This window comes from Kovacikia sp. CALU 1929 (assembly GCF_056784235.1).
On the sequence record NZ_JBXBCF010000123.1, the window covers coordinates 1 to 167,590 of the forward strand.

Annotated in this window: 143 protein-coding genes, 2 tRNA genes and 4 pseudogenes; 73 read left to right on the top strand and 76 right to left on the bottom strand. The window is 49.2% G+C overall.

Annotation, left to right across the window (positions count from 1 at the left end):
* Together AC1S52_RS33385 and AC1S52_RS33390 are read right to left on the bottom strand one after the other, a co-directional pair.
* A partial coding sequence (locus AC1S52_RS33385) for a transposase (RefSeq protein WP_482033368.1) occupies nt 1-205 on the bottom strand: 205 nt, incomplete at its 3' end.
* 81 nt (nt 206-286) lie between these two features.
* Nucleotides 287-574 (bottom strand): hypothetical protein, encoded by a 288-nt coding sequence (locus AC1S52_RS33390; RefSeq protein ID WP_482033369.1) that lies wholly within the window; start codon nt 572-574, stop codon nt 287-289.
* 244 nt (nt 575-818) lie between these two features.
* Between AC1S52_RS33390 and AC1S52_RS33395 the strand changes: the two genes are divergently transcribed.
* The 6 genes from AC1S52_RS33395 (at nt 819) to AC1S52_RS33420 (ending at nt 4,283) form a co-directional block, all read left to right on the top strand.
* Nucleotides 819-1,871 (top strand): DMT family transporter, encoded by a 1,053-nt coding sequence (locus AC1S52_RS33395; protein ID WP_482033370.1) that lies wholly within the window; start codon nt 819-821, stop codon nt 1,869-1,871.
* A gap of 248 nt (nt 1,872-2,119) precedes the next feature.
* Nucleotides 2,120-2,527 carry a hypothetical protein gene (locus tag AC1S52_RS33400; protein WP_482033371.1) on the top strand — a complete coding sequence of 136 codons (408 nt, stop codon included), beginning with the start codon at nt 2,120-2,122 and terminating at the stop codon, nt 2,525-2,527.
* Nucleotides 2,528-2,646: 119 nt separating this feature from the next.
* A complete protein-coding gene (locus tag AC1S52_RS33405) occupies nt 2,647-2,820 on the top strand; it encodes a hypothetical protein (protein WP_482033372.1) in 174 nt (57 codons plus the stop codon).
* Nucleotides 2,821-3,235: 415 nt separating this feature from the next.
* A complete protein-coding gene (locus AC1S52_RS33410; RefSeq protein WP_482033373.1) occupies nt 3,236-3,451 on the top strand; it encodes a hypothetical protein in 216 nt (71 codons plus the stop codon).
* Nucleotides 3,452-3,468: 17 nt separating this feature from the next.
* Nucleotides 3,469-3,726: a hypothetical protein gene (locus AC1S52_RS33415; RefSeq protein WP_482033374.1), complete on the top strand. Its 258-nt coding sequence runs from the start codon at nt 3,469-3,471 to the stop codon at nt 3,724-3,726.
* Nucleotides 3,723-4,283 (top strand): pentapeptide repeat-containing protein, encoded by a 561-nt coding sequence (locus AC1S52_RS33420; protein WP_482033375.1) that lies wholly within the window; start codon nt 3,723-3,725, stop codon nt 4,281-4,283. The genes AC1S52_RS33415 and AC1S52_RS33420 overlap by 4 nt, the downstream gene beginning before the upstream one ends.
* A gap of 117 nt (nt 4,284-4,400) precedes the next feature.
* Here the strand turns inward: AC1S52_RS33420 and AC1S52_RS33425 are convergent, their stop codons facing one another.
* From AC1S52_RS33425 to AC1S52_RS33445, 5 genes are all read right to left on the bottom strand, one after another.
* Nucleotides 4,401-6,473 (bottom strand): protein kinase domain-containing protein, encoded by a 2,073-nt coding sequence (locus AC1S52_RS33425; RefSeq protein ID WP_482033376.1) that lies wholly within the window; start codon nt 6,471-6,473, stop codon nt 4,401-4,403.
* Nucleotides 6,474-6,730: 257 nt separating this feature from the next.
* Nucleotides 6,731-7,324, bottom strand: a complete 594-nt coding sequence (locus AC1S52_RS33430) for a CAP domain-containing protein (RefSeq protein ID WP_482033377.1) — start codon at nt 7,322-7,324, stop codon at nt 6,731-6,733.
* Nucleotides 7,325-7,709: 385 nt separating this feature from the next.
* Complete coding sequence (locus AC1S52_RS33435; RefSeq protein ID WP_482033378.1) at nt 7,710-8,489, bottom strand: hypothetical protein; 780 nt, start codon at nt 8,487-8,489, stop codon at nt 7,710-7,712.
* Nucleotides 8,392-14,625: a hypothetical protein gene (locus AC1S52_RS33440; protein WP_482033379.1), complete on the bottom strand. Its 6,234-nt coding sequence runs from the start codon at nt 14,623-14,625 to the stop codon at nt 8,392-8,394. Before AC1S52_RS33440 ends, AC1S52_RS33435 begins: the two co-directional genes overlap by 98 nt.
* A 549-nt stretch (nt 14,626-15,174) precedes the next feature.
* Nucleotides 15,175-15,546: a hypothetical protein gene (locus tag AC1S52_RS33445; RefSeq protein WP_482033380.1), complete on the bottom strand. Its 372-nt coding sequence runs from the start codon at nt 15,544-15,546 to the stop codon at nt 15,175-15,177.
* 385 nt (nt 15,547-15,931) lie between these two features.
* On the opposite strand from AC1S52_RS33445, the gene glgX reads away from it, so the two are divergent.
* Nucleotides 15,932-17,998 carry a glycogen debranching protein GlgX gene (glgX, locus tag AC1S52_RS33450; RefSeq protein WP_482033381.1) on the top strand — a complete coding sequence of 689 codons (2,067 nt, stop codon included), beginning with the start codon at nt 15,932-15,934 and terminating at the stop codon, nt 17,996-17,998.
* 12 nt (nt 17,999-18,010) lie between these two features.
* Here glgX and AC1S52_RS33455 read toward each other — a convergent pair whose 3' ends face one another.
* Nucleotides 18,011-18,979, bottom strand: coding sequence for a YihY/virulence factor BrkB family protein (locus AC1S52_RS33455; protein ID WP_482033382.1), 969 nt, complete (start codon nt 18,977-18,979; stop codon nt 18,011-18,013).
* Between the two features lie 264 nt (nt 18,980-19,243).
* Between AC1S52_RS33455 and AC1S52_RS33460 the strand changes: the two genes are divergently transcribed.
* The 3 genes from AC1S52_RS33460 (at nt 19,244) to AC1S52_RS33470 (ending at nt 23,040) form a co-directional block, all read left to right on the top strand.
* A complete protein-coding gene (locus tag AC1S52_RS33460) occupies nt 19,244-20,146 on the top strand; it encodes a transglutaminase family protein (protein ID WP_482033383.1) in 903 nt (300 codons plus the stop codon).
* 467 nt (nt 20,147-20,613) lie between these two features.
* A complete protein-coding gene (locus AC1S52_RS33465; protein WP_482033384.1) occupies nt 20,614-21,330 on the top strand; it encodes a helix-turn-helix transcriptional regulator in 717 nt (238 codons plus the stop codon).
* Between the two features lie 309 nt (nt 21,331-21,639).
* Nucleotides 21,640-23,040, top strand: a complete 1,401-nt coding sequence (locus tag AC1S52_RS33470) for a serine/threonine protein kinase (RefSeq protein WP_482033385.1) — start codon at nt 21,640-21,642, stop codon at nt 23,038-23,040.
* Nucleotides 23,041-23,108: 68 nt separating this feature from the next.
* Here the strand turns inward: AC1S52_RS33470 and AC1S52_RS33475 are convergent, their stop codons facing one another.
* Nucleotides 23,109-24,485: a hypothetical protein gene (locus AC1S52_RS33475; protein ID WP_482033386.1), complete on the bottom strand. Its 1,377-nt coding sequence runs from the start codon at nt 24,483-24,485 to the stop codon at nt 23,109-23,111.
* Nucleotides 24,486-24,655: 170 nt separating this feature from the next.
* Between AC1S52_RS33475 and AC1S52_RS33480 the strand changes: the two genes are divergently transcribed.
* The 3 genes from AC1S52_RS33480 to AC1S52_RS33490 are packed head-to-tail and all read left to right on the top strand — an operon-like array spanning nt 24,656 to nt 28,080.
* Entirely contained in the window at nt 24,656-25,189 is a 534-nt protein-coding gene (locus AC1S52_RS33480; protein ID WP_482033387.1) for an SRPBCC domain-containing protein, read from the top strand.
* 13 nt (nt 25,190-25,202) lie between these two features.
* Nucleotides 25,203-25,760 (top strand): zinc ribbon domain-containing protein, encoded by a 558-nt coding sequence (locus AC1S52_RS33485; RefSeq protein ID WP_482033388.1) that lies wholly within the window; start codon nt 25,203-25,205, stop codon nt 25,758-25,760.
* A 31-nt stretch (nt 25,761-25,791) separates the two neighbouring features.
* Nucleotides 25,792-28,080 carry a transglutaminase family protein gene (locus AC1S52_RS33490; protein WP_482033389.1) on the top strand — a complete coding sequence of 763 codons (2,289 nt, stop codon included), beginning with the start codon at nt 25,792-25,794 and terminating at the stop codon, nt 28,078-28,080.
* Nucleotides 28,081-28,643: 563 nt separating this feature from the next.
* Here the strand turns inward: AC1S52_RS33490 and AC1S52_RS33495 are convergent.
* The 3 genes from AC1S52_RS33495 to AC1S52_RS33505 are packed head-to-tail and all read right to left on the bottom strand — an operon-like array spanning nt 28,644 to nt 30,801.
* On the bottom strand, nt 28,644-29,297 hold the full coding sequence (locus tag AC1S52_RS33495; protein WP_482033390.1) for an SDR family NAD(P)-dependent oxidoreductase: 654 nt from the start codon (nt 29,295-29,297) through the stop codon (nt 28,644-28,646).
* Nucleotides 29,298-29,324: 27 nt separating this feature from the next.
* The gene (locus AC1S52_RS33500; RefSeq protein ID WP_482033391.1) at nt 29,325-29,876 is read right to left on the bottom strand and encodes an antibiotic biosynthesis monooxygenase; all 552 of its coding nucleotides are present in this window, start codon (nt 29,874-29,876) and stop codon (nt 29,325-29,327) included.
* Between the two features lie 4 nt (nt 29,877-29,880).
* Nucleotides 29,881-30,801, bottom strand: a complete 921-nt coding sequence (locus tag AC1S52_RS33505) for an SMP-30/gluconolactonase/LRE family protein (protein WP_482033392.1) — start codon at nt 30,799-30,801, stop codon at nt 29,881-29,883.
* A 159-nt stretch (nt 30,802-30,960) separates the two neighbouring features.
* Here AC1S52_RS33505 and AC1S52_RS33510 point away from each other — a divergent pair, with 159 nt between their 5' ends.
* From AC1S52_RS33510 to AC1S52_RS33520, 3 genes are all read left to right on the top strand, one after another.
* Nucleotides 30,961-31,902 (top strand): LysR family transcriptional regulator, encoded by a 942-nt coding sequence (locus AC1S52_RS33510; RefSeq protein WP_482033393.1) that lies wholly within the window; start codon nt 30,961-30,963, stop codon nt 31,900-31,902.
* A 672-nt stretch (nt 31,903-32,574) separates the two neighbouring features.
* Entirely contained in the window at nt 32,575-33,066 is a 492-nt protein-coding gene (locus AC1S52_RS33515; protein ID WP_482033394.1) for a type II toxin-antitoxin system VapC family toxin, read from the top strand.
* Nucleotides 33,067-33,418: 352 nt separating this feature from the next.
* On the top strand, nt 33,419-33,736 hold the full coding sequence (locus AC1S52_RS33520) for a hypothetical protein (RefSeq protein WP_482033395.1): 318 nt from the start codon (nt 33,419-33,421) through the stop codon (nt 33,734-33,736).
* A 9-nt stretch (nt 33,737-33,745) separates the two neighbouring features.
* Here AC1S52_RS33520 and AC1S52_RS33525 read toward each other — a convergent pair whose 3' ends face one another.
* Nucleotides 33,746-34,213 carry an IS110 family transposase gene (locus AC1S52_RS33525; protein WP_482033396.1) on the bottom strand — a complete coding sequence of 156 codons (468 nt, stop codon included), beginning with the start codon at nt 34,211-34,213 and terminating at the stop codon, nt 33,746-33,748.
* A gap of 590 nt (nt 34,214-34,803) precedes the next feature.
* Here AC1S52_RS33525 and AC1S52_RS33530 point away from each other — a divergent pair.
* On the top strand, nt 34,804-36,285 hold the full coding sequence (locus AC1S52_RS33530) for a PAS domain-containing sensor histidine kinase (protein ID WP_482033397.1): 1,482 nt from the start codon (nt 34,804-34,806) through the stop codon (nt 36,283-36,285).
* 428 nt (nt 36,286-36,713) lie between these two features.
* Here AC1S52_RS33530 and AC1S52_RS33535 read toward each other — a convergent pair whose 3' ends face one another.
* From AC1S52_RS33535 to AC1S52_RS33555, 5 genes are all read right to left on the bottom strand, one after another.
* Nucleotides 36,714-37,649, bottom strand: a complete 936-nt coding sequence (locus tag AC1S52_RS33535) for a hypothetical protein (protein ID WP_482033398.1) — start codon at nt 37,647-37,649, stop codon at nt 36,714-36,716.
* Between the two features lie 65 nt (nt 37,650-37,714).
* Nucleotides 37,715-37,870: a hypothetical protein gene (locus AC1S52_RS33540; protein ID WP_482033399.1), complete on the bottom strand. Its 156-nt coding sequence runs from the start codon at nt 37,868-37,870 to the stop codon at nt 37,715-37,717.
* 56 nt (nt 37,871-37,926) lie between these two features.
* Entirely contained in the window at nt 37,927-38,736 is an 810-nt protein-coding gene (locus tag AC1S52_RS33545; protein WP_482033400.1) for a class I SAM-dependent methyltransferase, read from the bottom strand.
* Nucleotides 38,737-38,861: 125 nt separating this feature from the next.
* Entirely contained in the window at nt 38,862-40,478 is a 1,617-nt protein-coding gene (locus AC1S52_RS33550) for a 2-isopropylmalate synthase (protein WP_482033401.1), read from the bottom strand.
* Nucleotides 40,479-40,664: 186 nt separating this feature from the next.
* Complete coding sequence (locus tag AC1S52_RS33555; RefSeq protein ID WP_482033402.1) at nt 40,665-41,174, bottom strand: LabA-like NYN domain-containing protein; 510 nt, start codon at nt 41,172-41,174, stop codon at nt 40,665-40,667.
* Nucleotides 41,175-41,627: 453 nt separating this feature from the next.
* Between AC1S52_RS33555 and AC1S52_RS33560 the strand changes: the two genes are divergently transcribed.
* The 3 genes from AC1S52_RS33560 (at nt 41,628) to AC1S52_RS33570 (ending at nt 44,950) form a co-directional block, all read left to right on the top strand.
* Nucleotides 41,628-41,792 (top strand): hypothetical protein, encoded by a 165-nt coding sequence (locus AC1S52_RS33560; RefSeq protein WP_482033403.1) that lies wholly within the window; start codon nt 41,628-41,630, stop codon nt 41,790-41,792.
* 65 nt (nt 41,793-41,857) lie between these two features.
* Complete coding sequence (locus tag AC1S52_RS33565; protein ID WP_482033404.1) at nt 41,858-44,515, top strand: CHASE2 domain-containing protein; 2,658 nt, start codon at nt 41,858-41,860, stop codon at nt 44,513-44,515.
* A 123-nt stretch (nt 44,516-44,638) separates the two neighbouring features.
* Nucleotides 44,639-44,950 (top strand): hypothetical protein, encoded by a 312-nt coding sequence (locus tag AC1S52_RS33570; RefSeq protein ID WP_482033405.1) that lies wholly within the window; start codon nt 44,639-44,641, stop codon nt 44,948-44,950.
* 203 nt (nt 44,951-45,153) lie between these two features.
* On the opposite strand, the gene AC1S52_RS33575 is transcribed toward AC1S52_RS33570, so the two are convergent.
* On the bottom strand, nt 45,154-46,314 hold the full coding sequence (locus tag AC1S52_RS33575; RefSeq protein WP_482033406.1) for a PEP-CTERM sorting domain-containing protein: 1,161 nt from the start codon (nt 46,312-46,314) through the stop codon (nt 45,154-45,156).
* Between the two features lie 485 nt (nt 46,315-46,799).
* Between AC1S52_RS33575 and AC1S52_RS33580 the strand changes: the two genes are divergently transcribed.
* Nucleotides 46,800-46,991 carry a DUF2949 domain-containing protein gene (locus AC1S52_RS33580; protein WP_482033407.1) on the top strand — a complete coding sequence of 64 codons (192 nt, stop codon included), beginning with the start codon at nt 46,800-46,802 and terminating at the stop codon, nt 46,989-46,991.
* A gap of 50 nt (nt 46,992-47,041) precedes the next feature.
* On the opposite strand, the gene AC1S52_RS33585 is transcribed toward AC1S52_RS33580, so the two are convergent.
* Nucleotides 47,042-47,482: a peptidylprolyl isomerase gene (locus tag AC1S52_RS33585; protein ID WP_482033408.1), complete on the bottom strand. Its 441-nt coding sequence runs from the start codon at nt 47,480-47,482 to the stop codon at nt 47,042-47,044.
* A gap of 252 nt (nt 47,483-47,734) precedes the next feature.
* Here AC1S52_RS33585 and AC1S52_RS33590 point away from each other — a divergent pair, with 252 nt between their 5' ends.
* On the top strand, nt 47,735-49,831 hold the full coding sequence (locus AC1S52_RS33590; protein ID WP_482033409.1) for a thioredoxin domain-containing protein: 2,097 nt from the start codon (nt 47,735-47,737) through the stop codon (nt 49,829-49,831).
* A gap of 20 nt (nt 49,832-49,851) precedes the next feature.
* On the opposite strand, the gene AC1S52_RS33595 is transcribed toward AC1S52_RS33590, so the two are convergent.
* Nucleotides 49,852-50,067, bottom strand: coding sequence for a hypothetical protein (locus AC1S52_RS33595; protein WP_482033410.1), 216 nt, complete (start codon nt 50,065-50,067; stop codon nt 49,852-49,854).
* A 300-nt stretch (nt 50,068-50,367) separates the two neighbouring features.
* Between AC1S52_RS33595 and AC1S52_RS33600 the strand changes: the two genes are divergently transcribed.
* Nucleotides 50,368-50,730 carry a hypothetical protein gene (locus AC1S52_RS33600; RefSeq protein WP_482033411.1) on the top strand — a complete coding sequence of 121 codons (363 nt, stop codon included), beginning with the start codon at nt 50,368-50,370 and terminating at the stop codon, nt 50,728-50,730.
* Nucleotides 50,731-50,988: 258 nt separating this feature from the next.
* On the opposite strand, the gene AC1S52_RS33605 is transcribed toward AC1S52_RS33600, so the two are convergent.
* The 18 genes from AC1S52_RS33605 to AC1S52_RS33690 all read right to left on the bottom strand — a co-directional run bounded on the left by AC1S52_RS33605 (nt 50,989) and on the right by AC1S52_RS33690 (nt 77,475).
* Complete coding sequence (locus AC1S52_RS33605; protein ID WP_482033412.1) at nt 50,989-52,545, bottom strand: AAA family ATPase; 1,557 nt, start codon at nt 52,543-52,545, stop codon at nt 50,989-50,991.
* A 216-nt stretch (nt 52,546-52,761) separates the two neighbouring features.
* Nucleotides 52,762-54,333, bottom strand: a complete 1,572-nt coding sequence (locus AC1S52_RS33610; RefSeq protein WP_482033413.1) for an S-layer homology domain-containing protein — start codon at nt 54,331-54,333, stop codon at nt 52,762-52,764.
* 260 nt (nt 54,334-54,593) lie between these two features.
* Entirely contained in the window at nt 54,594-55,283 is a 690-nt protein-coding gene (locus AC1S52_RS33615) for a hypothetical protein (RefSeq protein ID WP_482033414.1), read from the bottom strand.
* A gap of 83 nt (nt 55,284-55,366) precedes the next feature.
* Nucleotides 55,367-58,882 carry a hypothetical protein gene (locus AC1S52_RS33620; protein ID WP_482033415.1) on the bottom strand — a complete coding sequence of 1,172 codons (3,516 nt, stop codon included), beginning with the start codon at nt 58,880-58,882 and terminating at the stop codon, nt 55,367-55,369.
* Nucleotides 58,883-58,943: 61 nt separating this feature from the next.
* Nucleotides 58,944-59,867 carry a hypothetical protein gene (locus AC1S52_RS33625; protein ID WP_482033416.1) on the bottom strand — a complete coding sequence of 308 codons (924 nt, stop codon included), beginning with the start codon at nt 59,865-59,867 and terminating at the stop codon, nt 58,944-58,946.
* 104 nt (nt 59,868-59,971) lie between these two features.
* A complete protein-coding gene (locus AC1S52_RS33630) occupies nt 59,972-60,742 on the bottom strand; it encodes an IPT/TIG domain-containing protein (RefSeq protein ID WP_482033417.1) in 771 nt (256 codons plus the stop codon).
* Nucleotides 60,732-61,166, bottom strand: a complete 435-nt coding sequence (locus AC1S52_RS33635; RefSeq protein ID WP_482033418.1) for a hypothetical protein — start codon at nt 61,164-61,166, stop codon at nt 60,732-60,734. Before AC1S52_RS33635 ends, AC1S52_RS33630 begins: the two co-directional genes overlap by 11 nt.
* A complete protein-coding gene (locus AC1S52_RS33640; RefSeq protein ID WP_482033419.1) occupies nt 61,150-62,805 on the bottom strand; it encodes a hypothetical protein in 1,656 nt (551 codons plus the stop codon). The genes AC1S52_RS33635 and AC1S52_RS33640 overlap by 17 nt, the downstream gene beginning before the upstream one ends.
* 63 nt (nt 62,806-62,868) lie before the next feature.
* Nucleotides 62,869-65,181 carry a hypothetical protein gene (locus AC1S52_RS33645; protein ID WP_482033420.1) on the bottom strand — a complete coding sequence of 771 codons (2,313 nt, stop codon included), beginning with the start codon at nt 65,179-65,181 and terminating at the stop codon, nt 62,869-62,871.
* A gap of 104 nt (nt 65,182-65,285) precedes the next feature.
* On the bottom strand, nt 65,286-66,362 hold the full coding sequence (locus AC1S52_RS33650) for a hypothetical protein (RefSeq protein WP_482033421.1): 1,077 nt from the start codon (nt 66,360-66,362) through the stop codon (nt 65,286-65,288).
* A gap of 74 nt (nt 66,363-66,436) precedes the next feature.
* Nucleotides 66,437-68,260: a hypothetical protein gene (locus tag AC1S52_RS33655; protein ID WP_482033422.1), complete on the bottom strand. Its 1,824-nt coding sequence runs from the start codon at nt 68,258-68,260 to the stop codon at nt 66,437-66,439.
* Nucleotides 68,261-68,315: 55 nt separating this feature from the next.
* Nucleotides 68,316-68,495 (bottom strand): hypothetical protein, encoded by a 180-nt coding sequence (locus tag AC1S52_RS33660; RefSeq protein WP_482033423.1) that lies wholly within the window; start codon nt 68,493-68,495, stop codon nt 68,316-68,318.
* The gene (locus tag AC1S52_RS33665) at nt 68,452-69,804 is read right to left on the bottom strand and encodes a peptidoglycan-binding domain-containing protein (protein ID WP_482033424.1); all 1,353 of its coding nucleotides are present in this window, start codon (nt 69,802-69,804) and stop codon (nt 68,452-68,454) included. The genes AC1S52_RS33660 and AC1S52_RS33665 overlap by 44 nt, the downstream gene beginning before the upstream one ends.
* A 9-nt stretch (nt 69,805-69,813) precedes the next feature.
* Entirely contained in the window at nt 69,814-71,058 is a 1,245-nt protein-coding gene (locus AC1S52_RS33670; RefSeq protein WP_482033425.1) for a S8 family serine peptidase, read from the bottom strand.
* A 447-nt stretch (nt 71,059-71,505) separates the two neighbouring features.
* Nucleotides 71,506-72,825: an endo-1,4-beta-xylanase gene (locus tag AC1S52_RS33675; protein WP_482033426.1), complete on the bottom strand. Its 1,320-nt coding sequence runs from the start codon at nt 72,823-72,825 to the stop codon at nt 71,506-71,508.
* Nucleotides 72,826-73,343: 518 nt separating this feature from the next.
* The gene (locus AC1S52_RS33680; protein ID WP_482033427.1) at nt 73,344-73,568 is read right to left on the bottom strand and encodes a hypothetical protein; all 225 of its coding nucleotides are present in this window, start codon (nt 73,566-73,568) and stop codon (nt 73,344-73,346) included.
* 53 nt (nt 73,569-73,621) lie between these two features.
* Nucleotides 73,622-75,892 (bottom strand): glycosyltransferase, encoded by a 2,271-nt coding sequence (locus AC1S52_RS33685; RefSeq protein ID WP_482033428.1) that lies wholly within the window; start codon nt 75,890-75,892, stop codon nt 73,622-73,624.
* A gap of 353 nt (nt 75,893-76,245) precedes the next feature.
* Entirely contained in the window at nt 76,246-77,475 is a 1,230-nt protein-coding gene (locus AC1S52_RS33690) for an HlyD family secretion protein (RefSeq protein ID WP_482033429.1), read from the bottom strand.
* A gap of 1,291 nt (nt 77,476-78,766) precedes the next feature.
* Between AC1S52_RS33690 and AC1S52_RS33695 the strand changes: the two genes are divergently transcribed.
* Together AC1S52_RS33695 and AC1S52_RS33700 are read left to right on the top strand one after the other, a co-directional pair.
* Nucleotides 78,767-79,351 (top strand): WGxxGxxG family protein, encoded by a 585-nt coding sequence (locus AC1S52_RS33695; RefSeq protein WP_482033430.1) that lies wholly within the window; start codon nt 78,767-78,769, stop codon nt 79,349-79,351.
* A 293-nt stretch (nt 79,352-79,644) separates the two neighbouring features.
* Nucleotides 79,645-79,953 (top strand): hypothetical protein, encoded by a 309-nt coding sequence (locus AC1S52_RS33700; RefSeq protein ID WP_482033431.1) that lies wholly within the window; start codon nt 79,645-79,647, stop codon nt 79,951-79,953.
* Between the two features lie 269 nt (nt 79,954-80,222).
* On the opposite strand, the gene AC1S52_RS33705 is transcribed toward AC1S52_RS33700, so the two are convergent.
* The 4 genes from AC1S52_RS33705 to AC1S52_RS33720 form a co-directional block, all read right to left on the bottom strand.
* Nucleotides 80,223-80,507, bottom strand: coding sequence for a pentapeptide repeat-containing protein (locus AC1S52_RS33705; protein ID WP_482033432.1), 285 nt, complete (start codon nt 80,505-80,507; stop codon nt 80,223-80,225).
* 136 nt (nt 80,508-80,643) lie between these two features.
* Nucleotides 80,644-82,335: an aldehyde dehydrogenase family protein gene (locus tag AC1S52_RS33710; RefSeq protein WP_482033433.1), complete on the bottom strand. Its 1,692-nt coding sequence runs from the start codon at nt 82,333-82,335 to the stop codon at nt 80,644-80,646.
* 130 nt (nt 82,336-82,465) lie between these two features.
* A complete protein-coding gene (locus tag AC1S52_RS33715; RefSeq protein WP_482033434.1) occupies nt 82,466-83,176 on the bottom strand; it encodes a GntR family transcriptional regulator in 711 nt (236 codons plus the stop codon).
* A gap of 231 nt (nt 83,177-83,407) precedes the next feature.
* Nucleotides 83,408-84,589 (bottom strand): AbrB family transcriptional regulator, encoded by a 1,182-nt coding sequence (locus AC1S52_RS33720; protein ID WP_482033435.1) that lies wholly within the window; start codon nt 84,587-84,589, stop codon nt 83,408-83,410.
* A 790-nt stretch (nt 84,590-85,379) separates the two neighbouring features.
* Between AC1S52_RS33720 and AC1S52_RS33725 the strand changes: the two genes are divergently transcribed.
* Nucleotides 85,380-85,793 (top strand): hypothetical protein, encoded by a 414-nt coding sequence (locus AC1S52_RS33725; RefSeq protein WP_482033436.1) that lies wholly within the window; start codon nt 85,380-85,382, stop codon nt 85,791-85,793.
* A 171-nt stretch (nt 85,794-85,964) separates the two neighbouring features.
* On the opposite strand, the gene AC1S52_RS33730 is transcribed toward AC1S52_RS33725, so the two are convergent.
* Nucleotides 85,965-86,537, bottom strand: coding sequence for a hypothetical protein (locus AC1S52_RS33730; RefSeq protein ID WP_482033437.1), 573 nt, complete (start codon nt 86,535-86,537; stop codon nt 85,965-85,967).
* Between the two features lie 457 nt (nt 86,538-86,994).
* Here AC1S52_RS33730 and AC1S52_RS33735 point away from each other — a divergent pair, with 457 nt between their 5' ends.
* The 3 genes from AC1S52_RS33735 to AC1S52_RS33745 all read left to right on the top strand — a co-directional run bounded on the left by AC1S52_RS33735 (nt 86,995) and on the right by AC1S52_RS33745 (nt 91,018).
* Nucleotides 86,995-88,137: a ferrochelatase gene (locus tag AC1S52_RS33735; RefSeq protein WP_482033438.1), complete on the top strand. Its 1,143-nt coding sequence runs from the start codon at nt 86,995-86,997 to the stop codon at nt 88,135-88,137.
* Nucleotides 88,138-88,231: 94 nt separating this feature from the next.
* On the top strand, nt 88,232-89,125 hold the full coding sequence (locus AC1S52_RS33740; protein WP_482033439.1) for an FkbM family methyltransferase: 894 nt from the start codon (nt 88,232-88,234) through the stop codon (nt 89,123-89,125).
* 417 nt (nt 89,126-89,542) lie between these two features.
* Complete coding sequence (locus AC1S52_RS33745; protein ID WP_482033440.1) at nt 89,543-91,018, top strand: RecQ family ATP-dependent DNA helicase; 1,476 nt, start codon at nt 89,543-89,545, stop codon at nt 91,016-91,018.
* Nucleotides 91,019-91,190: 172 nt separating this feature from the next.
* Here the strand turns inward: AC1S52_RS33745 and AC1S52_RS33750 are convergent, their stop codons facing one another.
* Nucleotides 91,191-93,086 (bottom strand): tetratricopeptide repeat protein, encoded by a 1,896-nt coding sequence (locus tag AC1S52_RS33750; protein WP_482033441.1) that lies wholly within the window; start codon nt 93,084-93,086, stop codon nt 91,191-91,193.
* 530 nt (nt 93,087-93,616) lie between these two features.
* Here AC1S52_RS33750 and recN point away from each other — a divergent pair.
* Nucleotides 93,617-95,530 carry a DNA repair protein RecN gene (gene recN / locus AC1S52_RS33755; RefSeq protein WP_482033442.1) on the top strand — a complete coding sequence of 638 codons (1,914 nt, stop codon included), beginning with the start codon at nt 93,617-93,619 and terminating at the stop codon, nt 95,528-95,530.
* Nucleotides 95,531-96,060: 530 nt separating this feature from the next.
* Nucleotides 96,061-98,760, top strand: a complete 2,700-nt coding sequence (locus AC1S52_RS33760) for a GAF domain-containing protein (RefSeq protein WP_482033443.1) — start codon at nt 96,061-96,063, stop codon at nt 98,758-98,760.
* Here AC1S52_RS33760 and AC1S52_RS33765 read toward each other — a convergent pair.
* A complete protein-coding gene (locus AC1S52_RS33765) occupies nt 98,704-99,021 on the bottom strand; it encodes a phage integrase N-terminal SAM-like domain-containing protein (RefSeq protein WP_482033444.1) in 318 nt (105 codons plus the stop codon). The genes AC1S52_RS33760 and AC1S52_RS33765 overlap by 57 nt on opposite strands.
* Before the next feature lie 638 nt (nt 99,022-99,659).
* Here AC1S52_RS33765 and gad point away from each other — a divergent pair.
* The 7 genes from gad to AC1S52_RS33800 all read left to right on the top strand — a co-directional run bounded on the left by gad (nt 99,660) and on the right by AC1S52_RS33800 (nt 105,434).
* On the top strand, nt 99,660-100,916 hold the full coding sequence (gad, locus tag AC1S52_RS33770; protein ID WP_482033445.1) for a glutamate decarboxylase: 1,257 nt from the start codon (nt 99,660-99,662) through the stop codon (nt 100,914-100,916).
* A 17-nt stretch (nt 100,917-100,933) separates the two neighbouring features.
* A complete protein-coding gene (locus AC1S52_RS33775; protein WP_482033508.1) occupies nt 100,934-101,815 on the top strand; it encodes a DMT family transporter in 882 nt (293 codons plus the stop codon).
* Nucleotides 101,812-103,281 (top strand): ATP-binding protein, encoded by a 1,470-nt coding sequence (locus AC1S52_RS33780; protein WP_482033446.1) that lies wholly within the window; start codon nt 101,812-101,814, stop codon nt 103,279-103,281. Before AC1S52_RS33775 ends, AC1S52_RS33780 begins: the two co-directional genes overlap by 4 nt.
* Before the next feature lie 159 nt (nt 103,282-103,440).
* On the top strand, nt 103,441-103,653 hold the full coding sequence (locus AC1S52_RS33785) for a type II toxin-antitoxin system VapB family antitoxin (RefSeq protein ID WP_482033447.1): 213 nt from the start codon (nt 103,441-103,443) through the stop codon (nt 103,651-103,653).
* A 113-nt stretch (nt 103,654-103,766) separates the two neighbouring features.
* The gene (vapC, locus tag AC1S52_RS33790; RefSeq protein WP_482033509.1) at nt 103,767-104,009 is read left to right on the top strand and encodes a type II toxin-antitoxin system VapC family toxin; all 243 of its coding nucleotides are present in this window, start codon (nt 103,767-103,769) and stop codon (nt 104,007-104,009) included.
* Between the two features lie 242 nt (nt 104,010-104,251).
* Complete coding sequence (locus tag AC1S52_RS33795; protein WP_482033448.1) at nt 104,252-105,100, top strand: hypothetical protein; 849 nt, start codon at nt 104,252-104,254, stop codon at nt 105,098-105,100.
* A gap of 178 nt (nt 105,101-105,278) precedes the next feature.
* Nucleotides 105,279-105,434, top strand: a complete 156-nt coding sequence (locus AC1S52_RS33800; protein ID WP_482033449.1) for a hypothetical protein — start codon at nt 105,279-105,281, stop codon at nt 105,432-105,434.
* Nucleotides 105,435-105,454: 20 nt separating this feature from the next.
* Here the strand turns inward: AC1S52_RS33800 and fabD are convergent, their stop codons facing one another.
* Nucleotides 105,455-106,354, bottom strand: a complete 900-nt coding sequence (gene fabD / locus AC1S52_RS33805) for an ACP S-malonyltransferase (RefSeq protein WP_482033450.1) — start codon at nt 106,352-106,354, stop codon at nt 105,455-105,457.
* Between the two features lie 166 nt (nt 106,355-106,520).
* Here fabD and AC1S52_RS33810 point away from each other — a divergent pair, with 166 nt between their 5' ends.
* Together AC1S52_RS33810 and AC1S52_RS33815 are read left to right on the top strand one after the other, a co-directional pair.
* Nucleotides 106,521-106,928: a hypothetical protein gene (locus AC1S52_RS33810; protein WP_482033451.1), complete on the top strand. Its 408-nt coding sequence runs from the start codon at nt 106,521-106,523 to the stop codon at nt 106,926-106,928.
* Between the two features lie 251 nt (nt 106,929-107,179).
* Nucleotides 107,180-107,593 carry a response regulator gene (locus tag AC1S52_RS33815; RefSeq protein ID WP_482033452.1) on the top strand — a complete coding sequence of 138 codons (414 nt, stop codon included), beginning with the start codon at nt 107,180-107,182 and terminating at the stop codon, nt 107,591-107,593.
* 178 nt (nt 107,594-107,771) lie between these two features.
* Here the strand turns inward: AC1S52_RS33815 and AC1S52_RS33820 are convergent, their stop codons facing one another.
* A complete protein-coding gene (locus AC1S52_RS33820) occupies nt 107,772-107,891 on the bottom strand; it encodes a hypothetical protein (RefSeq protein ID WP_482033510.1) in 120 nt (39 codons plus the stop codon).
* 527 nt (nt 107,892-108,418) lie between these two features.
* Between AC1S52_RS33820 and AC1S52_RS33825 the strand changes: the two genes are divergently transcribed.
* Nucleotides 108,419-109,054, top strand: a complete 636-nt coding sequence (locus AC1S52_RS33825; protein ID WP_482033453.1) for a DedA family protein — start codon at nt 108,419-108,421, stop codon at nt 109,052-109,054.
* A gap of 325 nt (nt 109,055-109,379) precedes the next feature.
* A pseudogene (locus AC1S52_RS33830) lies at nt 109,380-110,135 on the top strand (IS1 family transposase).
* A gap of 150 nt (nt 110,136-110,285) precedes the next feature.
* Here AC1S52_RS33830 and AC1S52_RS33835 read toward each other — a convergent pair.
* Entirely contained in the window at nt 110,286-110,432 is a 147-nt protein-coding gene (locus tag AC1S52_RS33835; RefSeq protein WP_482033454.1) for a hypothetical protein, read from the bottom strand.
* Nucleotides 110,433-110,438: 6 nt separating this feature from the next.
* Between AC1S52_RS33835 and AC1S52_RS33840 the strand changes: the two genes are divergently transcribed.
* Nucleotides 110,439-110,861: a hypothetical protein gene (locus AC1S52_RS33840; RefSeq protein WP_482033455.1), complete on the top strand. Its 423-nt coding sequence runs from the start codon at nt 110,439-110,441 to the stop codon at nt 110,859-110,861.
* Between the two features lie 180 nt (nt 110,862-111,041).
* Here the strand turns inward: AC1S52_RS33840 and AC1S52_RS33845 are convergent, their stop codons facing one another.
* A complete protein-coding gene (locus AC1S52_RS33845; RefSeq protein WP_482033456.1) occupies nt 111,042-112,745 on the bottom strand; it encodes a hypothetical protein in 1,704 nt (567 codons plus the stop codon).
* Between the two features lie 140 nt (nt 112,746-112,885).
* Here AC1S52_RS33845 and AC1S52_RS33850 point away from each other — a divergent pair, with 140 nt between their 5' ends.
* Together AC1S52_RS33850 and AC1S52_RS33855 are read left to right on the top strand one after the other, a co-directional pair.
* Nucleotides 112,886-113,971, top strand: a complete 1,086-nt coding sequence (locus AC1S52_RS33850) for a mannose-1-phosphate guanylyltransferase (RefSeq protein WP_482033457.1) — start codon at nt 112,886-112,888, stop codon at nt 113,969-113,971.
* 164 nt (nt 113,972-114,135) lie between these two features.
* On the top strand, nt 114,136-115,788 hold the full coding sequence (locus AC1S52_RS33855; protein ID WP_482033458.1) for an ABC1 kinase family protein: 1,653 nt from the start codon (nt 114,136-114,138) through the stop codon (nt 115,786-115,788).
* On the opposite strand, the gene AC1S52_RS33860 is transcribed toward AC1S52_RS33855, so the two are convergent.
* From AC1S52_RS33860 to AC1S52_RS33875, 4 genes are all read right to left on the bottom strand, one after another.
* Entirely contained in the window at nt 115,780-116,064 is a 285-nt protein-coding gene (locus AC1S52_RS33860) for a DUF433 domain-containing protein (protein ID WP_482033459.1), read from the bottom strand. The genes AC1S52_RS33855 and AC1S52_RS33860 overlap by 9 nt on opposite strands.
* 17 nt (nt 116,065-116,081) lie before the next feature.
* The gene (locus tag AC1S52_RS33865; protein WP_482033460.1) at nt 116,082-116,279 is read right to left on the bottom strand and encodes a type II toxin-antitoxin system HicA family toxin; all 198 of its coding nucleotides are present in this window, start codon (nt 116,277-116,279) and stop codon (nt 116,082-116,084) included.
* Nucleotides 116,280-116,525, bottom strand: coding sequence for a DUF1902 domain-containing protein (locus AC1S52_RS33870; RefSeq protein WP_482033461.1), 246 nt, complete (start codon nt 116,523-116,525; stop codon nt 116,280-116,282). It abuts the gene before it with no gap.
* 306 nt (nt 116,526-116,831) lie between these two features.
* Entirely contained in the window at nt 116,832-118,139 is a 1,308-nt protein-coding gene (locus AC1S52_RS33875) for a hypothetical protein (RefSeq protein ID WP_482033462.1), read from the bottom strand.
* A 162-nt stretch (nt 118,140-118,301) separates the two neighbouring features.
* Here AC1S52_RS33875 and AC1S52_RS33880 point away from each other — a divergent pair, with 162 nt between their 5' ends.
* Nucleotides 118,302-118,814, top strand: a complete 513-nt coding sequence (locus AC1S52_RS33880; RefSeq protein WP_482033463.1) for a TIR domain-containing protein — start codon at nt 118,302-118,304, stop codon at nt 118,812-118,814.
* Nucleotides 118,811-119,275, top strand: a complete 465-nt coding sequence (locus AC1S52_RS33885; protein WP_482033464.1) for a hypothetical protein — start codon at nt 118,811-118,813, stop codon at nt 119,273-119,275. Before AC1S52_RS33880 ends, AC1S52_RS33885 begins: the two co-directional genes overlap by 4 nt.
* 46 nt (nt 119,276-119,321) lie before the next feature.
* Here AC1S52_RS33885 and AC1S52_RS33890 read toward each other — a convergent pair.
* The 8 genes and pseudogenes from AC1S52_RS33890 to AC1S52_RS33925 form a co-directional block, all read right to left on the bottom strand.
* Nucleotides 119,322-120,320 (bottom strand): annotated as a pseudogene (locus AC1S52_RS33890) (Y-family DNA polymerase).
* Nucleotides 120,321-120,457: 137 nt separating this feature from the next.
* Complete coding sequence (locus AC1S52_RS33895) at nt 120,458-120,688, bottom strand: S24 family peptidase (protein WP_482033465.1); 231 nt, start codon at nt 120,686-120,688, stop codon at nt 120,458-120,460.
* 4 nt (nt 120,689-120,692) lie between these two features.
* On the bottom strand, nt 120,693-120,824 hold the full coding sequence (locus AC1S52_RS33900) for a hypothetical protein (protein WP_482033466.1): 132 nt from the start codon (nt 120,822-120,824) through the stop codon (nt 120,693-120,695).
* A gap of 117 nt (nt 120,825-120,941) precedes the next feature.
* Entirely contained in the window at nt 120,942-121,160 is a 219-nt protein-coding gene (locus AC1S52_RS33905; protein WP_482033467.1) for a hypothetical protein, read from the bottom strand.
* A 173-nt stretch (nt 121,161-121,333) separates the two neighbouring features.
* Nucleotides 121,334-121,407: transfer RNA gene (locus tag AC1S52_RS33910), tRNA-Pro, on the bottom strand.
* A gap of 33 nt (nt 121,408-121,440) precedes the next feature.
* Nucleotides 121,441-121,806 (bottom strand): DUF1818 family protein, encoded by a 366-nt coding sequence (locus AC1S52_RS33915; RefSeq protein ID WP_482033468.1) that lies wholly within the window; start codon nt 121,804-121,806, stop codon nt 121,441-121,443.
* A gap of 50 nt (nt 121,807-121,856) precedes the next feature.
* Nucleotides 121,857-122,630 (bottom strand): lysozyme inhibitor LprI family protein, encoded by a 774-nt coding sequence (locus AC1S52_RS33920; RefSeq protein ID WP_482033469.1) that lies wholly within the window; start codon nt 122,628-122,630, stop codon nt 121,857-121,859.
* A 957-nt stretch (nt 122,631-123,587) separates the two neighbouring features.
* Entirely contained in the window at nt 123,588-124,388 is an 801-nt protein-coding gene (locus AC1S52_RS33925; RefSeq protein ID WP_482033470.1) for an aspartyl/asparaginyl beta-hydroxylase domain-containing protein, read from the bottom strand.
* A gap of 112 nt (nt 124,389-124,500) precedes the next feature.
* On the opposite strand from AC1S52_RS33925, the gene AC1S52_RS33930 reads away from it, so the two are divergent.
* From AC1S52_RS33930 to AC1S52_RS33945, 4 genes are read left to right on the top strand one after another with little or no spacing between them, the layout of a single operon-like run.
* Nucleotides 124,501-125,982, top strand: a complete 1,482-nt coding sequence (locus tag AC1S52_RS33930; RefSeq protein WP_482033471.1) for a dihydroorotase — start codon at nt 124,501-124,503, stop codon at nt 125,980-125,982.
* A complete protein-coding gene (locus AC1S52_RS33935; protein ID WP_482033472.1) occupies nt 125,982-126,290 on the top strand; it encodes a sensor histidine kinase in 309 nt (102 codons plus the stop codon). The genes AC1S52_RS33930 and AC1S52_RS33935 overlap by 1 nt, the downstream gene beginning before the upstream one ends.
* A gap of 20 nt (nt 126,291-126,310) precedes the next feature.
* The gene (locus AC1S52_RS33940; protein ID WP_482033473.1) at nt 126,311-127,465 is read left to right on the top strand and encodes a hybrid sensor histidine kinase/response regulator; all 1,155 of its coding nucleotides are present in this window, start codon (nt 126,311-126,313) and stop codon (nt 127,463-127,465) included.
* Nucleotides 127,466-127,477: 12 nt separating this feature from the next.
* Complete coding sequence (locus AC1S52_RS33945; protein WP_482033474.1) at nt 127,478-130,999, top strand: PAS domain S-box protein; 3,522 nt, start codon at nt 127,478-127,480, stop codon at nt 130,997-130,999.
* 64 nt (nt 131,000-131,063) lie between these two features.
* Here AC1S52_RS33945 and AC1S52_RS33950 read toward each other — a convergent pair whose 3' ends face one another.
* The 3 genes from AC1S52_RS33950 to AC1S52_RS33960 all read right to left on the bottom strand — a co-directional run bounded on the left by AC1S52_RS33950 (nt 131,064) and on the right by AC1S52_RS33960 (nt 132,155).
* Nucleotides 131,064-131,429 (bottom strand): hypothetical protein, encoded by a 366-nt coding sequence (locus AC1S52_RS33950; RefSeq protein ID WP_482033475.1) that lies wholly within the window; start codon nt 131,427-131,429, stop codon nt 131,064-131,066.
* A gap of 119 nt (nt 131,430-131,548) precedes the next feature.
* Nucleotides 131,549-131,662 (bottom strand): cytochrome b6-f complex subunit V, encoded by a 114-nt coding sequence (petG, locus tag AC1S52_RS33955; RefSeq protein ID WP_482033476.1) that lies wholly within the window; start codon nt 131,660-131,662, stop codon nt 131,549-131,551.
* Nucleotides 131,663-131,753: 91 nt separating this feature from the next.
* On the bottom strand, nt 131,754-132,155 hold the full coding sequence (locus AC1S52_RS33960; protein ID WP_482033477.1) for an allophanate hydrolase-related protein: 402 nt from the start codon (nt 132,153-132,155) through the stop codon (nt 131,754-131,756).
* A 118-nt stretch (nt 132,156-132,273) separates the two neighbouring features.
* Between AC1S52_RS33960 and AC1S52_RS33965 the strand changes: the two genes are divergently transcribed.
* Genes AC1S52_RS33965 through AC1S52_RS33980 form a run of 4 tightly spaced genes read left to right on the top strand, consistent with a single transcriptional unit; the run spans nt 132,274 to nt 137,463 of the window.
* Nucleotides 132,274-133,518: an allantoate amidohydrolase gene (locus AC1S52_RS33965; RefSeq protein ID WP_482033478.1), complete on the top strand. Its 1,245-nt coding sequence runs from the start codon at nt 132,274-132,276 to the stop codon at nt 133,516-133,518.
* Between the two features lie 38 nt (nt 133,519-133,556).
* The gene (locus tag AC1S52_RS33970; RefSeq protein ID WP_482033479.1) at nt 133,557-135,911 is read left to right on the top strand and encodes a PhoD-like phosphatase; all 2,355 of its coding nucleotides are present in this window, start codon (nt 133,557-133,559) and stop codon (nt 135,909-135,911) included.
* 7 nt (nt 135,912-135,918) lie between these two features.
* The gene (hisC, locus tag AC1S52_RS33975; protein WP_482033480.1) at nt 135,919-136,968 is read left to right on the top strand and encodes a histidinol-phosphate transaminase; all 1,050 of its coding nucleotides are present in this window, start codon (nt 135,919-135,921) and stop codon (nt 136,966-136,968) included.
* 33 nt (nt 136,969-137,001) lie between these two features.
* Nucleotides 137,002-137,463, top strand: coding sequence for a hypothetical protein (locus AC1S52_RS33980; RefSeq protein WP_482033481.1), 462 nt, complete (start codon nt 137,002-137,004; stop codon nt 137,461-137,463).
* A gap of 159 nt (nt 137,464-137,622) precedes the next feature.
* Here AC1S52_RS33980 and AC1S52_RS33985 read toward each other — a convergent pair whose 3' ends face one another.
* On the bottom strand, nt 137,623-139,122 hold the full coding sequence (locus AC1S52_RS33985; RefSeq protein WP_482033482.1) for a M16 family metallopeptidase: 1,500 nt from the start codon (nt 139,120-139,122) through the stop codon (nt 137,623-137,625).
* Between the two features lie 121 nt (nt 139,123-139,243).
* Nucleotides 139,244-139,387 carry a hypothetical protein gene (locus AC1S52_RS33990; RefSeq protein ID WP_482033483.1) on the bottom strand — a complete coding sequence of 48 codons (144 nt, stop codon included), beginning with the start codon at nt 139,385-139,387 and terminating at the stop codon, nt 139,244-139,246.
* 149 nt (nt 139,388-139,536) lie between these two features.
* On the opposite strand from AC1S52_RS33990, the gene AC1S52_RS33995 reads away from it, so the two are divergent.
* From AC1S52_RS33995 to AC1S52_RS34010, 4 genes are all read left to right on the top strand, one after another.
* Nucleotides 139,537-140,388 carry a pentapeptide repeat-containing protein gene (locus AC1S52_RS33995; RefSeq protein WP_482033484.1) on the top strand — a complete coding sequence of 284 codons (852 nt, stop codon included), beginning with the start codon at nt 139,537-139,539 and terminating at the stop codon, nt 140,386-140,388.
* A gap of 69 nt (nt 140,389-140,457) precedes the next feature.
* Complete coding sequence (locus tag AC1S52_RS34000) at nt 140,458-141,669, top strand: sensor histidine kinase (protein ID WP_482033485.1); 1,212 nt, start codon at nt 140,458-140,460, stop codon at nt 141,667-141,669.
* Between the two features lie 26 nt (nt 141,670-141,695).
* Complete coding sequence (locus tag AC1S52_RS34005; RefSeq protein WP_482033486.1) at nt 141,696-142,118, top strand: VOC family protein; 423 nt, start codon at nt 141,696-141,698, stop codon at nt 142,116-142,118.
* 356 nt (nt 142,119-142,474) lie between these two features.
* Entirely contained in the window at nt 142,475-143,173 is a 699-nt protein-coding gene (locus AC1S52_RS34010) for a hypothetical protein (protein ID WP_482033487.1), read from the top strand.
* Between the two features lie 149 nt (nt 143,174-143,322).
* Here the strand turns inward: AC1S52_RS34010 and AC1S52_RS34015 are convergent, their stop codons facing one another.
* Nucleotides 143,323-146,676 carry a DNA methyltransferase gene (locus AC1S52_RS34015; protein ID WP_482033488.1) on the bottom strand — a complete coding sequence of 1,118 codons (3,354 nt, stop codon included), beginning with the start codon at nt 146,674-146,676 and terminating at the stop codon, nt 143,323-143,325.
* A gap of 229 nt (nt 146,677-146,905) precedes the next feature.
* Here AC1S52_RS34015 and AC1S52_RS34020 point away from each other — a divergent pair, with 229 nt between their 5' ends.
* The 4 genes from AC1S52_RS34020 (at nt 146,906) to AC1S52_RS34035 (ending at nt 150,665) form a co-directional block, all read left to right on the top strand.
* Nucleotides 146,906-147,223, top strand: coding sequence for a transposase (locus AC1S52_RS34020; protein ID WP_482033489.1), 318 nt, complete (start codon nt 146,906-146,908; stop codon nt 147,221-147,223).
* 457 nt (nt 147,224-147,680) lie between these two features.
* Nucleotides 147,681-149,402, top strand: coding sequence for a S8 family serine peptidase (locus AC1S52_RS34025; protein ID WP_482033490.1), 1,722 nt, complete (start codon nt 147,681-147,683; stop codon nt 149,400-149,402).
* Nucleotides 149,403-149,480: 78 nt separating this feature from the next.
* Nucleotides 149,481-149,909 carry a protease complex subunit PrcB family protein gene (locus AC1S52_RS34030; RefSeq protein ID WP_482033491.1) on the top strand — a complete coding sequence of 143 codons (429 nt, stop codon included), beginning with the start codon at nt 149,481-149,483 and terminating at the stop codon, nt 149,907-149,909.
* A gap of 123 nt (nt 149,910-150,032) precedes the next feature.
* Nucleotides 150,033-150,665, top strand: coding sequence for a Uma2 family endonuclease (locus AC1S52_RS34035; protein WP_482033492.1), 633 nt, complete (start codon nt 150,033-150,035; stop codon nt 150,663-150,665).
* Nucleotides 150,666-150,914: 249 nt separating this feature from the next.
* Here the strand turns inward: AC1S52_RS34035 and AC1S52_RS34040 are convergent.
* Nucleotides 150,915-150,987: transfer RNA gene (locus AC1S52_RS34040), tRNA-His, on the bottom strand.
* A 169-nt stretch (nt 150,988-151,156) separates the two neighbouring features.
* Here AC1S52_RS34040 and AC1S52_RS34045 point away from each other — a divergent pair.
* Both AC1S52_RS34045 and AC1S52_RS34050 read left to right on the top strand, forming a co-directional pair.
* Nucleotides 151,157-152,443 carry a DUF3084 domain-containing protein gene (locus AC1S52_RS34045; protein WP_482033493.1) on the top strand — a complete coding sequence of 429 codons (1,287 nt, stop codon included), beginning with the start codon at nt 151,157-151,159 and terminating at the stop codon, nt 152,441-152,443.
* Nucleotides 152,444-152,486: 43 nt separating this feature from the next.
* A complete protein-coding gene (locus AC1S52_RS34050; protein WP_482033494.1) occupies nt 152,487-152,924 on the top strand; it encodes a pre-16S rRNA-processing nuclease YqgF in 438 nt (145 codons plus the stop codon).
* A 34-nt stretch (nt 152,925-152,958) separates the two neighbouring features.
* Here AC1S52_RS34050 and AC1S52_RS34055 read toward each other — a convergent pair whose 3' ends face one another.
* Nucleotides 152,959-153,363 (bottom strand): hypothetical protein, encoded by a 405-nt coding sequence (locus AC1S52_RS34055; protein ID WP_482033495.1) that lies wholly within the window; start codon nt 153,361-153,363, stop codon nt 152,959-152,961.
* Between the two features lie 174 nt (nt 153,364-153,537).
* On the opposite strand from AC1S52_RS34055, the gene rnc reads away from it, so the two are divergent.
* Both rnc and hisF read left to right on the top strand, forming a co-directional pair.
* Entirely contained in the window at nt 153,538-154,755 is a 1,218-nt protein-coding gene (gene rnc, locus AC1S52_RS34060; RefSeq protein WP_482033496.1) for a ribonuclease III, read from the top strand.
* A gap of 105 nt (nt 154,756-154,860) precedes the next feature.
* Complete coding sequence (gene hisF / locus AC1S52_RS34065) at nt 154,861-155,634, top strand: imidazole glycerol phosphate synthase subunit HisF (RefSeq protein WP_482033497.1); 774 nt, start codon at nt 154,861-154,863, stop codon at nt 155,632-155,634.
* A gap of 88 nt (nt 155,635-155,722) precedes the next feature.
* On the opposite strand, the gene AC1S52_RS34070 is transcribed toward hisF, so the two are convergent.
* Nucleotides 155,723-156,154, bottom strand: a complete 432-nt coding sequence (locus AC1S52_RS34070; RefSeq protein ID WP_482033498.1) for an FKBP-type peptidyl-prolyl cis-trans isomerase — start codon at nt 156,152-156,154, stop codon at nt 155,723-155,725.
* Nucleotides 156,155-156,443: 289 nt separating this feature from the next.
* Here AC1S52_RS34070 and AC1S52_RS34075 point away from each other — a divergent pair, with 289 nt between their 5' ends.
* From AC1S52_RS34075 to AC1S52_RS34090, 4 genes and pseudogenes are all read left to right on the top strand, one after another.
* Complete coding sequence (locus tag AC1S52_RS34075; protein WP_482033499.1) at nt 156,444-157,982, top strand: phytoene desaturase family protein; 1,539 nt, start codon at nt 156,444-156,446, stop codon at nt 157,980-157,982.
* Nucleotides 157,979-158,875: a DMT family transporter gene (locus AC1S52_RS34080; RefSeq protein WP_482033500.1), complete on the top strand. Its 897-nt coding sequence runs from the start codon at nt 157,979-157,981 to the stop codon at nt 158,873-158,875. Before AC1S52_RS34075 ends, AC1S52_RS34080 begins: the two co-directional genes overlap by 4 nt.
* A gap of 326 nt (nt 158,876-159,201) precedes the next feature.
* A complete protein-coding gene (locus AC1S52_RS34085; protein ID WP_482033501.1) occupies nt 159,202-160,464 on the top strand; it encodes a GTP cyclohydrolase II in 1,263 nt (420 codons plus the stop codon).
* Between the two features lie 334 nt (nt 160,465-160,798).
* Nucleotides 160,799-161,065 (top strand): annotated as a pseudogene (locus tag AC1S52_RS34090) (IS4-like element ISSysp3 family transposase); the annotation flags it as partial.
* A gap of 224 nt (nt 161,066-161,289) precedes the next feature.
* On the opposite strand, the gene AC1S52_RS34095 reads toward AC1S52_RS34090, so the two are convergent.
* The 4 genes from AC1S52_RS34095 to rsmI form a co-directional block, all read right to left on the bottom strand.
* Nucleotides 161,290-162,702, bottom strand: a complete 1,413-nt coding sequence (locus tag AC1S52_RS34095; RefSeq protein ID WP_482033502.1) for an ATPase, T2SS/T4P/T4SS family — start codon at nt 162,700-162,702, stop codon at nt 161,290-161,292.
* 236 nt (nt 162,703-162,938) lie between these two features.
* Nucleotides 162,939-163,898, bottom strand: a complete 960-nt coding sequence (locus AC1S52_RS34100; protein WP_482033503.1) for a HetZ-related protein 2 — start codon at nt 163,896-163,898, stop codon at nt 162,939-162,941.
* Between the two features lie 420 nt (nt 163,899-164,318).
* A complete protein-coding gene (locus AC1S52_RS34105; protein ID WP_482033504.1) occupies nt 164,319-164,651 on the bottom strand; it encodes a hypothetical protein in 333 nt (110 codons plus the stop codon).
* Between the two features lie 88 nt (nt 164,652-164,739).
* Entirely contained in the window at nt 164,740-165,591 is an 852-nt protein-coding gene (gene rsmI / locus AC1S52_RS34110; RefSeq protein ID WP_482033505.1) for a 16S rRNA (cytidine(1402)-2'-O)-methyltransferase, read from the bottom strand.
* A gap of 222 nt (nt 165,592-165,813) precedes the next feature.
* Here rsmI and AC1S52_RS34115 point away from each other — a divergent pair, with 222 nt between their 5' ends.
* Nucleotides 165,814-166,677 carry a 3'(2'),5'-bisphosphate nucleotidase CysQ family protein gene (locus tag AC1S52_RS34115; RefSeq protein ID WP_482033506.1) on the top strand — a complete coding sequence of 288 codons (864 nt, stop codon included), beginning with the start codon at nt 165,814-165,816 and terminating at the stop codon, nt 166,675-166,677.
* Between the two features lie 217 nt (nt 166,678-166,894).
* On the opposite strand, the pseudogene AC1S52_RS34120 reads toward AC1S52_RS34115, so the two are convergent.
* A pseudogene (locus tag AC1S52_RS34120) lies at nt 166,895-167,170 on the bottom strand (transposase family protein); the annotation flags it as partial.
* 80 nt (nt 167,171-167,250) lie between these two features.
* On the opposite strand from AC1S52_RS34120, the gene AC1S52_RS34125 reads away from it, so the two are divergent.
* The coding region (locus tag AC1S52_RS34125) for a transposase (RefSeq protein ID WP_482033507.1) at nt 167,251-167,590 on the top strand (340 nt) is incomplete at its 3' end.

Sequence of the window (167,590 nt, forward strand, 5' to 3'; positions counted from 1 at the left end):
TTTCAAACACGACTCGATTACAAGCCCCCTCCACTGTAAAAGTGGCACTCAACTGGTGCTCACAGTAAGCCGCTATCAGGTTGATGCGTCCGCCCCGTCGCCCCGATTTGAGCGCTTCAAATCGCACTCCAGGTTCGCACCAACCGTACCCGTAATCGTCCCGTTCATCCATCCCCGACTCATCAAGGTACACCCGGTCAGACACGGGCACCTTTGCGAGTTGTTCTACAAACGCCGCTCGTTTGCACTTATCCCGTTCTCGATAGCCATACGGTTTTTTTTCGACTCAAACCGAGGTGGTGCAACATCCTAAAAATGGTGCGAGGACTGATTGAGCCTTCCCATAACTCCGCCACTGCGCTTGGGTTTTTCCTCCATGCTGTCGGGCAAACTGGGCAAACTGATCCCAATCCGTGATTTTGCGGCTGGTTCGATGCGGACGAGTCGCTTTGGCTTGGTAATTTCCAGTGTCTTGCTGTCGCTTCAGCCACAAGTCAATGGTGTTACGGCTGAGTTGAAACACTTGGGCAGCTTCGCTCTTCTTCATGCCGTTTAATTGAATGGCATTGATCATCGTATTGATAGCCGGTTTGATTTCTTGAATATTTTTTTGATGCCTGATTACTTCTTTGAATGATGCCAAATATCGGTAGCGATAAGGGTCAGGACAAACAGCAAAGACAAAACCCTGTCACAACGTCCTTGTCTCCGCTACCACCTACCACCTGGTGACCAATTCCTAATCGATTTCTCAGTCAAGATTCAGCCTGCCTGCTTAGGTTGAGGATCTAACGTTCAGATTGATGTAGGTGTGTAAGTTGGCTATTGGTAAACTGACCCAGTTCAGTCGCCAGATTCCTGGGCAAACCTATCTTTGGTTAGCGGTTTTGATCTTTGGGGCTTCCAGTGCGGTAACCCGTAAGATCACAGAAATTGGCGCTCAAAACTTTGTGGGTGGGCAAAATCCCATTTCTCTCTGCAATGTGCTGTTTGTCGGAAACCTCTGTGCGCTTTTGGTTCTGCTACTGATTCACAGGCAACAGTGGAACCGGCAGGTGTTGAGCCGCTTATCCAGGCGAGAGTGGCTGGGACTGATCATGGTGGCAACCCTTTCGGGGGCAGTGGCTCCCGGTTTAATCTTTCAGGCGCTAGCGCTGACTCCAGTCACCAGTGTGGTTCTGGTCAGCCGAGTGGAACCTCCACTGACCCTGGCTTTATCGGTTTGGCTTCTGCATGAGCGGGTCAATGGTTGGCAAATTGTGGGCGCGATCGCCGCCTTCATTGGAGTTGCGCTCACCATTGTGCTTCAGCCTGTAAGGGAGCCGCTGATGCAAATGGCAGGATTCCATTTGGGTTTGGGTGAACTGCTGGCAGCGTTGGGGGCGATCGCCTTAGCGGTTGCTACCATCCTTGGCAAAAAACGGCTGTCTAAGGTTCCTTTAAGTATCTACAGTATTGTGCGGACGGGGTTGGGAACGGTTATTTTTTTCCTTGCTGCATTGGTGCTGTATGGACACGATCACTTTATGGGCGTGTTTTCCCCGTTTCTCTGGCAGTGGATGCTGCTCTACGGCGCAATCATTGTCGTGGTAGGGCAATCTTTCTGGCTGGCTGGTTTAAGAGCCTCCTCCGTTTCTACAGCATCGATCATTGGTTCCTTTACCCCGATCGCCGGTATTCTGGCAGCCTATTGGATTCTGGGTGAAGTTCCTACTCGGGTTCAGTACATGGGTGGCAGCGTAATTTTGCTGGGATTGGTTTTCAGTCAGATTGGGTTGCAACGCCAGATGGCTCGAATTACCAGGAGTCACATGAGTTCGACTCAAGCAGAGCAGGCGATCGAAACCCACATGGGATTTAAAGGAATTTAGGAGAATTTTACTACCCTTCGTGATCTGGTTGTAATTCCGTGCCGCAGGCATTTTAGCAAAGTCGCCCATCGCATTATTAATATTTGAATATTTAATTAGTCTGAGTGTAGCTGTTGAACTCGTCATGCGATCGCCCGCACCGGGATGCTTTTTGCTGAAACAAATGTCATACTTCTCAAAATACTTTTGGCTATAGCCCTCAAACCTTGACGGCACCCAAATTTATCACAATCGAGCAATACAATAATATGTCTGAGCTGGAACGATTGATTCTGATGGCAGAGGATGAGCTGACTCAGTACAGCACCACTGCCCGCAAAATGGAAAAGCTGCGCCAGAAGATTGGGCTTTCTGTGCCAATGGCAGAGCAGCGTCGGGTTAAAGAGGAACTGCTGGCAGAAATCCCTACGGATGCGATTAGCAAATTAATCGCAGAACAGCGGCAGGTGGTTGCTCTTCCTTTCTGGGGGATTGCAGGATTAGGGCTGTTGTTTGGCATTTCATTTTTACAGCCTCTGGATTTAATTGCCACGATCGCCGGAGCCGCCATTGCGATCGCCATTCAGCGACGAGGTTGGCGACTGCAAGCCAAGCAACTCGTTTTCCGCACTCTGGAAGATATTGAAGACCGCATCCGCAAGCCTGAATCTATGTAAATGGTGGCAGATGTTGCTGAATAGAGGTATGCATCATGCCGAAAGTGGACCTCCCTCCTACGGCTACTGTGTATACACAAGTGTGAAAGTTGAATCGGTAGGTGATCGCAGAGTCAACGATGAATGCCAAAACCCTGCTTGGGGGGCTGCCCCCCAAACCCCCCGTGGCGGGTGACGGTTGCGTCCCCCGCCCCCCCTCCAAAACGATGCGATCTCGTCGTCAATCGCAACCTTCATCCCACTGGGTCTTCAAGCAAGGGCATACGGGTAGCAAGGGGAGCGGTTGTCTTTGAAGTTTGAGGCATTTTTGACTGATTCTCGTCGCGCTAGACTTGAAGCCCTAATGCTAGACCCTTTCGGGGGGTTTGGGGGAGTTAGGACCCCAAAAGGCGGGGGGCTGGGGGGAAGTCCCCCAGAGCCAGTTTCTAACGAAGCCGAGATCTGTATACACCGTAGTCCCTACGGATAAGAACAACATTCTTGAACCACTGACCAGAGCGAGGGAGCCATGAAGCAGTCCGGCTTTTAGAAGTTGTGTTCGTCAACCAGGGTGATCTTTATCACCCTAAATGTTCCTGGTCAGTCACCAGAAGTGGTCTGGACAGTCACTCAAACATCGGTGAAATGTCACCTGTTTAGCCTTCCTCTCGTCACCGGAGTTACCCATTCAAGCGTAGATAGTAGAACTATCGAGTTCTACTGATTACGATGCCTCCCGTAACCCTCCTTCCCTCCGCGATTTCTGAACTATTTGCTCAAGCCAGCGTCACTGGCAAAATCACGCTGGCTGACCGTTACGGCTTAATGGCAGCCCTGCTTTCAGAGTCTATTAGTGAGGAAGAAATCAACTGCATTGACCGACTACTTCATTCGTTGCGTAAGGGACGTATGCAAGTTGTCGATGAACTTTCCACGCTTCTTTAAAACAGATCCGGTGATATATGCAGATTGTTGAAATTGTTCAAAGGGTGCTTGACACAGGTGAACTACCAATGAACCTGGAACGACGAATGCGAAATCTTTTGCAAAGGCAAAAATTCAGTGAAGCAGAAATGACGGCGATCGACCAGTTGATCGAAGCGATGTACAGGGGTTCCGTTCGCTCCGTCCCAGATTCTGGACTGAACAAAGCTCAACCTAACCTGAATTTAGGCGTTCAATCAGCGATAATCGACTCAAGCACGATAATTGAGCGATGAAACAGTCTTCTCTGATCATTTTTCCTTTAGCAACCCTGTTTAGTCTGGTTACGGCTACGCTGGCAGCAAACCCTGACCACATCAAACAACTGCTTAATTCGGGTATTTGTCCAGGTTGTGACCTGTCAGCAGCCAACCTTTACAGCTATGAGCTGAGTCTGGCTGAACTGAAGGGGGCAAACCTGAACTCGGCAGCCCTGCAAGGATCAAACCTGAGTTCAGCCAATCTTGCTGAGGCAACCCTGGAACAGGCTAACCTGGCGCTTGTAAAGTTTAGAGATGCCAATTTACAGGGGGCAAAACTGTATAAAGCCAACCTTTATGGGGCAGATTTGAGCAATGCCGATCTGTCGGGAGCCGACTTAAGAGAAGCCAATTTACAAGGAGCCGACCTGAGAGGTGCCAGTTTGAAGGGGGCAAACTTGGAAAAAGCCAATCTATTAAGAGCCAGGATGATTGGTGCCATTATTACGGACGCAAAACTAGATGGAGCCAGAATGCCCGATGGCTCTGAATTTAAGCCAGGAGGACAGATTCGCCCAAGACCAAAGCTCTAGTAGTAGTCTGCGGCGTAAGTTTGGCGACTATTCTAGAGGTGTTAGGTGTTGGATGTTAGGTGTTAGGGATGGTAGACAGATTTACGCCAAGCTCTACTAGGCATTTAACAAGCAACCCTATTCATTGGTATTCTCAGTGGGTACTTCATCCGTTGCTGCCAGGTCGATGTCATAGCGAACAGGTTCGTTACCAGTGGAAACAATGACCACTTCGTAAAGACCGGATTCTGCCACTTTGCCAGTCCACTCTTGCTGATCAGAATCTTCCAACAGTGCTGCTGCTTTGCTGGAAGGCGGGTAGAAAGAAAGGTGGGTTGAGGGGCGATCGCTCTGGAGCTTGAGACGAATGGACTGGTCTTTGGTGAGTCTGGCAAGGTATGCTTTCCCCTGACCGGGTTTCAGGCTGCCGCTCACCTGTCCGCTAAATTTGCCCTCAGGAAACTGGATGGTTTCCAGGGCGGTGCCCGACTGGATAGCTTTTAATTGATCGCTGGCGATCGCCTGCCACACCTGACCAAAGGGTTGTTTCAGCAGGTTTTCAGAAGACTGCTCTGGAAACAGGGCGAAAAATTGAGCATCAGTCAGGTCATTCAAGGCACGACCACTGAGATTCAGTTGATTCGCGGTTGCCTGCCGCTCTTTCAAGCTGGCTTCCGTGTATTGCCCCAACCGCGATCGCGCCTCTGAACTAATGGATTGTAGCTGATCCAAAAATGCTGCCGCTGCCCCATCCCACTCAGCCCGCAGCGCTTCATCCTCGCTCCCCTTGCCCAACTGCCGCCCAGACAGTTCCGGGTGCTTACCATAAAACACGCGATTCACCAGACTGACCAGAAAGGAATTGTCAATCCCCATGTCCTCCCGCCGTTGGTTGAGTGCCTGTTTTCGCGACTGTTCTGCCTTTGAAAAGGTCGGCTCTGGTTTGGTGGGTGTGGCAGGCTGAGGATCAGGTTCCTCGGACTGTTTTACCTGGTTTTCCTGGGCGATTGGAAGGAGAGGTAACAGCCAGCGTTTGCCTGCCCAAGCCCCTGCCCCTACCAGACCTGCTAGCAAGATCAGAGAGGCAAGCAAACCCACAAAACCAGATTTCTGCCTGGGTTTAGGGGCAGGCACCGGGATGGTCTGTTTCTGGTTCGAGCGGTTTGCCGCAACGGGAGCGAGGGCGATCGTGTCGGGATACGAGGGGATGACCGGGGGATGCTCAACTGGAGGCGTTGTGGTAGTGATCCGGGAAACGGGCTGATTACTGTTGAGTGCTTGCAAAACCTCCTGGGCAGACTGGAAGCGTTTGCGCGGTTGGGGATCCAGCATCCGAGTGAGGACAGAGAGGAGTTTGGGGCTGAGGGAAACTTTGCGCCGCCACTGATTGTTTTCCAGCAAATCCTGGGGTTCTTTCCCGGTTAACAGCACCAGAACCGTCATTGCCAGCGCATACAGGTCACTGTGGGGAAACGCCTCCCCTTTTGCCATCTGCTCAACTGGAGCGTAACCAATTTTTCCTAGAAGTGTTACTCCTGCTGGTTTTGAGTTGCGTACCGGGTTAACCTGAGACATCACCTCCGCGGCAACCTGCTTGACACCGCCAAAGTCAATCAGGACAGGAAGCCCATCCGCACTGCGCCAGATTAAGTTATCGGGGGAAATATCCCGATGGATGACCCCGCGATTGTGGAGGTAGGTGAGGACAGGCAATAGTTGAAACAAAAGTTGAGCAACCTCCGTTTCACCAAAGCCAAACCCCTGGTGCTGACGCGATCGCAAAATCGCCTGGTAGGTCTGCCCTTCCACATAGTCCTGTACCAGAAATAGCCGCTCTCGCCCCTGAAATTCCGCTCGAAACAACTCCCGAAAGTGGGGAATCTGCGGATGCCGAAGCTGGTAAAGAATGCCCGCTTCCCGCTCAAACAGTTCTTCTGCCTTGCGTAAATTCTGGCTTCCCTGAACCTGGGGCGCAAACTCCTTCAGCACACAGGATTCATGAAATCGGTTCAGGTCTTCTGCCAGGTAAGTGCGCCCAAACCCGCCATGCCCCAACTCGCGCACAATCCGGTAGCGCGTACTCAGGGTTGTACCCACCATTTCACTGTGGTCAAGCTCCTCCCTGCTGAGGCTGAGCCGTTCCCCACACTGGCGACAAAACCGGCTGTCTTCAATATTTTCGTGTCCCTGGCTGCAATAGAGCGGTGCCATATTGGTCTCCGCACTCCTTTGGAAATTGACCAGATTCTAGCTTATAGCAGGTGGCAGGGGATAGGAGATAGGAGATAGGGGATAGGGCATTAGGTGAGGGAAATCTGGTTTATAGCGTTTTTGCATCCAGTGAGGTACATGGATAGCCGTAAAGCCCTTGAGTCAAACAGATGAGATGTACCTCACCAAGAAAGGAAACGCTATATCTGGGTAACGTATTTTCCCTTGCTTGATCAGTTAATTGGGCGGGTTGCAACTCAATTAATCGATCGCATAAATAACTGAGTGAAATAGTAGGTGTTCCCCTGTCGCCACACACCAATCCCCGTCTCTCGATATTCTGAACGCAGGATATTTTTACGATGTCCGGGGCTTTCCATCCATCCTTTGACGGCGATCGGGACAGGCTGAGAAAGATTGGTTCCCTTAAACAAATTCTCACCAATGATGAAATAAAAAATGCCCGCTGAGTTAACCCGCTGAACCATTGTGCTGCCCTCTGGGCTGGTATGGCTGAAGAAATTTTGCTCTGCCATTTTTTGACTGTAGTTGCGGGCAACTTCGGCAAGCTTTTCATTATTTCTGAGCTGGCTCAAGCCCTCTTTTTCACGAATGACATTAATTTGTTGACGCACCTGCTCTTCCATTTCAGCAGAGGTTTCAGATTGGGGTGGAGCCTGAACAGCGGGTTGTTCAGTTGAACCAAAATTGGGGATTGGTAGGTCTGTTACAATCTTTCTGATCGAGTCACATCCAGTCAGCAGAAAAATAGCAACCGTTCCAATTATTCCTTGTTTGAAAGATTGATGCCAGTTTCGTTGCTTGAGGATCTCAATTGTTGATTTTTTCATTTATCATCCACTCATCCATACACTCATCCCTCACCAAATCGTAAGCTTCACACAGAGCCGTGTAATTTCTGCTTGAATCGCTTTTGGATAGAGTCTGGTGAGACGATGATACAGGTTTCCCCGTAGGGAAACACCTCTCGGAAAAACCAGAACGGCAGCCATAACATAAAGGCTTTCTCGCACTGGTTTGAAGCCAGTCTAGCACTTACTGTTTTGCCACAGCTTCAAACTCGCTGGGTTACATTAGCTGAGCATCGAATACTGACAAATATGGGAACAAACTGTGCCCTACAAATTATCAAGCGGCACAACGGTAAAGTGCAGCGGTGGTAGATAGCATCAAAACTAACACCAACATCTTTCGTCCGTCCGCTGCCACGCAGTGTTAGGCATCTGTACTGGAATCTCCATCTGAGATATTTTCAAGCTGCTCAGTCAGTTCATCACGTAGTAACCTACTAAACTTTATAAACCTATCCAGCTTCTCAATCCTTGAACTTAGTTCACGACGTTTTTGTTCACGGACTTCTTCTTCAGAGTTCTCTTCTTGAGATTCTCCAACAAGGCGAACAATTATGGAGAGATCATCATACTCATCATCAGAAATTCCTATAGATGTCTTTAGCCAAGTAGCAGTTTTCTCATCTTCTGCATTACAGGCAGCTTGCCTGAGCGCAAAGTCGATCAGAACACGTGCGGCAGCATCAATTGAAAGTGCCAGATTTATCCACAACTGAATCTCATTAGCTTGGTTTTCAGACGTGTCATCATTTTCTATTTTCTGGAGATGAGAGTTATCAAAATAGTAAGATCGAGGGTTATCTGGATCAAGGCTACTTAAAGTCTGAAATATAGGTTCAAAATTCTTAAAAGGATATCGATTGTTTGGTAGTGATAATCGATGTGCCCAAAGCTTCAAAATAGTGTCAAAACATTGCTGTTCGGCTTCAATCTTCTCTCTGCCTGTTGCAGTTTCTGAAATCGCAATTTGTTCAGTAATATAGTGTGCCATCCATCTTGAGAGGGTATCAACTCCAGGATCGAGACTAATTTCTTGGACAAGAGCCTTACCTAAGTTGATAGCACGTGCTTGTATCTCTGAGTTTACCGTCTGCTGAGAGGATATAAACTTTGCTATTTGCGGCTGGGTATTCTCCGTCATCATCGCTCCTAGTGTAATATGACGACTTGCGTAAACGACGCTCAATTTGTACTTCGATGATGAGTTCGCGCTCAAGAGTGGCACAGAGTTTCTTTAGAAAGTCCAATGATGCACTCATTCGTACTCCATGTTTAGGTGGTTCTTCCTTATCTTCTCCTCTAGGTGTACTCCAAAGTTCACAAACGAGTGATTCTTCCGTCTTCCCTGCCATAAACCATTTTCGTTGTTCTAAATCTAAAGAGAGTCCAAGCTGCTTGATGATTGAATCACCAATTCTATAAGGCGGGTAATCAATTTCACCTGCATGTGGGTCAGCAGCATCAAGCCCTTCATGTTGAGAACCTCTCCAAATCCATCCCTGTAGTTCAAAGGGAGGTTCGCTAAACTCCATTTCTTCTTCGTCATAAGCAGGAAGTTTAAAGTCATGCGGGTTCAGGCAAGTGCTCAGCGCATTTAATAGCGACTCAGAGGTCCTTTGTGAAACAAGCGCACTTGTAATGTAAAAACTCTCCTGTCTTTCGCTATCGCTATCACTCCAAGACCCACGGATATTTAACCAAGTTTCTCCTTTGTGATTAGTCAATAGACCGTCAAGAAAATCATCAAGCTTTATGTCCTGCCGCCAATTTTTTGTTGTCTTTTCTGATAACCAAGCACGCCGCTCTAGTGGAGGGGGATCTCGTCTGTCAGCTAACCATCGGCCATCGGCACGCGCCAAAGTATGCCGTTGAAGCCAATCAGTCCATTCATCTCCGCACCAACTATGACTATGAACGATAGGCATTTCTAATAACAACTTTGCAGCAACAGCCAGCATTGCATGGTAAGAGATATAGAAGCTATAGTCATCAGTACGAGGATAACTGCCGTGACTATGCCGTGTCTCTCGTCCAGTTTGAGAAGAATTCCATAGATTAGAACGAGGATCGCGAATGAAATCATCGCCTATCGCAACACTCCATTCTTTCAGGACAACTTCACGTGCCAGTTCTTCGACTTGCCGTCCTGAAATACCAAATACCCTACCAAGAGGCTCAAACCAACATCGATCGAACTCATAGCCGAAGTGAAGCTTCAAGGTGCAATCAACCTCACCTCTGGCATGCCAAGGAGTTTCTTGAAGGTTTTCTCTATATCTATCAATTTCTTTAACTGGCATTTGACTAATACCTACAGTATGAAGCTTCTCAGTGACACCACTTTCATATGTTCCTGGGAAAGTAGCTTCAATAGATAGGGCAATCTCAGCGGCAATTTTTTGGATAATTGCATGAGGTAAACCATCAAGTGCATGTTCTTTAAAGAGCAGATGATGTTGCCTTAATAGTTTGGGCTTGTCTATCGCTACACGTGCTAAAGCTATTAATAGATACAGTCGCGCATGAAGATTGTAAAAAGGAAACTTTCGATTTCCAAAAGCATTGACACAGTCACGCTTCATCCATTCAATCAAGAAATTGAGTTCTTGTTCGCAACCTGCTTCTGCTAGTCTTCGGACGCAATGTGCCGCTTGCCACCGGACAGCAGAGCGAGGTGAACCTAATGCTGCCCAAACAAAGCCAGTGAAAGCATCTGAAATATTAGATGGAGGAAGTAGCCAATTATCCCAAGAACCATCCCCGTAATCTTGACTAATATGGATTTCAAAGCGGGAAAGTGCAAACTCAAGTAAATCTTTTGCCTCTTCAGGTTTGATGAATGATGATACTACTGAGGAGAATCCGAAAAGTTCACCCGCATTAACTAAATCTGGAGACTCTGACAGCCCTTTGATGATTCCTTCGTATATTAATGGTAAAGCGTCATGTCCTAGTTTCATCTCCCCAAGAAGATACTCTTGCATTGCTTCATTGCTCACGTAACCAATTAATTTATGAGCAAAACGTTGAGAGATTAAGGATAAGGTTTTATCCCAGCACCTTTTGACACTTATTCTTTGACGATAGCTATCTGGAAAGTTGGCTAGGGCACATTGGATATCATATAAGTCGGCTTTTTCGGCGTTTGTTATGGCTAAAAGCAAATCACTTGCACTATTGGCAGAAACTCGTTCATAAATTGCCTTCCAAAAGAATTCGCGGTTACGAGGATAAGGTAGAGTCTTGAAACGATCTATCACACCACTTAATCCTAAGCTTGTAGTTAAGTCAAGATCATTAAAGATTTCCTCTAAGCCAGTCAGATCAACCGCTTGTGGTTTCCAATTAATGTCCTCATCATCATCTTCCTGATTATTTATCTGGGATGCTAAGGTTACTTGTTTCTGCTCAGCATGAAATTCGAGAACTTGTCGAATTTCTTCATCTTTTAATGAAAATTGTTCAGCCACTCTTTTAAGGTTTTTCCAATTATTCTCGGAAGTATCGTTTAATCTAAGATCTCGAACAGCAGTATTCACGATATATTGACGACAAGCCTTGTCAGACTCAGTTTTTATACAAAGCGCTACAAACTCATCAAATCGATACTCCCAGGAAAATGCAGACAATGACCAACCCACTGATGGTGCAACAATATTAGAACGCACCGCTTCATGAACCAACGCAGGCAATTGACGATCAAACCATCCTACATCTCGATCGCGCCATCGGCTTAAGGCAGCAAAAGCTGACATAGGGCACAACTTTGCACAAACCTGAACAGCTTCATTGCGGCTCCAATGTTTCTCCCGATCTACGGTATCACCCACTAATTCAGCACAGCGAATGAAACGGTACGCAACCTCTGGAGAAGATTGTTCACCCTCAGCAGAACGCTTCGCCATAGCAACAACAGCACCCCATCTCTCAACTAATTCATCTCCGAATTTTGAGACTGCCTCGATTGCACAATTGAAATAAGCTGCTGCGTCCGCAGGGCTGATGGGAAGAACAGCCCGGGCAAGATCAATATAGTAATTAGCTTTTGCCTCAGGCCCTTCATCTGAGACAGATGCTACTCTTTCGTAGCAAGATTGCTCAAGTTGGTTTCTAATCGGCGAAAGATGCTCTAGGCGGTAGGCTGCTCGAACTGCTTTTAGATGATCTATAAGGGAAAGGTTGTACTCGCCGTCAAAAATCTTATCAAAGCTGATCTCCTCATCAACAACATCGCAAGCATTCATTAAGACTAAACTCTCAAAACGCACACGAGCGATCTCGAAAGGCAGGCAATCATGTCGTCTATATCTTTGCGATCTCGCCTTCTTTGAACGCTCATTGGCTTCCTGAAAAGCTAACTTAACGTTTTCCTTGTTACCAAGTAGAGTACGACAGCGAATCAGATACCACGGTAGTAGCCCTCCAACGACTTGTTTAAACTCATTGGTATCTTGAGAGTTCTTTTTATCTTCAAGTAACTTCTTTGGTATTAAACTCTCAATATCTGGTTCAAAACCACCTGAAATTGTGAACCTTAAAGCTGTGCCTCGAAGAAAAAAATGTCGCTCTCCATCGTGGTAATCCATACTAACCAGACGAGAGCCTTTCTGGGGAAGATAGTGATTTAAGAGCCGCAGAATCCTAGTTTGGGAGAGTCCTAACGCAGAGCTTGCTTCTGCAAATGAAATGATTGCTGAAAAAAATGCCTGTTCAGCCCAATACTCCGTTGGTTTGGAGATACGAGATTGTTTATGGATCAATAAATCCAGGCATACTCGCATTGCATCAATGGGAGGAAACTTACCCACCCCTATCAGTTCATCCGCGACAGCTATCATCAAATATTGGTTGCGACACCCAAGATGCGAAATCTCATCTACAACTGCGAAATTTCCTGCATCAATAAGACGTTTGATAAATAACCGCATAACGCGGAATACAACTCCTGGTGGTCGCCAACGCAGAATAAAGTTGACTAACCTCTTTGTCCCATAAAGAAGAAAGTGGGCAGTTGCCATTTCCATAATGTCAGAGTCCGTGAGACGCTCCTCACTGTGTAGCTGTTCTTTGTTATTCCTACGCTCCTCGAAATACAAGCTTAACCAGTTGCCAGCCGCTCTTAAAAAGCCTCTAGCTTCCCCCTTAAATTCAGCGATAGAAGATAGAAGTGAAGCAGAATACACATTCTCTGATCCGTTCCAACTACTACGTAGCTGTCGTCGAAATGCTAATTCTTGAACTCTTTGCTGAGATTGTAACGGTGCGATCAAATCCACATTCTGCTTAAGAAGTTCAATTTGCCGCTTGTCACCTGCAACTTCTTCTCCTGCTCGTAAAGCCAGTTTTGCTGCATCAGCGTATCTCTTCTGCTTCAAGGCTGCTTTAAGGGCAAACTGCAAACGATACACTCGAACATTCCGTTCGTCGATTGGATTGTCTTCAGGCAGTAAATCATCAGAGAGTGCCAAACCAATAAGTTGGTCATAGTTCCCAGATTGTAATAGTAGGGAAGGTAGAACTTGAGCAACGTAGGCGAACTCAGAGGCTAGAGGCTTAAGGCGGGTAACATACCCCTCAATCTGCTCCATTGATGCAGAAAATCTTGCTCGAAACCAAGTTTCTGTTGGCTCATCTCGGAATTGAACTGAGTTTTCAGATATCCAAAGAGGTCGCCCTAGATCGGCAACAAAACTTACGACTGTAGAAGCTTCAATCTCCGCAGCAGTAGCAAGTACTTGAATTGGGATAAATGGAGTTAAATTTGCAAGACCTAGACATATTGCATCAACATACTGCTGAAAGTCATTAGGTAGCTTATCCTTGATCTTAGAAATGGCTGACTCAAGCTGTGCTGCAATCTGTTCATCAACCGTGATCACTGAAGGTCCAAGAGCAGCTAGAACATCAGCAACGTTATTGTGATTTATACTTAGCGCATTTGCCTGCACTCGTGGATTTCCACCAGTCAAGCGATGAAATTCAATTCCGTCAATACCAGCCGCATCTAGAAAATGTTCTTGGAGATGAGTCAAGGTTTCTATTTCGCTGAAAGGAAGTAGTTCAAGCTGTTGAACTGTACTTAAGGGTTGGAGAAGATTAACTCGCTCAGTTCTACACAGTGCAACAATTCGGACTCCCTCCAGTGGCTTTTCACGTAATAATTGATGAACAAAACAGGCGTCACCAAATTCCTTTGCAGCCATCTCCGCGTTATCTGCTGCATCAATTAAGATCGCTAAAACAGCATCTCGGTTGATTGTACGTAAGGCTGTAGCAGCCTTATCTAATCGCAATAAAAATGCTCTTAGAATCGCAGCATAATCATTAGATTGCGGTATCAAAAGTTCGCATAAACCATGTAATGCAATTTCATTTGCAATTTGCATAAGAGCATCACGGTGACGATGCCGAGGTTCGCTTCCATTACGGTATTTTCCAGAGCCAAAGCAGTCATATACAATTCCCAACGAACCAGCAGGCAAGGACTCTGCAATTTGGCGGGCAAAGACAGATTTACCTACCCCTCCATTCGCATGAATGACTGAAGGCGTAGAAGCCCTAAGGATATTATTAACTAATGTTTCATGCTGCTCTCGCTTGATGTAGTCCTTGGACTTTTCAAACTCTGGAGGCGCAGGGAATAAATCCCTCTTAGATGTAATGTGAAACAGTCTTAAGATATCTTCGCAAACAATCTCACCATTACTTCCTGGTAGTGCTTTTTCTTGTACAAGCTCAATCACACTAGCAATCTCAGCACTAGCAACAGCCCCAGCTAAAAGTTTTGAGATCTCAACGTGCAACTCATGCCTCTGTGCAATGTAATCTCCCTCTCCATCAATCAAACTTAAAGAGGCACAAAAATGTCGAAGTTTTTCATCTTTGAGTTGTGTGTATTTCTCAATCGTTTTCTGAAATTGTTTGTCAGACTGCTCTCCATCTCTGATAGCACGAACACCTGCTTTAAATGAATTAGCAATCTGCCGATTAGTAACGATCGAGAATCTTACAGATTTGCTTTGATGTGCATCACTATCTTTATTGAAGAGAGCAGAAAAACGTTCTGCAAATCCCTCGATCGTATCCTTTAGATCACTTAAGTTAAAGGGTTCATTTACCCTTTGAGTTGAATGTTTTAGTTGAAAGTATGTAATGTCCTCACAAGATTCTTCTACATTTTCTGCATACTCAGCAACATCGATCACATACTCTCCAGCAACTGCATTCTCCTTTGAACCCTCAATTACTATGTGTTTAATTGAAGATTTTGGATGAATCATTCTTAAGCAGCGTCGCGCTGCCCATCGGTAGTGAAATACATCACCTGCTCTTGAGTATCTGACCAACTCATTTCCCATCAATCAATTATAAGCAATCAAGAACAGAACGATTTTTGTATGCCTCCTAAGAAATTAGATTTTCGATAAGCATGAATACTTATCTAGCAAATGTAATTTCTTTCACCCTGAAGGTGCGCTAGCGCGTGGAATGCTAACTATATAATTAGATTGACGGTGTTTACCTATCTAGCCCCTCAGGGATAATTAGGCTGAAATCTATCTATCGTAAGATCCCAAATCAGCGGATTAGGCTGGCTCAGATCTACCTATGATCCCAAATGGGAGGATTAGCGTAGACAAACTTCTGCATAATAAGCCTCGTTTCTTGGATTAGATAGATGACTTCAGTCAATCTTAAGATGGGAAAATTTAATACATACTAGTATTTCTTTATACAAGTATTTCTGGATGCGTAGGAGCATCGCCAGTTATGGAGTCTCGTCCTGAGAAGGGATTGGAACAGGTGCGCGAAACTATTCGGTTAAACCATTATTCCACCCCACTGAGGAAAGCGATGTTCAACTGGAGCCGCTGTACATTTTGTGACACAACAAGCACCATCCTTGTGAAATGGGTCGCGTCGAAGTCGAAGCATTTCTGACTCATCTGGCTGTAGTAGAGAAGGGTGCGGCATCCATCCAGAATCAAGGCTTGAGTGCGTTGTTGTTTCTCTATAAGCCCGTACTCAACCAACCATTGACCTTGCCTGTGGATGCAGTCAGAAGTCCGCTGGATAGGTAACCCGTCCAGGGAAGTCCAGAGCGTGTGATTTGTGAGGGGCGATCGCTCCCCACTGCGAGGCGATCGCCCTGTAAAAGTGGCGAAAAGGAATGGGGGTGACGGAAGAATTATTGAATACACAATCCTTAACCAGAGATGTATCGAAAACTGTAGGAATTGCTAACTTTTTCGGCATTCACTAACTTTTTCGGCATTCATCGGTAGGCTGGTATAGCAGAAGACTAAGGGTAAGAAGTTAGGCTGAATGCCCTTCGGACTTCAGCGTGATCTCAGTTGAACGCTTGAGCAATCAAGAGTTCGGCGAGGCTCATTTGAGACGACGAAAGCTCACGTAGAAGCCTCCACACTCTCAACTCAGGCGTTGCTGATTTTGGGTATGAATCGAGAGTTGTATGAATTGAAAGTCTTCAATTCATACTGCTATTCAGCACCACCCAACTCAACACTCTTAACCCAAACTTCTCTTGTCCTCTCGTTTCCCGTTCTACCAGAGCGATTTAAAGCTATGCAGTCTACGATTTTGCCAGGTGAAAGTTTTCCTTTGGGAGCGACAGTACGGGATAAGGGGGTGAACTTCTGCTTGTTTTCAAGGGAGTGTACGGGAATCGACTTGCTGTTGTTTGATCAGCCGGATGCAGCGCACCCCAGTCGGGTGATTTCACTGGACTCCAGGCAAAACAAAACTGCCCAGTACTGGCATGTCTTTGTGCCGGGGATTGGGGCGGGTCAGGTCTATGCTTATCGGGGCTATGGAACCTATGCTCCGGAAAAGGGGTTGCGCTGTAACAGTGATAAGGTATTGCTCGATCCCTATGCGCGGGCAGTCACCAATTGGGAAAATTACAGCCGGGATGCGGCAAGACTGCCGGGAGATAATTGCCCGAAGGCATTGCGCGGGGTAGTTGTAGACTCCACAACCTACGACTGGGAAGTAGACATCCACCCCAGAATTCCCTATTCCCGCACCATCATTTATGAACTGCATGTTGGCGGATTTACCCGCAACCCTAATTCTGGAGTTGAACCTGAAAAACGGGGCACCTTCACCGGACTGGTCGAAAAAATTCCCTACCTGAAAGAGTTAGGCGTGACAGCGGTTGAACTGATGCCAATTCACCATTTTGACCAATATGATGCCCGCCCTGGGTTACAGAACTATTGGGGCTATAGCACGATCGCCTTTTTTGCTCCCTATGTAGGTTATAGTTCCCGCCGTGCTCCCCTGGGACCTGTGGATGAGTTTCGGGACATGGTGAAAGCGCTGCATCGGGCGGGGATTGAGGTGATTTTAGATGTGGTGTTTAACCATACGGCAGAGGGAAATGAGGATGGACCCACCCTTTCGTTTCGGGGGTTGAGCAACCAGGACTATTACATGCTGGAAGATGATCCATCCCAGTATCGCAACTTTAGCGGCTGCGGCAATACGTTTGAAACCAATGCGATCGCCGCTCGCTTCGTACTGGATTGCCTGCGCTACTGGGTCTCGGATATGCACATTGACGGATTTCGGTTTGACCTGGCATCTGCCCTTTCCCGTGACTCGGATGGGGTACCGCTGAAAGATCCCCATCTACTGTGGGCAATTGATACCGACCCCACCTTAGCTGGTACAAAGATTATTGCTGAGGCGTGGGATGCTGGTGGGTTGTATCAGGTTGGCTCCTTTGTTGGCGATCGCTTTGCCGAGTGGAATGGACCCTTCCGGGATGATGTCCGGCGTTTCATCAAAGGCGATGGGGGAATGGTCAAACCCGTTGCCGCCCGCATCATGGCAAGCCCCGATATTTACAGTAAACCGGGACGTAGAGCCGACCACAGCATTAACTTCATCACCTGCCACGATGGTTTTACATTAAATGACCTGGTTTCTTACAACGACAAGCATAACGAGGCAAATGGCGAAGATAGTCGGGACGGCATGAACGATAACCATAGCTGGAACTGTGGGTTTGAAGGGTTGACCCTTGATCCAGAGGTAGAAGCACTACGCGAGCGACAGATCAAAAACTTTCTAACGATTCTGTTTCTGTCTCAAGGAACGCCCATGCTGTTGATGGGGGATGAGGTGCGGCGATCGCAGCAGGGTAACAACAACGCCTACTGCCAGGACAGCCAACTGAGTTGGTTCGACTGGGACTGTGTCGAAAAACATGCCGATCTACTTCGCTTCACGAAGGGAGTAATTGGTTTCAGTCAGGCTCTAGAAATCTTTCAACTAGAGCACATTCTGGTGGTTACCTACGCCAGTCAAAGTCCCCATATCGTCTGGCATGGAACAACCCTGGGAGAACCCGACTGGAATGAAGGATCTCGCAGCATTGCCTTTACTCTGCACCATCCTAAGCATGATGAGCGGCTACATATTATTTTCAATGCTTACTGGGAACCCCTCAGCTTTGAGCTACCTCCCCTGAGTCACGGCGAAACCTGGCACCGCATTGTGGATACTGCCCTGCCCAGTCCTGACGATTTCTGTGAGATCACCTCGTCTCCAATGGTGGATCAAGAGTTTTACACAGCCCATGCCCGGTCGGTGGTCGTGCTACTGGCAATATGCCCCGCCGGATAAAACATCAGGAAACTATTCGGGCAACCTATTAGATCCGTTCATTGCTCTATTCCGGCGACTACCAAAAAGATGGGCATACACATAGGAAAGCACACAGCCCAGAAGAAAGATCTGGCATATCAGAAAAATCCATAGCATCAGGATCATCACACTCCCGATCACCCCGTAGGAGAGAAAGTGGCTACCAATAGTAATCACACTATTGCTGACTAGTTGTTGTAGCCCCACCACTAACAATGCCGTCAGTAGCGCACTCAACCAAACATCCTGCCAGCCCACATAAACTGCTGGCAAAATTTTGAACATAACACACGTCGCTAGCGCCAGGATTAAAAAAGAAGACCCGGTTTGAAGCCCTTTTGTCAATTGGAGTTCGTCAACCTTGATAAATGCGAATAGCTCTTGAAAATTTGCAACTAGTGTGAGGATGGTTTTGATCACAATATTGGTGATTAATGACGCTAGCAACAATAAGGCAATTCCCATCACTAACAGAAACGAAAAAAGTTTGTTAAATAGAAAGAACAGTGCCATTTTGAAAATCGAACCCGCTTCAGAAACTCGACTGGGCGATCGCCAAATTCGATTAACGGAACTTCTGAGAATCGCAAAGACTGCACTGGCAGCAAACAAGAGCAAGCCAAACCCAATGATTCCAGCACCAACGCTGTTTTCGTTGAGGGCAACCACCGTTCCTCTGACCAAGTCGTGCACCTCTGGAGGCAAGTATCGCTGTATGGCTTCCTGAATAGATTTGAATGCAACCGTATCAGGACTGATCAATGCCCCAACAATGCTCAGAATCACCAATAGCATTGGGAATAGGGAAAAAAGCGCGTAATAGGAGAGAGCGGCTGCCATGCCGGGGCAATTATCCTGATCCCACTTCAACCCGGTCTGAATCAGGAGTTGAGCCTGTTTTGAGGGCAGAATGGTAGACCGAATGTAAGGCAGAACGGTAGACCGAATATAGGGAATCATATGGACTGCTTTCTAGTTTGGCGTAAGGTCAATCAGCAACCGTAAAGTCATTATGTCATTCTAGAAAACCGGCGTTGCTGAATCTGGGATGGAAAAAGGTGCTGGATGCTTGAAACTTCGGTTCAATTCATCCCGCTTTTCAGCAACGCCCTAGAAAACCAGGTTTTGGTTGCCGAGTTCTCAACGGGTGTAAAACTTCTGCTTGGGGGACACTGACTCGGATGTAAAATTTCTATTATCCATAAAATAATAGAAATTATCGCAATGACTGTTATTTACGACCTTGAACATATCACGACTTACCGCTATCGCAATCCGGTGACGTTTGGTGAACACCGCGCCATCTTTTTACCCAGCGCAGGGTATGGCGGACGGATTTTGAGTTACTCGGTAGAAACCAATATCTCTGCCAAAGTCCGCTGGATTATGGACACCCTCTCCAACAATGTGGCGGCGATCGAATTTAGTGAACCGGCTCAAGCCCTGATCGTCACCTGTCGAGTTCGGGGTGAACATTTTGGGATTAAGGAGATTGCCGCATTTCCCCTGGATGTCCGTGCCGTAGAAATTCCAGTGCAATATACGCCGGATGAATGGATTGATCTAGCCGTGTTCATGCGCCCCCACGCCGAAGATCCCGATGGCAGTGTGGCTGCCTGGGCAAAAAGCTTTGTTGCTGGTGACCAGGACAATACTCTCGATGTGTTGCAACGAATGATGGACACGATCAGGGGTAGTCTTACCTATCAAGCACGGGAGGCAGAGGGAACCCAGTCTCCGGGCGAAACCTTACGCCTACAGTCGGGCACCTGCCGGGACTATGCCTGGCTGATGATTGAGGCGTTACGGCGGTTGGGGTTTGCCTGCCGCTTTGTCAGTGGCTATCTCTACGATGCCGCTTTGGATGGCGGCGAAATTGGGATGACTGGCTCTGGGGCAACCCATGCATGGCTGCAAGTCTATTTACCGGGGGCTGGCTGGCGCAATTATGACCCAACCAATCAAATTACGGCAGGGTTTGATTTAATTCGGGTGGCGATCGCCCGTCACCCTGGGCAAGTCATCCCCCTGGCGGGTTCCTGGTTCGGTAATGCGGGGGACTACCTGGGCATGGATGTGAAAGTGGTGATTCGCAAACTGGGCACGCTGCCTGAATTCGAGGAGTGATTTCCTGCATAACTCCCTGGTTCCTGGGAGATAGATCTAGATGAGACCTAAATGTTCATTGCGTGCCCTCAAGATGTCAGAGTCTTCTGAAATTTTGAGGGTATTTTTTTGATTGTTTTGCATAACACGGGTGAGATCGTCCGATAACTCATTAACGACCAAAGTTCCCTGAGCAAAACCCAATGAAGACTCAATCAGTCCAGTTTCCAGATTCGGCAATCCACTTCATCACACGAAGTTGTAGTCCACTCGATTAAAAATTGCCATCAATCAGGTTGCATCTGTCCCTGATATCAATTCTTGATGCTGCCGCATTGAACAAGGATTGATTCTGCTCATCCTCCAATCAAATCGGTATGACATTGTCTCGCTAGCCGCTACTAGGCGAGATCGACACCCCAGACTTGCGGTAAAAACTCCAGCTACCGTTGCGGTTTCGTTCATCTATGAATGTGCATCTTCCCTCCATGCCTGAGGTTCCGTATTCCTTTATCCGAGTCAGGATTCAGTTTTTGCCACCCGCGGATGCGATCGCCCAATCACTACCTGAAGCGCATTGCAACGACAAAAACACTGACATCTTAGTTTGCAAACGTCTACTTAGCCCCCGTGTGTTTATGCTTACTCAATCTAGCCATTTTCAACTGTCTCCCAATCCCAACTCCGTTCTGTTGCAAGGTGTGCTTGAAAGCCTCCTGGACGGGATTTTGATCCTCACGTCGCAAGGTGAGCAAATTTACATCAACGATGCCGCTCACCGCATTTGTCAGCAGCTAAACCAGGGCAAAACTGGGATTCCGAGAGAAATCTGGCGAGTCTGTCAGGCGTTAATTGAAAGCCTCAGCCTCTACTCCAATCGCTCAGTCATGATTGAGTCAGAAATTGCGTTGAGCAAGTCTGAACTATTTCGAGTGCGAGTCCGCTGGCTCCCCTTAGAAGATGCCCACCGTCCCCATGTAGTTGTGCTGATGGAAGATTGCAGCCAGTCACTCCAGAGCCGAGCGATCGCCGAAGTTCAGCAATACGGACTAACCCCCCGGCAAGCGGAAGTATGGCTTCTACACCGCATGGGCAGCAGCTATCAAGAAATTGCCAAAGAGCTTTATATCAGCCCCAACACTGTTAAGAAACACATCAAAGACATCCACGTCAAGAGACAGGAAGCTTTAGAAAGGGAGAGTTGAGAGTTGAAAGTTTTGAGTTGAAAGTTTTGAGTTGAGAGTTTTACGGGTGGACACCCTTGAAAGTTTATATACAGCGGTTCTCATGCTGATGCTGTACAGGCTGGTGGTTTGTTATGAGTCATTAGTCCTTTGTGGGCGACCAATGACCAATGACCAATGACCAAAAACCTCCCAGACCTTCCAAAAACCTCGGAGGTCTACGTCTGACTTCCCTCACTCACAACTCTTTTCACTCTCAACTCTCAACTCCTCCCCCCTTCCCCTCCTTCCCCAAAGTTGTATGATCAACTCACTTGTTACTTCACTCTCATGGCAACACTGGTTGGAAGGCATTTACAGAACGGGAAGTACACCGTTAAACAGGAACTGGGGCGGGGGGGCTTTGGAGTCACTTACCTGGTTTCCCTACATGCGCTGGCGCAGACCGTCGTGATTAAAACGCTGGACGAGTCGTTTCGTCTGAATCCTAATTTTGCACGATCGCAACGGCAGTTTCAGGATGAAGCCAAACGGTTGGCGTTATGCATCCACCCCAATATTGTGCGGGTGCTGGATTTCTTCACCGAGGAAGGACTGCCCTTCATTGTGATGGAGTATGTTCCCGGTCCTACCCTGGATACGGTGGTTTTGCCCAATTCCCCTCTACCGGAAGCAAGCGCCATCCATTACATTCAGCAGATTGGGGCAGCCTTGAAAGTGGTGCATCTGAATGGGTTGCTCCACCGCGATGTGAAACCACAGAATATTATTCTGCGGCAGGGAACCGACCAGGTTGTATTGATTGACTTTGGGATTGCACGGGAATTTTCTCCTGGTGCAACCCAAACCCATACAGGCTTGGTTTCGCCTGGTTATGCGCCGATTGAGCAGTATTTGCCCCAGGAGAAAAGAACCCCGGCAACGGATGTTTACGGGCTAGCTGCCACCCTTTACACCCTGCTAACGGCTGAGGTTCCAGTGGCTTCTGTTTTGCGCGATCGCCAACCCCTGGTTGCTCCCCTCGATTTACGCCCTGACCTGAGTGCTGCTACGAATCAGGCAATCATTTGGGGCATGGCAGTGGAACCCCGCGATCGCCCCGCCAGTGTGGATGAATGGCTAAGACTCCTCCCCGATCCCCAGCAGATGCACCCGTCCGGTGCCGTTAAATCAACCACTCGAAGCGCCACGATCCCAGTCAGTCCCGCCTATGCAGCCAGGTCCAGACCAGCCAGATCCAGCCCAGCCCGTCCCAGACCAGACCCAGACGTTTCTTCCAGTTCTAACAACCTGGGTTGGGCACTATTGCCCATTGCCCTGCTGAGCTTTGCTGCGGCTTTAGCCGTAGGAATCCTTTTATTTAGACCCCAACTATTTCCATCACCTTCTGTGCCAGAGACCGATCAGGGACCGACCGATCAGTCACCATCCCCCCCCGTTCCATCCCCGTCTCCTAGCATTCCCACCCCCACTCCCACGCCTACCCCCACTCCCACGGAGACACCAACCCCATCCCCTGAACCCCCTACTCCCACCCCCACGCCCACGTCTACTCCCACGGAGCCAGAACCCTCACCCCCCACGGATAGACTGACTCCCCCCCCGGAAGCGCCCCAACCTGAGCAGCCAGAACCCAAAGCAACAGAACAACCCCAGGAAACCGACCAGAAGCCAGGAGAACCCCCGCAAGAAGTCGAGCAGCCTGGGGCAGAAGCGGGAAGGAGTCAGTAGGGAGGGGATAGGTGTCAGGTGTCAGGTGTCAGGTGCTACCCCCTCACGCCTCCACCCATCCCATTCCCTTACTGACCTGCCGAGATAGTGTTACAGCTTGGTCCAGCCAGGACTCCACGGGCAACTTCCGGTCCTTTAGCCGCAACGTCGATGGTTCCTACGGCTAACCGTTGGTTGAGGGTCACGGCAAACTCACCCTGGCGGAACCTGTCTCCCGGTTCCCATTTGATCCCTCTGATGCGGGCATTAGGATCGGGGTTGACCAGTTTTCCTTTAGGTGTGGCACTGACCACTTGGGCACAGGTGGGCAGTCCCAAAACCCAATTGCTCAGATCTCTAGCTCTGGGCAACTCTTCTACCTGATAACGCCAGGTCGAGGTGCTGCTGCCATAGGAAACCCCTAGAAATGTCAGGCGGAAGCCGTTTGCCAGGGTCACTGCTTGCCCGCCACTGGTTTGCACCACGCTTCCTGCTGTGGAAGTCGATGTGGTTGAGTTGATTGTGCTAATTTGCTGAACATTGGTGATTTGGGTAATCGACTGATAGCGGTGAACCACATCCTGAAGAACGACCTGTTGACCACCGTAGTTCGCATGGGCAACGGTTTTTAACTCCAGTCTTGACCAATCCACATTCCCCAGCCGCAAGTCCCGAATGGGAATCACAACGGGTGCCAGGTTGACCCGTCCGGCAGAATTTGCGATCAGTTGGGTTGCGGTGGTGCGGTAGACGGATACCCAGTTATTATTGCGCCGTGCAAAAACTTCGTAGAAGGCTGCCGCAGAATTGGTCGCAGGTTTATCTAGAACATCCAATTGCATTACCAAGGCATCCCGGCTAACCAGGCGGGCAACTTTCAATAATCCTTTCCAGTTATTTCGTCTGGCACTGCGAACGGCACCATTGTAACCAACCACGACTCGCTGGGTTGCTTTGTAAACAGTGACCACACTTTCAGTGGTCATGGTTGAGTAACCGGGGCGTCCCCCCAGGAAAGTAAACGTCCAGGAGTCGCCATTGTCAACGCAGGGTGCCTGGTTTGCGGGTCCGTGCATGGAGTTTTCTGCCCGGTACCGCCGCAGTCCACCATTGGCTTCCTCAGCGGCTTGGCGAGCCAGGTTTTTAGCCCGGTTCAGATCAATTCGGACTGAACGACCTCGTTGCTTTTTATCGTCATCGTCATCATCATCGTCGTCATCGTCATCGTCATCGTCTCTCCCTGCAATCAGCCAACCTGACTGAGTTGAACTGTTTAATGTATTAGAAGAAAATGTATTAGCAACGGATTGAGTTGTGGCTTGAGGCTGAACCTTTAAATTGCCAGCCATATTTTCTGACTTTGATGGCAGCAAGGCACTGGCGGAAGCCGGAATAGCAGAGAGAATTGCAAGGCTGGCAGCCAGTGTGCTCTTGCCCAGGATTGAGATTACAGGTGAACCTAGCATCAAAATTTTCTTTCTCCTTCAATTTGCAAACAGTTTCAGTTCAGTTGACCCGGTCGATGCTAAGTCAAAGATTTTTTTCATTGAGTGATTGTTCCATCTTGGGAAACTCTTGATGTTCCCTTTATAATTTCAGTGAGTTAACGTTTGTCATAATTACTGCGATTTAACCCATGACACTCGATCATTCAAGCCTTCAGCAGCGGATGTCCCTGATGCAGGGGTGGACAACTGAGGTGGTGATTAATGCGGCACGATCGCTCGTCTGGGAGCAAGTTACCAACTTTGAGGCATATCCAAACTGGAATCCTTTTGTGCTGGAGGCACATACCCAGTTTGAAGTTGGGAGAACAATCCATTTTTTAGAAGACCTGAAACAGTTTGGTCAACACTGGATTACTGCTCGCTTTTTAGCGATTGCCCCGCTTGATTTTTTTGTCTGGCAGGGGCATTTTGGGGCACCTTTTCTGTTCACAGTACGTCACTCATTTATTTTTGAAGCGATCGCTGACCACCAAACTCGATTTATCCAGAAACACGAAAACTCTGGGCTACTCATTCCTTATTTAGCCTGGAGGGGTGTTTATTCTGTGAGCTATCAAGGTTATCTTGATTACAATCAAGCGCTGAAAGAACAGTGTGAGAGTAGGTTTGCCAATTCACAGAATCTGACACCTGGCACCTACTACCTACCACCTACCACCTGACACAGGAGGTTTTATGGCTTACGAGTGTGAATTGGACAATGGGCAACGGATCCACCTGGATAATCTGAGCACTCAGACAACGGTGACGGTTTCTAGCAGCAGTCCTGGTCAACAGCAGCAATCAAGCTGTGGATTTCAAACGGGAAGTTGGACAGCCGCTCCGGAGGTTACCCAAACGGCTACTGGGGCTGTGATTAAAATTACGACGGCTGAGGGAGAGCGGTTTATCCAGATTCAAGGCTATAGCGTCAATATGATGGGTGGCTTCCATTCCGGCTCTGGGTTTCAGCAAATGCAAACCGCTTCCAGCGGGTCATCCGCTTCCATACCTCCTGCAAAACCGATGGAATCCATGAAACCCATGAAACCCATGAAACCGATGGAACCGATGAAAATGGGTGATATGCAGATGGGCATGAACCCCATGGAACTGCGCATGGGTGACATGGAAATGCGGATGGGTTCTAATGCCCCTCAGTCTGCGGCGACACGGCGGTTCTGTAGCCAATGTGGCGTGGCGGTTAAGGAGGACGATCGCTTTTGCTCCAGTTGCGGGCATCAGCTTGGTTAGGCAGGCACTCCATTAAGCAACCTTACACCCGATGAAGCAACCCTACACAGAGGAACAGTGGCTAAGAATTGATGCGATCGGCAAGGCTGTCGATCAACGGCTGCAAGCGCTGGAAGTTGGACTGACGATGGGAGGAGAGCCAACTTTTATTTCAGTTGATGATTTTGAGTCGGCGCAATGGCGAATTGAGGCGTTGGGTGAGGACAAACGGCGGCTGGCAGGAGAGTTGCTGAAACGCCTGCAAGCCCGGTTCTCTGACGGGGGAGGACTGTTGCACTATGGGCAGGGCAAGTGGTATCCGGGAGAATCGCTCCCACGCTGGGCACTGGGATGCTACTGGCGTAGTGATGGGGTTCCTATCTGGCGGAATCCGGCGTGGATGGCAGACGATCGCAAGGATTACGGGCACACCTTAAAAGATGCCGAACAATTCATGCAATCGCTAGTCCACCGTTTGGGGGTGAGTCCCAGCGGGGTGCTACCAGCCTATGAGCCTAAAGCAGAGGAAATTGCCGGATTCATCCTCCCCCTGTTGCCGGTGTTCAGAAATCGTCAACTACATTGGAGTACCTGCCGCTGGACATGGGCTGACTCTGCCAATGATGGACGGCTCTTGCTGTTTGCCGGAGACTCAGCCATTGGCTACCGGATCCCACTGCAAGCGATCGCCCATCCCGATGATCTGGAAGAAGAGGCGATCGTCCCCCTGAACGCCCCACCCCACTCCGTTCGGCTGAGCGCTCACGTCGAAGCCCCCCAAAAGTCTCCCGACAACTCCATCCGTGTTGCCCTGGGCATCGAAGCCCGTCAGGGAACCGTTCACATTTTCCTGCCTCCCCTCAGTTCTGCGGCAAGCCTGGTCGATTTAATCGCTGCCATTGAAGATACGGCTGAAGCAACCACGACTCCAGTTCGGATTGAGGGTTACACCCCACCGGGCAATCAGGGCATCCTGGGGTTTCAAATCACTCCCGATCCCGGTGTTATTGAGGTCAACATTCATCCTGCCGAAAGTTGGGAAGACCTGGTCACCATCCACCAGGTTCTCTATGAAGAGGCGCGGCAGTGTCGCTTATGTCCTGAAAAGTATGCGGTTGATGGTCGCAGACTTAGTACGGGAGGAGGTGCCCACATTACAATTGGCGGTCAAACAACCCCCCAAAGCCCTTTGCTGCGTCGCCCTGATTTACTCCGCAGCCTGCTTACCTACTGGCAGCACCATCCTGGACTTTCCTATCTGTTTTCTGACCAGTTTGTTGGACCTACCAGCCAATCGCCTCGGGTCGATGAAGCCCGCCATGAAAGTCTGTATGAACTGGAACTGGCGTTTCAAGCTCTGCAACCAGGGCAAGATATCGCTCCTGAATTAGTCGATCGCCTCCTGCGAAATCTGTTGATTGATGTCACCGGCAATACCCACCGGGCTGAGTTTTGTATTGACAAGCTGTTTCCAGTGGACAAGCTAAGAATGCAGTTGGGCTTACTGGAATTTCGGGCAATCTCAATGCCCCCCCATGAGCAACTGCGATCGCTACAACTGCTACTCCTTCGGGCGTTGATTGCCTGGTTCTGGGAACATCCCTACATGCGTGATTTAATCCGCTGGGGAACCACCCTGCACGATCGCTTTCTACTGCCTCACTACATTGCCACCGATTTAAAGTCAGTCATCACCGATCTGCACCAGGTAGGGTTCCCGTTTGAGTTTGAATGGTTTCTGCCCTTTTTGGAATTTCGCTTTCCCAAATATGGTGAAATCACGGCACAGGTTCCGGGCGAGGGATCGGTTTGGTTGGAGTTGCGCCATGCGATCGAAATCTGGAATGTTCTGGGGGAAGAAACCACCAGCCGTGGCACTGCCCGCTATGTCGATTCCTCAATGGAACGGATTCAGGTCACACTGCGGGGCGCGATCGGTCATTCCTCCAATCTCCCCAGCACTTCATCCCGTTATGCGGTGACGTGCAACCATCGCCCAGTCCCGCTGCAATCAACAGGTGTGGCAGGGGAATACGTGGGGGCAGTACGCTTCCGGGCACGGCAGTTTGGCACACCGATGCATCCCATCCTGGAACCCCATGCTCCCCTGGTATTTGAGGTGGTCGATCGCTGGCAGAACCAGGCGATCTCCGCCTGCACTTACCATGTCAACCATCCCAGTGGGACATTTTACGAAGCATTGCCAGTGACAGCGGCAGAAGCCGCATCCCGAATGAAAGAACGGTTCATCATTCATTCCTCCACCGCTGCACAAACGTCCTTACCGCCCTTACAGATTTGCTCAGAATACCCGCTAACCCTGGATCTACGCCGTGTTTAGGTGATTTCCCAAAAAGAACTGAGGAAATTTCAATCACAGAGAATACCAATATCGGGCAGCATGGGCTACGCTACGCTAACCTACGAAGTCAGGGGTAAATGCTTCTTCGCTGTTTGTCGAAGGCGCGATCGAGGGATCTGAGGCAAGAGGGGTCAGGGATTGGGCTGGCACTGACCCAGCGATTAGTCAGGCTCAGTCTGGTCGAATTGAGGTAGAAAGTGAAGTGAGACGAGGCGGTACCTTTCGATTTTGCCTGCCGTTGGCTCAGGTTGGATGATCATAATGAAGCACCTGAGCCAGCAATTTCTTAGGAGGTGGCTACATAGAGATAAGTAGATGTACTGTGTATCTAATAATACATTTGATCGTCTCCGTAAGGAATCTGGAATTATGCGGAAAGATTCTCGCGAATCAGCTTAAATGGCGTATTATGCGGAAATAATCGGCATAAGTAGTAATTTGGGATCTTAGGCTGAATCATTCTGCCTATCCGCCCAATTTGGGATCTTAGACGGAAAAATTCCGTCTACTAATAGTTATCTTCAGAGGCTTAGCTAACTTACCTAATACACGACCTCATAATCTGCATTTTCAGCAGCATGGAGCTTCCAGTACTCTTCGGCAATGCGATCGCTGCTGTATTTAGGATCATCTCCATTCACTGTGCCGCAGATAGTGACTGTCCCGACTTTAATCGGTGAGTCTTTGAGGACCGCATGTAGCGTATGTGCCAAGACCCGAATTCCCGCCTTGCCAATGGAAAGCGACACAAAATCAGGTTGAGGATAGAGAGAAAATCCACCTCCCGTTAGCAAGATTGTGCCTCGCTGTTGCTGCTGCATGGCTGGCAAGACCGCTTGAATACACACCATTGCCCCCGCGACATTGGCTCGAAAGTCGTTCACGAGTGTGTTGTAGGTTGTTTGTAAGATGTTTTTCATCCGGGGCACGGCTGCGTTATAGATCAGCACGGCTGGGGTTCCCAATTGATTTTGAAGGTGGGTGAAGGCTGTCGTGAGTGCTGCTTCATCTCCGGCATCGGCCAGAAAGTAATGAGACGTAATCCCTTCGACTTGTAGTGTGGACTGGTAGCTCTTCAGTTTCTGCTCATTTCGGGCCAGCATGGCAATCACAAATCCTGCTTGAGCAAATCGACGAGCGATCGCCATGCCATTGCCTTCGCCCATGCCCACAATCATGCACAAGCCAGTCATCATGATTTCTCCTTGATGTCATTACAATGTTCAATGTTTGGGATACAACCACCACGCCAATAGCTTTGTCAGCCTTGGCATCACCACGTAGGTCATCAATGTGGTGGTTAGAAAAACGAGAATCAGTAGGCGTAGTACAGACGGTAGTTGCGCTAGCCAATCCATGGGAAGAACCGCAAAAAGCTGATTGATCCCAAAAATGACAAGGCCAGAAACCAGCACCATTTTGTAACGGGGCGGGGGCAACATTCCCGGCTTTGCGGACAGCGTGAACCAGGTTTCTAACCCGGTGATAATTGAGAATGTGCCAGTATCCACTGTGAGGTTGCGAGCTTGAGTCAGGAACCGCTGGCGCAAAGGGGAATGTTCCCACCGCTTCAAGTTTTCTAAGTGGTCAAACTTGAAAACAATGCGGTATTCGCTGTCGTCTTGATGACTCGGACGAAACACCGATGAACCTAAATAGCCTTCAAAGGTGCTGGCCGTGGTGATAATCTGCCCTAATAGTGCTTCAAATTCTTGCTCCTTGCTCCTTCTGACCCGCTGTACGACCTCCACTGTCACAGGGGGATCGGTGTGCATAGCTCTAGCCCTCGCTCAACAAAGGCGCGCCACTCACCCCAACGGCTAAACGAAGCACCTGTGCGGGTTCCACGCCAGATGCAGGGGGTAAGAACATCCCGCCGTTATTGATCACATACAAATCTGTGCCGTGAAAGGCGACCGCTGTGCAGCCCGTTACCCCTTGTTCAGCCTGGGCAATGATAGTAGTTTGGCGATTAGCCAAAGGCTGTGCTGCGAGATCACGGTCAATGCGAATCACACTGTTGTAAACATGGGTAGCGCCATAGAGATTGCCGTGACGATCAAAAGCAAAATCGTCAATGTTTGTTCCTTCTATGAAAATCTCTGGCTCCTGTGGGTGGAGGCTCTTATCCAACGGAATCCGCAATAGCAACATCCGTTGTGTATTAGACGCATAGAGACTGTTGCCAAATCGCTTCAAGCCATTGACGGCTGGAAATGTGCTGGACTGATCACTGCGAGCGAGGAGAGGATGCTCCAACCAGGGTTCAACGCTTTTGGTAACGACATCAAACGACCAGATGGCACCTCGATAGGAATCGGCCATCAGGTAATAGCGAGCAGACAATGGCGTGATGCCATTAAGAAATTGAGCTTCTGGCAGCGTTTGGAGGAACTGCACCTCACCATCCGATAGCACGGCAATAAAGGGGACGCTATCAGCATTCCAGCCATTGACAAGGAACTGATTGGACTCAATCCAGGCAATGCCGCTGACCTTCCCGCTCAGTTGAACGTACACCGTAAGGTTACCGTCTGGTTTTAGCTGGATGACTTCTCCAACTTCATGGTTGGTGAGATAAATATCCCCGGATGGGAGAATCGCCAAATTTTCCAGAAATGTATTGACCGGAAACGTTGCAATGGGCTGGGCAGGCTGCAAAGCAACAGGGGTATCAGCATAGATATCAGGCAATTGCATTGTTTCTACCTCAAAATCAATCAGTGGGCAATTGATACGGTTGATTTCTTCTATCAGTCATAGGAATTCTCACTTCTGCAACTAGAAAAACTGATTTAGCAGTAATGATAGTGGCATGATCAGGATAAATCAAATTGATTATAGAGATTTTTGACATCAATGAAATCGATTGACCTTGGCGCAGTTGATCTCAATCTCCTTGTTGCCTTTGAGGCTCTGTATATCCATCAAAGTGTTACCCTCGCCGCCCAGCGCATCCACATCGGACAGCCTGCCATGAGCGCGGCACTGGGGCGATTGAGATCGCTCTTGAATGATGACTTATTTGTGCGGGTGGGGCGAGACATGAAACCGACGGACAGAGCAGTGGCGATCGCTCCACAGGTGATCTCTGCTCTAGACACAATCCGAGCCACATTAGCTGACTTGCAAACCTTTGATCCGGACTCTTCACAGAAAACATTCACCGTTGCCACATCCGATTATTTTGCCAGCATGATTCTGCCAGTGTTGTTAAGTATTCTCAGGCATCAAGCCCCGCATGTTAATCTACAGTTGCTCCCGCTGGAAAAGGAATTACTGGTCAATTCCATCGAAAATGATAAATTTGATGTAGCCGTGGGTACGTTCGCTAATTTACCACCTTATATTCTTCAACAAACGCTTCTGTCAGAGCAGTTTGTTGGCATTGCCCGTAGTGGACATCCTGCGTTGAAGGATGGCGTTATGAGTCTAGAAAATTTTGTCGGTTTTCCCCATGCGTTGTTTACTTTGCGGCGAGATGATATTGGGATCATCGACCAAGCTCTGGCCAAGCAAGAGTTAAAACGACGTATCGCTCTTACGGTTCCCTACTGGTTTGCCTTACCTTCGGCGATCGCGTCTTCCGATCTGTTAGTAGCCATTCCCTCCTGCATGGCAATCCATGTTATTCAACACTATTCTCTCCAGTCGTTTGATATTCCACTTAATTTATCGTCTTGGTCAATATCAATGGTGTGGAGCACACTCAACAACCAGAATCCTGAAAACCTTTGGTTAAGACAGACAATTCAACGCGCTTGTCAAAGAATTGTCGAAGATCGAAATATCGATGATTGAGATAACAACCGCGTGTACCGGACTGACCGATGATCTTTCTGCTTCGTTCTAGATCCCTACAGTCGATCTTGTAGGGTGCGTTCCTGAATGCAACTCTTGCGACTCACTGATAGATTTTTGGGAACGCACCATGCTCATGCTTGAAGCAATCGATCGCTGCATAACCCCAATGCACACCGACCGTTGAGAGGCTATCTGTTGAAAGTTCAAGGCTACCTGCGGCGGGTGATGGGCAACGTTAGACCGCCGCAAGTTCGCCATGAAGAATATGCAACGATTATACATTTTGAAGCATTGAAGCATGAAAGAAACTTCTGACTCAGATAAACCAATTGCTGTCGAAGTGCTACTAAAAATGTATGAAACTAAGTACATGTTAGCCAAGCAAGCAGAAGATCAGAGAGCTACAATGAGTAATTCTCAGAAATCGAATTGCTCAACTCTGCCCACAAGCGCAATTATTGGAAATAGAAAAGGAATCAATCGATAAAAATTTGCAACGGAGTCCTTCCTTGGCAAAAGTCCCTACGTTACATCTTTGGATTGCTTTGCATTCTACTATTTGTCTGATGGGAACTTTATGTGTACTACTTGCCTTGCTTCAGTAAGCTGATTCTAAGCCCAATAGACGCGGGTTTGAACTAAAATGAAAAGGCTACCAGCCTAATTCATATGAGTGAAACGGTCTATATCGAAACCAGTATTTTGGGCTATCTCACAGCCAGATCAACCAAGGACTTGATCCTAGCTGCAAATATCGAGATTACAAAAGACTGGTGGGAATCTCGTCGAAATGCCTTTATCCTTTACGCTTCGGAGGCAGTTCTAGAGGAAGTAGCACAGGGAGATCTCGCGATCGCGGCTCAACGACTAGAGATTTTACGCGAGTTTCCCTTATTGGCGTTGAACCAAGACGTACAAGATTTAGCCGCCCAACTTCTGTCCCGGAGCAACCTGCCTCCGAAAGCAAGAGTTGACGCAATCCACATTGCGGCTGCAACCGTCCACGGCATGGATTACCTGCTAACGTGGAATTGTAAGCATATTGCCAATGCTCAAATTCAGGGAAAGTTGGCAGAGATTAGCCTCGATTTCGGCTATGTATTACCTGTTCTCTGCACACCCAATGAACTAATGGGAGATTTAGGTTATGTGGACAGATGAAATTGTCGAGGAGATCCACCGAATTCGTGAAGAGTATGCCAAGTCCTTCAACTATGATTTGGACGCAATTTTTGCGGATCTACGCAAAAAGGAAGCAGAAAGCGGCAGAGAAGTCGTAACCTTGTCGCGAAAGCCCGGTCTAACAACACGTTGGAGCGGACGGGCGAGAGATCTTGGTGGGGATGCAAAGGATACTAGCCACCGCTCAACTTAGCCGTTCTGCCGTCGCGCTTACTACTCTGAAACTACAACGCAAAAGTACACCTGATTTCGACCGTACTTTTTTAGCAGCCGCTTGAATGCGTTTGTTAAAATGCACTCGCAGAAGGTCAGATAGAAAAGGAAATCTTCAATGGCTGTGTTCGCTATTTTTACTTACGAAGTAAAGTCAGGCAGAATGAATGACTTCATGGCAAAACTTGGTGAAGCAGCCAGCCCCAAGTTCAATAGCGAGGTCATGCCTCAGTCCGTGCGTCTGTTCCGCAACGCTGTTCCCGGCCCCGATACAGATTCGCTCATTCTCGTTATTGAATACGCAGATATGGCCGCTTACGGCGCACGCACCGCTTTTGAGAATCAAAATACGGAGTGGAAGCAATTGTTCAGCAGCCAGCCGGATTCGCCGGAAGTCTTGCGCTCGGTTCAACTGCTCACCGAATTTAGCCCGTAATCAATTGTGTCAGGTTGTTTCTAACTGACTATCCGAGTTGTCAATGCTGTTTACATGTTCAGATTTGAATTGGCGCATCCGCCAGACCAGGGTTTTGAGGTATTTTACCAAGCATCGGTATTGGCGCATCTCAGGGGCTGGAACATAAACGGGGGTAATTTGCTCAAGGGCAGCGAGTTTGGCAAGTTTTAGCGCATCATCTTTGTCCGTCTTGCGTTTGACGTTACGCCACTGCCCTGCCTCTTGATTTGGGTTGGCAACCAAGACCTCATAGCCGTGCTCCTGGCAGATATCGTGAACCCAATTGCTGTTGGTACAGGTTTCAATGACCACCTTCTGGGACTGCTTCCGTTGCAGCATGTCCTCAATCAAACCTCGTTGCATTGCGATCGTCTCGTACTCAGCTTGATTGGTCTCAGTATCGAACAGACAAGCGACGCTCTTGAATTTTCCTAAGTCAATTGCGAGAATCTTCATACCAGCCTCCGAGATCTATCGTTAAGTAGAATGAAACGTCCTATAGCAATTCTCAGCTTTGTGAGGTACGTTTTTGCATTGGTCATTGGTCATTGGTCGCCCACAAAGGACTAAGGCCTAAGGACTCATAACAAACCACTAGCCTGTACCACATCAGCATGAGAACCGCTGTATCCTCAAAGGCATCGGAAGTTTCTTCTTGCCTCTCACGGCTTGCATAGATTCTCTCAACTTCTTGGGTAGAGGTTTGTTGCAATATGTTTACAGAGTTTTTAAGTTTTAATGAGGTTAGGTAGCATAGCTGAGATCTTGCACCATTCTCAATAAGGGTTCCCAAAGGAGACAAAATCTGAAAGAAAGGGCGTAGCAAAAGAAACTAGAAGACGGTCATGGAAACCATTCTTCAACACGCCCAGGAGCTAGTGTATAGCCTCCTCTGCTTGAGCTAAAATCAAACACCAGTAAAGGTCAATTGAATTAATTAAAAGTAATTCAATTAACCTTGAAACGGCTGGTGTCTTACCCCTGTGAAAAGCGCTGTAAATTAGCCCCTTTGCTGAAGCATCCATTCAGAATGAGAGCCATTTAAAATGAGTCTTTCTCCTGTGCCCCGTCCCCCTGTGAGAGTCCCCATCGCTACCAAAGTGGTGGGAGTGTATCTCATTGTTGGATGTTTGTGGATCTTCTTCTCAGACCGACTACTCAGCTACCTGACCTATCCTCCCGCTAACACATTGACCCAACTCCAAACTCTAAAAGGTTGGTTTTATGTCCTGGCGACCGCAGGGATGCTTTTTTGGCTGATCAATCGGGAGACGCAGGTTACTCGAATTGCCACTATCAGACTTAAAAACGCCCTTGAGGAACTACAGACTACTCAACGGACATTACAGGAACTCAATGCCCAATTAGAACACCGAGTCGTTGAGCGCACACTGGAACTACAAACCCTCAGCGATCGCTTGATGGAAGCCCAAGAAGTTGCCCATATTGGCAGTTGGGAATACGACATCTCTACTAATAAAGTTTTCTGGTCTAGCCAGATTTTTCAAATCTTTGGGCTAACACCTGAGCAACAAGAACCTGATTACGAATCGCACCTGGCGCAAAACTTCCCGCCTGAAGATGGGCAAAGGCTCAAGGAGTGTGTCAGGAGGGCATTAGAACAGGCAGAACCCTATGAGGTCGATGTCCAGATTATTCGCGCGGACGGCTCAACTGGATGGATACTCGCTAAGGGCAAACCTATCTTGAATGACCATCATCAGGTGGTGCGCTTAGTGGGAGTCGTTCTGGATATCACCGAACGGAAGGCGGTAGAGGTACAGCAACAGCTATTGAATCAGATGAAGGATGACTTTCTCAATACGGTATCCCATGAATTACGCTCTCCCCTAGCTAGTATCAAAATGGCGATCGAGATGGTTGAGCTGATGGTTGAACAGCTACTCCCTGTATCGACTCCGAGCACAGATGGTCACACCAAACAACAGCAGCTCCAGAGGTATTTAGGAATTCTGAGTGAACAGTGTGATCAGGAGCTTGAACTCGTCAATAACCTGCTGGACTTACAGCGATTGGAGGCAGAAAGGCTTCAGGTAAGCATTGCCCCCATTCATGTGATTGACTGGGCATCCAATATTGCAGCAGCCTTTGAAGGCAGGATGCAGGAACGGCAGCAACACTTACAAGTGCTTTTGCCCGATGAACTCCCACCCTTTAGTTCTGATATCGACATCTTGACTCGTGTCCTCAGGGAATTGATGACCAATGCCTGTAAATACACCGCACATGGAGAAACGATTACGGTTAAGGTTGGCTCATCAGCAGGGCATCTTCAATTAAAGGTCAGCAATAGTGGGGTTCAGATTGCTCAAGAGCAGTTAGAGCGCATCTTTGAGAAGTTCTATCGCATCCCTAAGAGTGACCATTGGAAGCAGGGTGGAACTGGCTTAGGGTTAGCGCTCATCAAGAAGCAGATAGAATATTTAGGGGGCATCCTGTGGGCTGAAAGTGATGAGTTGGGCGTTCATTTTGTGGCTAGGCTGCCACTAGATAGTGCCGGCAATTGAGTTGATAATTGGATGTAAGATCTGAGATAACATCAGGTATAGATATTGAGCAGGCTTTAAGAGTGGCAGAAGCTGCTGCTCAAGCAGCCGCAAAAAACTTTCTGAATTATTGGGACACAAGTTTTCTGTGCGTTCAAGATGGGACTGAAGAGCGATAGACAAAACAGAACAAACGCAGCAAACAACCCGGATGGAGTGGACTGCTGAAAGCTCCCGGTGATGTTGCAAAAGCTACTCGCAGCCGCTCAACCGGAATGTGAGCCCGCCAGGTTATTTGTTTGGGGTAACCGGGAGATACATGGTAGGCGCGATCGCCAGGTACACAAAGCTTTAGTAAAGCCCGTGAATTGACGATACTTTTTTCCGGTTAGCCACAAACAAGTCCCGTCTTTGTCCCGATTGGTCAGTTGAGCGTACCTAACAGGCGCTTAGGCCGGTAGCAGGATTGTACTAGCACCCGGCTCTTCCGAGAGAGGTTTCGTTTCAACCAGGGTTTTTGCGATCGCTCCGGCAAGTTCCCGATTTTTCCAGTAGTTGGTGTGTGCGCCCAAGGAGGTGAAGCCTGCCCAGACTGGCTTATCTTCTAACTGACAGCCTTCATTTTCGGGATTATGGTTGAACAGGTTTTGTAGAGGGTAGGCAATCAGGTCTTTGCGATCGTAGAAGTTTAACCAGACATGACCATTGCCCCGAATTGGATTATAAACGGCTTTAAATGGATCATTGTTATCCCACAGGGATCCTTGACGCAGCATAAATAACCCAATGGGGGAACCCAGGGTAAAAAAGTGGCAAAACCGTTCCTTAAGTAAGCGCTTGTCCTCCAGGCTGATTTCCATTTCAGGGTTAAGCTCGGTTACAAACAGTTCATCGTCTCTCAGCAACTTAAACAGATAATCAAACATGATGACTGTGCCAAGAGAATGGGAAATGATGCTGTAGGTCGCTTGTTCATGCTTGAGTGGCTCCTTAATCTGTTGCCAGATCTGTTGCCAAACCGTTCGACGAATCACATTTACATCTTCGGATACATAAGCGATTACATCTCCTACAAAAAACGTCGCAAAGTTACGCAACGGACGAAACAGAGAAATTTTTTGTTTAGCTAAATCTGGAAAGGCTTTGTTATAAATAGTTGCTTGAGCGAGATGAATTTGCTCTGTATGCCAGTCGGTGTAGATACGCTCAAACCTGTCACCAAATGCACCGTTACTGGTTTGAGCATAGGCTTGAGCCAGATTGTTCCACAGGGTTGTGTAACTATTTCTTTGTTCCTGTTCTGCCTGTTTATGAGCTACCTGCGATCGCTGGTTAGACTGCCGCTCACCAATCCCGTGGACAAAAATCAAGTAGTGCTTGGGCATGTATTTCTCCAAATAGATTTTGCGATTCGGGAACACAGGCTTTTTGTTTGTAATCTCAGACGATGTTACATTTTATCTTGACGGCTCCACCAGATCTTTGGCAGTACCCCAGCAGGGTACTCTTTCAATTGCCGCCAGCCTTTGGTTTTTAATGCCGATTTAAACGTACTTGTGGGCACATCAAAGTTCAGGAGGGGCTTGGCACTCGCGGATTGATTCACAAACTAATCCAGTAAATCTAATTTTTTCCGAATGGTGGTTAGGTGTTAGGTGCCCGTCACCAGCTATCCTTTGTCGCGACAACTGCCAGGTTCCAGGCAAAGCGTTTCATTAGGGGTAGCTTCTTCAGCAACCGATCGATTTTTTCCAGTCGAAGATATTTTTTCTCTAATCGAGCATGTTCGATGATGATTTTTTTCCAATAGCGCTCCTCATTCGGATTGACTTTCTCAATCAGGTAAAAGCGCAGAAAAATCCACAGGGTTGCCAGCCAGAAGGTATCATAAGCCGTGCGAGAAAACTGCGATCGGACAAAATCCACGATCCCAATCTCTAATGGAGTCTCATCCTCCGTCCGCACTTTGGTTGCCATCCGCCGATACACATTAATCACCGGATTATGCTTCAGCGGATCCCAAAAGCAAACCTTACCCCCCGGCTTTACAACCCGATGCATTTCCTTGATTGCAAGGCGTGGATCGGGAATATGATGTAGCAAATTAGAGGCATACACAACATCAAAGGTATTGTCTGGAAAGGCTATATCCATTGCATTGATGACAGCCCCTTCCACCTCAACCCCATTTTGGGCTGCTAGTTTGCGCGCCACATCCACCATTCCTGGTGAGTAGTCAGCCGCCACACACCGGGCACCCTGGATGGCAAAGTATACGCTGTTTTCGCCTGCACCACAGCCCAGATCCAGCAAATACTTGCCCCGAACGTCTCCTAACTGTCGCAAAATGAATCGATTTTCAGGAGCCGTACAAGCCTCAAAGTAATCTGCAACCCGAATCCCTTCGATATCGATCGCAGCCGCCCACTGGTCATGGAAAATCTGCTCTTTGCGTAAGACTTCTTCTTGCATGGGTTTAGGAAATAAGGGGGCAGGTGATAGGGGCAGGTGGTAGGGGACAGGAGCTTTTAGCTGTTAGCTTTCACCCATTACCCATTACCACCTGCTCCTCCAACCAACTTGTCAGATAAAGTCCGTTAGCTTTGCACAGCGGCGACTCCCGCTTCCGCTTCCTTTTCGTGGCGCTGTAGCGCAGCATAGAGCCGGTTTAGCGCATTCACATAGGCTTGAGCAGATGCCACGATGATGTCCGTATTGGCAGCATGACCGGAGTAAATCCGCTCATTGTGGCGCAGTCGAATCGTGACTTCACCGATCGCATCAATGCCTGCCGTGACGGACTGCACCGAGAACTCAATCAGTTGGTTGGGAACATTCACCACCCGGTTGATGGCTTTATAAACCGCATCGACGGGTCCAGTTCCAGTGGCAGCATCGGTCAACTCTTCCCCAGCGGGGGTGCGCAGGGTCACGGTTGCCGTTGGACAGGCATTGTTACCACAGGAAACCTGAACCAGCTCTACTCGGAACAGTTCAGGAGTTTGCTGAATTTCGTCATTAACGATGGACTCCAGATCCCAATCGGTGACTTCCTTCTTCTTATCTGCCAGTTCCTTAAACCGGACAAACGCTTTGTTCAACTCCTGCTCTGACAACTCAAAGCCCAACTCCTTCAACCGGGAACGAAAGGCATTACGCCCGGACAGTTTACCCAGCACAATCTGGTTATCGATTAAACCAATCGATTGGGCATCCATGATTTCATAGGTCAACCGATTCTTTAACACCCCATCCTGGTGGATACCTGACTCATGGGCAAAGGCATTGGCTCCAACGATCGCCTTATTCGGCTGAACCAGCATTCCTGTCAGGTTAGACACCATGCGGGAAGTTTTATAGATCTGGCGGGTATCAATGTTGGTTAGCGGTTCTTCGGAATCAGCCGGACGACCAAGAAATGGATTAAAGTACTGCCGCCGTACATGCAGTGCCATCACCAGTTCTTCCATGGCGGCGTTACCCGCCCGTTCACCAATTCCGTTGATCGTACATTCTAGCTGCCGTGCCCCATTCTTCACAGCTTCCAGGAAGTTGGCGACTGCCAAACCCAAATCATTGTGTCCATGAACGGAAATGATTGCCTGGTCGATATTGGGTACGTTTTCCTTAATTCCACGAATCAGGGCACCAAATTCGGTAGGGGTGGTATAGCCTACTGTGTCAGGGATATTGATTGTTTTGGCACCAGCCGCGATCGCCCCCTCCAATACCTGGTAAAGGAACTCTGGATCAGACCGTGCTGCATCCATCGGCGAAAACTCGACATCATCGACAAAGGACTTGGCATAGGCAACCATCTCCTGGGCGATCGCTAGAACCTCAGCCCGTGTCTTCTTGAGCTGGTATTCCAGGTGAATATCCGAGGTTGAGATAAAGGTATGAATTCTGGGCAAAACCGCTGGCTTCAGTGCTTCGGCGGCTGCCTCAATATCGGCTTTGATCGCCCGCGCCAACCCACAGATGACCGGACCGCCCTCTACACCCACCACTTGAGCAATTTTCTGCACCGCCTCAAAGTCGCCAGGGCTGGTGTAGGGAAACCCCGCTTCAATCACATCTACACCCAGTCGCGCCAGTTGACGAGCGATAGTCAGCTTTTCATCGATGTTTAGCGCCGCTCCCGGAGCTTGCTCACCGTCTCGAAGCGTCGTATCAAAAATAATGATCCGATCCTGACTGGGTTTAGTGCTCATGATTCATTCCCTGAAATCCGTAGAAAATGACAACAAACTCAATTCTAAAGGTTACAGAGCATAGAGTGTAGGAGGAAGGGCATGACAATTTAGCCCTCCCCCGATCCCCCTACCCTGTAAATGCAAATAATTAAATTTAACCAAATCGTTGGCGAACGACTGCTCAGCCCCCAATCCTTACCGGGTTCAATAATCTGATTTCTCGATTTCCTTGCGAATGTCATTCAGATCAATATAGTGATCGGTGACATTGCGAAGTTCTCGGGCAATCATACCTTCGGTGGAAACGACAGTGATGTGGGTGTTTTTAGAGCGCAGAAGCTCGATCGCTCGTTCAAAATCGCCATCTCCACTAAATAAAATCACCCGGTTGTACAAATCAACCGTATTAAACATATCCACAACAATTTCAATATCTAAATTCGCTTTTTGAGAAAAACGTCCAGAATTATCGTCATAATACTCTTTCAAAATTTTAGTTCTAACTGTATAGCCCAGACTGATAAGAGCATCTCGAAACCCCCGTTGATCCTGGGGATCCTTTAAACCCGTATACCAGAATGCGTTAACCAAAATAACGTCAGAATCTCTTGTGAAATATTCCAGGACTCTTTTGGGATCGAAGAACCAGCCGTTTTTTTGCTGGGCGTAGAACATATTGTTGCCGTCTACAAAAATTGAAAGACGGTTTGTCATGTTATGCATAGAAGCTAGTAGGTCTGAAATTTGATAAGAGGTAATAATGGTCGAATGATCAATTGTAACAACTTGTTTTTACCTGGCTTGCCTAAATGTATGGGTCTATGTAGTGGTTTGCTCACTAACAGTCGATCCAAAAGCCTCCTGGGTCGGGTGCTGGGCTTGAACAGTTGAGGCGTTTCGGATCGAAATTAAACCAAATTGCAAAAATTCTGGTTAAAAAAACCAGGTTTGGCTAATTCACTACCACCAGCAGAAAATACATCCTGCACAAACTTCAAAAATATGCTTGCAAGAACATCCTCCTAATGGATGATTTTGAACGGAATAAATAAGTAATTAATCATGTAAAGGCAATCTACGATAATCGATATTGTGAGCGTTTGACTATTATTTCATCATTCATTTCTGCTGATAGAAATGAATGATTTGTAACTGAACACGGGTTAAGTGCCCTCATTATCGCAAAAAAACTTAAAAATTTCTGCGATCGCAGCGTTCTTCATGCTATCGATTGAAGGGGGATTGACCTCTTTAGGGGTTGGGAGAGCCGCCGCAAGGGTTGATGGTCGCTTTTCCCAATCGTTTAAGATGGGGCAAATGCTTTCAACCTAGTAGAGCTTGGCGTAAATCTGGCTACCGTTCCTAGCACCTGACACCTAACACCTGACCCCCTTGGAATGGTTGCCGAACTTACGCCGCAGAGTACTAGCTATGTTGAATTGCCCCTGGGTGCATGGAGTAAACATTCTTCAAGCGAGTACTTAAAGATGTTCAACAAACCGTCTAATTCCTCACTGCCCCCAACGGAGACGTTGCCTTCCAGCGGCACTGGTCGATCTCAGAAGTCGGGTACTGCCTTTGGGGGACCAAGGAAAAAGACGCTGATTCGTGGGCATGTAATGGCGGGGGTATGGGCAGTGGTGGCAGCGATCGCCACTGCCCAGCAAATCAGCCTCGCGCAGTTTTGGGAAAGCCATACCCACACCCTCTTCTTTAAAGTGCGGGGTCCGGTGACTCCCCCCCAGGACATCCTGATTCTGGCAATGGATGATGACTCGGTGAAAGCCAACCAGTTTTACCGCAGCGATCCTCAACAATATAGCTACCTGGCACCGCTTAGAACCTCGCCACCGAAGCGCAGTGCCTACGCCATTTCGGTAGACCGATTGATGCAGGCAGGCGCACGCTCCGTATCGATTGATGTGGTGTTTGATGCCCCCAGTGATACGGCTGAAGAGGATGCTAAGTTTGAGCAAGTCCTGAAGCGATACGCGGGACGGGTAACCCTGGCAGCCCTTTACAGCTCTGAAGCCACTGCCCAGGGTAATCAAACTGAGCTAGTTCTCCCCGACCCCAGTTTTCGCACCACTCCTGCCTCGATCGGGTTTATTAATCATCCGATTTCTCTGGATGGCAGAATTCACTGGCTGGGTAGCACCTATCCCCAACTGGAGGTGGAGGCTGCCCAACGCCGAGCCAAGAACTATCCGCCTGAAGTTGCTCACCAGATTGTGCAGCCAGTGAAAGAATTGTTCTTTGAGCAAGGGAAGGATACCCCCTCTTTTGCAGAGGCAATCCTGAAGGCGGCAAAGATTCCCTATCAGCAACCCAGGGGGCGATCGATCTATTTTTATGGTCCTGACCGCACCTTTCCCCATATCTCTTTGCGCGATGTCTTGGATCCAGAAACCTGGAAAGAGCACCTTCAGCAAGGAACGTTTCGGAACAAAATTGTCCTGATTGGACCAACGGCTAAGGTTTATCAAGATTTGCACAGTACACCTTTTTCAAACACCTTTCCCTACTCCACCCCCATGACCGGGATAGAGGTCAACGCCAATGGGATCGCCACCTTGCTAGAAAACAAGTCGATTGCAGAAGCGATCCCCAACTCGACCTGGCGGGGGGGGACTGTGCTGGTCATCGTCCTGGCGGCGGCTGGCTTCCAGAGTGGGGTATTGCTGCTCCTGTCCTCTGCTCGACGCTTTCAGAAACAACTGCAACCCTCTCTCCTGCGGTTTATTCTGGCAGCGGGACCTGTGCATTTGGTGCTGGCAGGGGCGATCGCCCTTGTCTGGGGTGGAGTGAGCTATTTCGCTTTCGCCTCCGGTCAACTGATTTTGCCGACCGCTGTTCCCATCGCGGCGATCGCCCTCAGCGGTGTCAGCTACTTTGTGGTGGCTTCTGCCAGTGAGTACCGGAGTAAACTTCAGATCGTCAAAATTCTGGCGCAGTTTCCCCGGTCAGAAGTGGTTCAACGAATTTTGCATGAATACGTTGAGTTTCAGGATTTACTCCAGGAGCCGGAGCAGGCATTTTTTGGCAAAATCCTCAAAGATCGCTACAGAGTTACTAAAGTTCTTGGTTCAGGAGGCTTTGGCAGAACCTACATTGCTGAAGATACTCAGCGTCCGGGGAACCCCCAATGTGTCGTCAAACAACTTAGACCTGCCAGTGACAATCCCAATCTGGTGCAGCTTGCTAAGCGCCTGTTTGAGCGGGAAGCCCGCACCCTGGAAAAACTCGGCAAACACAACCAGATTCCTCAATTGCTGGCTAATTTTGAGGAAGACGGTGAATTTTATCTGATCCAGGAGTTTATTCCGGGCAATCCCCTGAACCAGGAACTCCCCTTAGGGAAACGGCTTCCTGAAACCAAAGTAGTCAACATTCTGCGAGAAATTCTGCAAATTTTAGAGTTTGTCCACAGTCAGGATGTAATTCATCGGGACATAAAACCGGGCAACATCATTCGCCGGGTCTCCGACGGTAAACTCGTTCTGATCGATTTTGGTGCAGTCAAAATTTCTGAACAGATGGAAGCCGAGCAACATAGTGCGCTTACCGTTGGCATCGGCACAAAAGGCTACATGCCCAGTGAGCAAAGTGAGGGTAAGCCAAAACCCAACAGCGACATCTACGCCCTGGGGATGATTGGCATTCAGGGACTGACCGGGCTTTTCCCCAACCAAATTCGAGACAAGGAAGATGTCAAGACAGGCGAAATTGCCTGGAAAGAATGGGCAAGGGTAAGTCAACCCCTGGCAGAAGTGCTGAGCAAAATGGTGCTTTATGACTACCGAAAACGCTACCAGACAGTGACCGAGGTCCTAGAAGACCTGAATAATCTACCGATCGCCGCTTCCCTTCCCCCTCTCGTAGTGGATGAACCGATTATGCCAACGGATCGCTCCATCGATTCGGATCCGTATAGTGTTGAAGAAACCCGCCCCTGGCCCCAAACCTTTGGCTCAGCGGTTGACCCACTTAACCCTGATTCCCCCATCCTGTCAGAGATTGAAGATCAAGAAAATAACGAGCAGCACAGCACCTAACACCTAATAACTAATACCTACCACTCAAAACCTATCCTTCAATCGCAGGAAGCTAGAGCTTTGTTGCAGGCGCTAGGGTAGAAGAGAGAATGTTAGATTTCTGGTTTCCAGAACACCCCCCCGATGAAACTTCTCCTTTCTCTAGGCTTGCTGTTAGCACCCTGGCTTGTGGCTCAAGCTGCATTCGCTCAAACGCCATCGCTTCCTCGATTCACCCCTTCTCAGCTTCAGCGCATTACAGGCGCACTGTACCCCCTCGACTCGCAGAATTTTTTTCGTCGCGGGCAGCAGCAGATGGAAGCTGAAATTAAACGTCTGAATCAACGTCGGCTTCTAACAGAAGGGGTTCTCAAAATTAGCCAGGACGTGCTGAAACAGCCTGACTTTTCTCAATTTGAACGCCCTGATAATTTCAAGCTGGATAGTGAACGGTGAATATAGCGGTTGCTGCCTGCTGAAGTACACCCCCACCACAGACGGATGTACCTCATAGCAATTTGAATTGCAACCACAACAGATCCCGGTACGGGCTTGGCAGTGCCAAGCCCGTACCGGACTTTGATGTACCCACAAATCCGTTTAAATCGATATCACATGAACGAGGATTGCTATCAACGTTTCCGATACCAACTCTTGTCCTACATCTCTTTTATTTTGCGCCGCTTCCGCAACCAGGTAGCCCCCAAACCACCTAACCCAAACACGGCACCTGCCACTGTCGATGGCTCAGGAACCGCTGCCACCACACCAATCGGGCGCAACAGGCTGGGGTTGGTAAAGAGTGTGCCTGTAAAAGCTGTTGAGCTACCCTGCCCATTCCCAAACTCCAGCACAGAACCTAAGTTCTCGTTGGCAAAATCAAATCCAATCACATAAAGATTGTTTGCCGTGCTGCCGATGCCAAAGGTCAGGCTACCAATAAAGTTGTTGCTTGGAGTTGTGCCTGTGTAGTTTGTAGACAGCACATTGATCAGGTTTCCTGCCAGATCATATTCCCGAATGCCACCGGCAAAATCGCTGACAAACAGGCTTTTCTCGTTGGGTGCAAGCACCACCCCCAGCAAGCTGACAAATCCAAAGCTTTCATCCAGGGGAGTTGGTTGATCAATAAAGACCTCAGGGGTAGCCGTTGGTGCTAGTCCCTGTACCTGTTCAGGGCTATAGCGCAAGACCTGGCTTCTAAACCCATTCTCAGGAGAGCCAAACACCAGGTTTCCGTTGGCATCATTGGCAGTTCCTTCGATCGCCACATAAAGGCTGCCATCCGGTCCAAACAGCAACCCATTCGGACCATTCAATCCACCAATGCTGCCCAGACCATTGTTGTTATCTGATGCAAAAACATCGATGAACTCTCCTGTCTGCCCATTAAACCGTAGAATTTGATTGCTGCGGAAACTGCTGACGTAAAGATTGCCATCGGGTCCAAAGGCGTTGCCGTAGGGACGGGCTAATCCATTAGCTGAAGCGGCTACCCCTAAGAACTCGCCTGATGGGCTGAACTTAAGTACAGCCGAATCTTGAGGGTAAGTAGGATCTAGCAAACTGAGGCTATTGCTACCACCAACACTGACATAAAGATTGCCATCGGGTCCAAATGTAAGGGCATCTGGTGCCCGCAAACCGCCGATACCAGGGGTTGTAAAATCCCCTAAAAAGTGGCCTGTGGTTTCATCAAAAACCACAATGTTATTGCTCTCGCTATTGCTGATCAGCAGAAAAGCCTCAGCTTTGGAGGTAGCTATACCCAAAACCGTAATAACACTGAGAAGCCAGGGGGCTGTCTGAGGAATTTTCATGAAATTGATACATCAGGATGGTGATTTGACCCATTTTGGGGACCATCCAAGATTTAGAAATGTTTCAATAAATACAACTTCATTACTCTTTTACTTAGAAGCCCCTATTTATAAAGCTGTGGTAAAGCAGCGGAGTAAGCTTTCGCTAGACAGCCCTAAGTATTGACAGGCAAATCTTTATAATAAATTAATACGCTAAATGTGGAGTTCAAAAGAGCTTTTGGGCAGCAAAATTGCTAGGGGTAGAGATTGAATTGAATTTAATCCTTCCATCGTAATCAAACGTAGGATCTATTTCTAAGCGATTGTGGTTTAAGTGGATGTCATAGGTTGCATTGCGAAGAAAATCATTTATTAGGATCACCCTGTCAGGTGATCTGGTGAGATGAGGTTTCCTTGATTTTGCTCCGATAATATGTTTGCCATGTTTACCCTGTCATACCGCCTTGCTGCTTAATGACTATTAACTCTTAGGAAAGTGACCCGTGGAACTCAATCGCAGCAATACTCAACTCATCAACTTTTTGCAAAAGGAGCTTGCCGTTTCTGCAAGCTCGATTTCTATGGCGCTGCGCCACTGTGAACAGGATCCGGGTCCGCTACATATGATCCTGTGGCAGTATGGCTTGGTTTCACTGGAGCAACTTGAGCGAATTTTTGATTGGCTGGAAGGCTAAGTGAGCCGGATAGGCTGGATCTGTATTGACTGATCAGCCCTATCCTCCTTCTATTCCTCAATCGTGACCGAACGAATCCGATCGCCCTGACGAATAGCATTCACAACATCCATATCTTGAGTTCGCCCAAAAACCGTATGCACGCCATCTAGATGGGGTTGGGGTGAGTGGCAGAGGAAAAACTGGCTACCGCCCGTATCTTTACCCCGGTGAGCCATTGATAGTGAGCCTGCCTGGTGTTTGTTGGGATTGATTTCACACTTGATGCTGTAACCAGGTCCACCGGTTCCCGGCATTCCGCTGGCACCTTCGCGGGTATTGGGGCATCCCCCCTGCACCATAAAGTCTGAAATGACCCGATGAAAAGCCAGACCATCGTAGTAGCCTTTCTTGGACAGATCGACAAAGTTTTTCACCGTATTGGGCGCATCCTGATCAAACAGTTCCAGGTTGATGGTGCCCTTATCGGTATCCATAATGGCGCGGGTCATAATTTCTCCTTGACGATCGCTGAAATGGATGATTACCCATTCCAATCACTAAATGTTGCTTTCAGATCCTAACGCTCAATGGGCAGATGCGATCGCTCTGAAGTGAACCCCTCACGCTAGACTGTCAAGGAAAAGGATAAAGGCTGAAGGCTGAGGGCTGAAAGCTCCTTAAAAGACTAAAGGCTTGTCTTTAATGTCTTCTTTTCTTTTTCCATCTTTCATCCTTTATCTTTCATCCTTCATCTTTTTTCTATGTCTAACCGTCTTGCCCAATCCAACAGCCTCTACCTGCGCAAACACGCCGAAAACCCAATTAGCTGGTGGTATTGGTGTGATGAAGCGCTAGAAACGGCACGGCGGGAGGATAAGCCGATTTTTCTGTCCATTGGGTATTCCAGTTGCCACTGGTGCACGGTGATGGAGGGGGAAGCATTTTCTGATGGGGCGATCGCGGACTATATGAATGCCAACTTTCTGCCCATCAAAGTTGACCGGGAAGAACGCCCCGATCTGGATAGCATTTACATGCAGGCAGTCCAGATGATGATTGGGCAGGGAGGCTGGCCCCTGAATGTGTTTTTGTCTCCTGATGATCTGGTGCCTTTCTACGGTGGCACCTACTTTCCAGTGGAACCGCGCTACGGACGACCGGGGTTTTTGCAGGTGTTAACCGCTATTCGCCAGTACTACGACACCCAGAAGGAAAAGCTGAAATCCGTCAAAGATGAAATTCTGAATAACTTGCGGAGTGTGGCAGTCCTGCAACCGATCCAGGAATTTGATAATAATCTGCTTAAAAAAGGACTGGAGCACAGTACGGGTATTGTGGCTGGGAAAACCCCCGGTCCTAGTTTTCCGATGATTCCCTATGCGGAAGCCGCATTGCGGGCTACCCGATTTGCGTTTGAGTCTCGCCATAACACGACCGAAGTTAGCACTCAACGGGGGCTAGACCTGGCATTGGGAGGGATTTTTGACCATGTGGCAGGGGGCTTCCACCGCTACACCGTAGACCCAACCTGGACGGTGCCCCACTTTGAAAAGATGCTTTACGATAATGGGCAGATTCTGGAATATCTGGCGAACCTGTGGGCAATGGGAGTGCAGGAACCCGCCTTTGAGCGGGCGATCGCCCTCACCGTTGAGTGGCTCAAACGGGAAATGACTGCACCTGAGGGCTACTTTTATGCGGCACAGGATGCAGACAGTTTCACCGACCCAACCGAAGCTGAACCGGAGGAAGGAGCCTTCTATGTTTGGGATTATCAGTCGCTTAAGCAATGGCTGACTCCAGAAGAACTGACAGAACTCACGGCACAATTCACTGTGACTGAAAAAGGCAACTTTGAGGGCTATAGCGTCCTCCAGCGGCAGCACCCTGGCAAACTATCCGCAACTCTGGAAAAGGCTTTAAGTCAGCTATTTACTGAGCGTTATGGCAGTCCTGCCGATGCCCTGCGGACATTTCCCCCTGCTCGTAACAATCAGGAAGTAAAAACCACCGCCTGGACGGGGCGCATTCCCCCCGTAACAGACACCAAAATGATTGTCGCCTGGAATAGTTTAATGATTTCGGGCTTGGCGCGGGCTGCCGCTGTCTTCCAAAACACTGAGTACCTCGAACTGGCAACCAAGGCAGCTACTTTCATCTTGACCCATCAGTGGGTTGACGAGCGGTTCCACCGGGTTAACTACGATGGTAAACCCGATGTTCTGGCGCAATCTGAAGATTATGCTCTGTTTATCAAGTCCCTGCTGGATTTGCACCAGGCTGCGCTAGCCGTGGGTAGGGGACAGGAACCTACCCAATCGCCGGTTGCCTTACTTGAAGATGCCCTCAAAATTCAGGAGGAATTCGGCGAATTTCTCTGGAGTATTGAACTGGGCGGTTACTACAATACCGATGCCAGGGATGATCTGCTATTACGGGAACGCAGTTATGTAGACAATGCGACCCCGGCTGCCAACGGGATTGCGATCGCCAATCTGGTCCGGTTGGCATTACTCACAGAAGACCTGAGTCATTTAGATAAGGCAACCCAAACATTGCAGGCATTTGGCGCGGTGATGGAGCAATCGCCCCAGTCCTGCCCTAGCCTTTTCTCAGCCCTTGACTGGTTCCAAAACCACACGCTGATTCGCACCACCCCAGAGCAAGTTGCAACCCTCTCGACCCAGTATTTACCAACGGTTGTTTACAACGCTGAGGAAATCCCAGCAGGTATGGTTGGTCTAGTGTGTCAGGGCTTAAGTTGCAAAGAACCTGCCCGCAGTTTTGAGCAGTTATTAGAGCAGGTGAAACAGAGTCAGGTGAGGGGTGAGGGGTGTTCGCCTTTGGCGTTCCCGTAGGGTGGGGTGAGGTGAGTATTTTAGCCAGCGGGAACGAGTAAACGCGCTTCCTCAACTTTTTCAGCCAGGGAAATAGCAGGGTCTTGCCGCCCAGGTAGGCTTAAAGGTTCTCGTCGGGGTTTTTCGGCGGCTTGTCGCTTGAAGGAATAGAGGACAAACGCAATCACAAAGTAGGCAAAGATGAAATATTCCAGAAAGATGGCGATCGCCGTTAGCAGGTCTTGTAGAGCGTCCATAATCGGTATCCCTCGTAATCCTACTTTCTATTCATCATTCTACGTTCTATACACAAATTGCCAAAATCAGATGGGAAGTAAGTTTGCAGGTTCAACGGTTAGAGGCTGAAATCCTGGCTTGGGGGCTGCCCCCTAAACCCCCCGTCGCGGAGGACGGCTGCGTCCCCCGCACCCCCTCCAGAACTACTTTATCTAACCATTGGCGCATCTCTTCCCTTCTCGCGGTTTGTCTACAGGCAATCAAGGGTAAGTTAATCTTTATCAGCCTTCATTATTGATCTTTTCTCCCTCTTCCTCCCCATGACTCAAGATCCCTTTGAAAACGAGGATGTCAGGCATCTCCAGTTGTTTCTCTATCTGATTCCGGTGGTGGGTTTTTTCCCTGCACTCTGGACGTTGTATCGGCGGAGGGGAACGCGGCGGGAAAAAGATTTGAGCCGTCTGGTTGTGACTTTAGCCCTGGGATGGGTGCTGGGTTACTTCTTACTGGGAACTGGGGCAGAAGTCTCAGAGAACCTATCTTTGCCGCTGCTGATTACCAGTAGTTTGCTGACCTCAGGCTATTTCCTGACCAACCTCTGGTTGATGGTACGTCTATGGCAGCGCAAGCCCTTAAAGTTACCTGTTGTCAGCGACCTGAGCGATCGCCTGCCCTTGCGGTAATTGGGGGTTAGGAGTCAGGAAAAGCAGTTGTTGGTCAGTCAGTAGATTGGTTTAAATAATTGTTGGATGAGACGGTCAGTGGTCATTTGTCATTCGTCATTCGTCAACAGCCATGCACCAATGACAAATGACTATTGACCAGTGACGCTCCCATGTAACAGTTAACTGGACCTACCTACTGAGTCAGTGGTTAGTAAAACTTTCAACTCTCAATTCAACACTTTCAACTCTCAATTCAACACTTTCAACTCTCAACTCTCAACTCTTCCCACTTCGTTTCGCCTGAATTGCCTTCAACAGGTGTTTCATGCCTAGTTTGGGATTTGGGGATTCTGCGATGGCGTAAAAGGCAGCCTCGCGGGCGATCGCCCATATATCCCCTCCAGACAACCGAAACCGTTGCGATAAGTATTTCCAGTCAATGTCTGTATTGAGGGGGGTTTGGGCTGGAAATGCTTGCTGCCACAGGCGTAGGCGATCTGGCTGATCGGGGATGGGAAACTCTAGCATTCGAGTCATCTGCTGCCGCCAACGGGTTTTGACCGTCTGCTTATGGGTAATGCTGAGTAGAGTGATGCCCCGATGATGGTGTCGCCAGTCTAGAAATTGGTTGATTTCTGCTTCGGATAAAGGAGATTTCTGTCCTAACCAGATTTGGGCAGACTTCAGCAGGGATAGGGTGGGAGATTGTGCCATTATCTCTTGCAGCAAGCGGGAATGGTCAATGGGATTGAGTAGCGCCAGATCGGTGCAGAAAAGCGGAGTTTCCAGGGTTTGGGCGATCGCCAGGGCTGCGGTTGTTTTTCCTGTGCCGGGTGCTCCGATGAGCAAAACCGTTTTCCCTTGAGCAGGCTGGAAGGGAGCCGCTAGCGCTTGAAATCCTAAAGCCGTATCTACCTGGGAAGCATACTGAATTGCATGGCAAAGATGCTGGAGGTCTTCGACCAGGGAGGGGGGAAGAATCAGGTCTGACCAGGAGAGGGAAGGGGAGGGAAGGAGGGGAGGAAGGGGGGAGGAGGAGAGGGGGGGAGGGGGAGAGGGGGATGCAGTCGGGGCAAAAAAGTAGGGTTGCGCCGATGCGACCGGAATCAGATCAATCACCCGGTTGGGTTGCAGCAATGATTTTAGAAAAGCCTCATCCGGTTGGTCTGCCAGGAGATAGCTGACCAGAGGGTCAGACAGCTTTACCAAACGGGATAGGAGTGGTTCCAGAGGAGGACTTTGATCAGGGGAGAGTCGCGATCGCACCTCCAGCAATTGATACTGAAGCAATACGGAACCATCGACCAGGTATTGCCGTGCCATGCGCCACTCGGCATCGTTGCGGCAAAGAATTCGCAACAATAAATCTACTGTGGGTAACCCAGATGCCCCAGGGAGTTCTGTTTCCTGTAAGTAGTTATAAATCTGTCCATAGCGACGGCTGATTTCTGGAGCAAGTGCCATCAACACCAGGTTTTTCTCAAAGGCTGAAAGCTGTAACTGCTTCCGTAAGGACGGCAAACCCAGGCAGATTCCTCGCTGCTCACTCGACAGGATTTTTGCCTCCATCTGTTGCTGATAACCATTTTTGGTTGCCCTGCGACGGGGCATCTCTGCTGGCGAGTCATAGGATGCTTCCCCATCCAGAGACATTAGCCCTTTCCACCAATGGCTGGTTGCCCGGTCTGCGCGGGTGCGGGCAAGGCGTTCAACTTCTTTCGTTTCCTTGCGCTGCCGTGCTACAGCCAGACTCAAGACTCGATCTAACCAGTTTAGTTCTGCTTTCAGGTACGTCCAGTTATCTGGAAACGGTTCGGGAGATTCGGCTTGCATTGAAGAGAGCGAGGAATGGGAATTCAGTCAGTTCGCAGATTTATTGAGGGCAGGTTTATCCATCATACTCAGTGGATAAATATCCCATCTACCCATCCACGGCAAAACTCTCCTAGCGTTGCAAACACTAAATTTTGCAACATGAGGGTTTGGGGGCTTCGCCCCCAAGAAGGGGTTCTACCCCTTCACCCCTTGCAAAACTTTCGTTTTGTTGTACTAGCGCCGTACATTGTTCAGAACCACATAGTTGGACTGAATTGGAGGCATTTGCCGGGTTTCAACCAATGCCTGATAGATCATCGCCGCCGCCTCAGCGCGAGTGGCACTCTTGGTCGGGTTTAACCGCCTGGGGTTAGGATAGTTGACGACTAATCCCGCTGCCGTTGCCGTTGCAACTTGTTCCTTTGCCCACCCCGGAATATTGCCCCTGTCATCGTAAACGGTTAGTTCTTTAGTGCCGTTGCTTGTTGCCAATCCCAAACCGCTGACCAATGGAGCAATCACCTGGACTCGTTGAGTTTTCTGATCAGGTTGAAAGGTATTGTTGGGAAAGCCTTTTAAAAATTGATGGGCGTAATTTTGCTGAATCACACGATATGCCCAGAAACCAGGTTTCACGTCTTTAAATTTTTTAATAGTTGGGACTTCTGGTAGGTCAAAGACTTTGGTGAGAAGCGCGGCGTACTCAGCACGGGAAAGATGCGCATTGGGTTGAAATGTGCCGTCTGGGTAGCCTCTGACAATATCCTTTGTGGCTAATGCCTGCACAAATTTTTCTGCCCAGTGCCCTTTGATATCGCTAAAGAGAATAGGAGAGGACGGCTGCACTAAAATCCTCGTTCCCGCCGGGATGAGTGAAGGCAGTCTGCCGTTATTGGTAGCGTACTCTCCGGCTGCCAACTGGATGGTATCTCCCGGTTTAGCTTTACTTAAGGCATGGGATAGGGTTTTGAAGGGGTCTACTTGAGAGCCTTGATTGCGATCGCTGCCGTTGGTTGAATCAACGTAGATATCTAAATTACTGGATGGCGACGAGGGGAAAAGCAGATTTTTAGCCAGCCAGATTAACAATGGAATCAAAACGAGCGAGGCAAGGAGCAGCGGAACCTTGTTCTGCGTTGAAGAGTTTAGCTTTAGTCCATTCAGCAAGTTTTTTATATGCTCAAATAGGAGCTTGATTTGCTCCGTGGGCTGGTCAGAGGGTTTTTTACCTGATGGGTTAACAGGTGGGTTAATGGGTGGGTTAACGGGTGGATTAGCAGGTGGATTAACAGGTGGATTAACGGGTGGATTAACGGGTGGATTAACGGGTGGATTAGCAGGTGGATTAACAGGTGGATTAACGGGTGGGTTAACGGGTGGATTAACGGGTGGATTAACAGGTGGGTTAGCAGGTGGATTAACAGGTGGGTTAACGGGTGGATTAACGGGTGGATTAACAGGTGGGTTAGCAGGTGGATTAACAGGTGGGTTAACGGGTGGATTAACGGGTGGGTTAATGGGTGGATTAACGGGTGGATTAACGGGTGGATTAACAGGTGGGTTAACGGGTGGGTTAACGGGCGGGTTAACGGGTGGATTATTTACGGAGTCTTCGGTAAGGGGATTTTTGGAGTTTGTCTGGGGCAGTTGAAACATGGCTTGTAAAGTGGGCCAGTTGTCGATCGCTTTGGGAGCGTCTTTGAGCCGTTCATTCGATTCTTTGCCCTGCTCCAGAAATAGGGACTGCAAAATCTCCCAATTGTCGGGAGTACTTTTTGGAACTTCTCCTAATTTTTTATCTGTCATGGAGTGTTCTCCCCCCTTCTTTGGATGTGCCCTAAAAATAAAATTACAGAGCTGTACTACCTACCATAATGCTGTCTAAGCTGTGAGATTTCCTTTTCCAGGCTGAACAGGAGATCGCTCATGATTTGGGTTCCTGGGATTATTTTGAACTAGATGAAAACGCGAAACCTGTAAATGCAAGAGTTGGGATTTGTTGAGGCTCTACCCAGCCTATGGGTGAGCTTAATCCAATTTCAAGCTGATACAATCATATTGGCAAATTACGGGACAATTACTGCTCTTTGAAGACTATTGAATTGCGATTTTGTGTATCCGTTCACTTGCACTCTTGCAATCTCATTCCCTTGAAAGGGAGTTGCTTCGCATCCTGGTCGAAATGCTTGTCCGACTACACCAACTCTATCAACTCTTCGTACATCCTGGTTTATGAACGTGTCATATGTTCTTCCAGTTGTATGATCTTCAAGCCATACATGTTCTGGACAGACTTGACCTTCTCTAAAACCACCGCACACGTACACTACATTACTAAGCTGCTGTGTACGGCTCTCGCACAGCAAGCTAATTTTATTCATAGTTTCTTGACGAATCTGAGTTAATGTTTTTCCTCGAAGGTTTGTTCCATAGTCATAGTACGCCCCTATTTCATCCATTAGTGAAGTATAGGCACTATTAACAGTTTTTCCTGCTAGTGGATTGCCACTTAGTGCCCATACATGACATGACATTTCTCGAGTGGTCATGGTTTTTGCTTCACTCAAGTTAGATTGAGGCAACTGCGGGTGAAGATGTGTTTCACCAGGTTCGGGTAAATACAACGATTGTTCGATTGCCAGCAGTCGATTGGTTTGTGGAGTGTTTTCATAGGCTTGTGCCACAGATAATCCATCCTGAGCTTGTTCTCTCAGGCGTTGTATATCTTGTTCCAGTTGGAAGAGGCGATCGCTCATGTTACTTTCTCCCTGCGCGTTGTTAAAAAAGATGGAGATGTCTTCTGGACTAATCTTGATTTGATGAATAGTGATATAGAGAACTAGGTAAATAAAGTAGGATCGATCGCCCCTGCAAGACGTTGTGCCATCGCCTGAATGGTTGGATCGCCTCCTGCATTTGCTGTAGCAAGTTTTGTCTGGACATTTGCCAATTTAGCGTGTAAATTGGCGACAGCCGTCAGGTCAACTAACATAAACCCTTGATCGCCTGCCCCACCCGGACGACCAATTCGATCAAGCTTTAAGCCTCCCGTGGGTGACATTTCTGCCTCAGTCGCTTTGAGGTTATGAACATGTCCCAGAGGATTGGTTCTTCCATATTCATCATTTTCTACACCAATTAACATGCCACCCATTTTGTTCGCTTCCGGCTTTCGATAGCCAATATAGAGATGCCCATAGGAACCATTAGGTAAGATGGGATTGCCGTTGACATCCAAATTGCCAATTCCACCTACTGCCAAATTAATGCCATAGTGCGTCATGCCCACAAACTTGAACAGTTCCTTCTTCTCCTGAAACTGCCCGCCGGTTGTAACTTTGATGTTGTGGGTTGAGGAAGATCGTGTGCCAACCTGGGCATTGGTTTTGACAACATTATTGACAAAAATCCAATCCAACAGGTTGTCTCCTGTATTCTGAGGAATTTTGACATTCACTCTGCCTCCATGAGAAAGGGCGACGGCAACGTGCTGTATCCAGGCTTGATAGGGATTGGCACCATCACGATATTGCAGGTTCAAATGCAGTAACGCAAAAACCCGCTGCAAAATTTGCCTGACACTTGTATCAAGATTGAGTAACGCTAATGCATTCCCTGGGGGGATACGTCCAATCGCAGCTTGGCTGGGAACGCTGAGCGTTGCAATCCAAATATCGCGATCGCGATCATAAATAGCTTGTCTAGAAGTAGCAGCAGTCGCGCTGGGTGGATTACTATTGGCATCAACGGAGCGCGCTTTCCAGTATCCTGGTTTGTTGCTCATATCAACTCCACCACCCGGATTGTGGTTATTCCATTGATAGGTTGCTACTTGTAAACGGGTTGGTTTAGGCAATGTTTCCCAATTGTTAAAATTATTCCCAACTGCATAGTTCACCATTGCTGGATAGTCCATCAAGCCACGATCTGTCAGAGCTTTGGTTCCAGCAGGTCCTGCGGCTGCACCACCCGTGCTTAACCGTTGGATTTCTGTAACCTCTGCGGGTGTTAAAAGTCTCTGGTTAGTCTGATACTGAACGGTTAAAACTTGCTTTGCTGGTAAGGTGCTGGGTGCAGCCGCTACAAAAAATACTTGTGCATTGCTATATTCCAGACTTCCTGAAAGCAATTGCTCCATTTCTAGCTCTGGTGGGTAGAGCCGATCCTCTGCCTCAGTTGCGTCTGTATCACTCAAACCCAGTGCAGTGTAAATTTCTTTGTCTGGAAAGCTTGTCTCATCTACCTCTGTTTCACCATCTGCTGAAGCAGCATATGCTTCAGCAGATGGGAAACTGGACATCTCTTCCCCAAAGGCTTTGCCTCGTTTAGGTTCGGTCCAAACCGGAATACAGCTTCCTTCGCCTTGCTCATTCGGCATAAAGAGAATAGGCATCCCAATATATTGAGCATCACCATTGATGGCAGCATCAATGCTATAAGTTCCACCTTTGTCAGGATTAAAGTCTTTTCTTTGAGCAAAGTGGCTGAATAAACTATCAAAATGCTGTTCAGTCCAGGCATCTGGGAAAAAAGTGGAGGCATCTTTTTTAGATTTTCCAGTTCCCCTTTGTTGGACTTTTTGCTGATAAACACCAAATTGATCCGCAGGTTTTGTCGGTTTACCAATTCTTGTGAACTTGGCATTCCCATTTTCATAACCTGACCAGTGATAGCCTGTTAGCGCATCTGGATCTGCATTGCTTCCTCCAATACTGATGTGATGCCAGTATCGGTTCTTAAGTTCGTCAGCCGTGACTTTAGGAGCAGATGCTTTTTGCCAAAGTGCATTAACTGCCGCACTAATATTTGGGTCGTCAACAGAAGACTGATATTTCTTGCCGTATCGTTTTTTTGCTTCCTGCTTCAAACGAAGCAAATACTTATCCTTTAGCTCATTTTGATTCGGTGGAACGTTTTCAAGCAGGGAGGCGATATCGTTGTTCTCAAGTTGGAATTGAACTGCTTGCCACGGTTCGTCCACACTGAGTGCCTCCACGTCGGCTATCACTTCGTCCTCGTCGAGCATAAAAGATTGGGCTGTTTCAGAAGTTTCCCCCATATTCTGTATTTCAGACGTTTTCGGTTCAGACGTTTTCGGTTCCGGGGGATGAACAGATGCCTCTGACTCAGCTAGAGCCTCGCTTTCCTGGTCATCTAACAGGCGATCGAATTCGTCGAACTGTTGCTCTAAGGAGAACGTGCCCAGGTCAAAAGCCGTAGCATGGGTCATGCTTCTGCCCATCTGGTCAAAGACATCGTGGGCAGTGGATAGCTTAACGGGGGCAGATGGGGCTGGGGACTGGGATGCAGCTTGTACCTGGGATGGGGGGGCAGGTGGAGAAGTTTGAATGGGAGCCTCGTAGACTTTTTCTCCCCGCAGAATGGCGTCCAAATCGGCGGCAAAGGCTTCGGCATCAGCCGAGCGATCGCGCACAGGTGCCTGTTCCAAGGCATCAAAATCAAATGCCTCCGCATCAACGGGTTCAGCCGACTTGTGGGGCGGGCTGGGCGGATTTGCCACCGTAGCATGGACTGGAACTGCTTCCGAAGGCTGATGGGTCTGAGTCGTGGGTTCACATCTCGTATGGTTGGCATCGAATCCATAAGCATGGTTTTCATCAGACAACTGACCTTCATAGGATGCCTGGTCAGCATAGCCTGAGGTGGGTTCATCGGCGAACCCATAGGCGGTGCTGCCGGGATAGGGTTCCTCGGTGGCTGCGGTTTCCGGTTCATCGACCACCTCAAAGGCTTCTACCTCGTAGGTTGGGGGTTGATTCAATCCGGAACTGTAGCGACTGTCATCGGTTGGTAGCCAGTCAAAGGACTCAGCCGTTGGATAGGCAGAACCTTCGTATTCCAGTTGAATCGCTTCATCCCAATCAAAGGCTTGAGCCTCAACCGGCTGGGTTTGCCCCTCCTCAGACTCTTCCAGATCCTCGAAGGAAAATTGCATGGCTGGTGCAGTCGCGGAAAAATTGCCCAACAGGCTTTGTTCCAGGGCAAAGAGAGAATTGGATTGAGCCAGGGGGTCGATATCTTCTTCATCCGGTTCCTCTGCGATCGCAAAGGCATCTGCCTCTTCGTCTTCCGCTTCGGTATCACCTGAATTTTGCCAGCTCATGGATTGGGAGTCAGAGTCAGTCTCCTCCGCTTCTTCTTCGTAGCTCAGTTCGATCGGTTCATCCCAGTCAAAGGCGTATGCCTCCGCCTGCTGGCGTTCCAACTCTTCAGCCTCCTCCGTCTCTCCAGTCTCCGCGGCTGCAAATGTTTGGGAAGGAGGCGGCAGCGTCCCGAACAGGCTTTGCTCCAGAGCAAACAAAGAATTCGAGGGATAACCGTTTAAGTTGGACATAATAGCCACCGGGGATAAACGTAGGGGAATAGAAGCGATCGCGGATGCAGGTTATTAGAGATTATTCGGGGTCATCAATGGGAGGAAGGGTTAATTCAGAAAAGTCTGATGGCAGCAAGGCTGGTTCAGAAGCATCGTTTGATTGCCCAGGCAATGAGATCAGGGGTTCATCCCACCAGTCCTCGTTTTCCTCATCGGTGTCCAGTTCTTCAACGTCTGCGATCGCCTGGGCAGTGACATCGATGGTGCGATCATCGTTTGCCAGGAAGTTTGAATTGTCTGAGTCAGAGGGGGTGCGATCGCCCTGTCTCGCCCGTTGCAGCACAGACATGAGCGAAGCATAGGACGGTTCACCTTCCGAGAAAGCAGCATTGGAGAGGGGAGAGGGGTAGGGTGGGGTAGAGACTGCCCCATCCAGGTCAGCCAATCGCTCAACCTCCAGATCCCCGGTTTCTGGGAAGGGAAGAGGATCGATCGCATCCGGCTCGACAACAAACTGGGGAGCTTGCTCTGACTGAAGTTGAGTCACCCCATTCAGATCCGCCGTTTCTGAGAAAAAGATTGAGGCGATCGCATCCGGCTCAACCTCCAGATCCCCGGTTTCTGGGAAGAGGCTTGGGTCAATTGAATCAGGTTCAGCTAGAAACCGGGGATCTTGCTTTGCCGAAAGCTGAGTCACAGCATAATCAAACCGCTGACTGGCGCTGTTTTGCAGCATATTAGCAAGGGTTGCGTAGGAGAATCCCCCAGACGAGTACACAGAATTCAATAGAGGAACGGTTTCTTCTTCCACCTCACTCTCCCACTCCTCCACTCCTTCACTCTCTTCCTCCCAATCCATTGACCAGTCACTCTGCGGCGGCTTCGGTTGGTTTTGGGGTTGTTGGGCTACTTCTGGATAAACAAGGCGCGAATGCTGCCATCCCTTCAGTTCTTGCTCAAGGGCTAAAAAACGATTGTTAAGGAAATCTTGGGAGCTAAACATGGCAGGTTGGGGGAAGTTGAGAGTTTTGAGTTGAAAGTTTTGAGTTGAAAGCTGAAAGTTGAAAGTTTTGAATTGAAAGTTAAAAGTTTCGGGCTGCTGCCCCCTCACCCCTTCACCCCTTCACCCTCCCCCAACTTCAAATTCATCGTCACAATCGCATAGGGATCAAGTGCAACCTGTAACTGGCTTTGATGACCTTTGAGGTGATTGTGATTCACTTGAATTTTCAATTCTGTATCACTGGCTGAGATGATTTCGACGGGTTGGTTGTTGATGGCAGCGACGGGAAACTGATCGAGGGATTGGGCGATCGCCAGGTTGTTGCCTTCCAGCGTCAGGATGGTTTTGCCCTGTGCCTGGGAAATGCTGGCTTTGGAAACGGTGGGAGCCAGTTGCTTGCGCCGCGACTGATTAATCAATCCGGCAAGTCCCTGATAGTCCACTTTGTTGTCGGTCGCTTTGCCAATATCAACATTTTGTTCCTCAATCGTTCGTCGTAAGTCTTCCGCAGAACGAATTCCCAGTTTTTTCAGTTCCTTTTTCTCTGGGTCTGGCAGGTCGATCTCTTCCAGGGAGATATCCCCACGGGTGAGCGGCTTGCGGGCAACTTCCTGGATCTGGTGATCGCGGATGGAACCAAGCTGGAAGGTGACTTTGGAAGCTCCGGTTTCGCCGGGTTGGGCGGTGACAAACCGGACAGTTTCGCCGTCAAATTCAGGAAAGATTTGCAAGTCCAGAGACATGTCTTTGACGGTATAGGTCAGTTTCCGATTCATGCCTTTCACAGAAAGTGTGTCTTGAGCTTTGTCAAGCTCAAAGATGAGTGAATCCAGAAATGATTCCAGATTCCAGGGGCGGTTGTTGCTACTCGCCATCCTCTCTCACAATCCGTATCCGCATATGGTGAAACACAGGCATAATGGTGGTTTTTACCAGTTGGGTGGGGGGGGAACCCCTGAGGCTACTCACCGTTCCGTCAGGGTTGACGGTGACGTTCAGTTGAACAGGCATATCGACCGTTACCTGTTCGATCGTCATGGCAGAACCCGACTCTGGATCAACGCGCTGCTTGGGGTAATCTGCCAGCTTAGTCACCAGTTCAGCAAAAGGCATCAGCAGGCTGCGATCGCGCGTTGGCGGGGCAGGCTGGGCGATCGCGTCAAAGAAATCCAACTTGGGCACATTTTGCTGAGGCGAATTTGTCCCATTTTTCACACCACCTGGTTGATTCGATTCACTTGCTGCGATCGAACCAGTCGCAACGGGAGCGGGTTGGATAGGTTTAGCGGCGGCTTCCACTGTGACGCTCCTCCTCTTTCGATTCCAGGTTAACGGGGTAAACACTAACAGGTTGGTCGAAGATCACTTTCATACCATTGAGCAGGACAGGTGCGCTGGATAGAGCGTAGTTAAAGCGAGTTTGGGATGAGGCGTACTCGGCAGCCATTGTAAGGGAAGAGGACGACAACTCATTGATAAAACCGGTCTGTTGGTTAAGACTGCTTGCTCGTGTTAGAAATGCTTTGCCCAAATTCTCCCATTCGTCAGGACCGTCATAAAAGCCAGGTAACGTCCGGAACTCCACGACGATGCCACCTCGGTTATAGTCATCCCCTGTTCCTGGCACATGAGGAATTGACTCGACTTCTGTGCTGCCCTTGCGTTTAAGCCCTACAACGGTAGGATTATTCAGAGGCTTACCCGTCAATGCAACGTTTGTTCCCACCGGATCCACTAAGTCTGTCAGTGAATGAGAGACCCCGGGCGTATTGGGAAACGTGTTGATGTTGTCCAAGTCGGTAGATTGTCTAACCCTCTCAGGTCTACCCGTTCTTTTCATCAACTCCTGTACAATTTTCAGTTTATTGTTTTGGTAGTAGTTTGATTCGGCAGTAGTCCATCCATAGGTTGTTGCTACCTGGTTTGGACTCTTTAAGAGAACCGGAGCCAAGTTTTTAGCGGTTCCTCCCATATTGGCCGTCCGCTTTCCTCGTAAAAGGTACAGTGCTAAGTGAGTAAACCAGCCCTGCAACCCTAACAGGTTACCAGTAGCCTGTATTTGAGTCGGGGTAAAGGATTTCCTAATTTCTTCTGTAAATTCCAAGCCTATTTTGACCGCATTTTGCAAGTCTTCTCGAATGGCTGTATAGAGAGGACGTTCAGCAGGAGCCACCCGATTCGGATCGGAATAGGTAGATCGAACATACCAGTCGATTAGGTTAGCATAAGCTCGTAAATCAATTCCGATATTGACCTGGATACTGCCCTCATAATTGTGGCGACTGCGCCGAACTGCCGTATACTTCGTGCCCAGACTTTCATAATTTAAAGGACCTACTTTAATACCTTTAGTCCAGGGGTTTGTAGGGGTTCCTCCCTTTTCGGTATCATCCTGAGAAGCTAACCACAGCTTGGTAAGGTTGTTAGTTTTAGTGTTGATGGTCTGAATAAACTGCTTAATGTTTGCCATCGTTTGCGTAAACTCGGTCATATTGGCAGCAGGGGGATCCATCACGATCTCCATAATGGAGTCGTACCCTCCTTCCAAAGGTGGAAATGGTGCTGGACTAGGCGGTATAACCCGGTCATCATGGTCTGCGTCTACCCGAAACCCTCCTCGACTTACACGAATGGTTCCATAATCTACTCGCCCAGGACCAGCCTTACTACAAATGCCTAGCACACGATTTTTAATGCGTCCTTGCCATGTGGCGACTTTGTTTTCTTGGGTTGTATCGAAAACTTTTAGGGTCGTATAATATAGCTTCTTCTGACAATCCGCAATTTCGATCGCGTTTAAGTCTCTGCCTAATACGCTCAATCTATCTAAGTCACTGATAGCGTCTTTGATTTCCTTAACATGATTAGTACCCGGATCAGGTTTCATATCCAATTTATTAATTGGAACCGGAACTTCAATCTCCAAACCAATCGCCATTTTCTAAACTCCTGATGAATTGAGTTACAAAATACATTGCATCGATATGGCTTATTTTTGCTTCTAGGTACTCACGCCAATGAAGTGAGCTACGGCAGGCATCGGGAAGTAAACAGGATGTTCCTTCAGTGCCAGTACATGGCCATTTGGATTAGTCTGATCGACTCGCTTCAACATCACCTGTTGCAATTTGAATTCGGGGTAGATCCAGAGGGCGACGGTTTCTCTGGGTTTTCCTTTGAAGTTGACCTGGGTGCGGGCGGCGTGGTTGAAGCGTCCCTTGAACTCGGAGGACATCAGGGCAGATAGCTCCGCTTCGTTAAGGCGGGGATGGGAAGAAATCTGTGACAGCAGTTCGTTTAAGCCAAAGGGACCCAGAATTAAGCCGGATTTGAGGCGGCTCTTGCGTCCTGCCATATCGTTTTCTAGAACCTGGGTGATGGTTTCCATGCGGGCATTTTCAGTGCGATCGCGCTCCAGGGTGTAGTAGTATTTGCAATCAAAATTCATCCGCCGCACATCATCAGTGAAACTGCCCTGCCACACCTTATGCCAATAGGGGCGAAACCGATCGACATCATTCAGGGGTATGGTTTGACCACTGCTTTCGACGCGATCGAAGACATACTCGCCCACCAGTGTGATCAGTTGCATTGTGCTGGTTCCCAGCCGTTTGACCTGTCCCGTTTTTCGCGATCGCCCCTGCCAAACCAGGGTGGCACAGATTAAATACTCTTCATTGGGAGCCAGTTTTTTAAGCTGCTCCTTGCTCAGTTTAGGCACAACGTTCAGCCGTCCAGAGCTTGCAGTTTCAATGCGATAGTTTTGCTCCAGCAGTACCTTCAGTGTTTTGGAATTTTTGACCAACAACTGTAGCCGCGCCTTTCTGACAGGTTGGGGAGTTTCCAGATTGAGGGGAAAGGAAATGTCCTGATCCTGGCGGTAAAGAAAGCGCGACTTGCCATGCATCATCACCGGGCTGACCTCGGTAAATGCCAGCGTCACGGCTTCCACCCGTTGATGAACCAGATCTGGAGTGGGAGCAGCGGCGAGGGCTAAACTCAAGGCAATCAGAACCGCGTTATCTGCCTCATCTTCCTCATCCTCTCCTTCCACACCCAGCATCATACTCATTTGCCCAGCCGTCTGCTGCCCTCCAAATAACGAGCCAAATAAGTTCGCTAATTGGGGTCCAAATTTTGAGAATAGACTGGATGCCAGGGGGATGAGCTTGGGGGCAAGGGATGCCAGAATACCACCGATCGCAGGCAGAAACATGGATTCCGCGTACTCATCAGATAGGGCATCGGCATACTCTATGGACAGGGCATCGGCGTACTCGGATGACAGGGATAAACCCAAGGACTCTGGATACTCCTCCTCCGGGGCATAGAACCCATCGGCATCATAGGCTTGAGCCAGGTAATCCGATCGGGTGGCGTAGTAATCTTGAGCGGAGAGTGCCAGGGACTGTGCCCTTACGGTTGCCCTCCGGGGTGCTGGGGCACTCCGCATGAGTGGACGCGCTCCCGTGGCTTGTCCTGCTCTCGCTGCGGTTGGTGCTGTTGCGATCGCGGCAGGGGCAGGCTGGAGAGTGATTGGATTTGCGGCTTGTTCTGGTGTTGCGCTCACAGCACCCGCTGCTTGCTGGAGGGTTGCCAGGAGCGCCTCGATCTGACCGGGATCTGGAGGCTGCCCCCCTTCGGCTCCGCCCGTCATTCCCCCAATGATGCCTGCCAGTTGGGGCAGTAAGGAGCCAAGCAGCCCCGAAATGCCACTACCACCAGCCCCACCAGCGGCTCCCGTGACTGCACCCACCAAATTTGCAACGCCACCCGCCCCACCAACGGCATTTGTGACTGCACCCAATACAGGGGCAGCCGCTTTGATCAGGGGAGCGGCAACACTCTTCACCGCATTGATGATCCCCCCCAGAAACATGGCTTCACTAACAGGGGGAACTTCCCGATATTGAAAGGGAACGGTTTCTACAGGGGATTTAGCCATAGCGGTTTCCAAAGCCATTTGTAAGTTGAACGAAGGATCGGATGCTGTGCCCACACTCATCACCCGCACAATCTCAGAGGAGGCAGGTCCAACCTTTTGAGGGTTCCGAAAGCTGGTGATTTGGATGGCACGATGCTGGCGATCGAATTTGTCGTTGGGTACTTCCAGAATGGTGCGTCCCAGGCTGGCTTCTGGTAGGGGACCGATTATGGGAGAGGTGTAAATCGGATCTTGCAGCAGTGGTAAGCCGTTCTGCCGCATTTCTTCGCCACCAATCTGGTAGATGTAAAACCGATTTGTCCCCAGTTCAACCTGGAATCGGCTCTTTTTTCCGTCTGTTTCTTGAAACCGTAGAATTGCCAGTGCCATAGCTCAATGCGTGGGGTCAGTGGGGGTTCATAGGCGGTTGATTGATAAACCTGGAGAGGATTTTGTTGGGTTTCGTAAGCTCAACCCAACCTACGAGGCATCAATCATTGAGCAACGGGAGCGGCAGGGAGTTGCTGGGCAGGGGCTGTTCCTGGGGGAACTTGTGCTTGGGGAAGTTGACCAGCACCCAAATCAAAGGATTCCTTAAAGTTGTCCAGTTTGAAGTAGTCGGATTTGAATTGAATCTCGACAAATCCTTCCATCTCAGTCGAGGATTCTGAACCCATTTCGGTGCTGGAATCGGCAACGCTGATGCGAGTCTCCGAATGGCTGATGCCCCCCCCAAATAACCCAAAAAAACTCCCACCGGCACGAGATGCTTTGGATCGAACAACCTCAGCCTCGTCATAGTTAACAGTGTCTTCGTAGGCATCAATTTTGAATTTGACGCTGGCTCGGATGATCCCCTTTTCGACCACCAGACGAGATACGCCCATCAGGATGGTTTCCCGCAGCATGGTTCGGCGTTCCTTTGCCATTGCCAGCTTGGCATCCAGGATTTTTGCCTGGATGGCGCTGTCATTCATATTGACTTCCTTGCCACTCTGATCCAGAAGCACTGCTTTCTGCTCTCCACCCTTGTCCGACCCTCCCTTAGAATTACGCCGACCACCCCGCCCGCCCCCACGAGCTTGGGCTTTTGTCATCTTCAGCTTGTATTGATTGTTGCCCTCGACCAGACGCATCATTGCCTCATTGTCATCAATCGCATTGACAAACTGGGAAAGGGACTGGGTAGCGCTTTTGAGCAGGTTCTGAAACGCTTCCATTTGTTTAATGTTGGCGTTTAAGTTGGCATCAAACACGCCGTTCAGAAGATCTTTGACAAATCCAGGAAAATCCACCTTTTTAACGGTATCGCTCAGAATATCGGCGGTGGTTTGACCCGCTCTACCAATCCGTTGATTTTGGTGGCGACCCTCGTCGATTAGATCGCCTGCGGTTGCCATTGCCGTGGATAGCCCTTGCGCCTCGGCAAGATCGTTGTACTGAGCATCGACCAGATCTTTGTACAGCGACATTTGCTCCTCCCGCTCCATATTGCGGAAGGATTGGGAGTGGGCAAGCAGCGATCGCGCCTTAGCACGCGCCTGGTCTTTAATTTCTTGGTATTCGGGCATGGGAGTAGTCCTGTAGTCAGTAGTCAGTAGTCAGTGGGCATTGGGCAGTAAAACTCAAAACTTGCAACTTGCAACTAAACATCCCAATCATCAAAATCATCTCCTCCTGCCTTTTTCTTCGATCGCATCGGTTCTCTACGGCGTTGATTCATGCGTTGAGAGGGTTTATTTCTTCCTCTATTACTTTCCTTGTCGGGCAGGAACTTGCCGTTGCTGCCGGTTTCCATTGATGCCTGGGCAATAATCCAGGATTCGGCGGCACTCAGGAGACTTGTGAAGTCGGTTTCGCGGACGGAACCTTCGGTTTCAAAGTTGGCGATCCATTGGAAGATTTTGTTGCCTTCAACGGCGATCGTCCGGAGGGTGGCGGTGGGTACCATGCTGCCCAGGTCTTCCTTAGCAACCCGCTCAATCACACTCCAGAGGCTCTTACGCCGTCCGCCAAAGTTATTGATGATTTCTTCTGCCCGCAGGATCTCCATTGCTTCCTGGAGATGGGCGTAGTCTTCTGTCACCTGGATATGGGACATGCCGGTCATGTGTTCGGTCAGGTTGTATTGCAAATTCTTGGTTGCCTGGTAGAGGGGCGATCGCGACACCCAACTGTCTCTGCTCCCTTCAGACTTGCGGATGTATTCTGCAACCTCTGCCATCAACTGGTGCCACAGCATGGGAAATGCCTGATTTGCCACCATATTGGAAAGCAATTTCCCACCGCCCTTATTCAGCACGCGCTTGTAAAGCATTGCTCGTTCCGCCGCCGTGTTACGCTCATTCCGCAGTTTATGGAAACGGTGGAGCATACCGGCGGTTTTCCCTTCTGGGATATCCAGCATCCCACTTGCCCAGCGCAATATCAGGGCATTTGTCACATCAAACACCCGCATCCCTTCACCAATGTTAAAGAGGTAGTCCAGTGCCCCCGCCGCTCTGATATTGGCTGGGATCACGCCCTGGTGGTCAACCGCCTCAAAGGTATCTACGGCAAAATTCCAGGTGACTTCGCCGCCCTTGATCCGCGCCGTGTCGATCGGATCGTCGGCGACGACACTCATCCTCAGTGCCTCGTTGTAGGCAATGATAAAGTACTTGTCATAAACACCAGCATCGAACTTTCTATCGGTGTCTACCCGGTTAAACTGCACCCCCAGTTTGAGCAGGTGGTTAATCATCGCCTGCTTGATGGTCGATGTAAACGAGCTGTCTGGGATAGCGCTGCGTTCCCTGATATACCGCCGCAAATAGTAGGGAATATTGCCCTCGCGATACAGAATCGTCAGAAGCCCCATTACCGCAGGGCGGACCTGTCCTGCTCGGATATCAATCCCCCGTTCCAATGTCAGATCCACTAAGCGGGGCCAGTTCTTATTGGGATCATCCTCTGCCAGCGTGATCTGAACTTTCAGGTCATGGGTTACGTCTGCCAGCACCCTTGCCAGAAAGTATCGTTTCGGCTCACCGACTACACGCAGTAGAACCGCATTGGATAATCCAGCAATGTCATCTGCTTGGACGGTCTCAGCCGCTTGCAGCAGGAGGTAGGCATAGATTTCTGTACTGGATAGCAACAGTCGGGAAATGTCTTCCAGCCCAGTATTGTCCAGTTTCTTAGTGACTTGATCAACCTTCTCGACCGATAGTTTCTGGGGCAACCAATCTTTTGCCGTTTCACCCAGGGCACTGATGGGTGTGGCACCACCAGCCGCGGACTTCGCCTGAATCACTTTTTTGTACTCGGGCCAGCGGTCGGTGCGTATCCATTTTTCAGTGTCTTTAAATGCCTTGTCAGCATAGGCATCCAGGTTGGTTTGCCGCCGGATGTACAGTGACTTGTCCACTGCCCAACCCTGCGATCCGTTGAAGGTTGTTAATGTGGTCGATTCTGTTGTTGTTGACATTGTCTTAATCCCTGACCCAATAGTGTAAGTTTTTCCGTGGCTGGTGCAGTTCTGTCTAGATGGAACTCAATAATGGAGTTTCGATGGCTAGTTTTTCAGCCTCCGTTTTTAGTTTCTCGACATCTGTTTTTATGGTGGCGATCGCAGTTTCAGCCCCTGTGATGGTTGTGAAAGCTACATTGACTGCCATTTCAGCGATCGTCGCTACCGCTTTGAGCGCGGCTGTCTCCTGCACTCACTGCCGCTGCATTGGCTTTTTCCAACTCTATGGCAGCGTTTGTTGGGCGAGTCTCTTCACTGCTGCTGTGGGAATTGACTGGGGCTGATTTCTTGATTTCAAACAATTCCTTAAACACAGTCCAGTTGGTGGCTTCTTCCACCTCTTTCGATCCATCGACATCTTCATCTTTCCGTCCATTAAATAAATCCCAGATAGCTGAAAAGTTAGACCGATCTTGGAGTTGGGGATCTTGTTGGGGAGGGGGTAAGCCCTCGGCAGCCGCTTTCGCCTGACGCTCGGTATCCTCCTTTAAGGCGGCGAGATCTGTAACAATCTCAGTCAGCGATTTCAGCGCATTTTGGGCAGAAGTCTCAGCCGTTTTAGCCGCCTGTGCCTGCTTTTCTGCCTCTGCGGCGGCAGCTTTCACAGCCGTCGTTAGGGTGGCATCTTTAGCCACTTTCTCTTGCTTTTCCGCTTCCTCTGTTGCCCTATGAGCGGCGACTACCTGTTGCTCCACCTGAGATAGAAAAGTTTTTGCATTGTTCAGGTGAATTGGTGCTTGTTCTGCATTGGACTTCGCTGCTTTAGCCGCTTTGTCAGAATTTTTTGCTGCATCTGATCCAGGTTTAGCCCGTTCGATGATCGCAGTGGTTTTTTGTGCCGCATCTGATAAATCGGTAATGGCGATCGCCCCGTCCTTAATTTTTTGGTGGACCGCGATCGCGTCAGCCAACGCTAAAGCTGCTCGTCTTGCCGATTCCCTGGCTCTAACCGCCGAAGCCGAAGCCGAAGCTTTTGTCGCTTCCCTTTGTGCTTTATCAGCGGCATCCGTTGCAGTTTTAACAGCCGTTTGAATCGGTCCATCCTCTTTGGTCGCATCGGTCACTGCCTGCTTGATGGCGCTAAGAGCCGTTTTTTGAATCGGTCCATCCTCTTTGGTCGCATCGGTCACTGCTTGAGCGACTGCACTGAGAGCCGTTTTTTGAATCGGTCCATCTTCTTTGGTCGCATCGGTCACTGCCTGCTTGACCGCATCAACCATTTGCTGTTTAGTTAGGTCAACTCGTCCAAGCAGATCTTCCAATTCAAAATTAGTTTGAGACAGAATTGGTTCAAACCGTTGAATCAATGCTGCCCAGGTGCGATCGCCCACCCCCGGTTCATCAGTGATTCCGGCTTTTTCTTTGAATGCCTCCACCGCATCTTTTGTCTGATTGTCGTCAAATGTGCCGGTGATATCTCCCTGGTAATGATCCAGAACCTTCAAATAGCTCTGTAAAACCTTTACTAATGGACTTGTAGAACCTACATCAAGTGATGCCATGATCGACCTCTAAGAACTGAGCTTGTAATCAAGGAGCCGCAATGCATCAATCAAGTTCAGATGTCCAAACCCTGCCTTGTGATGCTTAAATCGGGTATCAATTTTGTCTGCCGTATGTTGGAAAATGTGTTTTACCTGGTTGTCTCGCAGGCGCACCCCTCGTTTTTTGAGGGCGTAGGACTTGAGCAGGGCAACCGCCCCTGCCACAAAGGGGGAGGCATGGGACGTGCCGGTAGAGAAGGCATAGTCATTGTTTAGATAGGTGCTATAGATATTGGTACCGGGTGCCAGGAAATCTACTTTGCCAAATGTGGAAAAAGGGGCGATCTTTCCTTCCTCATCTACGGCTCCAACCGCCATAACATAGGGCAGAGCACTGGGATAGTAGAGTTGTTCGGTGCCGTCATTACCGGATGCTGCCACAATCGTGACCCCTTTCCGTTTGGCATAGTCCACCACTTCCTGGTGGGGCAACCCACCCCCCGTATGCTGAATCCCCAAACTCATGTTGATGACATCGGCACCGTGATCAATTGCCCACTTGATCCCGTCATTAATGTTGTCTACCAAGCCAGCCCCAACCCGCTTACTGCCCCGTGCCATTGCCCCCAAAACTCGCACCGGCAAAACTTTGCAATTGGGAACAACCCCCCTGGGCATCCCTTCGCCCTGGGCGGCAATGATGCCAGCGACGTGGGTGCCATGCCCAACCTCATCGTCTGGTAGCTCATCTGCCTCCAGAAAATCTCCCAGGAATTTCCCAGCCCCGTCAATGATGTGAACAAAGTCATATCCTGGCAACAAAGCTTGGGCAAATTCGGGATGGTTGAGCGCCACGCCTGTATCCAGAACCGCGATCGTAATTTCTGGATCACCTTCTGTATATTGATGCGCCTCTGGGAGATAGATGGCTTTTCGGGATCGCAAGTCTGTGGTGACACTCATTTGGGATGAGTGCATTGAAGGCAAACCAACCTCAGCCACCCTGCCAATTTGCACCTCCTCAACCCCAGGCAGGCGGGCTATTTCCTGAATCAGTTCCAGCGGAACCGTTGTGTCTTGTTGCACAATAATTCGATAAACGCGATTCAAACCGCTTGCCCGTTCTGCATCATCCCAATCCTTTCCCGCAGGCTGATATTCCCTTGTCACCCATACCGGCAACCCATATCGGGTTAAGAGGGCATCAATGTCAGGGCGAATGTGGGTGACAGCTTGAGTCCTATCGCCAATAAACGTTTGCCAATAGGGCACGCTCCCAGACCAAGCATCCTGTTTAAATTTCAGCCTGATATGTGGCTTCATATCCCTACAGCGCTTTCCTATACTCATACGTAATTTCCCATAGTCCAGGTTTGCGCTTAAATAAACAACCTAAGTTTAGGAAGATAAAACAAAACTTTATGGTTACTTGTAATCGTTTTCTGACATGCAGTACTGCTCAGTCATAGACCAATTCAGAGCATAGGAAAGGGGACATCCCAGGCATATCATTCTTTAGCTTGTTTTCCGCAAGGTATACCGCAATATCGCAGCGTTACTGACTTGCGAATTTGCCGTTAATTTGGAAAACTTTCTTAAATCTTTAGTTAAAGCAACCAGAGATTCAGTGCTTTGCAGCCGCTTTCCCTTGCATAAGAAGCACCTTTGGCACTAAAGTCTTGGTTGTTGGCAGTGTAAAGAAAAATTACTATTTTAGGATTATGAGGCGATCGTAAGTATCTGGGGCATGGTGGTTTGGGGGGAAAAGAAAACGGTGTGTTTAGAGGTTTGACTACCTGTTCTAACTGTCATCTGATAGCGGCCAAAAAATGCCTGAGTTGCAACAACTCCGCTGCTATTAGTTTGTCCACTGGCTCTGGTCCACCACTGGTTAAATACCAGATCTTGATAGGTTTGGGCAGCAAGGGTTGGTTCAAAGTTACGCTTGACCACTGCCGCCGCTGGCTCCCAATTTGCACCTTCCCAAAATCCCCACATCAGAATGCCATTTACCGCTGGATGGGCAAAGGCGATCGTGTACAGGTCCTTTAGAATCCGGGCTTGCTCCGCTTCCGTAGCTGCGACCACCCCCAGTTCGGTAATTTTAATCGGCAACTGAAACTGTGCCAGTGTGTCCAAACAATGCTGGATCTGTTCTGCTGTCATGGGTTCACGAATGTGTGCCTGCACGCCAATTCCACCCACGGGTACGCCTCTGTCTAACAGCGAACGGATTTGACTCACGTAAGCATCAAGCAATTTGCCGTTGAGAATATCATAATCATTGACATATAAGCGGGCAGTTGGATCGGCATTCCGACACCATTGAAAGATTTGATCGACAATGCCTTCGCCCAATCGCTGTTGATAGAAGTTTCCATGCAACATCTCATTTAGCACATCGTATTCAGAAATGCTACCTCGATAACGGCTGCATACTTCGGTGGTTCGCCGCTCCACTGCCAACCGTAATTCTTGTGGGTTGAGTGCTTGCACCCAGGGCTGGTTCCATTTCTCCACTGCCCAAAATAGCGTGTGTCCCCGCATTTTGAGTCCGTTTGCCTCACTCCAGGCGAGGATGCGATCGGCATCTGCATAGTTCACCTGTCCCTGCTCTGGCTCGGTTGAGTACCACTTCAGAGCATCCTCATGCACACTCGCGTTAAACCATTGTTTTGCTAGCTGAAGATACTGAGTTTGCTCATCAGGATTCACATCCGGGTGAAACATCTTAGAACTGAGTGCCGTACCAAAGTCAAAGTGGTGGGCGGTTTGCTCTACAGTAACCGTTGCACCCACAACAGGCTGTTGTTGAGCGTTAACTACCCGAATCACCAACTCGCCAGTACGCAGACGGCGAATGTTAGCTTCTAAGCTGTCAGCGCTGATGCTGGCTGCCACTGTTTGTACTCCACCGTTATAAAGCCAGTGGATGAACCAAGTGGCGATCGCCACCATCCCCAGCACCAGCCCTTGCTTCAGGCGACTATATTTGCGCCTGCCACCACGATTTAGCTGATTGATTAACCTGGTGATCATTGCTTATACAAATTGGGTGATTGTGCTTCAACTGCGCTCAGCACTCGGTAATTGGGGGTTAAGCGCAGCCAAAACCCATTCCCAAATGCTAATTCTTTTGTTGCTGGGTTAATAATGCACTGTGCGACTTGGCTGAAATGCTGGCAAGAACTGCCCACCCATCGGGAAGCAAGTTACACCGTAGCCCATCGGGAGAGGGCTGCGGTGTATACAGATCTCGGCTTCGTTAGAAACTGGCTCTGGGGGACTTCCCCCCAAACCCCCGCCTCTTGGGGTCCTAACTCCCCCAAACCCCCCGAAAGGGTCTAGCGCTGGGTCTTCAAGTCTAGCGCGACGAGAATCGGTCAAAAATTGCCTCAGCTTCAAAACCAACCGCTCCCCTTGCCACCCTTTTGCCCTTGCTTGAAGATCCAATCGGATGAATGTTGCCATTGACGACGAGATCGCATCGTTTTGGAGGGGGTGCGGGGGACGCAACCTGTTTTACTGATGAGAACACGAGGCAAGCTTTGTCAGTCTCACCCGTAAAATCCTCTGCCACGGTGGGGTGGGGGGCAGCCCCCCAAGCAGGATTCTGCTAACCCACCGTCAATGCTGCGATCGCCTGCCGATTCAACTTTCATGATTTGTGTATACACGGTAGTCCGATGGGAGAGGGGACAGGAAATGTCTGAAAGCGCTTCTCCTGGGGGAGAAGGGTGGGGATGTAGCTTGCTTCCCGTAGGGTGGGCAAATTGTTGCACATCCGGTTAATAGCTTGTGTTTTAGCTCTTAACAATCTCATACCGAAAGCTTACTAAGAACTGTAACTTTTGAAAACAGGTTTAAGCCGTAAGACAGAGAACACCATCATCAAAAAGCCATCCAGAATCCCATGTTTCTTCCGCTGTTTCCACCAGTCCATATCACTATAAAGCAGTGTCACCAACTTCCGGTTTTGCTCCACGGTTAGCTCTGGAAAAGTTATTGATACCTGGCTGCGATTATCTTTCACACTGGAGCGCAGAACCTTCGCTTCCACCGAAAAGTGATGCTCCAGGAAATCCAGGGTAACGGTGTGGTCGCCTGTGACAAAGGCAAAGCGATCGCTGGTTACGGTCAGGTTTGCCCCGGTTTCCGAGAGATCATTGGTGCAGCCCCAGTAGGTATGATTCCCTACGGTTAACTTGCAGGCAGTAAACAGGGGAAAGCGATCGACCACGCGCCTAACAGGCTGATCAATCCCCGATAGGATCGCAACCGTCATCATCGCCGCGTTATAAACAACCCAGAACAACAGCACTTCCTTCCCTTCATACTCGTACTGCAATGGAATCCATAACCCCAAACCATAGCCGCCGTAATGCAGGAATAATCCAAAAGTGGTCAACCCCAACAGCACGAGCAGGGGAAACGTCAGGTGCAAATTGTAGTTTTTGCGTTCAGCTTTCACACCCTTACGGGTAGCTGTGCTGGCTTTTGCAAACGGATTTCGCAAAACCAGCGCAATTCGTCCCAAAGCAGGAAAACAGAAGGCTGTATCATACACTTCATTCCAAAAGGCAGACAGACGGTAATCATTGCCCCAGGTAAAGCTAACAAAGTACATCAACGTAAACGGAATGGCGTAAAAAATATACTCTGAAACTGATGCTACTAATGGAGAAGAACCTAAATAAAGACTCAACAGAGGCACCAAAAGGGAGATTAGACGAATGACTGGATTAAACGAAAACAGAATCAGTGTAATGTGATGGCTCTTCTGAAACCAGTTCAGCTTAGACCAGATCGGTAACTCATTACCACAAAAGTAAACTTGCAAGTTTCCTTGCAGCCAACGCAACCGTTGATCAATAAAGTCAGCAAAGGTACGGGTTGATTCACCCATACTCAAAACTTCGTTCAAGTAAATGATTTGAGCACCCTGGGTTAGCATCCGAATCGAAGTTTGGTAGTCTTCCACGCAACAACGGGTGTAGTAGCCACCTACTGCTTCTAAACTACTTCGACGCACCACATAAGACGTGCCACAACAAATGACACTGTTGGTGCTATCTCGACCGGGCTGCACATGCCCAAAAAAGTGCTCCATATCATTAGGTTGAACCTGTTCTAACCCCAGATTGCGCGAGTGGTAATCGGGATTATAGAAATGCTGGGGAGTTTGGACGAGATCAACCTTTGGGTTTTGGAAAAAGCCGACTGTGCGTGTCAAAAAGTTTTTGAAGGGGACAAAGTCGGCATCCATGATCGTAATCAACTCACCGGAAGTCTGCTTCAGAGCATTGTTCAGGTTTCCCGCTTTAGCGTGGTTGTTGTCTGCACGGGTGATATACTCACATCCCAACTCCTCGGCTAATGCCTTGATGTGGGGGCGACGAGTGTCATCCAAAATGTAAATCGTTTTGTTGGGGTACTCCATCGCCTGACAGCCAATCACCGTCCGACGCACAATATATTCCGGTTCCTTGTAGGTAGGAACAAAGACATCGACAGATGGAACATACCGTTGTGCCAGCACATCCTGGGCATATCGATTAGCGGCGGCACTACGGTTCTTCTCGGTTGTCCAGGCGGTTTGAGCCAGATATAACAGGTAAGACCCAATCCAAACCAGTTCATTTAAGAAAAATGCCAGACTGAGGGCAATGCTTGCCCAGTGAGCAAAGTTGAGCGTGGCAACGGAACGCCAGATCAGGTAACGAATGGCGAGAACTGCCATCACACTACGAACGATGAGGCGGGAACCATTCGTTGGTGGAATCCAACGTAAGCAGATGGAAAATGCCAGAATACCCAGGAGTGGTAACCAGATACTTTCGGCATCCTGAGGCAGGGTCAAAAAGTCAGGCAAACTGCGTAGAACCGTTGGATTTGCCTCCTCTAAGGGGAAGAGGATTGGTCTTCCCAGCGTGAAGAACACAGCACCTAACCACAGCAGGGCACTGACGATAAAAATATTCCAGACCCAGGGAGAGATCCCCGATGGGGTGGCGGAATTTTTGGAGGGGTTTAAGCTTGGGAAGGAAGGCGATCTGAGGGATTGGAGAAATGTCTTCCTAGACGGTTGTGATTTGGGCAAACGCATTGTTTTAATGAGCGCGTATAAGGTTAATCAATTCAGCGCTTAAGTAGGAATGGAAACCAGAGCGGACATGTTTCGATAGAGATGCAATGGATGTTGAGTTCCTACTTAAATTGTCTTCAAACTAAGCGTTTAACTGTTTTGGCGGGTTAAATCACCTGAAAAGATGAGGTTGAAGCTTTAGCTGTAACCATGTTTGTTAGGACAAGCGACTAAAGCTCCCCTGGTTGCCATAGACGGTTTATCGTTTCCTAATGCAGTATCAATAACCCTTCTGTGCATCCTCCAACAGAGTGACGCAACGCTTCCGTAGATGTTGGGTTACCTTACGGGAAGCATGGCTGGTTAACCCGCCTTCAACGAATTTTGAATGCTACTTGAGCGGTATATCCGACATAGCAAAACTGCCCGGAGCCACCCTGCTCAGTCCCTGGATCCAAATCTACACGGACTTGGGCTTTGCGCGGTGCGTTTGGAGTCGTTGGCACTGCAATGTCTTCCCCAGCGGATAGCCTGCCTGAACCAGGACGGATACTACTAACTTGACCTTGCAATACCTGGGAGTCTGCTCCGTACAATTTGACGGTGGCTGGAGTTCCCGGTTGTAGCGATCGCGCCGCCTGTTCATCGACAAACGCATCCACCCAGCGTCCACTACAGTCCAGCATTTGCCCCAGCGATTCGCCCTGCTGGACAAACTTACCGGGTTGCACTGCTAACCGCCACAGAATCCCGGTAGCAGGAGCATTCACAACCACAGCCTGTTGTCTTTCGACATCGGTGTTTGCCTGACTCAGTTCGGCTTCCGTTGCCTGAATGCCTTTCCTTAAGGTTTGGATCACCTGGCGTTGATCCGCAATTTGCATCTGCAATTCTTCCAGGCGAATCCTCGGATCGGAATTGCTACTTGTTTTTACCAGGGAAAGGTTGAGTTGGGCTGCTTGTTCACTTGCCTCCAAAGCCTTGATCTGTCTCTCCAGTCCCATAACTTCTGCGCTCCGCTCCTCAACTTCGGCGGCGGCTGAATCCAGGAGCGATTGGGAGAGTGCGCCCTGGGAAGTTAAGTATTTTGTGCGATTGTAATTCACCTTTGCCAGTTGATGACGAGCCTGCGCACCCTTCAAATCAGAGGCAACTTTTTCAACTGAGTGCTGAGCAGCGACCGTTTCTAAATGCTGTTGGTGCCTCTGATCAACCGTGACCGTTTGCAATAGCGTAAGCTGCTGGTTTAGCTTTGCTTCGGCGCGGTCTAACTCTGCCTGTTGCTGGTTGAGCTTACCTTTGAGAGACTCAATCTGAAGCTGACTAATACGGGCATTCTCAATTTTCAACAAGGGCTTACCCTGATCTAATGGCTTACCCGTACTGCCTGTCAGCGTTGAAACAACACCCGCCTGGGGTGCTCTGATATCCGTAACCACTCCATTAATGACGGCATCAACACTGGTAATTGAGAAAAACTTTTCCTGAACTAGACGAAAAGACCAGACAATTAAACCGGCACTGAGGGAAGCAATCAACAAATTGGACAAAAGCGATCGCGAAGGCGCTTTATAGACAGGTGACGATACTGGAGAGTCTTGCATAGAAATAAAGTTCGGTAGAACAGGAACACAAACAGTCAATTGGCTAATCAACATTAGCCAATGACAAACACAGCACCCTGCCTCGTAAGTGAGTGAATTAAAAACTTCAAATTAAACGGGCTTACCAACTGACTGCAAACCCACCACTAAGCGTTTGTTGAGTTATAAGAAAAAGCTAATTGGTTTACCTGAAATCTTCCGTATTGATTTTGTAAAGATTAAAAATTCCGTATTAATTTGTCATGAAGCTACGCAGGTATACTGGGGTAGATTGTCACTAAAAATACATTTTTTTGGCTAAAACTACGGAAGTTAATCCTGTTTCCTCTAGGCTCCCAAAGAAGTTCAAAATTCTTGCCTGTCTATTATTCAGCTTTTTCTTACAACTATTCGCTGCTGAGTGAGTCGATACCTGATGGCTGGATTGAATGAATTCTTGCCTCTGCTCAGATTCACCCAATAAATGTAACGTTTCTATGTATGGATAAATACAGTTTCAACCTCTGCTCAGATTCACTCAATCAATGTAACGTTTCTATGTATGGATAAATACAGTTTCAAGCTGGTTCTAAGGAGTGATGTAGCCCTTGATTGATGCCTTGACCATAGAGGAAGGCTTTAGAAAATGCTTTTAAAGTTCTGCCTATAAAAAAATGTGCCCCTTGGCAAACCATGAAAGTTCACGCTGCTTCCCCTGAATCAATCAAGGAAACTAACTAAGGAAACCCCATGAAAGCAGTCTGCTGGCAGGTGCCAATAACATTCAAGTTGAAACTGTTCCCGATCCCAAAATCATTAATTCACGGGATGCGATTGTGAAAATCACAACTACGGCAATCTGAAAATCACAACTACGGCAATCTGTGGTTCTGATTTACATCTCTATGACGGGTACGTTCCCACGATGGAAATAAAGACAACTGCATCAAGATTGTCCTCAAACCAGGTGAGGCGGCTTAGGAGCGGGAAACTTTAACGGGAAGCTTCTGTATCTAGAATTACACAACGGCTTAATTGAGAACTTCAGCCTGAGGGGGAAGAGAGAAGAGAAGCAAAACTGTTACTGTGTGATAGCTGGTTGAGCTGAAATGCGTTTGTTTGTAGCAATTCAGCTTTGTCAGGTGCGTTACTGGTCATTAGACATTAGTCATTGGTTGCCCACAAAAGACTAATGACTCATAACAAACCACTAGCTTAATCGACTTCTCTGCCTGAAACTGAAATCAAAAAAGTTGGCATCAAACACAGAAAAGACTTACAAAGTCAATTACCAAAAATTTAAAGGGACTTTATGAAACAATTCAGCCTATCCAAAACCGTTTATGCAAGTCTTTTTGCGTTAAGTCTAGCGTCTGTGCCTCTGGCATCGTCAGTGAACGCTCAAGACGCTGCTCCTAGTGGTACTACCACTACGCCGGAGGGAGCAGTCGAAACGGTTCCTGCACCTGGCGGCACGACTAATGCACCTGGCGGCACGACTACGTTTCCTGGTGATACTAATGCACCTGGTGGCACGACTACGTTTCCTGGTGATACCGCTGCACCTGGCGGCACGACTACATTTCCTGGTGATACCGCTGCACCTGGTGGGACAACGACTGCACCTGAAGGCACCACGACAGTGCCCGGTGGCACGACTGCACCCGATGGTACGACAGCAGATCCCGGTGCGCCCGCAGGAACAACGATTGCGCCTGGAAACAACACGACTGATTTGCAGACAACTGATACCAGAGGGGACGAGGGTTTTGACTGGGGTTGGCTCGGCTTGTTGGGCTTAATTGGCTTAGCCGGACTGTTGCGTAAACCGGAAGAGCGCACAACCACCTATCAGGATCCCAATGTGACTACTACCCGCACAGGCACCCGGTATTAAAACTTGATTTCTCCTTTCTCGTTTTAGGATGCTAATCGGCTATGCAACAATGTCCAGATCCTCAGTGTTTGAGAAGGTTATTTCAGCTATTTACAGGCTGATCAATTTAAGACACTGAGGATCTTGGCTATCAAGTTGCCAATTGGATTAGCAATACCGGGGAAAACAGGAAAAACCTCTAACTCCAATCCTAAACTTCAGTTTTAGCCCCATTTTCAAACGCAAATATACAAAAAGCACTAAAACAAATATAAAAAATATAAAACTTCACTACTACTCTAGGACTCAAGACAATGGCAAACGACACAAACCATAACACGAAGAAAGAGTTAGAGAATGTTGCTGAAAACTCTGGAGCACGAACAGCGGCAATAAATGCTAACCCTGAAATATCCCTAGAAGAAGCTAGAAATGCAAATGCGGGGGAAAGTCCCAATGCATCTGGGGGAACCGCCTCCAGCAGTGCAGAAGATTATGTTTCCAGTACGTCTGATCCCAATGCAACCAACCTTCCCTCTGCCAACATGCCAAATCCGCCAAAAACTGAGCCGCCTTCAGACGCTAATGATCCCTATTCCACTGTCTACGTCGATCGCGAGTAATTAACCAACCTCTGATATCTGAAACCTGCTTAACTGACGAAACGCCTACTATTCCAGTGCCTCAAGCTAACTGATGACGGTTACAGCAGAAAATGTTATACCGATTTAAACGGTTATCGCTAAAGTGACCCCAGCACCTGCGGTACCACCCTTGTCCAGTTAGGGACTCGCAAATTAATAAAGTCCCAACGTCATTCCCGCGCAGGCGGGAATCCATAGTGGAGCGGATTGTCCAGTGGGTACTTTATTTGGGGGCACATCCCTTAGCACTAATCATGAATCGTTCCATCGGGCATTTTTGCCCCCTTCAAGTTGGCATGAGTCAGGTCTGCATTGTTCAAATCCGCCCAACTCAGATCCGCCCCTCTTAAATCTGCCCAACTCATATCCGCTTCCCGCAAGTTTGCCCAGCGTAAATTTGCATGACGAAAATTGGCTCTCGTTAATATAGCTTTGCTCAAGTTGATATAGCTCAAGCTTGCAGAGCCAAGGTCAATATTACGAAAATCTCGCTCTCCTGCTGCGTACAGCATTTGGAGTTCAATCACATCCATGTTTTTAACTCTAGCGCAATTTCTTTGCAGCGATCGCCTTTTTCTTGAGAACTATGAGGTAAGAGTTTTGAGGTTTGAATTGTAATAGTTTCTGACCCCTCATCTCGCTAATAACCTTCTCCACCCCTCCACCCCTTCACCCTTTAAGAGCTTCAATCACAACCTTCAAAAAATTTCCCCCCGTTGGATTCGCCTCAAACTGAGCAAAGCGCTGCGTCAGTTGTCGCAGGTTACGGTGACGAGAAAACCAGATGGGTGTTGGAAAGATACGGAAAGGTGCCCGCAGAACAGATTTTTGTGGATGTTCAAACAGGTAGGTATTGTGAACCATCCCCTGTCCAGAGCGAATATCCTCTAAGGAATTACCGGGGAATGCGCCCCAGGGAAACATCGGCATGGCAAACAGGACGGAAGACCAGACATTGAGACCGATCGCCCCATAGTGTAGGTTGGCGATCGCGGCTTCCAATTCGGTTGCCCATTGGCGTTGCGTCCCTGGGTCAACCAGGATCATGCAAGAAAGATTTCCCCAGACTTTCTGGTTCACAAACTCCACAGCTTTTGCCAGGAACTCATCAGTGGTAAAGGCTTCCAGGCTCACCTCTGCCAGCACTCCACAAAAAGCCTCCTGGGTTAGGGCGTGTTCCCCTTCCGCCGCAGGCACATCGGGGATTAATGTCCAGGGAACGATCGTGTCACTACCCGAGTTGACGGGTTGCGCCTGGGGATAGCATTCCAGAAACTTCAGGTAACGCTGTTTTGCCCCTGGGTAGTATGCCTCGCGGGGAGGAATTTCACTGAACTCTCGCTTTAACAGAGCTAGAAACTCCTGCCGCTGTGCCCAATCTTTGGCGGTTACCAGCAGTTGGGCAGAGCAGCAGTTAAAGCTGGCATTGTGAACTACCATTTCAGCCACATGGCGGGCTTGGAAGGCAAGATCTGCCGGGGACCAACGACCGGGCACTACAATGACTGGCGTTACACAGCCTAGCTCAGAGGTAATAGGTTTCGCATTGAGAGGTTGCTTGGTTGCTTTGCGCTCTGCCTGTTCTGTGCCAGTTGTGCCCCAAACGATCGCGTCGTAGGTCTGGTGGGAACCCGTAATGTGCAGGGTGTCTATCTGGGGATGGTGACAGAGATAACTGCCCAGATCTGCCCCACCATAAACAATTTCAAAGAACCCATCCCGCTGCAAAGGTTCAAAGGCGGCTGCCAGAATCGGACCCATGTACTCATTCACCGGGTTCATTTTCAGCAGCACGACGGCATCTTCGGCAAATAGCTTGTACAGAGCATCCATAGGGGCGATCGCTCCCAGATTGCCCGCCCCCAGAACCAGTGCCACCTTGCCCGTTGCCGATTTTTCCCGATAAACCATACCCTGAGTTGCGGGCTTTCCTGGCTCCATCCAGACTTCGCCCGTAAAACCCAGGAGCAGTAACCGATCCCTGAAATCAGCAGGAAACACCTGAGCTACGGTTTGCCCATTACGAGTCCTCAGCTTTGCGGGACGGGGCTTTCCGTTTGCCTGGAGGGTGTTCACTAGCAATCGCAGGTTAAACACTACGACCGCCGGACCAACGTACCATTCTTCTCCTGCCAGGGTTGATTGGGGATCGATCCCTTTTGCCCGACAGGCTGCCTCTACCCACTTTTCTGCCACTGCCATCACAGATTCGATGCACTGTTCCAGGTAGCGAATTCGTTCAGCCATACTGACCTGTACCCAGGCATCCTTACGCTTGGTAAGGCGAGTGGCGATCGCATCGGCTGCTTCAAACGAAGTCGTTTTGGGGGATCCGAAAACTTCAAGAGATCCAGTCAGCATTATGGTGACTCAATTAAGATAATTCCATGACCCGATGTTGGCGATGCTAACCCTGACCTTAGTTTAGGCTGATCATAGGGTTCCTCTGCTGTTCTTCAATAAGTGACAAAAGCGACATTGCAAACGACCTCTAAAATGAAATTTTAGATTTGAGGATATCAACCAGGCTGGCAGTATGGTTTAGTGATGCCCGTGCATTCAGTCCAGCTTCAATCCCATCCAGATGACGCATTACGGCGGCAACAGCGGCATCCACATCACCCGCGGCAATAGAGTCCAGAATTTCGCTGTGTTCATCTTTGGTGCAAACCGGCATATTCCGAATTTCATAGAAGAACGCCAGTGACGTTTGCGGCACGAGTTCTTTGAGGAACCTGCTGAGAAACTTGTTGTGGCACAGATCGGCAAGCTGCATGTGAAACTCAGCAGATAGGCGGGTCAACCGGGGAATATCTTGCGCATCACAGGCTTTGCGCTCCTCTAAAACAAGTGCCCGGAGTCCCTTTACCTGTTTTGGGGTAATGGATTGGGTCACGTCCCGCACGATCGCAACTTCGACCAAGCGCCACGCCTGATAAATTTGTTTTGCTTCCTCCAAAGACAAACTGGCAACAAACGCTCCCCGATTTGGCTCTAGCTTAACCAGGCGATCGTGGGCAAGCCGTTGCAACACCTGCCGAATGATGGTACGGCTGATGCCGTAATGCTCAGCCAGCAAGTTTTCACCGAGTTTGGTTTCTGGTGGCAGGCGACGTTCCAAAATGGCATTGTAAAGCTCGGCATAGATGAAATCTTCTGTCGGCTTTGATTTGGACTGAGTGGTTTGCTGCTCACGAACCATAAACAAAGTTGGGCTTTAGGGCAAAGTGAACCAGGCTGGGAAAGTTAGGGATACCGGGCATATTACTCCGCGTTCCCTGAAAGGAGACTTTACCAGAGCTGAGGCATCTCCTGAATTCTGCCGCCGGATCAGTCCTAACATACCTTAAAAGTTCCCATTGAGCCTGCTGTATAAAAGCTGTCCCAGCCAGTTTCGCGATCGCGGGTTAGATTCTTTTACGCTCCTACATTCCTACTCCCTAGCCGCTTCAATCGTCACCTCAATAGCAGGACGCACTAAACGCTGGTCAAGGTAACACGCCAGCGAAATGAGTAAGGGCAAGGAGAGGTTGATAATCAAAAGTCGGATCACATGACCCGCGGTGACGATTTCTATGTTGTGATGCAAGCTGAGGGCGATCCAGATCATTTCTGGGGAACCGCCCGGTGCCGTGACTAGCAAACAGGTGAGCCAGTCCCAGGTGGTCAGTAATCGGGCGGCAGCGGCGGCGATAAATCCGGCTCCAAACATTAACCCAACGGGAACCAGGGCACGCCCCACGGTAGACCACTTCAGCGGGGGGTTGATGCCCCAGTATTCGCCAATGGTGACCCCCAGTAAAATTTGACCAACCCCATTAACCAGGGGTGGCAGGCGAAAGTCGAATGCAGCCAGGGAGGGTAGCAGGGAAGGGATCGCGCCGAATGCCAGCCCCGTGGCGATCGCACAGAAAAACCCTGCCACTGGAATTTTCAGTTTGCTGCCCCCATAGACCGCAACAAATGCGGTTGCCAGCACCAGGATGGAGAGGGGCAACCGCTCTACCTGAATGGTTAATAAATGGCTGGCAATGGCTGATACCGAGGTATGGGCAGGAGGGGCGATCGCGACGTTTGCAATCATTGGCACAGCTAGAATCACAGACGTAAACCGCATGAGTTGAATCAGAGACACCAGCGGCGCATTCTTGCTATAGTCTGCCGCCATACTCGCCATCACACCAATATTGCCGGGAGTGGTTGCCAGCATCGCTGTCAGCAGGTCAGTTTGCTCAAGTCGGGCATAGATAAACCCAATCAAACCACCACAGACCAACAAGAACAGTGGCAACCCTAAAAAAAATATCCAGGTAGAAGATAAAATATCCAGGTTGCCCTGCTGAAGCGCCAGCCCAATCGTTAAACCAATGATGGTTTGCCCGATTTTTCTTGCCCTCCGATTCGGCTGCATTGGGGTGTGGTCAACCGAATGGCACAGGTAAAACACCAATGCACCCGCGGCAATTCCTCCCAATATCCAGGCGGCACCTCCCAGCCCTGCGACTGTTAGCCCCAAACCCACCACCACTGCCAACAGCAATTCTGCAATAACGATCCAAAAGTTGGCTGGTAACCCAAAACCAGTGCCCACTTCAGAATGGGAAACTTCAACCACCTACGGCTTCTCCTAACTGCGAATACCCGGCTAAAAATCTATCCAGCAAGCCCTAAGGGATGTGCCCCAAAATAAGTACCCGCTAGACAATGTGCTCCACGATGGATTCCCGCCTGCGCGGGAATGACGTTGGGACTTTATTAATTTGCGAGTCCCTAACTGCCAAAGCCCAGAATTCAATCCAGAAAGTTTTTGATAGTCTGTAATAGTCCAATGGCACTGAAATAAGCGGAAACATACGAGTGACCGCACGTTTCCATCATCCATCCCTCTCGTTCTAAGGCTTTGCCTTGGAATGGCAACCCTGGAGGCTCTGCCTCTAGCGCTGATAGAGGCAGAGCCTCTCAGTCAATGTTCCCAGGCTGAGCCTGGAGAACAAGGTAAGTAGGGATTCCTGTTTTACAGCGGTTGCCGCTTGAATAAGCCACAACTTGTAGGGTGGGCATCGCCCACAAAGCCCTATAACTAAAGCTTTTGGAAAATGTGGGCAGTGCCCACCCTACCGGGAATCGCTGTAAGTCAGTGCCATTGGTCTGTATAGTCTTTCTCTACAGGCTTTAAGGAGACTATAACGTTTTCTTTCCAAATTCACCCAAATGGATGAGTTGGCAGGATGAGGTGTGGGACAAGCCCGAGGGGGTAGCCTAAAAGATGTGTAGAGCACAAGCACATGGGGGAGCTGAATGGGGGCATTCTCGCTCCCCTCTTCTTTGGCAAGAGATCTCTTGCAATCAAAAAGCGTTATAGGTTTTAGAATTGGTCAGCGTGAATTTCATAACCTTCTATCATCATGATCAAAAAAACTTTGCTGGCGTTGAGTTTGTTTGCTCTATCAACAGGTAGCGCTCTGGCAGTGGATCTGCAAAATGAAGACAATACCACTCACCAGGTAAAGGTGGTAGAAGGAACTAACATTATCTTATTTTCAATTAAGCCGAATTCGATGGAGCGGGCTGTTTGTGAAGCGATGTGCTCGATTGAATTGGGGGGAGACGTGTTAGGGGCAGTGGGTGAAACGGTTGTCACGATTAAAGGGGGCAAACTGCAAGGACAGTCCCAACTTTGCCCTAAACAGGTTTGCACCCCCAAGGGTTGCGAGACGGACTATTACCCCGCACCCCGCTGTCCAGTTCAACCTAGCCAAGAGTCCACAAATTCACAACCAACCCAAGGTAAACGCCTGATCCGCCCGGTACTCCCTTAATCCTGGCATCGCACTCGATAAATTCGCCCATTTGCCTCTTCAGTCTTAGGGATGTGCCCCAAAATAAAGTACCCGCCAGACAAGCTGCTCCACGATGGATTCCCGCCTGCGCGGGAATGACGTTGGGACTTTATTAATTTGCGAGTCCCTTATGGTCCAATGTTTTCAGTTTCAAGCGGAACTGTATTGCTGAATCAGGGTTGCGATAAAACGGGCTGCCGTGGTGGGAATCGAAGGCTTGGCAGGGTTGGTGGAAATGTGCCAGCCGATCGCAGTTTGGGGCGATCGCCACAGATCTAGATGGTCCACTCCAGGCTCGGCATAGAAACTGTCCTCTCCTTTCCCTAACAGGGCTGAACTCCAGTGGGTGAAGAAGTCATGGCTCACCCGATGGATGGGGAAATTGCCCGCTAAAGGGACACCCCAGCCATCCAGGGCAATCAACCCTCTGACCTGACCACCCCCCAGTTGCCAACTCCAGGCAGATCCTATAGCAGCGGCAACACCAGCACTAAATGCCACTATCAATAAAGGAGGGCGAGGAAGGCGATCGGGATCTGCCACCGCTAATTGCCGATCGAGAAACTGAAGCACGTGGAACGCAGAATAGGCTGGATAGATTTGAGTTGGAAAAATCAGGGGAGCTTGCCCAGCCGGATAAACGCCTATTTCTCCCAGAAGCGCGGACAGGAAAGATTCTGTCAATGCTGAATCATGTACTCCCGGACAAATCAGTAAACGCATTATTAAAATCTATCTCTGGAGAGAGCAATTTTCCATCCGCTGCTGCAAAAATTTTCTTTCATAGCTATTGTCCAGAATGTTTAGGACCGGCAATCCTGGCACCTGACACCTCACTCCTTCCCATCCACCCCTTCCCTACATATAGCAGTCCTAAATCATTTGTGAAAAAGAAGAGTTGTGAAAGTCTTTCCCTGACGGGAAGTTCCTTTCACAATCCAAACAGGATCGCTATAGCTGTTGATTCTTTTAAGCTCTATCCCCCCTAAGGGGATGTTAGCCTAGAGAGGAACTGTAGTCATTCTCAAGCAAATCCACTCCCAAACCTCACCCACTGAGGGACCCGTAGCTTTACTGGGAAAAATTTTCAGTTCTCAATCTGGATCAGGTTTAAAGGGTGGTAAAGGCAGTCATGACTACAGTGGCTAAAAAATGGTAATCACAAGGCGAGGAATTTCCCGTGGTCGCTACCTCCGAAAAACTTCAGCAAACCCCAGAGGCATCCAACTCCCAAGATCGGGTTGCTGTTCTACTGATGGGCTATGGAGAAGTCGAAAGCTATGAAGACTTCGCCAACTACAATGAACAGGCACTCAATTTACTAACTGCTAAGTTTGCCCCTGTCCCTACCTGGATCTACCCTCCCCTGGCAAAGCTTCTGGCAGTCTTTGACCTGCATGAATGGAGTCATCAGCATGATCACTTCATTTCGCCCCACAATGCCATTTTTGAACGCCAACGGGCAGGGATTGAAGAATCGTTGCAGAACCGGTGGGGCGATCGCGTCAAAGTCTTCAAAGCTTTTAACTTCTGCCAACCCTTCCTGCCAGAGCAAGTGCTGGAACAGGTAAAAGCAGAAGGATTCAGCAAAATATTGATTTACCCGTTGCTGGTGGTGGACTCCATTTTTACTAGCGGTATTGCCGTGGAGCAGGTGAATAAAGCCCTGGCTAGTCTGAGTGACGCAACTGAGCAGTGGGTCAAGGGGATTCGTTACATTCCTTCCTTCTTTAATGAACCGGACTACATTCAGTTGATGGCACAGTTGGTAGAGGAAAAGATTCGGACGGAACTGGCAGCCGCTCATTTACCGTCTCAAACCGGAATCGTGCTGATGAATCACGGTTGTCCCCACAAGGCAAAAGGCTTTACCTCTGGAATTGACGAAAGCCAGGCGCTCTACGAGCGTGTACGTGAAAGGCTGATCCATCGTTTTCCATTGATCTCTGTGGGCTGGCTGAACCACCAAACGCCATTAATCGAGTGGACTCAACCGAATGCAGAACTGGCAGCGAAAAATTTGATGGAGCTAGGAGCGACAGCGATCGTCTTTATGCCGATTGGCTTTGCCACTGAAAACCATGAAACTCTATTGGATGTGGATCACATCATCCATACTCTCCACCGTCAGCGTCCCGATGTGACCTATGTTCAGATGGAGTGCGTTAACGACCATCCCCAATTTCTCAAAATGGCAGCAGAGTGGGCAAATCCTCAAATTGAGGCACTAGTGACCGAGGAAGCTCTGGTAGTGAATCCCAGTCTTGCCCAGAGCCACCATCACCACGACCACCATCATAATCATGGTCATCATCACCATTAAGGAGTGGAGATTAGATCGGATTGGAACCCAGACCTCCGAGGTTTTGTAAAACCTCGGAGGTCTAAATCACTCCTCACCGCTCAACCTAACTACCATGAATCCTTTTCTAATGAAGTTAAGGCGCTATCTCAAGGGAGGGATGTCCAGTGTTGGGAGATTGGAGCCAGGTGACTTTTTGCGAATCCTGGCAGGTTCGGATGAGGTGATTAAGCGAATTGAAGACCATCACTTTTCGATTGTGCTAAATATCCATGACCGGGCGATCGGGTTGCCCATTTTGCTCAAGTCTAGTTATGAAGAAAATGTGGTTCAGGCGTTTTTGCAACACTTGAAGCCCGATACTCATTTTCTGGATATTGGTGCCAATATTGGTTATTACAGTCTGCTGGCTGCCAGCCATTGCCCCCAGGGAAAAGTATTTAGTTTTGAACCCGATGAAACCAACTTTCGGTATTTGAAAACGAGTATTGCTTACAACGGATTTGACTCAATCATTCAAGCCTATCCATTAGCAGTCAGTGATCAAAATGAGTCAATCTTAATTTATGACGCAGGCAGTTCGGTCAACTCTGGCGCAATCGTCACGTCTAAGGATAAGGAGTCACTCAGTCCCTACGTCGGAACTGGAAAGCCTTTGTATAAAGAGATTACAGCAGTCGCCCTGGACTCATTTTTGGGAGAAACGAATATTGATGTCGTCAAACTTGATATAGAAGGTCATGAACCCTTTGCCCTCCAGGGGATGAAACAGTTATTACAGCAAAATCAACCCACTATCTTTACTGAATTTGCCCCAGTTAGTTTGAACCACATTGGTAAGACTTCACCAGAAACCTTTTTGCAGTTCTTTGTTGACCTGGGTTATCAAATCAGTGCGATCGACGGGGGAGGGAATCTGATTGCCTGTCAGCAAAACATTTCTGCAATCATTGACTACTTTCAAAATCAACGCCAGAATCACATTGATTTGCTATTAACCCGGCAATGATCAAGCAACAAATCTACCAAAAGTTACTGAATTCAGTTGGAAGCTGGAGCTTCTATAGTAATTCTTATCTTTGTGAGGTACGCTATTGGTCGTCGTTGGTCATTGGTCATTGGTCATTGGTTACCCACAAAGGACTAATGACTAATGACTCATAACAAACCACTAGCTTATACCGCATCAGCATAAGAACTGCTGTAACCCGACGTTACGAATCTGGAGCCTGTTAAGTGGGAAATATGAAAAATACGAATAATCAATAAGGAATCAAATTGAGTCATTGAAAATATTCATCAATCGTTGCCGCTGGGTTAATCATTAAAAAGATTAACTGAGGATGGTTTTACAGTTTGAAGGTGGGCACCCTGAAGAAATCTCTTGATTTAGAGAATTTCAACACGACTTACTCCATCGGGGCACATGCATCTTCCATCACACACTACAACGCCTGCGACCCAGGCATCGATTCGGGCTGGACTACAGAAAATCTGGGGATATTCCGACTTCCGTCCACCCCAGGGAGAAATTGTTCAATGTTTACTGGAGCAACGAGACTCGCTGATTATTATGCCAACTGGAGGCGGCAAATCCCTTTGTTTCCAACTGCCTGCCCTGTTGCAAACGGGGCTGACGCTGGTGGTTTCGCCTCTGGTAGCCCTGATGGAAAATCAAGTGCAGGAATTACGAGAACGGCACCCGTCTTTTCAGTGGTCCGTGGCATCGTTGCACAGTGAGCTGTCTAAACAACAGCGTCGGCAAACCCTATGGGCACTGGAAAACCATAAGTTGCGCCTGCTCTACCTCTCTCCCGAAACCCTGTTAAGTGCGCCGGTCTGGGAGAAGTTGTGCCATCCCACACTGAAAATTAATGGAATCATTTTGGATGAAGCTCACTGCCTTGCCCAATGGGGAGACACGTTTAGACCCGCCTATTTCCGCTTGGGAGCGGTGCGATCGCCCCTACTCCAGAGCAAACCAGAGGGAAGTCGCATTGCCATTGCCGCCTTTACTGCCACAGCAGATCCCCACACTCAACAAACGATTCAACGGATTCTGCACCTTCAACACCCCCAGGTTTTTCGGCTCAATCCCTACCGTTCTAACCTGAGCCTGAATGTGCAGGTGGTTTGGACTCCACGGGGACGGCGGCAGCAGTTACTCAAATTTATTCGAGCTTACGGAAATCAGGCAGGTCTGGTCTATGTCCGCACTCGGCGGGATAGTGAACTGTTAGCCGAGTGGCTGAGCCAGCAGGGTTATCGCACAGCGGCTTACCATGCAGGGTTAAGTCCCGATGAACGCCGCTTGATGGAAACTAACTGGATCAACGATGAGATTCAGTTTGTGGTTTGTACGAATGCATTTGGCATGGGAATCAACAAACCAAATGTACGGTGGGTTGCCCATTTTCATGCCCCTTCATTGTTATCGGAGTACATTCAGGAGGTGGGACGAGCGGGCAGAGATGGTAAACCCGCAACAGCGCTGACGCTGATCAGCGAAACCACGGGTTGGCTCGATTCGGAAGACAAACAACGGTGGCAGTTTTTTGAGCAACAAACCCAGAAGCAGCAGCAGATGGCGCAGCAGTTGGCAAAGAAGCTGCCCTCCCAGGGGGATGTGGAAACGGTGAGCCGTCAGTTTCAGGGTGGGGCACTGGCATTGTCCTGGCTGCACGGGACAGGTCAGCTTGAGTGGCAAAGTCCTTTCCAATACCGATTGCTGCCTCAGGCAAAAGGTTCATCTCCAGCAGAGTCGAATACGAAAGCATCCCAACAAATGGTCAAGTTCCTGAAAACCCGCGATTGCCGCTGGCAGTTTTTGCTGAGTGCATTTGGTTTTGCAGATGAAGCAGGGAAACTCAGGTGTGGGGGTTGTGATAATTGCCGCAAATGACCGGAGTGCAACCATCGACCGCTCCCCGGTGTCTGGAAGGTTATTTTTACAATTAGAGTTTAGAGCAACGAGACACCGGGGATCTTTGCTAGCAAGTTACCCATTGCGTAATCAAATCCCAATCCTCAAAAAGTACCCAACTGGTTACTGCTGATGGAGATAGAACACTCCCCTACCCACCACTTTTATTACTATGCCGTTGGTAGGAAGCATCCTCCTTCAACGCCGCCATCACCTTCGCCATCACCCCCGCCCAATCCCCCGGAGTCTCCTGCCGAAACAGGCGCATGGTGGGGTACCAGGGGCTATCTTCCCGGTGCAGCATCCAGCGCCAGTCACAGGCGAAGGGCAACAACAGCCATACGGGTTTGCCCATTGCCCCAGCCAGGTGAGCCACGGCTGTATCCACCGAAATTACCAGATCCATTGTGGCGATCGCCGCTGCCGTATCGGCAAAATCCATAATCTGAGGACTGAGATCCTGAATTACCCCCTCAAAACCGGACTGAACCACCTCCGAAGCATGGGGTCCTACCTGAAGGCTATAGAGTGCCACCTGGGGCATGGATTGCAGCGCTATGAATAAGGGCAGGGAGGTAGACTTATTCCGGTAAGACTTAAGCTGACGGGGGTTGTTTGAGGGGGCACTTGCCCAGGTGATGCCGATTTTGTAAGCAGGGGAGACGGGGAGAGGGGGGGCAGGGGAAAGGGGGGGAGGAAAGGAAAGGTAGGGGGTTGGTTTGGGGAGGGTTTCCAGGGTTGATTGCAGAATCAGGGGGAGGCTGATCAAGGGCAGGTGGAAGTCGGCGGGGGGAAAGGGGTTTGCTTTGGAGATGAGTTGGGTGATACCGGGAAAGGCGGCAAATAGGCGCTGTAGTTCTGGCTGACAGGCGACGATGATGGAGGCACCTCGCTGAACCAAATCAGGTAGATAACGGATGAATTGGATCGCATCACCAAAGCCCTGTTCTGCGTAGAGAAGGATTGTTTTTCCTTGCAGGTCTGCCCCCGTCCAGCGATCGCCCGGTAGCTCTGGCACCTGAAATTCCGGCACCCGAAACCGCCACTCATACTCCGCAAACCCCTCTGGAAAATTGCCCTCCGCCAGTAGGGCGAAGCTGAGATTCAGGTGTGCCTCAGCCGAGTTGGGATTTAAAGCAATTGCCCTGCGATACTGGGCGATCGCCCCTGCTAGATCGTTCTGCTCATACAGGGCGATACCCAGATTAGTCAGTAGTGACGAGTCATCGGGATTGAGCGCAACTGCCCGCTGAAAGTGTTCTACTGCCTGCTCTAGCTGCCGCTGTTCCTGTACCATCAACCCCAGGTTGTTGTGAACCTCTGCCCGGTTCAGTCCCAGCTTCAAAGCGCTCTTGTAGTAGGTAATCGCCGCCTCGATCTGCCCCAGGGCACTCATGGCATTACCCAGGTTGAAATAGACTTCTGGATTATCCGCCTTTCCCATTAAAGACTGCTGATACTGGGCGATCGCCGCCTCCACCCTGCTCTGCTCCTGCAACACATTGCCCAGGTTGTTGTGCAGTTCGTAATTCTCCGGTTCCAGAGCAATCGCCTGCTGAAACTGCTCTCCAGCCGCCTCCAGTTGTCCCTGCTCTCGCAGGACTTGACCCAAATTATTATGTGCTTTGACGTAGTTGGGGTTCAGGACAATCGCCTGCCGGTAATGGGCGATCGCCCCCTCCCAATCCTGCTGTTTCCGAAGCAGATTGGCAAAATTGTAGTGGACAGGGGCGTGATTGGAATTAAGCGCCAACGCCTGCTGAAAATGGCTGGCTGCATCTTCCCACTGTCCCCGGTCTTGCAGCGCCACTGCCAGATTGCCATGTGCCTCCCAGTGATCAGGTTCAACCGTAAGCAATTGCTGATAGCAAGCGATCGCCGTCTCCAGCCGCCCGGTTTGATAGGCGATCGCCCCCAGCAAATGCAAAGCAGGCAGATACCCCGGTTGCTGCCCCACAATTTGCTGGCACTTCCATTCCGCATCAAACAAGTTCCCAGACTGATAAGCCTGAACAGCGGTTGCGAATGCCTCAGAGATCGATACCATAGGGAAGCTGGGGGAGGAGGTAATAGTTGAGAGTTGAGGGTTGAGAGTTGAAAGTTTTGAGTTGGGGGTTTACTCGGTAGTGGTGAGCGGTAATGGGGTTAAGTAATTGGATCACAATTACGGGATGACTTTATGGAGATTGATTACTTGCAAAAGCTATGGGAATAGGGAATTTTGAAAGATGGCAGATTCAAGGTAAAAGAGGAATAGAAAAATCTTTCAACGAATTTAATACTAAGGTACTATCATCCAATTTTAGCCTGCACCGAGATTGTAATTTAAACATTGAAGCCCCTTATCGCAGTTCATCCCCATCTTGTTTGTCTTAAAATATTCCCCCTCCTCCCTCTCTATAAACCTCGAACTCTCAAGCCTGCTCCCCTATCTCCTTTACTCCCTGTAAACCCCAACTCAAAACTTAAAACTTAATCTCCCCTCCATCCTCCCCATTCCCCCAAACTTAAAACTCTCAACTCAAAACTCTCAACTTTTCACCCCTCACCCCTCTCTCCTCACCTTCCCTACCCCCAATGCTATTCTCCCTACGGATTGAAAACTTTGCCCTGGTTGACCACCTGGATCTGGAACTGGGTGCTGGGTTGACCGTACTAACTGGAGAAACGGGGGCAGGTAAATCCATCATCCTGGATGCGATCGATGCCGTGTTGGGAGGGAAAGTGACCAGTCGGGCGGTGCGAACGGGAGCAGAGCGGGCACTGGTTGAAGCGGCATTTCAGATGGATGCTGAACTGGCATCCTGCCTCACCGCCTATGACATTCAGGTTCCAGAGGCAGTGGCACTCACCTGTAGTCGAGAAATTACTCTGAACCAGGGAAGCCAGCGCAGCCGTTCGCGGGTAAATGGGGTGGTCGTTAATAAGCAGCAAATGGAAGGCTTGCGCGATCGCCTGGTGGAAATTACTGCCCAGGGGCAAACCGTCCAGATTGGGCAGCCTCCTCTCCAACGGGAATGGCTGGACAGCTATGGTGGTGATCCCCTGCTCCAGCAACGAGAACGGGTGACTGCCGCCTGGGCTGCTTATCAACAAGCGACCCAAGCCCTCGATCGCCGCCGTAAATCTGAGCAAGAACGGCTCCAGCAACTTGACCTGTTTGAGTACCAGATCCGGGAACTGAATACTGCCAACCTGAGCGATCCCGACGAACTGGAGCAACTAGAACAGGAGCGTAATCGCCTGACCCACAGCGTTGAACTTCAGCAAAAAAGCTACCAGGTCTACCAGGCGCTCTACGAAAACGACAGCGGTGTCGAAGCCTGTGCCGATCTGCTGGGGCGTTCCGAGGAAACCCTACAGGCAATGGTTGAGTATGATACCCAACTCCAACCGATCCTGGATCTGGTCAGCAATGCCCTGGCACAGGTAGAGCAGGCAGGGCGGGAAATTAATTTCTATGGCGAGAGTATTGAAGCCGATCCCCAGCGGCTTCAGGAAGTGCAGGAACGAATTGTTGAACTAAAACAGGTCTGCCGTAAGTATGGGCCCACTCTGGCAGATGCGATCGCCCTTCAGCAACAGTTACAGGCTGACCTGGATACCCTCACCGGCGGCGGGCAATCCCTGGAAGAACTGGAACAGGCATTCCAGCAACGGCAGGCAGAACTGACCGAAGCCTGTGCCAAACTCACCCACCTGCGTCAGTTAACTGCCAAAGATCTGGAAGAGCGATTAGTCAATGAACTCAAGCCCCTGGCAATGGAGAAAGTCAAATTTCAGGTGCAAATTAGTCCCTGCCCCCCCTCTGCCCTCGGTGCCGATCAGATCACCTTTCTGTTCAGCCCCAACCCTGGTGAACCCCTGCAACCCCTGACTGAAATTGCCTCTGGTGGTGAAATGAGCCGGTTTCTGCTGGCGCTACAAGCCAGCTTCACCCAAATTGATCCCGTCGGTACCCTCGTCTTTGATGAGATTGACGTTGGCGTTTCGGGTCGGGTTGCCCAGGCGATCGCCGAAAAACTTCATCAACTCAGCCACCGCCATCAGGTTCTCTGCGTCACCCACCAGCCCATCGTTGCCGCTATGGCAGACCACCACTTCCGTGTTAGCAAAGAGGTCATCGGCGACAGTCCCCCCTCAACTAATGGCAAGCGTGCAGAACGGAACACGGCAACACGACGACGCAGCGACACCGAGAAACCCAACCCTGCAACACCCCTCTCTCCTCTCCCCTCCGATGTCCGCACCGTCGTTCGGATCACGCCCCTCGACAGCCAGCAACGGCGAGAAGAACTGGCACAACTGGCAGGAGGTGATTCCGTCCAGGAAGCGATCGCCTTTGCCGAGTCACTCCTAGTGCAAGCCGCCAACCTGCGCCAAAACCATGCCGTTAACCCGGATCTGTCTCCCCAACCCCCTCCCGACCTAAACACCAAATCGAAACCTCGGTCAGGCTCCACCAAAGCCAAAGTTTCAAAAAAGGCTTGATGCCAGCCCTCTGAACGCCGAGAATAAAAATCTTCAAAGATCATCAAAAATTTTTCTCCAACGCCCCATCTCAACAAACACCGCGATAAAGTGTGAGGACACCCCAACCAACTCCTGGCAAGATAAAGAGCAAATGCCCAAACTTTTTCAAACTAGCGCTCAGAATTTTTCAGGAGTGGGCACTCTGACACTGAGCAACCCGATTCAGATAGTCACTAGAGGGAGCAATAGTAAGCCTCAGTACACACAATGTCGTCCCATAGTGACACAATCGTCCTAAATTCGGAAAATAGTCATGCTAGTGGTTTGTCAACTTTGTGATTGTGAGTTTGGGATAGGAAAGGGGTTATTATTTTGGGGTTTTCAACCCACAAAGTAATTCTTGACAGACCACTAGGGGTGCGATCGCCTGTTCGGTTGGTGGACACAGAAAATCTGCTAAACCTCCTGGTTGTGGCACCAATAGACAGACCTGTTGGGGCATAGATTGGCAAAGGTACTCATTATTCCTAAAGATTATTTAACGAAATATGACAACCACATCGCCGCATCTGCCCGAGAAAAACCGCAGCAACACCACCGTTGATGTTGTTCCTCAAACTGAAATTGAGGTGATTCCAATCCAGAGCGAGGCGGATGCCAGCGAAGTGGTGACCGACCTGCGTGCCCGGAATGAGGAAGAACGCTCCTTCCAGTCTGAAATGGGGTTTTCCCGCGCAGAAAATGGTCAGTCCCCTGGCAGGGGAGGTGCCCTGGCGACCCAACGCGGCACATTCCGCTCTTTTCTGGCTCCCCTGACCCAGGAACGGTTCAAAGAAGTGGTGACTGACGTAGAGCGGAAGCTTGAGATTGTGAATCAAACCCTATCCATGTTGGATATGCAGGGGTTTGACTCGGTTCTGGAGGAGATGCTCAGTTCGATTACTGCCAAGACAGGAGAACTGCTCAACGCTGATCGGACGACTATTTTTTTACTGGATAAAGAAAAGAACGAACTATACACTACCGTTGCCAAAGAAGGCGGCGGCACCGTTGAAATTCGAGTTCCAACCGATAAAGGGATCGCAGGTGAAGTTGCCACCTTCAAAAAAGTGGTTAATATCCCCTTTGACTTCTTCGATGACCCCCGTTCGGTTCAGGCAAAAATTCAACACAAAAATACGGGCTACCGCACCTACACCATGCTTGCCCTGCCCCTGCTCAACGATAAGGATGAACTGGTGGCGGTGATTCAGCTCATTAACAAACTGAAGAAGAATGCCGATCCCGCGGCTGCTCTGGCAGACCGGATCGACCTGGAGGGATTCACTCCCCATGATGAGCAAGTATTTTGGGAATTTACCCCCTCCATCCGCCTGATTCTTGAATCGTCCCGATCTTTTTACGCCGCGACTCAAAAGCAGCGGGCAGCTAATGCTCTGATCCAGGCAACCCAGTCCCTCAGTAAGAGCAGTCTGGATCTGGAATCGACGCTGAAGAACGTGATGGATGAAGCCAAAAAGCTGATGAATGCGGATCGCAGCACCCTCTGGCTGATTGACCAGGATCGTAACCAACTATGGACCAAAATCCAGATGGCAGATGGTTCCCTGCGCGAAATCCGGATTCCCAGAGATGCTGGGTTCGCAGGGCAGGTAGCAACCAGCGGTGAACCACTGATGATTCCCTTTGATCTGTACGACCAGTCCAACTCTCAAACGTCTAAGGAAACGGATCAGAAAACGGGGTATCGGACTTGCAGCATGTTGTGTATGCCGGTGTTTAACGCCGATGGTGAGCTGATTGGGGTGACCCAGTTGATCAATAAGATTAAACAGGGAGAGCATCCCCCCTACGACCCCAAAAACTATCCCGCAGCGCCAGAATGCTGGAAGGCAAGCTTCAACAGCACCGACCAGGAGTTCATGACGACTTTCAACATTCAGGCGGGTGTGGCGCTGCAAAATGCCAAGTTGTTTGAAACGGTACGTCAGCAAGAACAGATGCAGCGAGATATTCTGCGATCGCTGTCCAACGGGGTCATCTCTACCGACAAACAGGGCAATATTGTTGCTGCCAACGAAAGCGCCAAAGAACTCCTGGGTATTACGGCACAGGAACCCCTGGAAGGAAAACCGATTGAAGACTTGATTAACATCCAGAAAGGCGACTTTACCCGCTGGTTCCGCACGGCACTGGAAGGCAAAGACGAAAAGAGCCGCAGTCAGTACTATCCGGATCAAACCCTGGAACCCTTACAGGGTGGTGAGATGCACAGCATCAACCTCTCAGTCAATACGATCGCCGATGCCAATGATAGCAAGCGGGTATCGGGAGCGCTGGTGGTGATGGAAGATATCAGCGATGAAAAACGGCTGAAGAGTACCATGTACCGCTACATGACCCAGGAACTGGCAGAACAGTTGTTAGAGAACCCTGACGCTGCCAAAATGGGGGGCGATCGCAAAGAAGTGACTGTCCTGTTCTCTGATATTCGCAGCTACACCAGCCTGACTGAAACCCTCAGAGCAGAGGAAGTAGTGGAGATGCTCAACGAGTACTTTGAGCAAATGGTGGATGCAGTTTTCACCTATAAGGGCACCCTCGACAAATATATTGGGGATGCCATTATGGCAGTCTTCGGTTCACCCTTACCGCTCAATGACCATGAGTGGATGGCAGTCCAGACTGCGTTAGAGATGCGTCATCGATTATTAGCGTTCAACGCCAAACGAATTGCCCACAGCCAAACACCGATTAGGATTGGGATTGGTGTCAACTCAGATGTGGTGATCAGCGGTAACATTGGCTCCAGTAAGCGCATGGAGTTTACGGCGATCGGTGATGGGGTGAACCTGGGTTCCCGGTTAGAAGGAGCTACCAAGCTATACGGCACTGATATTGTGATCAGCGAGTATACCTATCAGCCCTGTGCCGATCGCATTTGGGCAAGGGAGTTGGACTACATCCGCGTCAAAGGCAAGGATAAGCCGGTGAAGGTCTACGAACTGATTGGGCTACGGGATGAACCATTGCCCAGTGAGCAAGAGCAGATTATTGAGCATTACCACAAGGGACGGGAGTACTACCTGGAGCGGAACTTCCCAATGGCAATGGCAGAGTTTGGCACGGTTTTGAACATTAACAAGGATGATAAGTCTGCCACTCTTCACCTGAGCCGTTGCCAGCACTGGCTAACCAACCCTCCCCCCGATAGCTGGGATGGCTCCTGGGCACTGACTGAAAAGTAAATTACACTGACCCATCCCTCGAACAGCCTGTTTGAGCGATCGCTGCACAATACTCTCGTGTAAGTGATGTCGCCTGACTACACCACTCCTTGGATCTTTAGAACGCGATAGGGATGGGAACACAAATTGCCATTGCTTGTTGTGGAACAAGATGTAGCGGCGAATCCACCCCACATAGGTTTGCTCAGTTTTATAAGAGTAATGCTTGAGTCGAATCGCATCTCGAACCTGGTCGAGTAGCTTCTTGGGTCGGGTTTCCATAAAGGGAGTAGATACATAAATAGAACTAAAGTACTAATTATGTACTAAATGTTACCCGCAGATACTCCGTACAGACCATGAAGACTTGCTGAAGCCTGTCGGATAAAATGCTCTGACGCGGCTAGTATACGACTCAAATGCTGAATAAAAGGCGATTCAGGCATGTTATTCAGAACCAAAGCTGTCTAATCCCCCGATTTGGGTAAATAGCCTGCACGGGTGCCGGATAATATACCAATCCGGGTGCTTATACAGCATTTTTGCAGGCTAGCTATCTACTGAGAACAGATAGCTAGCTTGGCTGCTGGATAAATATCCCTCTGGGGGGTGTTAGCCTGCTTGGAAGGGAGAAATGCTGCTCAAATAATAGTTAGCTGGCTCCGCTCAAAGTCCTTGCACTTGTTTTTCAAGGCGATCGCTGAGTCCGAAAATATTTAGGATAGACAACGCCGGATCAGTTTCACGGCAGGCACATGGCTATGTGATAATTCTCAGTTTGTCAAGGCTTATTATCCCCTCTAGGAGTAGAATAAATTTTGAGATCATGCTAGCCCCTAAGGTGAGTTTTTGTGTGTGATTCGGAGTTGGGTAATTCCAAAGATATACAACAAGGGCTTGACGGCCTACCCCCCCCCCGCGTGATAGATGATACAATCCCTTGGCATGGGATCTCTGCAAAAGAAGCGTTTCAGGTTATTAATCGACAACTCAGTACCAATGTTGACCCCACCCTGAATCTAGGCACATTCTCTACTGTCTGGATGGAGCCGGAAGCCAAAGACCTGCTGCAACAGGTGGTGGGTAAAAACTTTATTGACCAATTTGCCTATCCTGCCCTTGAAGAAATCCACCAACAAGTGATTGGCTATATCGGGCAACTGTTCAACGCTCCTGATAAATGCAAACCGATCGGTACGGCAACAATCGGTTCCTCCGAAGCCATCATGCTGGGGCTGCTGACCCATAAATTCAACTGGCGTAGGCAGCGTGAGCAGGTAAGTCAGCCCATTGACTGCCCCAATATTGTGATGGGTAACAACGTTCATGTTTGTTGGCAAAAATTTGCACTCTATTTCGATGTTCCTAGCCGTACTATTCCTGTAGAAACGGATCAGTGCATTCTCACTGCTGATCAGGTTGCCAAAGAAATTGATGAAAATACTATTGCCGTCAGTTGTGTGTTAGGCAATACCTACACGGCACAGTTCGATGAAATCGCGAAAATTAATGACTTTCTATTAACAGTTAAGCAAGAACGGGGTTGGGACATTCCCATCCATGTGGATGCTGCCATTGGTGGGTTTATCACGCCCTTTGCTTATCCTGAATTACTGTGGGATTTTCGTCTTGAACAAGTGAGATCGATCAATGTCTCGAATCATAAGTTTGGTCTGGTGTATCCCGGCATGGGTACACTGCTCTTTCGCGATCGTTCCGTGCTGCCAAAGGAATTAGTTTTTAATGTGTCCTATATGGGTAATGTTTTGTCCAACTACAGCCTGAATTTTTCACGACCCAGCGAGATGGTGCTGTTACAGTACTACAACTTCCTTCGCTTAGGCAAAGCAGGCTATCGAAAAATTGTCCTGGAAACACTAGAAAAGGCTCAAGTTTTGGAATCAAAACTGTTAGCAACGGGCTATTTTGAGATCATCAGTAATGCTAATTATTTGCCGATTTTAGTGCTTCGTCTCAATCCTCCTTATACCGATCCAGCATTTGCGGTGAAACTTTCTCAACAATTACGGGAGCGGCACTGGGTTGTGCCAACTTATGCCCTACCCATCCCAACAGAGACTATCCAAGTATTGCGCCTAGTTGTAAAACAGCACTGGACGTTAGACATGATTGATTTAATCGCTAAAGACATTCAAGAAATTATAGCTAATTATTAACGGGAGTAAGCATTTTGATGATTCGATTAAATTCAGATTTGATGTCTGGCTTATTACTAACACTGCTTTCATCTATTGCTTATGGAACGGTTGCGATTCTGATCAAACTTGCATACAGCAATGATATGCAGGTAATGGATGTTCTCCTAGTTCGCTATGTTGTTGCCACTATTTGTGTATTTATTTTTTCGATTTGGATAAATCCCAACCTTCTGAGAATTAAAAGGTCAGCTTTATGGAAAATTGCTATAGTTGGCAGTCTTTTTTTTGTTCAAAGCCTACTTTTTTATCAATCTCTGAAGTATCTTCCTGTCTCGACTACCGTTCTCATTGTCTATCTAAATCCAGTTTTGATTAGCTTATTGTCGGCTTTATTTCTTAAGAAGAGGGTGTCTAGCTTATTTATTGCGGCATTGGCTTTAGTCACTGTGGGTTCATCTTTTATCTTTTTTGATGCCTTTAACCGCCAACTAAATATTTTAGGCATTGGTTTAGCTATTGCTACTCTCATTTTTTCTGCTTTTTCGTGGATTGTAGTGGAAAAGTCACTGGCAGAAATTAATCCTCTCAGTTCACTTTTTTACACTTTTTTGTTTTTGGCAATTTTATTCTGCTTTGGCAGTCATCCAACTAATTTACTAGGCTGGCGGGGCAATCAATTAGTAGTTGGATTCAGCTTAGGCTTAGTCCCTACAGCGATAAGTGGAATTTGCTTTTATCTAGCTATTGAAAAGATTGGAGTTGCCTATGCTTCGCTTTTTTCCTCTTTTGAGCCAGTCTTTGCCCTCATAGCCGCATACTTCTTTCTCAAGGAAGATATTGTTAACTATCAATGGGTTGGTTCATTGCTCATTATTACTGGAATTGTTTTGCCCAATCTCACTAGAAAAAACTTATGATGCAATCGAAACGTAAACTACAAAGTATTGCAGATATTCGTCGATTTTTTCTTGCTAATGAGCGTCCTCTATTTTTCATAAGTCCAACTAACTTTAATCTATTTGGTATAGATGATTGGATGGAAAATTTTAGCAACATCACTTATTACGATTGTTGGGACAAGCGATGTCCCCACCATTTCACGCCCTCATTAAGTCCCAACTCTCCTTTTGAAAATATTCACAATCCTCAAGCAGGACAACTGGAAATTGTTGATTATAACAATTACCTGCTCCAGCATCCAGAGGTGATTGACTATATCAAACAGATTGGCGGTAAACCAATCGCTTTATTTTTAATGTTTGACGAAGAAACCGAAGCCTTATGCAAACGGCATAACCTAGAAATTTGGTTTCCCTCAGCTCAACTCCGCAAGAAACTCGATGACAAAATTGAAACGGTTCGTCTCGCAAATCTAGCAGGTGTTCCAAGTGTGCCTAACTGCCTATCAACGGTTGATAGTTATCCCCACTTATTAGAACTCGCTGCAATCCATAACCTTGGTCACGATCTCGTGATTCAAACCTCATTTGGCGACTCTGGGCATACTACGTTTTTTATTGCCAATGAAACCGACTGGAAGAACTATGAAGACAAGATTACGGGCAGTGGAGTAGTCAAAATCATGAAACGGATCGATTGCGATCCAGTCACTCAAGAAGCTTGCATTACCAAATCCGGAACGATCGTCGCCCCTTTACAAACGGAAGTCATTGGGTTCCCAGAATTAACCCCCGATCGTGGTGGGTGGTCTGGAAATGAACTTTTTGCAGGGGCAGTTACTTCAGCTATTTGTCATCAAGCCCAAGACTATACCCTCAAGTTTGCCGAACAGTTACGCAAAGTTGGCTACCGGGGGTATTTTGATCTTGACTATCTCGTCGATCGCCAATCGGGTCAGCTTTACCTCAGCGAGATTAACCCCCGCATCTCTGGAGCAACTCCTTTAACCAGCCACTCTACCTTTGCCGCTGAGCATGTCCCCCTGTTTTTATTTCATTTGCTGGAATTCTCGGATGTTGAATTTGAACTCGATGTCGATACGTTTAATACAGCTTGGGCAGCGGCATCAGCCACCAAGGATTGTTGGGGGTCGCTGATTATTAAGCACACCAGAAACAGCATCGAGCAAGTCAAAAAAGCACCCCAACCGGGGATTTGGTCGATGAATGATGCTGGCGACCTTCGCTATAGCCGATTTGACCATCGGTGCCATAGTTTGAGCAGTAGAACAGAAGCCTTAGTTCAACGGGTGGCTGGAGTGGGAAACTATCGATATCAAGGGGGCGATTGTGTCAGACTGATTCTTCGAGATCGGGTGATGACGGATGACTTCCAATTGAGCGATCGGGCAAAACGTTGGATTGATGGCATTCTGGCAGAATATCAAACTGAAGTGGTGTATAGAAACTCTAAAGATTTTTGAACTCAGTTTGGGTGTCAGAGATATTCACTGTGTTGCAAATATCGGAGAGCACCTAATTTAAGAGGCGTAAGCTAACAAAATACCCACATCAGGGTAGTTTGTTGAGCAGGTTAAAATGTGAACAAAATAATTGTGCCAACTTCAATCCATTCCCATACCATGCAAATTATCCTTAACCTCGATGAATCTCTGCTTAATGAAGCCTTCCAACTGACAAACCTTAGCTCTCAAGAAGAACTAGTGAACTTGGCGTTGCAAGAGCTTGTGCGATCGCGCCGTAAGAAAAACCTTCTCGACTTAGCAGGACAAATCCAGTTCGATCCAAATTTCGACCACAAGGCTCTGCGCGAAACTCGTCATGTTGCTGATTGATACCTCTGTTTGGATCAGTGTCTTCCGTGATCGTAGTAGACAAGTTCGCCAACAGCTTGAAACTTTGATCGCTAACCCGTGAAATTCTACTCACCCGGTTTACTCAACTTGAACTGCTTCAAGGTAGCTTAAACGAGCAAGAATGGGATCTCCTCTCTACTTACCTCGAAACGCAGGATTACGTTGAACTTACAGTTCAGTCTTGGCAAGCAGCAGCCCGTATCTATTTTGACTTGCGCCGCCAAGGGCTTACTGTTCGTAGCCCAATCGATTGTTGTATCGCTCAAGCAGCACTAGAAAACGATTTGCTTTTGATTCACAACGATCGTGACTTTGAGACCATTGCGCAGGTTTGATCTCTCCAACACCTTCGTTTTCAGCCTTGAGTTCTCTAATCGTACTTGAAGACTATGTGTGGGGTAAGCTAGCTAACACTGCGTTGGTGCAGACGGAACAGGGGTTATCGGTGGGAGTTCAAGGTGATCTGCCGCCGCACAACTTCACCGTTAGCGCTGCACGATACTGGACGAGATAGCAGCAAGATGTATTATGGCTCCCTGGCCCTTCTACGTGTAATTTATAGACAGGGGGAAAAGGCTTGATACCCCAGCATCTCAGGAAACTACTCGAGGAAATCCGCACCAGACATTACAAAGACTATGCGGCTGCTTGGAGCGTCTTCAATACGTGGTACAGCAATGCGCATCCTGACGTCCATAACGATGCGAATGCAATAAAAGCCATCAAGCAGTATGGCGCGGAACATCTTTTGAGAAAAGCATTCCAAGCACTTATAGAAAAGCACGATAGCTCTCATTATCCGCTCATAAGAACACAATTAGAGTCTTCGCTTCGTGCAGCGCATGCGGAAACTGCTCCTACCCTTGGTTTTGTTGATCATGGACTAGATAACGTCGTGATACGCCTAGTTAGGGAGTTTTGGATCAACTCCAACACTTGTGGACTGGTGTATTGCGGACAAGGAAAGCCTGAACACGGAATGCGGCGTCAGATCGCAACGGTATATGTAAGTATGTCACTGTACAGACGTTTATATTCCAAAGCGAGTGAAGTTGCGGCCCAATCGCAGAATATGTGGCGGCCCAGTCGTTCCGTACAGGAAATACTTAGAGAAATCGGTATCGAGTCGATTGGTTCCTGTTGTTATTTAGTTGCGAACGAAACCCCAAGTACTCAAGAAGCAAGTGTTCTGATGAGTGAAATGGTGGACACAGAGCTTGAGAGGTTACTGAACATCCAGCGAGATCAAGACTCGTACTATGGATTCTTTGCCGATGTGATCGAAATACTCTATGCAGTGCGGAACTTCACCGTTCATGGCTACCTAGACCCAAGCAATTTGCAAAACGATAAATTGTTCCAGTCAGCTTATGAATGCCTCTTTGAACTCTTTACTGAGTATTTGCGGCTCCAGAACTCAAGTTAATCTGTCATTCTAAACTGTTAGAGTTCTAATCTAATGTAGGCTAACTTGACGCAGGAGCGGACGGAATTAAAACTTGGGAGTTGAATCAACGATCCTGACCGCCGCTCAGCTCCTCGTTAGCTGTCTGCCTTCCGTTCGAGGCTGTCGTTCTTGAAAGACTGTTGCTGAGTTGCAGCCATTGAGTCAGCGAAGGTTGGGTGAGTTAGGGCGATCGCTGGTGTTGCAACATCATCCGATCTCTGGTTCATTCGCGGCAGAGGTTAAGCGGTTGAGGGGCGATCGCTCCCAACGCTCAACCTCAGTCAGCAGGGGCAACTGGCTGTCTCTGTTCTAGCCCAGAGTACACCGCACCCGTTAGCGCTCCGGGTTGGAATCAGTGGGTAATTCTGTGGAACTACCGATATTCTCCAGGGTCAGGCTTGGGCTAGTTCGTTTAATAATCCCGGTCAAAACCTTGCCTGGACCTACTTCTACCACCCGTTGAATGCCCTCTTCCGGCAGTTGGAGGGAAATTTCGCGCCAACGGACGGTACCAGTCATCTGACGGTTGAGGCGATCTTTCAAAACCTGGGCATCGGTGGCAGGGGTGGGATCCACATTGGACAATACAGGGACTTGAGCAGTTAAGAACGGAACAGCGTCAAGATCAGCCTTAAACTCGGTGGCAGCTTCTGCCATCAAAGGAGAATGAAATGCACCACTGACATTCAACTTCACGGCTTTTTTGGTCTTGACCTTGCCAATAACGGCTTCAACAGCGGCAGGTGTGCCTGAAATGACCACTTGACCTGCATTATTATCGTTTGCCAGAACGGCATCGGGGGTTTGTTGAAGCTGCTGCTCTAGCTGGTCGCGGTCAAAGCCCAACAGGGCTGCCATCATTCCATCAGAGGCACGATCCATCAGTTCCGCTCGACGTTTGATCAACCGCAGCCCGTCCTCAAAGCTGAAGACTCCGGCAGTATAAAGAGCAGCATACTCTCCCAGACTATGACCGGCAACGAAGTCTGGCTCTTGCCCGTGTGCTTTCAGCAAGTCTGCCAGGATGGTTTCTACAACATAGAGGCAGGGCTGGGTATAAAGGGTGCGAGATAGCTTATCGTCCTCGCTCTGGCAAATTTCGGCAACCGACCAGCCTAGAATGGCATCTGCCTGCTGAAATCTAGCTTGTCCGCTGGGCAAATCTAACAGATCCATGCCCATACCTACTGCCTGAGAACCTTGTCCAGGGAACACCCATGCGGTTTTAGTCATTCTGCAATCAGTCCAATCAAACACCGTTTAGTTATTGTACGGGTTCGTGCGATCGCCAGAGCAGAATTCAAATTTAGCAGGGATTCGGAAAGGCAAAGTAGCAAAGGGGCAGGAGACAGTCTGAATGTGACAAGATGGGAGAAGTATTTAGCGGAATAGTTGCCCTATGTCTTCAAATAACCCTTCCCTGGAAGAAACACTCCTCCGTTTGCGGGAATTGCGGGGGGTGTTACTGCGACTGCATAAGGCGCTGTTAGAGTCTGAGCGATTAGAGTATGAGCAGATTCATGGGCAGATTCAGTCTAAGGGAGAGTTTTTTCAACTGGTAATTGGGCATGAGTGGTTTAATTGGCTGCGCCCAATTTCCCAATATATTGTTTTGATAGATGAAGCCATGAGTGCCAAGGAAGAACCCATGACTCTGACGACGGCAAATGGGTTGTTAGAAGAGGGGCGATCGCTACTCCAGTCTTTGCAAGAAACGGCTCCCGCAGAGCAACGCTATCAAGCTGCGATTCAACGTGATCCAGAGATTGCAGCCATGCATACCGAGGTGTTGGGATTGTTAGCCTGATCCTCTGGTGAGTTACAGCGATTTTCAGATGAGTAAACCACAATTGCGTGTGAATGAGTGGATGGGGGGATGGGTATGGATGGAAGCTATCGTGGGACGGCGTTTGTTGGAATTCTTAATCTGTTGGAATATAGGACTGGCTTGAAATAGAAGAGCGATCGCAAATTTACTCAGACTGAAACCCCCCACCCGTCTGCCCACGTATTACAATCTGTGTTATTAGCCTCAACTGAACAAATTTTGGCTGAGGAATGGGGGGTCTTGTGTACAAAATTGCTGTTCTGGATGATGATCGGGCTTGGAATGTTGCTGTGAAGCGTTTTTTTACCAAGCATGGTTTTCAAGTCGAAACCTACGAAAATCCTTCTGATTTTCTTAATGAAGCCCAGAACTACGATCTGGCACTGATTGACTTCTACCTGTCCTCCAGCCCAGAGGCAATTAATGACTTAAATGGTTATGCAATTATCCGGCACCTGAAACGAAGTCTGGAAGTTTGCCCAATCCTGGTGATTGTTTCTGCTTTTGTCGATATGGAAAGCGCCCGGTTATTTCCAGAAGCAGACTTTTTCCTGGTAAAAGACATTGGTTTAGACTCCATCTGGCAACGGGCGAAGGAGTTAATCGAGTCTCGAAAAAGCCAATCCATTGCAAAAGCGGTTTAAGGGCTTAACTGAGCGGCGGCAGATAATTTTTGCAGTTCTGCGGTTGCAATTCCAACGCCTGTGTCTTCAACCGTAATCAAGGCAGGGTAACGTTCTAGACGTGTGGTTCTCAAGTTCAGCCGCTTCCACTCATTCAACAATCGTGACTGAAGCTGGCTTCAACTGCTCGATTAACGGTTCATTCGCCTGGACGAATGTTCGTTCTTGGTTTAAGTTCTTCTAGGACTGTCGTTGGACTGATCTGCAATACACGAGCCGTATCTTGAATGCCATTTCCATTGACTGCCCTATCACTAATCGGTTGCTTAACCGTTGGTCAATAGCCTTGATAAGTATAGTTCCGAATAAAGCTCTGGCGTGTGCAATTGGAGTTGCAACCCTTGTAGCACTGCTTGCCTGCGGCTAATTTTCCATGCTTGACGATCTGAGTTCCATCATAACTCGGACCGTGTACAGGTTCTAGCACCACTGGCATCTTTTCTACCTTTAGCATCTCATTTGCAAATTCTACTATCTCATTGTAAGACCCACACGTCTATAACACTACCCTTTGCCCCTCCGCAGGAAGCAAAAGCTAATCTTAAATCTCTCCAGCGTGTCATTGCTTTAACCAGACTTCAGACATGAACCTTCATCCTTAAAGAGTTTGCTGTCTTGGTGGAGAACTTCCAGAAAACTGATACGATTGAGCGAATTGTTTAACAAAATCAAATAAAATGACTTCTAAAAAAGCGTTTTCTGGTCGAGTCGAACCTTACAAATTGCCTGCTACAGGGCTAAACCAAACGATATAACCCCAAGTTCTATGTTAACGGAGCGGAATTAATGAGTGACCTGCTTGCAACCTGGGTCGTCAGCATCATGACAAAGATGGGCTACTTGGGTGTTGGGTTATTAATGTTCCTGGAGAATCTGTTTCCGCCTATCCCTTCTGAGTTAATCATGCCTCTGGCAGGGTTCACCGTCGCCAAGGGCGAAATGGATTTTACGCTGGTCGTCATCGCAGGGGTGGTTGGAACCATGTTAGGGGCGTTGCCCTGGTACTACGGTGGAAAATTGTTGGGTGAAGAGCGGCTAAGAAGGCTAGCCGATCGCTATGGCAAATGGATCGCCATGTCTGGTAAGGACATCGACAAAGCGAACCTCTGGTTTAGCAAGCACGGTAGTAAGGCTGTGTTTCTCTGCCGTCTGGTGCCAGGAGTGCGAACCATTATTTCCCTGCCTGCCGGAATCAGCGACATGTCCATGCTTGCCTTCTTGTTCTACTCCACTCTGGGAACAACGGTATGGATTTGTCTGCTGACTGGCTTAGGTTATCTCCTGGGTAACAACTATGCGCTGGTCGATCAATACCTCGGTCCAGTCTCTAAGTTTGTCCTTTTCGGTCTGGTTGGATTGTTCATCTTCTGGGTGATTCGGCGCAGGCGGAAATTGCGCGCTGTAAGACGGTCGCACGAGTAGTCGGCAACCCTCACTATTCAAGGCTATCTGAGATCTTGCAGCATTCTCAGTAAGAATTGCCAAAAGAGACAAAATCTGAAAGAAGGGGTATAGCAAAAAAACAGAAGACGGTCATGGAAACCATTCTTCAACACGTCCAAGGGTTAGTGGATAGGCTCCTCTGCTTGATGCCTAGTGCTGATCAAAAAGCCAGTCTCAAGGCTCTATTGGGGTTGTTCCTACACGCTCAAGGTCATGCCTTACCCTCCCGGTAATGCTGTAGATTTGTTGTTTTAGGTGTGAGAATCTGTTGGGATAGAGAAGTCCCCTCAGTCTATTCCAACTCATGGTTTTAGAACCCGTTCATTGCCCAAATTGCCATGGTACTCAAGTCATTAAGCATGGTAAAACGCCCGAAGGGAAACAGCGTTATCGCTGCCAAGATCAAGAGTGCAACCGCAGCACCTTTATTCGAGAGTATAGCTATGCCGGATTGCTGCCCAAGGTCAAGCAGCAAATATGTGAGATGGCAATGAATGGCAGCGGTATCCGGGATACGGCGCGGGTACTTGGGGTGAGCCAAAAGACGGTGATGAAAACCCTTAAAAAAAAGCCCAGAGTTGAAAGCTGTCAATGAAGCGGTACTCGCTACGTTAGAACCGACTCAAACGATCGTGCGGTTTGCTTGGCTGAGGATGAGGACCTCGAAGCGGAAGTAGACGAAATGTGGAGCTTTGTACAATCAAAGCAACAACAACGTTGGCTATGGTGGGCAATTGATCATAGAACAAGCCAAGTGTTAGCGTATGTGTTGGCTAGCCATGCAGATGAGGCATTTTTGCAATTGAAAGCCTTGTTAGAGCCATTTGGAATTATGCAATTCTACAGTGATGGCTGGGGTGCTTATGAAAGGCACATTGCGCCTGTGTTTCACACTGTTGGCAAGCGGTATACTCAAAAGATTGAGCGTAAACATTTGACGCTACGTACACGAATTAAGCGACTGGCGCGCAAAACCCTTTGCTTTTCCAAGTCTATTCTGATGCACGATGTGGTGATTGGACTATTCATCAATCGATTTGAGTTTGGTCTACCAATTTAGCAGTAACAACAGATTTATAGCACTACCGTCAACCACCTCAAGTCGAAGGGAGCAGCAGAAGCTACCGGAGCCGACCTGGATCAAAACGATGGGCAGAGTGCCTGGAATGATACCCGCACCAGAGCCGCTGCCTACCTGGTCAACACCTGGCTACCCAGCGACCCCACCGGGCAGGGCGACCCCGATTACCTGATTATTGGCGACCTGAATGCTTACAAAGGCGAAACACCGATCACAGCGATCAAGAACGCGGGCTACACCGACCTGGTTGAGCAATTTGGCGGCAACAACGCCCATAGCTATGTGTTTGATGGGCAGTTGGGCTACCTGGACTACGCTCTGGCAAATGCATTGATGGCGGCACAGGTGACGGGGGTTGCCGAGTGGCACATCAATGCCGATGAAGTAACTGGGTTTGACTACACCAACACGCTTCGGGATGGCGATGAGCAATCCTTTGAAGCAAAGCCAACCGGCAATAACCTGTACGAGCCGAACGCTTTTCGCACCTCAGACCACGACCCGGTCATTATTGGACTGGATCTATTCCGTCCTGCCCCCAACATCATTGAAGGAACTCGCCAGGATGACACCATCACTGGTACGGCGGGTCCAGACCGCATCAATGGTAATAACGGGGATGACATCATTTATGGATTGGGTGGCGACGACATTATTGAAGGGGGTCGGGGTGGCGATATCATCGTAAGACCCACACGTCTATAACACTACCAGCAGCATCAAGCTTTCCACTCAGCTTCAGCGAAACCCAGGATCGACAGACTCTAGCGTGGATTGAATAGTAGGTTTCATGCTTCAAACTTAACTTGTGACAAGAGCGGCGATCGCAGCCTGAAAAGGGGGGTTTTGCTGCGATCGCGATGCATGCTCTATCGACTACTCTGTCTATTGCCCTAGCGAATTTTCCAGCCAGTACCAGCACGGTAAAAAATAACCTGCCAGCACATCATCGATCGCCCAAAACTCTGCAAAGCTATCACTGGAGCAGTAACAACCTGTGAACACAATCAATAAATCCTGAAACGGTAAGGCAGGATTGGTTTCTACCATGAAATCGGTATAGAGGCTATTGAGTACGTTTTGCAGATGGAGCAGGTTACTAACAATTTGGGTAAACATGCCGGTTTCGCCAGTCATTGTTGGCAGGTAAGTGCAATTGTATTCCTGTAGAAAAAGTTGGTAGAGATGGGCGATCGCCTGCTTCAAACTGGTACGCAACTCTAGCGAATTGACCTCATACCCTGCCTGTGCCCATTCACTTAACAACTCTGTTTCCAACAAAGTGTCCTCAAACACAGACAGATGCACTTCCAATAAAGGGCGCAACACTTTTAGAAACAGGAAATCCACATCTGCCAGCGTTAGATCCAGCTTGGTGGGTTGGGACTTGAACAAGGATGAACTCAGAAGCAGATCCGCCGCCTGAGGATTGTCCCAAACAAACTTGAACTCTGCCACATCGGCAGTTAACTCAGCAATCAGATGGGTAAACAGCAGTCCCAAGCGTTGTTGCACCTCCGCATGGAAGAACAAATACACCCTTTCCTCATCCACCTGCACCTGGTTCTCCTCCAGCAGAAACAGTTCCCGGCAGGTCAACGGACCCATGTCGGTATAAGCCGTTTCGCCTGCCCTGAGGGGTTCGTCACAGGTCATCAAAATGGCATAGTCACTCTCAAATTGAGTCAACATTAACTGCCAGTGATGTCCCCAAATATCATGGAGCAGAAATGCCTCTGCCTTTTGGGTGGGAACAACCCCGACGGAACGAGTCAGCGAACGAATCACATCGGTAATTTCCAGTCCCAGGGAGTCAGCCAGTTGGGCACACCAGGCATAATCTAGCTGTTGCGGCGTACAGGGACCAAATACCGGAAACCGTTGAAATAGCTCAAAGCTAAACTGCTTGAGGGACTGTAAAAATGCCTGCACCTGCGATCGCCCATCCTCCGTCAGGCTGCTCCACAACTCAGCCTCACATAACTGCCCATCCTGATAATCAATGCAAAAGAAAAGCTGCATTTCCGTCCAGACACAATCGATCGCCGCTGCTGGAATTGGAATCGAACCAAACAGATGATGGAAAAGCGTTGTCACCCCATCTGCCTCTGCCATGACCGCCCGAATCACCCGCTGCTGCTGATCAATATAGCGATCCACCCCTTCTAGAGCCTCTCGCAAATTGGTTTCAGCCTCCGCAGGCAGCGCAAAGACCTGGCACAACCGCTCTACCGCCTGTTCAGAGCGCAGACTGGCAGGAATTGGGTCGGATTGGTACTGACTCAGGGTGGGAGAAGCCAGGGTACCTTTCCAGGTATTGCCGCCCAGGTGTTGGTAACGAGTCACCAGCAAAGCGGCTCTCACAAATGCCAGCCGAACTTCCAGGGGAATGGTTTCTACCGCCAGAGGCTGCCGCTGAATCGGATGGGCAAATTCTTTCAAGCGCTCCTGAATCTGGCGTAACCGTTGCTGCCGTAGCTGCACCAGATCGGTTTCGGCATCCGCAGGCAGGTTTAGCAGGTACCGGGAAAGCTGTAGTGCCTCCGCTAACAGTTGGCGTTGGGTCTGGTTGGGTAAGGGAGAATACATCCGCTTCACATCACCGCAAAAGTTTCGAGATTATCCAAAAGAGTAAGTGAAGATCCAATCGGGGTAAGCTAAATTTTGCAAAGCATTGATTAAGATTGACCTCAGAATTTAGCCCCTTCACAGTATTACCCTGATTACCCATGACCCATCCACCTCTGGTACCTGTAATTCTGGCAGGCGGCAAAGGAGAGCGATTCTGGCCCCTCAGCCGCAAACACCGTCCTAAACAATTTCTCAGCCTGGATGGCAGCGGCAAAAGTCTGCTCCAGGCAACCGCCGATCGCCTGTTGGAGATTGCAGGCGGTTGGCAATCTGTATGGGTAGTCACCGCCTCTCACCTGGCAGACGGGGTGCGAGAACAGTTACCCAACCTACCGGCGGAAAATTTGCTGGTGGAACCAGAGGGTCGGGATACGGCCCCTGCCGTTGCCTGGAGTACGCTTGAAATTGCCCAACGCTATGGCAGAGAGGCGGTGCTGGGCTTCTTTCCGGCAGACCACTGGATTGAGGATGAGCAGACCTTTGCAGCAACCCTGAGGGCAGCCGCAGAACTGGCAGCCACAGAATCGGCGATCGTGACTCTGGGTATTTCTCCCACGTTCCCATCTACGGGATACGGCTACATCAAGCAAGGGGAACAGGTTGGCTCCTATGGGGTAAACCCAGGTTCCGGTAACGGGTTTCCAGCATACCGGGTCGATCGCTTTACCGAAAAACCCGATCGCCCGACGGCTGAACAATTTCTGGCAACCCGGCAATTTAGCTGGAACAGCGGCATGTTTATTTTCCGGGCGGGTGTTGCCCTGGATGAAATGAACATTTACGCCCCAGAAATTCTCGGTTCCCTGGAAGAAAAAGGGGTGTCCGCCTATCCAGAGATGCCCAAGAAAAGCATTGACTATGCCCTGATGGAAAAAACCCAACAGGCATACGTATTGCCCGTGTCCTTTAGGTGGGATGATTTGGGGGACTGGAACGCGATCGAACGCCTGCTCAAGGGCGACAATCCCAACGTGGAACTGGCACGCCACATCGGGCTGGATACCCACGGTGCCCTGTTTTACGCTACGGATAAGGAAGACCTCATTGTCACGATTGGCTTAGAAGACACGGTTATCGTGCGGGATGGCAACGTCACCCTGATTGTGAAAAAAGACCGCACCCAGGAAATTAAGCAGGTTCTTAAGGAGATTCAGGCAGATCCCCAGTTCAAAGATCTGCTGTAAACGGCAGATTGAGGCGTTTAGTTGTTAGGTTTTAGATGGTAATAGTCATCGGTCCTTCGTCATCGGTCCTTCGTTACTAAACCGTGGGTTAGTACAAGTGACTAATGACAGGTGACAAGTGACAGCACCTACTACCTGACCCCTAACACCTAACACTTAAATTAATGTTTTCACGTCTTGCCCAAAACAGTACCCGTCAGCGCGAAATCGCTGAAGTTGTTTTGCGGAATGGTTGGGGCTATATGCGGCGACTGCTGACTGGTACCCGCGCTGAAGAACCCCAACTGCCTCCTCCTGCTGTCCTGCGCAATATCCTGGTTGAGTTGGGTCCGGTCTACGTTAAGTTGGGACAATTGCTCAGTACCCGTCCCGACCTGCTACCCCAGGAGTACATTACTGAACTCACCGCATTACAGGCAGAGGTGCCACCGGTTCCCTGGCAGGAAGTGGAAGCCGTGATTCTTCAACAGCTACGCACCCCGTTAGAGGAAGCGTTTAAGACCGTTAACCCCCAACCCGTTGCCGCTGGTTCGATCGCCCAGACCCACCGTGCTACCCTGATTGACGGTCGGGAAGTTGCGCTCAAGATCCAACGTCCCGGCATCGAAACCGTAATTGAGCAGGACATTGCCCTCATCCGGAGCCTTGCCGACCTGGTCACCCGAACTAACTTTGGGCGGTATTATGACCTCAAAACCCTGGCAGAAGAGTTTGCCACTTCACTCCGGGCGGAACTGGACTTCTCCCAGGAAGCCGCCCACACTGACCAACTGCGACGCAATCTGTCGGATAGTCGCTGGTTTGACCCCGATCGCCTGGTCGTCCCTGAGATCTACTGGGACTTAACCACCAGTAAGTTGCTGGTGATGGAGTGGTTAGATGGAGTGCCCCTGCTGTTAGCCAATTGTTCAGGGGTAGGATTTGCCGGTGACCCCAAGGCAGAAAAAGAGGCAATTGTGAGTTTGCTGGTGCGAGCATTTTTTCAGCAGATTTACATTGATGGGTTCTTCCATGCCGACCCCCATCCTGGCAATTTGTTTTATTTAAGCGATGGACGGGTGGCACTATTGGACTGCGGCATGGTGGGACGGTTAGATCCCCGCACCCAACAGGTATTAACGGAAATGCTGTTGGCGATCGTCAACCTGGATGCTCAGCGCTGTACCCAACTAACTCTGCAATTGGCGGAGTCGGTAGAGCCGGTGAATCTTGCCCGCCTGGAAAATGACTACGATCGCCTGCTCCGCCGATATTTCAATGTCAGTCTGTCCCAGATCAGCTTCAGCCAGTTATTTTACGAAGTGCTGCAAAAAGCCCGTGCTAACCATTTGCGAATTCCCGGCAACATGGGGCTATATGCCAAAACCATTGCCAACCTGGAAGGGGTTGCCCGCGAACTCGACCCTGATTTCAACTTCTCCGATCAGGTAAAGCCGTTGATGACCGACCTGTTCCGACGGCAGTTGGTGGGGGAAGCACCCGTCCAGGCATTGTTGAGAACCGCCCTGGATTTAAAGAACCTGGGGCTTCAGTCTCCCCGCCAAGTTGAACTGTTCCTGGAGCGAATTACAACTGAAACGTTGCAGTGGAACCTGAACATACGGGACATGGATGGCTTGCGGCGCAGCGTCGATGACTCTGCTAATCGGCTTTCCCTCAGTGTTCTAGTGGGTGCTTTAATCATGGGTGCTGCCCTCACCCTTTCTAGTGGAAGTGCAGGGTTGCTATTTTGGGTCAGTGTTGTGCTGTTCTTCTCCGCCAGTTTTCTAGGTCTCTGGTTGATTGTGAGTATTTTGAGGTCTGGGCGTTTAAGGTAGAGGTGCGATCGAGGCTGTTGTACGGAAAGTTGCTCTTCTGAGTGACTTTCCTCGGATTCGCCTGGTGGATGCTAGTAAGGATCTCACCTCTACCGAAACAGCACTGTTGAATGCAGGTTCGAGATCTTCGTAGTCAGCAAGAATTTCTTCAGTCGTCATGCCGGAACTCAGAAGTTCAAGGATAAACTCGACAGGATAACGTAATCCACGAATGCAAGGTTTGCCGTGGCAGATATCTGGATTATGCGTAATGCGTTGCAATAAGTTGTTTTCCATATTTGACTTCATCAGCGTTAAAACGCTTTTGGCAATCCTGCCTGCTTGAGAACAGCATTTGCTGTATGACGAGATTTGATTGAACCATCGACAACAAATCGTCGATCGGTGATCGGACTATACCAGATTTCATGATCTCCCTTGCCTTGCCGTTCAAAGACACAATCAGCCTCCAGAAGCAGCTTCTTGAGCGCGGATGTCAAAGAGGTAGCCATCTACAAAGCGACCTCAATTAACTCTTGACGATGGCTGGTTAGTTGAACCGCGATCGCTCCTGCATAATCAGCGGAGATGACATGGTTACTGAATAGTAAGTCAGGAATGATATCTCGCAATTTTTGACTCAAAGCCTCAATGGTGTCAGCCTCGGTTGCAAGTCCTGGCACGTCTTCGCTTGTAGCAACCCAGACCGCCGTTTCTTCATCCCAAAAAGCATTCACTTGATAAACTGATGATTCCATACCTGCCTCCGCTTGAGCGATCGCATTTCCAGTTTAAAGCACGGTTCGCCTCGGTGCTGCCTGCGATTTTTGGATTCTGGGGTTGGAGAGCGATCGCCTCGTAGAGTGGATTTTAGAACAGCAGCTACCGTTTGACTCGCTGTACTACTATGGGGGCGATCGACCCATCCATATCAGCTATAGCACAAAGCAAAAGCAAGGCGTTTGGGTATTTACAGAGGGAGGAGTCACAACCAAAAAGGGATCGAACAATGGATTAAGCAGCAGAGCTAATAACTGCACTATCAAGATCTACATATTGCCACTCTATTTTGCATTATAGAAAGCAGTAAAAGGATTATCTGCTTTTTCTGAACTTTCAAGTGCACGTCGTACCTGATTTGCTATTTCAGCACGATATACCTCTAATTGCGGAACTAGGGTGTAAATGCTAGATGTATCAATGCGAACAGTTCGCATTTGTCCAACATCAAACGGAACTTGATCACATGCTCTTATGATTTGTACTGTTGGCAGCCCCGAGGCATGACGAAGTGCTAGTTCATAAAATACATTAGGGTTATGAAAAGATAAATCAGCAATTACAAGACGTGAGCGCATCACATACTGTACCTCTTGCCGTGTAATCATTCCAGTATCTTCAATTCGATCTCCACGTACTACCTTTAAACCAAATTCCTCGAGTGCTGGTTCGACAATGGAGCCAAGGAACAGGTCCGAATGCATACGGAACTCTGAACCCTCTGAACCAATGGGGGTAATGTAAAAGCAAACATTGCTTAGGGGATCTTCCGAAGATTGTGAAGATGAAGAGACTAAGCTAGTTGATGTACTATCGTTGGGCTTAGGTGTCTCTGGTAATACTTTTGGGGAAGCAGGTGAATTTGCTCGAGATGCAGAGGGTGCTTGATCGAGGACATGATCCAGAGTTACTAACCGTTCTGCACCAGCTATATTTTGTAAGACACCAATAAACTTTGCATTTAATAAAAAAGTCTCAACACACTCAGATACTACCTCAGAATTCATTCCATCATCTTTCAAGAAATCAACCAGAATGTTCTTTGCTGGCAATCGATTATCGACATAACGATCGTGCAGCTTCTTAAAGGGTGTAATTCGCTCAATACCAAGTTTAAAGCGCGCTCGAATTCTTTCACGTTCCGATGCATCATCTGCCGTAGCTGTGTAGCCATCTGGTGTAAGTTCAAGATACTCGGCTGTATAGCCACCAGTGGTAAGACCATATTTATTAGAATTAGTCACTAATTGACGGCTTGTACCACTGTCCGCAGAACGTCCCATCAATTCAAAAAGTGTGAGCCGACGAGTTCTTTGACCTGATGCATGCTTCTGAATAGCTAGCGCCAACTCTAACGCTTCCTGAAACGGCGCTGCTGGGAAATCGCGCTGAGTTCTTCGACGACGTGTCCGAGTTTTGGAATCACCAACTGCTGTTTCAGCATCATCTGAATCATCTGAATCATCAGCAAGCAATTCTTCAGAAGGTTCCTCAGAATCCTCCTGATTTGCATAACCTCCGTTGTTATCACTTAAACTACTTCTGCCATCTTCTGAAGGAAAGTCTTGCCCTGAATTGCTAGCCTCTTCCATCGATTGCCCTCAAACGCCGCAAGTATAATTTGGCTCAAAAAAACATTATTGTCGATCAGTGCGTTTGTATTGCCTTGCTTCCAATTTTGACCTTGACCACTAATTACAGTCTTGAACAAATTTGCCAATATAATACATTTGTCCTAATTTAGTGTCTTGACTATGGCTAGAAGTGTCTTTTTCAGCTTTCATTACCAACGTGATATCTGGCGGGTCAACGTAGTTCGTAACCACTTCTTAACACGAGGGGGCTACAACTCGTCTGGTTACTGGGATCATTCCCTCTGGGAAGAAGTCAAGCGAGATGGAGAACTAGCACTTAAGAGGCTGATCAACAAGGGACTGGAGGGCACAACTGTGACTGTTGTTTTAATTGGTGCTGAAACTTCACAGCGTCGATGGGTCAATTATGAAATTGAAAAAAGCTTCGAGCGTGGCAATGGGATGTTAGGAATATATATCCATAACATTAGTGACCGCCAAGGACAGAAGGATTATCAGGGGGCTAACCCCTTTGAGAATTTTACTATTGAAAAGGCAAGCAACTTTTCTTATATGGCAAACACCCGTGTGCAACCGTCTAGCCTTTACCCCACCTATGACTGGTTGTTTGATAACGGGTACAATAATTTCAATACATGGGTAGAGAATGCAGCAAAGGCGGCAGGAAAATGAATAGTCCGAATCAAACCCCACAAACGGCAGGTAGCCTTGCTCCTGAATCCAGTTCGGTACAGAGCTACCTGAATATTCTGCAAAGTATTATTTCTCGGATGGCGGGTAACAGTGCGAACTGTAAAACTTGGTGTATTACTCTGGTTTCCGGTATTCTTGTTGTCATTGCCGATAAAGCTAAGCCCAATTATGCTTGGATTGCTTTAATTCCTGTAATCCTCTTCTTTGTCCTTGACGCTTACTACTTAGGACAGGAAAGGGCTTTTCGCGCAACCTATAATGACTTTGTTCGGCGATTGCACACTGGTACAGTAGGAGCTAATGACTTGTTTTTAGTAGCTCCCTTAAAGGGCTTCAATGTTCTAACTTGTACATTGCAAGCAACTTTGTCATTCGCTATCTATCCCTTCTACCTAACCCTTATTGTTATGATTGGGGTTGCTCGCTTCTTCATTCTCTAAGTTTAGACTCTACATAAATTAGTCAATTCATCCTCTCTTTTCTTTCTCAGGACTCAACCTTACGTTGTCGTTGGATTGACTGCATCAACTTTACCCGATAGGTATCAGCATCCTTTCGCCACACGACTCGATACCCTTTCAACTCTGCACAGTGTTCCTCCAAGCACTTCTGCCAGCCCCGCCGATGCGTGCTGACGCACAGGCTGTCGCCACCGCTCATCTTTCCCAAATCATCCAGTAACCCCCAATCCGCCTCCTGCCGACTCAGCTTGGCAAACTTCTCATAGAGCGGATAGTCCGACTGCACCAGTAATTCCTTTTGGTGTAACACAGGTGAGTTGCCCTCTGGGTCATAGTCTCGGTAGCTGACGTGCAGATCTTGCAGGTCAATCTGCATACTGGTACGGAGGCAGGGGTGTGGTTCGCGATCGCAGTCCGGGTAGAACAGGTAGGAAACTCTGGGCTGGTCAGTGCTGAACTTGACGAGGGTAGCCCCCTCCAGCTTCTTCAGGTGTTGACGCACCAGGTTCTCGTAATCTTGGAGCGATCGCTGGGTCAGATCCACCACTCCGCCGCTACTGGAATCAGCTTTTGCCATGTGGTTAGCGATCTTGGCAAGTGTTTTCGTGGGAGCAATGCCAATGGAAACAGGAATGCCGGTCCACTGCTTCACCGTTCTCCGAATCTGCTACCCATAGTCCACCCGGTCATACTGGCTAAACCCGGTCAAGTCCAGAAATGCTTCATCAACTGAGTAGACTTCCACATTCGGACAGTAGTGGGAGGGTGTCTGCATCACCCGACGGGACATATCCCGATAGAGCGGTGGGTTGGTTGAGAAGATGCAAAGTCCGTGGCTTTTGACGTAGCGCTTCACCTCAGACCCCATCGCCTGCATTTTGATACCGATCGCTTTTGCCTCTGGGGAACGGCTTACGACACAGGCATCATTCCCGCTGAGTACCACAACAGGTTTGCCTTCCAATGCCGGATTAAAGACCTTTTCGCAGGAGACAAAGAAGTTGTTGCAGTCCGGCAAGGGCAATGATTTTAGGGCGCATGGTCCCGGTGAGAACTGTTGCTAGACAGAGTGGAGCACAGTCGTAATTACACCCCACACCTCAAATTCTCCGGAGTGATAGACATTAGCTCCGGGTAGCTTAAGTTTCAGCGTCCCATCGACTACATGAAGCCGTCTGATGAACAGTTCCCCACGACGGCAGCAACGACCAGGCGACCATGCACCGTGTCTAATGAGCGATCCACAATCAACAGATCTCCTAAATGGACGCATTCCTCAACCAGTTCGTTGCCGTCAACTCTCATGAAAAAGGTAGCAGCAGGGTTCTTAACCAGACGGTTCAGATCCAGGCTGGCATCGATCGCACTGTCAGAGGGAGCAGGAAAGGACATAGGGCTATAAGACCGGAGGGCAAAAATTCTTTACCGACGGATGAACCGCCCACAGTTCCATGATGGCGATCGATTCTTCTTCCCCAATGTCCCTGGCTCCCTTTGACTTGAAGTACTCCTTCAGGTGGGTCAGCATTCCCCAGTAATTTGATCAGGGTATCTTTCCAAACGCAGGGAGTTTTGGAGTCAATAAATTTTTCAAACAAAGAAACCACGGTCAATCGTGCCCCAACCCGATCGCCCCGATATTTTCTCAAGGTGGGATCGAATAAACATTAACTAGATCCCGTTCGATCACTTTGGCTTGTAAATCCACAATTGAGCGATTGGCTTTTGTATCAGTCAAGCCCGTGGCAATCTCAAATCGCTTGCCATTCCCCCCCAATTCAACCGACCAACTCCAACGGAGATAAAGACGACCATCGGTAGAACGTACAGTGACACTGCCTTTTGAAGCTTTCAGTCGAGGCATTGGGGGGAAACTCCTGCTGGGGTAACAGCAACATTTCTCCCCCAATTCTCCCCCAATCAACGCTCCAGATCGCACTAAATCGTTCCAGATTACGCTTCAGATTCACCTCTGATCTCAAGGATTCTTAAATTAAAAAAGCCTTGAGAGTATTACCTCTCAAGGCTTTCTTGCTATCGGAGCGACAGGATTTGAACCTGCGACCCCTACTACCCCAAAGTAGTGCGCTACCAAGCTGCGCTACGCCCCGATGTGCTTAACAAATATAACATACCTGCTATTGCTAAAACACTTTCAATAATTGAACGGAACGAATCAGTTCAGGGACGGCTGAAGCAGTCCAGCAACCTTCACCCCCCCTTCCCGTGAGCAGGATCAGGTGCAGGCTATAGGCATGGGGATACCCTTCTACCTCTAACCAGAGGAGATCGCTTTCGGCTTCACAGGCGATGGACTCCTCATCCATCAGTTCACTGCTCATTTGCTCCATTGTCTCTGCCAGTTGATGTAATAACCGGCAAAAATCATTCAGTTCTGCTTCGGTCAACTCCAGTGCCCAGGCATCTGTCCCGACCAGTCCTTTGAAAACCTCTGCATCTGGATTCCAACCAATACGCCATCCAATACCACTTTTGATGATTTGAGCCATTTCTACTAACCACTGACTCCCAATTGCGGTTCGCGACCTCCGGTCTTCTTTTAATAAGTCCAATTCAAGATTTTAAGAATCACCTTGAGACTAGGAATGAGACCCATTTGAGACGATTGAGACCGTCGGTTTTGGGTAAACAATCCTCTGCTGGATAATGCTTTGTTTGTTTCGAGGTACTTGATCAACTGCTGATTTCGTTGCTCTGTAAGGCGAGTCAGGCAACGATCGCGGGCTGTATTACCGCCTCTGCCTGTCTCAAATTCACAGGTGCTGTCTCGGAAGCTGATCCAGGAAAGCTCGGCTGTTTCTAACTGTCGTTTGCGCTGGGGGGATAGGGTTTTCTGAAGTAGCTGGTAGTGTTGGTTGAGTTTGCGATCAGCGGTTTGATGGTTGCTGTTCACTGACAGGGTAATTCCGTCTAAATATGCATTCAGATCTGTTGTTCTTTGTTGGGTCAGTTGGTCTTTGCATGCACTAATCAGCATTGGCTGCATACTGCCTCCTTCTGCCAGACTGCCATAGAAGGTGCATTCATGATCGCGGAACCGAATCCAGCGCAATTGGGCATTGACCAGCTTTTGCCGCCTTGGACCAGAAAGGCTGGGAAGCAGTGCTTGATAGACCCGATTGAGTTCGCGATCGCTGGTTTGAAAACTCAATCCGGCGCAGGCGTTCATTTCAGCCTGGGTCTGGGGGGTGGTGCAGTTTGGTTTCTGTGCCAGGGCGGTTGAGGCGATCAACGGAGATGTGAAACCAATTGCCAGAACACCAACCAGGGCACTAAAGGGAGAATAGAAGCCTTTCAAATTTGTGGGTTTCATGGGAGGACATTTTGTAAAGCACAGTTAGGTTAGAGCGTATCCGATTTTTTGAGGTCTGGGACTGAGCTTAGGTCGTCAGGCTTTTTAGATAGGCTGCAAGAAGGTTCTAACACCTTATTCATAAGATTCCGGTGAGATTCCGGGTAGGCGATCGCAGGCTCTTTTCGCGAACCCGCTTTTATATCCCAGGTAACACGCTTTAACGCGAGTCTCACCCAAACGCAGACAGGAGTGAAAGAGACTGTCTGGGCTACAGGCTACATATCATGGGCTTAATCTTGAGACTGCCCTTTGCCATACCGCTTCCAGGATAAAGCTTACAAAAGCAGGTTACAATTTTTAAAGTTTTTGTCTTACATGAGAAACTGAGACTCAAAATAAGGCTTAAAGTGAGTCTTATATAGGACGAATGAGATGATTTAATTCCAGCGTTGAGCCAGGACGGCAAGGCAGCGATACAAGCTTCGTTTTGGTGAAACAGATGCTGCTATGGCGGTTTTGAATCCAGTGAGTTTCTGCCAGCATCCTCAAGCGGAGATGGGGCGTGCTGTGGCAAATGAGAGGTTTTGAGGTCAACATTTGGCGGCAAATATTCTTTGCCTCAAATGAGACGATGAGAATCAATATAAGACTTACGGCAGGACTCAAACGAGATCATGAGATCGTTTTTGTACCCACGTCTTCATGGGCGAACACGGGTACCGGCATTCTTGTTCTAAATGCGTCCTGAAAGCGCTGTTAAATTTAGTCCAAATTTAGTCCAAAGCCGTTTTCACCCATTTTGAAATTGGACGCAAAAGTCCTTTTGAGAATCGCTTTTATGGATTTGGTTAGAGGCTTGGCACTATTGCTTATCCCGCAGAAGTGCAAGCAGGAATCAAATTTACCACTGCAACGGAACGCCGCAAGTTGGTTGGTTGAGTTTCAAAGGCTATCACCAGCCGCTCAGCCGGAACGTTAAGCTTCTAATGCTTTATCCCACTCCAACTGGTGGCTTAGACCATACTTAATGAAGTCTTCGGCTTGAGCTTTATCGCTCTTACCAAAAACACCCAGGCTGTAGGGATTTTCGTGCATTCGTTGTTCGACTAATTCCTGTTCCATCTGTATCAGGTCTGCCCTCGGCTGATCCGTCTTAAAGAAATCGACAACCAAAACAGTTCTTTCGTACTCCGTATAATTATGCGGACAATGGGGATAGCTGTGATCTAAAACCAAAAATTCACCTTCATGCCAGTAGAGCTTGTCATGGCATATTTTCATTGCGACATCTCCCCTGGGCACAATCAACCCTAAATAACCACGATTCATATGGGGGTTGTAGTTCACATGCAGTTTGACATCTAGCCCTGGATGAAATGTCCCAAAATAAACATTTCTCAGAATGTTGTCATTGATTGAATTGGTTACTTCGATCGCCTCAGTTAACGCCGGGAAGTATTTTTCTCTTAATTTAAGCGCCTTTCCAGTTATATCCTGCGACGCATATTGAGAATATTGAATGTGATGCGTTTGAATATAGGTTTCAATCAACAGCCCTTGAAATAAAACGCCAAAAGCACTGTATTTTGCATTACCTTTAGTCTTTACTGTTTTACTTTTAGGTCCCATTACGTCGAAGGCAAACTTCAACTCCTCCTCAGAGGCTTTATCCTTAAAAGTTGTAAATTCATCCCGAATTGCTTGCCAGCTATTTTGCAGCGTGGTTAGAAAAGGAAACTGCTGGGGGTCTAAATGGTACTCATTAAAACGTTCCATCACCTTTTCTCCTGAATCTGCTTGAATTCAAACCGCTATAATTTCATTCTAAAAGTTTTATTTTAGGCAGCCTGATAAAAAATTGATCTAGCGGATGCTGACAAGAGGTCCTGTGTCTGAAACCCCTACTCTAGATAAACTGATCAAAAATGTGCGGGTGGTTCGTCCTCATCAATCATCGGTCGATCGCCTTGATGTGGGTATTAAGGATGGTAAATTCAGCCAAATTGCACCAGAAATCAGCCCTGACCAGGCACAGGAGGTATTCGACGCTCAGAACCTGCTCGGTTTTCCAGGGGTGGTTGACGCTCACATGCACATTGGCATCTATCAACCCCTGGACCGGGATGCGCTCGCCGAAAGCAAAGCAGCCGCAATGGGGGGAGTAACCACCAGCCTGAACTATATCCGCACGGGTCAGTATTACCTGAATAAAGGTGGCTCGTACAAAGATTTTTTTCCAGAGGTGCTGGCGTTATCAGAAGGCAATTTTTTTGTGGATTACGGCTATCACATCGCCCCGATCGCCCCGCAGCATATTGACGAGATGCAGTGGTTATTTGAGCAGCACGGGGTCGCCTCCTTCAAAATTTTTATGTTCTACGGTGGGTATGGATTGCATGGGCTTTCCAATCAACAGAATCTATTTTTGATGATCAACCAGGGCGATCGCTATGATTTTGCCCATTTTGAGTTCATCATGCGGAGTCTGTCTCAGTTGAGGGAACGCTATCCCACCAGGCAGGATTCGATCAGCCTCAGCCTCCACTGCGAAGTCGCCGATATTCTCAATGCCTACACCAAAATCGTGCAGCAAGATTCGTCCCTGACTGGTCTAAATGCCTACAGTGCGGCTCGACCTCCCCACTCAGAAGGGTTAGCCATTTGCATTGCATCCTATCTGGCGCACGAAACGAACTGTGTCAACATTAATTTGCTCCATCTCAGTTCCCGCAAGGCAGTCGAAGCAGCTCTGATGATGCAGGCAACCTTTCCCCATATCAATTTCAGGCGAGAAGTCACCGTGGGTCATCTCTTGCTCGATGTGGAAGCACCGACAGGTAAATGGGCAAAAGTCAATCCACCCATTCGACCACGAGAAGATGTTGAATATTTATGGAATGCTGTGATGCAGGATCAAGTTGACTGGATCGTCAGTGATCACGCCTGCTGTTCGGCTGAGCAAAAATCTAACCTCAGCGATCCAGATAATATTTGGCTGGCCAAGTCTGGCTTTGGTGGTACGGAGTATTTGCTCTCAGGAATTTTCAGTGAAGGGAGTAAGCGGGGTCTGTCTTATAACCACATGGCAAGGCTATTGAGTTGGAATCCTGCTCAACGATTTGGGCTATTTCAAAAGGGCGATATTGCTATTGGCTATGATGCTGATCTGGTTCTGCTAGATCCCAATGAAACCTTTGTGGTGCGTGCGTCTGAATCCCTATCACAACAAGGGTACACCCCTTTTGAAGGAATGGAGTTAACGGGACGGGTCAAGCACACTTTTCTGCGTGGGAATTTGATTTACGATCGGGGTCAGATACTAGGTTCACCACAGGGAAAATATTTGAAGCGATCGCAGAGATTGCAGTGATGAACGACGCGATCAAAGACTCCCCCAAAGGTGGAACCATTGAACTGGCTCTTGAATACTTGACAGATTGTGTGAAATTGTGGGTAAAAGATGAAGGAATCGGGATTCCACTCCATGAAAGGGAACACTTGTTTGAGGCATTTTACCGAGTAAACCATGTGAGCACCATTCAAGGAACCGGACTGGGACTGGCGATTGTCAAAAAATGTGTTGAACTCCGCAGAGCCGATATTACTGCCAGTATTACTGTGGAAAGCTCGGTGGGGGTTGGCACTGTCTTTACCGTCATCCTTCCCTGTAACGCTTGAATCACGGAGACAGTTCAGTCATGCCCAAAATCTTAGTGATTGAAGATGAGCCGCCGGTTCGGATCAATCTGGTGGCGATGCTGAAGGCAGAAGGGTTTCAGGCGATCGCCGCCGAAGATGGTCAGGCAGGGGTGCAGTCTGCTCAAGAACACTTACCTGACCTGATTATTTGCGACATCACCATGCCCAAGCTGGATGGGTTCGGTGTCCTGGAAGTCTTGCAGCAATCCCCAACCACAAACTCAATTCCGTTTATCTTTCTCTCTGCCAAGTCAGAGCGTAGCGACTTTCGTCGGGGGATGAGTTTGGGTGCAGATGACTACCTGACCAAACCCTTCACCCGGACTGATCTGCTGGAAGCCGTTTCGACGCGACTGACCAAACAGGCAGCCGTGATGGAGTTGAAGCAAAAGCTGGAGGAAATTCAGCAGTCGAATTTGTTGAAAGATGACTTTGTGAGCACCGTTGCCCATGAACTCCGCAGCCCCCTGGCAACCATGAAAATGTCAATTGAACTGCTGCAAATGACCCAGCCAAATAGTCAGCGGCAATTGTTTTACCTGGAAGCTTTGCAAACCGCCTGCAACCATGAAGTGGAACTGATTGATAAGCTGCTCAACCTACAGCGCCTGGAATCACAAACCTGCTTGGAGGAAATAGAAACCCTGCATCTACAACACTGGGTTGCCGCGATCGCAGAACCCTTTGAAGTCCGTGCCCAGCAACGACAACAAATTTTACAGGTCGATGTGGATTCAGACTTACCACCCGTTACCGTAAATCGGTTTAGCTTAGAACGGATCTTGACCGAACTGCTGAACAACGCCTGTAAATATACGGCTCCCGGTGGCAAGATTATCCTGGAGGTGGGGCGGGGAAAGGCTGAAGGCTTAAGGATGAAGGATGAAGCCAGCCAATCAGCCTTGACCCTCCATCCTCCATTCGTTTCGATCGCTCTCAAGAATCAGGCTGAGATCCCTGCCAGTGCATTGCCGCATCTGTTTGACCGATTTTACCGCGTCCCCAATGGCGATCGCTGGCAACAGGGAGGAACCGGCTTAGGGCTGAGTCTGGTCAAAAAGTTTGTAGAGCAGATGAAAGGCAACATTCAGGTTAACAGTTCTGGAGGGTGGACTTATTTTATGATTCAAATTCCAATCAAACCCTCAACCTGACCGATACTCTACATGGACGATCGCCGTACCATTCTGATCATTGATGACTCTGCTGACGATAGAGCCATCTACCGCCGTTTTTTGCAGTCAGATGTTCGCTACACCTACCGCATCCTGGAAGCCGAACAGGTATCAGAAGCCCTGGTGCTATGCCGACAGACAATGCCAGATGCAATTCTGGTGGACTTCATGCTGCCCGCCTCAGACGGACTAGAATTTCTCAACCAGTTAAAACTACAAACTGGCAAGGGGCTGGTTCCAGTGGTCTTTTTAACCGGATGCGGCAACGAAATGCTTGCCGTGCAGGTGATGAAAAGCGGTGCTCAGGACTATTTATTAAAAGACAAATTGACGGCTGAAGTGCTCTGCCGTGCTGTGAACAGCGTCATCGAACGAGGCAGCCTGATGCAGCAGCTTGAACAAAGCCAGGAACAGCAGCGACTGATCGGAGAGATTACCTTAAAAATTCGGCAGTCGTTAAAACTGGAGGATATCCTAGCCGTTGTTGTTCAGGAAGTACGGGCATTTCTCAAAACTGATCGAGTGATTATTTATCAGTTTGATACCAATATCAGCGGCAAAATTGTAGCTGAGGCAGTACTACCGGGATGGTCAACGACCTTGGGTCTGCAAATTGCCGAACCGTGTTTTGAAGGCGAGGTTGGGGAGGTTTACCGTCACGGGAAAAAGCGGGCGATCGCCGACATTCACCATGCTGAGCTGGAGGCTTGCCATATCCAGCTTTTGGAACAGTTTCAGGTGCAGGCAAATCTGGTCGTCCCTATTCTGTTGGGGGGGCAACCGCAGGGAAGCGACGGACAACCGGCGACAGCCAATGGCGAAAGGATTTCGTCCCCTTGCTCCGCTCCCTTGCTCTGGGGCTTACTGATTGCCCATCAATGCTCCCATCCTCGATACTGGCAACCATCAGAGTTGGAGTTATTAGACCAGTTGGCGGGGCAGGTGGCGATCGCCATTCAGCAGGCAACAGCCTTGCACCAGGCGCAAACGGCACTGACAGATCTACAAGCTGCCCAGGCGACCTTAAAGAAAAGCGAAACCCTCTACCGGGCAATTGTAGAAGACCAGACTGAACTGATTAGTCGGTTCCTGCCCGACACGACCTTAACCTTTGTCAATCAAGCCTATTGCCGCTATTTTGGCTGTTCGCCAGAGGAACTCTTAGGCATTTCCTTTCTGTCACGAGTTCCTGAAGCAGAGCACCGCTTCATCATCCAGCAATTCACCTCCCTCTCCCAGGAAAACCCCCAGATTACCTATGAGCATCGCATTATCCTATCGAATCGGGAAGTTCGCTGGCATCAATGGACCGATCGGGCAATCTTTGATCAGCAGGGCAATATTGTTGAATACCAAGCTGTTGGACAGGACATTACTGACCGAAAACAAGCGGAAGAAAAACTTACCCAGCAACAAGAATTTTTGCAAACGGTGATCGATACCGCCCCTAATTTGATCTTCGTTAAAGACTGGGATGGGCGTTATCTGCTTGCCAATAAAGCGATGGCGCACTACTACAACAAAACAGTTGAAGAATTGAAAGGCATCCGAGATGGGGATGTGCATCCTCAGCCGGAAATGACTCAACAATTTTTGCAACAAAACCGACAGGTCATTAGCACCCAGCAGCCCCTTTTCATTCCCCAAGAGCAGCAGATCCATCCAGCCCGTGGCGAAGTATGGTTGCAATGGCAAAAGCAACCCATTTGGTTACCCGAAAGCCAAACCTGCGGCGTTCTGGGCATTGGGGTCGATATTACTGCCCGTATCCAGACCGAAATTGCGCTCCAAAACCTGGCGGAGGGGACGGCTTCCACCACGGGCAACGACTTTTTCCCGGCACTGGTTCGCTGCATTTGCCAGGTCTTTGGCGTTCGCCATGCAATTGTCACCGAGCGGCTCGATTGCCAACTGCATACGCTGGCATTTTGGTCTGACCACCAACTTCAACCAAATTTGAGCTATAGCCCTGCCCTCACTCCCTGCGAAACGACCTTACAGCAGGGAATCCACCATTGCCCTGACCCCACCCCAGATTTATTTTCTGATGTTCCCGCATTAGCAACCCTGGGAGCAGTTAGTTATCTGGGCGCTGCCTTGTTCGACACGGCTGGCAATCCCCTGGGTGATCTCTATATTCTGGATAGCCAGCCCATCGGCGATCGCCAGCGATTTGAAGGTATTCTGCGCCTGTTTGCCGCCCGTGCCTCGGCTGAGTTGGAGCGCAAACGGGCAACGGAAGCCCTGCAAAAACTCAACACTGAACTGGAACGACGAGTCGCAGAACGAACCGTAGAACTGGTCAGTACGGTTGAGTTGCTAAATCAGGAAATCCAGGAACGGCAGCAGGCTGAAGCTGCCATGCGTGAGAGTGAGTCCCGGTTTCGCATCATGGCAGACAGCGCCCCAATGCTGCTCTGGATGGCAGATACGGATGGGGTGTGCAATTTCTTTAACCAGAGTTGGTTAGATTTCACAGGACGCACCCACGCACAAGAATGCAACAACGGTTGGGCAACCGGCATCCATCCAGATGATATTCAGTTTCGCCTCTCCGCTTATCAGTCAGTATTTGCAGTTCGCCAGGAATTTCAAATAGAATACCGTCTCCGGCGGGCAGATGGAGAATATCGCTGGTTGCTAGACCGGGGCAAACCTCGGTTTACTCCTGAAGGCAGGTTTGCAGGCTACATCGGTTCCTGCATTGATATCAGCGAACGCAAACAGATCGAAGACGAACGCCAGCAGGCAGAGGAAGAAATTCGTAAAGCCTTCAACCGGGAACGGGAACTCAACGAACTCAAATCACGCTTTGTCTCAATGATTTCCCACGAATTCCGCACACCACTGACCACGATTCAATCTGCAACGGACTTGCTTCAATACTATGAATGGTCTGCTGAAGAAAAACTGGAGCGGTTTCAGCAAATTCACAGTGCGGTTCAGCATATGACTTCATTGTTGGAAGAGGTGCTGTTAATCGGTAAAGCTGACGCAGGCAAGCTGGATTTCAAACCTCAACCGACTGATTTGAAGTCCATGAGCCAGAAACTGATGGCAGACCTTCAATTGGCGGCAGGAGATCGCTACGCATTGTCTTTTTCCAGCCAGGGACTCGCGCAGGAGGTGTGGATTGATCAGAAACTATTGCGCCAAATCCTGACAAATTTGGTTTCTAATTCAATTAAATATTCACCTGGAGGGGGTACCGTTCAACTCAAGTTGATCTACGATGCCAACTCTATCCATTTACAAGTGAAAGACGAAGGAATTGGCATTCCTGCTGAAGAGACAGAACGGTTATTTGATGCTTTTTTCCGCGCCTCTAATGTGGGGGTTGTGCAGGGGACTGGTTTGGGGTTAGCAACCGTAAAGCGGTGTGTTGATTTGCATGGTGGGCAAATTGCGATCGCCAGCGAATTAGGCAAGGGAACAACCTTTACCGTCACCCTTCCACTCAATTATCCATTCAAAGAGCAGTCCAAATCGGACATCTTTTTTGTTGACGACTAATGTCAGGGCTATTTCATTCGACTTCCATCCGCTTCATTCAGCTTCCATCCGTTGTTATAAATGGTTAGCCGAATGGAAAGCTAAAGCTGCTAAGCGAAACCCAGATTAACCATCCGTAGAGTAAGAAGCCAACTAAAAATGAAATAGTAGAGGCTATAAAGACATTTAACCGATAAGCAATATCAAATTCAAACAAAAATTTATTTAGTAGGACAAACAAAAAGCCTATACAAATGCCTACAACTAATCCAATCCCTGCGCCAAATACTACTAAGAAAAAAAGCCCAGAGTTATCAGAATTTGTTGAAGGCTCCATCCTATTGATGATCAGGAGGGAAACAAACCCCGTACCTCCTATTCCTGATGGGACAGTCCGCTTAAGCAGGATTTGAATCTTTTCTCGATTAGGGTTGCGACTCAACGAAGCCACTGTCTGCCTCCATTCCGGCTCACTCGAACCTACTGAGCAGTAACCTGCGCCAAGATTCCTGGCTTCTCTAAAGAAGCCAGGAATCCAAAGCCTGGTACTACCTTTCCAGTTTTAGAGAGTTAAAGACCCAACTGGTTGCCACGTCGATACTGCAAATAGGCAGCGACAAACAGACCCGCAAGGGTAATAGGGATTAAGCCAAGCACAATGCCTGAGAGAATAGGTTCTACCAATTTAGCTCTCCTTATGAATCAGCAGATCAGATATGCCACAGATAGCCTTTTCATCGTACTAGGTTATGGGTCAAAGTGGCAGATCTGGAACTTAGCTTTTGCTGGCTTTGTAGGCAGCCCAGCCGCCAAAAGGCGAAATATCGGGCCAGTGATATTGCTCGACCAATGCCTGCGGGTACAGAATCGCTGTCACCACCTCGCCATCCTCCAGCACAATGTCACCTGGATACATATGGGGTGGCTCGCTTGCCAGTAATTTTTCATACTGTTCGCCGCTCAACTCATACACTTCTCCCGGAATCGAGATGCCCCCTGCCGTCACTTCGTAAATTGCCGGGTGCCAATCATTCTCGGCAGAATGCATCCGGTAGGTGGGACGAGTCCGGGTTTCTCGAATAAACATGGCAGACTGGAGATTGTGGTGGTCAGGCTGTCCCCGCAGGGCAGAACCACAGATAAACACTCGTTTTGCACCCGTACTGATCTGGTTCATTTTTTTTGTACTCCTCCGATTGGCTCCAATTCGTATGTTTTAATACAGCCCTTTCTCTGATTGACTCTATAAAAAACACAACAGGCATGCCAATCAAAATACATGAAGGGGAATCATCATGGCAGTTTTACCGATGCTGACGGTGAATGGCGATCGCCTCAACCGCAGTCTTTATCAATTGGCAGAAATTGGCAAACTGCCCAATGGCGGCATTAGCCGGGTTGCGTTTACGACAGAGGATTTGCTGGCTCGCCAACTGGTTCAGTCCTGGATGGTGGAAGCGGGAATGACGGTTTTTATTGATGCGGCTGGCAACATCATTGGCAGGTATGCCGGAACCTGTGAGGGCGCACCGGCTCTAGCAACAGGTTCCCACATTGATACGGTGCCTGTCGGCGGTCGGTATGATGGCTGTTTAGGGGTGCTGGCTGGGATTGAGGTGGTACGGGCGCTCAATGAACATAACCTTCGGCTCAGCCATCCCCTGGAAGTGATTGTGTTCACCGATGAAGAACGCTCAGTCCTGGGTAGCAAGGCAATGTCAGGAGAAATTAAAGAAGGACCCGAGTATTATGTGCGATTAGACGGTACGCCAATTCAGCCCTGTCTGGAAAAAATTGGTGGGAATTGGTCAAGGATTCATTCGGCAAAGCGCTACCACTCTGAGATAGCCGCCTTTGTAGAACTGCACGTAGAGCAGGGTGGCATTCTGGAATATGACGGGGTGCCCATAGGAGTCGTGGATGGCATTGTGGGACAGTACCGCTTTGCCGTCACGGTCATTGGTCGCATGAACCATGCAGGTACCACCCCCATGAATCTCCGAAAAGATGCGCTGGTGGCGGCTTCCCAGATTGTGCTGGCAGTCAATCAAATCGCGGTGGCAATTCCGGGTGAGCAGGTGGCGACCGTTGGCTATCTGAATGTCTCACCCAATGCGACCAATACGGTGCCAGGTAGGGTTGAGTTGAGAATTGATCTGCGGGATCTATCCCAGGAGCATTTGGAATATCTGATCAACTTGCTCAAAAAAGAGTTAGATGCGATCGCCACGGCTACCAGAACTGAGATTACCCTACGCGAAACCCTGCACATTTTGCCAACGCCAGCGGCTCCCCATATTAAAAAAGTGATTCAGCAAGTGTGTGAACGTGAGGGATTGAGTTATACCTATCTCCCTAGCCGTGCCGGACACGATGCCCAGGAAATTGGACGGTTTACAGACATGGGCATGATCTTTGTCCCCAGCCGGAACGGCATCAGCCATTCTGAAGATGAATACACCTCGCCAGAGGAGTGCGCTCAGGGTGCAAACGTTCTGTTGCAAACCTTCCTGGAACTGGATCGGCTCTATCCCACCTGACGGTATGCTGAAAGGCATCCCTTTTTTTGCAGTTTGCCATGGCGAACGAACCTGAAAATAATTTTTTGCAGAATTTGCCGCTAATTCTGGCGGGTCCTGTTTTGCAACATACGGAGCCTGGATCAGTCACAGTCTGGGTGGCGTTGAAGTCTGCCTGCCAGGTTAACCTGACCGTTTGTGAAACGACAAACAATGGCACCGTGCTGGGCAATCCCGTCATGGCAGGGCAACGGTCTACGATCGCCCTGGGACAATTTCTCCATGTGGTAGCGGTGATTGCCCGCTCTGAGGTGGGCGACTGTCTGAGCAGCGATCGCCTCTATGCCTATGATCTCAACTTTACGGATGAGAGGCACCAAACCCAGCACACCCTGGAGCAGGCGTTGTGTTCCAGCCAGTTTCCCAATATCACAGTCAGCTATTTTCAGCATCAGAAACCCACCTTTGCCCTACCACCTGGATCTCAAGATTTGCGCATTGTCCACGGTTCCTGCCGCAAGCCCCACGGGGATGGGTTTGATGCCCTGGTCGTACTCGACTGTTTGATTGAAGAGGCTGCCGATCAACCGAAAGTTCGTCCCCACCAACTCTTTCTCACGGGCGATCAGGTTTATGCCGATGATGTGGCTGACCCACTACTCTGGGTTGCCAGTCGGCTTGGAGATTTACTCCTGGGCTGGGAAGAGTCATTGCCTGTGGGACCCAAAGAACCCTCGGACGTGGTCTACTACACCCCCCAGCAATTGCCTGCCGGTAAACGAGCCAGCGTTGCAACCAAGCAGGCAGGGTTCACAGCGGGTTTGGGCAACCAGCCCCTCAAAGTCAACAGTCACCTCCTCAGCCTGGGCGAATTTTACGCTTCCTACCTGCTGGCATGGTCGCCCGTCTGCTGGGTGACGCATTTCCCCAAAGGGAACCAGATACTCGACGATCTCAAAGCCAGTCGCCGCTGGGATCGGGAAGTGAAAGACATGCAGCAATTCATTCACACCCTCTGGAAGGTCCAACGGGCACTTGCCAATGTTCCGACTTACAGCATTTTTGATGACCATGACGTGAGCGACGACTGGAACCTGAACCAGGCATGGTGTTTGCGGGTGTATGGGCGACCTCTGGGACGACGGGCAGTACAAAATGCGCTGTTAGCCTATGCGATGTTTCAGGCGTGGGGCAATACTCCCCAACAGTTTGAAGCCGGTCGATCCGGTGAAAAACTGCTGGCAGCGGCGCAAGCCTGGTCTAGCTCTAAAGGCACTGATCGCAAGGCTTACGATGCGATCGCCCGTTACGTGGGTATGCCCTTCACCGATCCGCACACCGGGTTACCTGAATTTATTCAAGATGGTTCTGCATTAGTGCTAAAACGGGATCCAGAGGCAATTCCGTGGCACTACACCCTACAGAGTCATTGCCATGAAGTGATTGTTCTGGACACCCGCACCTGGCGCGGCTATCCGGCGGCGGAGAAGGCGATCGCGCCTCCCATGCTGCTCTGCCCCCAGGCTTTTCAGCAACAACTTTTACAACCCTTACAGCAAACAACGGATGCGGAAATTCCCATCACCTTTGTCATCGCTCCCACCAATTTATTTGAACTACAGGTGATTGACTGGATTCATCACTGGCAGTTACGGCGGAACAAAGTATTTTCAACCGATGTGGGAGATGCCTGGAATATTAACTATGAAGCACTGGCAAAATTTCTATCTACCTTGTTTGAGCAACGGAGCCAGGTCATTATTTTATCAGGCGATATTCACTACAGTTCGATGGTTCGGCTCTCCCATACAGGGATAGCCCCTAACTCCTCAGAACCCGATGCTGTTCTGATTCAGTTAACTGCCAGCGCGTGGAAGAACGAAGAAACCAAAACTCAGATCATTCACACCCGCTTGAAACAGTGGCTACTGCCGGAACCTGTGCGTCAGTGGGTAGGCTGGACTGATCCCCCAGCCATGATTGAGCTTGCCAAGGGGCGATTTCATCGCAATTCCCAGAGCAAATCTGCTTTGCAGCACCCACCGCCATCCACGCCCCCTGACTGGGGTTGTGCGCTGGAGTGGATACCCCGACAACCGGCTCAGACGGCTGATTTTGGGGTGGTTCTACCGTGGTTGTTGTCAAGGGCAGTACAGAAAAAAAATGCTCGCTGGCGCTGGCTCCAGCCCTTTAAATTCTGGAAGACGCGCTGGTTTCAGGATGGAAATGAAGTCGTGGGGTTAAATAATCTGGCATTAGTTCAGTTGGCAGAAACAGAGGAAACCCACTGCCAAAAGGTCATTCAAGACCTCTACTGGTTTTCCTCCTGGTCGCCAACTCAGATAGTCTATAGCCGCTACGAGAGCCAACTGCTGCCAAACCAGCCTTTGATCACCCAATGCAAAACAAACTGATTTCTGCATGAACAGCTATTTCCGTTCCAGCGTAGATGCGATGACGGGCTATATTCCCGGTGAACAACCTAAGCCAGGGACTCGCATCATCAAACTGAATACCAATGAAAATCCCTACCCACCTTCACCCGCGGCGATCGCCGTTTTGCACAGTCTAGATGCTGAATGGCTACGACGCTATCCCGATCCCTATGCCAATGAATTTCGTCAGGCGGTCAGCGAGGCATTAACCGTGCCCAAAGATTGGATCATTGTGGGCAATGGTAGTGATGAACTGTTGAATGTAATCATTCGTGCCTGTGCAGAGCGGGGGCGATCAGTGGTTTACCCTACCCCCACCTACGTCCTGTATCGCACGTTAACTGAGATGCAACCGGCTGAATTGGTTGAAATTCCCTATAGTGAAAACTTTCAGTTGCCGCTGGCAGAACTGATTGCAGCCAATGGTGCAGTGACGTTTATTGCATCACCCAATAGTCCATCCGGGCATAGTGTTTCAATCCCCGATCTGCACCAACTGGCAACCAAACTGTCTGGTGTGCTGGTAGTGGATGAGGCATATGTGGATTTTGCCGCAGAAACCGCCCTCCCTTTGGTGCATGAGTTTGAGAATGTGATAGTCATCCGCACCCTCTCGAAGGGGTACTCTCTGGCGGGTTTACGGTTGGGGTTTGGAATTGCAAATCCCCGCCTATTGAGTGGATTGTTTAAGGTAAAGGATAGCTATAATGTGGATGCGATCGCGGCGTTGGTTGGTGCAGCCGCCATGCGAGATCAGGCTTATAAAAACGCATGTGCTGAAAAGGTCAAGCTATCCCGTGGGAAGCTAGCAACCCGTCTCAAGCAACTGGGTTTTCAACTATGGAACTCTCAAGCCAACTTTTTGCTGGCACAGCCCCCCCAGGGCAACGCAGAAGGGCTTTATCTGGCATTGAAACAGCGGGGGATTTTGGTGCGCTACTTTAAGCAACCCGGTTTAGAAAACAAACTTCGGATCACAGTCGGCACCGATGAACAGAATCAGCTATTGCTTGAGTCGTTAGTTCATCTTTTGTAGTTCAATCATGAACCTGATAATTCACCACCCCGTATGAAGCAACGGTTCTTATCTATAGTTGTCGGTGGCGTATTATCCATCATCGGTCTACTGTTTATCTGGGAAGGCATCCCCCAGACTTCTTCTGTCACATGTGAACGGATAGCAAAGCAGCCTGTAAATTGCCTGAAGCAGGAGAAATTTTTTTGGTGGATACCCATCAAAACGATTTTGTTAAAGAATCTGCAAATAGTTCGTCGTGTAGAAGCAATGAATGCCTATGACAGCAAAGTATATGCCATCTATTGGCAGGGGGAGAATAACGAATTGATTTTTGGTAATACCCTGGATGTGGAAAGAATTCAGGTAGATCTCCTTCAGGCACAGCAATTCCTGAAGAATGGCAAACCATCATCTTTGACTCTAGAGCGATACAAAGTGAATTGGGCGTTTGCCCTGGTGGGATCTCTGGTAGGCGGACTGGGAGTTTGGATTGTAATTTATCGTTATAGCTAGTAACGGGATGTGCAACTAATGTGCCCTCATCCCCACCCTTCTCCCCAATGAGAAGGGCTTTCAGACATTTCCTGTCCCCTCGCCCCTTGCATTGCATGAAAATTCCCCCTAATTCGCACCTCTACTCTGCAACGCCGTCAAATTAAATTTGACAGAGCACTAGCTCTTGCTAGGAGGAGGAATGGAAACATCAATGGCAGTCACCTTTGCGTCTGGGGTGAGACTACTAAGGGGCGGATTGATTGCCTGCTCGTTGCCGACCACCAGCGTCACAATCTGTTCTGGGTTCAAATAGGTCTGGGCAACCCGCTGCACATCGGCGATCGTGGTCGCTTCTACCCCTTTCTGGTAGCGAAAGATAAAATCCCTGGGATAGTCGAAATACTCATAACGCAATAGGCGAGAAAGGGTCTGGCTAGGATTTTGAAAGTTAAAAATGAAGGAATTGAGGACAGAGTCTTTGGCGTATTTCAGCTCGGCTTCTGAAATGGGACTGGTACGAATGCGCTCAATCTCTGTGAGCAAAGTTTTAATCAAAGGAACGGTGGCATCAGAGCGGGTCTGTCCTCCGGCAGTAAACAAACCCGGGTAGTCGTAACGGGGGTTCCAAGCGCCATAGACGGTATATGCCAAGCCCTGGCGAGATCGCACCTCGTTAAACAACCGTCCACCAAAACCATTCAGAACCCCGTTCATCACCGATAGTGCCGGGTAGTCAGGCATGTTCATGACTCCGCCAATATGCCCAATCTGAATACTGCTTTGACTGAGTTGTGGTTGATTGACAAAAAACACGCCGCCAGTCTTCGCCTGACTGACCGTGGGCAATGGCGCTTGCTTGACGGGTTCCCCAGAGGGGTTCCATTTGCCAAATTTTTCCTCGACCTGTTTGCGCATGGTCTGACTGTCAAAGTCTCCAACAATGCCCAGCAAGACATTGCCAGGAGCATAGTACTGGCGATAGAAACTCACCAGGTCAGTGCGGGAGATATTGTCGAGGGTGGTGTACTCAACGGTGCGGGCGTAGGGGCTGTCCTCGCCATAAATTAACTTACGGAATTCCCGGCTAGCTATGCCATTAGGATCATCGTTGCGACGGGCAATCCCTCCCCGTGTCTGAGTTTTTGCCAGGTCAAGTTTGTCCTGGGGGAACGCTGGCTCCTGGATAATTTCGGCAAATAGATCAAACACTTCCTCCAGGTCTTCGCTGAGGGCATTAAAGCTGGCACTTCCAGAAACCTCACCAACTCCTGTTTCTATCGAGGCTGCCCGTTGCTCTAAGAATTCGTTGATTTCGTCCGCTGAACGACGTTCTGTTCCCCCCGATCGCATCACAGTACCCATAATGCCTGCCAGCCCTACCTGATCCCCAGGTTCCAGGCGATCGCCTGTGCGGATCAGTGCAGTTCCGCCCACCAAGGGCAGTTCATGATCTTCCATTAAATAGATGACCATCCCATTGGCAAGCTGAAACCGGCTATACTCCGGCACCTTAACCTCTGGCAACGGTGGAAAACTGAGATCGGTATGGTGTTTTGGAGTATCGGTAGAAAAAGCTGGACGAATCGCCAGACATAGCAGAATCAGGGGGATGACGAGGAAGCAGAAAACAGTGACAAAGATTTTTACTTTCTGCACTCTATGGTTGGGCAATTGCATCTGGGTTCTCCAGCCAGCGACTCGGTTTTACTAAAGTAGGGTTGATCAGGTGATCGGGAATCGGTAATGGGGGATTGCGGTTTTAGGAATGAGTTAAAAAAAGGACAAAATCTCATCTAGTTTACTCGCGATCGCCCGCTTCCTGCTTTAGCCATCGATCCATCTTTTCCTTGCTAGAAACTAATTTTCTGAAAACAATTAGATGGTCTTTATAGGCGGTCATTTTTTCTATCATAAGGGCGATCGTGGGATCTACCTGGCTCATTGATACAGGCTCACCCTACAGTTCAAAGATGGGAGCTACGTATATTTTTTTGAACTTAAGTATAGAAACTCACAGATTTGTCTCAGCCAAGTTTCATGGCGGGAAGTCTAGCGTCAGGTAGAGTTGCTGGAAAATTCCAGTTGCACCATATGCAAGACCATGAATTTCTTCAACAGTATTTAGAAGGGCAGCGAGCGTTTCCCGGTGCCTTCCTTGCCCGGATTAATCTGGCAGGGGCAACCCTGGCGGAAGTGAAACTCGTCGGGGCAAACCTGGCAGCGGCAAACTTGCCCTTTGCCTATCTGGTTTCTGCCAATTTAAGCAGAGCAAACTTGGTAGAAGCAAACTTGAGCCAGGCATTTTTGCGAGGATCGGATTTGAGCTTTGCCCGATTGGGGACCGTTAATTTGACGGCGGCGGATTTAACCAAAGCAAATTTAAGGGGCGCTTTTCTAGTCAAAGCAAATCTGAGTCAGGCTCATCTCAGTGGTGCCAAATTGTCAGGTGCCAACTTGCGTCAAGCCAATCTGGAGGCAAGTAACTTTAGTGCCGCCGATTTGCGCAATGCTAACTTGCGTTCTGCCAATCTCACAAATGCGAACTTAAGCTGGGCAAATTTGAGCCACGCCAGACTGATCGAAGCCACTCTTCAAGACACTGTTTTTAACGGGAGCAAGCTATTTGCAGCCCATCTTGATGGGGTTAACCTGTCCGGGGCTGATCTGAGTGAGGTGAACCTGAGTCAGGCTCGCATGAGAAGGGTTCATTTGCCAGATGCAAACCTGGAAGGGGCAAATTTGCAGGATGCTCAGTTGCAGTGTGCGCTTCTGGCGCGGGCAAATTTGCGGGCAGTCAACTTATGTGGTGCCAATCTGTGGGGTGCCAATCTGGATGGAGCACTTCTGGAGCGATCGCTGTATAGCCAGAAAACCCAATTCCCAGAGGGTTTTGACCCTGCTGCTTATGGTGCTTGCTCAATCGATCAAGTAGCCGCTGCTTAAAAGCCTATCCAAAAACTTCTTGGGTTCAGTTCCAGGCTTTGACGGTTAAGAGTTTAAGAGGTGTTAACAATGGTTTCCATCCAAGAAAACGGAAATGAGCAGGGCTTTCCCTCTGCCCTGGATATGGTAGTGTGCCAGCAGATGCAGGAAGGACGCGACGACTGCTGGCAGAGCCTTGTACAAGGACTGGCGCAAGAACTGGCGGTGAAGCAAACCCAGCTTCAGCAGGCGATCGCCCACAGTCAGCAAATTGAGATCCAGTCCAGGCACCTGGAGGAGAAACTAGCCGAAAGCGAGGCAAAAAACCATGCCTTGATGGAAGCCTCAGCAGCTCAGGCGCAGCAATTTAGCGAGACGCTGCGACAGTTGCGCCAGAACCAGTCAAAAATTGTTCAAAGTGAAAAGATGGCAAGCCTGGGTCAGCTAGTGGCTGGCGTTGCCCATGAAATCAACAATCCAGTTAATTTCATCTATGGCAATCTTTCCCATGCTGCACAATATACCCAGGAATTTATGCACCTGCTTCAGCTATATCAACAGCATTATCCCCATCCAGTTCCAGAGATTGCAGCAGAAGCAGAAGCCATTGAAATTGATTTTTTGATGGAAGATTTGCCCAAACTGCTGGTATCTATGCGTGTCGGAGCAGAACGGATTCAAAAAATTGTCATGTCATTACGCAACTTTTCCCGCATGGACGAAGCGGAAATGAAAGCAGTGGATATCCACGAAGGGATTGAAAGCACGCTCATGATTCTGCAAAACCGGCTTAAGGCAAAGTCTGATCATGCTGAGATTCACCTCATTAGGGAATATGGTAATTTGCCACGGGTGGAATGCTACGCTGGACAGCTTAATCAGGTGTTAATGAATATATTGGTAAATGCGATTGATGCTCTGGAGGAGGGGCTGGGCTGTGGAAAACCGGGAACTGGGAACCGGGTATCGGAATGGGAATCTACTCAAAAGCCAGAACCTCATACTCCGTACCCTGCACCCCGTATTCGCATCCGTACCAAAATTCTGGGGACCGATTACATCCAAATTGCGATCGCAGATAATGGACCCGGCATTCCTGAAAACATTCAACGACGAATATTTGATCCTTTTTTCACCACCAAACCCGTTGGCAAGGGCACCGGCATGGGAATGTCCATTAGTTACCAAATTGTTGCAGAAAAACACAGGGGCACCCTGGAATGCTTTTCAACTCCTGGTCAGGGAACCGAGTTTGTCATCCAAATTCCGATTCGACAAAAAGGCTATGTTGAGGCAGCATAGCAGATAGGATTTGGAGGATTGATCCAATGGATGATAGCCCCAGCATTCTCTCGCATATTTCAATTGGCACCAACGATTTTGAACGGGCGATCGCATTTTATGATGCTGTTCTACCAGCATTGGGTTGCAAGCGGATTATGGAACACCCAGATGCGATTGCCTATGGAAAGCAGTATCCAGAATTTTGGGTGCAGACACCGATCAATGGCAAGCCCGCAACCGTTGGAAATGGGACCCATATCGGATTCATTGCCCCAACCAAAGAAGCCGTTCATGCCTTCCACGAAGCTGCCTTAGCGGCTGGCGGTATAGATGATGGCGCTCCGGGTCCCAGACCCGATTACGGCGACCCCTACTATGGTTGCTTTGTCCGCGATCCAGATGGTCATAAGGTTGAGGCATCCTACTGGGATATGCAACTCATTCAGGAACTCTATATAGACAAGTAAGGGACTGGCTGGGAAATAACATCCCCCTACTCATCCACCCATCCACCCCCTTCAAACTGGGATTTTATTTGCAGGCATATCCCTAAGAAACCCGAATTAAATAACTTGAACATTTTCTGGGTTGTACGGGTTGAGCATTGCTAAACCCCTCCCGCAAAAACTCCACTTTATTTATTTCCATTCCTAAGGGGCTGATTAGAGGTTTGCCTGGTGCGGATGTTCCACTGTCGATAAGCTCGACTTTGTCCGTTTAATAGGCAAGTGCTTAGCCCTAACCCCCTACCCCCTGCTACAACATTCTGGAATTTCCTAAAATCCCATGTAGTACTAGCCAGCCTCCCTCCTCCCCTTACCCCATGAAGAAGACCTTTTGGATCATCCTTGCCTGTATCTCACTTGGGCTAGTTAGTGGTCCGCTTTACTTTTGGTACCAGGCAACCCGACTCCCAGACTGGTATAGCGATCGCGCGGTGGCTGCCAATAGTATTGACCTGAGCGATCGGGCAGCCATTCAACAGGCAGAGCAGACGGTTGATGCCAAACTCTCCAGCGTTCAACCAGCCCCAGATGGGAGTGCAGAAGTGGAACTAAACGGGGCAGAACTCAACGCTCTGTTTGCATCACAAGTTGCACGGGTTGCCGATTCTCAAAATCTCACGCCTGCGGTGAAACGGATCAGTACCCAGATTGCCGAGGGCAAGATTGAGAGCGGCGCAGTGATTAACCTGGCAAATTTGCCGACCCATACCCTCAGCCAAACAGAGCAGGACGCGCTTATGCAGTTGGTGAAAGCCTTTCCAGGACTTTCAGATCGGGATGTGTATGTAGGAGTTGAGGGAACCCCAGCGATCGCCAACGGACAGCTAAAGCTGGATGGCACCCGCCTTCGGATTGGCAATGTCAGACTCTCTGTTGCCGATGTGGCCCGTCAATTGGGTGTCTCAGAAGCCAGCTTACAGGAACGCATCGATCAGCAAATCCCCCTGGAACGGGTTGGCATCCAGGACGTGCAACTGCAAGATGATGCTGTCAAGATTCGCGGAATTGTGGACTAGATTGCTTGGCTATTACGACTCACCTCATAGCCAAATTTGCTAAGGGCTTGAGCGAGTTAGCTGTCGTGAAGATCCGTGGGAGCTTCATGAGGCGATAACCTCATCTCTGACAAAGTGGAGACGAATTAATTTGGGGCGCAGTTGATAGTTTATTGTGGTGCCCAGGGACCTACAATCGCCTCTCCCCGCTTTTCTTTCTCTGCTAATTCTAAGTTTAACGCCAACAGTTTTTCCAGCAAATCATCGTCTGGGTTAAAGCCGTAGGCTTGCAGCACCAGTTGATCGAGTTTGGCGTGGAGTTTGAAGAGTTGGCTGGTGGGTTCGTGGAAGTATTCGTTGTAGAGTTTGGTGATACCCCACTGTTTTTTCTCCATTTGGGCGCTGCGGTAGTCGTGGAGTTCTTGGGCGGTGGCGCGGATGGCGGTGATGAGATCCCCCCGGCTATCGCCACCCCCTTTGTGAAGGGGGGCAGGGGGGATCGTTTGGGGAAAGGGAAAGGTTTCAAAGCAGGTGTTGTGAGTGTAGCGGGTATCACCCTTCAGCGTAGAACTTTGTGCTTTTACCCATGTTCGATGAACATTTGAGGTGAGAATACCAAGAATGTAGAAATCATCGGATGCAACCACAGCATTAAGATCGCCAGGTAACCATCTAAATGGGAAGGGGATGAAGATAGCCCATTTAGAGACTCTAGGTACTGCAAAACATTGAGAAAGTGGAGCCAGTGCTTTTCTCATAGCTTCATTAGTGCGCTTAAATCTCCACCATTTTTCGCGCATCACTGCTTCACGATTTTGTTCACGCTCCGGTTTCACGTTGAGTTTTACGTGTTCAAAAGGCAACTTATAATCACCAGCATCCTCAACTGGCATATTACTAAAGTCAATAATCCAGCGTTCAGGCAATCCATTGGGGTTTTGAGCTAAATTAGCACCCATTGAAAAAAGCTTGAGAACTTCTTGATTTTTGGAGTCAGCTTTAATCCACTGATTAACCTGTTGTTCATCAACAATGAACCCCTTACCAACTGGAATGACACCCTGAAAGCATTGATTGAGATTAGCTTTGAGACGAACGGCTTGGGAAACATCGATCGCCGCTTTTAAGGATGAATTGATGTAGGGGACGGGTTGATTGTCGAGGTAGCAGAGCATGGTTGGTGGTGTGGCTGTGGGTTTACCCTCATCCCCAACCCTTCTCCCTGAGGGAGAAGGGAGCCGGAAACGACTCGTCTTCTTGTCCCCCTCTCCCGCTGGGAGAGGGGCTAGGGGTGAGGGTTCCAAAATTTCCGCGATCGCCCCCAAAACCTGATCAATCATTTCCAAAACCTCATCATTCCGAAAGCGCAGAACATTAAAGCCATTTGCTTGCATCCACTGGTCGCGATCGGCATCTTCAACTTGGCGTGACTCATGAATACCGCCATCTAACTCAATGACCAAACGGGCGGCATGGCAATAGAAATCTGCAATGAACTGGCTGAGGTTGTGTTGCCTGCGAAACTTGGCGTTTAGAAGACGGCGATCGCGCAAACATTCCCACAGTATATTTTCTGGGGATGTTTGATTCTTTCTTAGTTCTTTTGCGCGTTGTAATAGCTCCCGTGGAATCTGTCGGGTTCGTCCTGCCAAGTCCGAAATATCTTTATCCCAATCCCCCTCATCCCCAACCCTTCTCCCTGAAGGAGAAGGGAGTCGGAGCCGATCTTTCTTGTCCCCCTCTCCAGTCGGGAGAGGGGCTAGGGGTGAGGGCACTTTAACCCAATTCACAATACTGACGTGAACATTTGCCTCACCTGACCAAACCTGCGTCGAAACTGCATCATAAATAACGCCACCATTTTGCACGACATAATCCAATGCAGCAGTCCGGCTTTTTCCTTGGCTAATTGAGTTCGTGCCAACCAATCCCGCACGACCCTTCTCACCAATGTGGTCATGGGCTAGCCGAAACCAATAGGCACAAAAATCAACCGAATCTTTGACATCTGGGAAACGGGCAAACACCCGATCGATATACTCATCACTGAGATTGATCCGCATATGCTTTCCACCCAAGAATGGTGGATTTCCAATAATCGCGTCTGCCTTCATCCACTCCGTAAACAGCGCATCTTTGCAGACAATATTTTCATCCAGCGTATCCAACGGCAAAGCAGGCTGATCATGAATATCGCACAGGTCGATCGCCACCTTTCGGGCAATCATCAGCGTCACTCGCGCCAACTCCACCGCAAACGCATTCGTATCCATGCCATAGAACTGCTGCGGCGTGACAAAGCCAATGCTCATCTGCCCCTGCCCACTTTCCGATCGCCGTCGGGCATCAACCTTGTCTTGCAGCACCCGCTCCAACCGTTTTAGCTCTAGATACGCCATGTAGAGGAAGTTGCCCGACCCACATGCCGGATCAAGCACTTTGTAATTACGCAACTCCGTCTGCAAGGTAGAGAGTTCCTCCAATGTCGTCGCGTTGGCGATCTTCTCTTCCCAATAGCGCGTGATCGTAGGGCGAACGATCTTGAGAATATCTTCTTCTGAGGTGAAATGAATGCCGTGGGCATGGCGTTCGGTGCTGTTGCTTTTGCCGATCGCTGACTCAAAGATATTGCCAAAAATCGACGGACGCACCGCTTTCCAGTCCTGGGATGCAGCAGCTTCCAACAGTTCCAATTCTTTCTGAGTTAGCTCCAGGGGATGCACCTCTCGAAACAATCCACCGTTGAAATACTCCACCCCCTGATAGCGTCCTGCCGGAGTCATGCCCGGTCGATTCATCTCCTGAAACAAGTTCCCTAAAATATCGTAGGTGTTCGAGGGTTTGCCCTGACGGGTGCGATCGAGACACTCGCGCACCATGCCAATAAACAGATCCTCTGGTAACAATTTCCGATCTTCTGCAAACATCGCCAACACGCATTGGAGCACAAACCGCTGAGCTGTCTTGGGATCAACGGCATCGCGCTTTCGCTGGGTCAACATCGTCAACAATTCGCCCATCCGTCCGGCGGCTTTCTCCGTCACCGCTACCAGATTGTTATTGAACACAGGGGGACGATCCAACTCTGGGTTCATGAACGTAAACGCTCCCGCTCGTTGGGGCAACCGTTCTAACGGAACCTTCTCGATTGGTTCTTCCGACTGTTTACGAAAGTCATAAATCCAGAACTCATCAAAGTTGCACAGCATCACATAGCTGGGGCACTGCAACTGCATCCAGTAGGTGACCGCTTGGGCGTAGTGCCTGTTGAGGTCTTCACCCCGCTTCTTCATCTCAATCAGCAAATGCGGCTTCCAGGCAAGATCGGCAAAACCCGTATTACCCTTTTTACTGCCCTTTTTGACCCGTTGCTCTAGCGTTGCCCCCGCTTCGATCGCCCCTTCATGCCCAAATGCCTGAAAGAAGCGATCGAGAAAGTTTTGTGATTCTCCTTTCTCATCGCCTTTAAGATGCTGCTGGCAATATCGGACAAATTTCTGGAGACTTTCGGGTGTAGACGGCATGAGGCAACTAACCAGTAATAGCAGAGTGAACAGGAAGACAAAGCTTTAGAAGCCACGCCTCAGTATTCCCACTTAAAACTCCATCCTTGACCCTCAAACCCCGGAATGTCAGCCTCCACACACAAAACTTTGGCTTTTAAACAGAATCAATCCTGTTCTCTGAGGTGGTCCCCAAAAATTGGACAGGGGGTTAAGCTCTGAAAGACTCAAAAGATGATAGGAGTAGTTCATGAGTAACAAACGTAAGCAATACAGCTCTCAATTCAAAGCTAAAGTTGCTCTGGAAACCATTCGAGGTGAGAAAACCGTCTCGGAGTTGGCTAGCCAGTACGAAGTGCATCCAACCATGATCAACAACTGGAAACGGCAGGTGTTAGAGGAAGCCAGTAGCCTGTTTGAGAAGGGGAGCGAACCGACGAAAGCCGATGAGAGCCAGCAAGCTCAAATCAATGAGTTGTATCGGCAGATTGGGCAATTGAAGGTAGAACGGGATTTTTTAGCCAGCAGGTCAGCACAGTTGGGACTGAAGAGCGAAAAGCCCTGGTAGTGCCTGACCACCCGCAACTGAGTGTGGTGCGCCAATGTCAACTGCTGGGCATTGCCCGTTCTAGCTTTTACCATCGCCCCTAAGCACCATCAGAGGAGGAGTTGACTCTATTGAAGCTGATTGATCAGCAATATCTGGAGAGTGCGTTGCATGAGGCGACAACGCGCATCCTACAACTTATGTAACTCCACAGCAACAGAAAGATATACAACGTGAGTTAATCATTAACTCCTCAAGGCAATTTTTGGATTGATTTTCCAAAAACCGCAGTTACAGCGGTTTTCAGACGGGTGCCACACAGGTGATGCCGTTAGATCCTTGGGAAACACTGGATCGGTGTGGCATACACAAATGAAAATGGCTGTAAATCTTCTGCATATGTTTTTCAACTCCTGGAGTTATGACACTACAGCAGAGCGCGCTGCTGTTTAGTCGTTAATTTCAACAGGAATTCATCATGTACAAATTTGGTAGCGAACTACTCGGTGCCTGCAAAAGTTCTATTGGGTACTCCAAAACTGAAGGACTGCCAATTAACCATTCCTCAGGCTCCTTGCTTTCTTCCTGTGAGCTATCCGAGCCAATTTCCACCTGCCGATTTGGGAAGCACAGCAGCCATGTTTTAACGAGTGATGCGGATAATCTGCTCGCTCCCAACCCCCTCTTTACCTCAATTGAGAACTCAAATGGAACCCTTTTGGCTCCAGACAATGCAATCTCGTTCGATATCACGGGGCAGAATAGCCTGTCCTGGTACGACAACCTCACTGGTCAAACCCAATCCTGGCTGCTCCATTCTTCCACAGAAACCATCCTGCCTGCATCGATTCTGAACCTCGATATTAGCGAATTGATGAACGGACAGACCGCTCCAATCTTGCAAGTTGTGGGTGGAACCTTGAGTGCAGATACCTTTACCTATGACCCAACCATTCGTTACAACGTTTATTCAGGGAACGGCAACGTGCAATTTGGAGCAGGAGGAAGGGATGAACTGGATTTGTCCGATTATTTTTCAACCGCAGTGGCTAGAAGCTTTGCAACTGCAAGGGGAGGTGGGGTTTTGTTCAACCCTGGTAATGGAACGCGAGTATTTGATGTGCTTCAATTTAGCAATGGTAACCAGATCCTGATGGAGGGAGTTGACAGAATTCGCTTTGCCGATGGCATTCTCAATCTGTCTACGACTCCCAATGACCCTGGTTTTAGCTCCCAGTGGAACTTACACATGATGGGAGTTCATAATGCCTGGCGCTTTACCACGGGTTCTGAACAAGTCATTATTGGTGTTCAAGATTCTGGATTAGGCGTTGATCGAAATGGGTTCGGACATCCCGATCTGCGACGAAACACCTTTGTGATGGGTGACAATTTCATTGATGATTTTGAGTCGGGTTTGGGGTCTTCATCTCACGGTACGGCTGTACAAGGAATCATTGCGGCTGCCAGTAACAATGGAATCGGCATGAGTGGAATTAACTGGAACTCAGATGTGCTGAATGCGGACGTGTTGGGGGGCGATCGCCGAGATCTGGATCTGGCAGAGGCGAGCCAATCCATGATTGACGAGGCAAACCGCCGGGGCGATCGCTTAGTTATCAATATGAGTTTAGGAATTCCCAATTCCCAGGGTCGAACTGGCTATCACCCCGCCTTGGAACGGGTGGTAGCAACCAATCCGAATGTACTGTTTGTGATTGCCTCTGGGAATGAAGATGTCAGTGGTATTTCCTATCCCGCTTCCCTTGCCCAACTTTACTCCAATGTGATGGCGGTGGGTGCATCCTGGGGCAATAGCGATGTCAATGGAGTTCCGAAAGCACCGGGAACCCGAATTACCTATCCCGGCTGGTGGGGTTCAAATTACGGAAATGGGCTGACCCTGATGGGACCGTCAGAGGTCGCGGCAACCAGTGCAACGGCAATGTTGAATGGGGTTTCCTTTGGCTACAATACTCAATTCAATGGCACCTCTGCGGCAACTCCCAACGTAACGGGTGTTGCTTCCCTCGTCTGGAGTGCGAATCCCAATCTGACTGCCCATCAGGTGCAAACCATTCTGTCGGAAACCGCCTATGACCTGGGTGCGCGTGGTTACGATCGCACCTACGGTCACGGTTTTGTCAATGCGGATGCTGCCGTGCGGCGTGCTCTGGCGATCGGCGCAGGTGCAGTTTAACAATTTCGCCCTCTCCCCTATTCCACTTCGGGGTGGGGGAGCTTCTTTGATCTATTTGTTCTTTAGCCAGTGATCACCATGAACTCATCCATTACGTTTGAACCTTTGATGCTGGATAATCCATTGCTGTCACACCAATCCGAGTCATTCCCAAAGCTACGGGTATTTCGTGACTTGAAAACCTGGACAGATTTCTGGCAAAACAGCCCTCAGCGAGACTTAAATTTCTTGCCTCTTCCCGCTCCAGAGGTTGACTTCACTCGTTCTATGGTGATTGAGATAAGGACAGCTTCCCAGGCAACGGGAGGTTACCGCGTTGAGGTAGACAGGATTGAGAATGTTCCAGGGCAGGGGGGCGATCGCTGGCTCATCCACTGCGTTGAACATGCCCCTGACAACAATTCATTTGCCTCCCAACAACCGACAACCCCAGGGGTATTTATTCTGACGGAGCGATCGGATGCTGTTCTAGAATTGAACCTGGAAGTGGTTAGGAGTGGCATTTAAGCCAGGAAAATTTGGCAGATGCAATGCCTGTCTGGGCAACAGACCTTTCGGTTTGGGAAGCTGTAAAATTGATAGAAACAGTCGGCATACGGGCTTTCTTGCCCTGGCAATGAGGCGATCGCAATGGTGCAAGCAGTTTCCCACCGAGTCAGTTTTGAAGAGTTCATCGCCTGGTATCCGGAAAATTCTGAACAGCGATATGAACTCCACGAGGGTGTGATTGTTGAAATGCCAAAACCAAAAGGGAAACATTCTGAGATTGCAGGCTTTTTGAATGGTTCCTTGTTTGTTGAAATAACACGGCTGAAGCTGCCGTACTTTCTTCCCAGGGAGTGCATTGTGCGTTCCATTGATGGCGAGTCAGGCTATGAACCGGATGTGATTGTTTTAGACCGGCAAGCTGTAAACAATGAACCCCGTTGGGCAACGGAGTCGATCATCACATCAGGTGCCTCGGTGCGTCTGGTTGTGGAGGTGGTGAGTACCAACTGGCAGGACGACTACCTGACCAAGCTGCGGGACTACGAGGCACTGGGAATTCCTGAATATTGGGTTATAGATTACCTGGGTTTGGGAGGGCGGTTGCACATTGGCTATCCTAAACAACCGACCTTTTCAGTTTATACCCTCGTAGAAGGTGAGTATGAGGTTAAACGATTCCAGGCAGGGGAACCCATCATCTCTTCAACCTTCCCCAATTTGCAGCTATCTCTCACCAATGTGTTTGCGGCTGGAGCATCTGAGGTCAGTGAGTAAGAGGTGAACCCAATGTCGATCGCCATTAAACCCATGACCTTTGAGGAATACCTGAATTATGACGATGGCACATTCGTCAGCCTAAGCAAGTTTGGAGCCAACTTTACAAAAATTGACTTTTATGAGCTAAATTGCACTGACCCACTTACTAACTCCACGACATTAATTTGTCTTCATAACGAAAAATGTGCCCCGATGACACCAATTTGTCACCAATGACACTTAAATAGTCACTCTACATAAATGGAGGGCGAACGAGGGGACTCGAACCCCCGAGTGGCGGAACCACAATCCGCTGCCTTAACCACTTGGCTACGCTCGCCATTGCGTTTTCTATCATACCATTTAGGGCATAGGTTGATCTACCACCAGCGATAAGCCTGGTCCGGGGGCAGATGGTAGTTTTTTTGAGAAACCCTGGGGTAGGCTGTAGGTGGTTTTGTGTGGTGTGTGCAAGGCTATTGGGGAGTGCAGGCAATTCGGGAGTGTGAATGTCCACTGGGTACATCTTGATTTTGGCGGTGTTGCTGCTAGGCGGGGTCATTGCCACTGTGGGCGATCGCCTGGGAAGTCGTATTGGCAAAGCTCGCCTCAGTCTGTTTAACCTGCGTCCCCGGAAGACGGCGACGTTAGTAACCATTCTCACGGGTACTGTGATTGCCGCCTCCACGTTAGGCATCTTGTTTGCAACCAGTGAATACCTGCGTACAGGGCTGTTTGAGTTGGATGCCATTCAGAGAACGTTGAGGCGACTTCGCGGTGAGCTGTATAACACCCAGGTTCAAAAAAACCAGGCAGAGTCAGAACTTACCAGGGCACAGGCTGACCGGGCATCGGCACAGAAGCAACTGGCTGACAGTAAACAACAATTAGTTGAAGCCGATCGGGCGGTGAGGACAGCGATCGCAGAGCGCAGTCGTGCCCAGACAGAAAGGGCACGTACAGAAGCAGAGTTAGTCCGGACTCAAAACCAACTGCGAACTGAGATTAATCAACTGGAGGTCGAAAAAAACCAATTAATTGCCCAGAAAGAAGGGGAGGTGCTAGACAAGGAGAAGCAGGTTCAAAAACTAGAAGCGCAGCAAACGTTCCTTGCTAGAGAAATCCAGGAGCTAGAGCTAGAACGTCAGGGTTTGCGCCAGGGCAACGTCGCCGTTCAGCGCGGGCAGGTTCTTGCTTCCGCCTTAGTCCGAGTTTCATCGACAACAACAGCCAAACAGGTTGTAGACCAGCTTTTGAATGAAGCGAACCGAGCCGCCATTCGTCTGGCACGACCGGGCACCAATGGACAAATCATTCAAATTACGAACCCTGAAGTGGAGCAACTGATCAACCGGATTAACGATGGCAAAGATTATGTGATTAGAGTGTTTTCGGCTGCCAATTATTTGGTTGGAGAAACCCCCATTCAGGTATTTGCAGATGCCGTTCCTAACCGATCAATCTTCCTGGCGGGAGATGTGGTTGCGGCAACTTCTGTTGATCCTTCTAGAATGACGGATGAACAAATTCAGCAGCGAATTAACTTGCTGATTGCTGCCGCCAATTTTCGTGCCCGTAGCCTGGGAATTTTGACGGATTCGGTAGAAATTGGGCGGATTCAAGATCTCATCATCTTCATTTCACAACTGAAGCAATATAACCAGATGGTGGAACTAAAAGCGGTTGCATCCGAGGTTACTTACGTTTCGGGTCCTCTCAGGATAGAGTTAATTGCAGTTCAGGATGGGGAGGTTTTATTTCGGACCGCAACACCCTCGACGGGTACCGTAAATTGAGCCGCTGTTTCAACTGTGAACTCATTGAATCAACCGTGATCCCATGCTCTCTAGTCCTTCCTCCACGTCTGATCAGCCTGTCATTCTAGGATTTGACCCCGGTCGCCGTAAGTGCGGTCTGGCGGTGATGGGGGTTGACCGTACTTTGCAATATCACGAGGTTGTGACGACTGAATCCGCGATCGCCACGATTGAGGCACTGCGGCAAAAGTTCCCCATTACGATGATGGTGATGGGGGATCAAACCACCGCTAAAGAGTGGAAACACAAGCTCAATAGTGAATTGCCCGATCCTCTGCGAATTATCCTGGTAGATGAGCGCTATAGTACCCTGGAGGCACGCGATCGCTACTGGAAAATGTATCCTCCGAAGGGGTTGGATAGTCTAATTCCCCAGGCTCTCCGTCGCATCCCCCGTCCCGTAGATGACATTGTGGCAGTCCTGCTGATTGAGCGCTATTTAGAGCGGTTGGTCAATTAAACCCGAAACGCTGCCGTTCCGACCTCAACCTGTTTCAGAAGTTTGGATTGGCTGGATTGCTTGGAAAAGTGGGGGGCTGATAAACCCGAATCTTTTGGTGGGTTCGCACCCCCCCATTCATTCTGCCCGGTGTGAGATAGGTGCCGCTTGGGTTTACAGACTGCTGGTTCAGGTCAATTCGGGTTCCGTTGGAATAGTAGTAGGTGGTAGTCCCATCTCCTTTAGGCACTGCGACCGTTGGATAAATTACCTGCCCATTGGGAGTTTGGATGCCACCATTGCGATAGATTTGGGTGCCGGGTGGGTAGGTGAGCAAGTTGCCGGTTCCCTGCGGGCGGCTGGGGGGGAGGATATCCGCCGGAGTCTGAGCCTTCACCGCGATCGCGCTGGCTCCCTGCATCAACAATACTGCCAAACCACCCCAAATTAGCCGTCTCATAACCCATCTCCAATCAGAAATTCAGCCTGGAAAAGCAGGCAAAGCGTCCACCTCTGACCCTATCCTAGCGCTGTCCAGAGTTGGACGGCATCCTGCATCTGAAACACACGATATCCCAGGAATAGTAGTTCTAGCCTGCGAAGTTATTTACAGACAAATTTGGAGATTTTTCGAGTGGTAGTCAACAATCGGGTAAGGATTGGCAAAGCGTTAAACTCTCTACGCCAAGGCTTGTATTCATATGTCGAACAGAAAATGCAGGCTTTACACGGTCACACTTGGATGGAAAAAGCCGCTTCCAATCTGCGAGAGTATCAGAAAGCAAAACAGCCAGCAGAGAAGATTATCCGCGAAGATGTATCCGTTCTGTTAAGAATAGTAGACGGAGAATGGGATAAAACCTTTAGCCAAAGCTTAAGCCAGCCTGATCGTGCCCTTGTAAATGAGTTAATCGAAATTCGCAATCAATGGGCACACCAGTCTACTTTTTCAACTGACGACACCTACCGAGCCGTAGACAGTGTGCTGCGGTTACTCAGGTCTATGTCGGCTTTTCAGGTATCGGATGTAGAAAAGCAGAAACAAGAGGTTCTTCGGGCGCTTGCTCAAGAGCAAGCACGACAGGAAGTGCACTATATTTCTGTTTTACCTGCTGAAGAAGCCCGTATTCGTGAAAGATTAGATGAATTGCTGAAACGTATCCCCTTCCAAAAAGCTTACCTTCTTAATCAAGCGCTAACCCATACATCCTACAAATACGAGAATCCAAATACTGGCGAGGATAATGAACAATTAGAATTCATCGGAGATGCACTCCTGACGTTTCTAAGCGGTGACTACCTTTACAAACGGAATCCAGCTTTAAGAGAGGGTAGCCTGACCAATTTGCGTTCTGATCTAGTTGATAAACCTCAACTAGCAAAGTTTGCAGCCGAGTTAGAGCTTGGTAAATGGATGCGACTTGGGAAAGGTGAGGATAATAGTGGAGGTCGGCGCAAGCCTTCTCTACTCAGTAATGTTTTTGAATCCGTTATAGGTGCTTATTACCTGGATTCTGGGGTTGAGGCAGTACGTGACTTTATTGAACCTTTTTTTGAAAAGGTTGTTAATGATTTATCTATAACCCAAACCCAAAATTCAGTTTCTCACAGTATAGATAACGTGAAAGGTCGGTTTCAGCAGGTTGTTTTAAGTGATGGATTTGCTGAAAATCCTGAGCGTAAACCACCTGAATACAAGACTATCCGTTCCGGTGGAACCGACAATAACCCAGAGTTTACATCGGTAGTTTATGTAGCTGGAAATGAGTACGGTAGTGGAAAGGATAGCAGCACCAAGAAAGCCGAGAAGCAAGCTGCGAGAGATGCCCTGCGGAAGCTTAGCTTGCTCTGAAAATAGGGATTTTCCCCAAGCTGCTGCACTCTATTCCCTTGGGAAACGCTATATTCCTCCATCTATCTGATATAGAATCCAGAAGTTCAACTGATTCCTCCCAAAATGCTGGCAAAACGAATTCTTCCCTGTCTGGATGTCAAGGCAGGACGGGTAGTGAAAGGTATTAATTTTGTTGATCTCAAAGATGCGGGCGACCCCGTAGAACTGGCTCAGGTCTATAACGACGCTGGGGCAGATGAACTAGTATTTCTGGATATCACCGCCACCCATGAAGACCGAGACATCATTATTGACGTGGTTTACCGCACGGCTGAACAGGTTTTTATTCCTCTTACCGTGGGCGGGGGCATCCAAAACGTAGAAATGATTAAACAACTGTTAAGAGCCGGTGCCGATAAAGTCAGCATTAACTCCTCTGCTGTAAGAGATCCCAGTTTGATTGACCGTGCCAGCGATCGCTTTGGGAATCAGTGCATTGTGGTTGCCATTGATGCTCGTCGCCGACAGGATCCTAACCATCCAGGATGGGATGTGTATGTGCGTGGGGGACGGGAAAACACGGGCTTAGATGCGATCACCTGGGCACAGGAAGTGGAAAAGCGGGGAGCAGGAGAACTTTTAGTTACCAGTATGGATGCCGACGGAACCCAGGCAGGGTATGACCTGGAATTAACCCGCACGATTGCTGAACAGGTGGAAATTCCAGTCATTGCATCGGGCGGTGCGGGCAACTGCCAGCATATTCATGAAGCATTGACTGAGGGCAAAGCAGAAGCGGCATTGCTTGCGTCCTTGCTGCATTATGGGCAGTTAACCGTGGCTCAAATTAAATCCTATCTGGCAGCGCGGCAGGTACCCATTCGTCTGTGCAACTAATTTGTCCTCACCCCCCCACCCTTCTCCCCAAGGAGAAGGGTGGGGGGCAATTGTAGCAGGCATTTCAGCAAAGTCGCACATCGCATCGCTAGCCGTCAATATCCACAAGCTTGATATCAAAGGTCAGATTTTCGCCTGCCAGAGGATGGTTGGCATCCAACGTCACGTTTCCATTGGAAATGTTGGTCACCATTACGGGAAGTAGCTGCCCATCTGGTTGCTGGATGTGGAGTTGCTGCCCAACCTCAGGCTCGATCTCAGGAGGCATTTGCTGGCGATCGATGGTCACTACCATTTCCTCTATGTAAGGACCATAGGCTTGCTCAGTGGGTATGATCTCAGTCTTAGACTCACCTTGAGCCATGCCAACAACCGCTTTCTCAAAACCGGGAATGATGTTTCCTGCGCCGATCGTAAATTCCAGGGGGTCACGGTCGGTGGAAGAATCAAACACGGTGCCATCATCGAGCTTACCGGTGTAATGCACCTTTACCGTATCACCGTGTTTCGCCTGTGCCATTCGTTTTCTCCTTCGAGTTAGGTCTCGCGTTAAGTATGGGGCGATCGCAACCCGATGCCCGGATTACTTAACCTTGTTTTTTGATTAACGTGGTTTTGATTACCGTTAGGCAATCGTTCTGGGTCTCTTTCATCATGTTAATTTGGGATTTCCAAATTTCAAGCGGCAAGGGCTTCCAGAGAAAACCTTAACCGCCAGAGTTTAGACTGTTCAGGAAGTTGGGTCAAAGCTGAAATAATTCCAAAGCAGGCACCTTTTGAGGATGCAGATTTTTTAATCGAGGTTCACGATGCAGAGCCAGATACCAGATGCAGACGTAATTATTATAGGCAGTGGAATTGGTGGCTTGTCTGCTGGGTCGCTGCTGGCTCGTTATGGCAAACGGGTGATCGTTTGCGAAAGCCATGCCATACCCGGTGGAGCCGCCCACAGTTTTTCCCGACGCGGGTTTCACTTCGATTCGGGTCCTTCCTTCTACTGCGGTTTGAGTGACCCCCGATCGCTAAATCCCCTCCGCCAAATTCTGGATGTGCTGGGAGAAGCGGTGCCTGCGATCGCCTACGATCCCCTGGGGCACTATCATTTTCCAGAAGGGACTTTTCCGGTCTACAGCAACGCCCATCGCTACCGGGAAGCCGTTGCCCAAATTACCCCTCAGGGAGCCATTGAACTCGGTCGATTGGAGCGGCGATTGCTGAACCTGTATGAGGCGTTAGAGGGCATCCCTGCCCTGGCGTTAAGAGCCGACTTGAATGGGATTCCAATTCTGATCAGCCGCTACCTGCCATCCCTGCTGAAACTACTGCCCCAACTGGGTAAGATTCAGGGATCGGTCGCCGATTTGATGAAAGACTTGCAAGATCCCTGGTTGCGACGGTTGATTGACCTGGAGTGTTTTCTGTTGTCAGGGCTGAAGGCAAATGGAACCGTAGCACCTGAAGTTGCCTTCATGTTTGGTGAACGTTCTCGTTCCGTTGTGGACTATCCGATTGGGGGCAGCGGAGCGATCGTGGATGCCCTGGTACGGGGGTTACAACGCTGGGGTGGTGAGTTGCGCCTGAATGCCCATGTGGAAGAGATTCTGGTGACAGCAGGGAAGGCAAGGGGTGTGCGTCTGCGGCAAGGAGAAGTTTTGACCGCCCCCATCGTCATTTCCAATGCAACCAGGTGGGATACCTGTACGCAATTGCTGAAACCAGAAATGCTGCCAGCTTCCTACCGCGACCAGGTATTGGAAACACCCGCGATCGCCAGCTTTATGCATCTCCACCTGGGTATCCGTGCCGATGGACTGGAAACCCTGACTGGGCACCATGTTGTCCTTCACGATGCCAATCAGGATATTACCGCTCCCGGAAACACCTGCATGATCTCAATCCCATCCGTGTGGGATGCCAACCTTGCGCCTTCGGGGCACCATGCCGTCCATGCCTACACCCTGGAGCCTTATGCAGGCTGGCAGCGAGATCCGGACTACACAGAACGCAAACGCCAGCGGGCAGAACCCCTGTTTCAAGCACTGGAGCGTGTCATCCCCGATCTGCGGCAGCGCATTGTGCTGGAACTAATTGGCACCCCTCTAACCCATGCCCATTACCTGCGTCGCTATCAGGGCACCTACGGACCTGCCATTGTCGCTGGTCAAGCCACCTTTCCCAGTACTCAAACCCCCATCCCCGGTCTATTCTGTGTCGGGGACAGCACCATGCCCGGAATTGGGGTTCCCGCTGTCGCCGCCTCTGGCATTCTCTGTGCCAATGGCTTAGTCAGTCCTCAGCAAACGCTGGAGTTGCTGAAAATCCGCGACTCCCACTTTGAAAATCTATGACCTTCGTCTATCACTTTCGTGGCGAACTGGCTGCGCTGACTGCCGCACTGATCTGGGCAGGAGCTTCCGTGGTTTATACCGGCGTTGGACGGTCTTTGTCGCCGCTGATGCTGAACCTGGCAAAGGGACTGGTTGCGATCGCCCTGATTCTTTTGACGCTGCTGTTACGGGGTGAATTGTTTCCCACGGTACCGACTACGGCGATCGCCCTGCTCAGTCTCAGTGGTGCGATTGGGATTGGCATTGGCGATACTGCCTACTTTGAATCGCTGAACTGCATTGGGGCACGGCGATCGCTCGTGATTGAATCCCTGGCTCCACCACTGGCGGCAGTACTGGCACTGGTTTTTTTGCAAGAACAACTGCCCATCACTGCCTGGTTGGGAATTGCCCTTACCGTTAGCGGAGTTATCTGGGTAGTACTTGAGCGGGCTGAGGAAAACACCCACCCTCAATTTCATCCTCTGCGGGGAATTGGGTTCAGCCTCCTGGCAGCCCTGTGTCAGGCAAGCGGGGCAGTCCTTTCCAGGGCAGCTTTAGCAGGAACCGCTATCGACCCACTCTGGAGTACGCTGGTGCGCCTGCTGGCAGGAGTCCTGGTACTACTGGTCTGGATCGTGCTTCAGCAGCGATCGTGGAAAGAATTTCGTCCCCTCCGTTCCCGAAAACTCCTGACAACTCTGATCGGTACTGCCTTTGCCAGCACATTCCTGGCAATTTGGCTGCAACAAATCTCGCTCAAGTATGCCGCCGCCGGAATTGCCCAGTCCCTCAGTGCGACCAGCCCCCTATTTGTGATTCCGATCGCGATCGCCCTGGGCGAAAAAGTCAGCCTCCGAGCAATTTTGGGAGTCATGGTAGCCCTGGTAGGGGTGTGGTTGCTTTTTACGTGAGGAGTGAGAGGAGAGGGGTGAGGGGGAAGTCAACTTACTCAACTCTTAACTCTCAACTCTCAATTCTGAATTCTCAACTCCCCACTCCCTACTCTCAACTCTCAACTTTCAACTTCCCCTCTTTCCCCCCTCCCCTTTCTGCCGCCTGGAACACCCAAGCAGGCAAGCCCTACTGGTAAAATCTAGACTCTACCCGGATCACGCTGGTTGCCGCAGAGCCTTTGAAGACCTTCATGGATGTAAAGAGGGTGTCGATTCTATGGGTATCGGCGTTTAGTCAAGCGATCCGCTCTACGGATGACGGTTAACCTTCAGGGACAGCATCTATGCCAAGTGAAAAAGGGATTAAGCCAAAGCACATCGTTCTCACCTCCCACCCTGCCCGGTTTGGGCAAAAACCATTACCGCTTCACTGGGGAAATACTGATCCGCTCAAACGTGGACCTGTGATCGGCACACTAACCACAGCGGCTCATCGTAACGTCATTGGTACTCACTCTGGCTCCTATGGGGTTTACCGAGCATTAGCGGTTGCCAGCGGTCAGCTCCAGTCAGACCACCGTGCCGATCTGACCAACACTTCGCCCGCAGAGCATATTGGTCCCCACCCTGCCTGGTTCGATCCAGACAAAATTATTTCCCTTGATCCCTTCGGCGCATTGGTGGGTGAGGTGTATACCTCCCTATATCAGGAAGGCTACGATATTCGCCCAACGATCGCCATTACCAGAGCACACATTAATATGCCAGAGCTTCAGGAGGCGGTGTTGAAAGGACGCATCCAGGTTGACGGCAAGATTTTGAAACCGGGGGGCGATCTGGTGGTGACGAAGGCAGCGATCGAGCCGGTCTGGTATTTGCCTGGAATTGCTAAACGGCTCGGTGTCAGTGAGTCGAATCTGCGGCGTGCCTTGTTTGAACAAACAGGAGGCATGTTCCCGGAACTGGTAACCCGTCCAGATTGCCATGTGTTTCTGCCTCCCATTGGCGGGATGACGGTCTACATTGTGGGGGAGGTTGCTGCCATCACTGACCCCAACCGACCGCTGGCAGTCAGAGTCCATGACGAGTGCAACGGATCTGATGTGTTTGGGTCTGATATTTGCACCTGTCGTCCTTACCTGGTACACGGAGTAGAAGCCTGTGTCCAAACCGCTCAGGAAGGCGGGGCTGGGGTGATTGTTTACCTGCGTAAGGAAGGACGCGCCCTGGGCGAAGTAACCAAGTTTCTGGTTTATAACGCTCGTAAACGTCAGGAAGGGGGCGATCGCGCCGATGCCTACTTCGCCCGGACTGAATGCGTTGCCGGAGTGCAGGACATGCGCTTCCAGGAACTCATGCCCGATGTATTGCACTGGCTGGGTATCACCCGCATCGATCGCTTCATTTCCATGAGCAACATGAAGTACAACGCCATTACCCAATCTGGGATTGAAATTGTAGAACGAGTTCCGATTCCAGAGGACTTAATTCCGGCAGATGCCAAAGTTGAAATTGAAGCCAAAAAAGCCGCTGGCTACTACACAAATGGCGCAGTCCCCGATGATGCTGACCTGGCACAGGTTAAAGGTCGGAGGTTAAGTGATTGAGGAACTGAAAGTTATCCCCTTGCTGTGCTCCCCCAGGAATTGAGGATTGGGGGCGACTCACCAAACCTATTGATCCGTAGGTATAGCTGTAGCCGGTGTTGCCGAATGAAGGTATGATTTCCCTCATCCCCAACCCTTCTCCCCAAAAAGAAGGAAGCTAGAGTTCCGGTTCCCTCGCCCCTTGGGCTACCGTGTATACAGAAATTGCCCTTAGATTAGATGAATCAGATGAGGGACGCAAAATGCTGGACAACCCAATTTTGATCCATGCTCGAGAACTCAAAACAGCGGCATTCGGCGATAAGAGGCTGGAAAAAAGTGACACACCCAATCGGCAACCGTTGTTTTCTCTCCAGCACAGCAGGACTGTCTCACTCAGCTTGCCCCAACCCTCAATGGTCGGACTGCCAAACAACAGAACCCTCATCCCCCACGCACTTTAGCCTGGGCAACTTGGCTAATTGCCCGTTTAGGTGGATGGTCGGGATTGCAAAGTCAACGTCCTCTTGGTATCGGGACACTCTTCAGGGGGTTGCGGCAGTTTGATGCACTCTTTCGCGGTTGGTCACTTGCTCACTCCCTAGATGTGTATACACAGTAGCCCATCGGGAGGGGGCTAGGGTAAGGGCAGTTCTTCCAGGCATTTCAGCAAAGTCGCATATCGCATTAATAATCTGTGGGTATGATCCACCCATTCACCCAAGTGTGGTTTCCCCATCTAAAAATCGCTGTAGAAAACACGACAGGGATGCTTCACACGCTGTGCAACAACATGGAAAAATGCCCGCTCAATGATCGCCAGGCTAATAACTGTCATTAATAAGACTATTTCTCTTCCTGCTGCATATCAGACAGTTGGAGCGTCTTCAGGGCATCTAGCTGCTGCTCTACACTCTTCAATACTTCGTTAAGGGCAGGTAGGACACTGAGCTGATCTGCCGTCAGCATGGGGTAGAAGCGTGTGCGAACACGGATCTCATTCACCTTGCGCTGAAGGTCTTGAGCAATACTGAGCGCATCCCGACTGAGGTTGGCTAACTGTTGCTGTTGGTAAAATTTAAGTGCCGCCCCCCGCAAGATCTGGACGGTTGCCTCTTCCCCGTGGTTGCCAGGCATGACCCGAAAACGCAATAGCAAGCGGTGCCGCTGGTAAAGCCGCTCAATTTCGACCTGTTTTGGCTTCTGAACCGGAAGCAGGGGCAGCCGGGTCAACATTTTTAATTCATTAATTACTCCCTGAAAAATTTCTACAGGTAGTTCGTCCAGAATTGATTGAAGAACTCCATCCTGGCTCCACAGAATACGGGCATGGGTTGGTTGGCGTTCTAAATAGAGCCGCCCAATTCCACCAACCAGTACGCGCCCCAATAATTCCTGAAGCAATTCAGGGGGCGATAGGGTCACCAAGACCTCTGCTGGGTCAGAAAGATGCCTGGCATTAATTTCTAAAACGGGTAAAGATTCCCCAGGAGAAGGTGCTTCGGGAGGGGATTCTTCAGGTGGCGGTTGATCGGCTTTCAGGATGAACGTCCCTTGCTGACCATTGTGACTGTTGTGGTTCAGTTCTGGTTGACTGTCTGAATCGACTACACTCGGAACAACCGCGCCTGAATCCACTGCACCTGCTATCACCGTGCCAGATACCTTACTCGACAAGGAAACCTGGGGGGCAGTCACCTCAAGATCCTGAAAATTTAGATCTTCTGGGCTGTCTACCAGTAGGGTGGGATGGGAGTGAGGATCGTGAACATTCTGATGCAAGCCCTCGTCCTGCTTTGAATTGGATGCGGCTGCTTTGCTTTTGGCGGCTTCCTGGGCAAGCTTTTGCTCAATTCGTTTGGCAATCGACTGGGATGAGGAATGAGTGGGGGGACTGACGGGTTTCTTTTGGTTGCCGGTATAGTTCAGGTAAGCTGAAAGCGCGGCATGGTGAATATCAGAGGCGATGGTCTGGGGAACTAGTGAGCAGTTCATGTAGGCTAGAATTCGCCGAACATAGTCCAGGGCTGCGGTGTCTTCCAGGTTAACCATGCCCAATTTAAGGCGACTTCCCTCCAGTCCCAGGGGAAGGATCTGATGGTAAAGGCAGGCTTCAAACGGCAGGATACTGTCAATTAGCCGAAAGATTTGCTCGGCATCAAAGTAAGTAGCCCAACTTGATTTCGAGTTTGCCGAACCAATAGGCTCCAGTTGCCGGTTTGTTGATAAGTTAGCCTGATCGCCAGGTAAGGACACCATAGGGGTTTCTTGAATTTATTCTGTAGCGTTGGGATGTGGCACCCCTACTTGACCCATGATGTATAAAATTTAGCTTATTTCAAAGGAAATGGTGATTACATGACCAGATCTTCATTTGAGGTAATGCTATTCCCCATTTCTATTATTCTTTGGGCGTAGTTGGTTAAGGTTATTATTGCCCATTCCGAATGCTCCAGTTTGATATGAAGTTTTAATGGAACATCCGGATTTATTCTTTATTCAACTTTTTCTTGAACAGAATTACCTAACCAGCTAATTACTAATTCTCGCTGGTTTTTGGAGGCAAAGACTCGAACGGCGTGGTAGTTAATTTTTTCCCGCAGCCGGTACACCTGTTTAATTGGCAGGTCAAGCCTTTGAGCGATCGCCTCCTGGGAGCGTCCCTGGAGATAAAGGTTGAGCCATTCTGCCGCCACTGGACCGACTTTCTCAGTCAGGTAAGCTTCAAATTGGCGCTTAACCGCATTCCTTAGCTCCTGCTGTTCTTCTGCTGCCTGGGCATCCTGGTACTGACTAACTGCCTGGGTATCCAGCAGGCTAATTGACCCATCGGAGTCATCGGGAGCAACCTCTTCTGAAACCAGACGAATAAAGTCTTTTGCTGGCACCTGGGTCATACCTCCCCGTTGAGAACGACGCAGGTAGTTGACAAATCGGTAGGAAAGTAAGGGTTGACTGCGAATTGGACGCAGGCAGTATTCCTCAGTACTTGCCAGCATCAGCGCATTGCGTAACCGATTGTCTTTCGTGGATTTCGAGATCCAGAGGATCTGCTGCTGCATGTAGGTATCGTTTTGCAATAGTTCCTGGATCACTTCTTCCAGGACATCAACCACAGTACGCTGGCGATCTCGGGAGAGCGCAATCCAGGTACGAATTTTGTTACGAATCAAGAAAAGGCTGCTCAAGCGCTGGATTAACCGTCTGTAAGCCCGTTCTGGGGGAACATCTAGATATCGCTGACGCAGAATGCGATAGCGGTAGTCCATCGCCTGTTCGGTAATCTGGCGCAGACTGGGGGTTAGATCCTCGAACCGGGACTCGTCTTCCCCAATCAGCCAACGAATAATGCTTTCGCGGGCAGCTCGATTCTGTCCAGGCAGTTCTGCCTCCAACCGCGATCGCCACTCATTTGCAATCTCCTCAGCCAATCCCATGTTTTTAGCCAACACCATGAGGTTGTCATCCTGTCCGTTCTAAACGCCCATGATAAGAGTGTGCCTTACACCCCCTACTTAACACACTCACCCGCATGGGTAGTAGTTTGAGTGACGGGGGGACACTGGTGGTTCAGGATGTGGCTGCTTAAGGGCAACCGCAATTCTGAACCCAGGGCATCAAGTGAACGTTCAATTATTGTACTGATGGACGGGAAAAGATGAAGAAATATGGTGAAGGGTGATGAAGGACGTTACTGAAAAACAGGATGAATTGCAACAAAGGTTCAAGCATCCAGCAGCCTTGTCATCCCCGGAATCAGCTCATCCTCGGAACTAGCGACGCCTAATGAAGCTAGGGGATGACGGGGAATAGAGTCAAGCGGGGACATAAGTAATTTTTAGATTGCCTTAATAAATCCCAAAACCAAACGCCCATTAAAACCGCAGTCGTCCCTCGGTTATTAGTCGATAGCCACTGATCAGGGCGGCAAAGGCAATCATAAAGTTCCACAGGCTGGTGGGTTTCAACATCACACCACCGCTCATGAAGACCAGTACAACTCCCAGAATTAGCAGAACCCAGCCCCAGTTGCCAGTTTGTCTGGGAAAGACAATCAGGGATGTCACACCGCCCATAATGCAGAGAACGGACCCCGTTGCAGGTAGATTACGCCAAAAGAAAGGAGAGTAAAAGGTCGAAAACACGATGTTTTGACCCACAAAGTACATACCCGCCAGCAGCAGCACAAAGCCAATTAGTCTACCCATTTGTGTGATGTCTTTTTTGGAACTTTAGTTATAGGGTTCCCTACTCTTGAAAACATCATGCTGAATCGCTCCCATTTCGGACAGCGACTTAAAATTCCTCAGGCAGCGACAGGGCTAACTGGTAGATCTGGCGACGGGGAAGGGCAGTTTCTTGGGCAAGTTGGCGACTGGCAGCAGAGCGAGAAAGCCCCTGCTTCAGTAAGCTCTGGAGTTCTGCTTTAAGGGCTGTTTCCGACAGGGTGGGGCGGGCTAGGGTGGCTCCAGCCAGCACGAGGGTAAATTCGCCTTGGGGGTCGCGATCGCCATAAAGTTCAGCGGCATCCCCGACAGTACCCCGCCACAGCTCTTCATGAAGCTTTGTTAATTCCCGTGCCAGAACGATCTGCCGATCTTCTCCCAGCAACCGCAGATCCTGTAGGGTTGCTCGCAGTCGATGGGGAGCTTCGTAGAAAATCAGGGTGCGGGGTTCGGCTGTCAGCGTTTCCAGGTAGGCACGTCGTGCCTGGGCTTTGGCAGGTAAAAAGCCTTCAAAAACAAAGCGATCGCAGGGGAGTCCCGAAGCTGTCAGGGCAGCGATTGCGGCACTGGGTCCGGGAATCGGCACGACTGGGATGCCCACTTCAGCGCAGGCTTTCGTCAGTTCATAACCCGGATCAGAGATTCCCGGTGTCCCGGCATCGGTGACGAGGGCGATCGCTTTTCCCTGGTGTAGCCGTTCCAGCAGTTCTGATGTGCGGGACTGGCGATTGTGGTCGTGGTAGCTGAGTTGGGGGGTCCCAATTTGAAAGTGATGCAGCAGTTTTCCTGTGTGGCGCGTATCTTCTGCGGCAATCAGGTCTACTGACTGCAAAATTCGCACTGCCCGGAAGGATAGATCTTCCAGGTTGCCGATGGGGGTACCCACCAGGTAAAGTGTGCCGGGTTTGGGGTCGGAGGGCATGGGAGGGGAGAGGGGGAGAAGGGAGGAGGGAGTGGGGAATGGGGAGGAGGGAATCGTGTGGTTAACCAAAGGAAAATCGCTGTAAAACTCCTCAATCCTGGTACCTGATATCTCTGATGGAAAGTTATGGTGTATCTATTTGGAAGTCGCTGTAAGGTAGATCCTTAGCAATTGATTCCCTTGATCCCTAACGCCTCTCGCAATTTTACAGGAGACTGAAGTTTGGCAAACTTGAAAGCCGATGAACTGAAGGAATTGGTGGCGATCGCCGCTTCGGTGGGTTGGGGAGCAGCAGACATTTTGCTGGAGATGAAACCCGCAGACCTGAATGTGCAGAATTTAGCTGAGGGTCCAGTGACGGCAGCGGATATGGCAGCGAACCACTACATTCTGGAGAATTTGCAGGCGACCTGCGGCACCAGAGACTTTGGCTACCTCAGCGAAGAAACTTACAAGACAGAAGCAACTGGTCAACCAATTCCCCAACCCTTTGTCTGGGTAATTGACCCGCTGGATGGCACCAGGGACTACATCAAAGGTACAGGAGAGTATGCGATTCACATAGCCCTGTTGCAGAAAGACCGTCCGGTGCTGTCGGTAGTGGTGTGTCCGGCGGCAGCCGTGCTTTATTTTGCGACCTTGAATGGTGGCACCTTTGCAGAAAAGCGTTATGAATTTCCTCAACAGATTCAGGTTGCCCAACGGGATCGGATGGAAGACCTGACCATTGTTGCCAGTCGCAGCCATCGGGATGAACGGTTTAACCAGTTGTTGAAGCGATTCCCGATCCAGAATCAGCGATCGGTGGGTAGTGTGGGTGGCAAGATTGCTGCCATTCTGGAACATACCGCTGATGTATACCTTTCCCTGTCTGGTAAGTCAGCCCCAAAGGATTGGGATTTAGCGGCTCCCGAACTGGTACTGACAGAGGCGGGAGGTCAGTTCACCCGCGTTGATGGTACTCCCCTGAGATATAACCAGGCGGATGTGAGTCAGTGGGGTGGGGTGCTTGCCAGCAACGGTCCCTGTCACTCCATTCTCTGTGCTGAGACAACCCGAATTCTAGCGGAGATTGATCAAGGCTAGAAATGGGCGTGGGAAGAACCTCTGCCTATCTACAGCGATTTTTAAATCAATAGCACTGAAATAAGCGGAACCATAGGAGTGACCGCACCTTCACAGCATCCATCCACCTCGTTCCCAGGCTTTGCCTGGAGAACAAGGCATGTTAGGGCTTTCAGTAGACATTACCGGAAATAGCGAAGCATTCTAAAACGAAGCAATCCCTTGAGGAATTCCAAGTTCAAGCAGCTTTGAGTTGGCGATGAGTGAGTCGGAAGTTGTGCAACCCACACGCTGTTTCCATCACATCATCGACAAAATAGGGGGTGCGATTGCGAAACTGATGCACCAAAATATTGCAACGTTTGATGCCACTAATCTGATGCTCAATTTCAACTCGTTCTTGGGCAATCTCTCGATTCCGTTGTTTGTCAGCCTCACTCAGCGATTGGTTGCGCGGCTTTTTCTTCGGTTGCCGAATCGTCACCCCAAGGGGAGCAAACCCCTGAAATCCGGTATCTTGCCATAAGAGTCTATCCGAAAACCTCTAGTTTTGTGAGAGGCTTATAGAGGAAGCATTACAGCCGATTGAGAGCCATGTCCTTTACAGAAATTGCCCCTGATTTTCTGCTGCCAGATGAAGTTTGGGATCAGGTCAAACCTGCCATTCCTCCTGAGCCTCCTAAACCAAAAGGTGGACGCCCTCGAATGGATGATCGACGTGCTCTCAACGGCATCTTTTACGTGATGCGAACCGGGTGCCAGTGGAATGCCTTACCGCGCAGTTTGGGAGCTAGGAGTACGGTACATGATCTGGGCAAAAATGGGTTTGAAGCGTTGCTCAAGTCGGCTCCCATGCTGGCAACGGCAGAGCGGTGTAACTATCACAGTGTAGAAGACCTGCTGGCAGCCCTGGGGTACGGCGAGATCACTCTAA

Bases quoted from the DNA above. Each gene is read 5' to 3' on its own strand.
- AC1S52_RS33760 (WP_482033443.1), top strand. From the start codon at position 96,061: ATGACAACCACATCGCCGCATCTGCCCGAGAAAAACCGCAGCAACACC.
- AC1S52_RS33740 (WP_482033439.1), top strand. From the start codon at position 88,232: ATGAATCCTTTTCTAATGAAGTTAAGGCGCTATCTCAAGGGAGGGATG.
- rsmI (WP_482033505.1), bottom strand. From the start codon at position 165,591: ATGCCCTCCGACCCCAAACCCGGCACACTTTACCTGGTGGGTACCCCC.
- AC1S52_RS33700 (WP_482033431.1), top strand. From the start codon at position 79,645: ATGGCAAACGACACAAACCATAACACGAAGAAAGAGTTAGAGAATGTT.
- AC1S52_RS34020 (WP_482033489.1), top strand. From the start codon at position 146,906: ATGAGTAACAAACGTAAGCAATACAGCTCTCAATTCAAAGCTAAAGTT.
- AC1S52_RS33480 (WP_482033387.1), top strand. From the start codon at position 24,656: ATGACACTCGATCATTCAAGCCTTCAGCAGCGGATGTCCCTGATGCAG.
- AC1S52_RS33960 (WP_482033477.1), bottom strand. From the start codon at position 132,155: ATGAACCAGATCAGTACGGGTGCAAAACGAGTGTTTATCTGTGGTTCT.
- AC1S52_RS33535 (WP_482033398.1), bottom strand. From the start codon at position 37,649: ATGCCCAAGCACTACTTGATTTTTGTCCACGGGATTGGTGAGCGGCAG.
- AC1S52_RS33495 (WP_482033390.1), bottom strand. From the start codon at position 29,297: ATGATGACTGGCTTGTGCATGATTGTGGGCATGGGCGAAGGCAATGGC.
- AC1S52_RS33505 (WP_482033392.1), bottom strand. From the start codon at position 30,801: ATGCAATTGCCTGATATCTATGCTGATACCCCTGTTGCTTTGCAGCCT.
- AC1S52_RS33490 (WP_482033389.1), top strand. From the start codon at position 25,792: ATGAAGCAACCCTACACAGAGGAACAGTGGCTAAGAATTGATGCGATC.
- AC1S52_RS33995 (WP_482033484.1), top strand. From the start codon at position 139,537: ATGCAAGACCATGAATTTCTTCAACAGTATTTAGAAGGGCAGCGAGCG.
- AC1S52_RS33610 (WP_482033413.1), bottom strand. From the start codon at position 54,333: ATGACAGATAAAAAATTAGGAGAAGTTCCAAAAAGTACTCCCGACAAT.
- AC1S52_RS33415 (WP_482033374.1), top strand. From the start codon at position 3,469: ATGCAGATTGTTGAAATTGTTCAAAGGGTGCTTGACACAGGTGAACTA.
- AC1S52_RS33915 (WP_482033468.1), bottom strand. From the start codon at position 121,806: ATGGCTCAAATCATCAAAAGTGGTATTGGATGGCGTATTGGTTGGAAT.
- AC1S52_RS34015 (WP_482033488.1), bottom strand. From the start codon at position 146,676: ATGCCGTCTACACCCGAAAGTCTCCAGAAATTTGTCCGATATTGCCAG.
- AC1S52_RS33870 (WP_482033461.1), bottom strand. From the start codon at position 116,525: ATGGAATCATCAGTTTATCAAGTGAATGCTTTTTGGGATGAAGAAACG.
- AC1S52_RS33900 (WP_482033466.1), bottom strand. From the start codon at position 120,824: ATGCTGACCCACCTGAAGGAGTACTTCAAGTCAAAGGGAGCCAGGGAC.
- AC1S52_RS33405 (WP_482033372.1), top strand. From the start codon at position 2,647: ATGAATGCCAAAACCCTGCTTGGGGGGCTGCCCCCCAAACCCCCCGTG.
- AC1S52_RS33600 (WP_482033411.1), top strand. From the start codon at position 50,368: ATGACTCAAGATCCCTTTGAAAACGAGGATGTCAGGCATCTCCAGTTG.
- AC1S52_RS33690 (WP_482033429.1), bottom strand. From the start codon at position 77,475: ATGCAAGACTCTCCAGTATCGTCACCTGTCTATAAAGCGCCTTCGCGA.
- AC1S52_RS33875 (WP_482033462.1), bottom strand. From the start codon at position 118,139: ATGGAAGAGGCTAGCAATTCAGGGCAAGACTTTCCTTCAGAAGATGGC.
- AC1S52_RS33465 (WP_482033384.1), top strand. From the start codon at position 20,614: ATGCCTGAGGTTCCGTATTCCTTTATCCGAGTCAGGATTCAGTTTTTG.
- AC1S52_RS34075 (WP_482033499.1), top strand. From the start codon at position 156,444: ATGCAGAGCCAGATACCAGATGCAGACGTAATTATTATAGGCAGTGGA.
- AC1S52_RS33595 (WP_482033410.1), bottom strand. From the start codon at position 50,067: ATGGACGCTCTACAAGACCTGCTAACGGCGATCGCCATCTTTCTGGAA.
- AC1S52_RS33945 (WP_482033474.1), top strand. From the start codon at position 127,478: ATGGACGATCGCCGTACCATTCTGATCATTGATGACTCTGCTGACGAT.
- AC1S52_RS33925 (WP_482033470.1), bottom strand. From the start codon at position 124,388: ATGGAACGTTTTAATGAGTACCATTTAGACCCCCAGCAGTTTCCTTTT.
- AC1S52_RS33865 (WP_482033460.1), bottom strand. From the start codon at position 116,279: ATGGCTACCTCTTTGACATCCGCGCTCAAGAAGCTGCTTCTGGAGGCT.
- hisF (WP_482033497.1), top strand. From the start codon at position 154,861: ATGCTGGCAAAACGAATTCTTCCCTGTCTGGATGTCAAGGCAGGACGG.
- AC1S52_RS33920 (WP_482033469.1), bottom strand. From the start codon at position 122,630: ATGAAACCCACAAATTTGAAAGGCTTCTATTCTCCCTTTAGTGCCCTG.
- AC1S52_RS33565 (WP_482033404.1), top strand. From the start codon at position 41,858: ATGGTTGCCGAACTTACGCCGCAGAGTACTAGCTATGTTGAATTGCCC.
- AC1S52_RS33620 (WP_482033415.1), bottom strand. From the start codon at position 58,882: ATGTCCAACTTAAACGGTTATCCCTCGAATTCTTTGTTTGCTCTGGAG.
- AC1S52_RS33845 (WP_482033456.1), bottom strand. From the start codon at position 112,745: ATGTATTCTCCCTTACCCAACCAGACCCAACGCCAACTGTTAGCGGAG.
- fabD (WP_482033450.1), bottom strand. From the start codon at position 106,354: ATGACTAAAACCGCATGGGTGTTCCCTGGACAAGGTTCTCAGGCAGTA.
- AC1S52_RS33850 (WP_482033457.1), top strand. From the start codon at position 112,886: ATGACCCATCCACCTCTGGTACCTGTAATTCTGGCAGGCGGCAAAGGA.
- AC1S52_RS33640 (WP_482033419.1), bottom strand. From the start codon at position 62,805: ATGGCGATTGGTTTGGAGATTGAAGTTCCGGTTCCAATTAATAAATTG.
- AC1S52_RS33500 (WP_482033391.1), bottom strand. From the start codon at position 29,876: ATGCACACCGATCCCCCTGTGACAGTGGAGGTCGTACAGCGGGTCAGA.
- AC1S52_RS33905 (WP_482033467.1), bottom strand. From the start codon at position 121,160: ATGCCTCGACTGAAAGCTTCAAAAGGCAGTGTCACTGTACGTTCTACC.
- AC1S52_RS33585 (WP_482033408.1), bottom strand. From the start codon at position 47,482: ATGACCCGCGCCATTATGGATACCGATAAGGGCACCATCAACCTGGAA.
- AC1S52_RS33475 (WP_482033386.1), bottom strand. From the start codon at position 24,485: ATGCTAGGTTCACCTGTAATCTCAATCCTGGGCAAGAGCACACTGGCT.
- AC1S52_RS34105 (WP_482033504.1), bottom strand. From the start codon at position 164,651: ATGGGTAGACTAATTGGCTTTGTGCTGCTGCTGGCGGGTATGTACTTT.
- AC1S52_RS33730 (WP_482033437.1), bottom strand. From the start codon at position 86,537: ATGCGTTTACTGATTTGTCCGGGAGTACATGATTCAGCATTGACAGAA.
- AC1S52_RS33970 (WP_482033479.1), top strand. From the start codon at position 133,557: ATGGCGAACGAACCTGAAAATAATTTTTTGCAGAATTTGCCGCTAATT.
- AC1S52_RS33440 (WP_482033379.1), bottom strand. From the start codon at position 14,625: ATGATTCATCCAAAATCTTCAATTAAACACATAGTAATTGAGGGTTCA.
- AC1S52_RS33510 (WP_482033393.1), top strand. From the start codon at position 30,961: ATGAAATCGATTGACCTTGGCGCAGTTGATCTCAATCTCCTTGTTGCC.
- AC1S52_RS33460 (WP_482033383.1), top strand. From the start codon at position 19,244: ATGACTGTTATTTACGACCTTGAACATATCACGACTTACCGCTATCGC.
- AC1S52_RS33880 (WP_482033463.1), top strand. From the start codon at position 118,302: ATGGCTAGAAGTGTCTTTTTCAGCTTTCATTACCAACGTGATATCTGG.
- AC1S52_RS33765 (WP_482033444.1), bottom strand. From the start codon at position 99,021: ATGGAAACCCGACCCAAGAAGCTACTCGACCAGGTTCGAGATGCGATT.
- AC1S52_RS33485 (WP_482033388.1), top strand. From the start codon at position 25,203: ATGGCTTACGAGTGTGAATTGGACAATGGGCAACGGATCCACCTGGAT.
- AC1S52_RS33685 (WP_482033428.1), bottom strand. From the start codon at position 75,892: ATGCGTTTGCCCAAATCACAACCGTCTAGGAAGACATTTCTCCAATCC.
- AC1S52_RS34035 (WP_482033492.1), top strand. From the start codon at position 150,033: ATGGTGCAAGCAGTTTCCCACCGAGTCAGTTTTGAAGAGTTCATCGCC.
- AC1S52_RS33705 (WP_482033432.1), bottom strand. From the start codon at position 80,507: ATGGATGTGATTGAACTCCAAATGCTGTACGCAGCAGGAGAGCGAGAT.
- AC1S52_RS33625 (WP_482033416.1), bottom strand. From the start codon at position 59,867: ATGTTTAGCTCCCAAGATTTCCTTAACAATCGTTTTTTAGCCCTTGAG.
- AC1S52_RS33980 (WP_482033481.1), top strand. From the start codon at position 137,002: ATGAAGCAACGGTTCTTATCTATAGTTGTCGGTGGCGTATTATCCATC.
- AC1S52_RS33990 (WP_482033483.1), bottom strand. From the start codon at position 139,387: ATGAGCCAGGTAGATCCCACGATCGCCCTTATGATAGAAAAAATGACC.
- AC1S52_RS33400 (WP_482033371.1), top strand. From the start codon at position 2,120: ATGTCTGAGCTGGAACGATTGATTCTGATGGCAGAGGATGAGCTGACT.
- AC1S52_RS34085 (WP_482033501.1), top strand. From the start codon at position 159,202: ATGCCAAGTGAAAAAGGGATTAAGCCAAAGCACATCGTTCTCACCTCC.
- AC1S52_RS33780 (WP_482033446.1), top strand. From the start codon at position 101,812: ATGATGCAATCGAAACGTAAACTACAAAGTATTGCAGATATTCGTCGA.
- glgX (WP_482033381.1), top strand. From the start codon at position 15,932: ATGCAGTCTACGATTTTGCCAGGTGAAAGTTTTCCTTTGGGAGCGACA.
- AC1S52_RS33645 (WP_482033420.1), bottom strand. From the start codon at position 65,181: ATGGCACTGGCAATTCTACGGTTTCAAGAAACAGACGGAAAAAAGAGC.
- AC1S52_RS33885 (WP_482033464.1), top strand. From the start codon at position 118,811: ATGAATAGTCCGAATCAAACCCCACAAACGGCAGGTAGCCTTGCTCCT.
- AC1S52_RS33555 (WP_482033402.1), bottom strand. From the start codon at position 41,174: ATGACAAACCGTCTTTCAATTTTTGTAGACGGCAACAATATGTTCTAC.
- AC1S52_RS33935 (WP_482033472.1), top strand. From the start codon at position 125,982: ATGAACGACGCGATCAAAGACTCCCCCAAAGGTGGAACCATTGAACTG.
- AC1S52_RS34045 (WP_482033493.1), top strand. From the start codon at position 151,157: ATGTCCACTGGGTACATCTTGATTTTGGCGGTGTTGCTGCTAGGCGGG.
- AC1S52_RS33650 (WP_482033421.1), bottom strand. From the start codon at position 66,362: ATGCCCGAATACCAAGAAATTAAAGACCAGGCGCGTGCTAAGGCGCGA.
- AC1S52_RS33390 (WP_482033369.1), bottom strand. From the start codon at position 574: ATGATCAATGCCATTCAATTAAACGGCATGAAGAAGAGCGAAGCTGCC.
- AC1S52_RS33860 (WP_482033459.1), bottom strand. From the start codon at position 116,064: ATGGAAAACAACTTATTGCAACGCATTACGCATAATCCAGATATCTGC.
- AC1S52_RS33810 (WP_482033451.1), top strand. From the start codon at position 106,521: ATGTCTTCAAATAACCCTTCCCTGGAAGAAACACTCCTCCGTTTGCGG.
- AC1S52_RS33835 (WP_482033454.1), bottom strand. From the start codon at position 110,432: ATGGGCGTTGTTGCCGCCAAATTGCTCAACCAGGTCGGTGTAGCCCGC.
- AC1S52_RS34055 (WP_482033495.1), bottom strand. From the start codon at position 153,363: ATGAGACGGCTAATTTGGGGTGGTTTGGCAGTATTGTTGATGCAGGGA.
- AC1S52_RS33550 (WP_482033401.1), bottom strand. From the start codon at position 40,478: ATGAGCACTAAACCCAGTCAGGATCGGATCATTATTTTTGATACGACG.
- AC1S52_RS33575 (WP_482033406.1), bottom strand. From the start codon at position 46,314: ATGAAAATTCCTCAGACAGCCCCCTGGCTTCTCAGTGTTATTACGGTT.
- AC1S52_RS33655 (WP_482033422.1), bottom strand. From the start codon at position 68,260: ATGTCAACAACAACAGAATCGACCACATTAACAACCTTCAACGGATCG.
- AC1S52_RS33855 (WP_482033458.1), top strand. From the start codon at position 114,136: ATGTTTTCACGTCTTGCCCAAAACAGTACCCGTCAGCGCGAAATCGCT.
- AC1S52_RS33895 (WP_482033465.1), bottom strand. From the start codon at position 120,688: ATGTCCTTTCCTGCTCCCTCTGACAGTGCGATCGATGCCAGCCTGGAT.
- AC1S52_RS33425 (WP_482033376.1), bottom strand. From the start codon at position 6,473: ATGGCACCGCTCTATTGCAGCCAGGGACACGAAAATATTGAAGACAGC.
- AC1S52_RS33530 (WP_482033397.1), top strand. From the start codon at position 34,804: ATGAGTCTTTCTCCTGTGCCCCGTCCCCCTGTGAGAGTCCCCATCGCT.
- AC1S52_RS34010 (WP_482033487.1), top strand. From the start codon at position 142,475: ATGAAGAAGACCTTTTGGATCATCCTTGCCTGTATCTCACTTGGGCTA.
- AC1S52_RS34000 (WP_482033485.1), top strand. From the start codon at position 140,458: ATGGTTTCCATCCAAGAAAACGGAAATGAGCAGGGCTTTCCCTCTGCC.
- AC1S52_RS33710 (WP_482033433.1), bottom strand. From the start codon at position 82,335: ATGCTGACTGGATCTCTTGAAGTTTTCGGATCCCCCAAAACGACTTCG.
- AC1S52_RS33985 (WP_482033482.1), bottom strand. From the start codon at position 139,122: ATGCAATTGCCCAACCATAGAGTGCAGAAAGTAAAAATCTTTGTCACT.
- AC1S52_RS33430 (WP_482033377.1), bottom strand. From the start codon at position 7,324: ATGAAAAAATCAACAATTGAGATCCTCAAGCAACGAAACTGGCATCAA.
- AC1S52_RS34030 (WP_482033491.1), top strand. From the start codon at position 149,481: ATGAACTCATCCATTACGTTTGAACCTTTGATGCTGGATAATCCATTG.
- AC1S52_RS33665 (WP_482033424.1), bottom strand. From the start codon at position 69,804: ATGGCATCACTTGATGTAGGTTCTACAAGTCCATTAGTAAAGGTTTTA.
- AC1S52_RS33965 (WP_482033478.1), top strand. From the start codon at position 132,274: ATGGCAGTTTTACCGATGCTGACGGTGAATGGCGATCGCCTCAACCGC.
- AC1S52_RS33520 (WP_482033395.1), top strand. From the start codon at position 33,419: ATGGCTGTGTTCGCTATTTTTACTTACGAAGTAAAGTCAGGCAGAATG.
- AC1S52_RS33745 (WP_482033440.1), top strand. From the start codon at position 89,543: ATGCATCTTCCATCACACACTACAACGCCTGCGACCCAGGCATCGATT.
- AC1S52_RS34050 (WP_482033494.1), top strand. From the start codon at position 152,487: ATGCTCTCTAGTCCTTCCTCCACGTCTGATCAGCCTGTCATTCTAGGA.
- AC1S52_RS33515 (WP_482033394.1), top strand. From the start codon at position 32,575: ATGAGTGAAACGGTCTATATCGAAACCAGTATTTTGGGCTATCTCACA.
- AC1S52_RS33940 (WP_482033473.1), top strand. From the start codon at position 126,311: ATGCCCAAAATCTTAGTGATTGAAGATGAGCCGCCGGTTCGGATCAAT.
- AC1S52_RS34025 (WP_482033490.1), top strand. From the start codon at position 147,681: ATGTACAAATTTGGTAGCGAACTACTCGGTGCCTGCAAAAGTTCTATT.
- AC1S52_RS33545 (WP_482033400.1), bottom strand. From the start codon at position 38,736: ATGCAAGAAGAAGTCTTACGCAAAGAGCAGATTTTCCATGACCAGTGG.
- AC1S52_RS33630 (WP_482033417.1), bottom strand. From the start codon at position 60,742: ATGGCGAGTAGCAACAACCGCCCCTGGAATCTGGAATCATTTCTGGAT.
- AC1S52_RS33410 (WP_482033373.1), top strand. From the start codon at position 3,236: ATGCCTCCCGTAACCCTCCTTCCCTCCGCGATTTCTGAACTATTTGCT.
- AC1S52_RS34070 (WP_482033498.1), bottom strand. From the start codon at position 156,154: ATGGCACAGGCGAAACACGGTGATACGGTAAAGGTGCATTACACCGGT.
- AC1S52_RS33420 (WP_482033375.1), top strand. From the start codon at position 3,723: ATGAAACAGTCTTCTCTGATCATTTTTCCTTTAGCAACCCTGTTTAGT.
- AC1S52_RS33695 (WP_482033430.1), top strand. From the start codon at position 78,767: ATGAAACAATTCAGCCTATCCAAAACCGTTTATGCAAGTCTTTTTGCG.
- AC1S52_RS33590 (WP_482033409.1), top strand. From the start codon at position 47,735: ATGTCTAACCGTCTTGCCCAATCCAACAGCCTCTACCTGCGCAAACAC.
- AC1S52_RS33570 (WP_482033405.1), top strand. From the start codon at position 44,639: ATGAAACTTCTCCTTTCTCTAGGCTTGCTGTTAGCACCCTGGCTTGTG.
- AC1S52_RS33615 (WP_482033414.1), bottom strand. From the start codon at position 55,283: ATGAGCGATCGCCTCTTCCAACTGGAACAAGATATACAACGCCTGAGA.
- hisC (WP_482033480.1), top strand. From the start codon at position 135,919: ATGAACAGCTATTTCCGTTCCAGCGTAGATGCGATGACGGGCTATATT.
- AC1S52_RS33470 (WP_482033385.1), top strand. From the start codon at position 21,640: ATGGCAACACTGGTTGGAAGGCATTTACAGAACGGGAAGTACACCGTT.
- recN (WP_482033442.1), top strand. From the start codon at position 93,617: ATGCTATTCTCCCTACGGATTGAAAACTTTGCCCTGGTTGACCACCTG.
- AC1S52_RS33775 (WP_482033508.1), top strand. From the start codon at position 100,934: ATGATTCGATTAAATTCAGATTTGATGTCTGGCTTATTACTAACACTG.
- AC1S52_RS33675 (WP_482033426.1), bottom strand. From the start codon at position 72,825: ATGATCACCAGGTTAATCAATCAGCTAAATCGTGGTGGCAGGCGCAAA.
- AC1S52_RS33785 (WP_482033447.1), top strand. From the start codon at position 103,441: ATGCAAATTATCCTTAACCTCGATGAATCTCTGCTTAATGAAGCCTTC.
- AC1S52_RS33435 (WP_482033378.1), bottom strand. From the start codon at position 8,489: ATGATGACGGAGAATACCCAGCCGCAAATAGCAAAGTTTATATCCTCT.
- AC1S52_RS33715 (WP_482033434.1), bottom strand. From the start codon at position 83,176: ATGGTTCGTGAGCAGCAAACCACTCAGTCCAAATCAAAGCCGACAGAA.
- AC1S52_RS33725 (WP_482033436.1), top strand. From the start codon at position 85,380: ATGATCAAAAAAACTTTGCTGGCGTTGAGTTTGTTTGCTCTATCAACA.
- AC1S52_RS34095 (WP_482033502.1), bottom strand. From the start codon at position 162,702: ATGGTGTCCTTACCTGGCGATCAGGCTAACTTATCAACAAACCGGCAA.
- AC1S52_RS33455 (WP_482033382.1), bottom strand. From the start codon at position 18,979: ATGATTCCCTATATTCGGTCTACCGTTCTGCCTTACATTCGGTCTACC.
- AC1S52_RS33825 (WP_482033453.1), top strand. From the start codon at position 108,419: ATGAGTGACCTGCTTGCAACCTGGGTCGTCAGCATCATGACAAAGATG.
- AC1S52_RS34100 (WP_482033503.1), bottom strand. From the start codon at position 163,898: ATGGTGTTGGCTAAAAACATGGGATTGGCTGAGGAGATTGCAAATGAG.
- AC1S52_RS34080 (WP_482033500.1), top strand. From the start codon at position 157,979: ATGACCTTCGTCTATCACTTTCGTGGCGAACTGGCTGCGCTGACTGCC.
- AC1S52_RS33750 (WP_482033441.1), bottom strand. From the start codon at position 93,086: ATGGTATCGATCTCTGAGGCATTCGCAACCGCTGTTCAGGCTTATCAG.
- AC1S52_RS33815 (WP_482033452.1), top strand. From the start codon at position 107,180: ATGGGGGGTCTTGTGTACAAAATTGCTGTTCTGGATGATGATCGGGCT.
- AC1S52_RS33605 (WP_482033412.1), bottom strand. From the start codon at position 52,545: ATGCAAGCCGAATCTCCCGAACCGTTTCCAGATAACTGGACGTACCTG.
- AC1S52_RS34005 (WP_482033486.1), top strand. From the start codon at position 141,696: ATGGATGATAGCCCCAGCATTCTCTCGCATATTTCAATTGGCACCAAC.
- AC1S52_RS33525 (WP_482033396.1), bottom strand. From the start codon at position 34,213: ATGAAGATTCTCGCAATTGACTTAGGAAAATTCAAGAGCGTCGCTTGT.